Raw genomic sequence first — 224,245 nt, 5'->3', positions numbered from 1 at the left:
TTCGCCCGCACGGTCGCGGCGGTCTTCGATGCGCATCTTTCGAGCGGGCGCGGCCGGCATTCGGTCGCGGTCTGACGGCGGGCCGCAGCCATGGTCTTTGCGCAACACAGACGCGCGAGCCATGCAGGTCCCTCATCAACCCCATTGGCAATCGCGTCGGATTTCCATATAGGATCGCCCCAACTATAGATTCATGAGGTATGGGCGTGACTGCTACATTCGACAAGGTTGCCGACATCATTGCTGAAACGAGCGAGATCGATCGCGAGACGATCACGCCGGAAAGCCACACGATCGACGATCTCGGCATCGACAGCCTGGACTTCCTCGACATCGTCTTTGCGATCGACAAGGAATTCGGCATCAAGATCCCGCTGGAAAAGTGGACGCAGGACGTCAACGAAGGCAAGGTCGCGACGGAAGAATACTTCGTCCTGAAGAACCTCTGCGCCAAGATCGACGAACTGCGGGCCGCCAAGGCCTGATCATACGGCGCCCGGCCGCCGCTGGCGGCGCTGTTCCGGACGATCCCGGCGCAAGGGGCTATCGGCCTGCCGTCTTCGGCAGGCCTTTCGGTTTTCGGCGGAGGCATATCCGATGCTGCTAGAATATTTCCAGATGATCGACAGGGTGGAAGCCGTCGATGGCGCGCGCCGCGTGCTGAAGGCCCGCTCCGTCGTTCCGTCCAAGAGCCCGGTCTTCGAGGGCCACTTCCCCGGCATGCCGCTCGTTCCGGGCGTGCTGCTGATCGAGACCATGGCACAGGCCTCCGGCTTCCTCGTGCTGGCGGCATCCGATTTTGCGGCCATGCCTTTCCTGATGAGCGTCGACGGGGCCAAGATGCGCACCTTCGTCGAGCCCGACGCGGTACTCGACATCGAGGCTGTGCTGGAGCATGACGGATCGGGCTACGCGGTGACGAAGACGAAGATTACGTCGGCCGGCAAGAAGGTGTGCGACGCGCAGCTCAAGCTGCGCACCATGCCGTTTGCCGAGGTGCCGCTGGCCGATATCGTGCGCAAGCGCGCGGGCGAGGTGGGTTTGTTCGAGGCGCTGGCAGCGTCTGCTGAAGGGAAGTGAGCATGGCGAAGGCGAAGAACGATGTGGTCATCACCGGCGTCGGCATCGTCACCTGTCACGGTGTCGGGGCCGACGCCCATGTGCAGATTCTGGGGAGCGCAAAGGCTCCGGAGCTGAAGATCGATACGGAGCGCTTTGCGCCCTATCCGGTCCATCCGATGCCGGAGATCGACTGGAACCAGCAGATACCCAAGCGTGGCGACCAGCGCCAGATGGAAAACTGGCAGCGTCTTGGCGTCTTCGCCGCGGGCCTGGCGCTCGACGATGCCGGTTTCAAGGACGACGCGGATGCCTGCGGCACGATGGACATGATCGTGGCGGCCGGCGGCGGCGAGCGCGACATCACGGTCGATTCGCTGATCGTCGACGAGGGCCTGAAGCGCAACGACCGCGAGCGCCTGCTCAACGAGAAGCTGACCACGGAACTGCGCCCGACGCTGTTCCTCGCCCAGCTTTCCAACCTGCTCGCGGGCAATATCTCCATCGTGCACAAGGTCACCGGTTCGTCGCGTACCTTCATGGGCGAGGAAGCTGCCGGCATTAGCGCCGTCGAGACCGCTTTCCACCGCATCCGTTCCGGCCAGTCGACGCATACGCTCGTCGGCAGCGCTCTGGTTGCCGAGCGTCAGGATGTTATTCTGCTTTTCGAAGCCATCGGCGCGCATGCGACCGGCGGCTGGACGCCGCTCTGGTCGCGTGACGAGAATGCCGGCGGCGGCATCATCACCGGCTCGGCCGCTGCCTTCCTCATCCTGGAATCCCGCGAACATGCGGAAGCCCGTGGCGCGCGCATCTACGCGACCATCGACGCCATCGGCGGCGATCGCGGCTCGCGTGACGAAGGCCGGCTGGAAGCGCGTCTCGAGCGTCTTGCCGAAGGCGCTTCTGCGGGCAACGAGACCGTCGTCTTCTCCGGTGCATCCGGCGCGCATGACGCGACGGCCCGGGAAAAGGCCTGGCTCGACCAGCGTTTCGCCGGCAGCGCCCTGCGCGGCTACAGCGCCGTCATCGGCCAGTCGCTCGAAGCGCAGTTCCCGCTCGGCCTCGCGCTGGCCGCGCTGACGCTCGGTGCGGGCGTCAAGGTCGCGCCGTTCGATACGGCTGTCGAGGCCGCCATGAGCGCTCCCGCCGCCACCGCCGTCGTCACGACGGTCGGCCATTCGCGCGGCGAGGGCGTCGCAATCCTTTCCGCAGAGAAGTGAGGTTCCGGCCATGACGAATGCCGCTTACAGGGATCATCTCGGTCGCCCCATCGTCGCCGTGACAGGCATGGGCGTCGTCACGTCGCTCGGGCAGGGCCTCAAGGACAACTGGGCCGCGCTCACCGGCGGCGTCTCGGGTATCCATGACATCACCCGCTTCCCGGTCGACGGGCTGAACACCCGCATTTCCGGCACGGTCGATTTCATCGACGTGCCGGTCGAAAACCCGGTCGAGCGCTCCTATGCCTATGCCCGCGAAACGACCGACGAGGCGCTGGCGCAGGCCGGCATCTCCGGCGAGTTCGGCGGCCCGCTTTTCCTCGCTGCCCCGCCGATCGAACCGGACTGGCGCGACCGCTTCGCGCTCGCCGACCGCGCGCCGGCCTCGCAGCGTCCGGGCGACGCTTATGACCGCTTTCTCGCCGTGCTGCGCGACAATCCCAGCCCGGCGCTGCATGAGGCCTGGGCCTTCGGCTCCATTTCCGAGCGGCTTTCAGACCGCTACGGCACGCGCGGCCTGCCGGTGACGCTGTCGACCGCCTGCGCTTCCGGCGCGACGGCGATCCAGCTCGGCGTCGAGGCGATCCGCCAGGGCCGCACCGACCGGGCACTGACCGTCGGCACCGACGGCTCGGTGACGGCAGAGGCCCTGATCCGCTTCGCGCTCCTTTCTGCACTCTCCACGCAGAACGACCCGCCAACCAAGGCTTCCAAGCCGTTCAGCAAGGATCGCGACGGCTTCGTCATCGCCGAAGGTGCGGCGACGCTCGTGCTGGAATCGCTGGAATCGGCCATTGCCCGCGGCGCCAAGGTGCTCGGCATCCTCAAGGGCTGCGGCGAGAAGGCCGATCATTTCCACCGCACGCGCTCCTCGCCGGATGGCGGCCCCGCCATCGCGACGATCCGTGCGGCTCTGGAAGACGCCGGCATCGACGAAAGCGGCATCGGCTACATCAATGCCCACGGCACCTCGACGCCCGAGAATGACAAGATGGAGTATCTCTCCATGTCGACCGTCTTCGGCGACAAGCTGGCGAATATTCCGGTCTCGTCCAACAAGTCGATGATCGGCCACACGCTGACGGCTGCCGGCGCGGTCGAGGCGGTGTTCTCGATCCAGACGATGCTGACCGGCACCCTGCCGCCCACCATCAACTACACGAACCCCGACCCGACGATCCAGCTGGATGTCGTGCCGAACGTGAAGCGCGATGCGCGCGTCACGGCGGTTCTGTCCAACTCCTTCGGCTTCGGCGGCCAGAACGCCAGCCTCGTGATGACGGCCGAACCGGCCTGATAGGAATTCTACCATGCGCGCCCTCCAGCTTCTCGACGACCGCAAGCTCGAAATCACCGATATTCCGGAACCGGAAGCACCCGGCCCCGGCGAGGTGACGCTGCGCGTCAAGGCCGTCGCCCTCAACCATATCGATGTCTGGGGCTGGCGTGGCATGGCCTTCGCCAAGCGCAAGATGCCGCTGGTCATCGGCGCGGAAGCAGCCGGCGTCGTCGAGGCCCTCGGCCCCGGCGTTTCCAACGTTCTGCCCGGCCAGCTCGTCTCTATCTATGGCGCGCGCACCTGCGGCCTCTGCAAGCCCTGCCGCGAAAAGCGCGACAACCTGTGCGAACATGTCGGCGGCGTCTACGGCTTCCATCTCGATGGCTTCGCGCAGGAGAAGGTGAACCTTCCCGCCCGCCTGTTGGTCCCGGCACCGCCCGGCATCGATGCCGTTGCCGCAGCGCTTGCGCCCGTCACCTTCGGCACGGTAGAGCACATGCTCTTCGACAACGCCAAGCTCGAACCCGGCGAGACGATCCTCGTCCATGCCGGCGGCTCGGGCATCGGCACGGCGGCGATTCAGCTTGCCAAGAAGATCGGCTGCACCGTCATCACCACGGTCGGCTCGAACGACAAGATCGAGAAGGCCAAGGCCCTCGGCGCCGACCACGTCATCAATTATCGCGAAGACCGCTTCGAGGGCGTCGTGCGCAAGCTGACGAAGAAGAAGGGCGTCGACGTCGTCTTCGAACATGTCGGCAAGGATACCTGGGCCGGCTCCATGCTCTGCCTCAAGCGTGGCGGCCGCCTCGTCACCTGCGGCTCCACCTCGGGCGTCTCCACCGACATGAACCTGATGATGCTCTTCCAGCAGCAGCTCAAGCTCCTCGGCTCCTTCGGCTGCCGCATGGAGAACATGGCGGATGCCATGCAGAAGATGGCGCGCGGCATCGTGCATCCGGTCATCGACACGGAAGTCACCTTCGACGGCATCGAGACGGCGCTGGAGCGCATGGAATCGCGCCAGATCTTCGGCAAGATCGTTCTGAAGCTGGATTGATCCCCGTGAAGATGATCGTCACACGCCTCGTTCTGGCGTTCAGGAACACGAAGCAATGGCTGGTGGCGCAGTTCGCCTTCGGCCTGCTCAACATCCTGAAGCTGCTGCCGGCGGACGGTGCGATCAATTTCGCGGACCGCGTGGCGCGCTGGGTGGGCCCCAAGACGCGTCGCCACAAGCTGACGCTGACGAACCTGCGCAATGCCTATCCGGAGAAATCCGAGGCCGAGATCGAGGCCATCGCGCTCGATGCCTGGGGCAATATGGGCCGGCTTGCCGCCGAATATGTCTTCCTCGACAAGCTGTTCGATTTCGATCCGGAGAAGACGGAGCCGGGCCGTATCGAGGTGTCGGGCATCCCGCTTTTCGTGGACCTGCGCGACAGGCCGCGCCCCTTCATCGTCTTTACCGCCCATACCGGCAATTTCGAACTGTTGCCGGTCGCCGGCGCGGCCTTCGGGCTGGATGTGACGGTGCTCTTCCGCCCGCCGAACAACCCTTACGTCGCCGACAAGGTGTTCGAGTTCCGCCGCGCGCGCATGGGCGAGCTGGTGCCTTCTCATGCCGGCTCGTCCTTCACGCTGGCCCGCAAGCTGGAAGGCGGCGGCCCGGTCGGCGTGCTGGTCGACCAGAAATTCACCCGGGGCCTGCACACCAAGTTCTTTGGCCGCGACGTGCAGACCAATCCGCTGCTGGCGAAGCTCGTCCGCCAGTTCGGCTGCGAGGTCTATCCCGCCCGCTGCATCCGCCTGCCGGGCAATCGCTACCGGCTTGAGCTGGAGCCGGCCATGGCGATCCCCCGCAAGGCGAACGGCGCCGTCGACGTCGAGGCGACCGCCCAGATGCTCAACGACAAGGTAGAGCAATGGGTGCGGGAATATCCGGGCCAATGGCTGTGGTATCACGACCGCTGGAACATCAAGCACAGCCTCAATACTTGAGCGCTTGCGCCTCTTTATTGTTCCCTCAGAATTGAACGCGTTCAATTTTCCTTTTTATGCAATTTTCTCGACATTATTGGTTTGACATCTCTTAGGGTCAGGACCCATTGATTTGAACTGACGGCTGTGATTCAGACGGGCGTATAGGAGCCCGACTGATGAGTAATTTGTTTTGGCTGACGGACGAGCAGATGGCCCGTCTTCAGCCTTATTTTCCCAAGAGCCATGGTCGCCAGCGCGTTGATGACCGACGCGTTCTGAGCGGCATCATTTTCGTCAACCGCAACGGTCTCCGGTGGTGCGATGCGCCGAAGGAATATGGCCCGGCCAAGACGCTTTATAACCGCTGGAAGCGCTGGGGCGACAAGGGCATCTTTATCCAGATGATGGAAGGCTTGGCTTTGCCTGAGGCAACGGATCGCAAGACGATTATGATCGACGCGACCTATCTCAAGGCCCACCGCACGGCTTCCAGCCTGCGGGTAAAAAAGGGGGCGCGGGCCGCCTGATCGGACGCACGAAAGGCGGCATGAACACCAAGCTTCATGCCGTAACGGATGCGAGTGGTCGCCCGATCAGTTTCTTCATAACAGCCGGTCAGGTCAGCGATTACACCGGTGCTGCCGCCTTGCTTGATGAGCTTCCCAAGGCCAAGTGGCTGCTGGCCGACCGTGGCTATGATGCCGACTGGTATCGTAACGCGTTACAGGCGAAGGGGATCACGCCCTGCATTCCGGGTCGCAAATCCCGCAACAAGACCATCAAATACGACAAACGCCGCTACAAACGGCGCAACCGGATCGAGATCATGTTCGGGCGTCTCAAAGACTGGCGGCGTGTCGCTACGCGCTACGACAGATGCCCAATGGCCTTTCTCTCCGCCATCGCTCTCGCTGCAACCGTTATCTTCTGGCTCTGATCAACGAGTCCTGAGCCTAGGGCGCTGTTACCATTTTGCTAATGTAAACGTTTTTGAGGGCATGCCTTCAGGAGGGAACGGTCAAAGTTTACCCCGTCTCTGAACAGATTAAGTAATATTGTGGTGCAATTGCTGTAGTTCTCAGCAATTAGGGAGCATGAATTGAAAGCTCTTGTAGAGTTGTTCTGGTTTAAGTATTCGCAACTCCAGCATGCGGTGAAGGTCGGAAACGAGAACCTCGTCGCCATGCTGGACAGGGAAATCGAGCCGGCGCTGATGGCCGTGCTGCAGAGAGAGGCCAGGGACGCTTCCGAGATCCGGTCCCAGTTCCAGCTCGTGGTGGATCTTCTTCGGGAGGAATCTGAGGACAGGGCTTGCGTGCTCCGGCAGGCGCATAATTTCAAGCTGTTGCTGGATCGGTATTTCGGAGCCGAGGAGGCGGCAAGACCGTTCGGCCGGGCCGATGCCGAGGTGGCGCGCCCCATGGCGGTCCCGCGCATCGCGGAGGATGGGCTGCTCAACGAAGCGATCCTCGACAGCCTTCCGGACCGCGTCTTCGTCGTGACGACGGATTACCGCTACCTCTATTCAAACCCGCTGAACGCGGAGAGCTTCCGCGAGAAGCCCATCGACCTCGTGGGGCGGCATGTCGCCGAGTTCATCGGCGTGCAGCGCTTCGAGGACGATGCGAAGCGATATCTCGACCGCTGCTTTGCAGGCGAGGTGGTCGAGTTCGACTACATGTCTCCGCGGCGGGGCAACGCCATGACGCACTGTCGCATGACGCCATGCCGGTCGAGCGCGGGCAAGGTGCTCGGCGCCATCCTCGTTCTTCAGGAGCGGGTGGAATCGTGCGATCCCATGGCGGCCTGAAGCTCAGGAGGCGTGACCCGCGCCGCGCAGCATGAACTGCTGCTCGAAAGCGATGTGACGCCGGATCGATTCGAAGAAGCCGCGGAGCATATAGCCCGCGGCTTCCGCGTTCACGGTGCCGTCCCCGCTGCCGAGGCGGTTGAGCGTGTCGGTCAGCTCCTCGGCGAAGCACTCGTCCTCGACATGCTCGAATTTCAGGCGGGCGATGGAATCGGCCAGCTCCCGGTCATCCGGCCCCCTGGTCTCCAGCATGGGAAACAGCGCTTCCTCCTCGTAGCGGTGGATGCCGTTGATCAGGGGAATCAGCGATTTCGCGGCATAGATGCACTTCTGCCGGTTGATATTCGTCGGCAGGCTGTCGGCGATTTCCTCCAGCGCCGTGCAGAGCGTGAGCTGGGCGTCGTGGGCCTTCTTCAGCCAGTCCAGTGAAACGGCGTCCGTCGGGCGATCCGAAAGCAGCCGGGCGATGCCTGTATAGTCCGTCATGTCGTGCTTCCTCGTTGGGGAAGGGGCCGCGGCGTGCGACGCGCGGCTGCGTCAACCTGTCTCTTGATGCCGCCGGCTTCCGCTTCGTGCCTTGATCCATGTCAAGGAGGGTTTGCGCCGCATCTGCGAAGGCTCAGTCGAGCGCAATGGCCGATTCCGTGCGGGAACCGGGCGTTGCGGAAAATCGACGAGTTGGGGGATGCCAACGTGAAATATGTAACGGAAACGATCGTCCTGGCCGTGGGGGCATTCCTTGCCCTTCTCGGCGCGGCCTTTGCTCAGGACAGGCTCTTCGAGGCCCATATGTGGGTCCTCTTCTTCGTGCTGCTCGCCAGCACGCTCTTCATGGTCCGGCGCGTCTCCTTCGCGCCCGCCGGCCGCGCGCCGGCGGTGCAGGACGACGGCTACTTCGATGAGGTCGTCAAGTACGGCGTCATCGCAACGGTGTTCTGGGGCGTCGTCGGCTTCCTGGTCGGCGTCGTCGTGGCGCTCCAGCTTGCCTTCCCCGATCTCAACATCGAGCCGTGGTTCAACTTCGGCCGCATGCGCCCGCTGCACACTTCGGCGGTGATCTTCGCCTTCGGCGGCAACGCCCTGATCGCGACGTCCTTCTACATCGTGCAGCGCACCTCGCGGGCGCGCCTCTTCGGCGGCGATCTCGGCTGGTTCGTGTTCTGGGGCTACCAGCTCTTCATCGTCATGGCCGCCACCGGCTATCTGCTCGGCATCACGCAGAGCCGCGAATATGCCGAGCCGGAATGGTATGTCGACATCTGGCTGACCATCGTCTGGGTCGCCTATCTCATCGCCTTCCTCGGCACGATCATGACCCGCAAGGAACCGCACATCTACGTGGCGAACTGGTTCTTCCTGGCCTTCATCGTGACGATCGCCATGCTGCACATCGTCAATAACCTGGCGATCCCGGTCTCGTTCCTCGGCGTGAAGAGCTATTCGGCCTTCTCGGGCGTGCAGGACGCGCTGACCCAGTGGTGGTACGGCCATAACGCCGTGGGCTTCTTCCTGACGGCCGGCTTCCTCGGCATGATGTACTACTTCATCCCGAAGCAGGTGAACCGCCCGGTCTATTCCTACCGCCTGTCGATCATCCACTTCTGGGCCCTGATCTTCATGTATATCTGGGCCGGCCCGCACCACCTGCACTTCACGGCTCTGCCGGACTGGGCGCAGACGCTCGGCATGGTCTTCTCGGTCATGCTCTGGATGCCCTCGTGGGGCGGCATGATTAACGGCCTGATGACGCTCTCGGGCGCCTGGGACAAGGTCCGCACCGACCCGATCGTGCGCATGCTGGTCATGTCCGTCGCCTTCTACGGCATGGCGACCTTCGAAGGTCCCATGATGTCGATCCGCTCGGTCAACGCGCTCAGCCACTATACGGACTGGACCATCGGCCACGTGCATTCGGGCGCGCTCGGCTGGAACGGCCTCATCACCTTCGGCGCGATCTACTTCCTCGTTCCGAAGCTGTGGAAGCGCGAGCGGCTCTATTCGATCCGCATGGTCAACTGGCACTTCTGGCTCGCAACCCTCGGCATCGTCGTCTACGCGGCTGTCATGTGGGTGGCCGGCATCCAGCAGGGCCTGATGTGGCGCGAATACGACGAGCAGGGCTTCCTGGTCTACTCGTTCGCCGAAACCGTCGCCGCCATGTTCCCCTATTACACGCTGCGCGCAGTCGGCGGTGGGCTGTTCCTCACGGGCGCGCTCATCATGGCCTACAACGTGACCATGACAATCCTCGGCCATCAGCGTGACGAGGCCCCGATCCCGGGCGCCGCGCCCACCCTGCAGCCTGCCGAATAGGAGGTGGATTCATGTCCATTCTTGATAAACACGCCCTCCTCGAACGCAACGCGACGCTGCTTCTCGTCGGCTCGCTGCTCGTCGTGTCCATCGGCGGCATCGTCGAGATCGCCCCGCTCTTCTACCTCGAGAACACCATCGAGAAGGTGGAGGGCATGCGACCCTACTCGCCGCTGGAACTGGCCGGCCGCGACATCTATGTCCGCGAGGGCTGCTACGTCTGTCACAGCCAGATGATCCGACCGTTCCGCGACGAGGTGGAGCGCTACGGACACTATTCGCTGGCGGCGGAGTCGATGTACGACCATCCGTTCCAGTGGGGTTCGAAGCGCACGGGACCGGACCTTGCCCGCGTGGGTGACCGCTACTCGAACGAATGGCACGTCCAGCACCTGATCGAGCCGCGCTCGATGGTGCCGGAATCGGTGATGCCGAGCTACGCCTTCCTCAAGGAGACGAAGCTGGAGGTGACCAACATCGCCATGCATCTGACGGCCAATCGCGGTGTGGGCGTTCCCTATACCGACGAGATGATCGCCAATGCCGAAGCCGACCTGCGGGCGCAGGCCGACCCGAACGCCGACACGTCCGGCGTCGAGGCCCGCTATCCGAAGGCCAAGTTCGGCGACTTCGATGGCGATCCGACGCAGCTCACCGAAATGGACGCGCTCGTCGCCTATCTGCAGATGCTCGGCACGCTGGTGGACTTCTCCACCTATGACGACGCCGCCGGCTATCGCTGAGGAGGGACCCATGGAAACCTATACCGCCATGCGTCACTTCGCCGATAGCTGGGGCCTGCTCGCCATGACGCTGTTCTTCCTGGCCGTCGTTCTCTTCACCCTCCGCCCCGGCGCCCGCAAGGCCGCCGAACGGGCCGCCGAAATCCCTCTCAAGGAGGACTGATCATGGCCGAGAAGCATATTGACGAAATCTCGGGCGTCGAAACCACCGGCCACGAATGGGACGGTATCCGCGAACTGAACAACCCGATGCCGCGCTGGTGGGTCTGGACGTTCTACGCCACCATCCTCTGGGCCATCGGCTATATCGTCGCCTTCCCGGCCTTGCCGATGATCACCGACGCGACGAAGGGCATGCTCGGCTGGTCGAGCCGGCACAATGTCGCTGTCGAGCTTGCAGACGCCAAGGCGGCGCAGGCCGGCTTCGTCGACAGGATCGCCACGGCGTCGCTGCAGGAAATTCTTGCCGACCCGCAGCTTTCGCAGTTCGCGATCGCCGGCGGCGCCTCGGCCTTCAAGGTCAACTGCGCACAGTGCCACGGATCGGGCGCGGCCGGCGCGCCGGGCTTCCCGAACCTCAACGACGACGACTGGGTCTGGGGCGGCACGGTGGACGAGATCTTCCAGACGATCGCCCACGGCATCCGCCATGCGGGCGACGACGAGACCCGCGTCTCGGAAATGCCGGCCTTTGCCGACATGCTCCAGCCCGACGAGATCAAGCAGGTTGCAGCCTATGTCGTCAGCCTGACCGGCACGCCGTCCGACGCCTCGCTGGTCGAACCCGGCAAGCAGGTCTTCGCCGACAACTGCGCTTCGTGCCATGGCGAGGACGCCAAGGGCATGCGCGATATGGGTGCTCCCAACCTTGCCGACGCCATCTGGCTGAAGGGCGAGGGCGAGGCGGCCATCGCCGCCCAGGTCCGCGCGCCCAAGCACGGCGTCATGCCTGCCTGGCTTCCCCGCCTCGGCGAGCCGACGGTCAAGCAGCTTGCCGTCTTCGTCCATTCGCTGGGCGGCGGCGAATAACGGTTGAACATGTGCGAACGAGAACGGGCCGCGGTTTCCGCGGCCCTTTTCATTTGTCGCTCCAGACCGCGAGTTCGTAGCCGTCCGGATCGGCGAACTGGAAACGCCGGCCGCCGGGAAACTCGAAGATCGGCTTGACGATACCGCCGCCGGCCGATTCCACGCGGGCGAGGGTGGCTTCCAGGTCGTCCGCGAAGAGGATGACGAGCGGCCCGCCGGCGGCGTTGACCGGCGCGAGCGTTGTGAAGCCGCCGGTCAGGCGGCCGTCCTGGAATTCGCAATAATGCGGACCGTAATCGGTGAAGGTCCAGTCGAAGGCGCCGCCATAGAAGGCCTTGCTTCTCGCGATATCCGTGACGTTGAATTCGATATAGTCGATCTTGCGATCCGCACCCTTGCCGCTCATCGCCGTGTCTCCCTTTCTTCCATCAATCCCGCCAGCGCGTCGAGGTCGCGCGCCACATGCGCCGCGTCCGATTCGAAGGCCGCATCGTCCATATCCGGTTGCCGCAGCAGCGTGAACATCACCTCCGCGCCGTCGCCGTTGGGCACGACGCGCAGCGCGTTTTCAACATGCCTGCCGTCGGGTAGCGTCACCCGATGGTCGATGACGCCGAAATCGTTCTCCGGTGCAAAGCGCACGCGCACGGTGCCGACCGGCCCGCCATCGGCGATCCAGTCCTTCCCGTCGCGCGTCAGCCCCGATGCGAGGCCGGAGGCCCAGAGCGGCATGTTCTCCGGTCGTGCGGTAAATTCGTAGACCGCGCGCCAGTCGCGCCGGATCGAGCGGTGAATGATGCGGGCGGGAAGGGGGGCCATGGCTGTCTCCTTTCCTCGACAATAGAAGAGTGCGCGGCGCATGTCGAACAAAAAGAGAACATTTGCCGCGGGCGAATCCGTGCGGCAACCCGCCACGCCTCGCCCCGCCGAAAACTTGACGTAGATCAACGATAGCGGCCTCGCTTGGCGTCATTGTGCCGGCACAACGACAGGTGCGGCCGATCCCATGCAGCAGAATTCCACGACCATCTACAATTCCGTCGAGCGTCACGAGGCGGAACCCGTCAACTCCGCCAAGGTGCGCAAGCCGCTTTACGAGAAGCGCAAGAAGATCTTCCCCAAGCGCGCTGAGGGCCGGTTCCGGCAGTTCAAGTGGCTGGTGATGCTGATCACGCTCGGCATCTATTACCTGACGCCCTGGATTCGCTGGGATCGCGGGCCGCATGCGCCGGACCAGGCCGTGCTGGTCGACCTTGCCGGCCGCCGCTTCTACTTCTTCTTCATCGAGATCTGGCCGCAGGAATTCTTCTTCGTGGCGGGCCTGCTCGTCATGGCGGGCTTCGGGCTTTTCCTCGTCACCTCCGCCGTCGGCCGCGCCTGGTGCGGCTATGCCTGTCCGCAGACCGTCTGGGTCGATCTCTTCCTCGTCGTGGAGCGCGCCATCGAGGGCGACCGCAATGCCCGCATGAAGCTCGACGCCGGTCCGTGGACCCTGGACAAGGTCTGGAAGCGCCTCAGCAAGCATGCGATCTGGCTGGTGATCGCGGTTGCGACCGGCGGCGCGTGGATCTTCTATTTCGCCGATGCGCCGACGCTGCTCGTCCATTTCGCGACGCTGCAGGCGCCGCCCGTCGCCTATATCACCGTCGCCATCCTCACGGCCACGACCTACGTCTTCGGCGGGCTGATGCGCGAGCAGGTCTGCACCTATATGTGCCCCTGGCCGCGCATCCAGGCGGCGATGCTCGACGAAAGCTCGCTGGTCGTCACCTATAACGACTGGCGCGGCGAGCCGCGCACCCGCCATGCCAAGAAGGCGGTCGCCGCGGGGGAGAGCGTCGGGGACTGCGTGGATTGCAACGCCTGCGTCGTCGTCTGTCCCATGGGCATCGACATCCGTGACGGCCAGCAGATGGAATGCATCACCTGCGCGCTCTGCATCGACGCCTGCGACAACGTGATGGACAAGCTCGGCAAGGAGCGCGGCCTGATCGCCTATGCGACCCTTTCGGATTATTCGGCCAACATGGCGCTGGCGACCGCCGGCGGCAGCACGCCCATCGATCCCAAGCGCGTGCGCGACGGCGAAGGCCGTTTCGCCGACACGATCAAGCATTTCAACTGGCGCATCGTCTTCCGTCCGCGCACGCTGCTCTATTTCGGCGTCTGGTCGCTGGCGGGGCTGGCGCTTCTCTTCGCGCTCCTCTCGCGCGACCGGCTGGACCTCAACGTCATCCATGACCGCAATCCGCAATTCGTCGTCGAATCGGATGGCTCGATCCGCAACGGCTATGCCGTGAAGCTGCTCAACATGATCCCCGAGCCGCGCGTCATCACCGTTTCCATCGAGGGCATGTCGGGCGCGACCATGAAGGTTGCCGGTCACGACAGCGCGGACGGCCGCACCGTCGACGTGCCGGTCGACCCGGACAAGGTGACGGCGCTGCGTGTTTTCGTCACCCTGCCGAAGGATAGGCTTGCGGAAGCGGCCGAAGGCTTCCAGATTATCGCCGAGGACCGGCAGGGCCACGAGCGCGACGTCTATTCCGCCAACTTCAACGCGCCGGGAGCAAAGTGATGACCGCAGAGCGTAGGCAACAGGGCTTCGTCTTCACCGGCTGGCACATGCTTGGCGTCATGGTGCTGTTCTTCGGGACGATCATCACGGTCAATCTCGTCATGGCCTGGAACGCCACGCATAGCTGGAGCGGCCTCGTGGTGCAGAACACCTATGTCGCCAGCCAGGAATTCAATGGCAAGGTCGCTGAAGCCAAGGCGCTCGCCGCCAGCGGCATCGAGGGCAGCCTCGCCATCGAGGGCAATCGCGTCGCCTACCGCGTGGTCGACGCCAAGGGCGCGCCGGTGATCGCCGACGACGTTTCCGCTGTCTTCAAGCGTCCGGTGGACGAGCGGGAGGACTTCACCCTTGCGCTGCAGCCGGCCGGGCAGGGCCTGTTCACGGCCGAGCGCGACATCATTCCGGGCCAGTGGGTCATCGACATCAGCACGAAACGGGATGGCCGGAAGGTGTTCCACCAGACGCTGCGGATGGTCGTCGCGGGGAGCGTGAAATGAGCTGCTGCGCACCCGGTACGGAAGGCGCCGTCGAGGCGGAACGCGCGAGCCACGCGCTGCCTTCCTCGGAGGAGCTGTTGCTCGCCAGCCGCACGGTGGGCGAGGGGCTGCGCCAGAGCGATCTCAGCGTGCCGGGCGTGCATTGCGGAACCTGCATCACCACCGTCGAAGGCGCGTTGAACGCCCTGCCGGAGGTCGTTCGCTCGCGCGTCAACCTTTCCACGCGTCGCGTCTCTGTCGTCTGGAAGGAAGAGGTCGATGGCCGGCGCATCGATCCGCAGGGCTTCGCCGCCGCCATCCGCGCCACCGGCTATGACACGCATCTCTTCTCGCTCGCCGCGGAGGGGGACGATAAGCTGCGCAACCAGCTCATCCGCGCCGTCGCCGTCGCGGGCTTCGCCGCCACGAACATCATGCTGCTGTCGGTCTCTGTCTGGTCGGGCGCGGAAGATGCGACGCGCGACCTTTTCCACTGGATTTCCGCCTTCATCGCTGGCCCGACGCTGATCTATTCCGGCCGTTTCTTCTACCAGTCCGCCTGGAACGCCGTCCGCCACGGCCGCACCAACATGGACGTGCCGATCGCGCTCGCCATCACGCTCTCCTATGCCGTCTCGCTCTGGGAGACGCTGCACAGCGCCGAGCATGCCTGGTTCGACGCGACCGTCAGCCTCCTGTTCTTCCTGCTCATCGGCCGCACGCTCGACCACGTGATGCGTGACCGCGCCCGCTCGGCCATCACCGGCCTTGCCCGCCTTTCGCCGCGCGGGGCCATGGTCGTCCGGCCAGATGGGACGAGGGATTATCGCCCCGTCGAGGAGATCGCCGTCGGCGAGCACCTGTCGATTGCCGCCGGCGAGCGCATCCCTGTCGATTGCCGCGTCCTTTCGGGCGTCAGCGACGTCGACCGTTCCATCGTCAACGGCGAGAGCGACCCGCTCGCCGCCGCACCCGGCACGCGGCTGGAAGCCGGGGCGATGAACCTCACCGGCTCGCTGACGGTCGAGGCCACCGCCACCGCGCGCAATTCGTTCCTCTCGGAGGTTATCGGCCTCATGGAGGCGGCCGAAGGGGGCAGGGCGCGTTATCGCCGCATCGCCGACCGCGCGGCGCAGATCTATTCGCCGGCCGTGCACCTGTTGGCGCTCGCCTCCTTCCTCGGCTGGGGCTTCTACGACGGTGACTGGAAGCATGCCATGCTCGTCGCCATCGCCGTCCTCATCATCACCTGCCCCTGCGCGCTCGGCCTTGCCGTGCCGGTGGTGCAGGTCGTCGCGGCGGGGCGGCTCTTTGCCGGCGGCGTCATGGTCAAGGACGGCTCGGCCATGGAGCGCCTAGCCGAGATCGACACCGCCGTCTTCGACAAGACCGGCACGCTGACCCTCGGCAAGCCGCGCCTCGTCGACCGCGCGAAGCTGAACCGCGCCCATCTCGCCCTTGCCGCCGCGCTTGCCGCCCATTCGCGCCATCCGCTCTCCATGGCGCTCGCCGGGGCCAATGCCGGCCCCGCGCCGATCATCGACGCGGTGACGGAGATTGCCGGCGGCGGTCTTGAAGCCGTGACGGCACAGGGCGTGCTTCGTCTCGGCAACCGCGCCTTCGCCTGCGGCGATGCTGCCCCGGGAGAGGAGGCGCACGGTCTTTCGGAAGTCGTCCTTTCCTGCAACGGCAAGGTGCTGGAAACCTTCCGCTTCGAGGATGCGCTGCGGGCCGGCGCGACCGAGGCGATCGCCGCCTTCCGGCAGGATGGCGTCGACATGGCGATCCTCTCCGGCGACCGCGCCCCGGCCGTCTCGCGCATTGCCGGCCTGCTCGGCATCGGCCGCTGGCGCGCCGCGCTGTCGCCGCGCGAGAAGACGGAGGCGGTCGCCGAGCGCGCGGCGGCCGGTCATCGCGTGCTGATGGTCGGCGACGGTATCAACGACGCGCCGGCGCTCGCCGCCGCCCACGTTTCGATAGCGCCCGCAACGGCCGCCGATGTCGGCCGGCAGGCGGCGGACTTCGTCTTCCTCCACGAAAGCCTCGAAGCCGTGCCCTTCGCCCATGAGACCGCGCGCCGCGCCGGTCGCCTCATCCGGCAGAACTTCGCGCTTGCCATCGGCTACAATGTCATCGCCGTGCCTATCGCTATTCTCGGCCATGCGACACCGCTTATCGCCGCCATAGCCATGTCCACTTCTTCGATCATCGTGGTGGTGAACTCGCTTCGCCTGCGCGGCAAGCTGCCGGCTTTCGCCGTTCGCGCGGCGGACGAGGCACGTCCGGTCAAGGCCATGGTGAAAGCCGCATGAACACGCTGATCTTCCTCATTCCCATCGCGCTTTTCCTCGGCGCGCTCGGTCTCGGCGCATTCCTCTGGTCGCTCAAGAGCGGCCAGTACGACGATGTCGAGGGAGCCGCATGGCGCGTCCTCGACGATGGCGACGACAAGCCGGGGCAGTGATTTCGAGCGGTTCTAAAAACACTGTTCGAACAAACAATTGCTTGTCGTAAATCGATTTGAATGCCAAAACACCTCCGCTGGAGCTAAGCTCCCCACTCTCTTTTCGCGCGGCGTTTCCGGCCCGGGCCCGAAGCACTCCCCGCCGCGCCATCCTACGGAGGCATTATCGTGGCACAGGCGGAAATCGGTCTTATCGGTCTTGGCGTAATGGGGTCGAACCTTGCGCTCAACATTGCCGAGAAGGGCAACAGGATCGCGGTGTTCAACCGCACGGCGGCGCGCACGAAGGAATTCTACGAGGAGGCCGGCGACCTCAAGGGCCAGATCGTGCCCTGCGAGACGATCGAGGAATTCGTCGCCGCCATCCGCCCGCCGCGTCCCATCATCATCATGATCCAGGCCGGCGCGGCCGTGGACCAGCAGATGGAGCTGCTGCGGCCCTATCTGGAAAAGAACGACATCATGATCGATGCCGGCAACGCGAATTTCCGCGACACGATGCGCCGCTTCGATGCCCTCAAGGATTCGGGCCTGACCTTCATCGGCATGGGCGTTTCCGGCGGCGAGGAGGGCGCGCGCCACGGCCCGTCCATCATGGTCGGCGGCACGGAGGATTCGTGGAAGCGCGTCGAGAAGGTGCTGACCTCGATTGCCGCCAAGTACAATGACGATCCCTGCGTCGCCTGGCTCGGCGAGAACGGTGCTGGCCATTTCGTCAAGACCATCCACAACGGCATCGAATATGCCGACATGCAGATGATCGCCGAAATCTACGGCATCCTGCGCGACGGCCTGAAGATGAGCGCTTCCGAGATTGCCGACGTCTTCGGCGAATGGAACAAGGGACGCCTTGAATCCTACCTCATCGAGATCACGGAGAAGGTGCTTGCGGCCAGGGATCCGATCAGCGGCAATCCCATGGTCGACATGATCCTCGACAAGGCGGGTCAGAAGGGCACCGGCAAGTGGTCGGCCATCGAGGCGCAGAACATGGGCGTGCCGGCGACCGGCATCGAGGCCGCCGTCGCCGCCCGCTCCATCTCCTCCTTCAAGGGCGAGCGTGAGGCGGCCGAAAAGATTCTCGGCCTGCCTGCCGTTCCGGCGCTCCAGGTCTCCGACAGGGCCGCCTTTATCAAGGACCTCGAAAGCGCGCTGCTTGCCGGCAAGATCGGCGCCTATGCGCAGGGCTTCGCCGTCATGTCCGCGGCCTCGAAGGAATATGGCTGGAACCTGCCGATGCCGACGATTGCAAAGATCTGGCGCGCCGGCTGCATCATCCGCTCGCAGTTCCTCGACGCCATCACCGGCGCCTTCACCAAGACGCCGGATGCCGCCAACCTCATCGTCACCCCGGCCTTCGCCGACATGGTCAAGGAGACCGACGGCGCGCTGCGCCGCGTCGTCTCCACCGCCGCATTGCATGGCCTGCCGGTCCCGGCGCTCGCCTCGGCGCTTGGCTATTTCGACAGCTACCGCCGCGGCCGCGGCACGGCCAATGTCATCCAGGCCCAGCGCGACTTCTTCGGCGCGCACGGCTTCGACCGTGTGGACGGCGCGGATAGCCACCACGGTCCGTGGGGTTCGGGGCTGAACGGCTGAGGTTCGGTGAAAATTTGAAACGGAACGGCCCGGTTGCAAGACCGGGCCGTTTTGTTTGAAGGGGATGAGGGGCAGTCCGTGGCAAAGTCTTCGCCGCCGGGGCGACCCGCTACATCTCTCCCGTCGGGATGGGGTAGCTCAGCGTCTGCAATTCCTCCGACGGACGCCCCTCGATGCGGGCGAGGACGGCTTTGGCGAGTTCCCGGCCGGCGAGGCGGATATCCTCGCGCATGGTCATGACCTCCGGCCGCAGCCATTGCAGCAGGACATGCGGTTCCTTGGAGACCAGGTCGATATCCTGCCCGAGCCTGCGGCCCTTGGCCTCCAGTGCCGCGATGAGCGCGATGGCGCCCGACCCGCTGCCCGAGACGATGCCGTCCGGTGCGCCGGGCGCGTCGAACATGGCTTCGGCGGCCGCGCGGATATCGACGAGGCTGTTGTCGATATCGACGCCGCTGAAGGGCACGGCCGTCGCGCCGAAATCGCGGATGCCTTTCTCGAAGCCGGCCCGCATGTGCAGGTAGAAGGTGAGATAAGGCGGCGGCTGGAGCAGAACGAGCCGCTTGCGTCCGCGCTCGACCAGCTTTCGCACCGCCTCATAGGCGAAGCGCTCGTTGTCGAAGTCGTGATAGGGGTGGGAGAGGCCCATCTCGGTGCGGCCATGCGTGACGAAGGGAAAGTTGCGCTCCATCATCAGCGCGACGCGCGGATCCTTCGGCTCGGTGCGCGAGATGATCACGCCGTCGGCCGCGCCGGTCTCCAGCACGTAGCGCACCGGGTCGAGCGCGTTGCCCTGCGTGCGGTAGGGCGTCACCACGAGATGGTACTGCGTGGCGGCCAGCACTTCCGAAATGCCCACCACCATCGGGCTGGTCAGGCCCATGATCTCTTCCTCGAGGCTGAGGATCAGGCTGATGACATTGGTCTTGCCGGTTCTCAGGCGCACGCCCGCCCGGTTCGGCTGGTAGCCGATCTGCCGCGCGACGAGGCGCACGCGCTCCTTGGTCTCGCTGCTGATGTCGGGCGCATCCTTCAGCGCGCGCGAGACGGTGGTGATGCCGAGGCCGGTCATGAAGGCGATCGTCTTCAGTGTCGGCCGCTCGCTGGAGGGCGGCGCTGTCGTCGTGCGGCCTTCGCTTTTCGTCCTGTCCATTCCCTGCGGCCCACCTCTTCGCCCTGGCGGCCGGTTATACATATTTTAACCAGGCTCGCCACTCCATACGAGGAGTTCCTGTAAATCTGAAACGATACAGTTGTTTTGTCGAGCCGAAATTTCCGAAGACATTCCGCTTTCCTGCTTTCGGCCGGGCGCTGTGCTGCAAAACGATAAATTTTGCACGAGCGAACCGCTTCCCTGGAGCTATATTCTTCATCCTTAAAAATTAAATTAAAACAATATATTGCATATCTGATCGCTGGTGGGCTGCATAGTGTTATCCACCGTGGGTGACCGGCCTTCGACAGAAAACGCGCAAATACGGCTTGGGCGCGGTTGCGTGTTTAAATCGATTGGTCTAGGTTTTTACTGCAACGTTTCAGTGAGGGAGGAGACTCATGAAAATTCGCCTTATGGCTGCTATGCTGGCAGCGACCGCGGTCCTGCCGTTCGCCGCAGCCAATGCGACCGATCTCGAAGTGACCCATTGGTGGACGTCCGGCGGGGAGGCCGCGGCGGTCGCCGAGCTGGCGAAGGCCTTCGACGCCACAGGCAACAAGTGGGTAGACGGCGCCATCGCCGGTTCCGGCGCCACGGCCCGTCCGATCATGATCAGCCGCATCACCGGCGGCGACCCGATGGCCGCCACGCAGTTCAACCATGGCCGCCAGGCCGAGGAGCTGGTCGAGGCCGGCCTGATGCGCGACCTCACCGATGTCGCGACCAAGGAGAACTGGAAGGAAGTCATCAAGCCGTCGAGCCTGCTCGATAGCTGCACGATCGACGGCAAGATCTATTGTGCGCCGGTCAACATTCATTCCTGGCAATGGCTATGGCTGTCAAATGCCGCCTTCGAGAAGGCGGGTGTCGCCGTTCCGAAGAACTGGGACGAGTTCGTCGCGGCGGCTCCGGCGCTGGAGAAAGCCGGTATCGTGCCGCTCGCCATTGGCGGACAAGCCTGGCAGGCGGCCGGCGCCTTCGACGTGTTGATGGTCGCCATCGCCGGCAAGGACGTCTACCAGAAGGTGTTCGGCGAGAAGGATGCGGATGTTGCCGCCGGCCCGGATATCGCCAAGGTCTTCAAGGCGGCCGACGATGCGCGCCGCATGTCCAAGGGCACGAACGTACAGGACTGGAACCAAGCCACCAACATGGTCATCACCGGCAAGGCTGGCGGCCAGATCATGGGCGACTGGGCGCAGGGCGAGTTCGCGCTGGCCGGCCAGACGGCGGGCAAGGACTATACCTGCCTTCCGGGCCTCGGCGTGAACGAGATCATCTCGACCGGGGGCGACGCCTTCTACTTCCCGCTGCTCAAGGACGAGGAAAAGTCGAAGGCGCAGGAAGTGCTGGCCTCCACGCTGGTCAGCCCGGTCGTGCAGGTCGCCTTCAACCTGAAGAAGGGTTCGCTGCCGGTGCGCGGCGACGTCGATCTCGCCGCCGCCAACGACTGCATGAAGAAGGGCCTCGACATCCTTGCCAAGGGCAATGTGATCGAGGGCACGGACCAGCTTCTGTCCGCCGACAGCCAGAAGCAGAAGGAGGACCTCTTCTCCGAGTTCTTCGCCAATCCGTCGCTGACCGCGGAAGACGCCCAGAAGCGTTTTGCCGAGATCATCGCTTCGGCGGAGTGATCGGGCGCGCGTGACAGGGCCGGCGGTTTTCCGCCGGCCGTTCACCCCCGATGAAGACCAAGGAGGAGTGACCCATGACGGGCCAGGCACACACCGGTCGCCCCAGCAGGCTTTTTCGCAATCTGAACGCCAAGATTGCCTCCATTCCCATGATGCTCACCGCCGTCGTCATCTTTCTCGGCGGCACGATCTGGACGGTCGTCTACTCGTTCACCAATTCCAAGCTTTTGCCGCGCGCCAAGTTCGTCGGTTTCGACCAGTACGAGCGGCTATGGAGCGCGCCGCGCTGGATCGTCTCCATCGAGAATCTCGCCATCTACGGTGTCTTCACGCTGGTCTTCAGCCTCGTGATGGGTTTCGTGCTGGCGGCGCTGATGGACCAGAAGATCCGTTTCGAGAACACGTTCCGCACGATCTTCCTCTATCCCTTCGCGCTCTCCTTCATCGTCACCGGCCTCGTCTGGCAATGGATCCTGAACCCGGAATTCGGCGTGCAGTCCGTGGTGCGCGCGCTCGGCTGGGAGAGCTTTGCCTTCGATCCGCTCTATAACGCCGAGATCGTCATCTACGGCGTGCTGATCGCCGGCCTCTGGCAGGGCACGGGTCTCGTCATGTGCCTGCTGCTCGCGGGCCTGCGCGGCATCGACGAGGATATCTGGAAGGCCGCGCGGGTCGACGGCATTCCGATGTGGAAGACCTATCTCTTCATCGTCGTTCCCATGATGCGCCCCGTCTTCATCACCACGCTCGTCATCATCGCGAGCGGCATCGTCAAGGTCTACGACCTCGTGGTGGCGCAGACGAGCGGCGGGCCGGGCATTTCGTCCGAAGTGCCGGCGAAATATGTCTACGACTACATGTTCCTCGCCCAGAACCTCGGCCAGGGCTTCGCCGCCTCCACCATGATGCTCGTCACGGTCGCCATCATCATCGTGCCATGGGCCTATCTCGAATTCGGAGGACGCAAGCGTGGCTGATACCGTCGCCCTCAAGACCGGTTCCGAGCCGTGGGGCGCAAAGCCCCGCCGCGCTCTCTCCGGCCGCAACATCATGCTCTATGGCACGCTCCTCGTCGCCGCGTTCTACTACCTGCTGCCGCTCTACGTGATGGTCGTCACCTCGCTGAAGGGCATGCCGGAAATCCGCCTCGGCAACATCTTCTCGCCGCCGGTCGAAATCACGCTCGAGCCCTGGGCCAAGGCCTGGGCGACGGCCTGCACCGGCCTCAACTGCGACGGCCTTTCGCGCGGCTTCTGGAATTCCGTGCGCATCACCGTTCCCTCGACGCTGATCTCGATCTTCGTCGCCTCGGTCAACGGCTACGCGCTCGCCAACTGGAAGTTCAAGGGGGCCGATATCTTCTTCACCATCCTTATCCTCGGCGCCTTCATTCCCTATCAGGTGATGATCTATCCCATTGTCATCGTGCTCCGGGAAATGGGCATCTACGGCACGCTCACCGGCCTCGTCATCGTGCACACGATCTTCGGCATGCCGATCCTGACGCTGCTGTTCCGCAACTACTTCTCGTCCTTGCCGGAAGAGCTGTTCAAGGCGGCGCGTATCGACGGGGCGGGGTTCTGGCAGATCTACCTGCGCATCATGCTGCCCATGTCGATGCCGATCTTCGTCGTGGCGATGATCCTGCAGATCACCGGCATCTGGAACGACTTCCTCTTCGGCGTCGTCTTCACCCGGCCGGATACCTACCCGATGACCGTGCAGCTCAACAACATCGTCAACTCCGTGCAGGGGGTGAAGGAATACAACGTCAACATGGCCGCGACCCTGCTCACCGGCGCGGTTCCGCTCATCGTCTATTTCGTGTCGGGACGGCTCTTCGTCCGCGGCATCGCCGCCGGCGCAGTCAAGGGTTAAACCATGCAGCATTCCGTCTCCATCAAGGACCTTTCGCTTTCTTTCGGCGCGGTCAACGTGTTGCAGGACCTCAACCTCGATATCGGGGAGGGCGAGTTTCTCGTGCTGCTCGGTTCTTCCGGCTGCGGCAAGTCTACCCTGCTCAACTGCATCGCCGGCCTGCTGGAGCCGACCGGCGGGCAGATCTTCATCAAGGACAAGAATGTTACCTGGGAGGAGCCGAAGGACCGCGGTATCGGTATGGTGTTCCAGTCCTATGCGCTCTATCCGCAGATGACGGTGGAGAAGAACCTTTCCTTCGGCCTGCAGGTCGCCCGCATGCCGAAGGCCGAGATCGACAGGCGCGTCGCCCGTGCCGCCGAAATCCTCCAGATCGGCCCGCTCCTGAAACGCAAGCCCTCGGCGCTCTCCGGCGGCCAGCGCCAGCGCGTGGCGATCGGCCGGGCGCTGGTGCGCGACGTCGATGTCTTCCTGTTCGACGAGCCGCTGTCCAACCTCGACGCGAAGCTGCGCTCGGAGCTGCGCGTGGAAATCAAGCGGCTGCACCAGTCGCTCAAGAACACGATGATCTACGTCACCCACGACCAGATCGAGGCGCTGACGCTGGCCGACCGCATCGCCATCATGAAGAGCGGTGTCATCCAGCAGCTCGCCGATCCGAACACGATCTACAATGCGCCGAAGAACATGTTCGTCGCCGGCTTTATCGGCTCGCCCTCGATGAATTTCCTGCGCGGGGAGATCGTGGAACGGGGTGGCAAGCCGGCCTTCACTGTGAACGGCGTCGACGTCTCTCTTGATGGCTACGCGGCCGGCGAGGCGCTTCAGCCGGGCCGCAAGGTCGTGCTCGGCGTGCGGCCGGAGCATGTGAAGGTCAACGAGGACGCTCCCGGTATCGAGTCCCATCAGGCGACCGTCGATATCGAGGAGCCGATGGGGGCGGACAACCTGCTCTGGCTGAAGCACGCCGGCCATACCATGTCCGTCCGCGTTGCCGGCGCGCGCCGCTTTGCGCCCGGCACGGCGGTGAAGCTTTCCTTCGACATGGGGTTGGCCTCGCTGTTCGATGCGGAAACGGAGGAGCGGATCTAGGGCGCGCAACCCCTTATCCGGCCTGCCGGCCACCTTCTCCTTGCCGGCGGGGAGACGGAGACTTGCGGAAATGTTGCTTTTCCCTCTCCCGGCTTGCGGGGAGAGGGGCAGGGTGAGGGGCTGGCCCCGCCCGCGAGATTTAGAGATCACACCATGACCCAGATAACCGACACCATCGACCTCTCCGGCACCTGGCGGCTCGCCAGCACCGATGCCGCCCACAGCGCGCCGATGCGCGTGCCCGGCGACGTGCACAGCGCGCTGCTTGCCGCCAGCCTCATCCCCGATCCCTATGCCGGCCGCAACGAGCGGGACGTGCAATGGGTGGCGCAGCAGGACTGGGCGATCGAGCGCAGCTTCGACCTCGCGCCCGAAATGCTGGAGGGCGACTGGTATCTCGATATCGGCAGCATCGACACCGTCGCCTCCGTCTATGTGAATGGTGTGCTGGTCGAGGACACGGACAATTGCTTCCGCCGTTACCGGCCCGACGTCACCCACGCGCTGAAGGCCGGCGAAAACACGGTGAAGGTGCTGATCCATTCCAGCATCGCGGCCGGCGCGGCGCGGCAGGCGGAGCAGCCTTTCTTCATTCCCTGGCATCCCGGCAATTCGCCGATCCCCAACGGCAATATGCTGCGCAAGCCGCAGTGCCATTTCGGCTGGGACTGGAACATCGCGCTCGCCCCGCTCGGCATCTATGGCGAGATCACCCTGCGCAAGCTGATTGTCGCCCGCATCGAGCATGTCACGACCCGGCAGTTCCACCATGCGGATGGCGCGGTCGACCTCTATGTCACCGCCACCTTCCATGCCGGGGAGCCGGGCATTATGCCGGTGCATTTCGCGCTCGGCGAGGAGCGGGTGCGGCTCGATATCGGCGTCAATGCCGGCGAGACGCAGCTCACCCACATGTTCCGCATCGAGAAGCCGGCGCTCTGGTGGCCGGCGGGGCATGGCGAGCAGGCAATCTATGTCGTGCGTGTCGAGACGCCGACCGAGACGGTCGTGCGCCGTATCGGTCTACGTCAGGTCGAGCTGATCACCGACAAGGACGAGGCCGGCAGCCGTTTCGCGCTGAAGGTCAACGGCCGTGAAATCTTCTGCCGCGGCGCGAACTGGATCCCGGCCGATGCGCTGCCCTCCCGCATCACGCCATCCGGCGTGCGCGACCTCCTGCAATCGGCCGTCGACGCCAACATGAACATGCTCCGTGTCTGGGGCGGCGGCTTCTACGAGCCGGACTGGTTCTACGATCTTTGCGACGAGCTGGGCCTGATGGTCTGGCAGGACTTCATGTTCGCCTGCAACCTCTATCCCTCGACCGTCGATTTCCTCGACAATGTCGCGGCCGAGGTGGATTATCAGGTGAGGCGTCTCGCCTCGCACCCTTCCATCGTGCTCTGGTGCGGCGATAACGAATTGGTGGGCGCATTGACCTGGTTCGATGCCAGCCGCGAGAACCGCGACCGCTACCTCGTCTCCTACGACCGCCTCAACCGCACCATCGAAGTGGCGATGAAGAAGGCTGCACCCGGCGCGATCTGGTGGCCTTCCAGCCCGGCCTCCGGCTATCTCGATTTCGGCGACGCCTGGCATGCCGACGGTTCCGGCGACATGCACTACTGGTCCGTCTGGCACGAGAACAAGTCCTTCGACAATTACCGCACCGTGCGCCCGCGCTTCTGCTCGGAATTCGGCTTCCAGTCCTACACGTCCATGCCCGTGATGAAGACCTTCGCAGAGCCGAAGGACATGAACATCGCATCCCCGGTCATGGAAAGCCACCAGAAGAATGCCGGCGGCAACGAACGCATCGCCGGCACCATGTTCCGCTACTTCCGCTTCCCGAAGGATTTTCCGAGCTTCGTCTATCTCAGCCAGATCCAGCAGGGCCTCGCCATCCGCACGGCCGTCGAATACTGGCGCTCGCTGAAGCCGCACTGCATGGGCACGCTCTACTGGCAGCTCAACGACACCTGGCCGGTCGCCTCCTGGTCGAGCCTCGACTACGGTGGAAGCTGGAAGGCCATGCACTATATGGTGCGCCGCTTCTTCCAGCCCGTCGCCGTCGCCGCCATTCCCTCGAAGGATGGCGAGACCATCGGCTTTTCTGTCGTCAACGACACAGCGGAAGCCGTCACTGTCAGGCTCGACACATGGTTCGTCTCGCTTTCCGGCGAGCGCCGGCCCTATCGCAGCGCCGAAGGCGTCTGCGGGCCGGACAAGGCGGAGATGCTGTTCTCCGTCTTTGCCGCCGACCTGCCGGAGGACACGCTGCTCTTCTGGTCCTTCGAAGCCTCGAACGGCATGAAGGGTGAGGGGCATCACGTCTCGGTCAACTACAAGGCTCTCGACCTTGAGGCCGCCGGCCTGACGCTCGACGTTTCGCCCCGCGACGACGGTGCCTTCGCCGTCAGCGCCTCCGCCACCGGCCTCGCTCTGCACGTCATGCTCGAGGCGGATGTCGCCGGCCGCTGGTCCGACAATGCCTTCGACCTGACGGCCGGCGAGCGCCGTACCGTCATCTTCACGCCGGCCGAACGTGGCGGCGCGATCCCCGAATTCCGCTGGCTCGACCTCCACTCCTGCCAGACGAATACCGAATAGTACGAGGAGACAATCATGCAGACAGTCAGCTTCCAGCTCTACAGCGCCCGCAACTTTCAGCCCTTCGCCGAAGTGTTTCGCATCCTCGCCGACGCCGGCTACAAGCAGGTGGAGGGCTACAGCGCGCTTTATGCTTCGCTCGATGATGCGGCCATCCAGCAGGTGAAGGCCGATCTCGACGCCAACGGCCTGACCATGCCGACCGCCCATTTTGGCCTCGACATGCTGGAGGCCGAGCCGGACCGCGTGATCGCGATTTGCCGCACGCTCGGCATCGAGGCGGTTTATTGCCCCTATCTGATGCCCGAGGAGCGCCCGACGGATGCCGCCGGCTGGCGCGCGCTCGGCGAGCGCCTGCAAAAGGCGGGCGAGCCGATCCGCGCCGCAGGCCTCACCTTCGGCTGGCACAACCACGATTTCGAATTCTTCACGCTGCCTGACGGCACGGTGCCGCAGGATCATCTTTTCGAGGGCGGGCCGGACCTTGCCTGGGAGGCGGATATCGCCTGGATCATCCGCGGCGGTGCCGATCCCTTTGCGTGGATCAAGAAATACGGCAGCCGCATCACGGCCGTGCACGTCAAGGACATCGCGCCGAAGGGCGAGAATGCCGACGAGGACGGCTGGGCCGATGTCGGCCACGGCACCGTTCCGTGGGCCGATCTTGTCAAGGCACTCGCCGGCTCGCCGGTCAAACACTTCATCGTCGAGCATGACAATCCGAAGGACATCACCCGGCTTGCCACCCGCTCCATCGCGACCATCAAGGCATTCTGAGGATTGACCGTCATGAGCAAGGAATACGGAGTCGGCATCATCGGCTGCGGCAACATTTCGGGCGCTTACTTCAAGCTGATCCCGACCTTCAGGAACCTGAAGCTGGTCGCCTGCGCCGATATCAACCCCGCCGCGTCCAGGGCACGCTCCGAGGAGTTCGGCGTACCGGCGCAGGAGATCGGCGATCTACTCGCCAGTCCCGAGGTGGATGTCGTCGTGAACCTGACGATCCCCGAGGCGCATTATCCGGTCTCGAAACAGGCGCTGGAGGCGGGCAAGCACGTCTATTCGGAAAAGCCCTTCGTACTCTCGCTCGAACAGGGCGAGGACCTGCGCCGCATCGCGGACGCCAGGGGGCTGAAGGTCGGCTCGGCGCCGGATACCTATCTCGGCGGCGCGCACCAGTTCGTGCGCCATCTCATCGACAGCGGCAAGCTCGGCAAGATCATGTCGGGCACGGCGCATGTGCTGGGGCCGGGCATGGAGAGCTGGCACCCGAACCCGGACTTCTTCTTTGCACCGGGCGGTGGGCCGATCCTCGACATGGGGCCGTATTACGTCAACAACCTCGTCAACCTCGTCGGCCCGGTGAAGCGCGTCGTGGCGCTCGCCAACCGGGCGCGCGAGGAGCGCGTGATCGGTAACGGCCCCCGCCTCGGGGAGAAGGTGCCGGTGGTTGTCGCGACGAACATCCACGCCATTCTCGAATTCGCCGGCGGTGCACAGGTGGCGCTGATGGCGAGCTGGGACGTCTGGGCGCATCGCCACCAGAACATGGAGCTTTACGGCACGGACGGCGCGGTCTTCGTGCCGGACCCGAATTTCTTCGGCGGGAAGGTCGAGGTCGCCGGTGACGACAAGGAGCCGAAGGAAGTGGAGGTCTGGGACCATCCGCTGACGGCGCAGAACTTCCAGTTCGATTGGGGCAAGCAGGCGAACTACCGCGGCATCGGTCTTGCCGACATGATGGAGGCGGTGACGATCGGCCGCGACTATCGCTGCTCGCTCGATCGCTCGCTGCACACGATCGACGTGCTGACGGCGATCCTGCGCTCGGCGGAAGAGGGCCGGGCGATCGACATCGTGACCACCTGTACCCAGCCGGAGGCGCTGGGCATCGAAGAGGCGCGCTCGCTGCTGCGATAAGCGTGCGCAAAGGCCGGCAAGGGGCTGAAATCCCTTGCCGGCCTGCCTTCGGCGGCTGTACGAAACACCTCCCGATTCAGACAAAGGAACGCGACCATGGCCTGGCAGCCGGCGGAAAACCGTTACGACACGATGACCTACAACCGCGTGGGACGCTCCGGCCTGAAGCTGCCGGCGATCTCGCTCGGCCTCTGGCACAATTTCGGCGACGACACGCCGCATGACCGCAAGGTCGACATGTGCCGCACGGCCTTCGACCTCGGCATCACCCATTTCGACCTCGCCAACAATTACGGCCCGCCGGCCGGCACCGCCGAGATCGCCTTCGGCGAGATCCTGCGCACCGATTTCAAGGCGCTGCGCGACGAGCTGATCATCTCCTCCAAGGCCGGCTACGACATGTGGCCGGGTCCTTACGGCGAGTGGGGCAGCCGCAAGTATCTCATCGCCTCCTGCGACCAGAGCCTGAAGCGCATGGGCCTCGACTATGTCGATATCTTCTATTCCCACCGCTTCGACCCGGATACGCCGCTGGAAGAGACCTGCGGCGCGCTCGACCATATCGTGCGCTCGGGCCGCGCGCTCTATGTCGGCATCTCCTCCTACAATTCGCAGCGCACCCGCGAGGCCGCCGCGATCCTGAAGGATCTCGGCACGCCCTGCCTCATCCACCAGCCGAGCTATTCCATGCTCAACCGCTGGGTCGAGGAGGACGGTCTCGTCGATACGCTTGAAGACCTCGGCATCGGCTCCATCGTCTTCTCGCCGCTGGCGCAGGGCATGCTGACCACTAAATATCTCGGCGGCATCCCGGGCGACAGCCGCGCGGCGCTGAACCACTTCCTCAAGAAGGATTTCATCCGCCCCGAGATCATCGACAATATCCGCAAGCTGAACGCCATCGCCGAAAAGCGTGGCCAGACGCTGGCGCAGATGGCGCTCGCCTGGGTGCTGCGCGGCGGCCGCATCACCTCCGCACTGATCGGCGCCAGCCGTTCCGCGCAGATCGTCGATTGCGTCAAGGCGCTGGAAAAGCCCGATTTCACGGCCGAGGAACTGGCCGAGATCGATGTCTACGCCAAGGAAGCCGACATCAATCTCTGGGCCAGTTCCGCGGAACGCGACTGACATTTTCAGCTCACCTGCCGGACCCAGACAGGAAAGGGGTCCGGCAGGTTCGCCCACCGGGCAGGCTCGAAACCATCAGCCTCCACGAGACAGGCATCGAGCCGGCGACGGATATCGGCTTCGTCCATCGGGTCCGCGCCGATGAAGACGAGTTCCTGCCGCCGGTCGCCCCATATTGGATCGGAATGACGGGTGATGGCGTCTTGTGCCGCACGATCCTCCGGCCAGTGCTGGCGCGGCACGGAGGCCCACCAGAGGCCGAGCCGGCCGCTCCTGACCAGCGCGCCCGCCTGGCTCATCTCCCCGACATGGTGCGGGCGGGTGGCGAGCCAGAAGAAGCCCTTGGCGCGAATGACGCCCGGCCAACTCTCGTCGAGGAAGGTTTTGAAGCGGGCAGGGTGGAAGGGGCGTTTTGCCCGGTAGACGAAGGAGCGGATGCCGTATTCCTCGGTCTCCGGCACATGGTCCCGGAAGCCGTGCAGTTCCTTGAACCACAGCGGATGCTCGCTCGCCTGCTCGAAATCGAAGCGGCCGGTGCCGAGGATATCGGCGAGTTCGACGCGGCCGAAATCCGTCTCGATGACGCGGGCGCTCGCATTGAGGCCGCCGACGATCTGGCGGGCGGCGAGGAGATCGGCGGGGTTTGCCGCGCCCGCCTTGTTGAGCACCACCACGTCGGCGAATTCGATCTGCTCGACCAGCAGTTCCACCAGCGTGCGCGTATCGCCTTCGCCGGCCGTCTCGCCGCGATCGGCGAGGAAATCCTGCGAGCCATAGTCCTTGAGGAGGTTGGCGGTGTCGACGACCGTCACCATCGTATCGAGACGGGCGACATCCGACAGGCTGCGGCCATCTTCGTCGCGGAAGTCGAACGTGGTGGCGACGGGCATCGGCTCGGAAATGCCGCTGGATTCGATCAGCAGGTAGTCGAAGCGGTCCATTTCCGCCAGGCGCCGCACCTCGTTCAGGAGGTCGTCGCGCAGCGTGCAGCAGATGCAGCCGTTCGTCATCTCGACGAGCTGTTCATCCGTGCGCGACAGGTCCGCGCCGCCGTCGCGGATGAGGGCGGCGTCGATGTTCACCTCGCTCATGTCGTTGACGATGACGGCGACGCGCAGGCCGCTGCGGTTGTTGAGGACGTGGTTCAGCAGCGTCGTCTTGCCGGCGCCCAGGAAGCCGGAGAGGACGGTGACGGGGAGGCGGTTGTCCATCGGGATTTGCCTTTAATGTTATATTATTACATTTTGATTGGCTAAAAAAGGCGGGAAAATTCCCGCCTTCTTGTGCGCTTGTTGGGAGGCCGAGTGCTCAGCCGTGCTTGCCGAGGCAATCGCGCAGGGATGTCGCGATGCTCTTCATCAGGGTGAAGTAGAGGTCCGGGCCGGGATCGAGCGTGGCCGCTTCGGGGTCGAGCGTGCCGGACTTTGCCGGCGTGCCCTCGATCACCACGTTCACCAGCTTCGGCTCGAACTGCGGTTCGGCGAAGACGCAGGTGGCGCCGAGGGTCTTTACCTTGTCGCGGATCTGGGTCAGGCGCTCCGCGCCGGGCAGGGTTTCCGGGCTGACGGTGATCGAGCCGGCCGCGAGCACGCCGTAATGGTGCTCGAAATATTGATAGGCGTCGTGGAAGACGATGAAGGGCTTGTCCTTGATCGGAGCGACCGTCTCGGCGAGTTCCTTGTCGAGCGCGGCGAGCTTATCGTTCAGGCTGGCCAGGTTCCTGTTGTAGGTCTCGGCATTGGCGGGGTCCTTTTCTGCAAGTACCTTGGCGGCCTCGGCGGCGATGGCGCGGGCATTTTCCGGGCTCAGCCACAGGTGCATGTCGAATTCGCCGTGCTCATGGCCCTCGTGTCCGGCTTCCTCGCCATGCTCTTGGCCTTCGGCCTCCTTGGCATGATCGTGGCCATCGGTGTCGTGGGAATGGCCTTCATGGGCGTGATCGTGGCCTTCCTCGCCCTCATGCGTATGCGCCTCGAAGGGACCGCCCTCGCGGAAGGGCAGCTTTTCAAGGCCCGGCGCGTCCTCCAGTTCGACGACGGTCGCCTTGCCGCCGAGCGATTCCAGCGGCTTTTCCAGGAAGGCCTCCAGCCCGTGGCCGACCCAGAAGATGACGTCGGCATCCTGCAGGGCGGCGGCATTGGAGGGCTTGAGCGAATAGGTGTGCGGCGAGGCCGCACCCTCCACGATGAGGCCTGGTTCCCCGACGCCCTGCATGATCGCGGAAACAAGCGAATGGATCGGCTTGATCGAGACGACCACGCTGGGTGCTTCGGCCCGCGCCGCGGCTGCGCCGGCGGCGAAAAGGGCAGTGGAAAGAAGGAGGGTGCGAACGGCCTTTTGCATGGGATCTCCGTCTTGAATGGAAATGTAATGTTATTACATCAATTGCGTTATGCTATAACGTGTGCCATATCGAGTGGCAACAGGCTTTTGGAAAAATCATGCTGCAGACCCCGAACAGGACCGCTCCGCCGCTCGTCTCCCTTTCCGGCGTCGGCGTGCGCCGCCAGGGCCGCTGGCTCGTGCGCGGCGTGGAGTTCTCCATCGCGCCCGGCGAGATCGTCACGCTGATCGGCCCAAACGGCTCCGGCAAGTCGACTACCGCCAAGACGGCGATCGGCGTCATGAAGGCGGATGAGGGCAGGGTGGAGCGCAAGGCCGGGCTGAAGGTCGGCTATGTGCCGCAGAAGCTCGCCGTCGACTGGACCATGCCGCTGACAGTCGACCGGCTGATGACATTGACCTCCCCGCTGAAGGGTGCTGAGATTGATGCCGCGCTTGAGGCGACGGGTATCCGCCATCTCGCGCGCGCCGAGGTGCAGCATCTTTCGGGCGGCGAGTTCCAGCGCGCGCTGCTTGCCCGCGCCATCGCCCGCAAGCCCGATCTTCTCGTGCTCGACGAGCCGGTGCAGGGCGTCGATTTTTCCGGCGAGATCGCGCTCTACGATCTCATCAAGACCATCCGCAATTCGACCGGCTGCGGCATCCTGCTCATCTCGCATGACCTGCATGTCGTGATGGCCGAGACGGACACCGTCATCTGCCTCAACGGCCATGTCTGCTGCCGTGGCACGCCCGATATCGTCAGCCAAAGCCCGGAATATCTGCGCCTTTTCGGTGCCCGGGCCGGCCAGACGCTCGCGCTCTATAACCACAATCACGACCATACGCATCTGCCCGACGGCCGCGTGCTGCATGCCGACGGCTCGATCACCGACAATTGCCGGCCGGACGACGGCCACCATGCCGTCGATATCCTGCCTTCCGGCGGGCGGGCCGGGCGGATGCGCCTCGGCCATGTGCACGGGCCGAACTGTGGCTGCGACCACGAGGCGGCAGGCAGCAAGGAGCCGCGCGATGCTTGACGATTTCTTCATCCGCGCCCTCGTCGCCGGCATCGGCCTTGCACTGACCGCCGGGCCGCTCGGCTGCTTCGTCGTCTGGCGGCGCATGGCGTATTTCGGCGATACGATGGCCCATTCGGCGCTGCTCGGCGTCGCGCTGTCGCTGCTGATGGATTCCAACCTGCTGCTCAGCGTCTTCATCGTCGCGGCGACAGTCTCCGTGTTGTTGCTGCTGCTCCAGAAGCGCGGCACGCTCTCCACCGATGCGCTGCTCGGCATCCTCTCCCATGCGACGCTCGCCATCGGCCTCGTCATGGTCTCCTTCATGACATGGGTGCGTATCGACCTCGTCGGATTCCTTTTCGGCGATATCCTCGCGGTCTCGCGCGCCGATGTGGACCTCGTCTGGGGCGGCGGCATCCTCGTCACCTTCGCGATCATCTGGATGTGGCGTCCGCTGATCGCCTCGACGGTCAATCCGGAACTGGCGGAGGCCGAGGGCATGCAGCCGGAGAAGACGCGGCTCGTCTTCATGCTGCTGATGGCGCTCGTCATCGCCATCGCCATGAAGATCGTCGGTATCCTGCTGATCACCTCGCTGCTGATCATTCCCGCCGCGACGGCGCGGCGGTTCTCCACCAGTCCGGAAATCATGGCCTTGCTCGCCTCCGTCATCGGGGCGCTGGCGGTTGTCGGCGGGCTGTTCGGTTCCCTGAAATTCGACACGCCTTCCGGTCCCTCCATCGTGGTCGCAGCGCTTGGCCTGTTCATTCTAAGCCTGCTGACGAAGCCGAGGATGGGCGCAGTGGCGGCAAGCGAAGGAGGTCGTGCATGACCATGCAGCAATTGACGCGCAACCAGGGCCTCGTTTTCGACGTGCTGACGCATTCCGAAGGCCCGCTCAGCGCCTATTCCATCCTCGACAAGCTGCGCGACAGCGGTTTTCGCGCGCCGCTGCAGGTCTACCGGGCGCTCGACAAGCTGCTGGAATTCGGCCTCGTGCATCGCCTCGAAAGCATGAACGCCTTCGTCGCCTGCGCCCATCCGGACGAGGGCTGCCATGCCCATGGCCTGACGGCCTTCATGATCTGCGAGACCTGCGGCGATGTCGTGGAATTCCACGATCACATGATCGAGGACCGGCTGAAGGGCTTTGCGAAAGACCGCAACTTCAAGACCGGCAAGACGACCATCGAGATCCGCGGCACCTGCGCCGGCTGCGCCTAGACGATCGCTTTGAGGCCCCTCTTGAAGCGCTGCCAGTTGCGCACATAGCTTTCGGCCGATTTCTTCAAGCCTTCCACGGCCTCCGCATCCAGCGTGCGGATGGCCTTGGCCGGCGAGCCGACGATCAGGGAATTGTCCGGAAAGACCTTGCCTTCCGTCACCAGCGCATTGGCGCCGACGAGGCAGTTGTTGCCGATGACGGCGCCGTTCAGCACCGTCGCGCCCATGCCGATGAGCGAATTGTTGCCGATGGTGCAGCCGTGGATGATGGCGCTGTGGCCGATGGTGCAGCCTTCGCCGATGATGACCGGCTTGCCGGGGTCGGTATGCACGACGACGCCTTCCTGGATGTTCGAGCGCGCGCCGACGATGATCGGCTCGTTGTCGCCGCGCAGCGTCGCGCCGAACCAGATGCCGACATCTTCGCCGAGGATGACCTTGCCGATGACATTGGCATCCGGCGCCACCCAGTAGCGGTCGTCCGCGGGAAGCGTGGGCGTCCGGTCGTCAAGGGCGTAGAGCGGCATGGGTTCCTCCTTCGAATCCTCGGTGGCAGTCTAGCACCCATCCCGCCGGGCGGGGAAAGGCCGAGGGTGGTTTTTCCCGGCCATATGGAGTATGAGCCGCGCCATGACGAAGACAGGCACATTCTACCAGCAGGCCGTGAAGACGGGGACGAAGATCTTCGCCACCGCGCCGATGATCGACTGGAGTGATCGGGCGTACCGCGTCTTCGCGCGGCAGCTCACCAAGCACGCGCTGCTCTTCACCGAGATGATCGTCGCGGACGCGATCCTGCGCGGCAACCGCGACCGGCTGCTCGGCTTCGACGCGGTGGAACAGCCGGTGGCGCTGCAGCTCGGCGGCAACAGCCCGGAAAAGCTGGCGGAAGCGGCGCGGATCGGCGAGGGGTTCGGCTATGCCGAGATCAACCTCAATGTCGGCTGCCCCTCGGACCGGGTGCAATCCGGCACCTTCGGCGCCTGCCTGATGCGCGAGCCCGATCTGGTGGCCGATTGCGTGGCTGCGATGAAGGCGGTCGTTGCCATTCCCGTGACCGTGAAGTGCCGCATCGGCGTCGATGACCAGGATCCGGAAGTGGCGCTACGCGATCTCGTTTCGCGGGTGAAGGCGGCTGGCACGGATGCCGTCTGGGTCCATGCGCGCAAGGCCTGGCTGCAGGGGCTTTCGCCGAAGGAGAATCGCGATATCCCGCCGCTCGACTATGATCTGGTTCGGCGGCTGAAGGCGGAAAACCCGAATCTTTTCATAGGTCTCAATGGCGGGCTTCATAGTTTGAGTCAGGCTGTTGAAGAGATGGATGGCCTCGATGGTGTCATGCTCGGAAGGGCTGCCTATCAGGATAGCTGCGTTCTGACGGGCGTGGATGAATTTTTTCCGCATCCGCTTCTGGGTGGCCGGCCCTCCGGCATGTCTTCCGGCCCGCAGGCGCTTCCGGTCGCCTATTGGGAGGCGGTGCGGGACGGCATGATGGCCTATGCGGGCGAGGTGATCGCACGCGGCGGCCGGGTGGCGCATGTGACGCGGCATATGGTCGGGCTGTTCCAGGGGTTTCCGGGCGCACGGCGCTACCGGCAGATCCTTTCGGCCGACGCCACGAAGCCGGGCGCGGGGCCGGAGGTGATCGCGGCGGCTTTCGCGGCGGTGCTGGCGGCGCGGGGCGAGGTCGAGGCGGCGGAGTAGCGCTTTCTGTGCATCGTCGCGGCGTCACCACAATTTCGTCCCCTCCGGGTCGGAAAACGGCGTAGATAACGAACGACGCAATGCAGAAGCAGGTCCGGCAAAAGTGCGCAGCGGTTTTGCGTCCGGACTTGCGAAAGACAGGCAGAAACAGACAGGTGGCCGCGTGATCGATCCCTACGCCATGCTCGGACTTGAGCGCGATGCCGATGACGGCGCGGTCAAGACCGCCTATCGCAAGGCCGCCAAGGGCATGCATCCCGATTCGGGCGGCGATGCCGACCAGTTCGCCCGCCTGCAGGCCTGCTACGACCTCCTGCGCGACCCCGTGCGCCGCAAGGTCTTCGACGACACCGGCTTCGACCCGCAGCTTGCCGATCCGCGCGACCTCAAGGGCCTGATGCTGCTCGAACCGCTGGTCAACGACGTCATCCTCGACGAGCGCGAGCCGGGCAGCTTCGATCCGCTGGCGGCGATGCGCCGCAAACTCTCCGACGACATCGTCAAGAGCCGCTTCCACATCCTCGAACTGGAACGTCACCGCAACCGCGTGCGCCAGCATATCGACCGCCTCGGCCGCAAGGCCGGCACGGACTTTCTGGGCTCCATGCTGCGCGCCCGCTCGCAGTCGATCACCGAGGCGATCCGCAATGCGGAAGGGCAGATCCAGGCCATCGAGCAGGCCTATACCATGCTGGAAGGCTATTCCTACGAACTGGCCGCGGCGCTGGAGCCCATGAAGGGCGAGGCGGCGGAATAGGCCGCCCCACCACCCCGGACATTACCATTTCAGCGGCGGCGAAAACCCGTCCCGGTCCGCCGGCGGTCGCTTTTCGCGTATCCCGGCGAAGCGGCGGAACTCGCGCAGCCTCTCGCCCCGCAGGAGCGGGCGGGTGATCTCCACGGCGGCGTCCTGAAGCGCCCGCTCGTCGCGCCAGGAGGAGGCGAAGAACAGCTTGCTGTCCCGCCGACCATAATCGCGCACATCGCGAACCTGCTCGGCAAGCTGGTCGAAAAGCGCGCGCTGGCCGGCGTCGAGATTGGCGAGGCAGCAGGGCTGCTGCGTCTTGCGGAAAAACCAGGCGCAGCGTTTCTGCCGCCGGCAGGAGCGGTGGCGGCAGACGCGCTCCGGCATAGCGAGCATCTCGGCGGTGCGGGCGAGCAGCGCGGCGTCGAGCGGGGGCAGTCTGGATCGGTCGAACATGGCAACTCCTTGTGGTAGAGAGGTGAGGGAGGCGCATCGCGCCGGCCGCGCCGGTGGCGGACATGCGCCAGCGTTCCCGCGCGAAAAACATCGCCGGGGTTTGCGCATGAAACTTCGGACGGGGCGCTGAAAGCTGCCGGGTCAGAAGTAGAAATGGCACCTTTCAGCGCCCCGTTCGGTGGTTTTTGCCCGCGACTTGGGTCTCTCTGCAAAGGCCGGGTCCGGCGGCGGTTGGCCGTCGGTTTCCGGGGCGGGCTCCTTCCGGTTTTGGCGCACCGGACCGGGCGCTCGTTCGCTCCCGCTCCGGGCGGAAAGGTTTTCACCTTTCCCGGAAAAACATCACCCCGGCGGACGATGCCGACGCCGTCCGCCAGTCCCAGCCCCCTTGTGTGCCGCACAGGCACGCCCGGCGCGCCGTTCGGGGATGAAACCACGGGGCCGGTCCGACGCCCCGCCGTTTCCCCCGTGTCGCCGGAGGGAGACCATTTTCCGCAGGCCCCTGGGCGAAGGCCTACGTCCTTCCTCCACCCAAAGCACCGACCCCGCCTCGCCGCAACGCCTTGCGGTGTATCCGCGGCGGGATGAGGGAAGTATCGCATGGGTTTTTGGGGGCGGGGAAAATCAGAACAAAATAAGTGATGCTTAGATCGAAAATCCAAGATCGATGCCAGAGAGGAAGGCATGAAGCCGGTTACGTGGGATTTGGAAAATTGACTGAGGTGGTTGCCCGCTGATTATTTCGAGGCTTTTTAGCTGCTTCAGTCCGACGGGTGGATCAATATACGCGGCAAGAAGATAGTTAATCACTTTAACCGGCGCTTCAAAAGATGCCTGCCATTTTTCCAAATCTCTTTCGCTATAGACAGAACGACCGCCCGCTAACTGCAAAAGCTCTCTAGTGGAGTGAGCCAACGTCACGTCTTCCAATATTCCTAAAGCAGAAATGGATTGGGATGGAGGATATTGTGATTTTCCCTTATAGAATAACAATATAGACCCGGGAGGCCCTAAATTCGAGGGGGCCCGACAAAGATAAACTTTCCTAATCGTATTGCCTGGGCGTCTAGGCCCACCATCAATTCCTAGAGAGGAAAATAGATCAAACTGAATCTGCTGCTTCAGGTCAGGATAAAGTATGTCGTGATAATTCTCTTTAATTGGAATTCCGAATGCTTCGACATCATTTGCAATAGAAAATCTTGGGTAATTTAATCGATGAACTTCAAATAGGTTTTCATTTTTTTTAGGCTGTAGTGCCTCTCCAGATATCGTTTTCTCATATATCCTCTCTCCGTCTTCTTTTGTTTCGGTGTGTCGAAAACCAAAATATTCCAAAAGATCAATTAGTGATGTTTGTCCATCGTATGTTGTAATGTATATCAAGTCATATCTATTTTTCTGAGCGAACCAGAATGACTTCTTTAGTAGAAGTTCCCCAAGCTTTAATCCTCTCTTTTCTGGGCGAACTTTTAGCGTGCATATTTTAAGTATTTTCTCAGCTTTTGTTTTTGCATCTGTGTCAGCAGCCTTCTCATCTTTTCTAACCAGTAGGCCTGCGATGCCATCGTCTTCTACAATCCAGCAAAGGCGCCTCTGCTTTATGCATTTGTTTGTCCACCAATCATTGAATCCAGGATAGTCTTCCCGAAGACTATCAAAAATTGTATCATTTAAAGGTATGGAATGGGCGTAGACCTCCTCTATAAAACGTACAGGAGCTTCAATAGGCTCGAAAGTTGTCTTAACCAGTTGAACTGCATCGGCGACATATAGTACCCGACGGCCAAGTTCAGCCGAATAGCGTCTAGCACGCTCGTGGAGGCCTCTGTCTTGAGTAACAAGAAAATCTACCGCACCAATTTGAAGTGAGTGCAATAATGTTGCGTCAACAATATCGTTGTGTTTATTTAACGGCCCGAATTGATCTTTTAGGTCAGATACCGTTAATCCGCGAACTTTAGAAATGCTTTGAAATTTTTGTATTTTGCTGAGAGATATTGCGCGTCTCTCGACGTTTTTATCTCTTCTTATGTCATCGCAAGCGGATTCGTGCACAAAAATATCAAATTTATGCTTCGATGCCAGGTTGATGAAGGCAGAGAAGGCCGGTTCAACCGTTCTATTATCTTCCAGATGGATGATTACATTTGTATCAATCAGGTATGTTGATGTGCTCATGCCGGAGCGCCTTTTGAAGGTCTGGCTTCGCATAAAGGAAAGACTGCGGAGCTTGAAATCCAAATCGCTCCTTTAATTCAGATAAAGTCAAGGGTTTAACAAATTCACGCGGATTCAGTATTCGGAGAGCGAATCCCTCACTTACACCATCAAAATAGTGATCAAAATCGCTTTTGTTAATGTATGCGTTTGACCCATGCTTCTTCCAAAGGCTGGATAGGGGTAGCCGTTCAACACTGCATAGCTCTGCTGTCCCAACGAGCGCCATCACTGGGGATGTAGAGTATATGTATATTTTTGATCCGGCTGTCTTTTCCGTGGGGAATCTCCGCCTTAGTTCAATTGTTTTTCTTCCGTCAAGTATTTTTTCGGAGTAAAATGGTTTTATGCTGAGAATTATTTCCTTCTTGTCGTGTTGTGTATTATCAAGAAGCGAGAATCTATATTGGTCGTTTTCCTCGTCGAAGGATTCTGATTTTTGATTGTTTTTTTCGCTGTATCCCGATTCCTTGGAAAACGTTGCGTCTATCCTTAAGCTTGCACCAAGCGCTCTAACGTATTGTTCTAGGTGCGATATCTGAACGTCACCGTGATTTTCGATGTTTGAGATCGTGGCTCGTTGAACCCCAAGCTGATTCGCAATCTCAAGTTGCGATAAGCCAATTGCTTGGCGTAGTGCCCTTAATGATTGTCCGACGACGCGTCCGGCATCGCTGTTTCCGACGCGTACTGCGTCAACAACTTCATCGTTGCCGAGTTTCATTGAGTCGATTTCCTTAAAGAATCAATTTTCGCGAACTATTCCGTTAAGGGAATGTCTCGTCAATGTAATAGCCCCCCCTGGGAGAACTACAGTCAAAATTTGAATGCTGATTTTGCCTACGTTCTTGCTATTGAATTACCGTCCCGGCCGTCCCGTCTTCCCCTTAGTCCGCCCCTTGCGCTTCGCCTCCGCCGGGTCCTCATAGCTCCCGGCGCCAATCTTCCCCCGTCGAACCGGCTTCGCGTCATCTGCACCGCTCACCCGCTCCGGCTGGCCTTCGGCTGCCGGGGCGGTGCGTTTCTTGGTGGAGAGGGTTTCGTCCGGGCGTTGGGGGAGGTCGCCAGTGACGGGTTTTTCGGTGCGGCCGACGGTCATTTCGTCGAGGGTGTTCCTGCGGAAGAGGGATTTTCCGGCAGGGGTCGCGACGTCGCGGCCCATCTCGTCGAGGGCGGGTTTGCGGAAGAGCGGGCGTTCGGTGTCGGTGCCCGGGCCCATGTCGTCGAGCGAGGGTTTGGCAAAATAGCTTTTGCCATTCTCTTCTGTGCTCACGGCCGTACCGCCCTTCGGGCCGACCTCCGCACGGGGCGCCGGGCGACCGGCGGCGGCCGCCTGGCCTTGCGGCTTCGCCGCGCTTTTGCCCTTTCCTCCACCTTCCTGCGACCGCGCTTCGTCCCGCGCCATCGGGTCGTCCATGACGGCGAGTTCGGCGGCCTTGAGGCGCTTGATCTCGTCGCGGATGCGGGCGGCGGCTTCGAAGTCGAGGTCGGCGGCGGCGTCGCGCATCTGTTTTTCGAGCGCTTCGAGATGGGCCTTGAGGTTGTTGCCGACGAGGTGGCCGGCATCCGCGAAACCCTTGCCGGAGACGCCGGAAATGTCGGCGCGGACGTGGTCGCGCTCGTAGACGCTGTCGAGGATGTCGGAGATTTTCGCCTTCACGGATTCCGGGGTGATGCCGTTCGCCTGGTTGTAGGCGACCTGCTTCTCGCGGCGGCGGGTCGTCTCGTCCATGGCGCGCTGCATGGAGCCGGTGATCTGGTCGGCATAGAGGATGACCTTGCCGTCGACGTTTCGCGCCGCGCGGCCGATGGTCTGGACCAGCGAGGTCTCGGAGCGCAGGAAGCCCTCCTTGTCGGCGTCGAGGATGGCGACGAAGCCGCATTCGGGAATGTCGAGGCCTTCGCGCAGCAGGTTGATGCCGACGAGCACGTCGAAGGCGCCCAGACGAAGATCGCGGATGATCTCGATGCGCTCCAGCGTATCGATGTCGCTGTGCATGTAGCGCACGCGAACGCCCTGCTCGTGCAGGTATTCGGTGAGGTCTTCGGCCATGCGCTTGGTGAGCACGGTGACGAGGGTGCGGTAGCCGGCGGCGGCGGTCTCGCGGATCTCGCCGAGAACGTCGTCCACCTGGCTCTTGGCCGGTCGCACCTCGACCGGCGGGTCGATGAGGCCGGTCGGGCGGATGACCTGCTCGGCGAAGACGCCGCCGGACTGCTCCAGCTCCCAGCCGCCCGGTGTCGCCGAGACGGCGATGGTGTCCGGGCGCATGGCGTCCCATTCCTCGAAGCGCAGCGGGCGGTTGTCCATGCAGGAGGGCAGGCGGAAGCCGTATTCGGCCAGCGTCGCCTTTCTGCGGAAGTCGCCCCGGTACATGGCGCCGATTTGCGGGATCGTGACGTGGCTTTCGTCGATGAAGATCAGGGCGTTGTCGGGGATGTACTCGAAAAGGGTCGGCGGCGGCTCGCCGGGGCGGCGGCCGGTGAGGTAACGCGAATAGTTCTCGATGCCGGCGCAGGAGCCGGTGGCCTCCAGCATTTCCAGGTCGTAGCGCGTGCGCTGCTCCAGGCGCTGGGCCTCCAGCAGGCGCCCGGCCTTTTCCAGCTCCACGAGGCGGTGCTTCAGCTCCTCGCGGATGGCTTTGATGGCGCCGTTGAGGGTGGGGCGCGGGGTGACGTAGTGGCTGTTGGCGTAGATTTTTACCGATTTCAGGTCGCCGGTCTTCTGGCCGGTCAGCGGGTCGAACTCGGTGATGGCGTCGATCTCGTCGCCGAACATGGAGATGCGCCAGGCGGCATCCTCAAGGTGGGCGGGGAAGATTTCGATGGTATCGCCGCGCACGCGAAAACTGCCGCGCTGGAAATCCATCTCGCGGCGCTTGTACTGCTGGGCGACGAGGTCGGCGAGGAGCTGGCGCTGGTCGAGCCGTTCGCCGACCTCCATCTGGAAGGTCATGGCGGTGTAGGTCTCGACCGAGCCGATACCGTAGATGCAGGAGACCGAGGCGACGATGATGCAGTCGTCGCGCTCCAGCAGCGAGCGCGTCGCGGAGTGGCGCATGCGGTCGATCTGTTCGTTGATCGAGCTTTCCTTCTCGATGAACGTATCGGAGCGCGGCACATAGGCTTCGGGCTGGTAATAATCGTAGTAGGAGACGAAATATTCGACCGCGTTGTCGGGGAAGAAGTTCTTGAACTCGCTGTAGAGCTGCGCGGCCAGCGTCTTGTTCGGCGCGAGGATGACGGCGGGGCGCTGGGTCTCTTCGATCACCTTGGCCATGGTGAAGGTCTTGCCCGAGCCGGTGACGCCGAGCAGCACCTGGCTGCGCTCGCCGGAGGAGAGGCCGCCGACGAGATCGCCGATGGCGGTGGGCTGGTCGCCCGCGGGCTTGTATTCGCTGACCATGCGGATGGGGATGCCGCCCTCGGATTTTTCCGGGCGGGCGGGGCGGTGCGGCGTCCAGAGCTTGCCGTCCTTGAACAGCGGATTGCCGCTCTCGATGAGGGCCGAAAGCGCCTCCACCGTGGCGGTGACGGCCGTGCCGGCGCTGAGGGTGGCGGCGTCCTCCAGCGAGACATCGAGGCCGGAAACGGGATTGAGGCCGGCGGCGGCGCGGGTCTTCGGATCGGACGACGCGCCGATGGAGACGCCCCGGGAGGTCTTGGTGGCGGTCACCTGCTCGGTATGTCGGCGCGCGGCGTTCTCCACCGTCTTGCGGTGCTTGCCGGCCTTGGAGGCGACCTCGCGGCGGCTTTCCATGCCGGCGGCTTCCGCCTCGGCCTCGAGCTGCTTCACCCAGTCGGATACGCTGCCGGAAAGCGGTGCGCCCTCGAAGTCGGACTGCGGGGCTTCCTCGAAACCGGGGTTCGGGGCGGAGGGTTTTTTCGGAGATCTGGCCATGCGGGGAATATGGCGAGAGTCATCCCGAAAGAAAAGAGGGGATGAGTACAAAAGGGAAACGGCTTTGTGCGGCGGATGGATGCGCTACGCGCTGCCTGTCGCGATCTGCCGGAAGCGCGCGGCGTGCTGGTCGAGCCAGCGCGGAATCTCGGCTGCCGCCATGGGGCGGGCGAAATGGTAGCCCTGGGCGTGGCGACAGCCGAGCATGCGCAAGACCTCGGCCTCCTCCTCGTTCTCCACGCCTTCCACGACGATATCGATGGAGAGCGCGTGGCCGATGCCGATGAGGGCGGCGATGAGCGCCTGATTCTCGCGGCTCCCGGCGATGCCGGTGACGAAGCTGCGGTCGATCTTGAGGCGGTCGATATGCAGGCTGACGAGATAGGCGAGGGAAGAGTGGCCCATGCCGAAATCGTCTACGGCGAGGCGGAAGCCGGCGGCTTCCAGGCGGGCAAGCTCCGCGCCGGCGGCCTGGGTGTCGAGCGTCGCCTCCTCGGTGATCTCGATCTCCATCAGGGCCGGGGAGACCTCGTGCGCGCGGGCGATGTCGATCAGCAGGTGGGACAGGGTGTCGCCGGAGAATTCACGCGGGGAGACGTTCACCGCGACGGCCGCTTCCGGCAGGCCGAGGCGGGGCAGGGTGCGCAGAAGCTCGGCGGCCCGGGTCGCGACATAGCCGGTCAGCGCCGTGGAGATATGCAGCGCATGGGCGGCCCGCACGATATCCGGCGGGGCGACGGGGCCGAGTTCGGGATGCGACCAGCGCAGCAGAGCCTCGAAGCCGATGACGGCGCCGTCGGCAAGCGCCACCTGCGGCTGGAAAACCACCTGTAGCTGCCGGTTCTCGACGGCCTCCGCCAGCGTCGCCTCGATGAGGCGCTGGCGCTCGATGCGGGCCTTCAGTTCCGGGTTGAACAGGCCGAGGCGTCGGCGTCCGCCTTCCTTGGCGGCGTAGAGCGCGATGTCGGCGCTGGCGAAGAGGGCGTCGGCCGTCTCGCCGTGCTGCGGGTGGAGGGCGAGGCCGGCACTGGCCCCGACGGTGACGGGTCGGCCGCCGATGAGGATGGGATCGCCGGCCAACCGCACGATGCCTTCGCCGATCTCGCGCCCGCGCGCTGCGGCCGCCTTGCCATCGACGATGACGGCGAATTCGTCGCCGCCGAGGCGTACGACGGTGTCGGTCGGGCCGGTGAGACTGGCGAGGCGGCTGGCGATCTCAACCAGCACGGCGTCGCCCGCGCCGTGGCCCATCGTGTCGTTGATCGCCTTGAAACGGTCGAGGTCTATGGCGAGGAGGGCGAGCCGGTCGGGCGGAACGTCGCTCGAAAGCAGGCCGCGCAGGCGCTGGTTGAAGAGCGCGCGGTTGCCGAGGCCGGTCAGCGGATCGCGGTTCGCTAATGAGGCGAGCTGGTGGTAGGACTGGCGGATCTCCGCATTGGCGTCGGAGAGCGAGGCGGCGAGCGCCACGGCCTTCAGCCGGTCGATCTGGCTGCGGATGAAGCCGGCCTCGCTGAGCTGGCTGGCGCGCAGCATCATGACCGCGAGCAGCAGCGCGTCGGCGGCGATGACGAAGGCTTCCGTGGTGCCGGCGATCAGCAGCGAAAGGAAGGCGGCGGCGAGCGGCGGGCCGGAGAAGAGCAGGGCGGTACGGGCATAGGCCGTGCTCTGCATCAGCGCGCCGGCGCAGATGCCGCCGATGATGAAGATGAGATAGGGATTGAGTCCCTCCGCTCCGTGCGCGGCGCCGATGAAGGGCGGCAGGCTCCAGGCGAGGCCGCCGCCGATGGCCCCGAGCGAGAGCACGCCGAGCGCGCGCCTCGGCCGCTCCACCGCGCAGTTCAGCCGGCGGACGATGCGCACGCCGATATAGCGCGCGAGATTGATCGCCAGCACGGCGGCGAGCCACAGCAGGACCTGGACATTCGGCCCGTCCAGCCAGAGGACGGCGGCGGTCGTCGTGGCGAGAAAGCTGTTGGCGGCGAGCGACAGCACGACGCCGTCGAGCAGGGAGAGCGCCTGCGCGGACAGAATCTGGCGTCTTGTCGGTTCATCCGCCGGCATCAGCCGGCTCGCATTGCTCATTCTTGTTCCCGGCCTGAAGAGGCGCCGCCTTGCGGTCGTGTCGCGGCTTGGCGTGGATGGTGGGTGGGCCGGCATAAGATTGTCTTAACGGGGGATCGCGAGAATCAGTGAGGCATGGGCTTGACGGCGGCGGCGGTCCGGCTATGCCGGTGGCACCTTTCTCCAGTCAGGATTCGCCGATGCCCTTCAGCCTCAATCCCGCGGCCGTCTGGCCGATCGTGTTGCTCTGCCTGTCCAATGTCTTCATGACCTTCGCCTGGTACGGGCACCTCAAGTTCAAGTCCGCGCCGCTCTTCATCGCCATTCTGGCGAGCTGGGGCATCGCATTCTTCGAATATTGCCTGGCGGTGCCGGCAAACCGCATCGGCCACGAGGTCTACTCGGCCGCGCAGCTCAAGACGATCCAGGAGGTCATCACGCTGCTGGTCTTCGCCGGCTTCTCCGTCTTCTGGCTGAAGGAGAGCCTGACCTGGAACCACGCCATCGGCTTCATGCTGATCGCGGCCGGCGCGGCTTTCGTTTTCAAGGGGTGACGCGTCTAATCCAGCATGTCGAAGGCGCGGAAGATCCAGCTTAGCTGGTAGAGAATGCCGAAGCCGACGAAGGCGGTGTGGAAGCGGCGGCTCGCCGTCCCTGCCGCAACGAGGCAGAGCGCGATGAAGACGACGTTGCGGATCGGATATTCGTAGCCGAAGGAGCCGAAATAGGCTTTTCCCTTGAGGGCCGTATCGAGAAGATCGACGGTGAAGACGAGCGCAAAAGCGCCGAAGAACCATTTTCGCCGCGAGTAGAAATAGTCCTCATAACCGGCATAGTCGTCGAGCGTTGTCGGAAAGAGCAGCACGGCGAGCATGAAGAACAGGCAGCAGTAGCTGATGAGGAAGAGATAGACGCCGAAGCCGATCGTCGTCAGCGCCTGCAGGCGGAATTCCCACCACCAGAAATGCAGCAGGAAGAGGAGAAGGAAGCCGGCCCATGCGAGATGGACAGGATAGGCCTTCACCTTGCCCGGATGCTGGATGAAGACGGCCACGCCCGTCAGAAGGCGCGCGACGCTGAGGCTTACCACCATGCCGATGACGACGCGCACATGGCCGAAGATGGCCGGATCCGGGGTGGTATGTTCCATCGTGAGCTTCTCGGCGTCTATTCGACCGGAACGGGTGTCGGGTGGCCGGCCTTGTCGAGCGCGACCATGACGAATGTGGCCGCGGTCACCTTTTCCAGCGTCGTGGTGAGGTAGCGCTGCGCCCAGGCCTCGACGGAAAGCGTGATCGACGTGCGGCCGACGCGGGCGATGTCCGTGTAGATGCTGAGCGTGTCGCCGATCTTGACCGGAAGCTGGAAGGCCATTTCCTTGACCGCGGCGGTGACGACGCGGCCCTGCGCGCGCTCGGCGGCGCGGATGCCCGAGGCAAGGTCCATCTGCGCCATGACCCAGCCGCCGAAAATATCGCCCGCCGCGTTGGCGTCGCCCGGCATGGCGAGCGTGCGAAGGGTGAGCTGGCCGTTTGGCATCTTGCTGTCGGTCATGCGGTATCCTCTCCTCTTTCCTCCGGTCTAGCCGAATGCGCGCGCGGGAGAAAGAGGGGGCAGGGTGCCGTAACGGAAGGCTTTTCCGGGCGCTTCCGCCTTTAAAAATTGATGATTGCAATTTTAGATGTTCTTAAAAGGTTTTCGGGATTTTCGAACGGATAAGGGCGCCATGCTCTGGAAAGTCGGGGAGAATCCGTTGAAGAATTTCAGAATATCCACGCGCCTGTCGCTGCTTGTCGGCCTCGCCTTGACCATCTTCGCCGCAGCGCTCGTCTACAGCCTTTACCACTATCAGGATGCGATGGTCGCCGAGCGCAAGTCCAAGCTCGCGGCCATGGACGAGAACATGCTGACGCTCTTCAAGTATTACCAGGGGCTTGAGGCCGCCGGCACGCTGACGCGCGAGGAAGCGCAGGCGCGGGCGAAGGATGCCGTGCGGGCGTTGCGTTACGAGGACAGCGGCTATTTCTGGATCAACGACATGAACGCCGTGATCGTCATGCATCCGATCAAGCCGGCGCTCGACGGCACGGACCAGTCCGGCATGGCGGACCCGACGGGCAAGCATATCTTCACCGAGTTCGTGAAGGCCGTGAAGGCCAGCCCCACCGGGCAGGATTTTGTCGACTACTACTGGCCGAAGCCGGGCTTCGAGGAGCCGGTGCTGAAATATTCGCATGTCGCCGGCTTCGCGCCCTGGGGCTGGATCGTCGGCACCGGCGTCTACGCGGACGATCTCGCGGCCATGTTCCGCCGCAACGCCATCGGCATGGCGATCATCCTCGCCGGCGGCGGCCTTGCCATCATCCTGGCCGCCTACGCCATCGTGAAGAGCGTGACCCGGCCGATCCTCAGGCTCAACGCCTCCATGCAGGCCATCGCCGAGGAGGACGTTTCCAGCGAGGTGCCGGAGACCGACCGCAAGGACGAGATCGGCGAGATGGCGAAGGTGGTCTCTATCCTGCGCGATTCCGTCGCCGAGCGCGCGGAACTGCGCATCCGCGAGGGCGAGCAGCAGGCGCGGCTTGATGCCGAACGCAGCGAGGGCGAACGCCGCCAGCGCTCCGTCAGCCAGACCCAGGCGGACGCCATGCACACGGTCGGTGAGGCGCTTGAGCGCCTTGCGAACGGCGACCTCACGGTCTCCATCGACGCCATCGCGCCGGAATATGCGAAGCTCCGCGAAGACTTCAACCGTGCGGTGGATGCGCTTTCCAGCGTCATCGACGCCATTGCCCGCTCCACCGACATCGTGCACGGCAGCGCCTCGGGCATCGCGGAGGCGGCCAACAACCTGTCGCACCGCACCGAGCAGCAGGCCGCTTCCCTCGAGGAGACCGCGGCGGCGCTCGACGAGATCACCGCGACGGTGCGCAATGCCTCCGACCGCGCCGCCGAGGCAAGCCGCATGGTGACCGAGACGACGCAATCGACGAGCCGCTCCGGCACCATCGTGCGCGACGCCGTTGCCGCGATGAGCCGCATCGAGGACGCTTCCAGCCGCATCAGCCAGATCATCGGCGTCATCGACGAGATCGCCTTCCAGACCAATCTTCTGGCGCTCAATGCCGGCGTCGAGGCGGCGCGGGCGGGCGAGGCGGGCAGGGGCTTTGCGGTGGTCGCACAGGAGGTGCGCGAGCTTGCCCAGCGTTCGGCCAATGCGGCCAAGGAGATCAAGGGCCTCATCGGCAATTCGGCCGCCGAAGTCGGCACGGGTGTCTCGCTGGTGCGCTCGACGGGCGATGCGCTGACCGAGATCGAGACCCTGGTGAACCGGGTCAACGAGCAGGTGACGTCCATCGCCACCTCCGCCCGCGAACAGGCGACGGGCCTTGCCGAGGTCAACACGGCCGTCAACCAGATGGACCAGATGACCCAGCAGAACGCCGCCATGGTGGAAGAGACCAATGCGGCCGGCCAGACGCTGACCCGGGAGAGCGAGCACCTGCGCGCGCTGCTGGGGAATTTCCGTCTGAACGCAGCCGCGCCGGACCAGCGGAGGCGCGTCGCCTAGAGTATTTCCAGCAAAAGCGCGTAGCGGTTTTGCGTCCGGAGATACGATCCGATGACAAGCGGAAATGCTCCAGAGACCGGGCGCATTGCGCCAATCCTCACCCCGGCGCTTACCAGGCGCCGGGGTTTTCGCATCCGGCGGGAACCATTCCTTTACCCTGTTGCGACAAAATCCTCTGGAAATGCAGGGCTTCGGCCTGCGGTGCGGATTTTGCGCCGCTTCCGTCCGAATGCGGACAAAAGCGGCCTGCACCATTGCCGGACATGAACGTGTGCAACCGGGAACCGCATCGGGCGGAACCGGCCGCCGGGCGGAAGTGACAATGGGTATTGCGTTTGTTTCTCGTCTCCGCAGGCCGCTCGGGCTGCTTCTCGCCCCGGCGATGCTGGCTGCCTGCTCCGGCGGCCTGATGCCGCCCGACGATATCGACGGCGGCGGCGTCAGCGCCATCCAGCCAGTCGAGGTCATTTCCCGTGTGCCCGCCGGCGAGGTGGGCGATACCGGCGGCGATGCCGCCTATGTCTCCAGCGAACCCGCCGGACGGGCCGCCATGGCGGCGCCCGCACGCCAGCAGAAGCGCCTGCCGATGATCGACAGCGACGAGGCGATGGGCATTTCCGAGCCTGTACAGGCGTCCTCCGGCGTGCTCACCGTGCCCGAGGGCGGCGTCAACATGGACGAGGGACTGGGCGTCGGGCGCGTCGAGGGGCTTGCGGAGGCGCAGGCCAACGAGATCGCCGAGGGCAGTGCCAGCCAGGTGGTCGTCGGCGGCATCGGCACGGATACGCCGCAGCAGGTCGGCCAGCCGATCCCGATGTCCGAGGGTGGCGCGGAACTTGGCGCGGCGGAGAGCGGTGGCTATCTGCGCGTGCCGGACAAGGCGGCGACCCGTCGCCGGCAGGCGGTGGAGGGAGATGAGGTCGCCTTCCTGCCGCGGCTCAACAATCCGATGCAGGTGCCGGAAACGATGGGCGGCATGCCGGCCTCGGAAAGGGCCTGCCGGCAACGGCTGGTGAAGCTCGGCGTGAAATTCCGCGACGTGCCGCGCATTTCCCGCGGCCGTTCCTGCGGCATCGACTGGCCGGTGGAGCTTTCCGGCCTTTCCGGCGGCATCCAGATCAAGCCGGCCGCGCAGGTCAACTGCCAGATCACGGAAGCCTTTGCGCGCTGGGTGAAGCAGGAGCTCGTGCCGTCCACCCGCACGCGTTATCTCTCCGGCGTTTCCGCCATCCACCAGATGTCGTCCTATTCCTGCCGCACCATGAATTCGCAGAAAGGGGCGGCCATGTCGGAGCATGCCAAGGGCAACGCCATCGACGTCGGCAAGATCGTGCTGAAGACCGGCAAGACCATCGTCATCGAGAAGAAAGGCTTCTTCGCCTTCCGGGAGAAGGGGCTTTTGAAATCGGTGCGCGGCGATAGCTGCAAATACTTCTCCACCGTGCTCGGTCCCGGCAGCGACCGCTTCCACAAGGACCACTTCCATTTCGACCTGCGCGCGCGCAGGTCCGGCTACCGGCATTGCAGCCTGTAAACGCCTGACGGATGGGCAAAAAAAGACCGGCGGGGCGCCGGTCGAGAAAAGGGCGGCAGCTGCGTGTGGCTCTGCCTGGAACGTCACATTCCGTTATCCGCGCCGGGGGACGCCGGCGAGGATGCATGCTGGGCTTCCGGGGGGAGGAAGCGGGCGGATGGGGCCGCCGGAGCGAGGCCGATGCCCGGCGCCGAGGGGGCGGCGGCGGGGGGAGAGCGGCGAGCGGGGCGCAGGCCGTTCCCTCGGTCTCGCCGGGAGAATGGTTGAAATCGATCACGGTTTGATGACAGTTGGCGGCCTGTCCGCGCGAATTCTCGCGAGTCGCCCCCGCGCGACGATCCTGCCGGGAGCCTTCCATGCCACCCATCGCCGACCTCGTCCTCTTTGCCATCGCGCTCGCCGCCGCCGGGGTGGTTTCCGGCCTGCTGGCGGGCATCTTCGGCATTGGTGGCGGGGCAATCCTGGTGCCGGTCTTCTATCAGGTATTCGGCTATCTCGACGTGCCGGAGGCGGTGCGCATGCATCTTTCCATCGGCACCTCCATCGCCATCATCGTGCCGACCTCGATCCGCTCCTTCACCTCGCACCGCAAGCGCGGCGCGGTAGACACCGCGCTGCTGAAGAGCTGGATCGTCGCGCTGCCGCTCGGGGCGGTGCTCGCCTCGGTCATCGCGGCGGTCATATCGAGCGTCGGCCTGCGGCTGGTCTTCGTCGCCATCGCGCTGCTCGTGGCGCTGCGCATGCTGTTCAACCGGGAGAGCTGGCGGGTGGGCGACACGCTGCCGACGGGCCTTGCCAACCAGGTCGCGGGTGTCGTTATCGGTACCCTGTCCGGCCTCATGGGCATCGGCGGCGGCGTGCTCAACAACACCTACATGACCTCCTTCGGCCGGCCGATCCACCAGGCGGTGGCGACATCGTCGGGCGTCGGGGTGCTCATCTCCATCCCCGGCATCGTCGGCTATGTCTGGGCCGGCTGGGGCGCGGCGGGCCTGCCGCCCGGTTCCACCGGCTTCATCAACTGGATCGCCGTCGCCCTCATCGTGCCCATCGCCCTCGTCGTCACGCCCTGGGGCGTGAAACTGGCGCATTCGATGAGCAAGCGGCAGCTCGAGGTGGGCTTCGGCGTCTTCCTTCTGCTGGTGGCGCTGCGCTTCCTCGTCAGCATCTACGGATGAGCGAATTTTTTCCGCGCTGCAGGTGAAAATTGACGAAGGGCACGCCATATAGGGTGTCCTTCCGCACCTACCTTTCTCTTTCCGGACCCTCCCATGGCGCCCATTGTTTCCATTCGCAATCTCACCAAGAGCTACGCATCGGGCTTCACGGCGCTGAAGGGCGTCGATCTCGATATCGAGCAGGGCGAGATCCTCGCGCTGCTCGGGCCGAACGGCGCGGGAAAGACGACGATGATCTCGATCATCTGCGGCATCGTCACGCCGAGCGGCGGCAGCGTCACGGTGGCGGGGCACGATATCCTGCGCGACTATCGCAAGACGCGGTCCATCATCGGCCTCGTGCCGCAGGAATTGACGCTCGACGCCTTCGAGACCGTGTGGAACACCGTCGCCTTCTCGCGCGGCCTGCACGGCTGCAAGCCGGACCCGGCGCTGATCGAGCGCATCCTGAAGGACCTCTCGCTCTACGACAAGAAGGACACGGTGCTGCGCCACCTTTCGGGCGGCATGCGCCGGCGCGTGCTGATCGCCAAGGCGCTGTCCTACGAGCCGAAGGTGCTGTTCCTCGACGAGCCGACGGCGGGCGTGGACGTGTCGCTGCGCAAGGACATGTGGCAGCTCGTCGAGCGCCTGCGCGCCTCCGGCGTCACGATCATCCTGACGACGCATTATATCGAGGAAGCCGAGGAAATCGCCGACCGCATCGGTGTCATCAACCACGGGCAGATTCTTCTGGTGGAGGAGAAGAAGGCGCTGATGGCCAAGCTCGGCCGCAAACAGATGACCGTCGAGCTTGCCGAACCCGTCGCCGCCATTCCCGACGCGCTGTCGCCCTATGGGCTGACGCTGTCCGGCGAGGGCCACCGGCTCGTCTATGAATTCGATTCGTCCGGTGAGCGGACGGGAATCTCGTCGCTGCTCTCCGCGCTCTCCCAGTGCGGATTGCGGGTCAAGGACATCTCCACCGAGCAAAGTTCGCTGGAAGACATTTTCGTGGAACTGGTGGGAGAGGGCAAATGAACTTCGAGGCGATCAGGTCCATCTATGCATTCGAGATGGCGCGCACGCGCCGCACGCTGCTGCAGAGCATCGTCTCGCCCGTCATCACGACCTCGCTCTATTTCATCGTCTTCGGCGCGGCGATCGGCTCGCGTATGCAGGAGGTGCAGGGCGTGTCCTACGGCGCGTTCATCGCGCCCGGCCTCATCATGCTGACGCTGCTCAACCAGTGCATCGGCAACGGCTCCTTCGGCATCTACTTCCCGAAATTCACCGGCACGATCTACGAAATCCTCTCCTCGCCGATCTCGATGATCGAGATCGTCATCGGCTATGTCGGGGCGGCGGCGACAAAGGGGCTGATCGTCGGTACGATCATCCTCATCACCGCATCGCTCTTCGTCGACATCTCGATCAAGCATCCGGTCATGATGGTGCTGTTCTTCGTGCTGACGGCCGTCAGCTTCTCGCTGTTCGGTTTCATGATCGGCATCTGGGCGAAGGATTTCGAGCAGCTCAACCTTTTCCCGATGCTGATCATCCCGCCGCTCGTCTTCCTCGGCGGCAGCTTCTATTCCATCGAGATGCTGCCGCCCTTCTGGCAGACGGTCAGCCACTTCAATCCCGTGCTCTATCTCGTCTCCGGCTTCCGCTGGAGCTTCTTCGAGATCGCCGACGTGAACCCCGTCGTCAGCCTCGTGACGGTGCTCGGCTTCCTCATCGTGTGCCTGTCGATCACGGCCTGGATATTCAAGACGGGATACAAGCTGAAGAACTGACGGATCAGTCCTTCAGCCGCAATTCGTCCCGTGTGATCTCGATGGAGCCGAGGGTTTCCAGGAAGCTCATGCCCAGAAGGCTCTGGTCCAGGCGGCCCTGTTCGGTGACCATGCCGCGGATCGTGCCGCGCAGGATGGGGCCGATGGCGACCTCGCGCAGTGTCACCGGGGCGGCGCGCGCCCGGCCGTTGGCAGTGGAGACCTCGATGGAGAAGACGAGGTTGTCGGGGTTTATGCCGAGGCGCATGGCGTCGTCGTAGGAAAGCACCACGGAGCTTGCCCCCGTATCCACCAGCATGCGCAGCGGCGTGCCGTCGATGGTCACGTCCGCCTCGAAATGGCCGGAGAGGCCCTTGTGGATGACGAGGATTTCCTCACCCCCGGCATTGGTCGTCACGACGGCGCGGCCGGGGATCAGGCCGGCAGTCAGGCGGTTGCCGATTTCCTGCAGGTCGAAGCGATAGAGATAGGCAGTGGCGAGCGCGAGGATGAGGACCAGCCAGATGGCGGCCTGGCGCAGGCTCTCGCCCCATTGGCGGCGGCTCGCCAGGATGCCGGCCGCCATCATCGTGCCGATGGCCGAAAGGGTGACGAGGCGGCCGAAATCGTTGTTGTCGAGGCCGAGCGTGCGCCCGCCGTCATGGTTGAGGATGAGAAGGGCAAGGCCCGCTGCGAGAATGCCGAGAAGGATATAGAGCCTCATGCCTCGCCGCGCTCCCGTGCCATGCGCGCCCGCCGGGTCTCACGCCGCGGCTTGCGCTCGACGGTTTCGAGCCGGGCGGGCAGTTCGGCCATGATCGCGCGGCGCTCTTCCGGTGTGTAGAGCGTCCAGGCGCCGATTTCGTCGCGCGTGCGGCCGCAGCCGAAACAGTATCCGGTCACCATGTCGATCGAACAGACGAGAATGCAGGGCGATTCCATCGGGTCTCCGGTGCTGGTCTTCTCTCTATATCGGCGGCTCAAAGCGCCAAGGCAAGGGCGAAGAGCACCGACATTTCCGCGAGTTGCTGCGTCGCGCCGATCGTGTCGCCCGTATGGCCGCCGATCTTGCGCAGCGCAATACGGTTGAAGACGAGCACGGCGATCACGGCAGCGGCGGATGCGAGGACGAAGGAAGCCAGCGTGCCGTGCGGCAGGAGCAGCAGGGCGGATATCCCGATGCCGCTGGCAAGCGCGAGGAGCGTCGCGCGGTTTTCCGGCTCGCCGACCGAGGCGGCGACGCCGTCGCGGCGGGCGGGCGGCAGCAGCGACCAGTGCCAGACCATGGCGGTGCGGCTGGCGGCGGCGACGGCCAGCAGCGCCATGCCGAGGCCGGACGGGGTGAGGGCCGCCGCGAGCGCGGCGATGGCGGCGGCGCGCAGGCCGAAGGAGAGGATGAGCGCCACGACGCCGTAGGAGCCGGCGCGGCTGTCCTTCATGATGGCGAGCGCGCTGTCGCGATCCCGCCCGCCGCCGATGCCGTCGGCGCTGTCGGAAAGCCCGTCCTCGTGCAGCGCGCCGGTCACGAGCACCTGCAGGGCGAGGGTGGCAATGGCGAGAAGGGAAGGCGGTGCGTGGAGGGCCGAGAGCATGGCGGCGAGCGCTGCCGCCGGCAGCACGATCAGCACGCCGGCGAGCGGGAATGCCCGCACCGCGCGCGACAGCCTTCCATCATAGCCGATGAAATGGCGCTGCGGCATCGGCACGCGCGAAAGGAAGGCGACGGAGCGCGCCGTGTCGTCGATGAAGTCCCGTATACCCACCTTGAAAATCCCCTCCTGGCGAAAGGCGACGGTGGCCGCCGCAAATGCGGTTGTCGGATTCGCGCCCTCGCTCTATTAAGCAGTTCCAGCAAAAGTGCGCAGCGGTTTTGCGTCCGCGATTGCGGAAAAGACTGCCGACGACACCAGAGACCCGCCTTTGAAAAGCCCCAAGCAAGGAATTCCCCAAGATGAGTGCCAGCGGCCTGCCGTTCGATGATTTCCGTGAATTGCTGCGCAACCTTCCCGGCCCTGATTCGGCCGCACTGGTGGCCGCGCGCGAACGGGATTCGCAGCTCACCAAGCCGCCGGGTGCGCTCGGCCGGCTGGAGGAGATCGCCTTCTGGCTCGCAGCCTGGACGGGCCGCGCGCCGGCCGTGACGCGCCCGCTGGTCGCCATCTTCGCCGGCAACCATGGTGTCACGAAACAGGGCATCACGCCCTATCCGTCCTCCGTCACGGCACAGATGGTGGAGAACTTCGCGGCCGGTGGCGCGGCGATCAACCAGATCTGCGTGACGCACGACCTCGGCCTCAAGGTCTTCGACCTTGCGCTCGACTATCCGACGGCCGATATCACCGAGGAAGCCGCGCTTTCGGAGCGTGACTGCGCCGCCACCATGGCTTTCGGCATGGAAGCCGTCGCCGGCGGCACGGACCTCCTGTGCATCGGCGAAATGGGCATCGGCAACACGACCATCGCAGCGGCGATCAACCTGGCGCTCTACGGCGGCACGGCGGAAGAATGGGTCGGCCCGGGCACCGGGTCGGAGGGCGAGGTGTTGCAGCGCAAGGTCGCGGCCGTGAAGAAGGCCGTCGAACTGCACCGCGACCATCTCTCCGATCCGCTGGAAGTGCTGCGCCGCCTCGGCGGCCGTGAGATCGCGGCCATGGCCGGCGCGATCCTTGCCGCGCGCATGCAGAAGATTCCCGTCATCATCGACGGCTATGTGGCGACGGCGGCCGGCGCCATTCTTCGCGCGGCCAATCCCTCGGCGCTCGACCATTGCCTGATCGGTCACGTCTCGGCTGAGCCGGGGCATCTGAAGTCGATCGAGAAACTCGGCAAGACACCTCTGCTGGCGCTCGGCATGCGGTTGGGCGAGGGCACCGGCGCGGCACTGGCGGCCGGCATCGTCAAGTCGGCGGCGGCCTGCCATTCCGGCATGGCGACCTTCGTTCAGGCGGGCGTCAGCAACCGTTCGTAACTGCACGCCGGTAAAAAGCCTCAAAGGCATGGATTGAGAACTGCGGCGTGCCCGTCATACGGGCAGGCCGGCGACAAGAACGGGATTGTCCAGATGGGTCAGGCACCAATCAAGAAAAAGACGGGCTTCAGCCACCTGATCGCGGCTGCGACCTATTCGGCGGCCGGCGCACGCCGGCTGCTCGGCGAATCGGCCTTCCGGCACGAACTCATCGCCTTCGTCGTCGCCATGGCGATCTTCACGATCCTCGGCGCCTCGCTCTTCCAATATGTGGCGATGGCGATCCTCTTCCTTCTGATGATCGCCTTCGAGGCGCTGAACACGGCGATCGAGGAGATCGTCGACCGGGTTTCCCCGGAAATCTCCGAGATGGGCAAGCACTCGAAGGACCTCGGCTCCTTCGCCGTCTTCTGCCTGATCATCGCCAATGCCGTCTATGCCGGCTATGTGGTGATTTCGTCGTTCTTCTGAAGCCCGGCCTCAGGCGAAGCTCTTCCGGCGAGGGGCGACGGCCTGCGTTTCGCTGACGGCGGGCAGGCTCTGGAGCACGCGCTTGGCCGGCAGGATGGCGATGGCCTCGGTGCCCTCGCGCAGCTTCGATTTCAGGATGAATTCGCCATTGTGCTTGGCGAGGATCGCCTGGACGATGGGCAGGCCGAGGCCTGTGCCCTGCTCGGCGCTCTTGATGGCGATGGAGCCCTGGCCGAAGGCCGAGAGCACGACCGGGATTTCCTCTTCCGGAATGCCGGGGCCGTTGTCCCTGATGGAGACATATTGCCCGCCGCCCGCCGTCCAGCCGGCCTTGACGGTGACTTCGCCGCCCTGCGGCGTGAATTTCACGGCATTCGACAGAAGGTTCAGGATGACCTGGCGCAGCGCCTTCTCGTCCGCCCAGACGGCGGGCATGTCGCTTTCGACCTGCTCGGTGATCGTGATGTTCTTGGCCCGCGCGCGAAGCTGCACCATGCCGATGCAATCCTCGGCGATATCGACGAGATGGACGGATTCCTCCGACAGGTCGTATTTGCCGGCCTCGATGCGCGAGAGGTCGAGGATCTCGTTGATGAGGTTGAGGAGGTGCTGGCCGGAACGGTGGATGTCCGAGGTGTATTCCTTGTAGGTGGGATTGTTCAGCGGGCCGAGCACTTCCGTCGACATGACTTCGGAGAAGCCGAGGATGGCGTTCAGCGGCGTGCGCAGCTCGTGGGACATGGAGGCGAGGAAACGGGACTTGGCGAGGTTCGCCTCCTCAGCCCGGCGGCGCGCCTCGTCCGACATGGACTTCGCCACCTCCAGCTCGGCAATGAGGTCGTCCTTCTCCGACTGCGAGGACAGGAGTTGCGCGCTGGTGTGGCGCAGGCGGCGCGTCATGAAGACGAGGAAGACGAGGGCGGCGGCGACGATGGCCGTCATGCCCACGGTGGCAGGTTCCGGATGCAGCAGGGTGGAGACGGCGAGCGCGGCGACGGTCGGTCCGAACGCGCAAAGGATGGCGTGGCGCAGCATCAGCGTGCCCATGGCCGTCACCGCCAGCGCCACGAGCAGCGAGGATCCCTTGTAGAATTCGAAGGAGACGCCGGAGCAATGGCTGCAATCCTGCAGGGCGAAGACCGCCCAGGCGATGCCCATGAGGAACTGCGTGACGAGGAAGCGGCGCTGCCAGCGGTGCACGGTCTCGCCGGTTATATCCTTGCCGCGCGCGCGGCGCGCGACGAGCATGCCGATTGCATGCATGCTGAGCGCCAGCACGGCCCAGGCGAGAAGGGTGGCGTCCTGCGTGAGATAGAGGCCGACGGCCGCGATCAGCACGACGACCACGGGCACGGCAAGCGCGCCCTGCACGGCCGAATCGATATGTAATTGCAGCATCTCGCGCTCGAAGTCCGGCGAATTGCCGGCCGCCGTCTGCAGCCGTTCGCGGGTCGCGCGAACGGTCCGCGTGACAGCCTTGTTACGAAGGCTGCGCGACTTGTCGACAATGATCTTGTCGGTCGAGGTGCTGACGCCGGTACTCATCACGGATTGCAACTGTTGCGGACAGCGTTGAAGTCTAGGGGGGAATCCTTAAGAAGATGCTGCCGCGCATAAACCATTTGCGAACCATTCCGGCATTTTCCATTACGCTGGGTCAATGGTGATCCGGCATGGATGCCGCGTCATCACTCTGGGTCAGGGGCAGGCTATCTCCATGGGGTTTTCCAGACGCGCGCGCGACATCGGCACGGCCGTGGCGATCCTTGCGTTCACGGCATTGATCGTGGCGCGCATCGGCGATGCGGGCGGCGAGACGATCGCCGGCGCGGCGCGGGCGGCGGATGGCGATACGCTGACACTCGACGGCCACCGCATCCGGCTTGCGGGCATGGATACGCCGGAGATGATGCAGGTCTGCAAACGGGATGGCGCGGACTGGCGCTGCGGCGTGGCCGCGCGTTCGCGGCTGGCCGAGCTTCTGCGGGCCGGTCCCGTCACCTGCCGCACGCAGGGCACGGACAAGTACAGCCGATGGCTGGCGCGCTGCGAGACCGGGGCCGGCGACCTTGGCGCGCGCATGGTGCGCGAGGGGCTTGCCGTCGCCTATGGCGACTACGAGGATGAGGAACGGTTCGCGCGGGCCGAGCGCAAGGGGCTTTGGGGCACTGAGTTCGACATGCCGCAGCAATGGCGGCGGATGAACGGCCGGCCGCAGGAGGATGCGCACGAGGCGGAACCTGGCTTCCTCGGCGGCATTCTGGGAACATTGGGGCTGAAGTGACGGACGACATGATGGATGACGGCGGACATTCCGGGGATATCGTGGCGCTTCACGCGGCGATCGCGGCTTGCCGGATCTGTCGCGATGCGCCGGCGCGGGCGGGGGATGTCCTGCCGCATGAGCCGCGGCCGGTCGCGATCCTTTCGGACAGGGCGCGTATTCTCATAGCCGGGCAGGCTCCGGGGCTTCGCGTGCACGAGAGCGGCCTGCCGTTCAACGATGCCTCGGGCGACCGGCTGCGCAACTGGCTGGATGTGACGCGGGAGGCGTTCTACACCCCGGAAAAATTCGCCATCGTGCCGATGGGCTTCTGCTTTCCCGGCTATGACGCCCATGGCAGCGACCTGCCGCCGCGGCGGGAATGCGCGCCCCTGTGGCGCGCGCGCGTCATGGCCGCCATGCCGCAGATCGAACTGGTGCTGGCGATCGGACAATATGCGCAGGGCTGGCATCTCGGCGCGGCGAGGGCCGCGAGCATGACGGAGACGGTGCGCGACTGGCGGCGGCACCTCGGACGCAACGAGGGGCCGGCCGTGCTGCCGCTGCCGCATCCGAGCTGGCGCAACACCGGCTGGCTGAAGCGCAATCCCTGGTTCGAGCAAGAGGTGTTGCCGGAGCTGCGAAATCGGGTGAAAACCCTGACGGCCTGAAATGTAATTCTTTCATTTCCCCTGTAAATGGGTGTATGAGGGAATTAAATTTTGTTTGGCGCCGTCCCGGGCGCAAACGCCACCGGAAATGCCTTGGGGGACATCATGGATCGTCTGGACCGCAAAATCCTGCGCCTTCTGCAGGAAGATTCCACGCTCGCCGTCGCCGACCTTGCCAAGAAGGTGGGACTGTCGACCACGCCCTGCTGGCGGCGCATCCAGAAGATGGAAGAGGATGGCGTGATCCGCAAGCGCGTCGCGCTGCTCGATCCGGTGAAGATCAACACCAAGGTCACCGTCTTCGTCTCGATCCGCACCAATTCCCACTCGACGGAGTGGCTGAAGCGCTTCTCCGAGGTGATCGTCGAGTTCCCGGAAGTCGTCGAGTTCTACCGCATGAGCGGCGAGGTGGATTATCTGCTGCGCGTCGTCGTTCCGGATATCGCCGCCTACGACGCCTTCTACAAGCGCATGATCGCCCGTATCGAGATCCGCGACGTTTCCTCCGCCTTCGCGATGGAGCAGATCAAGTACACGACCGAGCTTCCGCTCGATTACATGGCCGTGGACAACCAGAAGAACGGCGACGAATAAGCCTCCGCTCAGGTTTGTGGCCGCTTGAAGTTCACGGCGAGCGTCTTCCAGGCCGCATAGGGCGCAAGTTCCGCCAATCCCTTGAAGGGCGCGCAGCGCACGACTGCGCGCATCGCGCTCGCGGCGAAGGCTTTCGTCGCCGGATCGCCGGCGAGCGGGCCTTCGATCGTGGGTGAGCCGTCGAGTTCGCCGCTCTCGGTCAGCGAGAATTTCACGCGCACCGTCTCCACATGGGCCGGTATGTCCGCCGGCATCGTCCAGCACCGGGCGATCTGCCGGTGCAGCGCCATGGCGAGCGCCGGTGCGGCATCCTCGCCCCTGGCCGGCGCGGCGAGGGCGAGGATGGCTGCGAGGGCGGGCAGGGCGCGGCGGGGCACCCTATTTCCTTTCGAGCCGGGCCAGCAGAGAGGACGTATCCCAGCGATTGCCGCCCATGTCCTGCACGTCGCCGTAGAACTGGTCGATGAGGGCGGTGGCGGGGAGCTTCGCGCCGTTGCGGCGCGCCTCGGCGAGGATGATGCCGAGGTCCTTGCGCATCCAGTCGATGGCGAAGCCGAAGTCGTATTTGCCGGCGAGCATCGTCTTGTGGCGATTGTCCATCTGCCAGGAGCCGGCTGCGCCCTTCGAGATGACCTCGATGACGGCTTCCATGTCGAGGCCGGCCTGCTTGCCGAAATGGATGGCTTCGGCGAGGCCCTGCACGACGCCGGCGACGCAGATCTGGTTGACCATCTTGGCAAGCTGGCCTGCACCGGCCGCGCCCATCAGGCCGACCATGCGGGCATAGGCGTCGATCACCGGCCGCGCCTTCTCGAAGATGTCCGCCTCGCCGCCGCACATGACGGTGAGCACACCGTTTTCCGCGCCGGCCTGGCCGCCGGAAACGGGGGCGTCGATGAAGTGGCAGCCCTTCGCCCTGGTGGCGGCGTCGAGTTCCCGGGCGACCTCGGCGGATGCCGTGGTGTTGTCGATGAGGATCGCGCCCGGCTTCATGCCTTCGATCGCGCCGTCCTTCGCGATGGTGACGGAGCGCAGGTCGTCGTCGTTGCCGACACAGGTGAAGACGAACTCGGCGCCGGCGGCAGCCTCCGCCGGAGTGCGGCAGGCCGTTCCGCCGAATTCGGCCGCCCATTTCTCCGCCTTGGCGAAGGTGCGGTTATAGACCGCGACCTCATGGCCGCCTTTGGCCTTCAGGTGACCGGCCATGGGATAACCCATGACGCCGAGACCGATGAATGCAACTTTTGCCATGCTGACTCTCCTGCAGAATTTGGCAGGAGATGTAGCGGATGATGGATTTTCGCGAAAGTGTTTCCCGTCAGCCGCGATATTTCGCCAGCACCAGATGGCCGGGGATAGGCTCGCCTTCCTCCATGCGCACGGTGATGTCCGTCATCTCCACGAGGTCGAAGCCGGTTTCCTCAAGGCGCTGGCGCACGTAATCGGCGGCGTGGGCGAAGCGCTGGTGCGGGCCGACCATGAAGGGGCGGCCGGCGAAGGTGTCTGCCGGCAGCGTCTCGGAGGAGAAGATGAAGTGGCCGCCTGGCACGAGATTGTCTGCTGCGCCGAAGAACAGCGGCTCCAGCGCGCCGAGATAGGGCAGCACGTCCGTCGCGGTGATGAGGTCGAAGGGATCGTCCTCGTTGTCGTCGAGGAAATCGACGGCCTCGGCGACGTAGAGCGTCTCGTAGAGATCTTTGTCATGGGCGATCTCGACCATGTTTTCCGAGAGGTCGACGCCGGTGATGTCCTCGGCCATGTCGCGCAGCGCGCCGCCCGTCAGGCCGGTGCCACAGCCGAGGTCGAGCACCCGCTTGAAGCCGCCGAGGCCGAGCGCCTGGAAGCGCTGGCGCACCAGAAGCGGCACGCAATAGCCGAGCTGGTCGACGAGCACGTTGTCGAAGACCTCGGCGTGCTGGTCGAAGAGGGTGGTGACATAGGCGTCGGGCGCCTTTTCCGGCGTGTCGCCGCGGCCCATCGAGGCAAGCCGCACGGCCGCGCCGCCATGATCGTCCGGGTCGAGCGCCAGGACTTCCGCATACGCCCTGGCAGCGGCATCGAAATCGCCGGATTTTTCCAGCGAAAGGGCGCGGTTATAGGCTTCCGCGAGCGCATCTTCGTCGATCTTCTTCATGAGGCGTCTCTTAGGCCGCAAATAGCCGTTTATCAATCGCCGAAAGAGGCGCATGATCCCTCCCAAGACCAAAAAGACCAATGGGAGGAATGCCATGCCCGGCGATATGTCCCCGCCGTCGCTGTCCATCGATAGGAACCGTCCGCCGAGTCCCGCCTTGCCGGCGACGCCGATGGAGACGATCAACACCATGGTGCACTATTACCGCGGGGAGCTTGGCCGCATGGCCGGCTGGCGCGACCGCATCGACCGGACGACCAACTGGGCGATCACGGTGGTGGCGGCGCTGCTGTCCGTCTCTCTGTCGACACCGACCTCACATCATGGCGTGCTGCTCTTTGCCGTTCTGCTGATAACGCTGCTCTTGATGATCGAGGCCCGGCGCTACCGCTTCTTCGACGTCTATCGCGCGCGGGTGCGCCAGCTCGAGCGGTTCTATTTCGCGGAAATCCTCAATCCGCGTGGCCAGCTCGCGCTCGACTGGGCCGAGCCGATCGCCAGTAGCCTCAGGAAGCCGGAATTCCTGATCAGCTACCGCGATGCGGCCTGCCGCCGGCTGCGGCGCAACTATTGCTGGATGTATCTCATCCTGCTCCTGGCCTGGGCGCTGAAGATTTCCTCCTCGACGCTGCAACGGCCGGCGACGGCGGGCCGGGACATGACGCTCGCCTTCGAGCATGTGGTGGCCAATGCGGCGCTCGGACCGGTACCGGGCGGCGTGGTGATCGCCCTTGTCGCCCTCTTCTATGCCGTCATCGCCTATTTCTCCCTCACGGTGAAGATGTCGGACAGCGAGCTTGCGCACGGGTCCGTTCACGTGTGAGGGCGGCGGCCGTCAGTTGATGACGAATTCGCCTTTCAGCGCGCGCCATTCCGTCGGCGAGATGAGGCGGCGGTGGACGTAGCGCACGGAATGGATGGGACCGTCCAGCTTCTCCTGCCAGAATTTCAGGAAGCTCTTCATCTCCGGGAAATCCGGGGCAAGGTCGTAGTGCTGCCAGATATAGGTCTGCAGGAATTGCTGGTGATCCGGCATGCGGTAGAGGATCTGGGCCGTGGTCATGCCGTAGCCCTTGAGCTGCATTGCCATGTCGTTCGTCATAGCGGACCTCATTGCGTGATGAATGATGGTCCCTGCAATTGAACGCCCTTCAAGGTTAATGAAGGCTTAACATCGTGTCCGCATCGGGAAAATTTCTTTGAAAACAGGATGTTGGCAGCACTCCCTTCGAAGTGCTGCCAGAGTGTCCTAGCGCTTTAGGTGGCGCGTCAGGCGGGTGTCGAGCCAGGCCCAGAGATTGCGCAGCAGCTCCACGATCAGCAGGTAGATCAGCGCGGCCCAGATATAGGTCTGGGGATCGAAGGTGCGGGAGAACGCGAGGCGCGTCTGTCCCATCAGGTCGAGGACCGTGACGATGGCGACGATGGCCGACCCCTTGATCATCAGGATGATCTCGTTGCCGTAGGGGCGCAGCGCCACGATGAGAGCCTGCGGCAGGATGACCTTGAAGAAGGTGACCTTCTTCGGCAGGCCGAGCGCCGCCGCGCCTTCATGCTGGCCGCGCGGCACGCTCTCGATGGCGCCGCGCAGGATTTCGGCCTGGTAGGCGGCGGTGTTGAGCGTGAAGGCCAGGAGCGCGCAGTTCCAGGCATCGCGGAAGAACCACCAGAGGCCGAGCGACTTCAGCTCCGCGGAGAAGCTGCCGAGACCGTAGTAGATAAGGAAGAGCTGGGTCAGCAGCGGGGTGCCGCGGAAGAAATAGACATAGGCGGCGGAGAGCCAGGAGGAGACCGGGTTCTTCGACATGCGCGCGAAGGCGATCGGCAGCGACAATGCGCCGCCGAGGGTGATGGAGACGCCGACGAGCAGCAGCGTCACGCCGAGGCCGGAGAGGTAATTCGGTCCGTATTTCGCAAATTTCTCCGGGTCCCAGCCGTTGACGATCAGCATGAAGACGCCGACGGCGAGCGCCAGCCAGACGCCCATGAAGACATTGCCGAAGAAGCGGCCGGCGGTGAAGGGCTTGGGTGGCGCAGCCGGCGGGGCCTGCGGCGGGATGAGGGTGGCGATATGGCTCATCGCGCGACCTCCGAGCGTTTGGCCCATTTCTCGATGTTCGAGAAGACGATGGAGGAAATGAAGGCGAGGACGAGGAAGAGGAGGCAGGCGAGACCGTAGAAGGCGAAGGCTTCCTTGGTGACGCGCGCGGCGACGCCCGTCTGGCGCAGGATATCCGGCAGGCCGATGACGGAAACGAGGGCCGTGTCCTTCAGCAGCGCCATCCAGAGATTGCCGAGGCCGGGCAGGGCGACGCGGATGAGCTGCGGCAGCACGATGAGCTGCATGGTGCGGCCGTGGTGCAGGCCCAGTGCATAGCCCGCCTCGTACTGGCCGCGCGGAATCGCCTTGAAGGCCGACTGCAGCACCTCGGAGCAATAGGCCGAGAAGACGGCGCCGAGCGCGACCATGCCGGCGAAGAAGGCGCTGATCTCGATCTGGCCGTCAAAGCCGATCGCGGCCATGAAGTTCTGCACGAGGATCTGCAGGCCATAATAGACGATGGTGAGCGTCAAGAATTCCGGCAGGCCGCGGAAGATCGTGGTGTAGATGTTGGCCGAACGCCGGAGCGCGGGTTCATCGGACTGTTTTGCAAGCGCGATGAAGAAGCCCAGCAGAAGGCCGACGGGCAGGGTGGCGATGGCGAGGCTTGCCGTCACCAGCACGCCGAAGGCGATCTCGTCGCCCCAACCTGCGGCGCCGCATGCCAGAAGCGTATCGCTCGCGAATAGAGTGAAGACGCCGACCGGACCGCAGAAGGGATCGACGACCCCCAAAAATGCGGATACCGCATCGACGATGGCGGTGAAGAACCCGCTCATGCCAGAAATACCCCCCGATATGCTTATTGTCAGGACGCCTCGGTGCGCCTGTCTTTTCTTATACGCAACTACTCAGACAAAAAAAGCGGGAGAGCAAGCCCTCCCGCCCGTGCATTCTGGTGATGGGGTCAGAAAAAACCCGCATGACACCAGCGCGCCGCATTTCAATCGCCGTAGACGTCGAAGGGGAAGTACTTGGCGTTGATTTCCTGGTATTTGCCGCTCGCGCGGATCGCCGCGATCGCCGCGGTGAACTTGTCGGCCAGCGGATCACCCTTGCGCACCGCGATACCGGCGCCTTCGCCGTTGATGACCGGGTCGATCGGCAGGGTGCCGAGCAGCTTGCAGCAGGCGCCGTCGTCCGTCTTCAGCCATTCCGACAGGACCACCACGTCGTCGATGGCGGCGTCGATGCGGCCGTTCGCGATGTCGAGCTTGTACTCGTCGGAGGTCGGGTACATCTTCAATTCGGAATCCTTCATATGCGCCTGGGCATAGTTGGAATGGGTGGTCGAACCCTGTGCGCCGAGCGACTTGCCGGCAAGCGCTTCGGGCGTCGCTTCCTTGATCTCGGAATCCTTCGGCACGATGATGGCCGGCGGCGTGTTGTAGTACTTCTTGGAGAAGTCGACCTTTTCCTTGCGCTCGGCGGTGATCGACATGGAGGCGATGATGGCGTCGTACTTCTTGGCGATCAGGCCGGGAATGATGCCGTCCCAGTCCTGCGCGACGAAGGTGCAGTCGGCCTTCATCTCCTCGCAGAGCGCCTTGGCGATGTCGACGTCGAAGCCGGTGAGCGTGCCGTCCGATTCGAGAACGTTGAAGGGCGGGTAGGCGCCTTCGGTGCCGATCACGATCTTCTCGCCGTCCGCCATCGCCGCGGAGGCGGCGAACAGGGCGAGCGCCGCGGCCGAGGCTGCGAGCGTGAGACGTTTGGAAATACGCATTTTAGTCCTCTCAGTTGAAGGCTCTCCGGTTGTTGTTTTTTGTCCGGGCCTTGATGGGAAGCGGGCAGGCCTGCCCGCTTGGGCTGGATAATCGTCCCGTTTCCGCCCAAAAATCAACTGTTTTTCCGCCGTTTTTCCGCCCGCTTTCCCCGACAGTTTCGCGCCCGCCCCTAGTCATGTCGGCGGCGGGGCCTATCTGGCCCTTCCATGGCGGGCGTTCAGCCGAGGTTCAGGCGCGTATGGCTAGGGCTTTGCAGGAAGACGGGCGATTTGCCGGCCGATGGAAAAATCGGTAGGCAGCCCTCGAAATCAACAAGACGGGACACCGTGAGGACAAAACGATGACTTTCCGCTCAAGACTTTTCGCAACCGTGGCGCTGCCGGTGCTGTCGGTATCGCTGGTCGCAACGCCGACCCTCGCCGACGCCCTGATGAAGCCCTTCGAGGTTGCGCAGGAAAGCTCCGGCCCCACGGAGGAGGAGCTTCTCCAGCAGCAGCAGGAAGAGCAGCGCCGCGCGGCCGAGGAAGAGGCCCAGCGCCAGGCCGAGGAGCAGCAGCGTCAGGCTGAAGAACAGCAGCGCGCCGCCGAAGAGGAAGAGCAGCGTCAGGCCGAGGAACAGCAGCGTCAGGCTGAAGAGCAGCAGCGCGCCGCCGAGGAAGAAGCCCAGCGCCAGGCCGAAGAGCAGAAGGCCGCGGAAGCAGAGGCTCAGCGCGCGGCCGAAGAGGAAGCGCAACGCCAGGCCGAGCAGCAGAAGGCTGCCGAGGAAGAGGCCCAGCGTGCCGCCGACGAAGAGGCGCAGCGTCAGGCCGAGCAGCAGAAGGCCGCTGAAGAGGAAGCCCAACGCGCCGCCGATCAGCAGAAGGCTGCCGACGAGGAAGCGCAGCAGGCCGCCGAGCAGCAGAAGGCTGCGGAAGAAGAGGCCCAGCGCGCCGCCGAAGAGCAGCAGCGTCAGGCCGAGGAACAGCAGAAGGCCGCCGAGGAGCAGCAACAGCAGACCGAGGAGCAGCCGCAGCAGCCGGCGGAAGAACAGCAGGCCGAGCAGCCTGCCGGGGAGCCGCAGGGCGAGCAGCCGGCCGTCACCGAAGAGGTTCCGGCTGAACCGGCGACCGAGCAGCCGTCCACCGCCGAGACCGGCGAGGCTCCGGTGGTGGTCGTGCCGGAGGTGGTCGACACCCTGTCGGAAGAGCAGAAGCAGGAAATCGCGGAAGATCCGGGCAAGACCGACGAGACGGTCGTGCTGCCGGTCGAGAACGGTGCCGCCGTGCTCGACAGCGACAAGGACGCCGACAATCTCGGCGGCCAGACGAGCCGCGAGGAGCGCCGCAAGCAGCGCGAGGAGTTGCGGGCGCAGGAAGAGGTTCCGCTTCCCGATTCGGATGTCTCGGCGCAGGCCGCGATTTCCGAGGAGGTCCGCGAGGCCGTGCCGCAGAAGATCGAGGCCGCTATCAAGGAAGAGGGCAAGCGCCTCGACGCCGCGCCCGTCTTCGAGGTGCCGCAGACGACCAACATCATCAACAACACCGTGATCAACAACACGGTCGTCAACAACACCGTCAACAATAACGTGGTGAACAACAACATCACGCGGGTGGACGTGGTGGAGAAGATCGACAACCGCACGGTCCTGTCGGTCGGCGACCGGCTGTTCGTGCGTGGCGACGACCGGCCGCGCCTGCGTCGCGACTCGGAAGAGGTCTACTATGACAACCTCGCCCGCGGTCGCACCCGCGAGACGATCGTTCGTCCCGGCGGCGTGCAGATCGTGACGATCTACGACCGCTACGGCGACATCATCCAGCGCTCGCGCGTCGGCCGCGATGGCCGTGAATATATCATCGCCTATGCGCCGGAACGGGAAGACGATGCGCCGCGTGCGGACTTCGTGGACGTCGGCTACGAGCTGCCGCCGATGCGCCTTCGTATTCCGCTGCGCGACTACATCGTCGACACGTCGAGCGAGCCGGACCGGGATTACTATGACTTCCTGTCGGAGCCGCCGGTCGAGCGTGTCGAGCGCGTCTATACAATCGACGAGGTGAAGCATTCCGCCCGCCTGCGCGACAAGGTGCGTCGTATCGACCTCGACACGATCACCTTCGCCACCGGCAGCGCCGAAGTGCCGATGTCGCAGGCCCGCACGCTGCGCAAGGTGGCCGAGGCCATGGAGAAGGTTCTGGACAAGGATCCGGGCGAGACCTTCCTCATCGAGGGCCATACGGATGCGGTCGGTTCGGACAAGTCGAACCTCATCCTGTCCGACCTTCGCGCCGAAGCGGTCGCGAACCTGCTGACCGAGGTCTACGGCATTCCGCCGGAAAATCTGCAGACGCAGGGCTACGGCGAGCGCTTCCTGAAGGTGCGCACCGACGCCGCCGAACAGCAGAACCGCCGCGTCACCATCCGCCGCGTCACGACGCTGGTGCGTCCGGTCGCCAACGCGAACTGATTTTTCGGGTTACAAGGAAACAGGAGGCCGCGGGAGAAATCCCGCGGCCTTTTCGCATCAACGCTCAGGCGAGGTTCGGGAGGCCCGTGATCGCCACCACGAAGTCGGCGATGGCGGCGGTGTCGTCGAGGTCGAAGACGGGGAGCGTGGTGTCGGTCACCGGATGGTCGGCGGCGATGGCGGCGATATGCGGGTCCTCGGGGGCGAGCGGCGTGCGGTTGGCCGATTGCAGCCGGCGCGCCTCGATCTTGGGAATCGGCTCGCGCTTGTAACCTTCGATGAGCACGAGATCGCAGGGGGCGAGGCGGGCGAGGATTTCCTCGAAGGAGGGTTCCGGCGCACCACGCAGCTCATGCATGATCGCGTAGCGCGTACCGGAGACGATGGTGACCTCGTGTGCGCCAGCCTGGCGATGGCGATAGCTGTCGGCGCCCACCTTGTCGATGTCGAAATCGTGGTGGGCGTGCTTGATGGTCGAGACGCGGTAGCCGCGGGCGACCAGTTCCGTGACGAGGCGTACGGCAAGGCCCGTCTTGCCGGAATTCTTCCAGCCCGCAATGCCGAAGATCTTTGGTCGTGTCATCGTTCCAGTACCCGCAGCCAGGTTTCCGCCGCTTCGAGGTCTTCCGGCGTGTTGATGTTGAAGAAAGGGTCGAGATCGCCTTCCGTCGTCTCGACGGGCGGGAAGTCCACCGCCCGCGCCCGGTGCCGCTCCATGTAGCTGCGCATCCGCAGCGCGCCGCCGCCGGAAAGCCAGGCGGCAAGGTCGTCCGCCAGTGCGACGGGCCAGAGCGCGAAGACGGGATGCGGGCCGTCCGCCGAGCGGGCATGGACGATGCGCCCGGGCGTATCGACGGCCTCGGCCAGCCGTGCGACGAGGTCGGTCGGGAAGAAGGGACTGTCGGTCGGCACCGTCGCGATATGGCTCGTCTCGGGATGGAAGCGGCGCGCATGGTCGAGCACGGCGAGCACGCCGCCGAGCGGGCCGGAGCGCGTCGCATCGAGATCGGCGAAGACCGGCAATTCCTCGCCGGGTGCGAACAGGATGGGGCCGTTGGCGTTGACGGCGAGCGTGGATACCTGCGGGCGCAGCCGCCGGGCGGCGCGGTCGATCAGCGCCATGCCGCCGAGCCGTATGCGCGCCTTGTCCTGTCCCATGCGGGAGGACAGGCCGCCGGCCAGGATCACGCCCGGTATCGCTTCGTTCAATGCCATTTCGCTCCCGCGGACATGCTTGCCTTCCCTTGGGTCTAGTCGCTCCGGATGGCCGCGGCAAGGGATGAGAATGTCACGGGGATTCGGGTTTGGAGCGCTGCGCCACGGCCTTCGTGCGGCGCAGGTTCTCGCGGTAGAAGGTGTAGAGACCGGAGGCGACGATGACCAGGACGCCCACCGTCATCCAGAAGTCGGGCACTTCGCCGAAAAACAGGAAGCCGATGGCGATGGCCCAGATGAGGCTCGTATAGCGGAAGGGGGCGATGAAGGAGATTTCGCCGGTCCGCATGGCGGTGACGAGCGTCTGGTAGCCGACGAGCAGCAGGGCGCTTGCCAACGCCAGCCGCATGAGGACATCCGGCGGCACCGGCCGCCAGCCGCCCATCGGCACGACGAGCACGCCGCCGACCAGGGTGATGACCACGGCCGTGACCGCGCTGACGAAGATCGAGGGAACGTCGCTGCGGATCCTGCGCGTTGCAAGGTCGCGCGCCGCCGCGCCGATGACCGAGGCGATGACGTAGATCGCCGCCATGGAAAAGCCTTCCGGGCCGGGGCGGATGACGATCAGCACGCCGGCGAAACCGGCCGCGATGGCGAGCCAGCGCCGCCAGCCGACTTCCTCGCCGAGGAAGAGCGCTGCGCCGAGCGTGACGGCGAGCGGTAGGGCCTGGAGAATTGCCGAGGTGTTGGCGAGCGGCATGGCGCCGAGGGCGGAGACATAGGCGAGGGAGGCGAAGACCTCCGAAACCAGGCGTAGCGCTACGGCCGGCTCCAGCACGATCCGCCAGGAGCCGAGCGCGCCCATCCACCTTGCGATGAAAAGCACGAGCACGCTCGTCATCAGCCCGCGCAGGAACAGGATCTGGCCCGTGTTCATGGCGTGGGTGACGGATTTGACGAGGGCGTCGTTACAGGTGAAGGCGGCCATGCCGACCGCCATGTAAAGCGCGCCCCGGCCGTTCGAGTTGGTATTCATGCGGGTGATTCCAAGCGTTTTCCACCCCTAATAGGCCCGATGGGCGGCATTTTCCACCGGGTAGCCGACAAGGCGCGCTCGCTACGCTATTTCCCGGCCTCGTAGACGACATAGCTTTCGGCTGCCGGGTCCGGGTCGCCGTAGGTGGGATCGACCTCGAAACGGGTCAGGATGAAGTCGCCGTTGCGGAACAGCCATTCGCCGCTGTCCCAGGCATCGCCGATGCCGCGCCAGGCGGCATGGCTGGTGATGGCGCGGGTCTTCTCGTCGAAGCTTGCGTTGACGAGGAGGCCGGTGGCGCGGAAACCGCGAACCTTCGGGTCGGCTTTCAGCCTGCTCATCTCCTCGTCCGCATAGGCATAGTCTAGATCGGGCGTGGCGAAGGCGACGAGTTTCAGTGATTCCTCGTCGCTCTTCTTCAGCACGAAGGCATGGCGGATATTGTAGGCGCCTGAGCCGCAGAAGAGCTGGTATAGGACGGCCTCGACCGCGTCGCCGTCGGGATTGTAATCCGGCTTGTAGGAGAAGCGGTAGACAGAGTGCCCGTAGTTCTCGTCGTCCGGGCCGGCCATGGGGACGTCCTCCATGCCGTTCATGTCGCAGTCCGTGCCGAAGGCGGCTTTTGCAAGCGCTTCCGCCGCCGCGATGCCCTCCGGGCGGTCGGCGGCAAGGCCGGGCATGGGCAACGCGGCGCAGAGGAGGGCGGCCAGCAGGACTTTCACCGGAACCTCGCTTCGGCGGGTCAGCCGCCCGTGACGCTCATGTGGCGGGCGACGGCCGGGCGGTTGCGGCGGTCTATGATGAAGTCGTGACCCTTCGGCTTGCGGCCGATGGCCTCGTCGATCGCCTGCGAGAGCAGGGCGTCGTCGTCGGAGGCGCGCAACGGCAGGCGCAGGTCGGCCGCGTCGTTCTGGCCGAGGCACATATAGAGCGTGCCGGTGCAGGTGAGGCGGACGCGGTTGCAGCTTTCGCAGAAATTGTGCGTCATCGGCGTGATGAGGCCGAGACGGCCGCCGGTCTCCTCGACCGTCACGTAGCGTGCGGGGCCGCCGGTGCGGTAGGCATTTTCGGTGAGCGTGAACTCTTCGGCGAGGCGGGCGCGCATTTGCGAGAGCGGAAGATAGCGGTCGGTGCGGTCTTCCTCGATCTCGCCCATCGGCATGGTTTCGATGAGGGTGAGATCCATGCCGCGGCCATGCGCCCAGCGCATCAGCTCGGGGATCTCGCGATCATTGAAGTCCTTCAGCGCCACGGCGTTGATCTTGATCTTGAGGCCGGCCGCCTGTGCGGCGTCGATGCCCTCCATGACCTTGGAAAGCTCGCCCCAGCGGGTGATCGTCCTGAATTTTTCCGGGTCGAGCGTATCGAGGGAGACGTTGATGCGGCGGACGCCGCAATCGACCAGTTCCGCCGCGTGCTTGGAAAGCTGGGAGCCGTTCGTCGTCAGGGTGAGTTCGTCGAGGCGGCCTTCATGCACATGTGCGCCGAGTTCGCGCACGAGATGCATGATGTTCTTGCGCACGAGGGGTTCACCGCCGGTGAGGCGCAGCTTGCGCACGCCCTTGGCGATGAAGGCGGAACAGAGCCGGCTCAATTCCTCCAGCGTCAGGAGGTCCTTCTTCGGCAGGAAGGTCATGTTCTCCGCCATGCAGTAGGTACAGCGGAAATCGCAACGGTCCGTGACGGAGACGCGCAGATAGGTGACGGCGCGCCCGAAGGGGTCGATCATCGGCGCTTGGGACTGCGCGACCGGATTCGCGCCATTCCAGGTTCCTGCATACGAATTCAAGCCACATCCTCCTTACCGACATGTCGTGCGCCAAGGGCGCGGCGTCAAGCCGATGCGACGATTATGACAGCATTTTCAGCCTTGCACATCCCCCGCATGCGGCATAGTCCTTCGCGAAATCCAAGGGAAAAGGATCCGGCATGAGTGACCTCTGGCCCACCGAACTGCGCGTTTCCAAGGACCGCCAGCGCCTCGTCGTCACCTTCAACGACGGCGCGAGCTTCGATCTTTCCGCCGAACTGCTGCGCGTGCGCTCGCCCTCCGCCGAGGTGAAGGGCCATGGGCCGGGGCAGGAGGTGACGGTGCCGGGCAAGCGTAATGTCGCGATCATCTCCATGACGCCGACGGGCAATTACGCCGTGCGCATCGGCTTCGACGACTTTCACGATACCGGCATCTACACATGGTCCTATCTCCGGGAACTCGGGGAAAAAGGCGCCGAGTTCTTCGCGGACTACGAGCGCGAGCTTGCGGAGAAGGGCATGAGCCGCGATATATCCGAAAAGCCGCGGTAACGGCCGGGCATCCAATCGGGAAACGGGAGAGGCCCTTGGCGGCGGAAGCGAATGCAAACGATCTGACCCAGGTCGTGGTGCTGCTGGCGGCGGGCGTCGCGGCGGTGCCTGTCTTCAAGAAGATCGGCCTCGGCTCGGTGCTCGGCTATCTGGCGGCGGGGCTGGCGATCGGCCCCTTCGGCTTCGGCTTCTTTTCCGATCCGCAGGCGATTATCCATGTCGCCGAACTCGGCGTGGTGATGTTCCTGTTCATCATCGGCCTCGAAATGCAGCCCTCCCGGCTTTGGGGCATGCGCAAGGACATTTTCGGCCTCGGGGCCTTGCAGGTGCTTGCCGCCATGGCGGCGCTGACGGGCATCGGGCTTTCCTTCGGCTTTCCGCTCATTCCCTCCTTCGTCGCCGGCACCGGCTTCGTTTTGACCTCCACCGCCATCGTCATGCAGATGCTGCAGGAGAGGGGGACGCTCTCGACGCTCAAGGGCCAGCGCATCATCGCCATCCTGCTCTTCGAGGACCTCGCCATCGTGCCGCTGCTCGCCATCGTCACGCTGCTCGGCACGGGCGCGGCGGCGACGGATGCATCGGAGCGCTGGCTTTCGATCGGCATCGCCGTCGGCGCGCTCGTCGCGCTGGTGCTGGCCGGGCGCTACCTGCTCAACCCGCTGTTCCGGGTGCTCGCCGCCTCCGGCGCGCGCGAGGTGATGACGGCGGCGGCGCTGCTCGTGGTGCTCGGCTCGGCGCTCGCGATGCAGGTCTCGGGCCTTTCCATGGCGATGGGCGCGTTCCTTGCCGGCGTGCTGCTGTCCGAATCGGCGTTCCGCCACCAGTTGGAGGCCGATATCGAGCCGTTTCGCGGCATCCTGCTCGGCCTCTTCTTCCTCGGCGTCGGCATGGCGATCGACCTGACGGTGATCGCCGCCAACTGGAAGCTCGTGGTGGCGAGCGTCGTCGGCTACATGATCGCCAAGACGCTCGTCATCTATATCGTCGCCCGTCTCGTCGGCACCTGCCACGGCGAAAGCCTGGAGCGCGCCGTGCTGATGGCGCAGGGCGGAGAATTCGCCTTCGTGCTCTACGCCGCGGCCGTTGCCGCCGGCATCCTCAATGGCGAGCAGAACGCCATCCTGACGGCGACGATCATCATCTCCATGGTCCTGACGCCGCTGATGGTCATGCTGCACGATCGTTTCGCGCCGAAGCCGCAGGTCTCCATCGAGGGGCTGACGCTGCCGGAGAATGTCGAGGGCACGGTGCTGATGATCGGCTTCGGCCGCTTCGGCCAGATCGTCAGCCAGCCGCTGCTGGCGCGGGGCTATACGCTCTCGCTGATCGACAAGGACGCGGAATTCGTGCGCGATGCCTCGGATTTCGGCTTCAAGGTCTATTACGGCGACGGCGCGCGCATCGACATCCTGCATGCGGCGGGCGCGGCGACCGCGAAGGCCATCCTCATCTGCATCGACGACAAGGAGGCCGGGGTGAAGATCGCGGAGGTCGTGCACGAGGAATTCCCGCTTGTGCCGCTTCTCGCCCGCGCCTATGACCGCGGGCACGCCATCGACCTCGTGCATGCGGGCGTCGATTTCCAGATCCGCGAGACCTTCGAATCCGCCATGATGTTCAGCCGCGAGACGCTGAAGGCGCTCGGCGAGGACGAGGAACTGGCGGCGGAGGTGGTGGAGGAATTCCGCGATACCGACCGCGAGCGTTTCGCGCTCGAGACGGTCGGCGGCATCTATGCCGGCCGCCAGCTCATCCGCGGCAACGCGCAGCCCGCCGATATCGTGGCGGCGCGCACCGGCAGGGAGCGTGCGGCCGCGGAGGAGGAGCGCCAGCGCCATGCCGAGGATGGGGCGAATTGATGTTACGCAATCTCATGTAGCGACTCAGCGCAGCATGCGGCATGTCTAATGAAAAGGACATGAGGCGCGCATGAACAAGGGACGTCTGGAAGCCTTCAGCGATGGCGTGATCGCCATCATCATCACGATCATGGTGCTGCAGTTGACGGTGCCGAAGGAGCCGACCTTCGCGGCGCTGCTGCCGCTGATGCCGGTCTTCCTCGGCTACCTGCTCAGCTTCGTCTATGTCGCGATCTACTGGAACAACCATCATCACCTCCTGACGGTCTGCGACAATGCCAGCGGCAGCGTGCTGTGGGCGAACATGCACCTGCTGTTCTGGATGTCGCTCATTCCTTTCGTCACCGCCTGGATGGGCAACAACCCGGCAGCAGCGATCCCCACGGCGCTCTACGGGGCGATCCTGCTGCTTTCGGCCATCGCCTACGAGATATTGCAGGTGCGTATCGTCGCCGTGCATCCGGATGCCGCGCGGGTACGCGATGCGCTGGGGCGGGATTTCAAGGGGCGCTTCTCGCCGCTCTTCTATCTTGCGGCAATCGGGCTTGCCTTCGTCTCGCCGGTGATCTCCCATCTCATCTATGCCGCCGTCGCACTGCTCTGGATCGTGCCCGACCGGCGGCTCGAGCGCCTTTAACCGAAAGGATCCGCCATGACGGCGATGAACGACGACCGCTTCGCCCAGTCCGCGTTCCTGCGCGCGCGGGGAACCGCCAGCGAGGGCAAGGTCGCCTTCGCCGAACTCTTCTTCGATCTTGTCTTCGTGCTGACGATCATCCAGCTTTCCCATTCGCTGGCCGCGCATTATTCGCCGCTCGGCCTCGTGGAGGCGGCGATGCTGATGCTGGCCGTCTGGTGGGTGTGGATCTACACGACCTGGGCGACGAACTGGCTGGATCCGGACAAGGCGCCGGTTCGCCTGCTGCTCTTCGCGCTGATGTTCCTCGGGCTGATGCTCTCCATCGCCATCCCGACGGCCTTCGGCGCGGGCGGGCTGCTCTTCGCGCTCACCTATGTCGCCATGCAGATCGGCCGCTCGGCCTTCACGGCCTATGCCATGCGGCGGGACTGGCCGGAGAACAGCCTGAACTTCACGCGCATCACCGTCTGGACCGTATTTTCCGCCGTGTTCTGGCTTGCCGGCGCCTTTGTCGAGCACGAGGCGCGGCTGGCGCTCTGGCTTGTCGCCCTCGGCATCGAATATGCCTCGCCGGCGCTCGGCTTCGCGGTGCCGGGCCTCGGGCGCTCGACGGTGAGCGACTGGCAGGTCTCCGGCGAGCATATGGCGGAGCGCTGCGCGCTCTTCGTCATCATCTGCCTCGGCGAGACGATCCTCGTCACCGGGCGCACGGTCGCGGCCATGGAACTGCTCGACGGCTTCACCGTCGTGCTCCTGGCCGTCGCCTTCCTCTCGACGGCGACTATGTGGTGGATCTATTTCCGCTTCGGCCATGGCGAGGCGGCGCACCTGATCGAGCATTCGGCGACGCCGGGGCGCGTTGCCCGCATGGCCTTCACCTATGCCCATATCCCCATCGTCGCGGGCATCGTCCTTTCGGCGGTGGCGGAGGAGTTCGCGCTCGCTCATCCGCATGGCCATGTCGACTTCAAGACGGCGAGCGCCATCATCGGCGGGCCGGTCGTCTTCCTTCTCGGCAATATCTGGTTCAAGGCGGCGATCCGCGGCCGCTCGCCGCTGTCGCACCTTGTCGGCATCGCTGTGCTGCTGGGCCTCTCGCTGGTCGCGCCTGCCGTCGAGCCCTACCAGCTCTTCATGGCTGCCGCCGCGGTGCTGTTCGGCGTCGCCGTCTGGGAGTTCCTGTCGCTGAAATCGACGCGGGCGGACGATGTCGCGGCCGTCTAGAGCATTTCCAGCCGAAGCGGGATCGCTTCGGCGTCGGATAATGCGATAAAAACAAAAACCTAGAGCATTTCCGGTGAACCGGAGTTCACCGGAAATGCTCTAGGCCTCGTCCCCGTCCGTCTCCATCGTCTGGAGAATGTGGATGATGTCCTCAATCGCCTCGGCCACCTGAAGGCAGCGGTCGGCGGGCGTCTGCGACATGATGCGCTCGATCATGCCGGTCTGGATGTGCATCGCCTGCATGGTGAGGTCTCGCCCGGCATCCGTCAGGGACAGGCGCAGCACGCGCTTGTCCTTTGCGTCGGGCCGGCGCTCGATCAGGCCGCGCTTTTCCAGTTGCGGCAGCAGCATGCTCATGTTCGAGCGGCCGACGAGCAGCTTGCGGGCCAGTTCCTGCTGGGAGATGCCGTCGAAGCGGTAGAGGTTGATCAGGATGTCGAGATGCGGCGTCTTGATGTCGAGGTCGGCGATCGCCCTGGTCATCGCCTGCTGCATGAGCTGGCAGGCGCGCGCAACACCAATCCAGCTTCGAAAGCGCGGATGATCCCAGGGGAAGGCTTGATTTTTGTTCATCATTGTACTTTATTGTTCAGCATTGAACATTTTTTACGGATTCCCACTATGGCATCCTTTGGCTTGAAGGTCATCCGGCTCGCGCTTTCGGGCGTCGCCAAGGTTTCTCCTCATGCGGCCGGCCGCGCCGCCTTCCGCCTCTTTGCGACGACGCCCGGCCGCAGGCCGCGCACGGCGAAGGAGAAGGAGCTGCTGGCCCGTTCCGACGGCTGGATGCGGCAGGCGCAGCGCGTGGAGCTGCGCTTTGCCGGCGGCACGGCCGTCGCGCACCGTTTTGCCGCGCGGCCGTGCGAAGCCTTTGCCGGCCGGGTGCTGGTGGTGCATGGCTGGGGCTCCCGGGCGGCCTATCTTGCGGCCCTGACGGAGGGGCTGGTCGCGGCCGGGCATGAGGTGGTCGCGCTCGATCTGCCGGGCCACGGCGCTTCGCGCGGGCGCACGTTGACTTTGCCGATGGCCGTGCGCGCCATCGATGCGGCCTGGCAGCGCTTCGGCGGCTTCGATTATTTTTGCGGCCACTCCTTCGGTGGTGCGTCGCTCGCCTGCGCGGCGAGCGGCCTCGTGCCCTCGGTGCCGGCCCACCGGCCGCGCCGGCTCGTCACCATCGGCTCGCCCAGTGAAATGACCTGGCTGTTCAAGGACCTCGGGCGGCTGCTGAAGCTCGATCCGAAGGCGCAGGTCGCACTGGAGGATCATGTGGAGCGCATCGCCGGTGCGCCGCTGTCGGCCTTCGACGCGGCGAACGGGGCAGGGCGGCTGAACGTGCCGATGCTCGTCGTCCATGCCGAGGATGACAAGGAGGTGGCGGCGGGCCACGCCCGCCGCTATGCCGCCTCCGGTCCCAATGTCACGCTCGAATGGGCCAACGGCTTCGGCCACCGACGGATCGTTTCGGCCGAGCCGGTGATCGGCCGCATCGTCGATTTCCTGGCGGAGGACGGGCGGCGCATCGCCGCCTGAGGGGCTTTGCGTCCCGTTGATGGCATGCGAGGGTGCGGTGCGCCGGAACAGGGCAGCGCACGGGAGAAGAGCATGACCATCGTCACCTCGGTCGAAGAACTGAATGCGCTCTACGGCGAGCCGGGCGAGGCTTCCCTGGTCAAGGTCACGGATTATCTGCTGCCCGAATATCGCACGATGATCGAGGCTTCGCCCTTCATGGCGCTCGCCACCGTCGGGCCGGAAGGGCTTGATTGCTCGCCGCGCGGCGATGCCGGATCGGTCATCCATGTCGAGGACGAGCGCACGCTGATGCTGCCGGACTGGCGCGGCAACAATCGCATCGATTCGCTTGCCAACATCGTGCGCGATCCGCGCGTGGCGCTGATGTTCCTCATTCCCGGTTCCGGCACGACCATGCGTGTCAACGGCCGCGCGGTGGTGCGTGTCGACGAGGCGATCACGCAGCGCTTCGTCATGGATGGCCGGCACCCGCGCTCGGTCGTCGTCGTCTCCGTCCAGGCGGTCTATCCGCAATGCGCCCGGGCCGTTCTGCGCGCCGACCTCTGGAACCCCGAAAAATTCCGCGATCCCTCCCTCCTGCCGACGGTTGGGCAGATGCTCGCCTCGGTCAGGAAGGATTTCGATGGCGGGGTCTATGACAGGGAATGGCCCGGCAGGGCCGCAAAAACCATGTGGTGAGGCGGGCGGGCGAATATCCTGCCCGGCCGGTCCGTCTAGACAGGGAACGGCTGCGGCCGAATGGGGAGCAGGACATGCGGGCAGGACTTTTTGCGGCGGCTTGCGCCGCGGTGTTGACGATTTCGGCGGGCGCGGCGCGGGCGGACGAGCTGCTGGAAAGCTACAGCGCCTATATCGGACAGGACGATCTCTATAACTCCTACGACGAGCGCCTGACGCAGCCCTGGCAGGTCATCCGCCAGGACCGCGCCAATGTGCATCGCTTCGGCGTCCGCCAGCCGGGCGACGATGTGGACGGTTTCTTCGCCTCCGCCCGCAACCGCGAGCTTGCCGAGCGCATGATCCGCAACGGTACGATCGAGCGCCGCGCGGCGCGCGCCCTGTTGAACGGCGACGTTCGTATCCATGTCGAAATCTGGCGCGGTGGCGATGGCGACTATATCAACGTCTCGGTGGACTAGGCGCTGCCTTGCCGTGATGGCTGCGCTGGCGGCCGGTCTGTCGTCGGCCGGCGCCGCCGAGCCGGACCTTGCGGCCCGCCTCAAGCTGCTGGTCGCGGCCTATCCGGAAAGCCTTGCCAGCGTAGAGGGCAACAGGCTTGTCTTCCACGACGGCGGCCCGCCGCTCATGATCGATGACGGCAAGGCCAAGGATCATCAGGCGGCGCTTGCCGCCGGAGATATCGAGGATAGCCTGCGGCAGCTCTATCCCCTCGGGGCCTGCGACAGGAAACCGGCGATCGACGACGATCCGGGCCGCGTCCGCAGCGATGCGCTGATGATGCGGCTCTACGGCAACTCGGCAAAGGCGGTGGAGGCCGACCTTGTCGCCGTCGACTGGTTCGGCGAAATGCTGCGCGTGACCAGGCGGCAGGGTGCGGCGGCGGCTCTGGAAAAGGTACGCGACGCGCTTGCTGAAAAGCCCGGGCTGAAGCGCTATCTCGCTCCCTCTGCCGGAACCTTCAACTGGCGCAAGGTGTCCGGCGCGCCGAACATGTCGGTTCACAGCTTCGGCGCGGCCATCGATCTCAACACGAAATTCGCTGACTACTGGATCTGGTCCGGCGGCAAGCCGGGCAGGGTGCCGAAATACGCCAACAAATATCCGCTGGAGATCGTCGAGATCTTCGAGCGGTACGGCTTTGTCTGGGGCGGGCGCTGGTATCACTATGACACCATGCATTTCGAATATCGCCCGGAACTGGTCGCCATAGCGAAAGCGGCAGGCGCGTCGGCCTGCCGCTGACCGTTCAGTCCCTGACAATCACCGTGGCGCCCGTCGTGACCTGCGCATAGAGGTGCTCGACGTCCTCGTTCGCCATACGGATGCAGCCCGAGGATTGCGCCTTGCCGAGCGAGGACGGCTGATTGGTGCCATGGATGCGGTAGATGGTCGAGCCGAGATAGATGGCGCGCGAACCGAGCGGGTTGTCGAGGCCGCCCTTCATGGAAACCGGCAGGACCTTGCCCTTCCTGGCTTCGCGGGCGCGCATGTCCGCCGGCGGCGTCCAGGTCGGCCATTCGGTCTTGCGCGTCACCTTTTCCGAACCGGTCCAGATGAAGCCCTCGCGGCCGACGCTGACGGCGTATTTCATGGCGAGGCCCGAGCCGAGCACGTGGTAGAGGCGGCGTTCCGAGTTGTCGACCACGATGGTGCCCGGGGCGACGTTCTCGGTGAAGGTGACGAGTTCGCGGGCGATGGGGGCGCGGGAAACGGCGGCAATCTTCTTTTCCGACGTCACCGGCTTGCCGCCGGACAGAACCTGCAGCCAGCCCGTCTTCTGCGCGGAGGAGGAAAGCGAAGCGAGTTCAGTCCGGCCGTTCGTGTTGTCGGCGGCGATGGCTGCGCCGGCGGTGGCGAGAAGGCCTGCGGCAAGGGCGATGGCGAGCGTTTTCATTGTCCTGTCCCCGTTTGAAGGGCCGGGGCTTGCGTGCCCGGCGTCGTGTTCCGATGGGGATGTTTTAGGGCAGCGCCGCGCGCGCCGATGTTCCGGCGGGAACAGGCCTCAGAAGGGCTGTATCCAGACGAGGCTGCTCAGCATCAGGACGGCGATCATCATCATTTCGAAAAATCCGGTTTGCATGGCTACTCCTCCTGCCGCGAAAACGCGTGAGGGGCGCCGTGGTTCCACCGGGGCCGGCGCTTGGAGGGGGATTCTTCGCCAAAACGCAAAACGGCGCCGCTGGGGCGCCGTTTCGGGAGGGTTCGCTCCGGTCTACTTGCGATAGATAAGCCAGCTCTTGGCGAAATCCTTCTTCATGCCGTCCTCGAACACCACGACCCGGTTGCGCCCGCCGTTCTTGGCGCAGTAGAGCGCGATATCCGCCTTGGAATAGAGTTCGCCGGGACCTTCCGCCCAGGACGCCATGCAGAAGCCGAGCGAGATGGTGATCGGGCCGTAATTGACGCCGGTCTTGGAATTCTTGAAGGGCGTGCTCTCCAGCGCGGCGCGGATGCGCTCGGCGATGCCCATCACCTCTTCCTCGGTGTTGCCTTCGACGATCATCGCGAATTCCTCGCCGCCGGTGCGCGCCACGAGGATGTCCTTGCGCACATGGGCGCGGATCAGGCTGCCGACGGAGGCGAGGATCTTGTCGCCGACCGGGTGGCCGTAGGTGTCGTTGATCTTCTTGAAATGGTCGATATCCGCCAGGATCAGCGCGGTGACGTTGCGCGACATCGTGGAATTGTAGATCGCCGAGAGCTTGTCGTCGAAGGCGCGGCGGTTGGAGAGTTGCGTCAGCGAATCCGTGTTGGCGATGCGCTTGTATTCGTCCAGCTCCTTGCGGACGTTTTCCATCTCGCGCGACTTCTGCGTGACGTTCTCCACCATCTCCTTGCCCTGGGTGATGGTGTCGCCTGTTGCCTGCGTGAGGACGTTGATGACGCCCTTGATGATGTCGACGCTTGTGCTGTTCTTGGCCGTGATGCGCACGAAGGTCTCGTCGAGCAGCTTGTTGTAGCTTTCGAGCGAGGTCTGTTCCTGCTTGAGAAGGCGCAGCAGGCTTTCCAGTTCGGTGGCGATCTTCAACTGGACGCCGTCGATGGAGGTCGCGGCGTGGTGATGGCCGAAATACTGCGCCCCGATCTCGTCCAGCTCCTCCTGCGAGGCCTTGTTGCCAAGAGCGGCAAGCTCGCGCGTCAGCTTGGGATTCGAGCCGATATAGGCCTCGTAGAACAGCTCGTAGTTACGCGGGATGGGAGAAACGCTCATTATGCGCATGGCATAGGTCACCTGCGCCGCGATATCCGGCACCTGGACCTTCTGCGCAACTGCCGTGGTCATGGCGGCTTCTCCTGCTTGTCCGCGTTGGCTTGCATTCCCTAAAATAAGGCGAAAATGCTTTGAGAATGATTAACGGTTGTAACTGCCGTTACGGGAAGCAGAAAGGAAAAAAGGCCGCAAATCCAACGATCTGCGGCCTTTCTGGTGGAATATTCGGAAAATCTTCCTCAACCCGGCATAATCATTTTTTCCGGGCGTACAACTTCGTCGAACTCCTCGTTCGTGACATAGCCGCCGCCGACGGCCTCCTCGCGCAGCGTCGTGCCGTTCTTGTGCGCGGTCTTGGCGATCTTGGCGGCGTTGTCGTAGCCGATCTTCGGGGCGAGCGCGGTGACGAGCATCAGCGAGCGGTTGAGTGCGGCCTTGATATTGTCCTCGCGCGCCTCGATGCCGACGACGCAATTGTCGGTGAAGGAGATCGCGGCGTCCGACAGGAGCTGGACGGACTGCAGGAAGTTGTAGGCCATCAGCGGGTTGAAGACGTTCAGCTCGAAATGGCCCTGGCTGCCGGCGAAGGTCAGCGAGGCGTGGTTGCCGAAGACCTGGGCGCAGACCTGGGTGAGGGCTTCGCACTGGGTCGGGTTGACCTTGCCGGGCATGATGGACGAGCCGGGTTCGTTTTCCGGCAGCGCGAGTTCACCGAGGCCCGAGCGCGGGCCGGAGCCGAGGAAGCGGATGTCGTTGGCGATCTTGAAGAGCGCTGCGGCGGCTGCATTGATCGCGCCGTGCGAGAAGACCATGGAGTCATGGGCGGCGAGCGCTTCGAACTTGTTCGGCGCGGTCGTGAAGGCGATGCCGGTGATCTTGGCTATGTGATCGGCGACCTTCTCGGCAAAGCCGACCGGCGCGTTGAGACCCGTGCCGACGGCGGTGCCGCCCTGGGCAAGTTCGCAAAGGCCCGGCAGCGTCAGCTCGATGCGCTTGATGGCGGAGGCGACCTGGGCGGCGTAGCCGGAGAATTCCTGGCCGAGGGTCAGCGGGGTCGCGTCCTGCGTGTGCGTGCGGCCGATCTTGATGATGTGGCTGAAGGCCTTCACCTTGGCTTCGAGCGCGGCATGCAGGTGCTTCAGGGCGGGCAGGAGGTCGTGGACGATGCGCTCGGCGCAGGCGATGTGCATGGCCGTCGGATAGGTGTCGTTCGACGACTGGCTCATGTTGACGTGGTCGTTCGGATGCACCGGCTTCTTGGAGCCCATGACGCCGCCGAGCATTTCGATGGCCCGGTTGGAGATCACCTCGTTGGCGTTCATGTTCGACTGGGTGCCCGAACCCGTCTGCCAGACGACGAGCGGGAAGTGATCGTTAAGCTTGCCGTCGATGACTTCCTGCGCGGCGGCGACGATCGCGTCGGCGAGCTTGGGGTCGAGGCGGCCGAGTTCCGTATTGGCGCGGGCGGCGGCCTGCTTGACGATGCCGAGGGCGCGGACGACGGACAGCGGCTGCTTTTCCCAGCCGATCTTGAAGTTGCCGAGCGAGCGCTGGGCCTGCGCGCCCCAATAGCGGCTGTTGTCCACTTCGATGGGGCCGAATGTATCCGTTTCCGTGCGCGTCGATGTCATTTTGCTTCCCGCTTTAAGCCCATGCGCTTCGTCCAGCCGCCGGTGATGCCGCCGCATGGGGCGCGGCACGCCGGGCGAGCGCGGACCGTTCGAGAAGGGCCGCGCTGGCGCGAAAAATCGCGCAAATCTCTGGCCCATCTCAGACCCGGTTGCAAGGGCGGAATCCCCAATGGGAGACGAGACTTTCGGGTAAAATCGATTAGGCGCGGCAAGGCTGTTTCCCAAGACAGCCGGCGGTCCCGCCGGGCCTGTGCTTTTTCCATCACAACCGGCGGCTCATTTTTTGTGGATTTTTTCGAGGAGCGGCAGGGAGAACCTGCCTGAACGCAAAAAATCCGCATCGATTCAAATTTTTACGCCCGCTCGCGCGTCTTGCCTTTCAAGGTCCGGCATAACGGTTTCGTGAGGCTCGGCAGGGGCGGCGGGAAGGGGCGTTTCCTTTTCATTCACCATCCTTTCCTATAACTTACCGGCCTGCTGGTTCGGGCGCCGCCAGAGACCGCGACGGGCGGTTCATACGGGAATGGATTACGACATATGAAGCTGACAAAGACTGCCGTGCTGGCCGCCGCGCTGGCCGTTTCCTGCGCCGCCATCACGCTGCCTGCCGCACCTGCCAATGCCATCACGCTGATGGACATTCTGCGTGGCGGCAAGAAGAAGGAGCCTGCGCGCGAGCCGCTCCCCGGCGTCGATAGCGGCGCTTCGTTGCCGAACGCCACGGTGAAGCAGGAGGCCAAGCCCCTGCCGCGCGTCACCGGCCCGCGCTACTATACCTACAAGGCCGATGCGCTGAAGCGTGTCGCCGTCGACAAGCTGGCCGATCCCGTCGTGACCAGCTCCATTTCCACGGACGTCGCGCCGGCGGGCGATGCCGGCATTCGCGCCGCCTTCGCCACGGTGGACGTGCGTGCGACGCCCGACGCCGCCAAGGCGGTCGAGACGTTCTACGGCGATTACAAGAAGCTCGTCTGGATCGACGGCACGGGCATCAGCGAGAAGGCCAAGACTGCCATCGCCGTGCTTGCCGACGCCGCATCCGTCGGCCTCGATCCCTGGGACTATGCGGTTCAGATCCCGCCGGACAGCTTCGACAGCGCCGACATGAACAAGCGCTACAGCGAGCTGGCCACCTTCGAGGTCGCCCTGTCCTCCGCCGTCGCGACCTATGTCCAGGATGCGGTTCGCGGTCGTATCGATCCGAACCGGATTTCCGGCTACCACGACTTCAAGCGCAAGGACGTCAACCTCGTCGCGGCGCTGAAGAACGTCGTGCTCAGCGGCAATATCCGGAACTATCTGGAAAGCCGCTCGCCGTTGAACGACGATTTCCGCGTGCTGAAGGCCGAGCTTTCGAAGCTGCGGGCCGAGACCGGTGGCGACGACCGCGTGGTCATCGCCGAGGGCACGCTGCTCAAGCCCGGCGAGAGCAACCCGGAACTCGCCAACATCATCAAGGGTGTCGTCAGGCACGGTTCGGACGCGCTGAAGACCGATCATTCGGTGACTATCGCCACCTACAAGGGCACGCCGGACTATACGCCCGAGCTGGTCGCCCTCATGGAAGCCTTCCAGAAGGAAAACGGCCTGAAGCCGGACGGCGTCGTCGGCAAGGCCTCGATCCGCAAGCTGGTTGGCGGCGATTCCGTCGCCGACAAGGTCGCCAAGCTCGAGGTGGCGCTGGAACAGGCCCGCTGGCTGCCGGTCGATCTCGGCGCGCGCCATGTCTTCATCAACCAGCCCGCTTTCATGGTCTACTACCACGAGGATGGTCGCGAGAAGTTCTCGATGCGCACGGTTGTCGGCTCCAAGTCGAACCAGACCTATTTCTTCGAGGACCGCGTGCAGACCGTCGAGGTCAACCCGTACTGGGGCGTGCCGCAGTCGATCATCATCAACGAGATGCTGCCGAAGCTGCGCAACGACCCGTCCTATCTCGATCGCATGGGCTACGAAGTGGCCGTCGGCGGGCGGGCGGTGCCGTCGTCCTCGGTCAACTGGCACGGCTCCACGGCCGGCGTTTCCGTGCGCCAGCCGCCGAGCGGCGACAATGCGCTGGGCGAGTTGAAGATCCTCTTCCCCAATACGCATGCGATCTACATGCACGACACGCCCTCGAAGAGCTTCTTCAAGAAGGACATGCGGGCGCTGAGCCATGGCTGCGTGCGCCTTGCCGAGCCGCGCAAGATGGCGGCGGCGGTGCTGGGCGTCAGCGAGGCGGATGTCGGCAAGGAGATCGCGGCCGGCGGTAACCGGGCGCTGCCCGTGAAGGCCGACATTCCGATCTATATCGCCTATTTCACCGCCTGGCCGAACAAGGACGGTGCGGTCGAGTATTTCGACGACGTCTATGGCCGCGACGACTATATGCGTAAGGCGTTCGAGGCGACACGCGCGGCGCGGCAGGCGCAGGGCTGATCTTGCCAAAGGGCTGAAAGAAGGGCGCGCCTTGCGTTAGGCGCGCCCTTTCGCGTTTCAGCGGGCGATAAGGCGCTCCACGAGATCGGGCGTCAGCTCGTCGAAATGGGCGATGATGTGGCTCGGTTCGAGGTCGGCGACCGGGACGTCGGAATAGCCGAAGGGCACGCCGATCGACGGTACGCCGGCATTGCGGGCGACGAGCATGTCGTTGAGGCTGTCACCGATCATGACGGTGCGTTGAGGGTCCGCCTCGGCGAGGCGCACGGTGCCGAGCAGATGTTCGGCATCCGGCTTGCGTACGGTAAAGGTGTCGCCGCCGGTGATGGCGGAGAAGCGTGCGGTGAGGCCGAGGCCGTCGAGAAGGCGGCGGGCGAGGCCTTCCAGCTTGTTCGTGCAGACGGCAAGCCGGTAGCCCGCGCCGGACAGGCGGTCCATGGCATCGGTCAGGCCGGGATAGGGCGTGGATACGCCCGGCATGGCCTTCGAATAATGCTCGACGAAGACACCGAGCATGCGCTGGAGGTCGTCGTCGGAGATCTCACGGCCGCGCAGCGAGAAGGCACGCCTGATCATCACGAGGCCACCATGGCCGACCAGATAGGTGAGGTCGCCGAAGCCGACCGGTTCGAGGCCTTCGAGGCCGATCGTATGGTTGAGGCTCGCCACGAGATCGTGCGCCGTATCGATGAGCGTACCGTCGAGATCGAAGACAACGAGAGAAGCGGACATGGGCAACCTTGCGAGGGGATAGGGGAAGGGAGGACACCTTCGGTATGCCATGCCGGCGGCATTTGCAATCGGCTTGTCGGCCTCCGGGGATGCGGCGTTTTGGGCTTTCGTTTGCGTTTCAGGGCGTGTAAGTGTCTCACCGGAATTCCGGCTGCTTCGCGCGCCGGATGCAATCATTCAGGGAGTTTTGGGGCATGGACGCCCGGGAAATGAAGATCAAGGCCGCCGAGGCCGCGCTCGCCCATGTGGAAGACGGCATGCGCCTCGGCATCGGCACCGGTTCGACCGCCGAGGAATTCGTGCGGCTACTGGCGGAAAAGGTGGCCGGCGGCCTTCGGGTCGAGGGCGTGCCGACCTCCGAGCGCACGGCGCGGCTCTGCGTCGAACTCGGCGTGCCGCTGAAGTCGCTCGACGAACTGCCGGAACTCGACCTCACCATCGATGGTGCCGACGAAGTGGACGGCAGGCTGCGCCTCATCAAGGGCGGCGGCGGCGCGTTGCTGCGCGAGAAGATCGTCGCCAGCGCCTCGCAGCGCATGATCGTGATCGCCGACGAGACCAAGGTCGTCGACACGCTCGGTGCCTTCAAGCTGCCGATCGAGGTCAATCCGTTCGGTCTCGTCGCCACGCGCATCGCCATCGGGAAGGTGGCCGCGCGCCTCGGGCTTTCCGGCGAAATCGCGCTGCGCATGTCCGGCGCGGACACCTTCATGACGGACGGTGGACACTACATTCTCGACGCATCTTTTGGCCGCATTCCTGATGCAGATGCGCTTGCAAGCAATCTCAACGACATACCGGGCGTCGTCGAACACGGCCTCTTCATCAATATGGCGTCGCTTGCCATCATCGCGGGACCCGCTGGTGCGCGCACGCTGACGGCAAAAGAATAGACAGGAGCACAGACCGACATGATCAAATTTGCTGGTTTCGGCCGGACCCTCGTGGCGACCCTCATCGTTTCGGCAGGCCTTGTCGGCGTCGCCAAGGCGCAGGAAGTCACGGACGAGCAGATCAAGACCGCCCGCTCGGCCATTGACGCCATCGGCGCGACGAGCAGCTTCGACAATATCCTGCCGAGCCTCGCCATGCGCGTGAAGTCGACCTTCGTTCAGGCCTCGCCGAATCACGAGGCCGAGATCAACGCCGTGGTCGACGAGCAGGCGCTCTCGCTCGCGCCGCGCCGCGCCGACCTCGAGAAGGAGGCGGCGACCATCTACGCCAAGACCTTCACGCAGGACGAACTGAAGGCCATCGCCGACTTCTACGGCTCGGCCGTCGGCAAGAAGCTCCTGGCCGATGGCCCGATCGCCACGCGCGAAATCATGAAGGCCGCCGAGATCTGGGCGACCGGCGTCGATCGCGACCTGCGCGCCGAAAGCAGCAAGAAGCTCGACGCGATGGTCGGCGCGACGAAGCCCGCCGAAGGCGGTGAAGCGCAGCCGCAGCAGTAAGACGACACGCGGAAGGCGGCCCCGGGGCCGCCTTTCCTGTCTTTGCAAGGCCGCGGTGACGCGGCCTTTTCCTTTTGCCCTTGCTGTTCCTATATGTGCATGGCCCGGCGGCGGATTCGCGCGGCGGGCATCCCGCCAGACGCGCCCGCAGGAGATCCCGACATGACGACATTCGACTACGACCTCTTCGTGATCGGCGGAGGCTCCGGCGGCGTGCGCAGCGCGCGCCTTGCGGCAGGCATGGGCAAGAAGGTGGCGATTGCGGAGGAATTCCGTTTCGGCGGCACCTGCGTCATCCGCGGTTGCGTGCCGAAGAAGCTCTATGTCTATGCCTCGCAGTTTCCCGAGCATTTCGAGGATGCCGCCGGCTTCGGCTGGCAGGTCGGCGAGACGCGCTTCGACTGGTCGGCGCTGGTCGCCGCAAAGGAGAAGGAGATCACGCGTCTTGAAGGCCTCTATCGCAAGGGGCTGGAGAATTCCGGCGCGGCCATCCTTGCCACCCGCGCCGAGCTGGCCGGCCCCAACACGGTCCGGCTGAAGGCAACGGGCGAGCTGGTGACGGCCGAGCGCATCCTGATCGCCGTCGGCGGCCACCCGACGCCACATGCCGATCTGCCCGGCCATGAACTCTGCATCAGCTCGAACGAAGCCTTCGATCTGCCGGTGCTGCCGAAATCCATCCTGATTTCCGGCGGCGGCTATATCGCGGTCGAGTTCGCCAACATCTTCCACGGCCTCGGTGTCGAGACGACGCTGATCTATCGCGGCAAGCAGATCCTCTCGCGCTTCGACCACGACATGCGCCAGGGCGTGCAGTCGGCCATGATCGCCAAGGGCATCCGCATCGTCTGCGAGGACATCATCACCAGCGTCGCCGAAGGCGAGGGCGGGAGCCGCGTCGTGAGGACCAAGGCGGGCGAGACGCTGACTGTCGATCAGGTCATGCTGGCGCTCGGCCGGGTGCCCAACACCGGCGGCCTCGGGCTGGAGACGGCGGGCGTCGCGGTGAACGAGCGGGGCGCGATCCTCGTCGACGACTATTCGCGCACCAACGTGCCCGGCATCTTCGCGCTCGGCGACGTGACCGACCGCGTGCAGCTCACGCCCGTCGCGATCCACGAGGCCATGTGCTTCATCGAGACGGAGTTCCGTGGCAAGCCGGTCTCGCCCGACCACGATCTCATCGCCACCGCCGTCTTCTCGCAGCCGGAAATCGGCACCGTGGGCCTTAGCGAGGAGGCAGCGGCGAAGGTGTTCGACGATCTCGAAATCTACCGCGCCGAATTCCGGCCGATGAAGGCGACGCTTTCGGGGCGGCAGGAGAAGACGATCATGAAGCTCGTCGTCAATGCGGCGGACCGCAAGGTGGTCGGCGCGCATATCCTCGGCCACGAGGCCGGCGAGATGGCGCAGCTCCTCGGCATCTCGCTGAAGGCCGGCGTCACCAAGGACGATTTCGACCGCACCATGGCCGTGCATCCGACGGCGACGGAGGAGCTGGTGACCATGTACCAGCCGAGCTATCGCGTGCGTAACGGACAGCGGGTGTGACGGCGTATTTGGAATAGCCGTTCGCTGGAACTGCGGCTATGCAAGACCCATCTAACGGTTTATAAGCCCGCATCTTCAAAAAGGAGTGGCGTTCGCCGGCTTGCGGACGCTTCAGGACAGGTGAGTGAAATGGCACAGAATTGGACGCCGAGCAGCTGGCGGCAGAAGCCCATCCAGCAGGTTCCGGATTACCCAGATCTCGCCGCGCTGGCGGCGACCGAAGAGCGCCTTGCGAAATTTCCGCCGCTCGTCTTCGCCGGTGAGGCACGCCGCCTCAAGACGGCGCTTGCGAACGTGGCCGAGGGCAAGGGCTTCCTGCTTCAGGGTGGCGACTGCGCCGAGAGCTTCGCCGAGCACGGCGCCGACACGATCCGCGACTTCTTCCGCGCCTTCCTGCAGATGGCCGTGGTGCTGACCTTCGGCGCCCAGCAGCCGGTGGTCAAGGTCGGCCGTATTGCCGGCCAGTTCGCCAAGCCGCGTTCCTCGGGCATCGAGAAGCAGGGCGATGTATCGCTGCCGTCCTACCGCGGCGATATCATCAACGGCATCGAATTCACCGAAGAGGCCCGCATTCCGAACCCGGAACGCCAGATCATGGCTTACCGCCAGTCGGCCGCGACGCTGAACCTGCTGCGCGCTTTTGCGATGGGCGGCTACGCCAATCTCGACAACGTGAACCAGTGGATGCTCGGTTTCGTCAAGGATTCGCCGCAGGCCGAGCGCTACCGCAAGCTCGCCGACCGGATTTCCGAGACCATGGACTTCATGAAGGCCATCGGCATCACCTCGGAGAACCACGCGAACCTGCGCGAGACGGACTTCTTCACCAGCCATGAGGCGCTGCTGCTCGGTTACGAGCAGGCGCTGACCCGCGTCGATTCGACCTCGGGCGACTGGTACGCGACGTCCGGCCACATGATATGGATCGGCGATCGTACACGCCAGCCCGACCATGCGCATATCGAATACTGCCGCGGCATCAAGAACCCGATCGGTCTCAAGTGCGGCCCGTCGCTGACCGGCGATGGCCTGCTGGAACTGATCGACCTCCTGAACCCGCAGAACGAGGCCGGCCGCCTGACGCTGATCTGCCGCTTCGGCCACGACAAGGTCGCCGAACACCTGCCGCGCCTCATCCGCGCTGTCGAGCGGGAAGGCAAGAAGGTCGTCTGGTCCTGCGATCCGATGCACGGCAACACGATCACGCTCAACAACTACAAGACCCGCCCCTTCGAGCGGATCCTGTCGGAAGTGGAGAGCTTCTTCCAGATCCACCGCGCAGAAGGCACGCATCCGGGCGGCATCCATATCGAGATGACCGGCAACGACGTGACGGAATGCACGGGCGGCGCACGGGCGCTTTCGGGCGACGACCTTGCCGACCGCTACCACACGCATTGCGACCCGCGTCTCAATGCCGACCAAGCGCTGGAACTCGCCTTCCTTCTTGCCGAGCGCATGAAGGGCGGCCGCGACGAGAAGCGCATGGTCGTGAACGGCTGATCGCGATCCGTTCATGTTTCGTCTCTGTTAATTAGCAGAGTTGATGCATGCATTCAGTATTGTGAAATTGACAGGACCGGGCCGGCTGACCAAGCTGGCCCGGTTTTCTTTTGGGAGGAAAGATGAGCGAAGACCATTCGGGCCATTGCCTTTGCGGCGTCGTGTATTTCCGCACCCGTGGCCGGCTGCGGGACGTGATCGCGTGCCACTGCAACCAGTGCCGCCGGCAGACCGGGCATTTCTATGCCGCGACCAATGTGCTCGACGAGGGGCTGACGGTGGAGGGCGGTGACAATGTCAGCTGGTATCGGGCGAGCGACACGGCAAGCCGTGGCTTCTGCCGCACCTGCGGCTCCGCGCTCTTCTGGAAGAGCGATGGTTCCGACTACACCTCGATCATGGCCGGAGCCTTCGACCAGCCGACCGGGTTGAAGATCGGCGTGCATATCTTCTGCGCCGACAAGGGCGATTATTATGAGATCGACGACGGCGCGCCGCAGTTCGCGCAGAGCGACCGGTAGGCCTATTCCTTCTGGCGAAGCGCCTCGTGCAGGCGCAGGACCTCCAGCTTGAGCGCGGCGATCTCGTCGAGGAAATGCGTGTCGATCTTGTGGTGCAGCGCCATCAGCTCGATCTCCGCCTTCAGGTTGACCTCGTAATCCTTGGAGGCCTCGAAGCGGTCGCGCGCGGCCTGCCGGTTCTGCGACATCATGATGATCGGCGCCTGCAGGGCGGCGAGCATGGACAGCACGAGATTGAGGAAGATGAAGGGATAGGGGTCGAAGGCGTCCTTCGTCAGCAGGAGCGTATTGGCGATCGTCCAGACGACAAGGAAGGCCAGGAAACCGATGATGAAGGACCAGGAGCCACCGATGCGGGCGATGGCGTCGGCGACGCGCTCGCCGACGGATTGCTTCGACTGGTAGGCGATGTTCCTGTCCTCGGACAGGATGCGCCCCTCGCGGGAATGAAGCAGAACTTCGCGCTCGGTCTCGTCGAGCTGGTCGGCGGGCTTGCCGAAGAGGATCTGGGCGGCGTCGTCGAATGCTTTCATGGTGAGGCTCCGGAACGGGAATCGGTCCCTTAACCTAGCGCTCTTCCGGCGAAAATCAGTAGCCCGCCGACATCAGTTCCGCATGGGAGTCGAAGAAGCGTTCCAGCCCGTACTGCTTGCCGAACATGATATCGTGCTGCAGGAAGCGGAAGTCGCGCACCAGCGGGTCGACCGTCTTCTTGCGCGCCCATTCGGCGGTGGCTTCGCCCTTGGCGTCGATCAGCATGTAGCGGTCGATGACGCGCAGCTTGTCGTGCACCTTGCCGAGGAAGCCGGTGTAGTAGGGGTGCTCGAAGCCGGCTTCCTTGAGGATGTAGTAGGACAGGAAGGCCGGGCTGATCGTGCCGACATCCTTCTGCGCGCCGGTCTTGTTCGACCAGATGACGAGCGGGGTCTCGTGCTCCTTCTTCATCTGTTCGGCCGTGCCCTTGCGCGCGGCGGTGATGCCCTTCATGTAGCCGGAATTCTTGTAGACCGTGTTGAGCGGCGGCAGGTGGTCGCCGAAGACGACGATGATCGTCTCGCGGTCGCGTTCCTTCGCCCAGTCCATCAGCATCTTCAGGCTGCTGTCGGCTTCCTTCACGCCTTCGGCGTAGCTCGCGAGCATGCGGTTGTCGCGGGCGTCGAGCTTGCCGTCGATGGCGACGTCGGTCTTCGCGTAGCGGCCGTCGTCATAGGGGCCGTGGCCTTGCAGGGTGACGGCGAAGAAGAAGAACGGGTCTTCCTGCATGTCGGCCTGGCGGATGATCTCCTTCGTCAGCGCCTCGTCCGAGGTGAAGTTGCCGCGCTTTGCCAGCGGCGGCATCTTGTCGATGTCCTTGAAGGTCTCGAAGCCGAAGGCCTTGTAGACGCTCGAACGGTTCCAGAACCAGCCGGAGAACGGATGGATGGCGCGCGCCGTATAGCCTTCCGCGCGGAAGAACGTGGCGAGCGAGGGGATCGGCTTGCGCACATACTGCTGGTACGGGATGCTGCCCGTCGGCAGGAAGGCATTGGAGAAGCCCGTCAGCGCCTCGAATTCGACATTGGCGGTGAGGCCGCCGAATTCCGGCGAGAAGACGTTGCCGCTCGCATTCTCGCGGATGACCGGCATCGGATCGGGCGAGAGCTTCACGCTCTGGATGCGCGTCGGATCCCACAGCGACTCGCTCATCACGACGATGACGTCGGGCTTTGAACGGTGCGTCGTGCCGGCGGGAAGGGGCTTGGACGGGATCTTGTCGATGGCGTCGAGCATGTAGCCCGACGGAGCCTGGACATTGGCCATCGGCAGGTTGATGGCGAAGGCCATGACGAAGCCGTTGTGGCGATAGTTCTCCGCCTGGTCCCACATGATGGGGAAGACCTTAAGGCGGTCGCGCATCCAGGAGAACTCGTTGTAGTCCATGATGGAGGCAAAGCCCGCGAGCAGCGGCAGGGCGACGGCAAGGCGCGTCAGGCGCTCCTTCGTCGTCAGCGGCCGGAAGCGGCGCCAGGCGAAGACCCACAGGCTGACGAGGCCGACGACGGCGGCGACGATCGCGACGGCAAGCGCCGCGGCGGTCCACGGACGGTCCTGCACCAGAACCGGCATCAATTCGAGGATCTGGCGACCGAAGAGCAGGTCGGTCGGATAGAGCGGGTCGGTGAGGAAGACCTGCTTCTGCTGCGAGATGACGCCCATCAGCACGACGAGGGGCGAAACGAGCAGCACGGCCTTGTGCTGCCGGCCGATCAGCGCGTCGATGGCAAGGTAGAGCAGGAAGAAGACGCCGGTCGTGGTCCAGCCGGGCTGCTGGAGATTGGTCAGGTAGGCATAGGTCTGCTGCACGGAGCCGCGCGTGATCAGTTCGATCACGATGACCGTCGCAAGGGCCAGCACGCCGGAGACGGCGAGCGAGCGCAGGACGGCGAGCGCCTTGGCATGACGCGCGAGGAAGCCTGCCTCTACGGCAAGCCCTTCATTGGCTTCGATTGCCACGGCTGCGGGAGTGAACAGGGCCAAGGCCTTCTCCAAACTTCATAAAACTGTCGTGTATCTGTCATACGGATGTCATCTTGAACAGGAGATGAACGGTTTCCGAACGGTTCTCCCCGTGCTTTGGTTCCGGCTGTTGCATTGCGGCAATGGTGTGCGGAACCCGCTGAAAAACGGCACTTTTCGCCGAAACCGCGCGCAATCGCCCGCCACTTCATTCCCAAAGCGGCCGCCATGCTCTAAAGAGCGTATCGACCGTTCGCCGTTTCCCGGCAGCATTGCGCGGGGAAGGCGGACACGAGATGAGAAACGGGTCCGCAGACATGGCTTCCGAGATTGAAAAGGCGACGCCGCGCGCCGCTGGCGAGACTGAAAAGGCGACGCTCCGCATCGCCGTCGCGCAATTGAACCCGATCGTCGGCGACGTTTCCGGCAACCTCGCCAAGGCGCGCGCCGCCCGCAAGGATGCGGCGGGGCAGGGTGCCGATCTCCTGCTCCTGACGGAACTCTTCATCTCCGGCTACCCGCCGGAAGACCTCGTGCTGAAACCTGCCTTCCTCAAGGCCTGCCGCCGCGCTGTCGACGACCTTGCCGCCGACACGGCCGATGGCGGCCCCGGCGTCATCGTCGGTTTCCCGCGGCAGGACGAGACGGGCCGCTACAACGCCGTCGCCGTCATCGATGGCGGCAAGGTGATCGCGGTGCGCGACAAGGTGGACCTGCCGAACTACGGCGAATTCGACGAAAAGCGCGTCTTCGACCAGGGCGCGATGCCCGGCCCCGTCAATTTCCGCGGCATCCGCCTTGGCATTCCGATCTGCGAGGACATCTGGGGCGAACTCGGCGTCTGCGAGACGCTTGCGGAAAGCGGCGCGGAAATCCTCCTGTCGCCGAACGGCTCGCCCTACTATCGCGGCAAGGTGGATATCCGCCATCAGGTGGCGCTGAAGCAGGTCATCGAGACCGGCCTGCCGCTGCTCTACGCCAACCAGCTCGGCGGCCAGGACGAGCTTGTCTTCGACGGCGCGAGCTTCGCCTTCAACGCGGACAAGTCGCTCGCCTTCCAGATGAGCCAGTTCGAGGAGACCATCGCGCTTACCGTCTGGAAGAAGCGCGCCGAGGGCTGGGTCTGCGACGGTGGCCCGATGTCGCGCATTCCGGAAAAGGAGGAGGCTGACTACCGTGCCTGCCTTCTCGGCTTCCGCGACTACGTCAACAAGAACGGCTTCAAGAACGTGGTGCTCGGTCTTTCCGGGGGCATCGACTCGGCGATCTGCGCGGCCATCGCGGTCGATGCGCTTGGCGAGGAGCGGGTGCGCTGCGTCATGCTGCCCTACCGCTACACCTCGAAGGATTCGCTGAAGGACGCCGCCGATTGCGCCAAGGCCCTCGGCTGCCGCTACGATATCGTGCCGATCGAGGCGCCGGTGACCGGTTTCCTCTCCTCGCTCTCCGAGCTTTTCGAGGGGACCGACGAGGGCATCACGGAAGAGAACCTGCAGAGCCGCGCGCGCGGCACGATCCTGATGGCGATCTCCAACAAGTTCGGCTCGATGGTCGTGACGACCGGCAACAAGTCGGAGATGTCGGTCGGCTATGCCACGCTCTACGGCGACATGAACGGTGGCTTCAACCCGATCAAGGACCTCTACAAGATGCAGGTCTATGCGATCTCGCGCTGGCGCAACGCGCATGTGCCGCCGGGCGCGCTCGGCCCCACCGGCGAGGTGATCCCGCAGAACATCATCGACAAGGCGCCTTCCGCTGAACTGCGCCCCAACCAGACGGACCAGGATTCGCTGCCGCCCTATCCGGTGCTCGACGATATCCTCGAATGCCTCGTCGAGATGGAGATGAGCACGGAGGACATCGTCGCGCGCGGCCATGACGCGGCGACCGTGCACCGGGTCGAGCATCTGCTCTACATCGCCGAATACAAGCGCCGTCAGTCGGCCCCTGGTGTGAAGATCACCAAGAAGAACTTCGGCCGCGACCGTCGCTATCCGATCACCAACCGGTATCGTGACCGGGGGTAGCGCCGCGTTAACCGTTGCAAGCAAAAGGCGGCCCCGACGATTGTGAGAAAGCCGCGGTTTGCTACTCTCCTTCCTCGTTCGTGAGGAGGGTTTCCTGTGGCCCAGCGTAATGTCGTGCTGCTCATCGATGCGGAGAACATGCCGCCAGCCTTGGCGAGTGCCATTATCGAGGAGGCGATGCGGCATGGCGACATCTTTCAGCGCCGCATCTATGGAGATTTCTCCCAAGGGACCCTACGCGACTGGCTGGAAGCAGCGCCGCGCCATGCGTTGACCGCGTGCCAGACGATTGCCGGGGCATCTGGCAAGAACGGCGCGGATGTCGCCCTCGTCATCGACGCGATGGACCTCTTCCATACGACGGACGCAGACGTTTTCTGCCTGGCCTCCTGCGACGGCGACTTTACACAACTGGCGATGCGGATGCGGCAGGGTGGAAAAACCTTCGTCGGCATGGGCAGGCCGAATGCGTCCGCCCGCTTCCAGGCCGCCTGCGACAGCTTCACGGTCATCTATGCTCCGAAGGAACCGGCAAAGCCGGTGCCGCCTCCCACCGCCTCGGCGCAGGCTCCTGCCTCTTGTCGCGCGTTGAAAGCGGAGGTTTTGCAAAGAGCCTTCGTCTCCGCGCCGCGGCTCGACGGTGAGTGGGTCGGGTTGTCTCAGCTCATGGTGGCCCTGAAGGCACACCAGCCAGGATTCGCGGTCGAGGCATACGGCCATAGCCAGTTGAGCAAGTTGCTCGCATTCTCCGGTGTTGAGCTGGCCGACAACAACAGGAAAGCGCGGCTGAGGACGCCGCACCTGAAGAAGGTCGTCGATAACGGACAGGAATCCCGCGCGTCGGCTTCCAATTAAGCTTTCGCTCACCAGCCCGCTTAAGCCAATCTTGCCGTCTCTCCGTTAGCGTTCCCTCAACAATGCCCGGAAAGGGGCAGGGGACCGGCAGGGGAAACGATGACGGGCAAGACGCGGGACGGCCACGCGATACGACGGCGCGGTTTCGGAAGGACGATCCGGGCGGCGGCCGTGCTGATCGTGCTCCTGTTCGGCGCCGCCAACTATCTCGTGCTCGATCACGCCATAAAGCAGGCCGACAGTTTCGTCGTAGAGACCGAGCGCACGCTTGTGCGCAACGATTTCAGCCACCAGATCGATCAGGTGGTGCAGTATCAGAGCCAGCTTTCGTTCTGGGACAAGAGCTTCAAGGAACTGGCGGGCGGCATGCCGGGCGATATTTTCGTTCGGGACCAGTTGCGTGACTGGATGTGGGCCGACTTCGGCTTTTCCTGGATGATCTTCACCACGCCGGACCATGAGCAGGTGCTTGGCGTCCACCGCGGCGCCAAGGTTTCGGAGCGCACGGCGCGCGAGACGCTGCGCTGGGTGAGCGACCTCACCCGCAAGGCCGAAGTCGCCTACCGCGCCGCGCTGGCGCCGACGCTGGGCGGATGGGAGGTGAAAAGCGGCAGGGAGGACCCGGACCTTCTCACCCCGGCGCTTCCCGCGATCCATGTTTCCGGCATCAGGCTGATCGACAGGGTGATGAGCGTCGTCGTGGTGCAGGCGGTCATTCCGCGCACGCGCTACATTCCCGCGGATCGCCTGCGGCCGACGCTGCTGGTCACCGTCAAGCCGATCTCGCAGAAGATGCTGGCCGATGCGCAAGAGCGGCTCGGCGTGAAGGGGCTCGGCTTCTCGCCCATCGTGACCGATGCGCCGGGGCTGGCGATGACGCCGGTCGGCGAGGATGCCTACAATCCCATGGTGGCGTCCTGGCGGCCGAACATGCCCGGCTCCTTCGTCTGGAAATCGGCCCTGCCGCAGATCGGCATGTTCGTGCTGGTCTTCGCCGGTGTGATGCTCTTCGGAACCTTGCGCTTCTCCGCGCTGGTGAAGGCGCTCCAGCACAGCGAGGCGCGCAATGCGTTTCTGGCGCGGCACGATTCGCTGACCGGGCTGAGGAACCGCAGCGGCTTCGACGAGAAGGCCGCCGAGATCGCGGGCCGGGACGGGGGCACGCCCTTCGCGATCATCGCGCTGGACCTCGACAGGTTCAAGGCGGTCAACGACCGTCACGGCCATGCGGCGGGCGATGCCGTTCTGCAGGCAGTGGCGCGGCGCTTTGCCGAGCGTATCGGCGCGCACGGCTGCGCGGCCCGCTTCGGCGGCGATGAATTCTGCATGCTGCTGGCCGGCGAATACAGCCGCGAAAGCCTGGTCGGGCTGGCGGAAGGCCTTGTGCGCGACGCGCAGCTTCCCATAGCCCATGACGGCCAGCTTCTGCTGATTGGCGGCAGCGCCGGTATCGCGCAGTTCCCCGACCACGGCCGGTCGCTACATGATGTCATGGTGATGGCCGATGCCGCGCTCTATGCCGCCAAGAATGCCGGCCGCAACCGCGCGGCCCATGCCGGCGATCTGTGCATGGAGGAGATCATCGAGGCACGGGCTTCGCGCGCGGCATGAGCGATATGAGCGGAGGATGGTTGCCGACGGTCAGTTGACGTCGGGATCGGCCGGGCGGCCGAGATCGATGGCGGATTCGTTCTCCGGCAGGAAGGCGGGGCCGACCGTGCGCACCTTGCTGTTCGCCGGGTCGTAGACGCGCTCCTCCACCTTGGCGGGCGTCCTGGTCTCCGCCTCATCTTTTTTCGGCGTGGCGGCGCGGATGGTGGTCACCGAGCCGTCTTCCTGCTGGTTGCCGATGCCGGCGTTTCCGTCGCTTTCTCCCCTGGCCGCCTTCTCGCGCCGGATCATCTCCTGGTAATAGGCGGTGAGGTTGCAGCCGCAGGACCCGGCTTTCGCGCGGTCGCGCGTCCGGTAGGCGAAGGCGTTCGGCAGTTCGGCATAGGGACGGCCGGTGACTGTGGAGGTCATCTGCTCGGTTTCCTGTCCATTCGTCATGGACTGGTAGAAAAGCTGGGTCTCCGTTTGCGGGCACATCATCGCGCAGACCTTCTGGTCGCGCCGGAAATCGAGCGGAGTCGCGCCCGAGGAGATCGGGAAGAAGCCGCCGTCGCAGGTGCGCACGCAGACCGTGCGCAGGTTGCCATGGCCGGCATTGCCGCCGAGTGAGCGCAGTTCCAGCATGCCGCTGCCGTCCGGCGAGGCGCCGAGGGGCAGGGTGCGCGTGTCGTCGAGCGTGCGCAGCGTCTCCGTCGCCGCTGCCGGCAGAATCTCGGGCCTATCGTTGCAGCCCTTGGTTTCCAGCAGGGAGAGCAGCCGGCTGCGCCGCCCGTCCGGGGAGCCGCCGCTGGAGAAGTCGCGGCGCTTCTTGTCGAGGATCTGGAGATTGCGCTCCATCTTGCCGATGACGGAAGAGAGCGTCGCGCAGGCATCGGCATTCGCGCCGCCGATGACCACGATGCTGCCCGCCGAACAGCCGAGGCGGCGCTGGTCGCTCCTGGCCTTGCGGAGCTGGATGTTCTGGCGCGCGATCGCGCCGGCATATTTGCGGGCGCTGCCGGTGTCCGCCACGACCTTGGGCAGGTTCGCGAGCTGGACCCGAAGACTGTCGCAGACGCTTGCCGCCGCCGTTCCGCCGGAAAGCAGGAAAGGCAGGCCGACGGCGATGGCGAAAAGAAGTCGGGCGCGCGCCTTCAAATCCCTCGATCCCTGGCTGATTGAACTGTCGGCGGCACATCCCGTCCGATAGCCCCATCATAGGCCGCATCGGGGGGAGTGCAATGTGCTCCCGCATTTGTGATTAACGCGCCGGCCCGTTCCGCCTTGGCGCCGCCGCTATTCAGGCCTAGACAGACGCCATCGTCAATGCCGACCGGATGGTGCGCCATGGAATTCGACCCGACCGCAAATCGACTTCGTTTTGTCATCGGGGACATCCGTATCCATGCCGCATTCCATCACGCTTTCCAAAATCACCTGGGCGACGCCTGACGGGCACACGCTCCTTTCCAATCTCGACCTGACCTTCGGCAGCGAGCGCGCCGGGCTTGTCGGCCGCAACGGCGTCGGCAAGACGACATTGCTGAAGCTCGTCACCGGAGCGCTAGTGCCGCAGGCCGGTTCCATCGCCGTGGACGGCACGCTCGGCATCCTGCGCCAGAGCGTGCAGGTCGGACCGGAGGAAACCGTCGCCAGCCTCTTCGGCATTGTCGAGGCGCTCGACCTGCTTGGCCGCGCCGAGCGGGGCGAGGCGTCGGGCGACGAACTGACCGGGGCCGATTGGACGCTGGAAACCCGGCTTGCCGCAGCGCTTGCCCGCGTCGGGCTGGACGCGGAGCCGCAAACGCTACTTGCCGCGCTCTCCGGCGGGCAGCGTACCCGCGCGGCCCTCGCCGCGCTCGTCTTTCGCGCGCCGGATTTCCTGCTGCTTGATGAGCCGACGAACAATCTCGACCGGGACGGGCGGCGGGCGGTCATCGACATGCTCGCCGGCTGGCGGGCAGGGGCCGTCGTCGTCAGCCACGACCGCGAACTGCTGGAGACCATGGATGACATCGTGGAGCTGACGACGCTCGGTGCGACGCGCTACGGTGGCAATTGGAGCGCCTATCGCGAGCGCAAGCGGCTGGAGCTCTCCGCGGCTCACCGCGATCTCGCCGATGCCGAGAAGCATGCCGGGGAGGTGGCGCGGACGATGCAGGCCATCGCCGAGCGGAAGGCGCACAAGGACAGCGCCGGACGCCGTAAGAAGGCGCGGGGCGACCTGCCGCGCATCGTGCTGGGCGGGATGAAGCGGCGCGCCGAGGCGACGAGTGGGACGAATGCGCGGCTTGCCGAAAGCCGGCAGGCGCAGGCGGACGAGGCTCTGGCTTCGGCGCGCGAGCGCATCGAGATCCTTCAGCCGCTCACCGTCTCCGTACCGCCGACAAACCTGCCGCCCGGCAGGACGGTGCTGAGGGTGGAGGGCGTGACGGCCGGTTACCTGCCGGAGCGCCCGGTCATCCGCGATCTCGCCTTCACGATGACGGGGCCGGAACGGGTGGCCGTGACCGGGCCGAACGGTTCGGGGAAGACGACGTTCCTCGCGCTCGTCACCGGTGCGCTGCGGCCGTGGGCGGGATGCGTGCGGCGCTTCACGGACTTCGCGATGCTGGACCAGCGGGTGAGCCTGCTCGATCCCGCGCTATCGATCCGCGACAATTTCCGTCGGATCAATCCGGGCGCGGACGAAAACGCCTGCCGGGCGGCGCTGGCGCGTTTCATGTTCCGGGCGTGCCGCCCTTCAGGTCGCCGGCAGCCTAAGCGGCGGGCAGCTCCTGCGCGCCGGCCTTGCCTGTGTGCTCGGTGGCGGAACGCCGCCTCCGCTGCTCATCCTCGACGAGCCGACGAACCATCTCGATATCGATTCCATCGAGGCGGTGGAGGCTGGCCTTCGCGCTTACGACGGAGCGTTTCTCGTCGTCAGCCATGACGAGCCGTTCCTGGAGGCGGTCGGCATCGACCGGCGGCTGGCGCTTTCGGCGCAATGAAAAAGGGCGGGCCACTGGCCCGCCCTTTGATTTTCCGTCCGTCCGGATCAGACCGGGCCGACGGGATAGGAGGCTTCCACTACGGCAAGTGCCGCCATGTTGACCACGCCGCGCGAGGTGGCGGAAGGCGAGAGGATGTGGGCCGGCAGGGCGGCGCCGAGCAGGATCGGGCCGACATGCAGGCTGTCCGTCATGGTCTTCACCACGCCAAGGGTGATGTTGGCGGCGTCGAGGTTCGGGAAGACCAGGAGGTTGGCTTCGCCGGTCAGCGTCGAATCCGGCATCACGCGCTGGCGCAGGGCCTCGGAGATGGCGGCGTCGCCGTGCATTTCGCCGTCCGCTTCCAGCGCCGGGTCGACCTCGCGCACCAGTTCCATCGCCTTGCGCATCTTGAAGGCGCTTTCGGAATCGCGCGAGCCGAAGTTCGAATGCGAGACGAGGGCGGCGCGCGGGGTGATGCCGAAGCGGCGGATTTCCTGCGCCGCCATCACCGTCATCTCGGCCACTTCCTCGGCCGTCGGATCGATGGTCACGTAGGTGTCGGTGAAGAAGGTCGCGCCGCGCTGCGAGATCAGCAGGCTGAGGCCGGAGAAGTCCAGCACGCCTGGCTTCTTGCCGATGATCTGGCTGACGTCGCGCAGGTGCCGGGCAAAACGGCCCTCGACGCCGCAGATCAGCGCATCGGCCTCGCCGCGCTTGACGGCGAGCGCGCCGATGACCGTCTGGTTCGTACGCACGATAGTGCGCGCCGCTTCCGGGTTGACGCCCTTGCGGCCGACAATGCGGAAATAGTCGTCGACATAGTCACGATAGCGCGGATCGTCGTCCGGGTTGACCACCTCGAAATCGACATGTGGGCGCACGCGCAGGCCGTAGCGCTTGAGGCGCGCCTCGATGATCTGCGGGCGGCCGATGAGGATCGGCTTGGCGATCTGTTCCTCGAGAAGCACCTGGGCGGCGCGCAGCACGCGCTCGTCCTCGCCCTCGGCGAAGATGACGCGCTTCTTCTCGGCCTTCTTCGCGGCGGCGAAGATCGGCTTCATGATGAAGCCGGAGCGCCAGACGAAACGGTTGAGCTGGTCGAGATAGGCGTCGAAATCGGTGATCGGGCGGGTTGCGACGCCGGTCTCGGCGGCCGCGCGCGCGACGGCCGGCGCGATGCGCAGGATGAGGCGCTGGTCGAAGGGTGAGGGGATCAGGTAGTTCGGGCCGAAGCTCGGCGTATCGCCCGAATAGGCGCGGGCCGCGACGTCGGACACTTCCTCGCGGGCAAGGCCGGCAATCGCCCGCACCGCCGCCATCTTCATCTCCTCGTTGATGGTGCGCGCGCCGCAATCGAGTGCGCCGCGGAAGATGTAGGGGAAGCAGAGGACGTTGTTGACCTGGTTCGGGAAGTCCGAGCGGCCGGTGCAGATCATCGCGTCGGGACGGACCGCGCGGGCCTCCTCGGGCATGATTTCCGGTGTCGGGTTGGCAAGCGCCATGATCAGCGGATTTTCCGCCATGCGGGTGAGAAGCTCGGGCTTCAGCACGCCCGCGGCCGAAAGGCCGAGGAAGACGTCCGCGCCGTCGATGGATTCGGACAGCGCGCGCTTGTCGGTCTCCTGGGCGTAGATGGCCTTCCACTGGTCCATCAGCGCCTCGCGGCCCTTGTAGACGAGGCCCTCGATGTCATGGACCCAGATGTTCTCGATCTTTGCGCCGAGGGCGACGAGCTGGTTGAGGCAGGCGAGCGCGGCAGCGCCTGCGCCGGAGGCGACGATCTTGGCGTCGGAAAGCGCCTTGCCGGCCAGCTCCAGGCCGTTCAGCACCGCCGCCGCGACGATGATCGCCGTGCCGTGCTGGTCGTCGTGGAAGACGGGTATATCCATCTTCTCACGAAGCCGGCGCTCCACCTCGAAGCATTCCGGCGCCTTGATGTCTTCCAGGTTGATGCCGCCGAAGGTGGGTTCCAGCGCGGAGATGACATCCACCATCTGGTCGACGGTCGGCGAGTCGATCTCGATGTCGAAGACGTCGATGCCGGCGAACTTCTTGAAGAGGACGGCCTTGCCTTCCATCACCGGCTTGGAGGCGAGGGGACCGATATTGCCGAGGCCGAGCACGGCCGTGCCATTCGAGACGACGGCGACGAGGTTGGCGCGCGCCGTGTAGTCGGCGGCTGTGTTCGGATCGTCGCGGATGGCGAGACAGGGGGCGGCGACACCCGGCGAATAGGCGAGCGCGAGGTCGCGCTGGTTGCCGAGCGGCTTGGTCGGGTTGATCTCGAGTTTGCCGGGGCGGGGGTGACGGTGGAAGAAAAGGGCCTGCTGGTCGATATCGCCGCTTATGGGGCCGTTATGCGTCCGCGATTTGTCACCCGTGCTCATGATGTTCCTGCCATATGCTGTTTTCGCCGCGGCTTTTCGTGGCACGAAATCGCCGCGACGTGAAGTTTCCGGAACCTCCCATAAAGCCGCAATCGGCGGACTGTGCAATGCCTATTTGCGGTCGAAAAATGCATAGGTGTGTCATCAATCTGAAACAGGAGTCTGGTTTTCAACGGGGCGAAAGCCGGTCGCCGCGACGGTGCTCGCGACGGCCGATCCCCAGGAGAGACCGACGCATGACCGTGACCCCCGCCAGCCCCGATGTCCGCCACTTCCGCACGCTGTTCATCTCGGACGTGCATCTCGGATCGCGAGCCGCCAAAGCCGGATTCCTCATCGATTTCCTGCGGCATCACGAGGCGGAGACGATCGTGCTCGTCGGCGACATCGTCGACGGCTGGCGGCTGAAGCGAAACTGGTACTGGCCGCAGGCCTTCAACGACGTGACGCAGAAGCTCCTGCGCAAGGCCCGCAAGGGCACGCGCATCATCTACATCCCCGGCAACCACGATGAGTTCCTGCGCGATTTCCCGGGCATGCATTTCGGCGGTGTCGAGGTGGCCGACCGCATCATCCACGAGGCGGCGGACGGCAAGCGCTATCTCGTGCTGCATGGCGACGAATTCGACGTTGTCGTGCGCCATGCCCGCGTCGTCGCCTATCTCGGCGACTGGGCCTATGACGCGGCCATCGCCATCAACGTGGTCTTCGCCGCCATCCGCCGCAAGCTCGGGCTGCCCTACTGGTCCTTCTCCTCCTGGGCCAAGCAGCAGGTGAAGACAGCGGTGAACTTCATCGGCGAATTCCAGAAGGTCGTCGCCGAGGAGGCGCGCCGCAATGGTGCGGACGGCGTGATCTGCGGCCATATCCACCATGCCGTGATCGCCGATATCGACGGCATCCGCTACATCAACAGCGGCGACTGGGTGGAAAGCTGCACGGCGATTGCCGAGCACCACGACGGCACGATGGAGCTGATCACCTGGCAGCAGATGGCGTCGGCTCCGGTGGAGGCCCTGCCGGTATCGCGCCGGGGGCTTGCCGTCGAGGTCCGAGAGGCGGCGGACGCGGAGGCGGCATAAGCTGCGATCGCACGTTCGATATTGCCGCCACCCGGCAGAAATAGCGCATTGGCGTACGTACATCGGCGTGATAGAGCGGAGGGCGTTCCAACGCAGGTTCCCCGCCAATGACAGCCCCTTCCGGGTCCATGATGACCACCGGCGCGCCGCCGTATTTCGCCGCGCGCATCGCTCTCGTCTTTTGTGCGCCGATGATGGTCAACGGCATCGCCCTGCCGTTCTTTCCGATCTGGCTCGAAACCCTGTCGATGAACGATTCCCAGATCGGCATCGTGCTGGCCCTGCCGATGTTCGTGCGCGTCTTCACCGCGCCCGTGGCGGGCACCATAGCGGACCGGCTCGGCGAGCGCTCCATCGTGCTCCTGTGGTCGGGCGTGCTGTCGCTGCTGACAGCGCTGCTCTTCTTCGGCATCAAGGGGTTCTGGCCGGTCCTCCTGCTCTACACGCTGCAATGCGCGGTCTATTCGCCCTATGTGCCGATCACCGACGCCATCGCGCTTTCGGGCGTGCGGCGCTGGAACATCGATTACAGCCGGATGCGGCTGTGGGGTTCGCTCGCCTTCATCGTGGCGACGATGATCGGCGGATGGCTGGCGGGGATCTATGGCGGGGCAATGGTGCTGCCGGCCATGGCGGCGGCCTTCTCGCTGACGGTGCTGGGCGCCTTCATTGTGCCGAAGATCGGCAGGCCGCGCCGGCCGTCGCCCATCGCGGCCATGGCCACCATGCCGGCGGCGAGTACGCTGCGGCAGCGGGACGTGCAGTTCATGCTGATCGGCGTCTCCCTGGTCAATGCGAGCCACGCCATGCTCTACGCCTTCTCCGTGATCTACTGGCGCAATGCGGGCTTCAGCGGCACGGATATCGGCATCCTCTGGAGCGCCGGGGTTCTGGCGGAAGTGATTCTCTTCGTTTTCGCGATCCGGCTGAAACGGCGCTTCGACCCCTGGTCCATGATGATCTTCGGCAGCGCGGTGGCGGTCGGCCGCTGGCTGGTCTTCCCGCTCGACATGCCCTTCGCCGGCTATTTCGCGCTGCAATGCCTGCATGCCTTCACCTTCGGCATCCTGCATGTCAGCGTGCAGAGCAAGCTGGTGGAGCGAGTTGCCGAAGAACAGGAAGCGGCGGCGCAGGGCCTCTATTTCTTCTATACCGGCATGTTCATGGCGGTCGCCACCTTCATCTCGGGCTATGCCTTCAACTGGTACGGTGTCGATGGCTTCTACCTGATGTCGGTCATCGCCGCGGCGGGGCTTGCCTGCGTTATCGCCGGCCGGCTGGTCGCGCCGCCTGCGGGCGCTCAGCCCCATAGAGCGGCGTCAGGCGGGTAGACGTCCGAACCTTCGTAGCGAAGGCCCGGCTCGCGGTCGCGGGCCAGCAGCAGCGGGCCGTCGAGATCGACGAAATCGGCGCCCTGCGCCAGAAGCACCGCCGGGGCCATGCCCAGCGATGTGCCGACCATGCAGCCGACCATGATCTTCAGGCCATGCGCCTGCGCCGCGGCGCGCAGCGCCAGCGCTTCCGTCAGGCCGCCAGCCTTGTCGAGCTTGATGTTGATCGCGTCGTAGCGGTCGGCGAGTTTCGCCACGTCCTCGGTGCGGTGCACGCTTTCGTCGGCGCAGACAGGGACGGTCCGGGCATGGTCGCGCAGCGCCGAATCGTTGCCGGCCGGAAGCGGCTGCTCGACGAGGGCGATGCGTGCCGCGGCGCAGAGCGCGAAGTGATGGGCGAGGTTTTCCGCCGTCCAGCCCTCGTTGGCGTCGAGGATGATCGCGCTTTGCGGCGCGCCGACCCGCACGGCACGGATGCGCGCGGCGTCGTCCGGCGTTCCGACCTTGACCTTCAGCAGGGGCCGCCATGCGTTGTCCGCCGCCTGACGCCGCATCGCCTCCGGCTCGCCGAGCGAAAGCGTGTAGGCGGTGACGAGTTTCTGCGGGGCGGCGGCGTTGACGACCTGTGAGGTCGGGACCCCGGAAAGCTTGGCTTCAAGATCCCAGAGCGCGCAGTCGATGGCGTTGCGCGCCGCGCCTGCCGGCATCGTCAAGGCCAGATCCTCGCGGCCGATGCCGTCCTCGATGGCGCTGCGCATTGCCTCGATGGCGGCCATCACGCCGGCAACCGATTCGCCGTAGCGGGCATAGGGCACGCATTCGCCGCGGCCGATCCGGCCCGATGCGCCGATGGTGCAGGTCACCACCTCCGCTGTCGTTTTCGCGCCCCGTGAAATGGTGAAGGTCCCGGCGATCGGGAAGCTTTCGGTGGTGGCGGTGACGGTGCGGCGCATGGGATCGATCCTGAAAGGCCCTGAAAATTTCGAGGAAAAATTCGAGGCGGGAGGCGGCATTTGGCTGTTCGTTCGGTGACAGACGGGCGGCAAGCCGGTAAGACAGGCGCATGTTGTCCCAAGCACGGGAAGATGCAAGAGACTTGACCGCCGCCAGCCCCACAGCCGAAATCACGAGCGAGAGCCTGCCCGGCGAAGGCGGGGAGATGTGGCGTCTCTCCGGCCTGTGGGTGAACACGACCGCCGTGGCCGCAAGCAAGCGCCTCGCCGCGATGAAGGGCGGGCGGGGAGGCCCCCTCGAAATCGACCTCAGCGGCGTGACGGAGATGGACACGGCGGGCGCGTGGCTGCTGCGCCGGGCGCTCACCGAGCGTCAGGCCGGCGGCGCCAGGGTGAGCGTCACCGACCGGCAGGGCGCGCGCTACGCCGACCTTATCGCCGCGCTGCCGGAGAAGCTGGCCGAGCCACGCATAGCCAGGGAGCCGCGCGGCACCCTGTTCGAGCGCATTTTCGCGCCGGTCGGCCGTGTCATGATCGATATATGGGACGACGCGGTCGCGGCCATGTTCATCCTCGGCTCGGCGGTGCGCGGCGCGCAATTGAAGCTCGGGCGCAGGAGCGGGGTCTCGCCGGCCGCCATCGTGCACCAGATCGACCATATGGGCGTGCGCGCCGTGCCGATCATCCTCCTGATGTCCTTCCTCATAGGCGCGATCATCGCCCAGCAGGGCGCGTTCCAGCTCCGCTATTTCGGTGCGGAGGTCTTCGTGGTCGACCTTGTCGGCATTCTCCAGCTTCGCGAGATCGGCGTTCTCCTGACCGCGATCATGATCGCCGGCCGCTCCGGCAGCGCGATCACGGCCGAGATCGGCTCGATGAAGATGCGCGAGGAGATCGACGCGCTGAAGGTCATGGGTCTCAGCCCCATCGGCGTGCTCGTCTTCCCGAGGCTCGTGGCGCTGACGGTGGCGCTGCCGCTGCTGACGATCATCGCCAATTTCGCGGCGCTGGCGGGGGCGGCGGTCGTCGCCTGGGCCTATTCCGGCATCACCTTCGATACGTTCCAGTCACGCCTTCGCGAGGCCATCGACCTCTCCACCATCGTCTCAGGCATGATCAAGGCGCCGTTCATGGCGCTCATCATCGGCATCGTCGCCTCGGTGGAAGGCCTGAAGGTCGGCGGCAGCGCCGAATCGCTCGGCCGGCACGTCACCGCCTCGGTGGTGAAGTCGATCTTCGTCGTCATCCTGGTCGATGGTCTCTTTGCCATCTTCTACGCCGCAATCGACTTCTAGGGGCACGCATGGATCCGGCAAAACAGGATGACGTGGTGCTCTCGGTCAAGGATCTGACGGTCGGCTTCGGCAGCAACATCGTCCTCGACAGGCTCAACCTCGATATCTATCGCGGCGAGATCCTCGGCTTCGTCGGCGCGTCCGGCACCGGCAAGTCGGTGCTGATGCGCACGGTGCTGCGTCTCCTGCCGCGCCGCGCCGGCTCCATCGGCATCTTCGGTAAGGATTTCGACAAGGCCTCGGAAGCCGAACGGCTGGCGCTCGACATGAAGCTCGGCGTGCTCTTCCAGCACGGCGCGCTGTTCTCCTCGCTCACGGTGAAGGAGAATATCCAGGTGCCGATGCGCGAATATCTCGACCTGCCGCAGGCGATGATGGACGAGCTGGCGCGCCTCAAGATCGAACTGGTGGGGCTTGCGCCCGAGGCGGCGGACAAGTTTCCCTCCGAACTTTCGGGCGGCATGATCAAGCGCGCGGCGCTGGCGCGCGCGCTGGCGCTCGATCCGGCGCTGGTTTTCCTCGACGAGCCGACCTCTGGCCTCGATCCCATCGGCGCGGCGGAATTCGACGAGCTGATCGCCAAACTGCGCGACACTCTGGGCCTCACCGTGTATATGGTGACTCACGACCTCGACAGCCTGTTTTCGGTATGCGACCGCATCGCCGTGCTCGGGCAGAAGAAGGTTCTGGTCGAAGGCACGATCGAGGACATGCTGGCCTTCGACGACTCGTGGGTGCAGTCCTATTTCCGGGGCAAGCGGGCACGGTCGATCGTGCGGAAGACGTAAGGAACAACCGGGACCCGAGGGCCCCGGCGGATAGAACTGCGGCAGGATGGACGCATGGAAACGAAAGCCAACTATGCCCTCGTCGGCTTCTTCACCGTGCTGGTCATGGCGGCGGCCTTCGTCTTCGTCTACTGGATGACGCAATACGGCCGCGGCGGCGACATGGCCCAGCTTGTGATCCGTATTCCCGGATCGGCGAACGGCCTTTCCGTCGGCTCGCCCGTGCGCTTCAACGGCATTCCCGTCGGCTCCGTGCGCAGCCTTGCCATCGATTCGAAGGATCCGCGCTTTTCCGTCGCCATGACGGAGGTCTCCACCACCGCGCCGGTCAAGCAGTCCACTACGGCCGTGCTGGAAGTTCAGGGCCTGACGGGCGCTGCCTATATCGAGCTTGGCGGCGGCAATGCCAGCGACCCGAACATCCTGCGCGAAGCCTTCGACAACGAGACCTTCGCGACGCTGCAGGCGCAGCAATCGAGCGTGACGAACATCCTTTCGACCGCCGACAAGATTCTCAAGCGCGCCGATGCTGCGATCACCGATATCCAGGGCTTCGTCGCCGATGCGCGCGGCCCGCTCACCAACACCATCCAGAACGCGGAGAAATTCTCCGGCTCGCTTGCCCGCAACGGCGAGAACATCGACGAGTTCCTGAAGAGCGTCGGCGCGCTCTCGGATACGTTCACGGCCCTTTCCGGCCGGCTGGATTCCACGCTCGCCTCCGTCGATGCGCTGATCAAGGCGGTCGATCCGAAGAAGGTCGAGGACTTCGTCGGCAATGTCGACAAGGTCAGCAGGGACATTGCCGACGCCTCGGGAGAGGTGAAGGCAACCGTCGAGGGCTTCCGCAAGACCGCCGAGACCTTCGATACGTTCGGAAAGCAGGCGACCGCGACGCTCGACAAGGTGGACGGCCTGATGGCGGCGGTCGATACCCAGAAGGTCAGCGGCGCCATCGACAACATCTCCGTCGCCACCGCCGACGCCCGCAAGGCCATCGCCTCCGTCACCGGCGTTGCCGACCGGATCGGCGCGCGGCAGGAGGATATCGACCAGATCATCACCGATGTCCGTGACATGAGCGGCAAGCTGAACGCGGCCTCGACGCGCGTCGATGGCGTGCTCGCCAAGCTCGACGGCTTCCTGGGCGAGGGCGATTCCGAATCGCTCTTCGCCGAGGCCAAGGCGACGCTGCAATCGATCCGGCAGGCGGCCGATACGCTCAATGGCCGCATCGGGCCGATTGCAGACGGGCTGCAGCGCTTCTCCGGCTCGGGCCTGCGCGATGTCGAGGCGCTGGTGCTGGATACGCGTCGGACGATCCAGAATCTCGACAGCGCCATTTCCGGCTTCGAGCGCAATCCGCAGCGCCTGCTGTTCGGCGGCGACACGGTCAAGCAATATGACGGCCGGACCCGGCGCTGACGGGCAAAGGTGTGGCCCAAGGCCCACAACCGCCGGCAGGGGCGCATCCGGGCGCGAATGCAGCCGTGACAGCGTGCCGTGCCGCTGCTACACATCGATTCCCATGGTTTGAGGATGAAATGACGGTATCGGATATGGAGTTGTTGCGGAACGGGACCGTAGCGCGCGCCGCTCTTATCGCCGTTCTGGCTGCAACGCTCGCTGCCTGCGGCAGCGCTCCGGCCAAGAACGATACGTTCAGCCTCTCGGCGGCCGCCTCGCTTGAAGGCCCGCCGGCAAAGAACCGCCAGCTCCTCGTGCCGCAGCCTTCCGCGCTGAAGTCGCTCGACAGCGACCAGATCGTCATCCGCACCTCGCCGTCCGAAATCCAGTATCTCGCCCAGTCGCAATGGGGAGACAGCCTGTCGAAGATGGTGCAGGCCAAGCTTGTCCAGGCCTTCGAGAACACCGGCCGTCTCGGCGGCGTCGGCATGCCGGGGCAGGGGCTGGCGATCGACTACCAGATCGTCACGGACATCCGCTCCTTCGAGGTGCAGACCTCTGGCGCGGACACGGCGGTGGTCGTGATCTCCGCGAAGCTGTTGAACGATCGCAACGGCACGGTGCGGGCGCAGAAGGTGTTCCGCGCGGCGGTGCCGGTCACAGGTTCCAGCAATACGGCCTTTGTGAACGGGCTGGACGCGGCCTTCGCCACGGTCACGGCCGATATCGTCGGCTGGACGCTGAAATCCATCTGATCCGTAAAGGCCCCACCTTCTACATGTAAGCTGGCGAAGAAGAATGCCGCACAGTTTCCTTCTCCCCGCTTGCGGGGAGAAGGTCGCGGCAGCGGGATGAGGGGCCAGCGCCCCCCGATCAGCCGGCTTCGACGCCCTGGATGGCCGAAACCTTCCAGTCGCTACCGTTCCTGCGCAGGAAGGTCCAGACCTCGACGGCTTCCGTGAGCGTGTCCGGATCACCGGAAACCAGCTTGCCCGTCGCGCGGTCGCGCATCACGTCGATGCTCTCGTAGCGCAGGGCGACGGTGGCGTATTCGTCCGTACCTTCGCGCCAGGTCTCGGCGACGTCACCCTGGACGAGATGGATATCGCGCACCTCGTTCCTGAGGCCCTGCGTGGCGTTGTCGCCGATCTCTTCGGCGAGATAGGACATGGCCTCGGGCGTCGTGATCTGGCGCAGCGTGCGGAAATCCTCCGCAGCATAGGCGGCCTGCAATTCTTTCAGCATGCCTTCGAATTGATCGAGGTCTGCCTGCTGGATGCCGATCTCGTCGCCCGGCTTGGGCTGGGTGGCCGGCTGGCGGCCGCCGCTACCGATGCGCGGGATCTGGAAACCGGGCGTGCTGTTGTTGTCCTGCGTATTGCGGGCGGAGGAGGGCACGCCGGCATAGGCCGGAGCGTTCCTCTGCGCGAACATGCGGCGCAGGACCATGAAGAGGCCGGCGATCAGGGCGACCTGCAGGAGGAGGCCGAGGAAGCCGATGCCGCCGCCGAGACCGTAACCGAGCAGCATGCCGACGAGGCCGCCGAGCATCAGGCCGCCGAGAAGCCGGCCGCCGAAGCCGTTGAAGAAGCCCGGCCGGGGTGCGTTAGCGGTGCTGTTGCGGCTGGCGGAGGGCTGGGCCGATTGCTGACGCGTCATCGTGCGGTCGATCGGCTGGGCGTCGGTCGGCGCGGTGCGCGTCGTGGATGGCGTCGTAAAGGTGCGGGTGCCACGGCTGCCGAAGCCGCCGCCGGCGCGGCGGGCTTCCGCCACATCCACCACCGTCATCATCACCATCAACGCCAATGCCAGCATTGCCAGCGCGCGGCCAAATCCCTGTATCAGAATCATATTCTTCTCTCTTCCCATGCGCCGCACGGCGCGTTGGAAGGGATATAGAGGCTGCGGCCCCGGATTATAAGGTTCTGGCGGTTCAAATGTGGGTGATGGGGCAAGGCGCTGCGGGCGAAAAGAAACGGCCGCCTCATGGGCGGCCGTTTCTTCTTTCCGATAGCTTTCCGCTCAGTTGAAGCGGCCGGCGGCGTGGGCCAGCATGGTGTAGACCTTGCCGGTGTCCGAGGTGAGGTAGGTCTGCGTCATCACCTTGTCGCGGTCGTTGCGGGCGACGTCGGCGAGCAGCTTCTCGAAGTCCGAGATGTAGCGGTCGACCGCAGTGCGGAATTCCGGCTCACGCTCATACTTGCGCTTGATCTCGTCGAAGGTCTGCTGGCCCTTCAGCGTGTAGAGACGGCGCGTGAAGACGTCGCGCTCGCCGCGCTGGTAGCGGCGCCACAGGTCGACCGAGGCATCGTGATCGATGGCGCGGGCGATATCGACGGACAACGAGTTCAGCGATTCGACGACGTGGCGCGGGTTGCGATTGTCGGCGGGGCGGGCAGCCTGGCCTTCGCTGCGCGGCTGGCCGAATTGCGCTTCCTCGCGCGAGACGGCGCCACGCAGGAGATCACGCATCCAGCCGCCTTCGCCGGCCGCCTTGGCATCGGCCTCGGCGGGCTGGGGCTGCGTGCGCTGCGGCACGGTGGCGGCGGCCGCACGCTCCAGGCCGAGGCTGCCGCGCAGCGGCGTCTGCTCCTCGCGGCGCGGCTCGATGCGGGGCTGCTGCTGCACAGGCTGGATCGCCTGGGCGACCTGTGCCGCGGCTGCCTGCGCGACGGGGCGGGAGACTTCCAGCGCCGACGAGGACTTGCCGATGATGTCGGAGAGGTCCTGAAGGGCCTTGATCTGCTCGCTGACGGCGCGGCGCATCTGGGCGGCGTTTTCCTTGGCTTCTTCCGGCAGGTCGAAGGCGCTGCGCTTCAGTTCGCCGCGCGTCTGGTCGAGTTCCTTGCGGATCTCGCCGGCGGCGCGGCGGATTTCCTCGGTCGCGCCGGAGAACTTGCCGATGGCTTCCTCGACGGCCTCGCGCATCGCGTCGCGCATGGCGGCGGTGGCGGTTTCGGACTTCTGGCCGGATTCGGCGAGCAGGCGATCGACATCGGAGAGCGAGGCGCCGACGCTGCCGCGCAGGCGGCTTGCGACTTCCTTCGTCCGTTCCTCGGCGCGCACGAAGGCGCCCTCGACGGACTGGCCCGCTTCCTCGCCGGCCTTGACGAGCTGGTCGCGCAGCGAGGTGGCCGCGGCTTCCGCGCGCTTTTCGGTCTCGCCGAGAATGCGGCCGACTTCGGCGAAGGACGACTGGATGCCGCCACGCAGGTTGCCGGCGATGAGGTTCGAACGCTCCTCGGCGCGGCTGAAGGCGCCTTCGACCATGCCTTCCAGCGACTGCATGGTCTTCTCGATCTCTTCCGACCGCTGGACGAGGCCGATGGAGAGCGAACGCAGCGCGTCCTGCCGCTCCTCCAGCGTCGAAACGAGGTTCGACTGGGCGGCGGCGAGGAGGTCGGAAGCCTGCGACAGGATCTTCGAGTGGTCCTCGAAGCGGCCGACGATGCCGCCGATCTGCGAGAGTGTGCCGGCGGAGATGTCGGAGAGACGGTCGACCTTGCCTTCCAGCAGGCGCGAGGTGGTCGCGACCATGTCGGAGGCGCGCTCGGCGGAGGTTGAGAAGCGCTCGGCCGTCGAGGTCAGGCGGCCGTCGATGGCGCCGAGCGTCTGGCTCGCCGCATCGACCATGCCGGCGATCGCGCCGTTGCTGTCCGAAAGGCGGGCGATCAGGCTTTCGACATTGGCCTGCAGGCCGTTCTCGATGGCCTGCATCGCGCCGGCGGCTTCTTCCGTGCGGGCGGAAATGGCGGCGAGCGTGTCGGCCGTGCGGGCGGAGATCGCGTTGATGAGCGCGGCGTTCTCGTTGCGCAGGCGTTCCGCGCTGTCGCGGGCGACGCCGGTGATGCGTTCGGCGGCTTCGCGGCCGGCGGCGGCATAGTCCTCGATGACCGGGCGGGCTTCCTCGTTGATGAGGCGCGACAGTTCCTCCGTGCGGCTTGCCAGCATGGAGTTGAGTTCGCGCGTGCGGTCGTCAAGGGCCGAGCGGATGGAGGCGCCGCGCGCTTCCAGTGCCTTCTCGGCGTCACCGAGGCCGGTACGCAGGGATTGCGCCTGGTTCGCAAGACGGCCTTCCGTCTCGGCGAAGCGGGCGACGGCGGAGGAGGTGGTCTCCTCGACGGCGCGGGTGAAGGCTTCGTTGCGGGCCGACAGGTTCTCCGCGAATTCCTCGCCGGTCTTGGCGATATTTTCGGCGGCGCGCTGGGCTTCGACACCCATTTCCTGAGCCGCGCGGGAGACCGCGCCGCGCAGCGAGGTCGAGAGACTGGCGAATTCCTCGCCGGTCTTGGCGAGCGACTGGGCCGAGCGGATCGCTTCGGCGTCCATGTCCTGGGCGGCCTGCGAGACGGCTTCGCGCAGCGTCTGGGCAAGGCCCGCGGCCTTGCCGTCGATGGTGCGGTTCACGCTGTCGAGACCGATGGTCAGCGCCCGGTCCATCGTGCCGAGGCGCTCCTCGATGCGGCCGGTCTTTTCGTCGATGGTCGCGGCGATGCGTTCGGCGGCCTCGCCGGAAAGGCGCTCGATGTCGCCGGCGCGGCTGGCAAGGGTGCCGTCGATGCGCTCGGCGGCTTCCCCGGTGACGCGGGCGATATGGCTGGTGCGGTTCGCAAGTGCGCCGTCGATACGTTCGGCCGCTTCTTCGGCAAGACGCTCGATCTGGCCGGCGCGGTTCGCGAGAGTACCGTCGATGCGCTCGGCGGCATTGCCGGTCACCCGCTCGATATCGCCGAGACGGCTGGACAGCGTTCCCTCGATGCGATCCGCGGCGGCGGCGCTGACGCGTTCGATATCCTCCAGGCGGCCGGAAAGCGCGCCTTCGATACGGTCGGCGGCATTCGCGCTGATACGCTCGATATCGCCGACGCGGCCGGCAAGCGCTGCCGCGATGCGGGCCGTGGTCTCGTCGCCGATGCGGTCGACTTCGGCGATCGGGCGGGAGAGGGCGTCGGAGACGCGCAGCGACACGTCGCTGCCCACGCGGTCGATTTCGGTCAGGCGCTCGGAGAGCGTGTCGGAAATGCGGGAGGCGGCGGTGTCGACGATGCCGGAAACATGCTCGACGCTGTGCTCGATGCGGGCTTCCAGCTTGCCGAGGTTCTCCTCCAGCTTGCTGCCCGTCGTGTCAAAGCGGCTTGCGACGCTGTCGACGGTCTGTTCCATGCGCGTGCCGAAGGCGTTTGCCGCCTCCGCGATCTGCGCGGTGGTCTCGCCAAGGCGCTCGGCGACGGCGCCGGCGCTTTCGCGCACGCGCTGGTCGAGAAGGGCGGCGCTGCCGTCGATGGTGCGGCGCAGGGCTTCCTCGTGCTGCTCCAGCGACATTTCCAGCATGCCGGCGCTGGTGGCGATCGAGGTGCCGATGGAGGTTGCCTGATCGTTCAGCGTCTCGGTGAGCTGGTTGCGGCCTTCGGCGATGGCGACGTTGATCGCGTTGATACGGTCGTCGAGCGTCGCGCGGATCTGCTCATGGGTGGAGACGAGCGAGCCGGCAAGCTCCGAGGCGCGGCCGGACAGGGCTTCGGCGATCCCGGCGGCGCGGCCGGAGAAGGCGTCGGCGAACTCGGCGGCCTGGCCATGCAGGACGCCGCCAAGCTGCTGGCTGCCTTCGGTCAGCACGCTTTCGACGCGGTTGGCGGCGAAATCGATGGCCGACTGCATGGAGCCGGCGCTGTTGGAGAGCACCGAGGCGAGGTTGGCCGTGCGGCCGGTGATGACCTCGTCGATCTGGCGGGCGGCGCCCGTCAGCGCGGTCTCGACGCGGTTCGCCGCCGAGCCGACCGATTCTTCAAGCTGGCTGCCGGTCTCGTTCAGCATGGCCGAGAGGGCGGCGGTGCGCTCGGTGAGCGCGCTGTCGAGGCGGTTGTGGCTGGCTGCGATGGTGGAGGTGATCTCGTCGGCACGGGCGCCGAGCGCTTCTTCCATGCGGGCCTGTGCCGCCTGGATATCCGTGGCGATGGCCGTGCCGCGCGAATCCAGCGCCTCGACAAGACGGCGCTCGCTGCCGGAAACGCTTTCCGCGAGAGCCTCCGCGCGCACGCCGAAACCGCTTTCGATGCGGTTCTGCACGTCGGCGAGGCCGCCGAGCAGGGCGGCGGACTTTTCGGTCAGGATCGCGCCCATGCGTTCATGCGCGCCGCCGACGGCGTTGCTGATCGCATCGGCATGGCCGGAAACGGCGTGTTCGAGCACTTCCTGGCTGGTGGCGAGCGTCGTCGCCAGCGCGAAGGACTGGTCGGTGAGCGTGTTGCCGAGGCGCTCGATGCTGGAGGTGAGGATGCCGTCGATGGAATCGTGGCCGCTGGCGACCGTCTCGTTGATACGGGCGAGGCTTTCCATCAGCTTGGAATCGAGCGAACCGGCGCGCTGGTCGAAGGCTTGCGCGAACTCTTCCACGCGCTGGTCGAAGGCGCTGGCGATCTGGCCGACGGTCGCCTGCATGCGCTCGTCGAAGAAGCCGGAGCGCAGGTCGAGGTCCATGACCGTGTCATCGGCGGCGTTCTTCAGGCTCTGGCGGAACTGCGCGCCCTTTTCGTCGAGCGCGGCGTTCATCGACTGAAGCACATGGTCGAGGCCGCCGGTCACGGCCTGCTGGCCGATGGACAGGCTCTCGCTGATCTCGCGGGTGCGGGCGATCAGCGTCTCGTTGAGCTGCTTGGCGCGCTCGTTCAGCGCCGCGTTCAGCTTCTCCGTGTTGGTGTCGAGCGAGGAGGCGCGCGTCTCGAACTGCTGCAGCAGGTCGCGGCCGCGGGAATCGAGGTTCTTGGTCAGCAGGTCGAGGCGGTGGTCGAACTCGTTGGCGAGCGCCAGACCCGAGGAGCTGAGCGTGGAGAGCAGGCTGTCGGTGCGGGCCGAGAGCATGGCGCCGATGGTCTGCGTCGCGCTGTCGGACTGTTCCATCAACAGGGCGGCGCGCGTGTCGAGCATGGAGGCGAAGGCCTCGCCCGAGGTCGCGATGCGCGCGGTGATGCTGTCGCCGGCGCTCGCCAGCTCGTCCTTGAGCTGTTCATGCGCGCCGGAAATGGAGGAGCGGATGCGCTCGGCATGACTGACGATCGCCTCGCGCTCGGAGCCGAGTTCCTGAACGAGGGTGCGCACGCGCATTTCGTTGTCGGAATAGCTGCGCTCGAGCGCGTTGACTTCCGAATGGACGAGGGTTTCGAGTTCGGTGGCGCGGGCGATGGTGCGCTCGATGCCTTCGTTCATGGCCGAGACTTCGCGGCGAACAGCCTGGCCGACCGACATGATGCGGTCGCTGGCGACCGTCTCCGGCTCGGAGAGGCGAAGGGCGACTTCGGCCATGGAGCGGGCGGCGCTGCGCAGTTCATGGGCGCGCGCGATCATCACCGCGAAGGCGAAGAAGAGCATGATCGGCATCAGGATGGCGACGAGCATGCCGATGGCGCCGGGCAGGGCGACGAGGTCGGCGACCGAGCGGATCTGCCAGATCTGCGGCGCATAGAGCAGGTTGGCGATGCCGAGGCCGCCGATGACCCACAGAACGGAGGCGAGGATCGCCATGCGGATGGGGCCGCGCGAGGAGCGCATGTCGAGCGACTTCAGGATCGCCGCCGGCGTCTTGCGCGCGCCGTCGTTGGCCGGGGTGAAGGCCGGCGCCTTGGGGGCGGGTTCCGGGTTCAGGCTGCGCGGGGTCTCGCCGGATGCCGGCTGGCCTGCGGGCTTGTCCTGCGTCTTGTTTGGAATGCGGCTTGCCGGGTCAGACACGCGGGCCTCCGAAGCATCCTTCTTGGGAGGCGTTTCCGGCACCAGATCGTCGAAGTCGATTTTCAGTGCTTCTTCAAGGGCCTGGAAGGCCTTCTCGTCGATCGACTCGGTGGACTTGTTCGTCGCCATGCGGATACGCCTCGTTACCATGTCCGGGATCGGGCTTCATGCGCGCTGCCGCTGCTCAGGCGCATTCGAACCGTCCGGTTGGTGGCCGGTCTTGCTGCATACCCTCATGGCAAGCAGCGTCCGGACCGCCGTTCATTCCAAATTCGCTCGATAGACCGAAAAGACGAAGCGGTGTACTCCGCTCACGGCTTATCCACCGGGACTATCCGGTCGTATCGTAGTGACACATTAGCCTGTATCACACAATTGATTGCCATCTCCCTTCGCCCGAAACTTAACAGGAAGTTAAAGGGAGGCGATTCTGTATCGCGATGGAAAACTTGAGAAAACGGCAATTTTTAAGCCGTTAACCATAGTTTGCGATTCATGCCCATTTTGCGCCGTCTTTTAATCGGATAGGCGCCGCCGCCACGCAGAATGAAACTCCCGTGTCCCCGGGGGCGGCGGGCGGAAAGCGTCCACGCCACGCCGGCATCTGCGTGCATCACAACGAAACAGCGTACGTAGCGTATATAAGGATATTGGCAAATGGCAGCGCTCAACATCGCATTCGAAGCGCCCGACAATGCAGGCGGCGCCTGTCCCGCAAACGGACGGCCGATCGATCTGGTACACCTTGCCCGCCAGACCATGGGCGACAAGGCGCTCGAACTGGAAGTGCTGCAGATGTTCGCGCGGCATGCCCGCGAAAGCATGAAGGAACTGGCGGCCACCGAGGGCGACGCCCGCGCCGCCGCCGCCCATCGCCTCAAAGGCTCGGCCCAGTCCGTCGGCGCGGTCGCGGTCAGCAAGGCCGCCGGTGCGCTGGAGGAAAACCCGGCGGATGCCGCAGCGCTCGCCGGTGTCACGGCGGCTGTCGTGGACGCGGAAAACTTCATCCTGAAACTCTGCCGCTGAGCGCGGACCGCCCGGCGCGGTGGGAAAAGCCGATGGCGCGTCCGGGCCAGCCCGCACCCGGCCGGGCGCGCGATGTTGACTGGCGAGGGGTTTTGTTGGAAACAACCGCCGGAAAACCGGCGGCTCGGGCCAGCCTCCGCCGGTCGATCATTCGCCCGCTTCGGGCAGCCTTACAGGATCCGGAACCCATCATGAGCAAACTTACCATCGTCGCCTTCGACGGCACCCGCCACGAACTGGATGTCGCCAATGGCTCCACGGTCATGGAAAACGCCGTGCGCAACTCCGTGCCCGGTATCGAAGCCGAATGCGGCGGCGCCTGCGCCTGTGCAACCTGTCATGTCTATGTCGACGACGCCTGGAGCGCCACCGTCGGCCCGCCGGAAGCGATGGAAGAGGACATGCTGGACTTCGCCTATGACGTCCGCCCGACCTCGCGCCTTTCCTGTCAGATCAAGATGTCGGATGCGCTCGACGGGCTCGTGGTTCACGTGCCGGAACGCCAGGCCTGACATCGCTTTCCATCGGCGTTCGATCGAACGGCTCGCATCGCAGGGTGCGGGCCGTTTGCATGTCGGGTCATTTCTTCTTCGCGCAGCAAGAAGAGTTTCGGCTTTTCGTAGAATAGGCGCGCAAAAAAGAGCCTCGCCGGTCGGTCAGGACGAGCGAGGCCAGGAGGGCGCATCGCAGACAGGCGAGGGAGGAGACACCTGCTGCTCTATTGGGACGCGCCAGGAGAACCTGTTGGAAACCGCTTCATGCCATTACGGGAAGAAAGATCGTCTTCCCGTTCACTGTTGAATTGACAGTACGATGATTTGCGGAATTGCGCTATCGCTAGAATTCATCAGTTATTTTACGCATACGACACCGTTCCGCGCCTGAGCGCCGGTCGTTCCACTCGGGACTCTTCGGGAAATACATGCGCGGACGGGTAGGCTTTACTCAGTCCGTGCTTTTGAGGCGGTGCGTCAGCAGGCGCATCATCCGGTCGTTGAAGTTCTTGGATTCGATCCTGTCGAAGCGCGCCTGATCGGCGTCGTGCCGGGCGACGGCATCGGCGGTCGCGCGGTCGACGCGCGCCTGCATGCGCTCGCAGTCGGCTTCCGGCGGCAGCTTCCGCAGGGTGCGTTCCAGTTCGCGCGCGTGGTTGCGCGCGATTTCCGCGTGGCGTTCCTCGTGGCGCTTGATATCGCGCGAGAGCGTGTCCCAGATGAGGGCGAGGGAAGGTGTGGCGCGCTTGCGGTTCTTCCAGCGCGGCAGGATGATCTGTGTGGAGAGCGTGACCTTCGCGTCGCCCACCGCGCAGCGGCCGCCGCGGCGAACATAGGTGACCGAGCCGCCCCATTTGATGCGCGTGGCGCCCGGATGGCGCGCGCCGCTGTGCTTCATCACCGGGCCGCGCTTCGACAGTTCCTCGTCGAGTTCGGCCGCCGTGCGTCCGCCGATGGGGAAATAGGCATAGCTCTTGGAGGCGATGGTCTCGGCATGGGCGGACTGAAGGGGAAGGTAGGCGAGGGCGGCAAGGGCCATCAGGCGGGCGATGGGCGTCATCGAAATCTGTATTCCTTTCGCCATCGGTCGCCCGATGGTGTGCCGGCGGACGGGGCCGGTTGAACTTCCCTTAAGCTTGGGGCATAGGCTCGGCGAGCGCAACACCCTTTCCGGGGCGCTGGTTAATCGGGGAAGGAAACCGTCATGTTCTCGCCGTTCGCGCCCCTGCGCTGGGCCTTGGCCCATGGCCGGCATCTGGAACTCGGTCCGCGTGGCATTCTGATGGCGATCGTCAACGTCACGCCGGATTCCTTCTCTGACGGCGGCCGGTTCGACAGTGCCGACAGGGCGGTGGCGCAGGCGATCCTCTGTCTGGAACAGGGCGCGGAAATCGTCGATATCGGCGGGGAATCGACCCGGCCGGGCGCCGCGCCGGTCACGGCGGCGGAAGAGCAGGACCGAATCCTGCCCGTCATCGAGGCGCTTTCCGGCACCACCGATGCCATCATTTCCGTCGACACCTATCGCGCGCAGACGGCGCGCCTTGCCGTTGCCGCCGGCGCGCATATCGTCAACGACGTGCACGGCCTGCAGCGCGAGCCGGGCATTGCCCGCGTGGCCGCCGAAACCGGGGCGGGGCTTTGCATCATGCATACCGGGCGCGACCGCGAGAAGCTGCCGGACGTGGTGGAGGACCAGTATCTCTTCCTCGGCCGGTCGCTGGAGATCGCCCGCGAGGCCGGCGTGAAGCGCGAGGCCATGGCGCTCGACCCCGGCTTCGGCTTTGCCAAGGAAACGGACGAGAACCTCGAACTTATGGCGCGCTTCGGCGAACTGTTCGGTTTCGAGTTGCCCATTCTCGCGGGCACCTCGCGAAAACGCTTCGTCGGGGCCGTGACCGGCCGCGAGGCGGCGGAGCGGGACGCGGGCACGGCTGCCACGACGGCCCTGCTGCGTGTCGCAGGCGCGGCGGTCTTCAGGGTGCACGATGTCGCAATCAACAGGGATGCGCTAGCCATGGCGGATGCTATGCTCGCCGCGGGGCGCAAGGTGACGGAACGCGAGGCGCGCGCCGCTCACCCAGCCAGACAGGAATAGATCATGACCACCACCTATACGATCACGCTCAAGAACTGCGCCTTCTTCGCCCGGCATGGCCTGCACGATGCCGAGGAGTTCCTCGGCCAGCGCTTCTTCGTCGATGCGGAACTGGAGGTGCGGCCGCTGCGCCCGCTCTCCGACGACGCCATCGAATCGACAGTCGATTACGGCGTCGCCTTCCAGGAGATCGAGAAGATCGTCACCGGGCAGCGCCGCTATCTCATCGAGGCATTGGCGCAGGAGATCGCCACCGTGCTCTGCGCCCGCTTCCCGCAGATTTCCCGCGCCCGCATCACCGTGCGCAAGCCGAATGCGCCGGTGCCCGGCGTGCTCGACTATGTGCAGGTGACGGTGGACCATGCCGTCTGAGGTCTTCCGCAAGGCGACGCTCGGTCTCGGCGGCAATATCGGCGATCCGGTGCAGGCGATGGCCGAGGCGCTGCGTGCGCTCGATGCCCGGCCCGACAGTCGCGTCCTTGCCGTGTCGCGGCTCTACAGGACGCCGCCGTGGGGCAAGACGGATCAGGACTGGTTCTTCAATGCCTGCGCGCTGGTGGAAACGACGCTTGCGCCCGAGGCCCTGCTCGACACCTGCCTCGATATCGAGCGGGTGATGAAGCGCGAGCGCAAGGAGCGCTGGGGGCCGCGCACCATCGATATCGACGTGCTGACCTTCGAAGGGGCGGAGCAATCGGGAGGGCGGCTGGAACTGCCGCATCCGCGCATGACGGCGCGCGGCTTCGTGCTGATGCCGCTTGCCGACGTCGCGCCCATGCTTGAGGTCGGGGGGCGGGCGGTCGCGGACTGGCTGCGGGATGCGGATATAACAGGCATCGAGCCGGCAAATGCCGGCCCGGACTGGTGGAAGCTCTGACGCCTACTTGATCGAGCCGACGGCGATGTCGTCGAGATTGCGGTCGAGCGACAGGCCGATGACCGGCACCATCTTGTTCTCGACCTTCACCGAGATGGTGATATTCATCTTGTTGTCGCTTTCGAGCCGGGCGATCATCGCGCCGTTCAGCTTCTGGCGGTTGATGCCGACGACGACCTTGTTGCCGGCGACCTGGCCGGAGATGATATCTAGACCCTTGCCGTTCGCGCCGTCGAGGAACTTGCCCTTGTAGGTGGCGCCCGCCTTGGTGATCAGTGCCGACATCGGCTGCTTGAACACGCCGACGCGGCAGAAGCCGTCGAGCTGGATGCCGGCGCTCTTGGCGGCCGCGCTTTCGCCCGTCAGGTCACAATTGAATTTGGTGCCCTTGTACTTGCCGGCGACGATCTCGCCGCTGCCCTGCCAGCTGCCGGCGACCTGATCGAAGAAGGCCTTGTCGCGCGGACTGGCGATGGCCGGCGGGGCGAAGGCGGTGGCTGCGAGAATGGCCGCTACGGAGGCGCGGGCGATCAAAGAAGTGCGCGGGTACATGAACGATCCTTGATGGGCGAGGGCCTTCCGGCCTTGCTTTGGTGGAACGAGATTTGCGCGAAAATGGTTAATGGACGGTTTCCCGTCGCCTTGTCCTTCGTCATTTGATGGGGTGTCGGCGCCTGAAAAACGGGGTGTTGCCGTCCGGTCACGCCTCGTCGCGACGACCGCTTCCACCGCCCGGTGTCAGGTCGCCGATGAAATCGCCGATGCCGGGGCGCTTCAGGGCGCGGAAGGGCATGGGACGGCACAGATCCATGGCGGCGATGCCGATGCGCGCCGTCATCAGCCCGTTGATCACGCCTTCGCCAAGCCGCGCGGAAAGCTTGGACGCCAGCCCGTGGCCGAGGACCTGCTGCACGAGGCTGTCGCCCATGGCGATGGAGCCGGTGACGGCAAGATGGGCGACGACGTCGCGCATCAGCCGCAGCATGCCGATCTTGCCCGGCCGGCCGCCGTAAAGCTCCGCCATGCCGCGCACCAGCCGGCTGCATTCGTAGATCACATAGCCGAGATCGACCAGCGCGCGCGGACTGACGGCCGTGACGATGGAGACGCGCTTGGCGGCGCCCAGAATCAGCGCGCGGGCTTCCCGGTCGAGCGGTTCCATCAGTTCCCGCTCGGCAAGATCGACGAGATGGGCGGCATCGATGATCTCGCCCTCCGTCTCGGTAAGCCGGGCACGGCCTCGCGCCGTCTGCGGGCGGGCGGCGAGCAGGTCGACGAGGCGGGCGACGATGGCGCGACCGGCGGATGGTTTCGGCGAGGCGGCGGCCTCGATCACGTCGCGCTTGAGGTCCTGCACGGCGGCGAGGCGGCGAAGGCCGATGAGTTCGCGCAGCACCACGCCGAGAAGGGCGAGCACGGCGATGGCCGCGGCGGCGAGAGCGAGATAGCCGAGCCAGTCGTTGCGGCTGAAGAGATCGCGGATCAGCGCATCCACCCAAAGGCCGATGGCGAGCGACAGGAGCAGGCCGAGCGCACCCATGGCGACACCGCCGAGCGTGAGGCGGCGCGGGCGCGGGGTCGCGACCGGCGGCGCGAGGTCCGGCAGGTCGGCGGTCGTGGCGATGAACGGGTCCTCGGCATCCGGCGTCAGCCGCACCGCCTCGTCGAAGGCGGCTGGGGCACGGGGCCTTTTCTCGCTCTGGGGTTCCCTTGCCGAAGCATCGGCCGGAAGGGCGAAGGCGGCGGGCTTGCGCGGGCGGTCGTTCATGCGAGCCGGTCTCCGATGAGATATTGCAGCGCGCGGTCGAGCCTTATGTGCGGCACGGACAGTTTCAGGCCGCCCCCCGTCTCCTCGATATGCGGCGGGCGGAAGCGAACGAAATTGAGAAGATGCGGCGGCGCGCCTTCAGGAGACGATTCAAGCGCTTCGAAAAGTGAATCCGGATTCTGCGGCAAGTCCCCGGGAAATATCGCAGTTTTCCGTTCGCCGTCGAAGATCTCGCCGTCGATCCTCTCGCCTGCCATCGGCACGCCGACGATGACCGGCAGCTCCTCGCCGTCATGCTTGACCGTCGCCTCGCGGGTGGCGCGCACGGAGGCGAGCGCCATCACCTCGATGCCCGCGCCGCTCATGCCGATGCGCTCGACGGCGCGTTCCACCAGCCGGCGCGTCACCGCTTCCAGCCGGGGATGGCTTTCGTGGTGCAGATGGTCGGCCTTGGTGGCGGCGATCACGATACGGTCGATGCGGCGCGTGACGAAGGAGGAGAGGAAGCTGTTGGTGCCGGCGCGGAAGCAATCGAGCACGTCGCCGAGCGCCCGCTCCAGGTCGTGCACCGCCTCCGCGCCGCGATTGATGGCCTGGAGCGCGTCGATAAGCACGATCTGCCGGTCGAGCCGGGCGAAATGCTCGCGGAAGAAGGGGCGCACCACATGGGTCTTGTAGGCCTCATAGCGGCGTTCCATCATGGCCTGCAGCGAACCCTTGGCGGGGTTGCCGGCGGAAAGGTTCGGCAGCGGCGCGAAAGTGAGGGCGGGCGAGCCTTCGAGGTCGCCGGGCATCAGGAAGCGGCCGGGCGGGAGCGTGGAGAGCGAGCGTTCGTCGGACTTGCAGGCTTTCAGATAGGCGGTGAAGGCTTCGGCGAGCGTGCGGGCCGTCGCTTCCTGCGCCTCGGCAGCGGGATCGACGGTGGCTGCGAGCGCCAGCCAGTCGCGGGCAAGTTCGGCGCGGATGCCGGAGCGCGCCAGCGCGACCGTGTTCTCGCTGAAGGTGCGGAAATCCTGGCCGAGCAGCGGCAGGTCGAGCAGCCATTCGCCGGGATAATCGACGATGTCGATGGAGAGTTTGCCCGGCGAGAACAGGCGGCCCCAGCCCGAAGCGCTCTCGTAGTCCAGCGTCAGGCGCAGTTGCGAGATGGCGCGGGTCGAATCCGGCCAGAGGCGGTCGGCGACGAGGGCGCGGATATGATCCTCGTACTGGAAGCGCGGCACGGCGTCGTCCGGCTGCGGCTCCAGCCGGATCTTCGAAACGCGGCCGGAGCGGCCCGCCTCGAAGAGCGGCATGCGGCCGCCATTGAGGAGATTGTGCACGAGGGAGGAGATGAAGACCGTCTTGCCGGCGCGCGAAAGACCCGTCACGCCGAGGCGGATCGACGGGTTGACGAGATTGGCGGCACGGCCGGTCAGCGCGTCGAGCGCGAGCAGGGCTTCGTCGGTGAAGGTCGTCAGGCTAGGCGGCACGGTCTCTTTCCAGCTTCGACGGCGATATAGGAAACGAAATCCGGCGGTAAAAGAGGCATCTCTTGTTCAGCGGGCCGGTCGCGGCGTCATGAAGCCGTGAAGGCAGGCGCCGGTATGGTCTTCCTGTGTCGGGCGTATATCGAAATCGAGGATGGCTAGGCCCGCTGTCGGATAGCCGAGGGGCGCCGCCGTCTCGGCGATCTCCTTGCCGGCGAGGCGATGGAAGAATTCCTCGATCATCGGATTGTGGCCGACGATCATCACCGAGGTCTCCTGCCGCTCGGCGAAGGCGAGTTCCGCATAGGTCTCGACCGTGCCGGAATAGAGCTGGTCGACATAGTCGATGGCAAGCTCCTCACTGACCGCGCGGTGAAACGGCTCGGCGGTCTGGCGGCAGCGCATGGCGGTGGAGGCGATGATGAGGCCGGGCCTGTAGCCCTGGTCGGCGGCTTCCTCCGCGATCACCTCGGCCTCGGCGAAGCCGTCGTCATCGAGCGTGCGGTCGAAATCCGACTGGCCGGGCTGCGCCCATCCGGCATGGGCGTGGCGAAGGAGATAGAGCCGGAAGGCCGGCGCGCCGAAAGATGCCAAGTCTGTCCTCCATCCGCCTGCGGCGGGTCATCCGCGCCGTCCAGACTTCATGTCTTTCCTTTCGGCAAAGATCAACCGCTTTTGCGAAGGGCGGCATCGACGCCAGCCTCGCGAAAGAAAAACACGCCACCATGGACCTTATAGATGTGAGTCTTGTGCCTATATTAGGGGCAGGCGCCGAAAACGGGGCATTTGCCGTGCGCCGTTTCGGCAGGGCCGGGAGGTCTGCATTGGGCCGTTTGCGCGGAACGTGCCGGTATCCCGTTGTAATCTTGATGAAATATTAGTCTGGCATTGGCTAAAATAAAGGCACGCGCGAAAACCGTGGGTAAGTCCCGGAAGGCTTGAATCGCGTTACCCGTGGGGATATACAGCGCGCCTTGAGATGTTCTTCAGGAGAATCGCGTTGAGTGAGAAGATCGATCTTAGCAATTTCGTCCTCGACGAGGGCGAAGAATTCATGAGCGTAAACCAGCGGGCTTACTTTCGAGCGAAGCTGAACGCCTGGAAAAACGATATCCTGCGCGAAGCGCGCGAAACCCTCGATCATTTGGCGGAAGAAAGCGCCAATCACCCGGACCTCGCGGACCGGGCATCCTCGGAAACCGACCGTGCCATCGAACTTCGCGCTCGCGACCGCCAGCGCAAGTTGATCTCCAAGATCGACGCGGCGCTCCAGCGCCTCGACGAAGGCACCTACGGTTATTGCGAGGAAACCGGCGAGCCGATCGGCCTCAAGCGTCTTGACGCCCGCCCGATCGCCACGCTGTCGATCGAGGCGCAAGAGCGTCATGAGCGTCGGGAAAAGGTGTATCGCGACGAGTGAGCGTTTCCTGCGGGTCTGAGGAGGCCCGCAAGATGCGGCAACGAGGATCGAACATCGGACATGTCCGATGCCAGGGAGCTTTCGGGCTGCGGGGCATCGGTGTGAACCAGAAGAAAGGCCGCTGGAAACGTTTCCGGCGGCCTTTCTTTTGGTAAGCATTACTTCATCTGCCGCGGCACCTCGGCCTGCCAGCACATCGGAAAAACGATACTTGGGATACCCGAGGCCAGCGCCGGGCATGGCGAAGAAGCGGTACTTCGAATTCCGCCCGGTTCAGCTCTTGCGGCTTGCCGCGATCTCGCCGAGCAGGCGGGCCATTTCCGCCTCGGTCTCCTCGCGGCTCTTCGCCGCCTGTTGGCCGTGACCGGCCATCGCGGCGGTCTGCGTGGGGTTGGCGGTCGGCTGGACGGCCGTGCGCGCCGCACCGGCCGCCGCGGCGTTGCTCGTCATTTCGGCTTCGAGGATTTTTTCGAATTCGCTGACCAGTGCCGGATTGTCGGCGGCGGAGGCCGTGGGGCGCGCCTCGGCGACGCTGATTGCCGGCCGCTGGGCGACCTGTCCTGCCGCCGCCTGTGCAGTTGCCGTCGCGGCGGGCTGCTGGGCCAGCACGCGCTGGCGGTTCTGCTCCAGGAGATCCTCAACGCGTCGTTCCGTTGCCGGCTGCGCCTGCACCTGTTGTGCGGCGGTGACGGGCTGGGAGACCGCAGCGCGCACCGGGACGGCACGGACGGCCGCCTCGTCATCGCCGGAATAGAGCACCTTGCCCATGGCCGAGACGCTCTCCGGCGCGGCGGCGGGACGGCGTTCCGCCGCAACGGCCGCCGGGCGCGCGGCGACAGGCGTTTCGGCAACTCTGGCAGCCGCCTCATGGACGACGGGCGCAGGCTCGGCGCGCTCGGCTTTCTGGACCGGCTTCTCGGCCGGCTCGGCGGAAGCCGCGACGATGCGCGATTCGATGACGATATCGGTCGGGCCGCCGATCATGACGAGGTGTTCCACGTCGTCGCGGCGCACCAGGACGAGGCGACGGCGCGTGTCGATGGCGGCCGCGTCCAGCACGGCAAGACGCGGGGTGCGGTTGCGTCCGCCGCGAATGAAGGGCGAGGAAGGCCGACCGCGGACGATCCACAGGACCAGCGCGAGGCAGAGGAGGCCGAGCAGCACGACCGCCGCGGCGACGACGAATTTCGGGCCGTTCTCTCCAAGGATCTCTGGGAACATGGCGCGGTCACTCCTTGTCGGCAGGTTGCCGTTTCGTCACACTGGCTGCATTTGAAGGCTTTTTGCAGGCTGGTACAAGCGCTTGGCGCGCCTTGTCCAGCGCCGAATGCCGCCTTTATTGCCTCCCGGCCGTGGCGGCATGCTGAAATTGCAGCGGTCCGGCCGGGAATATTCCCTGTGAATTCGCGGCTTTGCTTTCCTTCCACGGCTTTTTGCGCTTCCCTCGGACGGATAAACATGATTCTGGCATCGGGTCCGGGCAAAGCGCAAGACCGGACTGTTGCAGACGAGGGATTGATGGCGACGATGAAGCGGCCGGGCGAAGACAATGTGCCGATCGTGGACCGCGATGCGCGGCCGGCGGTGGCGTTGCGCGTCGTGCTGCTCGCCCTCGTGCTGGCGGCCTCCGCCGGCGCCTTCATCGTCTTCAAGAACCAGCTCGACAACGAACTGGTGCTCGGCGTCCTCGGCGTGCTCGCCATGGCAGGCATCTTCTTCGTCGTTTCCGCGCTGATCGGCTTCATCGAGATCATGCCGCAGGCGGCCGGTTCCGACGAGCTTGCCCGCGCCTTCCTCGATTCGCATCCCGATGGCACGGTCGTCACCGACCGCAAGGGCCGCATCGTCTATGCCAATGCGGCCTATGGCGCGCTGACCGGCGCGCGGGGCGACACGGAGGTGCAGACGCTCGAAACGTTGCTGTCGCGCAACCGCGACGCCACCGAAGCCGTCTATCGCCTCACCAACGGCCTGCACGAGGGCAAGGAAGGCGCGGAGGAGTTCCGCGTCCAGAAGGCCCTCAATCCCGCCGAGGCCAGCGGTTCCGGCGCGCATTGGTATCGGCTGAAGGCGCGCGTCCTGCCGCGCCGCGAGAAGGACAAGCAGCCGCTCTACATCTGGCAGCTTTCCGACATCACCTCCGAGCGCGACGACCAGGAGCGATTCTTCAAGGAATTGCAGAACGCCATCGACTATCTCGACCATGCACCGGCCGGTTTCTTCTCCGCCGGCCGCAAGGGCGAGATCGTCTATCTCAACGCCACGCTCGCCGAATGGCTTGGCATCGACCTCACCAAGTTCCATCCCGGCTCGCTCTCGATCGCCGACGTGGTGGCGGGCGAGGGGCTGGCGCTCATCCAGTCCGTACAGGCCGAGCCGGGCCTCAAGCGCACGGAGACGCTCGACCTCGACCTGCGCAAGACCAATGGACAGAGCCTGCCGGTGCGCATCGTGCACCGCGTCTCCTCCATGCGCGACGGCGCGCCGGGCGAAAGCCGCACCATCGTGCTGGCGCGCGAGGAGGGCGGGGAGACCGATCAGTCCGCCTCCATCGCCTCGATGCGCTTCACGCGCTTTTTCAACAACACGCCGATGGCCATCGCCTCGGTCGACGGCGACGGGCGCATCCTGCGCACCAATGCGCCGTTCCTCAAGCTCTTCTCCGGTGTCGTCTCGCGCGACGATATCGACCGGGGCGCCAAGCTCGAGACCATCGTGCACGACACGGATCGCCTGCGCCTGCAATCGGCGCTCGACGCCGCCAAGGACCGGCAAGGCGACATCCCGCCGCTCGATTCGCTGCATCCCGGCGACGACGGACGGCATTTCCGCTTCTATGTGAACGCCGTCATCGACCAGAGCGAGGAGGCGCCGGAAGAGGCGGCCATCGTCTATGCCGTCGAGATCACCGAGCAGAAGGCGCTCGAGACGCAGATGGCGCAGACGCAGAAGATGAACGCGGTCGGCACGCTCGCCGGCGGCATTGCGCACGACTTCAACAACGTTCTGACGGCGATCCTGCTGTCCTCCGACCACCTGCTGCTCTCCGCGCGCCCCGCCGACGCCAGCTTCGCCGATCTCATGGAGATCAAGCGCAACGCCAACCGCGCCGCCGTGCTGGTGCGCCAGCTTCTCGCCTTCTCGCGCAAGCAGACGATGCGCCCGACCGTGCTCAACCTCACGGACGTCATCGGCGACCTGCGCATGCTCGTCGACCGGATGACCGGCACCAACGTCAAGATCGACGTCGAATACGGCCGCGACCTCTGGCCGGTGAAGACCGACCTCGGCCAGTTCGAGCAGGTGCTGATCAACCTCGCCGTCAACGCCCGCGACGCCATGCCGGACGGCGGCACGATCACCTTCCGCACCCGCAACGTGGAGGCCGAGGAGGCCGCCGCGCGCAACCTGCGCGACCTGCCGCCGGGCGACTATGTGGAAGTCGAGGTCGCGGACCAGGGCACCGGCATTCCGCCCGAGATCATCGACAAGATCTTCGAGCCGTTCTTCACCACCAAGGAAGTCGGCAAGGGCACCGGTCTTGGCCTCTCGATGGTCTACGGCATCGTCAAGCAGACCGGCGGCTACATCTATCTCGATTCCGAAGTTGGCAAGGGCACGACCTTCCGTATCCTCATGCCGCGTCATATGGAGGAAGAGGTTCCGGTGGAAGCCGTCGCGGCAGCCCCGCAGGCCGGGGAGCAGCAGCCGGCTGCCGTCGCGCAGGTGCCGGAAAAGGAACCGCGCGATCTCACCGGCGGCTCGGCCGTCGTGCTTCTCGTCGAGGACGAGGAGGCGGTGCGGCGCGGCGGCAAGCGCATGCTGGAAACGCGCGGCTACACGGTCCACGAAGCCGGTTCCGGCGTCGAGGCGCTCGATATCATGGAAGAGCTGAACGGCGCGGTGGATATCGTCGTCTCGGACGTCGTGATGCCCGAGATGGACGGCCCGTCGCTGCTTCGCGAACTGCGCAAGTCCTATCCGGACATGAAGTTCATCTTCGTCTCCGGCTATGCCGAAGACGCCTTCGCTCGCAATCTGCCGGCCGACGCCAAGTTCGGCTTCCTGCCCAAGCCCTTCTCGCTCAAGCAGCTTGCCGAAGCGGTGCGGGAGATGCTGGACGCGTAAACAGGGGGCGTTTGCGGAATAGAGGTCGGGCTTGCCCAGCTCTCCGTTGTCATCCTCGGCTTTGTGCCGAGGATTTGCCGCCACATCGAACAATCGAGACGTCGATAGATGCTCGGGACAGGCCGAGCATGATGTGAGGAAAGGTTCGGACCCTTGCGGCAGTCCGAAAGCGGCCGGGAGAACCGGCCGCTCTCCATGATCAATCGATCATCGCCACGGCGATTTCCGCCGCGAGCCGCGCATTGTTTTCCACCAGCGCGATATTCGTCTTCAGGCTGCGGCCGTCCGTCAGGTGGAAGAGGTTGTCGAGGAGGTAGGGCGTCACGGCCTTGCCGGTGATCTCGTCGCGTTCGGCATTGTCGATCGCGCGGGCGATATAGATTTCCATCTCGTCGCGCGGAATCTCGTCCGCCTTCGGCACGGGATTGGCGATCAGCATGCCGCCATTGATGCCGAGCTGGTCGCGCACCTTCTGGAAATTGGCGATGGCGGCCGGGCTGTTCAGGGTCAGCGGGCTGGCAAGGCCGGAATCGCGCGACCAGAAGGCCGGGAAGACCGGGCTGTCATAGGTGACGACCGGCACGCCGCGGGTTTCCAGCACTTCCAGCGTCTTCGGAATGTCGAGGATCGCCTTGGCGCCGGCGCAGATGACGATGACGCCGGTGCGCGCCAGTTCCTCGAGGTCGGCGGAAATGTCGAAGCTCTCTTCCGCGCCGCGATGCACGCCGCCGATGCCGCCGGTGGCGAAGACCTTGATGCCGGCGCGGGCCGCGCCGATCATGGTGGCGGCGACCGTGGTGGCGCCGGTGCGGCGCTCGGCGATGGCGAAGGCGATGTCGGCGCGCGAGACCTTCATCGCGCCTTCGGTCTTCGACAATGCTTCGAGTTCGGCGTCTTCTAGGCCGATATGCAGCACGCCGTCGATGACGGCGATGGTGGCCGGCACGGCGCCCTGTTCACGGATGATGCGCTCGACGCTGCGGGCCATGTCGAGATTGCCCGGATAGGGCATGCCGTGCGTGATGATGGTCGATTCGAGGGCGACGATGGGTGCGCCGCGTTCCTTGGCGGCGGCGACCTCGGCCGAAGTGCGCATGGGCAGGAGGGGGGAGGCTGATCTGGTCATGCTGTTTCCTTGGAGAGTCCTCAGGGGAGTCTTGCTCGGGATTTTGAGCAAAAAAGTCTCATGACAGGATTTCGGCGTCCGGCACAAGCGAAAGTGCATCCGCAAGCGCCGTCCTCGACATTTCCTCGGCGACGGCCAGCGGCGAGCGGACGGTGATCGCCGCCGCCGCGACGCCATGGCGCAGGGCTTCGCAAATCGTCGCGCCGCCCGTCCAGGCGCTGAGGAAGCCGGAGGCGAGCGAATCGCCCGCGCCGGTGACGTCGCCGAGCGCCGGGATATCCGGCGGAACCACCAGCGCTGCGCTCTCCTGGTCGAAGGCGATCACGCCCCGGCCGCCGCGCGTCACGACGCCGGCGGCAAGGCCGGTGGCGCGTAGCGCCTTCGGCCAGTCGGCGGGATCGTCCGGCGCCTCTCCCGTCAGCGTGCGCGCCTCCGCCTCGTTCATGAACAGGAAGGCGAGGGCGGAAAGGCTTTCCTGGAACCGCACCACCTTTGCCGGCGAGATGGCGATGCCGGCGATCGGCACGCCCGCCGTCCTGGCCGCGCCGGTCATGGCGGCGAGCGTTTCAGCCGGAAGATTGGCGTCGGTGAGGATGAGGCCGGCCGCCTGCATCGCCTCGCGCATCGCCCGCTGCTGCAGGCGGCGCGGGGAGAACAGCCGGTAAAGCTCCATGTCGGCAAGCGCGATGACGAGGTTGCCGTCCCGCTCGATGATCGCCGTATAGCTCGGCGTCGCCCGATCGAGGAAGGTGAAGGGCGTGTCCTCGACGCCCGCTGCCTCGGCGGCCGCGGCGACGATATCGCCGTCCGCATCCCCGCCGCGCGGCGAAACGAGCCGCACCCGATGGCCGAGCCGCGCGAGATTGCGCGCCGCGTTGAAGGCCCCGCCGCCCGCTTCCACGAACCAGGCGCCCGGGTTGCTCGCTCCCGGCACGGTCTCGCCGGCGATCCGTCCGCGCCTGTCCACATGGGCGCCGCCCATCACCAGTATCGTCCTCACGGTCATCGTCTTCCTTCGCGTCCCGCCCGCCGATTCGGCCGTCGCGGCCGTGCCCGGCGGCGGGCTTTCTCCTGTTCCTGCATGGCGCTTATCCACCTGAAACGAAAATAGAACACGCTCTCGATTATCAAAATCATTCAATGGGATGAATGTGTCTTGCAAAATAAGAACAAAATGTGTACATAGCTTTCATCGGCGGCTTCGTTGCCTGTCTTGCTTCAATAACCTAAAGGTGGACCAAATGGCACAGAACACTTTGCGGCTCGTAGAGGATAAAACAGTGGATAAAAGCAAGGCACTCGAAGCGGCTCTCTCCCAGATCGAGCGCTCGTTCGGCAAGGGCTCCATCATGAAGCTCGGCGGAAAGGACAGCGTCATCGAGGTCGAGACGGTCTCGACGGGCTCGCTCAGCCTCGACGTTGCGCTTGGCATCGGCGGCCTGCCGAAGGGCCGCATCATCGAGATCTACGGTCCGGAAAGCTCGGGCAAGACGACGCTCGCGCTCCAGACCATCGCCGAATCCCAGAAGAAGGGCGGCATCTGTGCCTTCGTCGATGCCGAGCACGCGCTCGACCCGGTCTATGCCCGCAAGCTCGGCGTCGATCTGGAGAACCTGCTGATCTCGCAGCCTGACACCGGTGAACAGGCGCTCGAGATCACCGATACGCTGGTGCGCTCCGGCGCCATCGACGTTCTCGTCGTCGACTCGGTCGCAGCCCTCACGCCGCGCGCCGAAATCGAGGGCGAGATGGGCGAAAGCCTGCCGGGCCTCCAGGCCCGCCTGATGAGCCAGGCGCTGCGCAAGCTGACGGCCTCGATCTCCAAGTCCAACACGATGGTCATCTTCATCAACCAGATCCGCATGAAGATCGGCGTCGTCTACGGTTCGCCGGAAGTCACGACCGGCGGCAACGCGCTGAAGTTCTACGCCTCCGTCCGCCTCGACATCCGCCGCATCGGCGCGGTCAAGGAGCGCGACGAGGTGATCGGCAACCAGACCCGCGTCAAGGTCGTCAAGAACAAGATGGCCCCGCCCTTCAAGCAGGTCGAGTTCGACATCATGTATGGCGAAGGGGTCTCCAAGACGGGTGAACTCATCGACCTCGGCGTCAAAGCCGGCATCGTTGAAAAATCCGGCGCCTGGTTCTCCTACAACAGCCAGCGCCTCGGCCAGGGCCGCGAGAATGCCAAGACGTTCCTGCGCGACAACCCGGATCTCGCCCGCGAGATCGAGACGGCGCTGCGCCAGAACGCCGGCCTGATCGCCGACCGCTTCCTCGAAAACGGCGGCCCGGACCCGAATGACGGCGGCGACGGCGAACCCTGATCGCTCCCGGCGCCTTGTGCCCCTCCGCATGAAACGGATCGGTTTGCGATAGCGCCTCCTGCGGAACGATAACCCGGAAACCGGCCTCTTCTTCATGAAAGGCCGGTTTTTTGGTGTCTGGACAGGGAAGGGTGCGGACGATAAAAGCCTTCAATTCTCGCGCGCGCCCGCGGTTTCAAGGCCTTTCCAGGGAAAGGCGGCCGGCGTGTGCAGTTTCGGCGGAATTGGCGGATGGAGCGCCCGAAGGGGCATCCGGCGGGCACTCCGGCCGGTGGAGCGGTTTCGCCTCCGCCGAAGGTGACATTGGGTGGATGATGCGCGGCCTCATGGACAGGCAGCGCCAGGATGAAGGACGCGATATGAGCGGCGTGAATGAGATCCGGTCGACTTTCCTCGACTATTTCCGCAGGGAAGGCCACGAGGTCGTTTCCTCCAGCCCGCTCGTGCCGCGCAACGACCCGACGCTGATGTTCACCAATGCGGGCATGGTGCAGTTCAAAAATGTCTTCACCGGTCTTGAAACACGTCCCTATTCCACGGCGGCGACGGCGCAGAAATGCGTGCGTGCCGGCGGCAAGCACAACGACCTCGACAATGTCGGCTATACCGCACGCCATCACACCTTCTTCGAGATGCTCGGTAACTTCTCCTTCGGCGACTACTTCAAGGAGCGCGCCATCGAGCTTGCCTGGAACCTGATCACGAAGGAATTCGGCATCGACAAGAGCCGTCTGCTCGTCACCGTCTACCACACGGACGATCAGGCCTTCGACCTCTGGAAGAAGATCGCCGGCTTTTCCGACGACCGCATCATCCGTATCCCGACCAGCGACAATTTCTGGGCAATGGGCGATACCGGCCCGTGCGGTCCCTGTTCGGAAATCTTCTACGACCACGGCGACCATATCTGGGGCGGTCCGCCCGGCTCGCTGGAAGAGGACGGCGACCGCTTCATCGAGATCTGGAACCTTGTCTTCATGCAGTTCGAGCAGATCACGAAGGAAGAGCGCGTCGACCTGCCGCGTCCGTCCATCGACACCGGCATGGGCCTCGAGCGCATCGCCGCGCTGCTCCAGGGCAAGCACGACAACTATGACATCGACCTCTTCCGCGCGCTGATCGACGCCTCCGTGGAGGCGACCGGCGTGGCCGCCGAGGGCGAGGCCCGCGCCAGCCACCGCGTCATCGCCGACCACCTGCGCTCCTCCGCCTTCCTGATCGCCGACGGTGTCCTGCCGGCCAAGGACGGCCGCGGCTACGTGCTGCGCCGCATCATGCGCCGCGCCATGCGCCATGCCCAGCTTCTCGGCGCGAAGGAACCGCTGATGTGGAAGCTGCTGCCCACGCTGGTCGGCGAGATGGGCCGCGCCTATCCCGAGTTGCAGCGCGCCGAGGCGCTGATCTCCGAGACGCTGAAGCTGGAGGAGACCCGTTTCCGCACGACGCTGGAGCGCGGCCTGAACCTGCTTTCCGACGCCACCGACACGCTCGGCAAGGGCGATATGCTGGATGGTGAGACCGCCTTCAAGCTCTACGACACCTACGGCTTCCCGCTCGACCTGACCCAGGACGCGCTGCGCGCCCGCGAAATCGGCGTCGACCTTTCCGGCTTCACGGACGCCATGGAGCGCCAGAAGGCCGAAGCCCGCTCGCACTGGGCCGGCTCCGGCGACAAGGCGACGGAGACTATCTGGTTCGAGCTGAAGGAAAAGCTCGGTGCGAGCGAATTCCTCGGCTACGACACCGAGACCGCCGAAGGCGTCGTCCAGGCGATCGTGCGCGACGGCAAGGCGGTCGAGGCCGCCAATGCCGGCGATCAGGTGCAGCTTGTCATCAACCAGACGCCGTTCTATGGCGAATCCGGCGGCCAGATGGGCGATACCGGCACGATTTCCGCCGATAATGCCCGGCTCACCGTCGCGGACACGCAGAAGAAGGGCGAAGGCCTCTTCGTGCATGTCGCGACCGTCGTCGAAGGCACGCTGAAGATCGGCGACGCCGTTGCGCTGACGGTCGATCACGCCCGCCGCTCGCGCCTTCGCGCCAACCATTCGGCGACCCACCTGCTGCACGAGGCGCTGCGTGAGGTGCTCGGCACCCATGTCGCCCAGAAAGGCTCGCTGGTCGCGCCGGAACGCCTGCGCTTCGACGTCTCGCATCCCAAGCCGATGACGGCGGAAGAGCTGCGCGTCATCGAGGATATGGCGAACGAGATCATCGTGCAGAATTCGCCGGTCACCACCCGTTTGATGACGGTGGACGACGCCATTGCCGAGGGCGCGATGGCGCTCTTCGGCGAAAAATACGGCGATGAGGTGCGCGTCGTTTCCATGGGCACGGGCGTTCGCGGCGCCAAGGCGAACCGGTCCTATTCGGTCGAGCTTTGCGGTGGCACGCATGTTTCCGCCACGGGTGAGATCGGTCTGGTGCGCATCCTCTCCGACAGTGCCGTCGGTTCCGGCGTTCGCCGCCTCGAGGCGCTGACCGGTGAGGCGGCCCGCGCCTATCTCGCCGAGCAGGACGAGCGCGTGAAGGCGCTTGCCACCACGCTGAAGGCCCAGCCGGGCGAAGTGCTTTCCCGCGTCGAGGCGCTGGTCGATGAGCGCCGCAAGCTGGAGCGCGAGCTGACCGAGGCCAAGAAGAAGCTGGCGCTTTCCGGCGGCTCGGCCGGCGGCGACGATGGCGTGCGTGAGGTCGCCGGCGTCAAGTATCTCGGCAAGGCCGTTACCGGCGTCGAGCCGAAGGACCTGAAGAGCCTTGCGGACGAGGGCAAGAAGAGTCTCGGTTCCGGCGTCGTCACCTTCGTCGGCGTGTCGGCGGATGGCAAGGCGAGCGCCGTGGTCGCCGTGACGGACGACCTGACCGGCCGGTTCAGCGCCGTCGATCTGGTGCGTCGCGCCTCCGAGGCGCTCGGCGGCAAGGGCGGTGGCGGACGTCCCGACATGGCGCAGGCCGGCGGTCCGGACGGCAGCAAGGCGGCGGACGCCATCGAGGCGGTTGCCGCGGCCATCGCCGGCTGACGTTTCCTTCGAAAGTTCAAGGCTGTGACGGCGGGCTTCGGTCCGCCGTTCGCGTTTGCGAAGTCTTCAATGTTTATCTTTAGGCTCTGCACGCTTGGAGTGCATGCCTTGATTGAAAATGTCGTCAGCATATCGACCTTGATGATCTGTACCTTCCTGTCGACCATGGTCGTCGGGATATTCATGCTGCAGGTCTGGCTGACCGACCGGCGGCATGCCGCCGCCGGATACTGGTGCCTTTCCATGTGGGTAGGCTCCCTCTGCACCCTTCTCTATGCGCTGCGTCCCATGGGGCTGCCGATGCTGACCGTGGGGTTCAGCAACATGCTGGCGGCGCTCGGCTATGCCCTGATGTGGGCGGGGTTCCGGGTCTTCGACCGGCGGCCGGCCTATCTGTCGGTCGTGCTGGCCGGTCCCGTCCTCTGGTGCCTTGCTTATCTGCTAGTGCCGAAGGTCACGGACGACGTGAACAACCGCATCGTCGTCAGTTCGGTGATCATCACCGCCTATTCCCTCTGGATGGGGATCGATATCCTGCGTGGGCGCAGCCGCGAGCCGCTGCCGACGCGCACCATGTCCGCCATCTTCTTCCTCAGCCACGGCATCATCTATTCCCTGCGCATTCCGATGGCGCTGCTCTTTCCCGCCTCGTTCGCCCATGGAACGGCCTATTCCGCATGGTTCGCGGCCTTCTCGCTGGAGCTTTTCGCCCATACGATCCTGGCCGCCGTCGCCATGCTGGTGCTCATCAAGGAGCGCGGCGAGGCGCTGTACCGGCAGGCCTCGCGCACCGATGGGCTGACCGGCATCGCCAATCGCGGATCGTTCCTCGAGGACATGCAGGCCCGCCTTTCCCGTAAGGCGCAGGGCACGCTGATGGTTTTCGACCTCGACCGTTTCAAGGCGATCAACGACAGCCACGGCCACGTCGCCGGTGACGTGGTGCTAAAGCGTTTTTCCGCGCAGGTCTCCGCCTCGCTGGAGGAAGGCATGCTGTTCAGCCGTTTCGGCGGCGAGGAGTTCGCGCTCTTCGCGCCGCGCCACGATATCGACAGGGCGCAGGCATTCGCCGAAATGCTGCGCGCCGACGTCGCGGCCATGTCCGTGGTGTGCGAGGGCCGGGAGATCGGCGTTTCGGTCAGCGTCGGCCTTGCGGATGTGGCCACTGTCGGGGCGGATTTCGACCGCCTGCATTCAGCCGCCGATAATGCGCTCTATGCGGCCAAGGAAGCCGGCCGCAACCGGGTGATGCGGGCAACGCCGGGCGGCATGCTTGCCGAGCTTGCCGAACGCATGCGCCCGCCGGCCGCGGATGCATCGATAGCCAGCTAACGATCTGGCCTGCTTGCAGCGATCTCGGCCATGGCGGCGTCGACACCGGGGCTGAAGGTCAGGCGCGGCGCGTGCAGATCATGGGCCTCCAGCAGCTTGCGCAGCTCGGGTTTCAGCCCTGCGATGAAGACGCGCACGCCCGTGCGCTCCGCCTTGCGCACCAGCCCCTCGATGACGCTTGCGGCCGTGGAATCGAGCAGCGGCACATCCGTGCAGTCGAGCACGAAGTTGCGCCGCTGGTCGGCGATGCGATCGAGCACCGAGCCGACGCTGGCCGCCGCGCCGAAGAAGAACACGCCGCTGATGCGGTAGATCACCGTATCGGGATCGTCCGCCACCACCGGCCGCTCCGGCGCGCTTCCATCCTCGCCGGCCTCCTCTATGGCGCGCACGAGGCGCGGCACGCTTTCCTCGCGGATGTTCACGGCCTTGCCCATGCGGTCGATGAAAAGCACGGCCCCGAGCAGGAAGCCGACGACGATGCCCTCCGTCAGGTCGCGGAAGACGACGAGCAGGAAGGTGACGGCGAGTACGGCGGCGTCGCCCCGCGAGGCGCGCAGCAGGGCGGCGATGGCCGGGCGCTCCACCATGTTGAAGGCGACGACGGCGAGCACGCCGGCAAGGGCGGCAAGCGGGATATAGCTGGCGAGCGGCGCGGCGACGAGCATGAAGAGAAGCAGGAAGGCGGCATGCAGCATGCCGGAGACCGGGCTGGTGGCGCCCGAGCGCACGTTCGTGGCAGTGCGGGCGATGGTGCCGGTCACGCAGATGCCGCCGAAGAGCGCCGAGCCAACATTGGCGAAGCCCTGTGCGACCAGTTCCATGCTGGAGCGATGCCGCCGGCCGGTCATGCCGTCCGCCACGACTGCCGACAGCAGCGATTCGATGGCGCCGAGCAGGGCGAAGGCTACCGCGTCGGGCAGCACGGCGAGGACGAGGTCCGGTGAAAAGGACGGCAGCGCCGGCACCGGCAGGCTGCGCGGTATGCCGCCGAAACGCGTGCCGATCGTCTCCGCCGGCAGCGAGAGGAGGGCCGTCGCGACGGAGGCGACCGTGACGGCGATCAGGAGGTGCGGCCAGGAGGGACGCAGACGGCGCAGGAGCAGGATGATCGCGACGGTCAGTCCCGCGACGCCGAAGGCGGCCGGATTGAAGCTTTCCCTTGCCGCCCAGAGCGCGGTGAGCTTTTCGAGGATCGGTCCTGGTTCGCGGCCATCGAGTCTCAGGCCGAAGAGTTCGCTGATCTGGCTGGCGAAAATGATCACGGCGATGCCGGCGGTGAAGCCGACCGTCACGGGATAGGGGATGAACTTGATATATTTTCCAAGCCTCAGATAGCCGGCTGCCGCCAGCATCAGGCCGGAAAGGAAGGTGGCGAGCAGCAACCCTTCGACGCCGTGGCGCGCGACGGTCGCCGCGACGAGAACGATGAAGGCGCCCGCCGGGCCGCCCACCTGGAACCGGCTGCCGCCGAGCGCGGAAACGAGGAAACCGCCGACGATGGCCGTATACAGTCCCCGGTCCGGCGTGACGCCGGAGGCGATGGCGATGGCCATGGAAAGCGGCAGCGCGACAATCGCCACCGTCAGCCCGGAAAGTGCATCGGCCCGCAGGCGCGCTGGTCCGTAGCCCTCCGCGAAGACGCTGGCGAGCTTCGGCATCAATGTATCCGTCATGGGAGCCTCGGAAGGCCGGTGGGTTGGAAAAGGGGCCGGCGAGGGGATTTCACGCCGAGTCGCCCGATTTTGCAATGACGGAGCGCAAAGCCTTGCGAAAATTGCAGGGCGCGGCAAGAGCGCAGGATTTGTGAAATCGCGCCGTGCTTGGTTGAATGCGTTCCGACGAGAGGGAAACGGCATGGGCGAAAGCGAGATCTGGGCGACATACGAGAAGCGGTTGCTGCGCGTCTCGGCCTATATCCACGAGCATCTGGACGAGGACATGGACCTCGACCGGCTGTCGGAGATCGCCTGCCTTTCCGCCCATCACTGGCACCGGGTCTACCGCGCCGTGCACAACGAGACGCTGGCGACGACCGTCCGCCGCCTGCGCCTGCATCGTGCGGCCGGCGATCTGGTGCGTAGCGAGCGCTCCGTGCGGGACATCGCCGCGCGCTGGGGCTATCCCAACCTGCAATCCTTCACGCGCACCTTCGCGGCTGCCTATGGCATGCCGCCGGCGCGCTACCGGAGGGAGGGATCCCATCGCGCCTACGCCCCTGGAAACGACAAGGAGTCCTCCCGCATGTTCGACGTCGCCATCACCACTCTTCCCGCGCAGAGGCTGCTCTGCGTTCCCCATTCCGGTTCCTATATGGGCATCGGCAAGGCCTTCGAGGCGCTCTACGGCACACTGTTCTCCCGTAACATCTTTCAGCCGGACATGCGGATGATCGGCCTTTTCCTCGACGATCCCGATCTCGTTGTGGAGGAAAAGCTGCGTTCCTTCGCCTGCGTGACGGCCGGCGCGGACGTTCCGGCCGAGGCGCCGCTGGTGTCACGCATGCTGGCCGGCGGCGACTATGCCGTCCTGCGCCACAAGGGACCCTATGCCAATATGGGCGCGGCGTACCGCTGGCTCTACGGCACCTGGCTGCCAGCCTCCGGCCGCTCGATCCGCGACGAGGTGATGTTCGAAGCCTATCTCAACAATCCGCGCGAAGTGCCGCCGAATGAGCTTTTGACGGAGATTTGCTTGCCGCTTCAATCGGTGGCCGCGGCGGCTTAGCGAGACGTGGTGTTGTCCTTCTAATTTCGCCACCCAGTGCGTGATGCTAGGCCTTGTGCCAAGCATCTGCAAAAGCTGCAATTTCGGGTGCGTCGGCAGATTCTTGGGACAAGCCCGAGGATGGTGAAAGAGACGTGCGGTGACGCCTGTCAGCCCTTCGCTGCGGCAAGCTGGCGGTGCATCTCCTCGTCGTCGAGGGCCTTCGCCTTGAGATAGGCGGGGCGGTCCTTCAGGCGGTCCCAATAGGCCGTGAATTCCGGCCGGGCTTCGAGCGTGCCGAATTGCAGGCCCCAACTGATATGCGAGCCGACATAGACATCGGCCGCCGTGAAGAGGTCGCCGGTGATGTAGGGATGGCGCGTGACGGCGTAGGCGAGGGTGTCCATCACCGATTCGTAGCTGCCGCTGCCGATGCTGCGCTCGCGCTCCTTCGGCACCGCCAGCCCGAAGGCCTTGACGGAAACGGCCATTTCCAGCGGCCCGGCCGCGAAGAAGAGCCAGCGATAGTAATCCCCGCGCTGGTTTGTCGGCGGCGCAAGGCCCGCCTCGGGGAAGGCGTCCGCCATATAGGCGCAGATCGCGGCGGCTTCGGTGACGACCGTCTTGCCGTGGCGGATGGCAGGCACCTTGCCCATCGGGTTGATCGCGAGATAGTCGGGCGACTTGATCGAGCCTTCGAAAGCCAGCCATTCGACGCGGTAGGGCGCGCCTGCTTCCTCCAGCATCCAGCGGGCGATGCGGCCGCGCGACATGGGGTTGCTGTAGAATATCAGTTCGTCGGCCATGGCTTTCTCCTGTGCAGGGGCGAGCGGGAGGATAGGGCACGATGCCGTTGCCGCAAGGGCGCAAAAGAAAAAGCCCGGTGCTTGGCCGGGCTTTTCCAGGGTGTTTTCAGTTCAGGCCGTCATGGCCTTCTTGAGGTTCTCGTCGATCTTGTCGAGGAAGCCCGTCGTGGAGAGCCACGGCTGGTCGGGACCGATGAGGAGCGCGAGGTCCTTGGTCATGAAGCCGGACTCGACCGTTTCCACGCAAACGCGTTCCAGCGTCTCGGAGAACTTCGCCAGCTCGGTGTTGCCGTCCAGCTTGGCGCGGTGGGCAAGGCCACGGGTCCAGGCGAAGATCGAGGCGATGGAGTTGGTCGAGGTTTCCTCGCCCTTCTGGTGCTGGCGGTAGTGGCGCGTCACCGTGCCGTGCGCGGCTTCGGCTTCGACCGTCTTGCCATCCGGCGTCATGAGGACCGAGGTCATCAGGCCGAGCGAGCCGAAGCCCTGGGCCACGATGTCGGACTGCACGTCGCCGTCATAGTTCTTGCAGGCCCAGACATAGCCGCCGGACCACTTCAGCGCCGAGGCGACCATGTCGTCGATCAGGCGGTGTTCGTACCAGATCTTGGCTTCCTTGAACTTGTCGGCGAATTCGGCGTCGAAGACCTGCTGGAAGATATCCTTGAAGCGGCCGTCATAGACCTTGAGGATGGTGTTCTTGGTGGACAGATACACCGGCACCTTGCGCTGCAGGCCGTAGTTGAACGAGGCGCGGGCGAATTCGGTGATCGAATCGTCGAGGTTGTACATGCCCATGGCGACGCCGGCGGACGGCGCGTCGAAGACGTCGTATTCGATTTCCTTGCCGTCCTCGCCGACGAACTTCATCGTCAGCTTGCCCTTGCCGGGGAACTTGAAGTCGGTGGCGCGGTACTGGTCGCCGAAGGCGTGGCGGCCGACGATGATCGGCTTGGTCCAGCCCGGAACGAGGCGCGGCACGTTCTTGCAGATGATCGGCTCGCGGAAGATGACGCCGCCGAGGATGTTGCGGATCGTGCCGTTCGGCGACTTCCACATCTTTTTCAGCTTGAATTCCTCGACGCGGGCCTCATCCGGCGTGATGGTGGCGCACTTGACGCCGACGCCGTGCTTCTTGATGGCGTTGGCCGCGTCGATCGTCACCTGGTCGTCGGTGGCGTCGCGGTTTTCCATGCCGAGGTCGTAGTATTCGAGGTCGATATCCAGGTAGGGATGGATCAGCTTGTCCTTGATGAACTGCCAGATGATGCGCGTCATCTCGTCGCCGTCGAGTTCGACGACGGGGTTGGCGACCTTGATCTTTGCCATGGAGAGCCTCGTGTTTTGTAGGGGCCGTGCGCCCCGGATCGTGGACTTGAAAGAACCGCTTGGCCCTATAGCACCCATGGCCGGGAAGGCAAAGGCGACCAAGGGATGAGGTGGTTTATTTTCGTGCGCGGGCAGAATAAGTTTCGCCAAAATTCCGGTCCAGGAAGGGGCGCTTGCCGGCCCGTCCGGGTCTGCCGTCATTCAATGGAGAACATGATGTCGCGTTTCGGTCTCGTTGCGCTCGCCCTTCTGCTTCCGGTTTCCGCGGAGGCCGCCGATTTCAAGGCGCCGGTCTCGGAGATCATGACGGCGGCTACCGGCAATTGGCAGGACATGGGCACCGACAGCGATACGCCGCCGCCTTATGTCGATTATTTCTCCGAGGATTTCCTGACGCGCCTCTACAGCAAGGATTTCATCGCCAAGTATCGCGAGGCCGCGAAATACCCCGCCTATGACGACGGCGGGTCGCCCTTCGATTACGATCCGATCATTGGCGGGCAGGACGGCTGCGCGTTGAAGGACGTTGTGACAACCGAGGGCCAGCCGGCGAATGGCGCGGAGGACGTGACCGTCACCTTCGACAACAGCCATTGTTTCGGCGAGCGCGCGCCCGACTGGCAGCCGGAAAAGCTGGTCTTCAAAATGGTCGAGGAGGATGGCCGGCCGGTCATCGACGACATCGACCGCACCAGCTTCGAGGAAGGCGCGTCGCTGAAGGCGGAGTTGGTGCAGATCGCCGAGGAGGGCGCGAAGGGCGGGGCCGGCGGCGCGGTCGAAAATCCGGACTGAGGCGCGCCCGCACTTTTCATTTCGGGCCGATTGTGCCAGTGAGGCCCCGTTTTCTAGGGATATATGGGCATGGCAGGCACGAACAGCGAACGCACGCTGATCGCCGAAGGACCGGCGATCATCCTCGTTCATCCGCAACTCGGCGAGAATATCGGCATGGTGGCGCGCGCCATGGCGAATTTCGGATTGGCGGAACTGCGCCTCGTCAATCCGCGTGACGGCTGGCCGAGCGAGAAGGCGATCTCAGCCGCCAGCAAGGCCGATCACGTCATCGAGGCCGCCAAGGTCTATCCCTCGCTGGAGGCGGCGGTCGCTGATCTCGAATTCGTCTATGCGACGACGGCGCGCGACCGCTACGGCTACAAGGAAGTGCGCTCGCCGGTGGTTGCCGCCGATGATCTGCGCAGCCGCTTCCGGATAGGGCAGAAGACCGGCATCCTCTTCGGCCGCGAACGCACGGGCCTCACCAATGAGGAGATCGCGCTTGCCGACGAACTGGTGACCTTCCCGGTCAACCCTGCCTTCGCTTCGCTGAACCTCGCGCAGGCCGTCCTCCTCATGAGCTACGAGTGGATGAAGAGCGGCCTTGCCTCCGTCGAGGACACGCCCTTCGACGCGCTGCCGCAGCGGCCCGCCAAGAAGGAGGAGTTGCAAGGCCTGTTCGATCACGTCGAAGAGACGCTGGATGCGCGCGGTTACTTCCGGCCCGCCGAAAAAAAGCCCAAACTGGTGGAGAACCTGCGCGCCATCCTGACGCGTCCTTCCTTCACCGGCACGGAGATCCAGGTGTTGCGCGGCATCATATCTTGCCTCGATCGCTTCACGCGGGAATCGCCGCGCGGCGCAACCAATCCCAACCGTACCCGCAACCGCCGGCCCAAGGTTCCCCGTGACGACGAATAGCGCCAAGCCTGTCCTCATGTTCGACAGCGGCATCGGTGGCCTCACCGTGCTGCGCGAAGCCCGTGTGCTGATGCCGGAGCGGCATTTCACCTATGTGGCCGATGACGCCGGCTTTCCCTATGGCGGCTGGGAGGAGCCGGCACTGAAGGCGCATGTCGTGGAACTCTTCGGCAAGCTCCTGAATGAACACGATCCGGAAGTCTGCGTCATCGCCTGCAACACCGCCTTTACGCTCGTCGGCGCGGATCTGCGCGCGGCCTTCCCGCACATGCCCTTCGTCGGCACCGTTCCGGCCATCAAGCCGGCCGCCGAGCGCACCCGTTCCGGCCTCGTCTCGGTGCTGGCGACGCCCGGCACGGTCAAGCGCGCCTATACGCGCGACCTTATCCAGTCCTTCGCCAGCCAATGCGACGTGCGCCTTGTCGGCTCGGGAAACCTTGCCCGCATGGCCGAGGCCTATATCCGCGGTGAAAGCCTCTCCGACGAGGCCGTACGCAGCGAGATCATCCCCTGCTTCGTCGATGAGATGGGTCGCAAGACCGATATCGTCGTGCTTGCCTGCACGCATTATCCCTTCATGGCGAATCTCTTCCGCAAGCTTTCCCCCTGGCCCGTCGACTGGCTCGACCCCGCCGAGGCCATTGCCCGCCAGACCCGCCGCCTCGTGCCGCCGCTGGAAACCATCGCGCCGGGCGAGGATATCGCCATCTTCACGTCGGGCAGGCCGGATTTCGCCACGTGCCGGCTGATGCAGGGCTTTGGATTGCGCGTCGTTTGATCTTGTATCGCGTATCGATACGCGATACATTGCGTCATGATCGTCAGCTTCCGGCATAAGGGTCTGGAACTCTTCTACAGGTCGGGATCGACCAAGGGTATCCAGGCACCTCACGCAGCCAAACTGGGGCGTATCCTTGGCCTGCTCGACGTTGCGGGCGGACCTGCCGACGTGAATCTTCCCGGCTTCAAGCTGCACGCCCTCAAGGGCGACATGAAGGGGCATTGGTCGGTATGGGTGAACGGCAACTGGCGGGTGACGTTCCGCTTCGTCGGGGCCGACGTCGAACTGGTCGATTATCGGGACTATCATTGAGAGGAGCGAGGCGATGATGAAATTTCCTCCCCATCCGGGTGAACTGCTTCGCGAGGACGTGCTTGAGCCGCTCGGCCTTTCGGTGACGGATGCGGCCGGCCGTCTCGGCATGTCGCGAGTTGCGCTGTCGCGCGTGCTGCATGGTCGTGCTGCCATCAGCCCCGATCTTGCCGTGCGGCTGGAGCGGGCCGGCGTCAGCACGGCGCGCGCATGGCTCGGCATGCAGGCGAATTTCGATCTGGCGCAGGCGATGCAGCGGCAGCAGCCCGATGTGCAGCCTCTGGACGACAAGGCCGCCTGAACGAAACCTTGTGGGTTTTTCAAAAGCCGGGGGCGACGGGCCTCCATTTCGTGTTAGGGCTTGCCGGTTGTCCGGTGGCGGCCGGGCGAATCGGATTTTTCAGGAACGAGGAACGGGATGAAGGTCGGCATCGACATGGGAACGGTGCAGGGCGGCGCACCGGCCAGGCTCGATATCGAGGAACTGCTGGCGACGCGCCTGCTCGTGCAGGGCAATTCGGGTTCGGGCAAGTCGCATCTTCTGCGGCGTCTGCTCGAACAGTCCGCGCAATGGGTACAGCAGGTCATCATCGATCCCGAGGGCGACTTCGTCACGCTCTCCGATCGCTTCGGTCATGTGGTGGTCGATGGCGAGCGCACGGAAGCCGAGCTTGTCGGCATCGCCACCCGTATCCGCCAGCACCGCGTTTCCTGCGTGCTCTCGCTGGAAGGCCTTGAGGCCGACGAGCAGATGCGCGCGGCCGGAATCTTCTTGAATGCGATGTTCGATGCTGACCGGGATTACTGGTATCCCGTGCTCGTCGTCGTCGACGAAGCGCAGCTTTTCGCCCCCGCCGTCAGCGGCGAAGTGTCCGAAGAAGCGCGCAAACTCTCGCTCGGTGCGATGACGAACCTGATGTGCCGCGGCCGAAAGCGCGGCCTTGCCGGCGTCATCGCCACGCAGCGCCTTGCCAAGCTTGCCAAGAACGTCGCGGCCGAAGCCTCCAACTTCCTGATGGGGCGCACCTTCCTCGATATCGACATGGCGCGCGCCGCCGACCTGCTCGGCCTCGACCGGCGACAGGCGGAAATGTTCCGTGACCTGCCGCGCGGCTCCTTCGTCGCGCTCGGCCCGGCGCTGTCGCGCCGCCCGCTGCCGGTGACGATCGGTGCGGTCGAGACCTCGGCGCGCTCGACCAGCCCGAAGCTGATGCCGCTGCCGGACGCGCCGCAGGACGTGGAAGATCTGATATTCACGCCCGACCCGGACGAGTTCACGCGCCCCGTCGTCCGCCGTGCGCCGCCCGCGCCGCGCCCGACGACCGATATCCTTGCCGAGCTTTCCCGTGCGCGGCCGGAGCCGGTGCAGGCGGAGGCAAAAGCGCCTGCGCCGGAGATTTCCGCCGAGGAGCGCGAAAGCCTGCTCGACCAGGCGCTCGCCGAAATTCTCGGCAATCCCGACGCGGCCTTCCGGGCCGATGCCGAATTGTTCCAGGATTTCCTCGTGCGCTGCCGCATCCGCCGCGTGCCGGGCGCGCCGCTCTCGCTGCCGGCCTTCCGGCGCAAGATGGCGGTTGCGCGCTCCGGCGTCGATGCGGAGACGGCGGCGACGGAGATCTGGGGCAGGGCGCTCGATCTCTCCCGCAGCGTCACCGAGGATCTGCAGGGAGTGTTCCTGCTCGTCGCGCAGGCGGCGGTACGTGGGCTTGCCTGCCCCTCGGATGCGCGGATCGCACGGGCCTACGGCACGCATTCGGCCCGTCGGGCGCGCCGTCTCCTCGGCTATTTCGAGGAGCAGGGGCTGGTCGTGGTGCACAGCGATCTTGCCGGTCATCGCATCGTCGCCTTCCCCGATCTCGCCTGCGAGACGCTGCCGGGCGACGCCAATGGGCCGGACCTTGCGGATTCCCATCAGGATGCGGCGGAATAGGCCGATTTTCCGGGCTTTGCGCGTTGACAATCCCATGAAACCCGCCTAATGACCCCGCCAACGCCGGGCAGAAATGTCCGGTGTTTCATTTGACATGTCCCGTGGATTCTCCGGTCGCGATCGCGAGAAACCTGTCGGAACCTCAAAAAGGTTCAGAGGAGGGCGTGTTTCCTTCAGCCGGTCCGGCAACGGAACGGCATAACAAGACTTAGAGGAAATGCGATGAGCAAGCGCGCTGCATCCAAGTACAAAATCGACCGCCGTATGGGCGAAAACATCTGGGGCCGTCCGAAGTCCCCGGTCAACCGCCGCGAATACGGCCCGGGCCAGCACGGCCAGCGCCGCAAGTCCAAGCTTTCGGACTTCGGTGTTCAGCTCCGCGCCAAGCAGAAGCTGAAGGGCTACTATGGCGATATCCGCGAGAAGCAGTTCCGCGCGATCTTCGCCGAAGCCGAACGCCGCAAGGGCGACACCCCGGAGAACCTGATCGGCCTGCTCGAATCGCGCCTCGACGCGATCGTCTACCGCGCCAAGTTCGTTCCGACGGTCTTCGCTGCCCGCCAGTTCGTCAACCACGGCCACGTCAAGGTCAACGGCGTCCGCGTCAACATCGGTTCCTACCGTTGCAAGCCGGGCGACGTCATCGAAGTCAAGGAAAAGTCCAAGCAGCTTGTCACGGTTCTCGAATCCGTTGGCCTGGCTGAACGCGACGTTCCGGACTACATCGAAGCCGACCACAACAAGATGACCGCGACCTTCGTTCGCGTTCCGGTTCTCTCCGACGTTCCCTATGCGGTCGTCATGGAACCGCACCTGGTCGTCGAATTCTACTCGCGTTAATTCGCGAAGACGCCTTGCACAATCTGGAAAGGCCGCCAAGAGATTGGCGGCTTTTTCTTTTTGGAAGCAATTCCAGGAAGAGTGTGGAGCGGTTTTCCCTATGGAATTGCGCAAGAAAGAGACCGCCATGACGGATTTGCAGGCCATCGTCGAGGAAATCCACACGAGCCTGTCGCCGCGGCGCGGCGAGGGCAAGGTGGCCGATTACATTCCGCAGCTCGCCCACGTGGACCCGCAGAAGTTCGGCATGGCCGTCGTCACGGTCGATGGCGAGACCCATCTTGCCGGCGATGCGCAGGAAGCCTTCTCCATCCAGAGCATCTCCAAGGTCTTCATGCTGACGCTGGCGCTCGGCAAGCACGGCGAAGGTATCTGGAAGCGCGTGGGGCGCGAGCCTTCCGGTTCCGCCTTCAATTCCATCGTCCAGCTCGAATACGAGGCCGGCATTCCGCGCAACCCGTTCATCAATGCGGGCGCCATCGCCATCACCGATCTCGTGCTTGCCGGCCATACGCCGAAGGAGGCCATCGGCGAGGTCGTGCGCTTCCTGCGCTATCTTGCGGACGAGGAGGACATCATCGTCGATCAGGCGGTGGCACGCTCGGAGCAGGCGACGGGGTTCCGCAATGTCGCGCTTGCCAATTTCATGCGATCCTACGGCAAGCTCGACCATGCGGCCGAGCTGGTTCTGGGCGTCTATTTCCACCAATGCGCCCTTGCGATGAGCTGCCGACAGTTGGCGCGGGCGGGGCTGTTTCTCGCCAACGGCGGCATCAACCCGCTCACCGGCCACCGCGTCGTCTCGCATCTTCGGGCGCGGCGCATCAACGCCCTGATGCTGACCTGTGGCCATTACGACGGCTCGGGCGATTTCGCCTATCGCGTCGGCCTGCCGGGAAAGAGCGGTGTAGGAGGCGGGATTCTTGCCGTTGCCCCGGGAAAGGCCTCGGTCGCCGTCTGGTCGCCGGGCCTCAACGAGAACGGCAATTCGCTACTCGGCTCGCTGGCGCTGGAAATGCTGGCGGCGCGCACCGGCTGGTCGGTCTTCGGGGCTTGATTGTGCCGGCTGTTCGGGGCATTGCAGGCGCATGACCCTGGCATTCACCGAAACCGACGACGACATCACGGACGATGGCCGCCATCCGCTTTTCGCGGACGCACCCTCCAGCGTCTCGTTCAACAAGCTGCGCAAGCGCCTGCTCCGGCAGGTGCGGCAGGCGATGGACGATTTTGCCATGCTGAAGGGCCAGAAGCGCTGGCTCATCGGCCTTTCCGGTGGCAAGGACAGCTACGGCCTGCTGGCGCTGCTCATGGACCTCCAGTGGCGCGGCCTGCTGCCCGTCGAGCTGATCGCCTGCAATCTCGACCAGGGCCAGCCGAACTTTCCCAAGCACATCCTGCCGGATTACCTGAAATCCATCGGCGTCAAACACCGCATCGAATACCGCGACACCTATTCCATCGTGAAGGAGAAGGTGCCGACGGGGGCGACCTACTGCTCGCTCTGCTCGCGCCTCAGGCGCGGCAACCTCTACCGCATCGCGCGGGAGGAGGGCTGCGACGCGCTGGTGCTGGGGCATCACCGCGAGGATATCCTCGAGACCTTCTTCATGAACTTCTTCCATGGCGGGCGGCTGGCCGCCATGCCGCCCAAGCTCCTGAACGATGAAGGCGATCTCATGGTGCTGCGTCCGCTCGCCTATGCGGCGGAAGACGATCTTGCGAAATTTTCCGTCGCCATGGAGTTCCCGATCATTCCCTGCGATCTCTGCGGCTCGCAGGACGGTCTCCAGCGCAATGCGATGAAGGCGATGCTGGCGGATATCGAGACGCGCATGCCGGGCCGCAAGGACGCCATGCTGCGCGCGCTCGGCCATACCAATCCGTCCCATCTTCTCGACCCGAAGCTTTTCGATTTCTCCTCCCTCGAAACGGTAAGACGCAATGACGATTGACATCAATGCGCTGGCCCTCGTGCTCGCGCAGGCGACCGAGGCCGAAATCCGCCCGCGCTTCCGCGCTCTCGGCAAGGGCGACATCCGCACCAAGGCAGACGCCAACGATCTCGTGACGGCGGCCGACGAAGCGGCCGAGCGCTTCATCAAGCGTGAGGTGACGGCGCAGTTCCCGGGCGTGCTGTTCATCGGTGAGGAATCGGTCGCGGCCGATCCGGCGCTGCTGGGCAAGCTTGCCGATGCCGAGCTTGCCATCGTCGTCGATCCGATCGACGGCACCTTCAATTTCGCAGCCGGCGTGCCGCTCTTCGGTGTCATGGCGGCCATCGTCTCCGGTGGCGAGACGGTCGGCGGCATCATCTACGATCCGATGGGCGACGATTTCGTGATGGCGGAAAAGGGCGGCGGCGCCTGGCAGACGGGCGATCACCGCCCCGCCGTGCGCCTGAAGACCCGCGGCGCGGCGCCGCTCGAAGCGATGACCGGCATGGCCTCTACCAGCTTCATCGACCGCGAGCGCCGCGCCCGCATCCTGTCGAACCTCGCCAAGGTCGCCTTCGTTTCCAATTACCGCTGCGCCGCGCATGAATACCGCACCTTCGCGGGCGGGAACCTGCATTACCTCATGTACAACAAGCTGATGCCCTGGGATCATCTCGCCGGTACGCTGATCGTGCAGGAGGCCGGCGCCTATGCCGCCCGTTTCGACGGTTCCGCCTACAAGCCGTACCATGTCGAGGGCGGCCTGCTGGTCGCGCCGGACAGGGAGAGCTGGGAGATGCTTCGCCGTGAGGTCTTCGTGGACTGAACGGTTCGCCTTATGCAAAAGGCCCGGCTGCCAAACGGTAGCCGGGCCTTTTCATTTGGAAGGCAGGTCGGGTTCAGACCGGCTTGTTGTGCGGCTGGAACAGCTTTCCACGCTCGGCGATCAGCACGAAGACCAGGCCGATGATCGATAGCGTGAAGAAGCCGGTGACCAGCGGCAGCGCCGTGCCGTTGAAGGACTGGCCGATGATCGCGCCGATCACCGTGCCGCCGGCCGTGCCCATGAAGCCGAGCACCGAGGAAGCCGTGCCGGCGACGTGGCCGAGCGGTTCCATGGCCAGCGAGTTGAAGTTCGAGCCGATCCAGCCGAACTGGAACATCGACAGCGCGAACAGCACGATGAAGATCGGGAACGGCAGGTGGCCCGGCCAGGCGAGCGTCAGGGCGAGCCACAGCGCGTTGACGGCGAGGAAACCGACCAGCGCGCCGTGCGACAGGCGGCGCATGCCGAAGCGGCCGACAAGCCGGGCATTGACGAAGGACGACAGTGCCATGAAGGCGGCGACGCCGGCGAAGGCGACCGGGAACCAGACGCCGAGGCCGTAGATGCCGACATAGATCTGCTGCGCCGAGTTGATGAAGCCGAAGAGCGCCCCGAAGATGAAGGTGCTCGCCAGCGTGTAGCACAGCGCCACGCGGTCCGTCAGGACGATGCGGAAGCCCTGGAGGATCGAGCGGGCCGTGAAGGGGCGCACGTCTTCGGGATGCAGCGTTTCCGGCAGGCGGACATACATCCAGGCCCCGATGACGGCGGCCATGACCGCCATGAAGACGAAGATGAGGTGCCATTCGCCGAACAGCATGACGACCTGCCCGGTGCCGGGCGCAAGCACCGGAACGACCATGAAGACCATCATGATCAGCGACATGACTTCCGCCATGGCGCGCCCGCCGAAGATGTCGCGGACGATGGAGACGGTGATGACGCGCATGGCGGCCGAGCCGATGCCCTGGATGAAGCGCAGCGTCAGCAGCGCGGCGAAGCTCGGCACGAGGATCGCGCAGAGCGACGACACGATGTAGACGGCGAGGCCGAAGAACATGGGCACGCGACGGCCGAACCGGTCCGATACCGGGCCATAGGCGAGCTGCGCGATGGCGAAGCCGATCAGATAGGCCGAGATGACATATTGCCGGTGGTTCTCGTTCTCGACGCCGAGGCTGGCGCCGATCTCCTGCAGGCCGGGCAGCATGATGTCGATGGCGAGTGCGTTGAGCGCCATGAGAAGCGCCATGAGCGCAATGAATTCTATCTTGCCCATGCCTTTGAGGCGCTGGGCAGATTCGGGAGAAAGTGCAGACATATCAATATAATCCATAAAAGAGATAAGGCGCCGCTGTTATGCGGCGCCTTTGAAAAGCTTGCCGGCCGAAGACCCGAGAAGCGTCAGGCAGCGCCCTTGACGGCAATACCCTGTCCCTCGAGATGGGACTGCAGTTCGCCTGACTGGAACATTTCGCGCACGATGTCGCAGCCGCCGACGAACTCACCCTTTACATAGAGCTGCGGGATGGTCGGCCAGTTGGAATAGTCCTTGATGCCCTGGCGGATGTCGGCGTCGGCGAGCACGTTGATGCCCTTGTAGTCCACGCCCACATAGTCGAGGATCTGCACGACCTGACCGGAGAACCCACACTGGGGGAATTCCGGCGTGCCCTTCATGAAGAGGACGACGTCGTTGGTCTTCACTTCGTTGGCGATGAAATCTTGGATGCCGCTCATTTCCGTATTCCTTAGCAAATCGGCTTCAAGGACCGATGCGATGAACCATTCGCCCTAGATAACAACCTCGGGTGACAATTGCCAGAAGTCCCTCAGAAAAATTGCCGCGGTGTGTGCTTCAGGCCGCAGGGTGGCGTCGGCGATAGGCAATGAGCCAGTAGATTAGGCCCCCGGCAAGGCCGCCGGCAACGACGAAGACGACGAATGTATCGCGCAGCAGGGAGCGATCGAAAAACACCAGCGACAGCATGCCGTCGAGACCGCCCGCGAGGGTGAAAAAGATCCAGGTCCTCAAGGCGAGGAGGCGTGCGATGACGACGGTGGCGATGAAGCCTGGCAGGGCGCAGACGAAGGTATAGGCGCACCCCATGATGAAGAGCTGGAAGAGGAATTCGTCCGTGCCGGCGTGGAACCACAGGATGGCGATCACGACGAGGGTGGCGGTCAGGACGGCGGCGATATAGCCGCCGCCGATCAGAAGGAAACCGGGCTGGGTGCCGGATGCGGATGTGGTCGCTACGCTCACGTCGCCGGCCCGTTCTCTTTGCAAGGCAGCGGAAGCCGCCGCTCAGCGGCTACGCTGGCTGCTGCGGCTTGCGGCCGTGCGGCGGCGACTCACCTGCTTGCGCGGACGCTTGGCCGTCTTTTTTGCCGGCTTCAGCGCGGCCTCGATGATATCGCCGAGGATGCCTCCCGACGCCTTCTTGCGGGTCGTGGTCTTGCGGCGCGTGCGCTTGGTGGTCGTGGCCTTGCGCACGCCGGTCTTCTTCAGCACCTCTTTCAGGGCTGCGTCGACCACGCCGGAGACGAGTTCATCGAGGAGACCGGCCATGGCGGATCAGTCCGGGATGGAGGTCTGGAGGGCGAGGGCGTGCAGGACGCCGCCCATATTGCCCTTCAGGGCGTCGTAGACCATCTGGTGCTGCTGCACGCGGGTCTTGCCGCGGAAGGCTTCTGCGACGACCTCGGCCGCATAGTGGTCTCCATCGCCGGCAAGATCGCGGATGACAACCTTCGCGCCGGGAATGCCCGTCTTGATCATGTCTTCGATATCGCCGGGTGACATAGCCATGTTTACTGCTCCCTTTTCTTATTCAGCGGCGGCAGCGGCGGTGCCGTTGCCATCCATGAAGTCAGGGAACCACGATTCATGGGTGCTACGCAATTGTTCAATCGGCAGCGAGAGATAGCCATCCACGACCAAGGCATCGCCGCCGACCGTGCCGAGGCGGCGGAACGGCACGACCGCGTCTTCGGCATTGGCGCAGACGAAGTTCGCCAGATCGGCCGGAACCGCGATCACGTAGCGCGCCTGGTCTTCGCCGAAGAGCAGCGCATGGGCCGGACCGTTCGCCTCGGAAAGGTCGATCTTCGCGCCCTTGCCCGAGGACATGGCCATTTCCGCAAGCGCGATTGCAAGGCCGCCCGAGGAAATATCGTGGCAGGCGGTGACCTGCCCGTTGCGGATGGCAGTGCGCACGAACTCGCCGTTGCGGCGTTCGGCCTGAAGGTCGACTTCCGGGGCCGGGCCGTCGATCTTGCCGACGACGTCGCGCAGGTAGACGGACTGGCCGAGATGGCTGCCGTCGACACCGATGAGGAGGAGGTGGTCCCCGTCCTTCGCGCCGCCGATCTTCGCCATGGCGGACCAGTCGGGCAGGAGGCCGACGCCGGCAATGGTCGGGGTCGGCAGGATCGCGATGCCGTTCGTCTCGTTATAGAGCGACACGTTGCCCGAGACGATGGGGAAGTCGAGCGCGCGGCAGGCTTCGCCGATGCCCTCGATGGCCTTGACGAACTGGCCCATGATTTCCGGCTTTTCGGGATTGCCGAAGTTCAGGTTGTCGGTGGCGGCAAGCGGCTCGGCGCCGGTCGCGGTGATGTTGCGCCAGCATTCGGCGACGGCCTGCTTGCCGCCTTCGAACGGATCGGCCTCGACATAGCGCGGGGTGACGTCGGAGGAGAAGGCAAGCGCCTTGGTGGCGTGGCCCTCGACGCGCACGACGCCGGCATCGCCGCCGGGGATCTGCAGGGAGTTGCCCTGGATCAGCGTGTCGTATTGCTCGTAGACCCAGCGGCGGCTCGACTGGTTCGGCGAGCCGACGAGCTTCAGAAGGGCCTCACCGTAGTTGCCGGGTTCCGCAACCTGGCTGGCCGGCAGCGGGGCGGGCTTGGCGGGTTCGCGCCAGGGACGGTCATATTCAGGGGCCTCGTCGCCGAGCTGCTTGATCGGCAGGTTGGCGACCTCCTCGCCCTGGTGCAGGATGCGGAAGCGCAGGTCGTCCGTCGTATAGCCGACGATGGCGAAGTCGAGGCCCCACTTGACGAAGATCGCCTTGGCGACCTCTTCCTTGGCGGGTTCGAGGACCATGAGCATGCGCTCCTGGCTTTCCGACAGCATCATCTCATAGGCGGTCATGCGCTCCTCGCGCACCGGCACGAGGTCGAGGTTCAGTTCGATGCCGAGGTCGCCCTTGGCGCCCATCTCGACGGCCGAGCAGGTCAGGCCCGCCGCGCCCATGTCCTGGATGGCGATGACGGCGCCGGTCTGCATCAGCTCGAGGCAGGCTTCCAGCAGGCACTTTTCGGTGAAGGGGTCGCCGACCTGGACGGTGGGGCGCTTCTCCTCGATGGATTCGTCGAACTCGGCCGAGGCCATGGTCGCGCCGCCCACGCCGTCGCGGCCGGTCTTGGCGCCGAGATAGACGACCGGCAGGCCGACGCCCTTGGCTTCGGACAGGAAGATCGCGTTGGACTTGGCAAGGCCGGCGGCAAAGGCGTTGACGAGGATATTGCCGTTGTAGCGCGGGTCGAACTCGACTTCGCCGCCGACGGTCGGCACGCCGAAGGAATTGCCGTAGCCGCCGACGCCGGCGACGACGCCCGAGACGAGATGGCGCGTCTTCGGATGGTCCGGCGCACCGAAGCGCAGCGCGTTCATTGCTGCAACCGGGCGGGCGCCCATGGTGAAGACGTCGCGCAGGATGCCGCCGACGCCGGTCGCCGCGCCCTGATAGGGTTCGATATAGGACGGGTGGTTGTGGCTCTCCATCTTGAAGACGACGCAGTCGCCGTCGTCGATATCCACCACGCCGGCATTCTCACCCGGACCCTGGATGACGCGCGGACCCTTGGTCGGCAGCGTGCGCAGCCAGCGCTTGGAGGACTTGTACGAGCAGTGCTCGTTCCACATGGCCGAGAAGATGCCGAGTTCCGTGAAGGTCGGCTCGCGGCCGATCAGCGAGAGGATGCGGTCGTATTCATCCGGCTTCAGCCCGTGGGCGGCAATCAACTCCGGGGTGATCGGGCGGGTGTTCGAAATGGTCATCGTCGCTCGTCTTGTCGTGGAGGGCAGGATTGCGGTCTCTTTAACCTATGCCGCCCGGCAGCGCGACAGGAAAATGGCCGCAAGCCACAGCTAGCCAAGGCTTTCAGGCCGGGCTGTCATAGCCGGTGGGGCCATGGTCCAGCAGGCGGCGCAGCCGCATCAGGCCGGCGACGGCATCCTCGCGGCTTTCCGGCGAGGAGAAGCCGATGCGGACCCGGTGGAAGGTCTTTTCCGAGCGGCCCGCCTTGAACTCGTGCTCGTCGTCGATGAGGATATCCTCCGCGAAGGCGGCCTGCCGGAACGTGCCGGAGAGCCAGGGATCGGGCAGCTTCAGCCAGAGGAAGGGCACGCGCGGGTGCGAATTGAAATCCAGCCCGGCGAAGACATCGCGCACATGCGCCTCGCGGATGCCGACCTCTTCGCAAACCTTCGTGCGGATCGCATCCGCCATGCCGGAAAGCACAAGCCGGGCGCTGAGCTCGGCGAGCAGGAAGGGCAGGCCGCCGCTCACCATCTTGTGGGCGATGCGCACGCGCTGCGCGAGATGGGGTGGGCAGGCGATCCAGCCGCCGCGCACGCCCGCCGCCACGCTCTTGGCGAGGCCGCCGACGAGGAAGGTGCGGTCGGGCGCGATCTCGGCGAGCAGCGGAATGTCGTCGCCCGCCGTCGCGCCGTAGAGATTGTCCTCGACGAGGAAGACATTGTGCCGCCGGGCAATGGCGGCGATTGCCCGGCGGCGTTCTTCCGGCATGGTGGCGAGCGTCGGATTCTGCGCGCCGGACATCAGGAAGGCGAGCTTGGGATGCTGTTGCAGGCAGGCCCGCTCGAAATCCTCGGGGATGACGCCGTGCGCGTCGGATTCGACCAGCGCCGTCTGGCGTCCGAGCAGGGCGGTGCCGCGGCTGATCTGTGAATAGGTGACATGTTCGAAGATGATGCGGTCACCGGGCGAGGTGATGACCGAGACGGCAGCCATGATCGCGGCATGCGCGCCCTGCGTCGGGACGATGCTCTCGGCGGAGGGCTGCCACGCGCCGCGCCGCAGCCAGCGCTGGCCGGCCTCCAGCCAGTGCGGGGGGAAGTTCCGGGTATAGCTTGCGACCTCGCTCGGCAGTTCGCGGCAGATGGCCGAGAGGATATCGGTGACGACGGCCGATTGCCCGACATCCGTTGCGGCGGTGGTGTCGAAACGCAGCTTGCCGGGCGGGGCATGGGCGGCGCGGGTGCCCAGCAGATGGGCGCTGACCGGGTCGACCGCCGTCTCGGCATGATCGCCATCCCGCGAGCCGAGCACATAGGTGCCGCGGCCGACCTCTCCGCTGACGAGGCCCCGTTCGCGCACCATGCTGTAGGCGCGGCTCACCGTGCCGATCGTCACGCCGATATCGTAGGCGAGGTTACGTTGCGGCGGCAGCTTGCTGCCGACCGCGAGCGCGCCGGTATGGATCGCCTGTTCGATCTGGTCGGCGATGCGGACATAGAGCGGGCCATCGGAGGTCTGAAGGTCGGGAAGCCAATTTGTCATGGTGGCAATTCTTAGATTGCACCGTACTGGGAGTCAATTATTCCCTGAATGCACCGATTGTCGCGTTTTTAGTGACATTTCAGGAGAAAAGATCATGGCAATTGATACAATCCATGCCGAGGTATCCCCCTATGGCGGTGTGAGGCCCCGGACGTTGCTTCTTCGCGTTTGGCGCATCTGCCATGCGTGGCATGTCAGGCGGCGTACACGTTATAGCCTGCTTGAGATGACGGACGACCAGTTGCAGGACATCGGCATCAGCCGGAGCGAAGCGCGCCGGGAGATCGGGAAGTCGCTCTACTGGGATATGAACGCCTGAGGCGTTTCAGCAGCCCTTGCCGCCGGCGGCCCAGCGGTTGACGTCGGTCGTGATGCGCGCGCCGACAGGCTCGTTCATCAGCGGGCCGAAAGCATCGAGCCTGGCCGGGCTGCCTTCCGCCTGGACGACCAGCAGCGGGCGAGATTCCGGTGAATTGCGGTGCACGACGAGAATGCGCGGGCGGCCGGAGAAGGAATTCAGTTCCGGTGCGAGGCGGTAGGCCTTGAAAGCCGGGTCGCCCGACTTGAACCAGCAGCTATTGGCGCCGAGCGCCACGCGCTCCATGGTGGGTAGCGCGCCGCCATTGGGCTTCGGTGCCGGCGTCTTCGGCTGGCATCCGGCCAGGGCCGCGACGGCAACGAGCGGCAGGGCGATCTGGGCGGCGAGGAGAGGGCGCATGGAGAACCTTTCGGAAGCGGACATGCGCCCTAGATAGCAAGGGCCGGTTAAGCAGCGATTACGTCGAGCACCGAGGCGAAAAGGCCGCGGCCGTCTGAGCCGCCATGGGCCGCCTCGATGAGGTTTTCCGGGTGGGGCATCAGGCCGAGCACGTTGCCCTTGGCGTTGATCACGCCGGCGATGTCGTTGATCGAACCGTTCGGATTGGTGCCTTCGGCATAGCGGAAGACGACCTGTCCGTTGCCTTCGACGCTTGCCAGCGTCTCGGCGTCGGCGAAGTAGTTGCCGTCGTGATGGGCGACGGGTGAGCGGATGATCTGGCCCTTTTCATAGGCGCGGGTGAAGTCCGTCTCGGCATTCACCACTTCCAGCTTCACTTCGCGGCAGACGAACTTCAGCGAGGCGTTGCGCATCAGCGCACCGGGCAGGAGACCCGCCTCGAGCAGGATCTGGAAGCCGTTGCACACGCCGAGTACCTTCACGCCGGCCTCGGCCTTCGCCTTGATCGCCTGCATGACGGGCATGCGGGCGGCGATCGCGCCGCAGCGCAGGTAATCGCCGTAGGAGAAGCCGCCGGGAATGACGATGAGATCGACATCCGGCAGGTCCGTTTCCGTCTGCCAGACGGTGATCGGCGCCTTGCCGGAAATCTTGGTCAGCGCCGCGATCATGTCGCGGTCGCGGTTGAGGCCGGGAAGTTGGACGACGGCGGACTTCATGGGTGCGGTTCAAACCTTGCCTGGGCCTCGGCGAGTTCACGCAGTTCGAGGCGGTTTTCGATACGGTCGAGGCGCTGGTCCACACGGTCCAGACGCGAGTAGATGTGGTGAACGTCTTGCTGCACCGTCACCAAGGCTCCTCGCAGCGTGATCATCTCACTGCGCAGATCGGAAAGCCCGGTGTCCAGCTTGTCCATTCTGGAATGGATGCTTTTCAGCACTTCGTACAGCAGTTCGTTCGTTACATCTGCCATTATCCATCTCCGCTCAACCGTCAGGCGAGGGCGATAGTATAGTTCTCGATTACCGTGTTGGCCAGAAGCTTCTCGCACATGGCCTTGAGGTCGGCTTCAGCCTTGGCGCGGTCGGCGGTCTGAAGTTCGAGGTCGAAGACCTTGCCCTGGCGGATGCCGCCGACGCCGTCGAAGCCGAGGCTGCCGAGCGCGCCTTCGATGGCCTTGCCCTGCGGGTCGAGAACGCCGTTCTTGAGCGTCACCGTTACGCGTGCCTTGATCATGTCTTTCCGTTCCATCCTTGGGAGCGTTACTTCACCAGAACCGGGCCGGTGCCGCGCACCGGCTCGTTCTCGTTGATGATGCCGAGGCGGCGGGCCACCTCCTGGTAGGCTTCCACGAGGCCGCCCATGTCGCGGCGGAAGCGGTCCTTGTCCATCCTCTCCTGGGTGGCGATGTCCCAGAGGCGGCAGCTATCGGGCGAAATCTCATCGGCGATGATGATGCGCATCATGTCGCCTTCGTAAAGGCGGCCGCACTCGATCTTGAAATCGACGAGCTGGATGCCGACGCCGAGGAAGAGACCGGAAAGGAAGTCGTTGACGCGGATGGCGAGCGCCATGATGTCGTCGAGTTCCTGCGGGCTTGCCCAGCCGAAGGCCGTGATGTGCTCCTCGGAGACCATCGGGTCCTCGAGCGCGTCGGCCTTGAAGTAGAATTCGATGATCGAGCGCGGCAGCACGGTGCCTTCCTCGATACCGAGGCGCTTGGAAAGCGAGCCGGCGGCGACGTTACGCACGACGACCTCGAGCGGGATGATCTCGACTTCCTTGATCAACTGCTCGCGCATGTTGAGGCGGCGGATGAAGTGGGTCGGGATGCCCATCTTGTTGAGCTGGGTGAAGATGTACTCGGAAATCCGGTTGTTGAGCACACCCTTGCCGTCGATGACGTCATGCTTCTTCTTGTTGAAGGCGGTGGCGTCGTCCTTGAAGAACTGGATCAGCGTGCCCGGCTCGGGACCCTCATAGAGAATCTTGGCCTTGCCCTCGTAGATACGGCGGCGACGGTTCATGGATTTTTCTCTTTGTTGGCGCGCTTGGGTCGCGCAGGTGTCGTTCGTTTCCGGCTCCATAAACGAAATGCCGCACTTTAACAATCGGCGTTACGCCCGATCCCCCGATTTCAGGCCTTTCCGGCAAGCCGGGCGGCGTGAAAGTTCGCATTGCACTTTTGCCGTCGTTTTGATTAATGGGCGGGGAAGCCTAACGGGTTACAGAATCTACGGGAGACGTGAGATGAGCAGCATTCAGGATCGGGAAAAAGCGTTCGAGGCCAAGTTCGCGCTGGACGAGGAGCTGCGCTTCAAGGCCGAGGCCCGCCGCAACAAGCTGGTCGGTCTCTGGGCCGCCGGCCTTCTCGGCAAGACCGGCGAAGCCGCGGATGCCTATGCCAAGGACGTCGTCGCCGCCGATTTCGAGGAAGTCGGCCATGAGGATGTCGTGCGCAAGGTCAAGGCCGATTTCGACGCCGCCGGCGTTGCCCGCTCGGAAGACGAGATCCGCGTGCAGATGATCGAGCTTCTGGCCGTCGCCATCTCGCAGATCGAAGCCGGCTGATCGCCGCGGCATGATTGCTTGAAAAGGCCGCCCGGCACGCCCGGGCGGCCTTTTTGTTTCTAGCGGGCGGCGGCGGTGCGGCGAACCTCGTTCTGGAGGTCGCGAGCGTGGCCGGCATGCGCGCGCCACTCCTGCCGTCGCACGAAATCCGGGATGGCGTCGGCCGGCATGGGACGGGCAAGGGCGTAGCCCTGCAGGATGTCGCAGCCGAGATCGCGCATGATGGCGACATGCGCCGGCGTTTCCACCCCTTCCGCGACAACCTCGATGTTCAGCGAGCGGCCGATCTCGACGATGGTGCCGACCAGCTTGCGCTGGCCCGGCGAGCGGCTGACAGGCTTGACGAGCTGGCGGTCGATCTTGAGCCGGCGCGGGCTGAGCTTCATCAGGCTGACGATGGAGGCATGGCCGGTGCCGAAGTCGTCGATCTCGATATCGATGCCGAGCTTGCGCATCTCGGCGAGGTTTTCCAGCACCGTGCGGTCGCAATCGTCGAGGAAGATCGATTCCAGCAGTTCGAAGGAAAGCGATTTCGGGGCGATGTCCAGCGTGCGCAGGGAGTGCGCGAGCTCCGGGTCGTGCAGGCGTCTGGACGAGATGTTGGCGGAAATCTTGCCGATACCCAATCCCTGGCGCTGCCAGTCGGCGAAGTCGGCAAGGGACTGCTCCAGCACGAGGCGGTCGATCATTGCCACGCAGTCGAGGTCGTCCGCGATCTTCAGGAACGTGTCGGGCATCAGGATGCCCCGCGCCGGGTGATCCCAGCGGGCCAGCGTCTCGACGCCGATGATATCGAGCGTGCGGGCACAGAATTGCGGCTGGTACCAGGGCAGGAAGCGGTGCTGCTCGATACTGGTGAGGATATCGTCCGCCGTCTGCTTGTTGACGATGATCTGCGCCTGGAAGTCGCTGGTGAAGAATTCGTGGCGGCTGCGGCCGCGATTCTTGGCGCGGTAGAGGGCGAGGTCGGCATTGACAAGCAGTTGCTTGGCGTCGATGGCCGCACCCGACTGGCTGGCAATGCCGACGCTCGCCCCGAAGCGGCAGATATGGCCGTTGAACGTGACCGGCTTGCGCATGGCGGAGACGATCGCCTCGGCCAGCGTCGCAAGATTCCGGCCGGCGGAACCCGTGGAGAGGAAGACGAATTCGTCGCCGCCGATGCGGGCGACGAATTCGTCCGGCCCTTTCAGTCCGGTCAGCACGTCTGCGGCATGTACGAGCATCTGGTCGCCGGCGAGGTGGCCGAGCGTGTCGTTGATTTCCTTGAAGCGGTCGAGGTCGATGTGAAGGACGGCGAGACGGCTGCCGCTCTCCCGTGCCTTGCCGGCCGCCTCCGCGATGGCGGCGTCGAGATAGCGCCGGTTGGGCAGGCCCGTCAGGTGGTCGTGCAGGGCCGTGTATTCGATGCGCGCCCTTGCTGTCTCCAGCTCCGCGTTGCGTGCCTCGGCGAGATCCTTTGCGTGCTTCAGTTCCTCCTGCAGTTCAACGTCATCCGTCACGTCCCAGTTCGCGCCGATAAGGCGGGGGGCGCCGGTGGTGTCGACATAGGGCGCGGCGCGCCCGCGGATATGGCGGATTGCGCCGTCGCCCCGGACGATGCGGAACGCGTTCGCGAAATCGTGATTGCCGATGATGCCCTCGTTGACCTTGGCGGAGGCCTTCTGCCGGTCCTCCGGGTGCAGGGCCTGCTCCCAGGTCATGCCGTCCGGCGCGCCGGTAAGGCCGTATATCTCGGTCATCCGGTCGTCCCAGCGCACTTCGTTGGTGCGCAGGTTGATGTCGAAGACGCCGATGCGGGAAATGTCGAGCGCCAGTTCCAGTCGGCGGGACATCTGCGCGAGCCGTTCCTCGGCTTCCTTGCGCTCGGTAATGTCGGTGTCGGTGCCGGCGATGCGGCTCGGCTTGCCGTCGGCGGTGTATTCGACGATCGCGCCGCGGCTCTCGATCCACACCCAATGCCCGTCGCGATGCCGCTCGCGATAGCTGAAGACGTTGAACGGCGCTTCGCCGTTTTCCTGTCGGGCGATCTCGCGGAGAACATGGACCCGGTCGTCGGGATGCACGGTCTGGATCCACGTTTCGAGCGTGGCCTCGATGGGATCGTCCGGCTGCAGGCCGCGGATGGTGCGCCACTGGCGGGAATAGAAGAGGTCGCCGCGGGAAAAATCGTGGTCCCATACGCCCTGGCCGGCGGATTCCAGCGCGTGGTTCCAGCGGCTTTCCCGCTCGGCCAGTTCAAGCGCGTTGCGCTTGCGCTCGTCTATGTCGACCGTCTGCACGATCAGCGCGGGCGCCGTCTCGTCGCCGCCCGGCAGCGGCGGCGGGACGATGAAGGAGGCGAGCACCCAGAATTCATTGCCATCCGGCCGCTTCAGCCGGATTTCCCAAGGGGCCTGTTCGGCCATGCGCGTGCGCATGGCGAAGGCGAGAACGGAACGATCGAGTGGAGAGACGCAGGCCTCGAAGGCCGGAAGCTGCAGGATGGAGCCAACGCCGAACGACGTGAGGAGCGTGGCATTGGCATCCACGACATGTCCGACGGCGTCGAGTGCGGCATAACCGAAACCGGAGCGTGCGAAAAGCTGGCGATAAAACGGTTCCTGTCCCGTTTCTCGCACGGCAATGGAGGTCGAACCGAACGGTTTGGCCATGAAATGCGGCGCCTGCAATGAACTCAACAGGCTTAACGTGCAGGATTTCTATGAAATTCCTCTTAATGGCGAACCGGCGTTCCGGTCATGCCGGCGCTTTCAGGCGGCTGAGGAACTGGGCGAAGACCATGGTGCCCTCCGGCCAGGGGCCGTGGCCGGATTCGGCATTGATGTGCCCGGATTCGCCGGCGTCCAGCAGCAACGAACCCCATGCGGCGGCGATGTCATCGGCATGCTCGTAGCCGCCGAACGGATCGTTTCGGCTGGCGACGACCAAGGAGGGGAAGGGCAGCGGGTCGCGGGGATATGGGCCGAAGGTCATGAGATGCTTCGGGCGGATATCCGGGTTGGCGACGTCGGGAGGGGCGACGAGGAAGGCGCCCGCGACCTTGCCGCCGAGTTGCGGCACGGCATGGACGGCGGCCGCGACGCCCAGCGAATGGGCAACCAGCACGACGGGTTTCGTCGCGGCGGCGACCTCCTCGGCCACGCGCTGCACCCAGTCGTCGCGCACGGGTTTCGTCCATTCCGCCTGCTCGACGCGGCGCGCGGTCGACAGCTTCGACTGCCAGCGGGTCTGCCAGTGGTCGGGGCCGGAATTGGTGTAGCCGGGGACGATGAGGATTTCTGCTTCCGAGACTTTCATGCGGCCGCATGTGCGTTCACGAAGTGCTGAAGTCAAGGGGGCGGGACAAATCGGCGCTTCGGGTGTATGATTCGCCGTCTTCAATGCCAATCGCGCCCTGTCGCGGTGGCGGACGATTGCCCTCCACGCACGCAGGCCGTGACGGTTTCAAACCGGCAAGGAGGAGTTATCATGGCAAGCTTCCATGTCATGGCCGGCCCGGGTGAAATGCTCGCGCGTCCGGCGATCCGACGGATCGGCCTTTCCGACGTTTGGGATGCGCTTGGGCGCGGATTCGACGATTTTCGTGCGAAACCGTCCCACTACGTGTTCCTGGGTCTTATCTATCCGATCTGTGGGATCGTGCTCGTCACCTGGAGTTCCGGGGCCAACATGCTGCCGCTGATCTTTCCGCTGGTGGCGGGCTTCGCGCTGCTTGGCCCTTTCTTCGCCATCGGCCTCTACGAGATCAGCCGGCGGCGCGAGTTGGGCATGGATACGTCCTGGCGTCATGCGCTGGATGTGCGTCATTCGCCCGCACTGCCGTCGATCCTGGCGGTCGGAGCCATGCTGATGGTGCTGTTTGTGGCGTGGCTGGTCTTCGCGCAGATGCTCTACACCAATCTCTTCGGGGCTGAGCCGCCGCAATCTCTGGCGCTGTTCCTCGCCTCCATCTTCAGTTCGGAGAACGGGCTGCTCCTGATGCTGGCGGGCAATGCCATCGGCTTCTGCTTTGCGCTTGTCGTGCTTGCGACGACCGTCATCGCCTTCCCGATGATGCTCGACCGTGACGTGGGTGCGGTCGCCGCCATCGAGACGTCGCTGCGTGCGACGCTGGTGAACCCTGTTCCGATTGCGTGCTGGGGCCTGATTGTCTCGGCGCTGCTGATCGTCGGCACGATCCCGATCTTCGTCGGCCTTGCCGTGATCATGCCGATCCTCGGCCATGCCACCTGGCATCTCTACCGCAAGATCGTCGTGGACGAGAGGCGGTAGGACAAGTCCGCGGGCGGGATGCTGCGCCAGGAGGAAAGTGCAGAACCACCCGTCAGAGGGGAGCGATGGCGCCATTGGCGCCATCGCCGTTTTAGGGGCGTGTCAAACGGTGCCGAAGACGCGGCGGAAGATCGTGTCGACGTGCTTGGTGTGGTAGCCGAGGTCGAATTTCTCGCGGATGGCCTCTTCCGAGAGGGCGGCGCGCACTTCGCCGTCCGCCAGAAGCTCCTCGAGGAAGTCCTTGCCCTGTTCCCAGACCTTCATGGCGTTGCGCTGCACGAGGCGGTAGGCATCCTCGCGGGAAACGCCGGCTTGCGTAAGGGCAAGCAGCACGCGCTGCGAGTGAACAAGGCCGCGGAACTTGTTGAGATTTTTCAGCATGTTGTCCGGGTAGATCACCAGCTTCTCGATGACGCCGGCAAGGCGGTTCAGCGCGAAGTCGAGGGTGATCGTCGTATCCGGGCCGATGCCGCGCTCGACGCTCGAATGCGAGATATCGCGTTCATGCCAGAGTGCCACGTTTTCCATGGCGGGTGTGACGGCCATGCGCACGAGGCGGGCAAGGCCCGTCAGATTTTCCGTCAGAACCGGGTTGCGCTTGTGCGGCATGGCGGAGGAACCCTTCTGGCCCGGCGAGAAGAATTCTTCGGCTTCCAGCACTTCCGTGCGCTGCATGTGGCGGATCTCGATGGCGACGTTCTCGATGGACGAGGCGATGACGCCGAGGGTGGCGAAGAACATGGCGTGGCGGTCGCGCGGGATGACCTGCGTGGAGACCGGCTCGGGCACGAGGCCGAGCTTGGCGCAGACATGTTCTTCCACGCGCGGATCGATATTGGCGAAGGTGCCGACGGCGCCGGAGATCGCGCCGGTGGCGATTTCCGCGCGGGCGGCGACGAGGCGGGCGCGGTTGCGGTCCATCTCGGCATAGAAGCGGGCGAGCGTCAGGCCCATCGTCGTCGGCTCGGCGTGGATACCGTGGCTGCGGCCGATGCGGATCGTGTCCTTGTGCTCGAAGGCGCGGGCCTTGAGGGCGGCGAGCACGCGGTCCATGCCGGCAAGGAGGATATCGGCGGCGCGCACGAGCTGGATGTTGAAGGTGGTGTCGAGCACGTCCGAGGAGGTCATGCCCTGATGCACGAAGCGGCTGTCCGGGCCGACGAATTCGGCCAGATGCGTCAGGAAGGCGATGACGTCATGCTTGGTTACTGCCTCGATCTCGTCGATGCGGGCGACGTCGAACTCGGCCTTGCCGCCCTTTTCCCAGATCGTTTCGGCTGCGGATTTCGGGATCACGCCGAGGTCGGCCAGCGCGTCGCAGGCATAGGCTTCGATCTCGAACCAGATGCGGAACTTCGTTTCGGGCGACCAGATGGCGACCATGTCCGGTCGGGAATAACGAGGGATCATCGGTTCCAGGCTTTCTCTTCGAGGTGGGAATTGCCGCCGCTTTAGCAAAGATGGGCGGCAAGCTCAACGCAGAGACTTGGCAAGCCACACTTACGGCCGGAACGGCACCGCGATCCAGCGTCCATCCGCGCCCTCGAAGCCGAAGCTGCGCACGAGGACGAGCGCGACATGGACCGGCGCCACATTGAACGCGTTGAAGGCGACCGCGCCGGATATCTGGTAGGAGAAGGGGCAGTTGCGGCTATCGGGCGCGCGCTTGTCCTCGTGCACCAGCGTATCGGCTGGCGCGCCATCCTTCTTCACGAGCTTGAGGCGAAAGCCCTTGATGCCATCGGGCGCGATATCGCGGCAGCGGTCCGTCATGTCGACGGCGATGTCTTCCAGAGCGAGTGCATAGGCGCCGCCAATCGCCGGCTCGACGGCGTGCTGGAGATATTCGATGCGCTTGGGGTCGACCCCGCCTTCGCCCATCGGGTTGAAGGCGGCGAGTACGCCGGGATTTGCCAGCACGTTGTATTTGTCGCTGAGAACCTTCGCCTTGTCGCGGCTTTCCGCGCGCGCCTTGACGATGCCGGCCGCTTCGTCGTCGATGCGCACGCGGATCGGCGTGCCGGGAAGATAGGCGTCCTTTTCCGTGTCGATGAAATAGACGTTGGAATAGGGGAAGCCGGAACCGTCCTGGACGCCGAATTCCTCGAAGGCGTAGACCTTGCCGTCCGGTGAAAAGCCGAGCGACTGGAACGTCGAGAAGTCGCCCGCCCATGCGTTCGCGGTTGCAGCCAGCGATGCGAGGAGGGCGACAGCCGTCTTCCGGAAAATCGTCACGCGCGCGCTTCCTCCGCCTTGCTGCGCAGAGTGTCGATGGTTTTGCGATAGGCGTCAACATGACCGCCGCCGAAGATGGCGGAGCCCGCGACGAAGGCGTTCGCGCCGGCTGCGGCCGGAAGCGCGATCGTGTCGATGGCGATGCCGCCGTCGACCTCCAGTTCGATCGGCCGGTCGCCGATCATTGCGCGCACGCGGCGGATCTTCTCTTCCATCGCGGTGATGAACTTCTGGCCGCCGAAGCCGGGATTCACGGTCATGACGAGGACGAGGTCGATCTTGTCGAGGAGATAGTCGAGCACGCTTTCCGGCGTCGCCGGGTTGATCGCGACGCCGGCGCGCTTGCCGAGTGCGCGGATCGCCTGCAGCGAGCGGTCGAGATGCGGGCCGGCCTCGGCATGCACCGTGATGCCGTCGCAGCCCGCCTTGGCGAAGGCTTCGAGATAGGGATCGGCCGGCGTGATCATCAGGTGGCAGTCGAAGAAGGCGTCGGTATGCGGGCGGATCGCCTTGATGACATCGGGACCGTAGGAGATGTTCGGCACGAAATGGCCGTCCATGATGTCGAGGTGAATCCAGTCCGCCCCGGCCGCGACGACGTCGCGCACTTCCTGGCCCAGCTTGGAATAATCCGAGGCGAGAATGGAGGGCGCGATCCGGATGGGAAGGGTCATGTCAGGCTCCGTGCAAGAAATCTGGGGTGGCCATACCATTCCCGGAAGGGGCGAACAACGGGCGAATTACCGCGTCGCCCAGCTCGGCATGACGTCGCCGGGCATCGGCGTTGCGTCGTGCACGCCCCGGGCGATGGCGCGCGCCATGGTCGATGCGGCCAAGGCGCAGAGGTCGATGAAATCTTCCGGTTCCGGCGCGCGGCCGCTCCTGCCGGTCGCCAGCGCGAAGACGAGGTCGCCGTCGAGCGGCGTATGCGCGGGCCAGAGGGCGCGGGCAAAGCCGTCATGGGCGGCGATGGCGAGGCGCTTGGCCTCGGCCTTCGTCAATACTGCATCCGTGGCGATCACGGCGATGGTGGTGTTTTCCACACCGGCCGGTCGGCGCGACATTTTCGTGCGCGGGGTGCGTGCATCCTCCGGGAAGGGAGCGGGCAGGCCAAGGCCGCCGAATTCGTCCGTCTCTTCGAACGGGGCGGCCCAGAAATGGCGCGTATCGCCGATGGTGGCCGAGCCGAGCGCGTTGACCGCCACCAGTGCGCCCACCGTGAAGCCGTTATCGAGCACGCTGGAGGCGGAGCCGAGGCCGCCCTTGAAGGTTGCCGTCAGCGCGCCGGTGCCGGCGCCCACGCTGCCGGTCTCGAAATCCGCCGCCGCATCGGCCAACGCCGCATAACCGAGCTCACGATAGGGCGGATAGCGGCCCCAATCCTTGTCGCCGCCGTTCATGAGGTCGAAGAGGATGGCGGCGGGTACGATGGGCACTAGATGAGGGCCAACGGCGAAGCCGCGCCCCATCTCGCGCAGGCCCGCCTGCACGCCCGAGGCGGCATCCAGCCCGAAGGCCGAGCCGCCGGACAGCACCAGCGCATCCACCGTCTGCACGGTGTTGTGCGGCTCCAGCAGATCCGTTTCCCGTGTGCCCGGCGCGCCGCCGAGCACCTGCACGGCAGCCGTCGCCGGCTCGTCGCAGAGAACGACCGTGACGCCCGAGCGCAGCTTGTGGTCGGTAGCATTGCCGACTCTGAGACCGGCGACGTCGGTGATGCGGTTTTTTGGGCCGGTCGCCATCAGTCGCCCTCCATCTCCACGGGTACGAAAGCGCCGGCGCGCCAGACGAGCAGGCGATAGGGATTTTGCTTCAACTCCCGATCCGCGCCAAAGGCGAGGGGGCCGATCGCCGTCGCGAAGCTGCCGCTTGCGAGCGCCTGCGCAAGGTCGCCGCCCTGCGCTGCGGCGGCCACAAGCGCTGTCACGGCGGCGTGGGCCGGCAGCACGTAGCCTTCCGCGATGATGCCCTTTTCCTTCATCGCTGCGGCAATCGGCTGGCCCTCGGGCAATGTCTGGTAATCGGGCAGTGCGATGGCCTGCACGCCCTCCGGCATCGGCACCAGCGGGTCCGCGCCCGTCAATGCCTCGCCGCCGAGCAGGGTGAAGCCCGCCTTCTCTGCCTTGGCGTCGCGGGCGATCACGGCGGCATCCGTGCGGTCGCCGCCGATAAAGACGCGCGTGACGCCGGTTTTCGCAAGACGTCGGACGAGGGTGAGCTGCTGTTCCTGCGCCGGCCGGTAGGTATCGACGAAGGCGGCCTTCATGCCGACGTCTTCCAGCTTCAGCCGTACCGTCTCGACCAGCTCGCGGGCATGGATCGTGCCGTCGTCGATAAGGGCGAATGGCTCGGATTTCCAGTCGCGTGTGATGATCTCGACCGCCTTTTCGGCCTCCGCCTTCGGGCCGGGGGCGAGACGAAAGAGCGGCCAGCCCTTCTTCAGCGCGTCTTCCATGAGAATGCCGGAGCGGACGGAGAGGGTAATGGCCGGCACGTTCGCCTCGGCAAGCGCCGGCAGGGAGGCCGAAAGTCCTTCCGTGCACAGGAAGCCCACGGCGGCCGTGGCATCGGCGGCAAGGATGGCCTTGGCGATGCCGTCGCCGTCCGTCTCGTCGCAGGCCTCCGTGATCTCGACCACGGTATCGCCATTCGCCTCGGCGGCGAAACGCGCGCCGTCGCGCACCTGCTGGCCGAGGATCGCGAGCGGCCCATCCTTCGGCGCGACGACGGCGAAGGTGAGGCCGGCGGCGGCCACGGGCGAGGCGGCGAGCACGGCGGCTGCGATGAGGCTGGCGCTGAGAGCAGTCTTCATTCCTGGTCCATAGGTCGCGATCATGCCTTTGTAAGGATCGGCCCTCGGGCGTCAAAGGGAAATATCCTCGCGAAATTCGCTTTGTCTCTGGCAAGACAGGAAAATTCGACTTCGGGGGTTACATTTTTCTTCATTTTCGCCATGTATCACCTGTGTCAAAGGAGAATGCCGTGTTGGACAGGTTGGTCGTGGACTCGTCGCTTTACCGGGATGCCATGAGCCGCTACGCCGGCCATGTGCAGATCGTGACGACGGCACATGAAGGCGAGAAGCGCGGCGTGACGATCACGGCGGCCTGCTCGGTGTCCGACAATCCGGCGATGGTGCTCGCCTGCGTCAACGCCTCCAATCCCAAGAACGCGATTTTCGAGAAGAGCGGGCGCTTTGCGCTCAACACGCTTTCGGCCGAACAGATCGAACTTGCCAACGCCTTTTCCGGCCGCAATCCTTTGCTGACCTCCGAAGAACGCTTTTCCATGGGCAACTGGCAGGAATTGGTGACGGGGTCGCCGGTGCTGACGGACGCGCTTGCCGCCTTCGATTGCCGGCTCGTCGATTTCCGGGTCATGGCGACGCATATGGTGCTGATCGGCGAGGTGATGGGCATTTCCTTCGGCGAGCAGAAACCGGCGCTTCTCTATATGGACCGGGGCTACCGGGCGCTATAAGTTCATCCTCCGGAGTGGAGGAACGGCGTGCCCTATCATCGCGGAACAATCCCGCAATCCATCGACGAAACCGTGGAGATGCTGGCGGCGGGCAATTATCTCGCCGGCCGTGCGCTCGCCACCGTGCTCTTTCTGTCGCTGCGCATGAAGCGGCCGCTCTTCCTCGAGGGCGAGGCCGGCGTCGGCAAGACGGAGATCGCCAAGGTGCTTGCCGGCGCGCTCGACCGGCCGCTGATCCGCCTGCAATGTTACGAGGGCCTCGACATCTCCTCGGCGGTCTATGAGTGGAACTATCCGGCGCAGATGCTGGAAATCCGCCTCGCCGAAGCTTCCGGGACCACCGACCGCGGCCGCATCGAGGCGGATATCTTCTCCGAGCGTTACCTGATCCGCCGCCCGGTGCTGCAGGCGCTGTCCTCGCTGGATGGCCGCGCGCCCGTCTTCCTCATCGACGAACTCGACCGCACCGACGAGGCCTTCGAGGCGTTTCTTCTGGAGGTCCTGTCCGATTTCCAGGTGACGGTGCCGGAACTCGGCACGATCCGCGCCACTGAACCGCCCATCGTCATCATCACGACGAACCGCACGCGCGAGGTGCACGACGCGCTGAAGCGGCGCTGCCTCTATCATTGGGTGGATTACCCGGCGGCCGTGCAGGAACTGGAGATCATCCGCCGCAAGGTGCCGGGCTGCAATGCCACGCTCTCGCAGCAGATCGTCGCCTATGTGCAAAAGCTGCGCGGGCTGGACCTCTTCAAGAATCCCGGCGTTGCCGAGACCATCGACTGGGCGACGGCGCTGACCGAACTCGACCGCGTGGCGCTCGACCCGGAGACGGTGTCCGACACGCTCGGCACCCTCCTGAAATATCAGGACGACATCGCCCGCATCGAGGGGGCGGAAGGCCGCAAGCTGCTCGATGACGTGAAAGCCGGCCTGGCGGCGACGGGATAGCGATGGCGGTGGGCAGCGGCATGGACGGACGGCTCGCCGACAATATCGTGCATTTCGCCCGCGTGCTGCGCAAGGCGGGCCTGCGCCTCGGCCCCGCGGCAGTGACGGACGCCATCGAGGCCGTGCAGGCCATCGGCATCGGCGACCGGGAGGAATTCTACACCGCGCTCCACGCCACGCTGGTCAAGCGCCATGAGGACGATGCGGTCTTCGACGAGGCCTTCCGCCTGTTCTGGCGCTCGCGCGATCTCGTGGGAAAGATGATCGCGCTAATGTCGCCGGTCGTGACGCGCCATGAGGAGCGGGAGAAGCGCAAGGCGGGGGAAACGCGCGTTTCCGACGCGCTCTTTGGCGGACGGCAGGACGAGCGGAAGGAGCGCGACGATCCGGATATCGAGATCGACGCGCGCTTCACCGCCTCCGGCAGCGAACTGCTGCGCAAGACCGATTTCGCCCAGATGAGTGCGGCGGAGCTTGCCGAAGCGAAGCGCGCGCTCGCCAATCTCGTGCTGCCGATGGACGAGGTGCGCACACGCCGCTTCCGCCGCAGCAACCGACCGGTCGCCATCGACGCCCGCGCCACGATGCGCCATGCCATGCGCACCGGCGGCGCACTCATCCTGCCGCGTCACCGCGAACCGAAGACGGTGCATCCGCCGCTGGTCGTGCTTGCCGACATTTCCGGCTCGATGAGCCAGTACACGCGCATCTTCCTGCATTTCCTGCACGCGCTCGGCGAGACCCGCCGCGTTCACGCCTTCCTGTTCGGCACGCGGCTCACCAATGTCACGCGGGCCATGCGCCATCGCGACCCCGACCTTGCCGTCGAGGCGTGCAGCCAGTCGGTGACCGACTGGTCGGGCGGAACGCGGATCGGCGAGACGCTGAAGGAGTTCAACCGGCTCTGGTCGCGCCGCGTGCTGGGGCAGGGCGCCGTCGTGCTGCTCATCACTGATGGGTTGGAGCGCGAAGGCATCGACCTGCTTGAAAAGGAGATGGACCGGCTGCATCGTTCCTGCCGGCGGCTCGTCTGGCTCAATCCGCTCCTGCGCTTCGAAGGCTTCGAGGCGCGGGCGCGCGGGGTGAGGGCGATGCTGCCGCATGTGGACGAGCTGCGCCCGGTGCACAATCTGGCGGCCATGGCGGATCTGGTGGCCGCGCTTTCCGGCGAGGCGCGACGCGGCGCGGGAGATCCGCGGCGCTTCCTGCCGGCTGCATGAGGAGGAAAAAATGGACATGAACGACGCACTCGACCCTTTGACCATGGCGGAACGCTGGATGGACGACGGGCGCATGGTGGCACTTGCCACCGTGGTGGAGACCTGGGGCTCGGCCCCCCGTCCCGTCGGCAGCCATCTGGTCATCGACGGGGAGGGTAACTTCCATGGTTCCGTCTCCGGTGGCTGTGTGGAGGGCGCGGTCATAGGCGAGGCGATGGAAGTGATAGAGGGAGGCGAGCCGCGCATGCTGGAATTCGGCGTTGCCGACGAGACGGCCTGGCGCGTCGGCCTTTCCTGCGGCGGGCGCATTCGCGTCTATGTGGAACGGGTGGGCTGATGGATCCCTATCTGCTGCGCAAGCTGAACCGGGAACGCGCCGCCCGTCGTGCCGTCATCCACCTTACGGACCTTGAGGATGGCCGGGACCGCGTGATCTGCGAGGGCGATCCCGTCGCCGGGCCGCTCGGTGCGGCGGTCGAAGGCGCGTTTCGCTCCGGAAAATCCGGTGTGGCGGAGGTGGAGGATCGAAAATTCTTCCTCAACGTCCACCTGCCGCCCGCCCGTATCGTCGCCATCGGGGCGGTGCATATCAGTCAGGCGCTGGCACAGATGGCGAAGGTCGCCGGCTTCGACATCTCCATCGTCGATCCGCGCACGGCCTTCGCCACGGAAGAACGTTTCGCCGGCATCGATCTCGTTGCGGACTGGCCGGAGGACGTGCTGAAAGCCCGTCCGCTCGACGCCTATACGGCGCTGGTCGCCGTGACACACGACCCGAAGATCGACGACTTCCCGCTGTCGCAGGCGCTTTCTTCCGGCTGTTTCTATGTCGGTGCGCTCGGTAGCCGGAAGACCCATGCCAAGCGCGTCGAACGCCTGATGGCGCTGGGGCACGATGAGGGTGAAATTGCGCGCATATCCGCTCCCATCGGTCTCGATATCGGTGCGGCAAGCCCGGCCGAGATCGCCGTTTCCATTCTGGCTGACATCATCGCGCATTTGCGTCGTCGGCCGCTGCGCGGGACCGCGCCATGATCTTTGGTGAAATCCCCCTTGCCGAGGCGGTCGGTGCGCGGCTGGCGCATGGCGTGCGAGCCGAAGGCCTGTCATTGCACAAGGGGCATGAGGTGACGGAGGAGGATCGGGCGGCGCTTGCGGCGGCCGGCGTTTCGACGGTCATCGCGGTGCGCCTCGAGGAAGACGATATCGGCGAGGATGAGGCGGCAGGGCTGATCGCCGCGGCCATCGCGCCCGATCACCTGACCTTCACGCCGTCCGCGACCGGCCGCATCAATCTTCATGCGGCGGTCAACGGTCTCTTCGTCGTGGACCGGGCGGCGATCGATCGCTTCAATCGTGTCGATCCGGCGATCACCATCGCCACCCTGCCGGACCATGCCAGCGTGATGGAGGGCGACATGGTGGCGACCATCAAGATCATTCCGCTCGCCGTTCCGGATGCGCTCGCCCGCAAGGCGGCGTCGGTCCTGGCGTCGAGCCGGGCGCTGGAGGTTAAACCCTTCATCGCCCATCGCGTCGGCCTCGTCGCGACGGAACTGCCGAGCTTGAAAACCTCGGTCATGGACAAGACCCGCCGGCTTCTTGAACAGCGCCTGCACCCTTCCGGCAGCCGTCTAACCGCGGAAATGCGCGTGCCGCACCGCGAGGGCGACCTTGCAAGCGCCATCCGCCGCGCCGCTGGGGAGAACGACGTGGTCGTCGTCTTCGGCGCCTCGGCGGTGACGGATGCCAATGATGTGATCCCTGCCGCCATTCGCGGTGCCGGCGGCGTGGTCGAGCATGTCGGTATGCCGGTCGATCCGGGTAATCTGCTGGTTCTGGGCCGCGTGGGTACGGTGCCGGTGCTGGGCGCGCCGGGCTGCGCGCGCAGCCCCAAGGAAAACGGCTTCGACTGGATTCTCGCCCGTATTTTTGCCAGAGAGAAACCGGGGCCACAGGAGATTACCGGCATGGGCGTTGGCGGTCTTCTCACCGAAATTCCGAGCCGGCCGCAACCGCGCGATTTGCGCGCGCCGGAGCGCCCGCTGTCGGTTGCTGCGCTGGTCCTGGCGGCAGGGCGCGCCAGCCGCATGCAGGGCAGCCACAAGCTGCTTGCGGCCTTCGATGGCGAAGCGCTCGTTCGCCGGACGAGTGAGGCGGCACTGGCGGCAAAGCCGTCGCGGGTTCTGGTGGTGACGGGGCACCGCGCCGAGGAGATCGAGGCAGCGCTTGGCGGCCTCAAGGTCGATATCGTGCGCAACCCCGATTTCGCGCAGGGCATGTCGACGTCCCTGCGCGCCGGCGTCTCGGCGCTCGGGCCGGGCTGCGACGGTGTCGCGGTGATGCTGGCGGACATGCCGCACGTCACCGGGGCCGATGTGCGTCGGCTGCTGGACGCCTTCGCGGCGGCCGGCGGGCATGCCATCGTGCGGGCGGTCTCCGGCGGCAAGCGGGGCAATCCCGTCGTGCTGCCGCGCTCGACCTTCTCCGCTCTCCTCCAGCTTGAAGGTGATGTCGGCGCGCGGCATATCGTGGAAAGTGCCGGGCTCGATGTCGTGGACGTGGAGATCGGCGAGGCGGCGCATATCGATGTCGATACGCCCGAGGCCGTGGTGGCTGCCGGCGGAGTTCTGAGGGATTAGAGATGGATCGGGATGCGATCGAAGAGATGTTCCAGGCGCTGGGACCGGTGACGATCAAGCGCATGTTCGGCGGCAAGGGCATCTATCACGAAGGCCGCATCCTCGCCCTTGAAGTGGATGGAGAAATCCTGCTGAAGGCCGATGCGCAGAGCGGGCCGGATTTCGAGGCGGCCGGCAGTCGGCAATGGTCCTACGAGGGCAAACAGGGCAAGCCGGTGAAGATGCCCTATTGGTCGATCCCGGACGAAGCCTTCGACGATCCGGACGAGATGGGCATCTGGGTGCGGCGCGCCTACGAGGCGGCGCTGAGGGCCAGGTGACGTTCGCGTAGCGCTTTCACCGCATCCGCCGCGAAGCGCGACAGCGGCGAGGGCAGGTTGTCCAGGGCGAACCAGCCGAATTCCGGCAGTTTTTCCGGCTCCATCACGCGCGCTTCGCCGGAAAAATCCTCGGTCACATAGATGAGCGAGAGCCAGTGCTGGCGCTCGTCCTCGATGATCTGTTCGGAAATGCAGAGAAGTTCGACCGCACCGATGCGTAGTCCCGATTCTTCCTCGGCCTCGCGGCGGGCGGAATCGATCGCCCGCTCCATATGGTCGACCTTGCCGCCGACGATGTTCCACGAGCCGGCTTCCGGCGCGCGCAGGCGCCGGTAGAGCAAAAGCCTGCCGTCACGCAAAATGGCCAGGCCGCAACCGAGGCCTGGCACATCGATGCCTGGAATGGACATTGGGTCGGATCAGGCCTTGCCGGCGATCAGCATGAAGGCCGGAACCTCGTCGCCGAAGCCGAGCGGCGTCGGGCCGTCATCCTCGTCGCGGCGATAGCGGTTGCGGCGGTCACGGCTGTCGTCGTTCGCCGGGCGCGGCGCGGCATGGTTTGCGGCCCGCGGATTGCGAGCGGGATTCTGCGGCCGCCCTTCCGCCTTGCGTTCAGCCTTCACGACGTCCACCTTCTCTTCGGTCTCGCTGGTTTCTGCCCGGGTTTCCGTAACGCGGGGTTCACCCCGGTTGCGGCCGCGGGAACGATCACGGTCGCGGTCACGACCGCCGCGATCGCGACCATTACGGGGGCGTTCGCGCTCCTCGCTTTCCGCCTGCTGCGGCAGGTCCTCGATGCCGCCGCTCAGCCATTCGATCTTCTGATCGATCAGCTTTTCGATGGCATCGACGAACTTTCCGTCGCGCTTGGAGACGAGGGTGAAGGCGGCGCCCGAGCGGCCGGCACGGCCGGTGCGGCCGATGCGGTGGACATAGTCCTCGGCATGGATCGGGACGTCGAAGTTGAAGACGTGGCTCACATCCGGAATGTCGAGGCCGCGAGCGGCGACGTCGGAGGCCACGAGAAGCGTGAGCTTGTTTTCCTTGAAGTTGGCCAGCATCGTCGTGCGCGCCCGCTGGTCCATGTCGCCATGCAGCGCGCCGACGGAGAAGCCGTGGCGGTCGAGCGAGCGGAAGAGGTCGGCGACATCGACCTTGCGGTTGCAGAAGATGATGGCGTTCTTCAGGTCTTCCTGCGCGCGGATGAGGTCGCGCAGCGTCGAGCGCTTCTCATAGTCCTTGCCGTGCGTGGCGACGAGGCGCTGCGTCACGGTCTTGGCGGTGGAGGAGGGCGGCGCCACCTCGATCCGCTCGGGATTCTGCAGGAAGCGATCGGCCAGCTTCTGGATTTCCGGCGGCATGGTGGCCGAGAAGAACAGCGTCTGGCGGGTGAAGGGGATGAGCTTTGCGATGCGCTCGATATCCGGGATGAAGCCCATGTCGAGCATGCGGTCGGCTTCGTCGATGACCAGGATCTCGACGCCGGTCATCAGCAGCTTGCCGCGCTCGGTGTGGTCGAGCAGGCGGCCGGGGGTGCAGATCAGCACGTCCGCGCCGCGCTCCAGCTTGCGGTCCTGCTCGTCGAAGGAGACGCCGCCGATGAGGAGGGCGACGTTCAGCTTGTGGTTCTTGCCGTATTTTTCGAAGTTCTCCGCGACCTGCGCGGCGAGTTCCCGTGTCGGCTCGAGGATGAGCGTGCGCGGCATGCGGGCGCGGGCGCGGCCCTTTTCGAGCAGCGTCAGCATGGGCAGCACGAAGGAGGCGGTCTTGCCGGTGCCCGTCTGGGCGATGCCGAGGATGTCGCGCCGGGCGAGCGCCGGCGGGATGGCGCCAGCCTGGATCGGTGTCGGGATCGTATATCCCGCATCCGTGACGGCGGACAGGACTTTCGGGCTCAGGCCAAGATCAGCAAAAGTGGTCAAAGGGAAAACAGTTTCCGTTTCGGTTCTTGCGAACGCAATGAGTTAGCGGCCAAGTTGCCGCGAGGATGGAGCGCAAATATGCCGAAAGTACCGGAAAGTCAAGGAAATCAGCGAATTTGGTAAATCCCTCAGCGATTTGAACGGCCTGAGGGATAATTTTGTCATACCGGAACGCTTCGCCTTGCGTTGTGTCAATCCATGTAGGTCGTCAGTTTCATGCCGGCGGTGAGGAACCGCATGGGGTCGACGGCCTTGCCCTCGCGGCGCACCTCGTAATGCAGGTGCGGCCCGGTCGAACGGCCCGTCGTACCGGAAAGGCCGACCGGATCGGCAGCCTCCACATGGTCGCCGACCTTGACGAGAACCCGGGAAAGGTGGGCGTAGCGCGTCGTCAGTCCGTCGCCATGGTCGATCTCGACCATGTTGCCGTAACCGCCGTTGCGGCCGGCCACGACGACCGTGCCGGCGCCCGTCGAGCGAACCTGCGTGCCCGTCGAAACGCGGAAATCGATGCCGGCATGGAGCGCCAGACGTCCGAGGAACGGGTCGGTCCGGTTGCCGAAGCGGCTGGTGATGCTGCTTTGCGGCGAGGGGTTGCCGAACGGCAGCTTGCGTGCGGTGCGGCGGGCCGCATCGAGGCGTTCCAGCGCGACGTCGAGGTCGTTTATCGACGCCTCGAAGGGGTCGCTTGCGTCCATCGGCTCGACGAAGGGGCCGCCGATGGCCGTATCCGAATCGGTTTCGGGTGGGCTGCCCTCGGCGACGTCGAAACCGGTGCGGCGCAGGATGGTCTGGATGGCGTCCGCCGTTTCCGATGCGCCCGACGTCAGGGACTGGATGCGGTTCAGTTGCTCGTGCTCGAGATCCTTGAGGGATAGCGTGACCTTGGAGAACAGACGGTCGGCGCGGTCGGCGACCGATTCGCCCGTCGCGGCATAGGCAAGCTGCGTCGTCTTTTGCGGCGCGATGCCCATGATGGCATTGATCGCGCCGGCGGCGTCGGCGCGGCGTTCGCCGATCAGCGGCTTTTCGTCGGGCAGGGGAATGGCGCCGGTCGCTTCCACGCCGCTGCTTTCTGCGCGGTTGAGCAGCGCATCGAGCTTGCCGTGGCGTTCGGAGAGGGCCAGTTGCTGCTGCATCAGCTTCTCCACCTTGCCCTCGACGACCTGCTGGTCGAGGAGCTGGCGGCTGGTGACGCGGTCGACCTGGGCGCGCAACGCCGAGATGCGGTCCTCGTAGTCGTGCTGCATGCGGGCCTGTCGCGCCATGGTGGCGCCGATCAGGTCGTCGCGCAGGACGAGATAGGAGGTGGCGGCGAGATAGCCGACCGTGAACATGCCGGCAAAGCAGAAGCCGACGGCAACCATCCAGGGGCGGACGGTCATGTGGCGGATTTTGTCGCCGCTCGCCAGGATCACGACATGCTGCTTCGCACGTTTTCCAAAGACGCGGTTTTCAGAACGCTCCGCCACCGATGACTCCCCGACCGATTCTGCTGGTCTCGTATGGGGGAATTACACATTGTTAGGGTTAACAAAGCCTTGAGCCGCGTGGTTCCGGCGCGAAATATCAGCTCTGGCTGACGGAAACGAGCGAACGGTAGAAGGAAGGCGTCAGGCCTGCCTCGGCCCGGGCGACATCGTTGAAGGGCGGCTTCAGCGGGCTACGGAAATTGCTGCGGACAAGGTCCTTGAACGTGGCGGCCGGGTCCTTCTTCTCGCGGGCGCAGAGGAAGCGGAACCACTTGGCGCCCACCGCCACATGACCCTTCTCGTCGTTGTAGATGATATCGAGCACGTCGGCGCTGGCATTGTCGCCGGTCTCGCGCATCTTGGCCTGCAGGGCGGGCGTCACGTCGAGGCCGCGCGCCTCCAGGATCAGCGGCACCACGGCAAGGCGCGCGGTCAGGTCGTTGCGCGTGTCGTGCGCGGCCTGCCACAGCCCGTCATGAGCTGGAACGTCGCCATAGTCCGCGCCGAGGTCGCGCAGGCGATCACGCACGAGACGGAAGTGCTTGGCTTCCTCGAAGGCGACCTGCATCCAGCCGTCGAAGAAGGAATGCGGCACGCGCTCGGTGGTGAAGCGGGCGACGATGTCGAGCGCGAGGTCCACGGCATTCAGCTCGATATGGGCGAGGGCATGGAGAAGCGCGATACGGCCCTTCAACGTGTGCAGCGAGCGCTTTTTCATGTGCTTGGGCGGAATGAGTTCCGGCTTTTCCGGGCGGCCCGGGCGGGACGGCAGCGCGGGATCGCGCGGCGAGCGCATCGAGAGCGTGCGGGCGAACCAGCGCCGCGCCGTTTCCTGGGCCAGCGCCGTCTTCAGGTCGAGGTCGGCCGCGATGATGGCCGCCGTTGCGCCGCCACGCAGGCTCTCGATATGCGGTAATTCCATTATCGCAACACCTTATCGGGTATCTTTAAAGTTTTCTGGCAGCTTCGAGAACGGCTTCGACATGACCCTTGACCTTAACCTTCGGCCAGATTTCGGCAATCCTGCCGTTGGCGTCGATGAGCACGGTCGTGCGCTCCACCCCCATATAGGTGCGGCCATACATGCTCTTTTCCTTCCACACGCCATAGGCTTCCAACGTCTGGAGGCCTTCGTCCGAGGCGAGCGGCACGCCGAGGTCGTGTTTCTTGACGAACTTGTCATGCTTTTTCACGGGATCGGGCGAAAGGCCGATGAGCGCAACGCCCAAGGCGTCGAACTGCGCCTTCGCGGCGGTAAAATCCTTGGCTTCCGTCGTGCAGCCTTCCGTGTCGTCCTTGGGATAGAAGAAAAGCACCACGGGACGCCCGCGGAAGCCGGACAGCGAAAGCGTGCCGCCACCGTCGCGCGGAAGGGTGAAATCCGGAGCTTCGACGCCCGAGACCAGTTCTGCCATGGGATTTCCTTTCTTTGGCCGGCTTTTTGAGTCAAGGACCCGGCTTCCCGCATATATAGTGACAGGCAGAATCGTCCAGCGACGAGCGGATGACTGGCGGCGATTTCGTGGGATAACGCGGCGCAAAGGGTAGAGGAAGCAGACGCGAGATGGAGGAAATCCGCGGCGACAAGGTCGTGTTCCGCAGAAAGGACATCGTTCCGCTGCATGCGCTGCCTTCCGCGCAGGCTCACGAACCCATCGTCCTGCATGCGACTCAGGCGAGCCGCACCGGCATTCTGTTCCGGATCGCCGCTGCCGCCGTCGCGCTCGTCCTGTTCATCGGCGCCCTCATCATCGGTCTTGTCGAGACCGGGCTTTTCGACAGCACGCTCAATGCCCGCGCCGTTGCCGCGCTCAACCAGGGGCTGGGGCCGCGCTACCGCGCATCGGTCGACCATACGGTGCTGCGCCTTGCCGGCCTCGACGGCTTCGCCCTCAAGGCGGAGGACGTGCGGATCGTCGAGGTCGAATCGGGCAAGGAGCTGGCGACGACCGAGGCCGTCGGCATCGTGCTCGATCCCGTGGCGCTCGTTACCGGCCATATCGCCGTCTCGCGGCTCGATGTGGAGGGCGTCATGTTCAATGCGACGCTCCTGCCCAAGAGCAGGCCGCTCGACCTTTCGGCGCTGCGTATCTCGGACATGCCGGACTATCTCGAGACCACCTTCGAGCGGTTGGACGGCATCAATCGCCTGATCGACGCCAACGGCATGCAGACTGTCAGCATTTCCGATCTCGGCGCGACCTTCGAGGGGGCGGGTGGACGGCCCGTCCTGCTGTCCATCACCAGTCTCCAGTTCTCCCGCGACAGGGAGGGCACCATGGGGATCGAGGGGACGTTCTCGCTTGACGGACGGGAGGGCGAGATCGACCTGGTGGCAAGGACCGGCGGCGATGCCGTTCGCGCCATGGAAGGCACGATCCGCAACGTCGCCCTCGGCGACTTCCTGCTGAGCCATACGCCGGAAGGCGCGGTCCATGCCGGGCTTGATACGACCGTCGATATCTCTGTCGGCGCGCGGCGGGAGATCGAGGGCGCGGCGCCGGAACTGTCCGCCGATTTCAGTTTCGCCGCGGGTGCGGTCTATGGCGACGGCATCGCCGCGGAGCTTCGCCCCTCCTCGGTGAAGGCGAGCTACAATTTCGACAAAGGGTCCATCGAGCTGGCCTCGACGAATGCCAGCGTCGGCCAGTCGCATTTTCCCTTCACCGGCGGCCTCGTCGATCTCGACCGGGTTTCCGACAAGCCGGACAAGGGCTTCGCCATCGAGCTGCTCTTCAGCAACGCCATCAGCCGGCCGGTCGATTCCACAGAGGACCCCATCCGCTTCGATGCCAAGGTCAATGGCTACTACCTGCCGGCGACGAAGAGCCTGCATTTCGAGGAAATGGCCGTTTCGAGCGAGAAGGGCAATGTCGCCGGCTCGCTCGCCATGCGTTTTGGCGAACGCGAGCCGGAGGTCAGCTTCGTAATGATCGCCAGCAAGCTGCAATCGGCGGCGGTCAAGCAGTTCTGGCCCTTCTGGCTGGCCAAGACGGCGCGGAGCTGGGTCATCCGCAATATCTATGGCGGTACCGTCACCAATGGCCGCATCGAATTCTACCTTGCCGAGGGGCGTGAGCGCGTGCCGGGCGTGCCGATGCGACTGACGGCGGACGAGTTGAAGATCGACTTCGATATCGAGGGCGCGCGCATGAACGTCGCCGGGGAAATTCCGCCGCTGCGCGATACGTCCGGGACGTTCCGCCTGCGCGGCCCGGTCACCGAGATCGGCATTACCGGCGGCACGGCCTATTTCCCCTCGGGGCGCACCGTGGCGCTGACCGGCGGCACCTTCGTGCTGCCCAGCAATTACGAAAAGCCGCTGATGGCGGACATGGACATCGATGTCGCGGGCAATGCCGACGCCATCGCCGAACTGGTCACCTACCGTCCCATCCGTGCGCTTCCCGCGACGGGCTTCGCGCCGGAGGATTTCAGCGGGCAGGTGCAGGCGAAGGTGAAGGCGCATTTCGGCATCGTCGCCGCGCACAATCCGCCGCCGCCGCAATGGACCGCGGCCCTGACGCTGGACGATGTGGACGTGCGCAAGCCCATTGCCGGACGCACCGTGACCGGGCTGCGCGGCCTGCTCGCCATCGATCCGAAGATGGCCGATCTCGACGCCAAGGCGAACATAGACGGCGTGACGCTGAATCTCGAACTGGTCCAGCCTGTCGACAAGACATCCGATATCCCGCGCAGGACGATCCTGTCCGGAACGCTCGACAACCGGGATCGCCGCAAGCTGCTTCCGGGGCTGGACGACGTGCTGGAGGGCGAGGTCGCCGTGCGGCTGGAACAGGAGGGCGACGGGCCGAGGACCGTTGAGGCCGATGTCACCGGCGCGGCCGTCTCCATTCCCTGGATCGGCTGGACAAAGGGCGCGGGTATCGGCGGCAAGGTGACATTGACGGCGGAGACCGGCGACGGCACGACGCGCGTGTCCGACTTCCGCTTTTCCGGCGACGGTTTCAGCGTTTCGGGCGATCTCGCCTTCCGTGGCGCGGCGCTCGATTCGGCGAATTTCTCCACGGTGCGGCTTTCGGCCAACGATCGGTTCCGGTTGAAGATCGCGCGTGGCAAGGCGGGCTATTCCGTGGTGGCCGACGGCGAGGCCGCCGATATCCGCCAGGTGCTGGCGCGCCTCAAGAACCAGACGGGCGGCGGCGACGGCGCAAGTGCCGGCAAGCAGGGGATGACAGTCGAGGCCAATCTGTCGCGTGCGGTCGGCTTCAACGGCGAGAGCCTTTCCAATGTCGCTTTCCGCTACGCCACGGCTGGCGGACGTATCTCGGCGCTCGACCTTTCGGCCATGACGTCCGGCGGCGCACCGGTGGTGGGGCAGCTCGCCCGGGATGGCGGCGGCGTCATCCAGTTGACCAGCGGCGATGCGGGCGCGGTCGCGCGGTTCGCGGATGTCTACCGCCACATGCAGGGGGGCCTTCTCAATGTCCGGCTGCGCGAGGCGGACGACGGCTGGCTCGGCTCGGTCGATATCCGCAATTTCTCCCTCGTCGGCGAAGAGCGGCTTCGCTCGCTGGTCTCGACGCCTGCGGGAGACGGTGGGCGCAGCCTCAATGACGCCGTTCGCCGCGAGATCGATGTCAGCGCCGTGAAGTTCTCGCGAGGCTTTGCGCAGGTGCGCGCGGGCGGCGGCGCGCTCAGTCTCGCCAACGGCGTGGTGCGCGGCGACATGGTCGGCGCCACCTTCCAGGGCACGGTGCGCGATGCAAGCGGCCAGACGGAGATGACCGGCACCTTCATGCCGGCCTACGGTCTCAACCGGCTCTTCGCCGAGCTTCCGCTGATCGGCCTCATCCTCGGCAACGGTAACGACCGCGGCCTGATCGGTATCACCTTCAAGCTCTCCGGTCCGTTCGACAAGCCGAACCTCACCATCAACCCGCTGTCGATCATCGCCCCCGGCGTCTTCCGTAACATCTTCGAGTTCCAATGAAAAAGGCCGCCCGGAGGCGGCCTCTATCCTTCACGATCGTTGCAAGGCTCAGGCCGGGCGAACGAGGATGTGCTTCTTCTTGCCGAGCGACAGCTTGATCACGCCGTCGGCGGACACGTCGGCCGTGCCGATGGCGCGGCGCTCGTCGGAGACCGCGACGTCGTTGATGCGCACCGCGCCGCCCTGGACGTGGCGGCGCGCCTCGCCGTTGGAGGCGGCAAGGCCGGCCTTCACCACGAGCGTCAGGAGGCCGATGCCGGCTTCCAGTTCACCGGTCGCGACGTCGATGGAGGGCAGGTTATCGGCAATCGCGCCTTCCTCGAAGGTTTTGCGCGCGGTCTCCGCGGCCTGTTCGGCCGCATCGCGGCCGTGCAGTATCGCGGTTACTTCCGTAGCGAGGATCTTCTTGGCCTCGTTGATTTCCGAACCACCGAGCTTTTCGAGGCGAGCAATCTCGTCCATCGGCAAGGTCGTGAAAAGCTTCGCGAAGCGCACGACGTCCGCGTCCTCGGTATTCCGCCAATACTGCCAGAAATCGTAGACGGGCAGCAGGTCCTTGTTGAGCCAGACCGCGCCGGATGCCGATTTGCCCATCTTCGCGCCGGAAGAGGTCGTCAGGAGCGGAGAGGTGAGAGCAAAGAGCTGCGGCGTGCCCATGCGGTGACCGAGGTCGATGCCGTTGATGATATTGCCCCACTGGTCGGAGCCGCCCATCTGCAGGCGGCAGCCGTAACGGTTCGAAAGCTCGACGAAGTCGTATGCCTGGAGGATCATGTAGTTGAATTCGAGGAAGGACAGGGAATGCTCCCGGTCGAGGCGCGTCTTCACGCTGTCGAACGACAGCATGCGGTTTACCGAGAAGTGGCGGCCGACATCGCGCAGGAATTCCAGATAGTTGAGGGGACGCAGCCACTCGGCGTTGTTGATCATCAACGCCGGATTGCGGGCGTGGTCATAATCCAGATAGTTGGCGAAGACGTGCTTCAGGGAGACGATGTTCTCCTCGATCGTCTCGACCGTCATCAGCTTGCGCGCTTCGTCCTTGAACGAGGGATCGCCGACCATGCCGGTGCCGCCGCCCATCAGGGAGATGGGCCGGTGCCCGGTCGCCTGGAACCAGTGCAGTAGCATGATCTGCGTCAGGTGGCCGACATGCAGGCTCGATGCCGTCGGATCATAGCCGATATAGGCGGTCACGGTTTCCTTGGCGAGGAGGTCGTCGAGGCCGGTTTCATCGGAAATCTGGTGGATGAAGCCGCGCTCTTTCAGCGTGCGAAGGAAATCGGATTTGAATTCGGACATGGCCTGTCTTCTCTGGTGGGATTGTTTCGGGGCGGCGTTTATCATCTTTAGCCGACATGATCACTTCAAAAGTGAGTCTGGAGCAGATGGAATGACGGTTATGCGGACGGCGATCGGTTTGATGAGCGGCACGAGCCTCGACGGCATCGACGTGGCATTGTTGCGCACGGATGGCGAGGCGGTCGTCGAGCGTGGTCCGTCCACGGGACGCTCCTACGACGCCGCCTTCCGCCGCCGGCTGCAGGCCGCGCTGGAAACGGCCAAGACGATGGGCGAGCGTCGCGAGCGGCCGGGTGATCTTGCCGGGATCGAGCGAGAATTGACCCTTCGCCATGCGGAAGCGGTGCGGGCGTTCCTTGCGGAAAACAATCTTGCGCCTTCCGATGTCGATGTCATCGGCTTCCACGGCCAGACGGTGCTGCACCGGCCCAACGAGGCGCTGACCGTGCAGCTCGGCGATGGGGCGCTTCTCGCCCGTGAGACGGGTATCGACACCGTCTACGACATGCGGGCGAACGACATGGCGCATGGCGGGCAGGGCGCGCCGCTCATCCCCGCCTATCATGCCGCGCTCGCCGCCGGCCTTACCCGCTCTTCCGGCAAGGCCGTCGTCTTCGTCAATATCGGCGGCATTTCCAACATCACCTTCATCGGCAGCGGGGGTGATATTGTCGCCTTTGACAGTGGGCCGGGCAATACGCTGATCGACCAATGGGTCGAGGCTCATGCCGGCATCCCCTATGACCAGGGCGGCATGATCGCCTCGGAAGGCCGGGTTGATGCGGAACTTGCGGAACGCTATCTGGGCCATGCCTTTTTCACGGATCCGGTGCGCCGCTCTCTCGATCGCAACGATTTTCGCCCGCCTGAAGGAGCCGATGCGAGCCTTGAAGATGGCGCGCGCACGCTGGCGCATGTCACCGCCGCCGCCATCCTTCGCTCCGCCCGCCACCTGCCGGAGCGGCCGAGGCTCTATGTCGTGTGCGGCGGCGGTCGACTCAACCGCGTGATCATGGGCGATCTTGCGGCGCTTGCCGGAGTGGAGGGCGCGGAGGTGGTGGCCGCCGAGGCCGTCGGTCTTGACGGCGACAGCATGGAGGCGGAGGCCTGGGCCTATCTCGCCGTGCGCTCCCTTCGCGCGCTGCCACTGACGTTCCCGGCGACGACCGGCGTCCGCGCGCCTGTCAGCGGCGGTGTTCTGGCGAAGGACGTCCTTGCGGGTTAACGCTTTTTTCGCCGCCGTTTCCTAGTATCCGCGAAGACCGTTCCGGGCCGTTCGCTCCCGGGGCGGCCCTTGTGTCTTGCGTAGGGTGGCCGATGAGTGGCGCGGGTTTCCTGCTGACGGTGAATTTTCTCATCGCGCAGTGTTTTTGCCTGTTTTTCCTGGCGGTTTCCGCTCGGAGCCGCAATCGTGCCGCTGCCCGCTGGTTTGCCGGCTGTTTCGCCGTCGCCTCCCTGTCGACCGTCTTCGAGCTGCTCGTCGCCTATGTTCCCCCGCCGAAGCCCTGGGCGATCCTCGCCTTCGCCTCCATGCTCGGCGGCATGTTCATGCTGCGCGTCGGGATCGGCCGCCTCTATGGCCTGAAGACGAACCGGTGGGGGCTGGCCGCCCTTTTCGCCGCCTTCGTCGCGCTGGATTATGTTATCTACGATCTGCCGCGCGGCACCTTGCAGCACGCGCTTCTCTATCAGACGCCCTTTGCTGTGACGCTCGGCTTGAGCGCCTTCGCGGCCTTCAGGGCGCGGGCGAAATCCTTCGTCGACCGGGCGCTCGTCGTGTTGCTGGCGGTTACAAGCGTCCATTTCGTCGCCAAGGCCTTCGCGGCCGTTCTCGCCGGTTCGGGTGAGACGGCGAGGGATTACCTTGCCAGCCAGTTCGCCCTTTTGTCGCAAAGCATGGGGGCGGTGCTCATCGTCGCCGTCGGCCTCATGCTGCTCTGCGTGCTGGTGCTGGAGATCGTCGCGGACGAGAAGGTCAATGCCGAGATCGACCCGCTTTCCGGCCTGCTCAATCGCCGTGGCTTCGACAATCGCGTCGATGCGCTGATGGCCGGGCAGAGGCCGCACAGCATCGTCCTCTGCGACCTCGATCACTTCAAGGCGGTCAACGACACCCACGGTCATCAGGGCGGGGACGCGGCTATCCGCGCCTTCGGCGAGATGCTTCGCGCGGCGGCGCCGAAGGGCGCGCTGGCCGCGCGTATCGGTGGGGAGGAGTTCCTGCTGTTCCTGCCGCATACGGGTAAGGAGGCCGCCTTGCTGTTCGCCCACGCGCTGCGGGCGACGCGCGCGGTGTCGCCCATTGCGGGGCTTCCGCCGGCCGTGCGCGTGACGTCCAGCTTCGGCGTCGCCGAGATCGGTGAGAAGGAGCCCTTGCGCTTCGCCATGCGCCGCGCCGACGATGCGCTCTATGCCGCCAAGAGTGCCGGCCGCGATTTCGTGCGCGAGGCCGAGCCGCCGGCCGTGGTGCTCGAGGTCGTCAAGCGGGCGAACTGACGGGAAAGAAAAAGCCCGACGGCGGGGCCATCGGGCTTGATGTCTTCGGTTTCAGGCCGTTCAGCGGATGCGCTTGGCGGCCGGCTCGGGCGTCAGTTCGCCGGCAAGGCGTCGGTCGAGATAATCCTCGCATTCCGCCATCAGCGTCTCGGTCTGGCCGTTGAAGAAATGGTTGGCGCCCGACACGGTCTTGTGCGTGATCAGGATGCCCTTTTGCGTCTTCAGCTTCTCGACGAGGCCGTTGACGTCCTTCTCCGGCGCAACCTTGTCGGCGTCGCCGTTGATGATGAGGCCGGAGGACGGGCAGGGGGCGAGGAACGAGAAGTCGTAGATGTTCGGCTGCGGGGCGATGGACATGAAGCCCTCGATCTCCGGGCGGCGCATCAGGAGTTGCATGCCGATCCAGGCGCCGAAGGAGTAGCCGGCGACCCAGCAGCTCTTGGAATCGGGATGCAGGCTCTGCACCCAGTCGAGCGCCGAGGCGGCGTCGGAGAGTTCCCCCGCGCCGTGGTCGAACTCACCCTGGCTGCGGCCGATGCCGCGGAAATTGAAACGGAGCGTCGTAAAACCGCGCTTCTGGAACATGTAGAAGAGCTGGTAGACGATCTGGTTGTTCATCGTGCCGCCGAACTGCGGATGCGGGTGCAGCACGATGGCGATCGGGGCGTTCTTCTGCTTGGACGGCTGGTAACGGCCCTCAAGGCGACCGGCGGGTCCGTTGAAGATGATTTCGGGCATTCTTACTCCGGCAAGTTCGCGTTCAGGAACGGATTCTTGTCAATTGAAGTCTTGACGAAAGCACTCAGCTTTTCTAGAACCTAGTTTAGAACTATTCGAAACTGTTTAGGCGCATCGGGCGCTATGAAGCTGGTGTCATAAGGCAAGCCCGGCGGACATTTCAAGAAAAATGCACGCCGTCCGAAACTTGGACCCCCGCGCACGGATAACGAATGACGAAGACGGAGCGCACATATCTCGACTGGAACGCCACCGCGCCCTTGCTGGCAGCGGCGCGCGAGGCCTTCGTCGCGGCGCTCGACATGGTCGGCAATCCGTCTTCCGTGCACGGCGAGGGCCGGGCCTTGCGCATGCTGGTGGAGGCTGCGCGGCGTGATGTCGCCGCGCTCGTCAATACGGCCCCTGCCCATGTCATCTTCACCAGTGGCGCGACCGAGGCGGCGAACCTCGTCCTGACGCCCGACTATCGCATGGGGCGCACGCCGCTTGCCATCGGCCACCTCTATGTTTCCGAGATCGAGCATCCGGCAGTTCGCGAAGGCGGCCGTTTCGTCCGCGAGAACGTGACGACTGTTCCGGTCACGCGCGCCGGTATTGTCGATATCGAGGCGCTGGAAGTCCTGCTGCAGGGCCATGACAAGGCCAGGGGCCTGCCGATGGTCGCCGTCATGCTGGCCAATAACGAGACGGGCATCGTGCAGCCCGTGAAGGCCGCCGCGGAAGTCGTACGCCGTCATGGCGGGCTTCTCGTGGTGGATGCGGTGCAGGCCGTTGGCCGCATGCCTGTCGATATCGAGGCGCTGGATGCCGACTTCTTGATCATCTCCTCGCACAAGCTGGGTGGCCCTAAGGGTGCGGGCGCGCTTGTGACGCGCGGCGAAGTGCTGATGCCGGCGCCGCTCATCCGCGGGGGCGGGCAGGAGAAGGGGCATCGTTCCGGCACGGAGAACCCGGCCGCGCTTGCCGGCTTTGCCGCTGCGGCGCGTGCGGCGGTTGCCGATATGGCTGAACGCAATACCCGGATCGCCGGTCTGCGCGACGGGCTGGAAGCGGGCATGCGGCTCGTCGCCAATGACGTCATCGTTCATGGCGCGGATGGCGAGCGTATCGCCAATACGTCCTTCTTCAGCCTGCCGGGTCTCAAGTCCGAGACGGGACAGATCGCCTTCGATCTCGAAGGTATCGCGCTTTCGGCCGGCTCCGCCTGCTCTTCCGGCAAGGTCGGACAGAGCCATGTGCTGACTGCAATGGGATTCGACGCCATGCTCGGCGGGTTGCGTGTCTCGCTCGGGGCGGGGTCCACGCAGGCCGATGTGGACCGATTTCTGGCCGCTTTCTCACGCGTCGTCTCCCGGCGACGCGTGACCGGGAACGCGGCCTGAAGGATTCTTGCGGAAACGCGAGTTTTCGCTTGCCAAAGGGTGGGAAAAGCCGCCTTTGGCGCTTACATAACCGGCGGCTGACCGCCACCCGTTAACAAGCTGCCGGACCTTGTCTCCGGCGAGATTGGAGAACGATATGCCTGCGGTGCAGGAAACGATCGATCAGGTCCGTCAGATTGACGTCGACCAGTACAAATACGGCTTCGAGACGAAGATCGAGATGGACAAGGCCCCGAAGGGTCTTTCCGAGGATATTATCCGCTTCATCTCCGCCAAGAAGGACGAGCCGGATTGGATGCTCGAATGGCGCCTCGACGCCTATCGCCGCTGGCTGACCATGGAAGAGCCCACCTGGGCGCGCGTCGATTATCCCAAGATCGATTTCAACGACCTCTACTACTATGCCGCTCCGAAGAACCAGAGCGGCCCGAAGTCGCTCGACGAGGTCGATCCCGAGCTGCTGAAGACGTATGAGAAGCTGGGCATTCCGCTGCGCGAGCAGGAAATCCTCGCTGGCGTCGAAAAGTCCAAGATCGCCGTCGATGCCGTCTTCGATTCCGTGTCTGTTGTCACGACTTTCAAGGAAGAGCTGAAGAAGGCCGGCGTGATCTTCATGTCGATCTCGGAAGCCATCCGCGAACATCCCGAACTCGTGAAGAAGTATCTCGGCTCCGTCGTTCCGGCGACCGACAATTTCTACGCCACGCTGAATACCGCCGTCTTCACCGACGGTTCCTTCGTCTTCGTACCGAAGGGCGTTCGCTGCCCGATGGAACTGTCGACCTACTTCCGTATCAACGAGAAGAACACCGGCCAGTTTGAGCGCACGCTGATCATCGCGGAAGAGGGCGCTTACGTCTCCTACCTCGAAGGCTGCACCGCGCCGCAGCGTGACGAAAACCAGCTTCACGCCGCCGTGGTCGAACTCGTCGCGCTCGACGATGCCGAGATCAAGTATTCCACCGTCCAGAACTGGTATCCGGGCGACAAGGAAGGCAAGGGCGGCATCTACAACTTCGTGACGAAGCGCGGCGATTGCCGCGGCAAGAACTCGAAGATTTCGTGGACGCAGGTGGAAACCGGCTCCGCCATCACCTGGAAGTACCCGTCCTGCATCCTGCGCGGCGATGGCTCGCGCGGCGAGTTCTACTCGATCGCCGTTTCCAACGGCCATCAGCAGATCGACTCGGGCACGAAGATGATCCATCTCGGCAAGAACACGTCGAGCCGCATCGTTTCCAAGGGCATTTCCGCGGGCTTCTCCAACAACACCTATCGCGGTCAGGTCTCGGCCCACCGCAAGGCGGAGAACGCGCGCAACTTCACCCAGTGCGACTCGCTGCTGATCGGCGACAAGTGCGGTGCGCATACCGTGCCCTATATCGAGGCGAAGAACGCCACGGCCCAGTTCGAGCACGAGGCAACCACCTCGAAGATTTCCGAAGACCAGCTGTTCTACTGCCTGCAGCGCGGCATCCCGACCGAAGCGGCGATCGCGCTGATCGTCAACGGCTTCGTCAAGGAAGTCATTCAGGAACTGCCGATGGAATTCGCCGTCGAGGCGCAGAAGCTGATCGGCATCTCGCTGGAAGGCTCGGTCGGCTGACCTTCGCCCATTGATCATCCGGGCGCGCGCAAGACGCGCGCCGCCAAACGAATTCGTCCGAAAAGGATATGTCCATGCTTGAAATCAAGAACCTGCACGCCCGCATCGCCGAAGACGGCACCGAGATCATCCGCGGCCTGAACCTCACCGTGAAGGCCGGCGAAGTCGCCGCCATCATGGGTCCGAATGGCTCCGGCAAGTCGACGCTTTCCTACATCCTTTCCGGCCGCGAGGACTATGAAGTCACCGAGGGCGACATCCTCTATAACGGCGAGAGCATCCTGGAACTCGATCCGGCAGAGCGCGCCTCCAAGGGTATCTTCCTTGCCTTCCAGTACCCGGTCGAAATCCCGGGCGTTGCCACCATGCAGTTCCTCAAGGTCGCGATGAACGAGCAGCGCAAGGCGCGCGGCGAGGGCGAGTTGACGACGCCGGACTTCATGCGCCGCGTCAAGGAAGCTGCCGCCGAACTGAAGATCGCGCCGGAAATGCTGCGCCGTCCGCTGAACGTCGGTTTCTCCGGCGGTGAGAAGAAGCGCGCCGAGATCCTGCAGATGTCGCTGCTGGAGCCGAAGCTATGCGTTCTCGACGAGACCGATTCCGGCCTCGACATCGACGCCCTCAAGATCGTCGCCGACGGCGTCAACGCGCTCCGCTCGCCGGATCGCGCCGTCATCGTCATCACGCACTACCAGCGCCTGCTCGACTACATCGTGCCGGATACGGTCCACGTTCTCTACAAGGGCCAGGTCATCAAGTCCGGCGACAAGACGCTGGCGCACGAGCTGGAAGCCAACGGCTATGCCGACATCATCGGTGCTGCCGCCTGACGGCACGGTGAAGGAGTGATCCCATGAACATGCAGACAGGCATGAAGCTTTCGGTCGCCGAGACCGCGCTTTGCGAAGCCTATGACAACGCCATCGGCGAACTGCCGGGCGACGGCGCGGTTCTGGCCGCCCGCGACACGCTGATCAGCGACTTCAAGGCCGCCGGCCTTCCGACGCGCCGCGTGGAAGCCTGGCACTATACGGACCTCAAGGCGCTCCTGCGCGCCGTTCCGGCTTTCGATCCCGCAGCTTCGGTCGCCAAGGTCGGCCCGCTGGTCGAGGGTTCGTCCGTGGTTTCGGTCGCCAACGGCCTTGCCGACGCCCGCGCGACGGCCGAAGGCGTGACGGTGCGGACTTTCAAGGACGCGCTGGTGGACGGCACCGCCGCCGCAGGGCTTGCCGCCCGTGACGGCGACGATGCCATCGGCCGCATCAACGGCGCCTTCGTGCGCGACGGTTTCGTGCTCGATCTGGCTGACGGTACCGAGCTGGAAGCCCCGCTCGAGATCCAGACGATCCAGAATGCCGGCCAGACGCATACGCGCTTCCCGGCGGCCTTCGGCGCCAATACGAAGGCGACTGTCATCGAGCGCCATGTGGCCGGCGGCGAGAATGCTGCCTTCGTGACGACGGTCAGCGACATCACGCTTGCCGACGGTGCGGAGATCACCTGGATCATCCTGCAGACACAGGGCGCTGCGGATACCCATCTCGGCCAGATCCGCATCACGCTCGGCACCGACGCGAAGCTTCGCCTTTACGTGGTCAATGCCGGCGGCAAGCTTGTCCGGCAGGAAATCCATGTGGTCGTTTCGGGCGAGGGCTCGGACCTGACGCTGCGCGGCATCAACCTGCTCGGCGGTGAGACGCACACCGACGTGACCTTCACGGTCGGTCATGACGTGCCGAACACGACGTCGAGCGAAGTCATCCGCAACGTGATCTTCGATCGCGCCCGCGGTGTCTTCCAGGGCCAGATCCGCGTTGCGCCGGATGCCCAGAAGACCGACGCCAAGATGTCGTGCAACACGCTGCTGCTCTCCGACGAAGCCGACTTCTCCGCCAAGCCGGAGCTGGAAATCTTCGCCGACGACGTGCAGTGCGGCCACGGCGCGACCGTGATCGATATCGACCACACGCAGCTCTATTACCTGATGGCGCGCGGCATTCCGGAAAACAAGGCGCGCGCCATGCTGGTCAACGCCTTCGTCGCCGAGATCGTCGAAGAGCTGGAAGACGAGCCGCTGGTCGAAGCGCTGGAAGGCATCATCGCCGCCTGGCTGGAAAAGCACGCCTAGTTTAGGACGATCGAGATGGAACACGCACCCGCACTGGCCTACGACGTCGAGGCGATCCGCAAGGATTTCCCCATCCTGTCGAAAACGCTCTATGGCAAGCCGCTGGTTTATCTCGACAACGGCGCTTCGGCGCAGAAGCCGCAGGTGGTGATCGACGCGGTCGCACATGCCTATTCCAACGAATATGCAAACGTGCACCGCGGCCTCCACTTCCTGTCGAATGCCGCCACGGACGCCTATGAGGCGGCGCGCGAAAAAGTGCGCCGTTTCCTGAATGCCTCTTCGGTCGACGAGATCGTCTTCACGAAATCCTCGACCGAGGCGATCAACACAGTCGCCTATGGCTATGGCATGCCCAAGATCGGCGAGGGCGATGAGATCGTCCTTTCGATCATGGAGCATCACTCCAACATCGTGCCGTGGCATTTCATCCGCGAGCGGCAGGGTGCGAAGCTCGTCTGGGCGCCGGTCGATGAAACGGGCGCGTTCCAGATCGAAGAGTTCGAGAAGTGCCTGACGGAGCGCACCAAGCTCATCGCCATCACGCATATGTCGAATGCGCTCGGCACCATCGTTCCGGTCAAGGAAGTCTGCCGCATTGCGCGCGAGCGTGGCATTCCGGTTCTGGTGGATGGCTCGCAGGGGGCCGTGCACATGCCGGTCGACGTGCGCGACATCGATTGCGACTGGTACGTGATGACCGGCCACAAGCTCTACGGCCCCTCGGGCATCGGCGTGCTCTACGGCAAGATGGATCGCCTCCGCGAGATGCGCCCGTTCCAGGGCGGTGGCGAGATGATCGTCGACGTGAGCGAGGATATCGTCACCTACAACGACCCGCCGCACCGCTTCGAGGCTGGCACGCCGCCCATCGTGCAGGCGATCGGCCTCGGCTATGCACTTGATTACATGGAAAAGATCGGCCGCGCGGCGATCTCCGCCCATGAGGCGGATCTGCGAGACTATGCCCATGAGCGGCTTTCGGCGATCAATTCGCTGCGCATCTTCGGCACTGCGCCGGGCAAGGGCTCCATCTTCTCCTTCGAGCTGGAAGGCATCCATGCCCATGACGTGTCGATGGTGATCGACCGGGCAGGGGTCGCGGTGCGCGCCGGCACCCATTGCGCCCAGCCGCTCTTGAAACGCTTCGGCGTCACCTCCACATGCCGGGCATCGTTCGGCCTCTACAATACGCGTGCAGAGGTCGATGCATTGGCCGATGCGCTCGACCATGCCCGCAAGTTTTTTGCCTAGGAGCAGGCCCATGTCCCTCGATGCAATGGAAGACAAGATCGACGTCCGCGACGGTATCGTTCATTCGGCGATTCCCGCCGACGAGCTGGCTCGCCTCAGCGACGACGTCATTTCCGCCCTGAAGACGGTCTACGACCCGGAAATCCCGGCTGATATCTTCGAACTCGGCCTGATCTACAAGATCGACATCGAGGACGACCGCATGGTCAAGATCGACATGACGCTGACCGCGCCCGGTTGCCCCGTCGCCGGCGAGATGCCGGGCTGGGTGGAAAATGCCGTGGGTGCAGTGGAAGGCGTTTCCGGCGTCGAGGTTAAGATGACCTTCGATCCGCCGTGGACGCCGGACCGCATGTCGGAAGAGGCGCAGGTCGCAGTCGGCTGGTATTGATCCCTTAATTCGGGAACACTAGATTCAGATTCGGAAACCATCGGGCCTTGAACCCGTCAGGTTGAAGGAGATACGGACCATGGCCTTTGCCGTCATGACACTGACCGATGCGGCGGCGAACCGCGTCAAGGCGATCGTCGACAATGCCGGCGGCGATGCCAGGGGCATCCGGGTCGGCATCAAGAAGGGCGGTTGCGCCGGAATGGAATATTCCGTCGATCTCGTGACTGAACCCAACGCCAAGGACGACCTGATCGAACTGAACGGCGCCCGCGTCTGGGTCGCGCCGGAGGCGGTGCTCTATCTGCTCGGCACGCAGATGGATTTCGAGGTGACGACGCTGCGATCGGGCTTCACCTTCCAGAATCCGAACCAGACATCCGCCTGCGGCTGCGGCGAATCGGTCGAGCTGAAGCCGGCGGACCTTGCGGCGCTCGCGGCCGCCGGCCAGCCGACGGTGCGCGCCTGATCGCGCGGGGTTTCCTTCACCGGAGCTTTTGTCTAGAGTATTTTCAGCAAAAGTGCGCAGCGGTTTTGCGTCCGGACATACGGAAAAACAAAGAGATAGAGCATTCTCGCGATTCGAGGAAAAGCGGAAACGCTTTAGTCTGCGCCGCGCGGCGCGAGACCCTGTGACGCTGCGATCGTGAGGGGGAAGGGCGCGAGCGATGACCGGCTTTGCCGAGGTGCTTTACGAGAACCTGCCCTTTCCCGTTCTCATCGTGGACGCCCAAGCCCGTGTCGTTTCCCATAATGTGGCTGCGGCCCGTACCTTCGGCTGGAACCGCGAGGACCGCGCGCCGCTTGCTCTTTCGGTGATAGACGGCGACGATCCCGCCGCTCTGCTTTCCCGCCATGCGGCGGAAGGGCGGGAGAATGCGCATGCCTTCGCCTTCCGCCATGAGAACGGATCGATTTTCGAGGCCAGTTCCCATGTCATCGCCCTGCCGGACGCACGGGACGGCGCGCGCTATGCGCTCCTGCTGCGCAGTCTCCTGAGCGGCGGCAGCCATGGTGAGCAGATTTTGCTCGGCCAGCGCATCGCTGCGGCGCTCGACACCATGACGGAGGGCTTTGCGATCTTCGACGCGGAGGAGCGTCTCGTGATGTTCAACCGCTCCTACAAGGAACGTTGCGGCCCCGCGCGCGATGCCGTGCGTGTCGGCGCCACGCTGGAAAGCATCACGCGTGCCAATATCCGCGTCGGCATGTTTCCCGGCCTCGTGGAGGGTACGCCCGAGGCCGAGGCGATGGTGCAGTCGCGCCTCCAGAGTCATCGGAACACGGGCAGCGGCGGCGCCGTCTTCGAGTTCGGCCCGGATCGCTGGATCCGGGGGGAGAGTCATATCGCCGAAACCGGCGATATCGTCGCGATGCGCGTCGACGTGTCCGAGTTGAAGCGTGCGGAGGCGGCGCTGGAGGCACGACGCCGCGAATATTTCTCCCTGTTGCAGATTCTGCCGGACATGATCCTGCGCTTCGACAGGAATCTTGTCATCCGCTTCGCCAACGACAAGTTCGCCAGCCGTGTCGGCATGCGCGCGGAGGAGGTGATCGGGCGAAGCCTTGCCGAGTTCGCCAACAACCCGGAGCAGCGGGCGCAGCTTGCCCAGGTGACGCGCTACACGCGCGAGGAGCCGGTGCGCTCGCAGGAAATCTGCACCGAGGGGCCGAACGGCGAGGAAATCTGGGTGCTGTGGACGGCGGTGGCGATCTTCGATGAGGAGGGCGTCGCCGAGGTGGTCAGCGTCGGGCGCGATATCACCGAGGCCAAGCGGCAGCAGCGGCAGGTGGAGGCGCAGACCAGCGAGCTGCGCCGCAAGAACGAGGCGCTCGACCAGTTTACCGCCACGGTCTCGCACGACCTGAAGGCCCCGCTTCGCCACCTTTCCATGTTCGCAGAGATGATCTCGGAGGATCTGCATCGCGGCGAGTTCGAGGAGCTGCCGCACTATGCCGACCACGTGCGCAAGAGCGCGGCCCGCATGCGCCGCATCATCGACAGTCTGCTGGAATTCTCGCAGATCGCCTATCGCATCGCCACGCCGAAGCCGGTCGCGCTCTCCGGCGTGGTGCGCGATGCATTGGCGCTGCTGGAGGGGCATGTCGAGGAAAGCGGCGGGCGTGTGGATATCCAGCCGCTGCCCGAGGTGCTGGGCGATCCCGAGCTTTTGAAGCGGCTCGCGCAGAACCTCATCGGCAATGCGCTGAAATATTGCCGGCCGGGCGAGGCGCCGTCGGTGCGCATCTATTCCCGGCAGGGGCTGCAGGGCATCGATCTCGTCGTGGAAGACGACGGGATCGGCATCGATCCGCAGCATGTCGGCCGGATTTTCGAGGTCTTCCAACGGCTTCACCGCGATGAGACGGTCTATCAGGGTACCGGCGTCGGCCTGGCTCTGGCGCGGCGGATCGTCGAGAGTCACAATGGCGTTATAGCGCTTGACACGAGCTATGCTCCGGGCGCACGCTTCGTGGTGACGTTTCCGCAACCCATGAAGCCGAAGGGGAGCGACCGTGGCGGGTTCGCCTAGAAAGCTGATCGTGGTCGATGACGACCCCGTGGATGTGCGTTTCGTAATGCGCGCCTTCAGCGATGCCGGCAGCCCCGTCGAGATCGTCCATGTCGCGGATGCGGATATCGCCAGCGACCGGCTGGACCGCGAAGCCTTCGATTATATCCTGCTCGACATCAACATGCCCGGCACCAGCGGCATGGATCTCCTGAAGCGTCTGCGTGGCCGTGCGCGCACGGCGGTCACGCCGGTCATCATGCTGTCGTCGTCGGCCAGTATGGTCGATGTCAGCCGAGCCTATGAGAATGGCGCCAATGCCTATGCCGTGAAACCCTCCACGCGCAGCGGCTATCGTGAATTCGCCGAGGGCTTTACCCGCTTCTGGGTGGACGTCGCCGTCTCGCCCTGATCCGTTCCCTGCCCGAAAAGGAAAAGCCCCGGCCGATAGATCGGCCGGGGCATGAGCTTTATGGCGCCGTCCTACTCGGCTGCTTCCGCATAGTCCTCGAGCGGCGGGCAGGAGCAGACGAGGTTACGGTCGCCGTAGACGTTGTCCACGCGGTTGACCGGCGACCAGTACTTGTCGACCCGGAAGGCGCCTGGCGGGTAGCAGGCCTCTTCGCGCGAATAGGGGCGATCCCATTCGCCGACGAGGTCTTCGACCGTGTGCGGCGCGTTCTTCAACGGGTTGTTGACCGGGTCCATGCGGCCTTCCTCAATGGCGCGCGCTTCCTCGCGGATCGCGAGCATCGCCTCGCAGAAGCGGTCGATCTCGGCCTTGGTCTCCGATTCCGTCGGCTCGATCATCAGCGTGCCGGCAACCGGCCAGCTCATGGTCGGAGCATGGAAGCCGCTGTCGATGAGGCGCTTGGCGACATCGTCGACCGTGACCCCGGCGCTTTCCGCCAGCGGGCGTGTGTCGATGATGCATTCATGCGCCACACGGCCCTTGGCGGACTTGTAGAGCACGTCATAGGCACCCTTGAGGCGGGCGGCGATGTAGTTGGCGTTGAGGATCGCCACCTTCGTTGCCTGCGTCAGGCCTTCGCCGCCCATCATCAGGCAGTAGCTCCACGAGATCGGCAGGATGGAGGCCGAGCCGAAGGGGGCCGCCGACACCGCGCCCGTGCCGCCGAGGCCGGGAATATCCGGATGGCCGGGCAGGTGCGGGGCAAGATGCGCCTTGACGCCGATCGGACCCATGCCGGGACCGCCGCCGCCATGCGGGATGCAGAAGGTCTTGTGCAGGTTGAGGTGCGAAACGTCGCCACCGATGTCGCCGGGGCGGGCAAGGCCCACCATGGCGTTCATGTTCGCGCCGTCCATATAGACCTGGCCGCCGTGCCTGTGCACGATCTCGCAGACCTCGCGCACGTTCTCCTCGAAGACGCCGTGCGTGGAGGGATAGGTGATCATGCAGCAGGAGAGGTTTTCCGCGTATTGCTCTGCTTTCGCACGGAAATCGTCCATGTCGATATCGCCGTTCTCCGACACTTTCACGACGACGACCTTCATGCCGGCCATCTGCGCGGAGGCCGGGTTTGTGCCATGCGCGGAGGTCGGGATGAGGCAGACGTCGCGATGCGTGTCGCCGTTGGCGAGGTGATAGGCGCGGATCGTCAGGAGGCCGGCATATTCACCCTGCGCGCCGGAATTCGGCTGCATGGAGACGGCGTCGTAGCCGGTGATGTCGCAGAGCTTCTGCGACAGGTCCTCGATGAGATACCGGTAGCCCTGCGCCTGGTCGGCCGGCACGAAGGGGTGGATCTCCGAGAATTCCGGCCAGGTGATCGGCAGCATCTCCGCCGTGGCGTTGAGCTTCATCGTGCACGAACCGAGCGGGATCATCGCGCGGTCGAGCGCAAGGTCCCGGTCGGAGAGGCGGCGAATGTAGCGCACCATCTCGCTTTCGGCGCGGTTCATATGGAAGATCGGATGCGTCAGGTATTCGCTGGTGCGCAGGAGGTCTTCCGGCAGACGGTAATCCGGCTCGAACTCGGCGATTTCGAAATCGCCGCCGAAGGCGCGCCAGACGGCTTCCAGCGTGACGGGGCGCGAACGCTCGTCGAGGCTGATGCCGATGCGGTCGTCGCCGATCTTGCGCAGGTTCACCTCTTCCGCGACGGCCGTCTTCAGGATGATGCCCTGCAGCTTGCCGACATGGACGGTAATCGTGTCGAAGAACACGTCCGGCTCGACGGTGTAGCCGAGCTTTTCGAGGCCCTTGGCGAGGCGCACGGTCTTCTGGTGAACGCTCTGCGCGATGGCTTTAAGCCCCTGCGGGCCGTGGAATACGGCATACATCGAGGCCATGACGGCGAGCAGCACCTGCGCGGTGCAGATGTTCGACGTCGCCTTCTCGCGGCGGATATGCTGTTCGCGCGTCTGGAGCGACAGGCGATAGGCGCGGTTGCCGCGGGCATCGATGGAGACGCCGACGAGGCGGCCGGGCATGGAGCGCTTGTAGGCGTCCTTGACGGCCATGTAGGCCGCATGCGGGCCACCGTAGCCGACCGGCACGCCGAAGCGCTGGGTGCAGCCGATGGCGATGTCCGCATCCATGTCGCCGGGCGATTTCAGGAGGGCGAGGGCCAGCGGATCGGCGGCGACGACGGCGATGGCGCCGGTCTGGTGCAGCCGGGCGATGAGACCCGTGAAATCACGCACATGGCCGTAGGTGCCGGGATACTGGAAGATTGCGCCGAAGACGTCGACCGGATCGAGATCGGTGAAGGGATTGCCGACGACGATGGTCCAGCCGAGCGGTTCGGAGCGGGTCTTGAGGAGCGCGATGGTCTGCGGATGGCAGTTCTCGTCAACGAAGAAGGCGGTCGCCTTGGACTTCGCCACGCGCTGGGCCATGGCCATCGCCTCGGCGGCGGCGGTTGCCTCGTCAAGGAGTGACGCATTGGCGACGTCGAGTCCGGTCAGGTCGCAGACCATGGTCTGGTAGTTGAGCAGCGCTTCCAGGCGGCCCTGGCTGATTTCCGGCTGGTAGGGCGTATAGGCCGTGTACCAGGCAGGATTTTCCAGGATGTTGCGCTGGATGACCGGCGGCGTGATCGTGCCGTAATAGCCCTGGCCGATCAGCGAGACGAGCTTCTTGTTGCGGTTGGCGGTCTCGCGCAGCTTGTCGAGCGCCTCGCGCTCGGTCATCGGCGCGCCCCATTCCAGCGGCTTCGTCTGGCGGATCGACTTGGGAACCGTGTCGTCGATCAGCGCGTCGAGGCTCGGATAGCCGATTACCTTCAGCATCGCCTCCATCTCCTTCGGCGAGGGGCCGATATGGCGACGGTTTGCGAAATCGTAGGGCTGGTAATCGGTAAAGGCAAAGTCCTTGGGAAGAGACATCAGCCGACAAGCTCCTTGTAGGCGGCCTCGTCCATCAGGCCGTCCGCGTCGGACGGGTTGGCGAGCTTCAGCTTGAAGAACCAGCCGGCGCCCTGCGGATCGCTGTTGACGAGGGAAGGATCGGCCGTGATGGCCTCGTTGACTTCGACGATCTCGCCGTCGAGCGGACAATAGACGTCGGAGGCTGCCTTCACGGATTCGACGGTGGCCGCGTCACCGCCCTTGTCGAAGGTCGCGCCGACTTCCGGCAGTTCGACGAAGACGAGGTCGCCGAGCTGTTCGGCCGCGTGCGTCGTGATGCCGACGGTCGCAACGCCGCCCTCGATCTTCAGCCACTCGTGTTCTTCAGTAAATTTCAGCATGTTTGTTCCTCTCGGTGAAGTGGTGGTCGACGGCTGGTGTCAGCGCTTGAAGGTGTTCTTGATGAAGGGCATGGCCGATACGGTGACGGGCAGGAATTTTCCACGCACGCCGGCATAGAGCTGCGTGCCGGGGGCGACGGCGGACTTGGTGACGTAGCCCATGGCCACGGGGCCATCGACATTCGGGCCGAAGCCGCCGGACGTGACCGTGCCGACGATATCCTCGCCCTCGGCATCGGTGGCGAGCACCGCGCCGGCGCGCACGGGCGCTCGGCCTTCCGCGCGAAGGCCGATGCGGCGGCGATCCGCACCGTTCTCAAGCTGCTCGAGGATGACGGATGCGCCGGGGAACCCACCCTCGCGCTCGCCGCCCTTGCGGCGCACCTTCTGGATCGCCCATTCGAGACCGCCTTCGACGGGCGTCGTGCTAGTGTCGATATCGTTGCCGTAGAGGCAGAGACCGGCTTCCAGCCGCAGCGAATCGCGTGCGCCGAGGCCGATGGGCAGCACGTCGGGATGGTCGAGCAGGCGGCGACAGACGGTTTCGGCAAGGTCCGCCGGAATGGAGATCTCGAAGCCGTCCTCGCCGGTATAGCCGGAGCGCGAGACGATGCAGTCGGCATCGTGGAGGTCGCAGGCGCGCACGTCCATGAAGCGCATGGAGGAGATGTCGGCCCACAGTTCCGCCAGAACCGTCTCGGCACGCGGCCCCTGCAGCGCGACCAGCGCGCGGTCGTCGTGCAGCGTCAGTTCGCAGACATCGCCGATCTTCGCCTGCATATAGGCGAAGTCCGCGTCCTTGCAGGCCGCGTTGACGACGACATAGAAATGGTCGCCGCGGTTGGCGATCATCAGGTCGTCGAGGATGCCACCTTCGTCATTGGTGAAGAGCGCATAGCGTTGGCGGCCTTCGCCGAGGCCGACTACGTCGACCGGCACCAGCGTTTCGAGCGCACGGGCGGCGTCGGCATTGTCGCCGGAGCGGGCGCGCACGGTGACCTGGCCCATGTGCGACACGTCGAAGAGGCCGGCGGCGGCGCGGGTGTGCAGGTGCTCCTTCATCACGCCGGCGGTATATTGCACCGGCATCTCATAGCCGGCGAACGGCACCATGCGACCGCCGAGCGATACGTTCAGCGCGTGAAGCGGGGTTTTCTTGAGTTCAGACGATCCGTCCAAAAGGCGCCCTCCAGTCCTTGGGCGCCATGGGATCCTCCGGGCGCCGGCTCACAATCAGGCGCAATTGCGCCGTTCTCCTGAGCCCCCTCTGTCCCTTCGCCTGAGATTGTTATCCCTTCGGCGAGCGTGAAAACGCTTCTCTCCAGAGTTCCGACGGCACCTTGCTGGTCCTTTTGCCTGAGAGTTTCCGGGGCGGTTGCTCCTTCGGCACCGGTTCCGCCCTTCATCAAGGCGGCCGGCTTCTCCCAGCGAGGTCGTGTCCAGATAACGGCCTTGCCCGCGCTTTGGCAAGAGGCGGCGTCGCTGCCGAACAAATTTTTGTCGTTCGCCGGAAACGGCAAAAGAAAGCCCCCGGAAAGGGGGCGAGGAAGCTGGAGGACGGCTGCTGTCGTGGAGGCTCAGGTGGTTTCGGGGGATCCGTTCTCGTCGTAGAGGCGCTGCGCCTCGGCGACGGTCACCTGAGAGGCGTCGTTCGGCGCGGTGATGAGGGCGAGGGCGAGGGCCGGCGGCATGACGACGTTGAGCCATGCGACCGTGCGCCCGTCGCCGCCGCTCCTGGCGGCGTTGCTCCAGTGCTGGATGCGCTCCTCGAACAGCGTGCTGGCGCGCGTGTTGGATTTCATCCCCTGCGATGCATAGGCGGCGGTGGCCGGCGAGACTGTCACGATCTGGGTCATGGCGCTTCATCGGGTTGCTTGGTTGATGGAATTTAACAGTTGCGCCTTTCGCGGATATGAAACGCGGCGGTTGTATTTTCATCGAATTTTAATGATCTGTCCGGATTCCGGTCGGCCTTGCCTTCAACGGCCATATTCCGCCATAAGAAGCGCAGGATGCCGCCGGAATCGCGCGGCCGATCAGCATGCCGCCAATGGCGCGGGAGGACCGATGAAGCCGATTTTCGTGCAATTGCAATGCGCTCCGGGCAAGACCTATGAGGTTGCCGACGCGCTTTACGCTACGGAACTCATTTCGGAGCTTTATTCCACCAGCGGCGATTACGACCTGCTGCTCAAGATCTATGTCGAGAGCGAGGAAGACATCGGCAAGTTCATCAACGATCATGTCGCCTCTATCCCCGGGATCGTGCGCTCGCTGACGACGCTGACCTTCCGCGCCTTCTAGGCTGTTCCCCTCTGGGCCTTCTTGCGTTAAAGCACGGCGCAACGAAAGAAGGCGAAGATGGCAGGCATCGAACACAAGCAGGTGGACAACGACGAGGCGGGCATGCGCCTCGACCGGTGGTTCAAGGTCCACTATCCGGGCCTCGGCTTCGGCCAGCTCCAGAAATTGCTGCGCTCCGGCCAGGTGCGTATCGACGGGGGCCGCGCCAAGAGCGATACGCGCGTGCAGCCCGGCCAGACGATCCGCATCCCGCCCATGGAGGTGGATGCGAAGGCGCCGAAATCCGGCCCCATCGCCGGCCGCGACCTGAAGCATTCCCCCGACGGCGAGTTGCTTGCCCGCATGCTGCTGCATGAGGACGACAAGGTGTTCGTGCTCAACAAGCCGGCCGGCATCGCCGTGCAGGGCGGTTCGGGCGTCACGCGGCATATCGACAAGATGCTGGAGGCATGGACGAGCCAGAAGGGCGAGAAGCCGCGCCTCGTGCACCGGCTCGACCGCGACACGTCGGGCGTCCTCGTCATCGCCCGCACGCGCGGCGCGGCGCAAAAGCTGACCGCCGCCTTCCGTGAGCGCGACACCAAGAAGACCTACTGGTCCGTCGTCAAGGGCGTGCCGAAGAAGCGCGAGGACAAGATCTCCACCTGGCTCGTCAAGGAGCAGACGCCGGACGGCGACCGCATGCGCATCGCCAGGCACGGCGAGGACGGCGCGGACCACGCCGTCTCCTTCTACCGGGTCGTGGAGCAGGCGGGGCAGAACTTCGCCTGGCTGGAGATGGAGCCTTACACGGGCCGCACCCACCAGCTCCGCGTTCATGCCGCCCATATCGGCCATCCGATCCTCGGCGATCCGAAATATTTCGAGGCCGACACGAACTGGAGTTTTCCGGGCGGCGTGCAGAACCGCCTGCATCTCCATGCCCGCCACATCGACATTCCGCATCCTTCCGGCGGACGCCTGCGCGTGACCGCGCCGCTGCCGCCGCATATGGTGCAGACGTGGAACCTCTTCGGCTTCGACCAGAACGCGGCTGACGGGGACGACGACTGATGCGTCTCGTTCTTTTCGATTGCGACGGCACGCTGGTCGACAGCGTGAAGCTGATCCATGAGGTGATGGCGCGCACCTTCGTCGATTTCGGCCATGCGCGGCCGGATGTTTCCGAAACCAAGGCGATCATCGGCCTGACGCTCGACATCGCCATTGCCCGCATGCAGGGCAAGCCGCATGTCGACGACGAAGCGCTGGCGATGACCGCGCATTACAAGGCGACCTATATGGGCGTGCGCGCCGAGGCCGGCTTCCAGGAGCCGCTTTTCCCCGGCATTGCCGCGATGATGGCGCGGCTGGAGCGCGAGGACGCCCTTCTTCTCGGGGCCGTTACCGGCAAGTCCCGCCGCGGCCTCGACCTCATCCGTGCGACGCACGGTTTCGACAGCACGTTCTTCGTTTCGCGCACAGCGGACGATTGCCCGTCCAAGCCGCATCCGGCGATGGTGACGGAATGCTGTAGCGAAGCGGGCATCGATGCGGCCCGGACGGTTGTCATCGGCGATGCGATTTACGATATGCAGATGGCGAAGGCGGCCGGGGCGAAGGCGATCGGCGTGTCCTGGGGCTATGCGAGCGTGCCCGAGCTGGTCGACGCCGGCGCGGACCACATCCTGCGCACGCCCGCCGACCTTCTCGAATGGCTGGAGATTTCCGATGCGTGATATCCTGAGCGATCTTTCCGATGCGATGAGCGATCCCGATCCGGTTCGCCGCGCGCAGATCCAGATGAAGCGCCCGCTGCCGAAGCGTTTCTACAAGGCCGTCTCCACCGACCGGACGGACGAAGGCTTCCGCATCCTGCTCGACGGCCGCCCCGTGCGCACGCCGGGCAAGAAGCTGCTGGCCGTGCCCGCGCAGCCGATTGCGGACCGCCTGCGCGCCGAATGGGACGGGCAGGGTGAGGAGATCGATCCGGCGAAAATGCCGGTGACGCGCCTTATCAATACGGCCATCGACGGTGTTGCGGACAATCTCGATGCGGTTTTCGAGGAGATCGTGCGGTTCTCCGGCACGGATATGCTGTGCTACCGCGCGGATTCGCCGGCCGGTCTCGTGGATCGCCAGCGCGACGGCTGGGACCCCGTCCTGCGCTGGGCGGCGGATGCCAGGGGCGCGCGTTTCATCCTTGTCGAGGGCGTGATGCACCAGGAGCAGCCCGTAGCGGCGATTGAGGCTTTCGCCGCCGCGCTGTCGGACTGGCGTGATCCGCTGGCGCTCGCCTGCGTGCATACCGTCACGACGCTGACCGGCTCGGCGCTGCTGGGGTTGGCGCTTGCCGAAGGCGTGATCGACGCCGACAAGGCCTGGTCGCTCGCCCATATCGACGAGGACTGGCAGATCGAGCATTGGGGCACGGACGAGGAGGCTTTCCGCCGCCGGGAACTGCGCCGTGAAGAGCTGGACATCGCCGCCGCCGTGCTTGCCGATATTCCGCGCTGATAACGTGCGAAAGCACTCCCTTCCGAACGGACGGAAGGGAGTGCAAAGCCGGTCCGGCTGAAACAATCCGCCGTCAGGCGACGAATTTCAGGCCGAGGATGCCGGTGACGATGAGGGCGATGCAGCCGAGGCGCATGGCGGTCACCGGCTCGGCGAAGAGCACGATGCCGAGAATGACCGTGCCGACCGTGCCGATGCCGGTCCAGATCGCATAGGCGGTGCCCATGGGCAACGTCTTCACGGCGAGGCCGAGAAGCACGATGCTGACCAGCATGGAGCCGGCCGTCAGAACGGTCGGAAGCGGACGGGTGAAACCGTCGGTATATTTGAGGCCGATGGCCCAGCCGATTTCGAAGAGACCGGCGAGGGTGAGGAGGATCCAGGGCATTGCGCCTACTCCGTTTCAAGGGAGCGAGGCCGTCCCCGCGTTCGTGACCGGACCCTGTCCGGCGGTAGCCGTCTACCGGGGCGGACTATCGCTCATCCGTGCGGCGAGGGCAAGGGCAGGGGCGGCATGCCAGCCATGCGCCCCCGCCACACCGGGTTATCCGAGCCGCTCGGCATGCCACTTCAGGTGGTCGTCCATGAAGGTCGAGATGAAGTAGTAGGAGTGGTCGTAGCGCTCGTGCATGCGCAGCGTCAGCTTGATATCCGTGTCCTTGATCGCCTCCTCGAAGAGCCAGGGCCGCAGGCCGTTTTCGAGGAAACCGTCCGCCTTGCCCTGATCGATCAGGAATTCGGGGAAGCGCGCGCCGTCCTTGACGAGCGCGCAGGCGTCGTACTCCCGCCACGCCGCCTTGTCGGCGCCGAGATATTTCTCGAAGGCCGGTGCGGACCAGTCGGCGGTGGACGGCTCGACGATGGGGGCGAAGGCCGAGCAGCTCTTGAACCGGTCGGGATGCTTGAGCGCAAGGGTCATCGCCCCATGGCCGCCCATCGAATGGCCGAAGATGCCCTGGCGCTCCATGTCCATGCGGAAATGCTGGCGAAGGAGGTTCGGCAGTTCTTCCGCGACGTAGCTGTACATCTGGAAGTTTTCCGCCCACGGCGCTTCGGTGGCGTCGAGATAGAAGCCCGCGCCCTTGCCCATCTGCCAGTTGGTGATCTCGTCCGGCACGTCGTCGCCGCGCGGGCTGACATCCGGGCACACGACGATCAGGCCGAGTTCGGCGGCCATGCGGCGATATTCGCCCTTCTCCATCACATTGGCGTGGGTGCAGGTGAGGCCGGAGAGATACCAGAGCACCGGGCGCGGCTCAAGGATCGCCTGCGGCGGCACGAAGACGGCGAAGGTCATCTCGCATTTGCAGGCTTCGGAATCGTGGGCGAACACGCCCTGCATGCCGCCGAAGGCCGTGTTCTGGGAAAGCACTTTCATATTGGAACTCCGAAGGGTTTCACGAGGCGAGGGAGACCGCCGCATTCACCGCGGCGGCGACCAGCACCGTGTTGAAGAAGAAGGAGACGACGGCGTGCAGCAGGTTGACCTTGCGCATCGCCGTCGAGGTGATCGCGACGTCCGAGGTCTGCGCCGTCATGCCGATGACGAAGGCGAAGTAGAGGAAATCGTAGGCGCCCGGCGGCGTGTCGCCGGGAAAGGCAAGGCTTCGACCGGCGCCTCGGCTCGCTTCCGTGCTGCCCGGTCGCCAGTAGAGATGGGCGTAGTGCAGCGCCGCCATGGTATGGATGGTGAGCCAGCCGAGGGCGACGGAAGCGAAGGCGAGCACGAATTCGAGACCCGTCGCCGCTTCCCGGTTCAGCACGACGAAGAGCGAGCCGGTCGAGACGGCGACGGCCGCGAAGGTGACGGCGAAGATGATGGCGGCCGGCTCGTCGGCGTCGGTCGCGTAGTGTTCGAGATACGCCGCCGTCAGATGCGGCAGGCGCCATGCGGTGAGGAGCAGGTAGCAGAGGAAGAAGGCGAGGGCCGCGATGTCGATGGCGAAATCCGGTTTCAGCCATAGCGCGCCCGCAAGGCCGAGCGCCGCCGCGCCGATCCCGGCATAGAAGGGCACATGCCGCCCGTAGATCCTGCGCCCCGGCTTGTCCGTCATTCGCCCGCCCGTGCGTTCTTCGCCCGCCGGCAGAGGCGGTCGAGCGTTTCGAGGAAGGTGGAACGGTCGCGCGGTGAGAAGGCGGCATTGTAGCCCTTGCTTTCGCCCGTTTCGCGCAGATGTGCCCCGAGGTCGCGCATGGCGCTCGCCATGCCGATATTGGTCCTGTCGAACAGCCGGCCGGTCGGCCCGGTGACATGCGCGCCGCTGGCGACCGTGCGTCCGGCGAGCGGCACGTCGGCGGTGATGACGATGTCGCCCTCGCGGACATTCTCTGCGATCCAGTTGTCGGCCGCGTCGAAGGCGCCCGACACGATGACGTTCCGCACCATGGGATCGCGTGACGGGCGAAGCCCGGAATTGGCCACGAAGGTCACCGGCAGGCCGTGGCGCTCCGCCACCTTCAGGATTTCCGGCTTGACCGGGCAGGCGTCGGCGTCAACGAAGATGGTGGGTCGGTCCTCGGTCATCCGGTTTGTCTTTCTCTCGGCCTGCCCGTATGCGGCAATGCGATCAAGTTTCGCTGGTCGCGCGCAGCATGTCGATATGCGGGATGCCGTCCTCGACATATTCCGCCGATGTCGGTGCAAAGCCGAGCGAACGGTAGAAATGCTCCAGATGGCTTTGCGCGGAGAGCGCGATGGGCACGCCCGGAAACTGCGTCTCGCAGGCCCGGATCGCCTCGCGCATCAGCGCTTTGCCGAGCCGTTTGCCACGATGGGCCGGCGCGACGAGCACGCGGCCGATACGCGGCGGCGCGTTTTCGGGCCGCCACAGCCGCGCGTAGCCTGCCGTTTCGCCGTCTATCAGCAGCCTGAGGTGCAGCGCGGCCTCGTCCTTGCCGTCCAGTTCCGGATAGGCACAGTCCTGCTCCACGACGAAGACGTCCACGCGCAGCCTGAGCAGCGCGTAGAGTTCGCCGGCGGAGAAGGCCTCCAGCCGGCGCACATCGACGCTGTAGGCGGGTGCCGTCATCAATAGACGACCACGCCGCGGATGGACTTGCCCGAATGCATGAGGTCGAAGCCGGTGTTGATCTCTTCGAGGGGCATGGTGTGGGTGATCATCGGGTCGATCTGGATCTTGCCGTCCATGTACCAGTCGACGATCTTCGGCACGTCCGTGCGCCCGCGCGCCCCGCCGAAGGCCGTGCCCATCCACTGGCGGCCGGTGACGAGCTGGAACGGACGGGTGGAGATTTCCTGACCCGCGCCGGCAACGCCGATGATGACCGACTTGCCCCAGCCGCGATGGGCCGATTCCAGCGCCTGGCGCATCACCTTGGTGTTGCCCGTGCAGTCGAACGTGTAGTCCGCCCCGCCGATCAGGTCGCCGTTCCGCTTCGTCATGTTGACGAGATAGGGCACGATGTCCTCGCCGACCTCCTTCGGATTGACGAAGTGCGTCATGCCGAACTTCTCGCCCCATGCCTTGCGGTCGGGGTTGATGTCGACGCCGATGATCATGTCCGCGCCGGCAAGGCGAAGGCCCTGCAGCACGTTGAGGCCGATGCCGCCGAGGCCGAAGACCACGGCCGTCGAGCCGATCTCGACCTTGGCCGTGTTGATGACGGCGCCGATGCCGGTCGTCACGCCGCAGCCGATGTAGCAGATCTTGTCGAAGGGGGCGTCCGGGTTGACCTTGGCCAGCGCGATCTCCGGCAGGACCGTGTAGTTGGCGAAGGTGGAGCAGCCCATATAGTGATGGATCTTGTCCTTGCCGATGGAGAAGCGCGACGTGCCGTCGGGCATCAGGCCCTGGCCCTGGGTGGCGCGGATGGCGGTGCACAGGTTGGTCTTGCGCGACAGGCACGAATAGCACTCGCGGCATTCCGGCGTGTAGAGCGGGATGACATGGTCGCCCTTCTTCACCGAGGTGACGCCCGGGCCGACATCGACGACGACGCCCGCACCCTCATGGCCGAGGATGGCGGGGAAGAGGCCTTCCGGGTCGGCGCCCGACAGGGTGAAGTCATCGGTGTGGCAGATGCCGGTCGCCTTCACCTCGACCAGCACTTCGCCGGCGCGCGGGCCTTCGAGCTGTACGGTCATGATCTCAAGCGGTTTGCCGGCCTGAACGGCTACGGCGGCGCGTACGTCCATTTTCATCTCCTATGGGATTCTCGTTGGGCCGACCATTGCAGAGCCGGCCCGGGGTCTCAAGTGCGATGGTGGGAAAAATCAGTCCTGATCCCTGTCGATCAACCGGGCGATTTCGGCTTCGAGCGCGGCAATCGCATTGCCCGTCTGCTCGTGCAATTGCCGGACCTCCCTGAGACGGCATTGCAGCGGATAGAGATATTCGCTGCCGGCCGGCTCGGGCGGCGGCGTGCCGATGCCGGCGATCAGCCAGGAAGGGGAAACGCGGAGCGTCTCGGCCAGCCTGAAGAGCGCTCCGGCCTCCGGCTCCGCATGGTCGCGCTCCCATCCGCCCACCGTTTCTTCCGGCAGGGCGAGGCGGCAGGCGAGGTCTTCCAGCGAATAGCCGAGCGCGTCGCGCGCCCGCCAGATGCGTCCGCCGAGCGTATCGCCGTCGCGGGGGCGCAAGGGGAAGGGGATGGTGTTGCTTTCGCTCTCGCCGGGAAAGGTCATCACGGCCTCCATTGCCTGTCCCCGCAAGTCTACAGGCAGGCGGGCCGGCGCCTCTACCTCAAATGCGCCGCTTTGCGCCGCCCGCGCAATGGCGGGATTTCCGGTGGTGCCGTAAGGCGGTAAAGGGGTATCGGGGAGCGAAGGACGAATCGCATCATGAACAATGCCGCAGGCCCCGCCGGGGATCGGACGGAAGGAAGCGTAATGCAGGGCGTGGCGCTAATGGCGGCCGCCATGCTCATGCTGCCCTGCATGGACGCCATCGCCAAGTACATGGCCAACTATGCGGGCATGTCGCCCGGGCAGGTGACGTTCTACCGCTTCTTCTTCCAGATCCTCTGCACCGTCCCGCTGATCTTCACCGCGGCCGGCGCGGCCATGCTGCGGCCGAAGCGGCCGTGGATGAACCTCTTGCGCGGGGCGATCCACGGGGCGGCAAGCCTGCTGTTCTTCGCCGCGGTGAAATACATGCCGCTGGCGGATGTCTTCGCGATCTACTTCGTCGAGCCGTTCATCCTCACCGCCATGTCGGCGGTCTTCCTCGGCGAGCGCGTCGGCTGGCGGCGCTGGCTCGCCATCATGGTCGGCTTCGGTGGCGCGCTCATCGTCATCCAGCCGAGCTTCATCGTCTTCGGCTGGACCGCGCTGCTGCCGGTCGCCTGCGCCTTCCTCTATTCCATCTATCTCTTCATGAACCGCGCGCTCGGCAATGCCGATTCCCCGCTCACGATGCAGACCATCGCCGGCTTCGGCGGAACGCTCTTCATGGGCGCGGCGCTGCTTGCCGGCTCCTCGGTCGGTATCGCCGATTTTGCGATCTCCCTGCCGCCCTCGCTCTTCACGCTGGCGCTCCTCGTCGTCCTCGGTGCGCTGTCCGGCTATGCCCACATGCTCGTGGTGCGTGCCTTCCGCATGGCGCCGCTCTCGCTGCTCGCGCCGTTCCAGTATTTCGAGATCATTTCCGCGACGGTGCTCGGCTATGCGATCTTCGGCGATTTCCCGACGCCGTCCAAATGGCTCGGCATCGCCATCATCGTCGCTTCCGGCCTCTTCATCATCTGGCGCGAGCACAGGAGCCGGCAGGCGACGGCCGATATCGCCTTCGAGTGAATCAGGCCGGTCGACAGTCCGTCTCCGAAACGGTCGGCCCGAAGACGTGCTCGAACGAATCGCGGATCCGCATGTCGACATCGCTCATCATGACGGGCAGGCCGAGATCGACGAGGCTCGTCACGCCATAGCCGCGGATGCCGCACGGCACGATGCCGGAAAAGTGCTCGAGGTCGGGATCGACGTTCAGCGAGAAGCCGTGGAAGCTCACCCAGCGGCGCAGCCGGATGCCGATCGCGGCGATCTTGTCCTCGGCGGGCGAGCCGTCCGGCAAGGCGGGCCGCTCCGGCCGCCTGACCCAGACGCCGACGCGATCCTCTCGCCGCTCGCCGCGTACATTCATGGAAGAGAGCGCATCGATTACCACGGCCTCCAGCGCCGCCACGAAGGCGCGCACATCCTGCCGGCGGCGCTTCAGGTCGAGCATGACGTAGACGACGCGCTGGCCGGGGCCATGATAGGTGTACTCGCCGCCGCGGCCTGTGGAAAACACCGGGAAGCGGTCCGGCGCCACCAGATCGGCCACGTCCGCGCTGGTGCCGGCCGTGTAGAGCGGCGGATGCTCGACGAGCCAGACGAGTTCGTCGGCCTCGCCATTGGCGATCGCCGCCGCTTCGTTTTCCATGGTTTCGACGGCGACGTCATAGGGCACGAGGTCGCGCGCGACGCGCCAGCGCACCGGCGGCGAGCCGGCGGCGGCAAGAAGGGGAGCGGAAATGTCCTGACGTTGCATGAGGGCCGTCCTTTTTGCTTTCGTTGTGCCAGATATGGGGGCGATCGTGCAAGGATTTCAGGGGTTTCCGGGCTTCCGCACAGGTCCTTTTGAAATTGTTTCGCTTTCCGTCATTTTTCTTGCCGCGCGGCCTTGTGCACCCAAAAACCTTTTGCTACATGCACCTCCGTCGCCGCAAGACGACACCTACCACGATGCGGTCGTGGCGGAATTGGTAGACGCGCAGCGTTGAGGTCGCTGTGGGGCAACCCGTGGAAGTTCGAGTCTTCTCGACCGCACCAAAAGAACCCGGCCTAGTGCCGGGTTTTTTGTTTTTCGGCCCTACGGGCGCTGCCGATTGGGGGAATTTCCATGATGCGCATCCTCGCCCTCTGTTCCTTGCTCATATTGGCATCCTGCATGCCGCGCATCCCAGATCATGTGCTGGATGCGGACTGGTGCAGGAGGATGGATGCTGCAAAGGCGGATGCGGATTTGCGGGGAAGACGTAATCTTGAAACGGCTATGATGCGGCATCATTGCAAGGAAAAGCTCGCGGGGATGCGGGACGCTGCGTGAGGCCTCAGGCCGTTTGCCGGCCCTTTTCCAAGGAGCCGGCCTTCCGCTTCATTCATTGTTCAGGCAGCGCTGCCGTCAGTTCACCGACGACCATTGCCGGCGTACTTCATCGGCGTCCTTGTTGAGGTGCACATGCGCATCGACGTGGTCGACCCAGTCGAGCGGAATGAGGTGATGGCGGCCGTCTGCCGAATCGCTTTTGGTCAGCTTGATCCGGCTGTCGCCTTCCATGTGATCGACGGTGCCGACGTGGCGGCCGTCCGCGGCCATGACGTCCATATGCTCGCGAATCTGGCTTGCTGCGATCATGGGATGTCTCCTTTCCTGTGGTTGGGACAAATTCTGAACGCCGCACGCTTGCCGTGGTTCCCGGAAAGCCGAAACTATTCGCCCATTTTCCGGAACTTCCTGACGATGCGCTCGCGCTTCAGCCGCGACAGCCGGTCGATCCAGAAAATACCGTCGAGCTGGTCGATTTCGTGCTGGAGACAGACGGCGAGGAGACCGTCGGCGTCTTCCGTACGGGGTGTTCCTTCGAGATCCTGGTAGGTGAGGCGGATGCGGGCGGGGCGCTCCACCTCGTCCGTCACGCCGGGCATGGAGACGCTGCCTTCGGTATGGCGCTGGGTTTCCGGCGAGAACCACTCGATCTGCGGATTGACGTAGACACGTTGCGAGGCCGGGCCGTCCAGCTCGATGACCGTCAGTCGCTCGGCGATGCCGACATGGGCGGCGGTTATGCCGATGCCGGGTGCGGCGCGCATGGTGGCGGCGAGGTCGCCGGCGAGCGTTGCGAGGCGCTGGTCGAAGGTCTCTATCCTGCGGCAGGGCGTGCGCAGGCCGGCATCGGGGTAGCGGAGGATGGGGAGGATCGCCATGGCGGCTCCTGGGTGTCGGTTGGAATGGCTTTTCCTAGCCTTTTTGCGGCGAGGGGGAAACGGTGGCGTGCGAATCGCGTGATTTGCATGACGTTGCAACAGCTTGCGATTTTTTCACACGGAGCCGGCTTTTGCCGCTTCCGGGCGATGGACCGGCCGCATGCTTTGCGTTAGCACGATGAAAGGCGGGGCCTCCGGCGAGGGCGTCGCGTCGAACCCTGCAAGCAATCCCTGTCATCCGGCTCTGCCGCAGCGCACGGCCGGACGATCCCGGTACAAGGAGCGGCCCCGATGGAAGACACCGGCGATGACGACCGCATCCCTGAGGGCGAGCTGGCGCAAGACACTTTCGACGGCGATGACATCTATGCCGAGGACGGTTCGATTCGCTCGGACTTCCTCATGTATGTCGGCGCGGCCATCGCCGACCGCGATCTCCTGTTCCTGCGCCGCCATGTGGCGCGGCTGCACGAATCGGAAATGGGCGACCTGCTGGAGGCGATCCAGCCGGAACAGCGCCGCCAGCTCGTCTCGCTGCTCGGCGCGGACTTCGACCTTGCGGCGCTGACCGAGGTCGACGAGGCGATCCGTCTCGATATCGTCGAGCACCTGCCCAATGAGCAGATCGCCGCCGCGCTCGGCGAGATGGATTCGGACGACGCTGTCTACATCCTGGAAGACCTCGACCAGGAGGATCAGGAGGAGATCCTCTCCAAGCTGCCGTTCACTGAGCGAATCCGTCTGCGCCGCTCGCTCGACTATCCCGAAAGCACGGCCGGTCGCCGCATGCAGACCGAGTTCGTCGCCGTGCCGCCGTTCTGGACGGTCGGCCAGACGATCGACTACCTGCGCGACGATGCGGACCTGCCGGACAGCTTCTCGCAGATCTTCGTCATCGACCCGACCTTCCGCCTGCTCGGCGCCATCGACCTCGACCGTATCCTGCGCACCCATCGCGGCGCGAAGGTCGAGACGATCATGCAGGAGACGAACCACCCGATCCCGGCCGAGATGGACCAGGAAGAAGCCGCGCAGCTCTTCGAGCAGTACGACCTTCTCTCCGCCGCCGTCGTCGACGAGAACGGCCGCCTCGTCGGCGTGCTGACCATCGACGACGTGGTCGACGTCATCCAGGAAGAGGCGGAGGAGGATTTGCTGCGCCTCGGCGGCGTCGGCGACGAAGAGCTGTCGGACACCACCATCGAGACCGTGCGTTCCCGCGCGCCGTGGCTGCTGGTCAACCTGCTGACGGCTTTCCTGGCGGCTTCCGTCATTTCGCTCTTCGAGGGCACCATCGAGGAGATCGTGGCGCTCGCCGTGCTGATGCCCATCGTTGCGGGCATGGGCGGCAATGCCGGCTCGCAGACCATGACCGTTACCGTCCGGGCGCTCGCCACCCGCAATCTCGACATTCACAACGCCTGGCGCGTCGTGCGGCGCGAGGCGGGCGTCGGCCTGCTGCACGGCATGGCCTTCGGCGTCATGATCGGCATCGTGGCGGGCGTCTGGTTCCATGATCCCAATATCGGCGGCGTCATCGCGGCGGCCATGCTCATCAACATGACGGCGGCGGCGCTGGCGGGAATCGCGATCCCGCTGTTCCTTGACCGGGCGGGGGCGGACCCCGCGGTTTCCTCCGCTGTCTTCGTGACGGCGGTGACGGATATCGTCGGTTTCTTCGCGTTTCTCGGCCTTGCGACCTGGTGGTTCGCCGTCCGCTAGGCGAAAAGCGCACCGCTTTCCCGGCTGAAAAGAGGAAAAATTGACTTATACGTAAAAGTCAATAAAATGCCTGCTCAGAGAAGATCGGAGCAGGCGTGGACAAGTTTTATACCATAACCGAGCTGACGCGCGAATTCGGGGTTTCCACCCGCACCTTGCGCTTCTACGAGGACGAGGGACTCATCAATCCCGAGCGTCGCGGTCGCACGCGCCTTTTCCGTCCCGCCGACCGCCGGCTGATCCAGGAAATCCTGCGCGGCCGCCGCATAGGCTTCACCATCGCCGAAATCCGCGACATCATCAAAGTCTACAAGGATCCGCCGGGCGAAGTCGGCCAGCTTGAACTGCTGATGGCGAAGGTCAGCGAGAAGCGCGACGAGCTGCGGCAGAAGCGTCGCGATATCGAGGAAACACTGGCCGAACTCGACAATGTCGAGGAAGCCTGCCTGACGCGCCTCGCCGAAATCGGCGTCGGCACCTGAGCCTCATTCAGATCCAGCGCGTCGTTCCGTTGCAATAGCGTTCGAAATCGATGCCGAAGCGCGAGAGCAGATGCATCTCCTCGCGCTTGATCGCGATGGCGTTCGTCATGCCGGCGGCGATCATGGCCGTGACGATGCACCAGGGATTGAGCATGGCCAGCCCGATGCCGGCCGTCGCCAGCGTATAGCCGAGATAGATGGGATTGCGGGTGAAGCGGTAGGGGCCGGACGTCACCAGATGCGTCGAGCAGCGGTTCGGCAGGATCGTCGTATGGCAGTCGAGTAGCGTGCGCATGGCCCAGACGTCGAGCACGATGGCCGTCATGACCAGGATGCCGCCCGCCGCCCGGGCGATCCAGACATTGGTCTCAGCGACGGAGAGCGGAAAATACGCCTGGAGCAGGAAGGCCGCCGCTATGGCCGCGCCGTAGATCAGCGGGGGCCAGGGAAAGGCGAGTGGCTTCATGCGATAGGCGTTCATGATCCTACTCCTTCGGGTCGGGTCTCGTTTCGGCATCCGCCGTGCATTGCGAGGAGAGCGTTGCGATCCGCTCGTCCGTCGTGATGTCGATCGCGCCGCTGTTCAGGTCGGCGAAGAGGTCCTGTTCCATCAGCCCGTCCAGCGTGCAGCCGCAGAAGCTCCGGCAAAAACCGGTGTCCCGCTCGCCCTCGCAGGCGCGCATGCAGCTTTTCGTGTATCCGGCGACCGGATCCGGCGCAGGAGCCGGGACCACCAGCGAGAAGCCGTAGACCAGCGCGATCAGCACAGGCTGGTGGATAAGGTAGATGGCGAGACTGTGGCGACCGGCTTTCTCCAGCAGCGTTTTCCACCGGCCTTTCGTCGCATTGCCGTAGCCGGCGAGCCGTTCGGGAAGCGGGCTTGCCACGAAGAGCCTTGCAAGCGCGATGCCCAGCAGCACGGGCGCGATCCATGGCAGCAGCGGCACGTAGTCGTTCGAGCGCGGCACATCGACGGAAAGGCCGACCCACCAGAGAGCCGGATGGTCGAAGAACGGCGCGCGCAGATAAAGTGGCGCTGCGACGGCCGCAGTCGCAGCAAGCAATGTCACAACGACCGGCAGGCGCACGAAGAGGAGGCCGATCAGGCTCGCGGCGGCGATGGCGTGCAGGATGCCGAAAAAGATGAAAGTCTGCGGAAAGGCGAACCATGTGGCGACGGTGATGGCCGCCGCCGCCAGCGCGATCTTGCCGAGGCGGATGAAGAACGGCCTCGGGCGAAAACCCTGCTGGTGGCCGAGCACGAGGCTGAAGCCGACGAGGAAGAGGAAGCTGCCGGCGATCACCCGCGCGAAGATGCGCCAGCCGCCGGTCGCCGCCGTCTCCGGCTCGATATAGCCGAAGAAGCCGAGGTCCCAGGTGAAGTGATAGATCGCCATGGCGATCAACGCGACGCCGCGGGCCTGGTCGATCAGCGGAATGCGCGGCAGGCGGCGCGCTTCGGCGCCGCCGTCTCCTGCTGCTGCATTGCCGTCAATCACCGTCGTCATCATGGTTCGGGGTCGCCGCATTGCCTGGTCCATAGCAGAATGTCACGCCAAGCTTGCGCCGGGCGGATGGCCGAAAGGAGGCCGTCAGGGATTTGTCAGTCGAGGTTTTCGAGCACCGCGAGGCGTGCTTCGGAATAGAACTGCCGGCGGATGAGGACGATGATGATGCCGACGGTCGTCATGATGAACAGATAGGGGCTGACGAACCAGCCGAGATAGCCGATCGACAGGAAGATGGCGCGAAGCCCCTTGTTGAAATGCTTCGCGGCAAGGATGTTCATACGGATGACCTTGTCGGCGGCAAGATCGGCGCCGGCAGGGTCCTTGTGGACGTCGCCGCTCATCGGCATCGCGCCGAGCAGGATGGTGCAATAGTTGAAGAGCCGGTAGGACCAGCCGAACTTGAAGAAGGCATAGCCGAAGATGATGGCAAGGCCGCCGACCTTCAGCTCGAAACCGGCGCGGCTGCCGCGGAAGAAATAGGGCAGATCGCTGAAGATCGCGAAAACCTGTTCCGTCGCGCCGAGCAGGGCGAAGCAGGAGCCGAGCGCCAGCAGCGACGTGGAGGCGAAGAAGGCCGTCCCGTTCTGCAGGCCCGCCATGATCTGCGTGTCGATCATGCGCAGGTCCCGGTGCATGGCGTTGCGGATCCACACCGCGCGCTGTGAACTCATGGCGCGCGTGAGGCTGACCCGGTCGAGGAAACGTGCCCGGTCCGTGATCCAGGAATAGCCCATCCACAGGGCGATAAAGAGGGCAAGGGCGGTGAGGTCCGGGGTGCTCATGACCGAGCGTTGTGCCATGGATTGCGTATTTTGCAAGCGTTTCGGCGCACCGGCCCTCCGCCGTCGAAAGCAGAAGGGTGCTATCGGGAGGAGGAGAATTCCTGCCCGCCTGCAAGGATGCGCAGGATTACCACGTCGTATGCCTCAACTATGAATGCGACACTGATATTGCGCTCGAATCCGACAACGCGCAGGCCGGGGCGAACTTCATCTCGCACCGTGCCACGCTCGGGATACATGTCGAACGACGAGAGAAAGCCCGCGATACGCTCGATGTAGCGATCGGCGGTAGCGGCTGAGGCGGAACGTGTCTCGACATAGTCATGGATATGAACGAGGTCCGTCTCCGCTTCCGGCGATAGTCGAACCTTGTAATGCTTCACCGGCTTTTTGCCTTTGCAATGCGCGCGCGAACATTCGCCATACCCTGATCCAGCGGCACTGTCCGTGTCGGGTCGTTCTTGTGTGCGTCGTAGGCGGGGGCAACTTCGTCGCGTAGCCAGCGTTCCACCACGGCGTCACGAGCCGCCAGCGTGCGAAGACCGTCGCGGATAACCTCGCTTTCGGAGGCATATTCACCGGATGCCACCTTGGCCTTGACCATTTCGGCCATTTCGATGGGCAGGGTGATGCTGAGGGATTGCGTTGTGCGCATGGCGTTCACTCTCTTTGATATCTTGTACCATGCGGCACGATTTAATCCTACCGCTCTTGATGGCGATCACGGCCTGCAAGCCCGATCTGCAAGAATGTGTGGAGTGCATTCAGACCTTGGGCAAAACGGAGGCGGCGGGATGGAGGCGCAACTGTCTGATTTTGCGACAGGTCATGCGCTGGACGCGGGTCTCCCATGACACCCGCGCCTTGGTTTCGCCATTTTTCGCGATTGCGGTTTCATAAATTCTTCATTAAACAGGGCCTCACGCAGCGCCCGGATGGCGGCTGCAACGATATCTTCCATCGGGGAAATCATGGAAAGCACTGTTCAGAAATCCTGCTGGGGCGTCACCGCTCGTGCAGTCCTCGGTTTTGGCGCCGTTCTGGTCATCGCCTATCTCTTCGGCGGCATCTGAAAACACAGGTCAATCGTCCTTACATTAACAGCGCGCCCCTCCCAGGCGCGCTGTTTTTGTTTTAAGACTTGCCGGAGGGGGATGTCGCGCTCGTAAAAACCGATGTCGGGAGACCGCCATGGGAGCGTGGCAGGATAACGTAGCCTCAAGGGTCAAAGCGCCCGCCGAGGCAAGGGAGAAGTCCAGGCAATGTTTCTTTCGGTTTTCGATGTTTTCAAGATCGGTATCGGGCCGTCGAGCTCCCATACGATGGGGCCGATGTCGGCGGCGAACCGCTTTCTGGACCTGATTCTTTCCTCCGACTGGCCACGTCCGGCCGGCGCGCATGTCGCCGCCGTCCGCATGAGCCTGCACGGCTCGCTCGCCTATACGGGCATCGGCCACGGTTCCGACCGCGCGGTCATCCTCGGCCTCATGGGCGAACGTCCCGATTCGGTCGATCCGGACCGCATGGACGCGATCATCGAGGAGGTCGAGCGCACCGGTCGCATCACGCCGCCCGGCCATCCGGGCTATGCCTTCCAGCCGAAGACCGACCTGATCTTCGACAAGAAGAACCCGCTGCCCGGCCATGCCAACGGCATGACCTTCTCGGCCTATGACCGTGACGACCGCCTGCTCCTCAAGCGCATCTATTACTCCGTCGGCGGCGGTTTCGTCGTCACCGACACGGAGCTGGAGCAGATGCGCGCCAGCAAGGCGCGCTCCAGCGACAAGAAGGTGCCGTTCCCCTTCGCCTCCGCCAGGCAGATGCTGGACATGGCGGAGCGCTCGGGCATGACCATCGCGCAGATGAAGCGCGCGAACGAGGAAGCCACCATGTCGCGCGAGGAGCTGAATGCCGGCCTCGACCGCATCTGGGAGGCGATGAAGAGTTGCATCGACCGGGGCCTGAAGAACGAGGGCATCATGCCGGGCGGCCTGAAGGTGCGTCGCCGCGCGCGCTCCATCCATGACAAGCTGCAGGAGGAGTGGCGTTCCAACAAGGCGAACCCGCTGCTCGCCAACGACTGGCTCTCCGTCTACGCCATGGCCGTCAACGAGGAGAATGCCGCCGGCGGCCGCGTCGTCACCTCACCAACCAACGGCGCTGCCGGTGTCGTGCCTGCCACGATCCGCTATTACCTGCATTTCCATGAGGATGCCGACCAGGACGGCATCCGCGACTACCTGCTGACGGCCGCCGCCGTCGGCGGCATCATCAAGCACAATGCCTCGATCTCGGGCGCCGAGGTCGGCTGTCAGGGGGAGGTGGGGTCCGCCTCCGCCATGGCCGCCGCCGGCCTTGCCGCCGTCATGGGCGGTTCGCCGGAACAGGTGGAGAATGCCGCCGAGATCGCGCTGGAACATCATCTCGGCATGACCTGCGATCCGATTGCCGGCCTCGTGCAGGTTCCCTGCATCGAGC

Annotated in this window: 218 protein-coding genes, 1 tRNA gene, 1 pseudogene and 1 riboswitch (2 of these 221 only partly in view); of the genes and pseudogenes, 122 read left to right on the top strand and 98 right to left on the bottom strand. The window is 64.8% G+C overall.

Annotated features, from left to right (window positions below):
* From hemN to MOE34_RS10470, 9 genes are all read left to right on the top strand, one after another.
* Positions 1-75: the 3' portion of an oxygen-independent coproporphyrinogen III oxidase gene (gene hemN / locus MOE34_RS10510; RefSeq protein WP_242223474.1), read on the top strand. Its footprint begins 1,275 nt before the window's first position; the window shows 75 of its 1,350 coding nt (coding positions 1,276-1,350); its start codon lies off the left edge, out of view; its stop codon occupies positions 73-75.
* Between the two features lie 125 nt (positions 76-200).
* The gene (locus tag MOE34_RS10505; RefSeq protein WP_119256117.1) at positions 201-485 is read left to right on the top strand and encodes an acyl carrier protein; all 285 of its coding nucleotides are present in this window, start codon (positions 201-203) and stop codon (positions 483-485) included.
* 112 nt (positions 486-597) lie between these two features.
* Positions 598-1,080, top strand: a complete 483-nt coding sequence (locus tag MOE34_RS10500; RefSeq protein ID WP_119256118.1) for a 3-hydroxyacyl-ACP dehydratase FabZ family protein — start codon at positions 598-600, stop codon at positions 1,078-1,080.
* 2 nt (positions 1,081-1,082) lie between these two features.
* On the top strand, positions 1,083-2,282 hold the full coding sequence (locus MOE34_RS10495; RefSeq protein WP_242223472.1) for a beta-ketoacyl-ACP synthase: 1,200 nt from the start codon (positions 1,083-1,085) through the stop codon (positions 2,280-2,282).
* Positions 2,283-2,292: 10 nt separating this feature from the next.
* The gene (locus tag MOE34_RS10490; protein WP_242223471.1) at positions 2,293-3,579 is read left to right on the top strand and encodes a beta-ketoacyl-ACP synthase; all 1,287 of its coding nucleotides are present in this window, start codon (positions 2,293-2,295) and stop codon (positions 3,577-3,579) included.
* 13 nt (positions 3,580-3,592) lie between these two features.
* Positions 3,593-4,621, top strand: a complete 1,029-nt coding sequence (locus MOE34_RS10485) for a zinc-binding dehydrogenase (RefSeq protein WP_160784505.1) — start codon at positions 3,593-3,595, stop codon at positions 4,619-4,621.
* 11 nt (positions 4,622-4,632) lie between these two features.
* Entirely contained in the window at positions 4,633-5,562 is a 930-nt protein-coding gene (locus tag MOE34_RS10480) for a lipid A biosynthesis lauroyl acyltransferase (RefSeq protein ID WP_242223903.1), read from the top strand.
* A gap of 158 nt (positions 5,563-5,720) precedes the next feature.
* A protein-coding gene (locus MOE34_RS10475; protein WP_242220107.1) for an IS5 family transposase occupies positions 5,721-6,481 on the top strand; the annotation gives its coding sequence in 2 pieces (ribosomal slippage) (positions 5,721-6,045 and positions 6,045-6,481; 762 coding nt in all).
* A gap of 162 nt (positions 6,482-6,643) precedes the next feature.
* Entirely contained in the window at positions 6,644-7,354 is a 711-nt protein-coding gene (locus tag MOE34_RS10470; RefSeq protein ID WP_242223470.1) for a PAS domain-containing protein, read from the top strand.
* A 3-nt stretch (positions 7,355-7,357) separates the two neighbouring features.
* On the opposite strand, the gene MOE34_RS10465 is transcribed toward MOE34_RS10470, so the two are convergent.
* Positions 7,358-7,840, bottom strand: a complete 483-nt coding sequence (locus MOE34_RS10465) for a hemerythrin domain-containing protein (protein WP_242223469.1) — start codon at positions 7,838-7,840, stop codon at positions 7,358-7,360.
* A 207-nt stretch (positions 7,841-8,047) separates the two neighbouring features.
* Between MOE34_RS10465 and ccoN the strand changes: the two genes are divergently transcribed.
* The 4 genes from ccoN to ccoP are packed head-to-tail and all read left to right on the top strand — an operon-like array spanning position 8,048 to position 11,439.
* Complete coding sequence (gene ccoN / locus MOE34_RS10460) at positions 8,048-9,667, top strand: cytochrome-c oxidase, cbb3-type subunit I (protein WP_242223468.1); 1,620 nt, start codon at positions 8,048-8,050, stop codon at positions 9,665-9,667.
* Between the two features lie 11 nt (positions 9,668-9,678).
* On the top strand, positions 9,679-10,410 hold the full coding sequence (gene ccoO, locus MOE34_RS10455; protein WP_242223467.1) for a cytochrome-c oxidase, cbb3-type subunit II: 732 nt from the start codon (positions 9,679-9,681) through the stop codon (positions 10,408-10,410).
* Positions 10,411-10,420: 10 nt separating this feature from the next.
* Positions 10,421-10,573, top strand: a complete 153-nt coding sequence (locus tag MOE34_RS10450) for a cbb3-type cytochrome c oxidase subunit 3 (RefSeq protein ID WP_160784500.1) — start codon at positions 10,421-10,423, stop codon at positions 10,571-10,573.
* Positions 10,574-10,575: 2 nt separating this feature from the next.
* Positions 10,576-11,439: a cytochrome-c oxidase, cbb3-type subunit III gene (gene ccoP, locus MOE34_RS10445; protein ID WP_242223466.1), complete on the top strand. Its 864-nt coding sequence runs from the start codon at positions 10,576-10,578 to the stop codon at positions 11,437-11,439.
* Between the two features lie 49 nt (positions 11,440-11,488).
* Here ccoP and MOE34_RS10440 read toward each other — a convergent pair whose 3' ends face one another.
* Together MOE34_RS10440 and MOE34_RS10435 are read right to left on the bottom strand one after the other, a co-directional pair.
* Complete coding sequence (locus tag MOE34_RS10440) at positions 11,489-11,845, bottom strand: VOC family protein (protein ID WP_242223465.1); 357 nt, start codon at positions 11,843-11,845, stop codon at positions 11,489-11,491.
* Positions 11,842-12,258 carry an SRPBCC family protein gene (locus MOE34_RS10435; protein WP_242223463.1) on the bottom strand — a complete coding sequence of 139 codons (417 nt, stop codon included), beginning with the start codon at positions 12,256-12,258 and terminating at the stop codon, positions 11,842-11,844. Before MOE34_RS10435 ends, MOE34_RS10440 begins: the two co-directional genes overlap by 4 nt.
* A gap of 187 nt (positions 12,259-12,445) precedes the next feature.
* On the opposite strand from MOE34_RS10435, the gene ccoG reads away from it, so the two are divergent.
* From ccoG to gndA, 5 genes are all read left to right on the top strand, one after another.
* The gene (ccoG, locus tag MOE34_RS10430; protein WP_242223461.1) at positions 12,446-14,017 is read left to right on the top strand and encodes a cytochrome c oxidase accessory protein CcoG; all 1,572 of its coding nucleotides are present in this window, start codon (positions 12,446-12,448) and stop codon (positions 14,015-14,017) included.
* Positions 14,017-14,514 carry a FixH family protein gene (locus MOE34_RS10425; protein ID WP_242223459.1) on the top strand — a complete coding sequence of 166 codons (498 nt, stop codon included), beginning with the start codon at positions 14,017-14,019 and terminating at the stop codon, positions 14,512-14,514. The genes ccoG and MOE34_RS10425 overlap by 1 nt, the downstream gene beginning before the upstream one ends.
* Positions 14,511-16,805 (top strand): cation-translocating P-type ATPase, encoded by a 2,295-nt coding sequence (locus MOE34_RS10420; RefSeq protein WP_242223457.1) that lies wholly within the window; start codon positions 14,511-14,513, stop codon positions 16,803-16,805. The genes MOE34_RS10425 and MOE34_RS10420 overlap by 4 nt, the downstream gene beginning before the upstream one ends.
* Positions 16,802-16,957: a cbb3-type cytochrome oxidase assembly protein CcoS gene (gene ccoS, locus MOE34_RS10415; RefSeq protein WP_160784493.1), complete on the top strand. Its 156-nt coding sequence runs from the start codon at positions 16,802-16,804 to the stop codon at positions 16,955-16,957. Before MOE34_RS10420 ends, ccoS begins: the two co-directional genes overlap by 4 nt.
* 168 nt (positions 16,958-17,125) lie before the next feature.
* Positions 17,126-18,556: an NADP-dependent phosphogluconate dehydrogenase gene (gndA, locus tag MOE34_RS10410; RefSeq protein WP_242223455.1), complete on the top strand. Its 1,431-nt coding sequence runs from the start codon at positions 17,126-17,128 to the stop codon at positions 18,554-18,556.
* Between the two features lie 109 nt (positions 18,557-18,665).
* On the opposite strand, the gene MOE34_RS10405 is transcribed toward gndA, so the two are convergent.
* Positions 18,666-19,709, bottom strand: coding sequence for a LacI family transcriptional regulator (locus MOE34_RS10405; protein WP_242223452.1), 1,044 nt, complete (start codon positions 19,707-19,709; stop codon positions 18,666-18,668).
* A 401-nt stretch (positions 19,710-20,110) separates the two neighbouring features.
* On the opposite strand from MOE34_RS10405, the gene MOE34_RS10400 reads away from it, so the two are divergent.
* The 8 genes from MOE34_RS10400 to mgrA all read left to right on the top strand — a co-directional run bounded on the left by MOE34_RS10400 (position 20,111) and on the right by mgrA (position 29,977).
* Entirely contained in the window at positions 20,111-21,346 is a 1,236-nt protein-coding gene (locus MOE34_RS10400) for an ABC transporter substrate-binding protein (RefSeq protein WP_242223450.1), read from the top strand.
* Between the two features lie 74 nt (positions 21,347-21,420).
* A complete protein-coding gene (locus MOE34_RS10395; RefSeq protein ID WP_242223449.1) occupies positions 21,421-22,323 on the top strand; it encodes a carbohydrate ABC transporter permease in 903 nt (300 codons plus the stop codon).
* Positions 22,292-23,224 (top strand): carbohydrate ABC transporter permease, encoded by a 933-nt coding sequence (locus MOE34_RS10390; protein ID WP_431522437.1) that lies wholly within the window; start codon positions 22,292-22,294, stop codon positions 23,222-23,224. Before MOE34_RS10395 ends, MOE34_RS10390 begins: the two co-directional genes overlap by 32 nt.
* Before the next feature lie 3 nt (positions 23,225-23,227).
* Positions 23,228-24,316, top strand: coding sequence for an ABC transporter ATP-binding protein (locus tag MOE34_RS10385; protein ID WP_242223445.1), 1,089 nt, complete (start codon positions 23,228-23,230; stop codon positions 24,314-24,316).
* Between the two features lie 153 nt (positions 24,317-24,469).
* On the top strand, positions 24,470-26,926 hold the full coding sequence (locus tag MOE34_RS10380; protein ID WP_242223443.1) for a beta-mannosidase: 2,457 nt from the start codon (positions 24,470-24,472) through the stop codon (positions 26,924-26,926).
* A gap of 15 nt (positions 26,927-26,941) precedes the next feature.
* Positions 26,942-27,703, top strand: a complete 762-nt coding sequence (locus tag MOE34_RS10375) for a sugar phosphate isomerase/epimerase family protein (RefSeq protein WP_242223441.1) — start codon at positions 26,942-26,944, stop codon at positions 27,701-27,703.
* Positions 27,704-27,715: 12 nt separating this feature from the next.
* Positions 27,716-28,849: a Gfo/Idh/MocA family protein gene (locus tag MOE34_RS10370; RefSeq protein WP_242223439.1), complete on the top strand. Its 1,134-nt coding sequence runs from the start codon at positions 27,716-27,718 to the stop codon at positions 28,847-28,849.
* Positions 28,850-28,945: 96 nt separating this feature from the next.
* On the top strand, positions 28,946-29,977 hold the full coding sequence (mgrA, locus tag MOE34_RS10365) for an L-glyceraldehyde 3-phosphate reductase (protein WP_242223437.1): 1,032 nt from the start codon (positions 28,946-28,948) through the stop codon (positions 29,975-29,977).
* A 5-nt stretch (positions 29,978-29,982) separates the two neighbouring features.
* On the opposite strand, the gene zigA is transcribed toward mgrA, so the two are convergent.
* Both zigA and znuA read right to left on the bottom strand, forming a co-directional pair.
* On the bottom strand, positions 29,983-31,188 hold the full coding sequence (zigA, locus tag MOE34_RS10360; RefSeq protein WP_242223435.1) for a zinc metallochaperone GTPase ZigA: 1,206 nt from the start codon (positions 31,186-31,188) through the stop codon (positions 29,983-29,985).
* Between the two features lie 97 nt (positions 31,189-31,285).
* Entirely contained in the window at positions 31,286-32,320 is a 1,035-nt protein-coding gene (gene znuA, locus MOE34_RS10355; protein WP_242223433.1) for a zinc ABC transporter substrate-binding protein ZnuA, read from the bottom strand.
* Between the two features lie 98 nt (positions 32,321-32,418).
* On the opposite strand from znuA, the gene MOE34_RS10350 reads away from it, so the two are divergent.
* The 3 genes from MOE34_RS10350 to MOE34_RS10340 are packed head-to-tail and all read left to right on the top strand — an operon-like array spanning position 32,419 to position 34,548.
* On the top strand, positions 32,419-33,342 hold the full coding sequence (locus MOE34_RS10350; protein ID WP_242223431.1) for an ATP-binding cassette domain-containing protein: 924 nt from the start codon (positions 32,419-32,421) through the stop codon (positions 33,340-33,342).
* Positions 33,335-34,156 carry a metal ABC transporter permease gene (locus MOE34_RS10345; RefSeq protein ID WP_242223429.1) on the top strand — a complete coding sequence of 274 codons (822 nt, stop codon included), beginning with the start codon at positions 33,335-33,337 and terminating at the stop codon, positions 34,154-34,156. The genes MOE34_RS10350 and MOE34_RS10345 overlap by 8 nt, the downstream gene beginning before the upstream one ends.
* Positions 34,153-34,548: a Fur family transcriptional regulator gene (locus MOE34_RS10340; RefSeq protein WP_119256145.1), complete on the top strand. Its 396-nt coding sequence runs from the start codon at positions 34,153-34,155 to the stop codon at positions 34,546-34,548. Before MOE34_RS10345 ends, MOE34_RS10340 begins: the two co-directional genes overlap by 4 nt.
* On the opposite strand, the gene MOE34_RS10335 is transcribed toward MOE34_RS10340, so the two are convergent.
* Complete coding sequence (locus MOE34_RS10335; protein WP_242223427.1) at positions 34,545-35,075, bottom strand: gamma carbonic anhydrase family protein; 531 nt, start codon at positions 35,073-35,075, stop codon at positions 34,545-34,547. The two genes, MOE34_RS10340 and MOE34_RS10335, sit on opposite strands and share 4 nt — an antisense overlap.
* 103 nt (positions 35,076-35,178) lie before the next feature.
* Here MOE34_RS10335 and dusA point away from each other — a divergent pair, with 103 nt between their 5' ends.
* Together dusA and MOE34_RS10325 are read left to right on the top strand one after the other, a co-directional pair.
* Positions 35,179-36,252, top strand: a complete 1,074-nt coding sequence (gene dusA, locus MOE34_RS10330; RefSeq protein ID WP_242223425.1) for a tRNA dihydrouridine(20/20a) synthase DusA — start codon at positions 35,179-35,181, stop codon at positions 36,250-36,252.
* A 181-nt stretch (positions 36,253-36,433) separates the two neighbouring features.
* Positions 36,434-37,009, top strand: coding sequence for a J domain-containing protein (locus MOE34_RS10325; protein WP_119256393.1), 576 nt, complete (start codon positions 36,434-36,436; stop codon positions 37,007-37,009).
* A gap of 21 nt (positions 37,010-37,030) precedes the next feature.
* Here MOE34_RS10325 and MOE34_RS10320 read toward each other — a convergent pair whose 3' ends face one another.
* The 5 genes from MOE34_RS10320 to MOE34_RS10300 form a co-directional block, all read right to left on the bottom strand.
* Positions 37,031-37,453: a hypothetical protein gene (locus MOE34_RS10320; protein ID WP_242223422.1), complete on the bottom strand. Its 423-nt coding sequence runs from the start codon at positions 37,451-37,453 to the stop codon at positions 37,031-37,033.
* Between the two features lie 642 nt (positions 37,454-38,095).
* Positions 38,096-39,631 (bottom strand): GNAT family N-acetyltransferase, encoded by a 1,536-nt coding sequence (locus MOE34_RS10315; protein ID WP_242223421.1) that lies wholly within the window; start codon positions 39,629-39,631, stop codon positions 38,096-38,098.
* Positions 39,606-40,394: a helix-turn-helix domain-containing protein gene (locus tag MOE34_RS10310; RefSeq protein ID WP_242223419.1), complete on the bottom strand. Its 789-nt coding sequence runs from the start codon at positions 40,392-40,394 to the stop codon at positions 39,606-39,608. The genes MOE34_RS10315 and MOE34_RS10310 overlap by 26 nt, the downstream gene beginning before the upstream one ends.
* A 135-nt stretch (positions 40,395-40,529) precedes the next feature.
* The gene (gene uvrB / locus MOE34_RS10305; RefSeq protein WP_242223417.1) at positions 40,530-43,571 is read right to left on the bottom strand and encodes an excinuclease ABC subunit UvrB; all 3,042 of its coding nucleotides are present in this window, start codon (positions 43,569-43,571) and stop codon (positions 40,530-40,532) included.
* Between the two features lie 84 nt (positions 43,572-43,655).
* Positions 43,656-45,653, bottom strand: coding sequence for a putative bifunctional diguanylate cyclase/phosphodiesterase (locus MOE34_RS10300; RefSeq protein ID WP_242223415.1), 1,998 nt, complete (start codon positions 45,651-45,653; stop codon positions 43,656-43,658).
* Positions 45,654-45,832: 179 nt separating this feature from the next.
* Here MOE34_RS10300 and MOE34_RS10295 point away from each other — a divergent pair, with 179 nt between their 5' ends.
* Positions 45,833-46,186 (top strand): DMT family protein, encoded by a 354-nt coding sequence (locus MOE34_RS10295; protein ID WP_160784474.1) that lies wholly within the window; start codon positions 45,833-45,835, stop codon positions 46,184-46,186.
* A 5-nt stretch (positions 46,187-46,191) separates the two neighbouring features.
* Here MOE34_RS10295 and MOE34_RS10290 read toward each other — a convergent pair whose 3' ends face one another.
* Together MOE34_RS10290 and MOE34_RS10285 are read right to left on the bottom strand one after the other, a co-directional pair.
* Positions 46,192-46,782, bottom strand: coding sequence for a hypothetical protein (locus MOE34_RS10290; protein ID WP_242223412.1), 591 nt, complete (start codon positions 46,780-46,782; stop codon positions 46,192-46,194).
* Positions 46,783-46,799: 17 nt separating this feature from the next.
* The gene (locus MOE34_RS10285) at positions 46,800-47,186 is read right to left on the bottom strand and encodes an acyl-CoA thioesterase (RefSeq protein ID WP_242223410.1); all 387 of its coding nucleotides are present in this window, start codon (positions 47,184-47,186) and stop codon (positions 46,800-46,802) included.
* Positions 47,187-47,385: 199 nt separating this feature from the next.
* On the opposite strand from MOE34_RS10285, the gene MOE34_RS10280 reads away from it, so the two are divergent.
* From MOE34_RS10280 to MOE34_RS10260, 5 genes are all read left to right on the top strand, one after another.
* Positions 47,386-49,203 (top strand): methyl-accepting chemotaxis protein, encoded by a 1,818-nt coding sequence (locus MOE34_RS10280; protein ID WP_242223408.1) that lies wholly within the window; start codon positions 47,386-47,388, stop codon positions 49,201-49,203.
* A 322-nt stretch (positions 49,204-49,525) separates the two neighbouring features.
* A complete protein-coding gene (locus MOE34_RS10275) occupies positions 49,526-50,737 on the top strand; it encodes an extensin family protein (protein ID WP_431522427.1) in 1,212 nt (403 codons plus the stop codon).
* Between the two features lie 356 nt (positions 50,738-51,093).
* Positions 51,094-51,915: a sulfite exporter TauE/SafE family protein gene (locus MOE34_RS10270; protein ID WP_242223406.1), complete on the top strand. Its 822-nt coding sequence runs from the start codon at positions 51,094-51,096 to the stop codon at positions 51,913-51,915.
* Between the two features lie 93 nt (positions 51,916-52,008).
* On the top strand, positions 52,009-52,935 hold the full coding sequence (locus MOE34_RS10265; RefSeq protein ID WP_242223404.1) for an ABC transporter ATP-binding protein: 927 nt from the start codon (positions 52,009-52,011) through the stop codon (positions 52,933-52,935).
* On the top strand, positions 52,932-53,693 hold the full coding sequence (locus tag MOE34_RS10260) for an ABC transporter permease (RefSeq protein ID WP_242223402.1): 762 nt from the start codon (positions 52,932-52,934) through the stop codon (positions 53,691-53,693). The genes MOE34_RS10265 and MOE34_RS10260 overlap by 4 nt, the downstream gene beginning before the upstream one ends.
* A gap of 4 nt (positions 53,694-53,697) precedes the next feature.
* Here the strand turns inward: MOE34_RS10260 and MOE34_RS10255 are convergent, their stop codons facing one another.
* From MOE34_RS10255 to MOE34_RS10245, 3 genes are read right to left on the bottom strand one after another with little or no spacing between them, the layout of a single operon-like run.
* Complete coding sequence (locus MOE34_RS10255; protein WP_242223400.1) at positions 53,698-54,396, bottom strand: retropepsin-like aspartic protease family protein; 699 nt, start codon at positions 54,394-54,396, stop codon at positions 53,698-53,700.
* Complete coding sequence (locus MOE34_RS10250; protein WP_242223399.1) at positions 54,393-54,614, bottom strand: DUF1289 domain-containing protein; 222 nt, start codon at positions 54,612-54,614, stop codon at positions 54,393-54,395. The genes MOE34_RS10255 and MOE34_RS10250 overlap by 4 nt, the downstream gene beginning before the upstream one ends.
* A gap of 38 nt (positions 54,615-54,652) precedes the next feature.
* Positions 54,653-55,435 carry an adenosylcobinamide-GDP ribazoletransferase gene (locus MOE34_RS10245; protein WP_242223397.1) on the bottom strand — a complete coding sequence of 261 codons (783 nt, stop codon included), beginning with the start codon at positions 55,433-55,435 and terminating at the stop codon, positions 54,653-54,655.
* Between the two features lie 188 nt (positions 55,436-55,623).
* Between MOE34_RS10245 and cobT the strand changes: the two genes are divergently transcribed.
* Both cobT and MOE34_RS10235 read left to right on the top strand, forming a co-directional pair.
* Positions 55,624-56,640: a nicotinate-nucleotide--dimethylbenzimidazole phosphoribosyltransferase gene (gene cobT, locus MOE34_RS10240; protein WP_242223395.1), complete on the top strand. Its 1,017-nt coding sequence runs from the start codon at positions 55,624-55,626 to the stop codon at positions 56,638-56,640.
* Positions 56,641-56,733: 93 nt separating this feature from the next.
* Positions 56,734-57,111, top strand: coding sequence for a diacylglycerol kinase (locus MOE34_RS10235; RefSeq protein WP_242223393.1), 378 nt, complete (start codon positions 56,734-56,736; stop codon positions 57,109-57,111).
* Between the two features lie 9 nt (positions 57,112-57,120).
* Here the strand turns inward: MOE34_RS10235 and MOE34_RS10230 are convergent, their stop codons facing one another.
* Entirely contained in the window at positions 57,121-58,656 is a 1,536-nt protein-coding gene (locus MOE34_RS10230; protein ID WP_242223391.1) for a sensor histidine kinase, read from the bottom strand.
* A gap of 172 nt (positions 58,657-58,828) precedes the next feature.
* Here MOE34_RS10230 and MOE34_RS10225 point away from each other — a divergent pair, with 172 nt between their 5' ends.
* The 3 genes from MOE34_RS10225 to MOE34_RS10215 all read left to right on the top strand — a co-directional run bounded on the left by MOE34_RS10225 (position 58,829) and on the right by MOE34_RS10215 (position 60,639).
* A complete protein-coding gene (locus MOE34_RS10225; RefSeq protein WP_242223389.1) occupies positions 58,829-59,395 on the top strand; it encodes a thermonuclease family protein in 567 nt (188 codons plus the stop codon).
* An 11-nt stretch (positions 59,396-59,406) separates the two neighbouring features.
* Positions 59,407-60,045: a uracil-DNA glycosylase family protein gene (locus MOE34_RS10220; RefSeq protein WP_242223894.1), complete on the top strand. Its 639-nt coding sequence runs from the start codon at positions 59,407-59,409 to the stop codon at positions 60,043-60,045.
* Between the two features lie 105 nt (positions 60,046-60,150).
* Positions 60,151-60,639, top strand: coding sequence for an Lrp/AsnC family transcriptional regulator (locus tag MOE34_RS10215; RefSeq protein ID WP_242223387.1), 489 nt, complete (start codon positions 60,151-60,153; stop codon positions 60,637-60,639).
* An 8-nt stretch (positions 60,640-60,647) separates the two neighbouring features.
* Here MOE34_RS10215 and MOE34_RS10210 read toward each other — a convergent pair whose 3' ends face one another.
* From MOE34_RS10210 to MOE34_RS10200, 3 genes are read right to left on the bottom strand one after another with little or no spacing between them, the layout of a single operon-like run.
* Positions 60,648-61,016, bottom strand: a complete 369-nt coding sequence (locus tag MOE34_RS10210) for a hypothetical protein (protein ID WP_242223386.1) — start codon at positions 61,014-61,016, stop codon at positions 60,648-60,650.
* 1 nt (position 61,017) lies between these two features.
* Complete coding sequence (locus tag MOE34_RS10205) at positions 61,018-61,968, bottom strand: NAD(P)-dependent oxidoreductase (protein WP_347342760.1); 951 nt, start codon at positions 61,966-61,968, stop codon at positions 61,018-61,020.
* Positions 61,958-62,773: a class I SAM-dependent DNA methyltransferase gene (locus MOE34_RS10200; RefSeq protein ID WP_242223382.1), complete on the bottom strand. Its 816-nt coding sequence runs from the start codon at positions 62,771-62,773 to the stop codon at positions 61,958-61,960. Before MOE34_RS10200 ends, MOE34_RS10205 begins: the two co-directional genes overlap by 11 nt.
* Positions 62,774-62,867: 94 nt before the next feature.
* Between MOE34_RS10200 and MOE34_RS10195 the strand changes: the two genes are divergently transcribed.
* Complete coding sequence (locus MOE34_RS10195; protein WP_431522426.1) at positions 62,868-63,596, top strand: DUF2270 domain-containing protein; 729 nt, start codon at positions 62,868-62,870, stop codon at positions 63,594-63,596.
* 12 nt (positions 63,597-63,608) lie between these two features.
* Here the strand turns inward: MOE34_RS10195 and MOE34_RS10190 are convergent, their stop codons facing one another.
* From MOE34_RS10190 to MOE34_RS10175, 4 genes are all read right to left on the bottom strand, one after another.
* Positions 63,609-63,875 (bottom strand): usg protein, encoded by a 267-nt coding sequence (locus MOE34_RS10190; protein WP_242223380.1) that lies wholly within the window; start codon positions 63,873-63,875, stop codon positions 63,609-63,611.
* A 147-nt stretch (positions 63,876-64,022) separates the two neighbouring features.
* Positions 64,023-64,853, bottom strand: a complete 831-nt coding sequence (locus tag MOE34_RS10185; RefSeq protein ID WP_242223378.1) for an ABC transporter permease — start codon at positions 64,851-64,853, stop codon at positions 64,023-64,025.
* The gene (locus MOE34_RS10180) at positions 64,850-65,653 is read right to left on the bottom strand and encodes an ABC transporter permease (protein ID WP_242223376.1); all 804 of its coding nucleotides are present in this window, start codon (positions 65,651-65,653) and stop codon (positions 64,850-64,852) included. The genes MOE34_RS10185 and MOE34_RS10180 overlap by 4 nt, the downstream gene beginning before the upstream one ends.
* A 164-nt stretch (positions 65,654-65,817) precedes the next feature.
* On the bottom strand, positions 65,818-66,600 hold the full coding sequence (locus MOE34_RS10175) for an ABC transporter substrate-binding protein (protein ID WP_242223374.1): 783 nt from the start codon (positions 66,598-66,600) through the stop codon (positions 65,818-65,820).
* A gap of 341 nt (positions 66,601-66,941) precedes the next feature.
* Here MOE34_RS10175 and MOE34_RS10170 point away from each other — a divergent pair, with 341 nt between their 5' ends.
* Positions 66,942-69,047, top strand: coding sequence for an OmpA family protein (locus MOE34_RS10170; protein WP_242223371.1), 2,106 nt, complete (start codon positions 66,942-66,944; stop codon positions 69,045-69,047).
* A gap of 64 nt (positions 69,048-69,111) precedes the next feature.
* Here MOE34_RS10170 and mobB read toward each other — a convergent pair whose 3' ends face one another.
* The 5 genes from mobB to moaA form a co-directional block, all read right to left on the bottom strand.
* Positions 69,112-69,630 (bottom strand): molybdopterin-guanine dinucleotide biosynthesis protein B, encoded by a 519-nt coding sequence (gene mobB, locus MOE34_RS10165; RefSeq protein ID WP_242223369.1) that lies wholly within the window; start codon positions 69,628-69,630, stop codon positions 69,112-69,114.
* Positions 69,627-70,262: a molybdenum cofactor guanylyltransferase MobA gene (gene mobA, locus MOE34_RS10160; RefSeq protein WP_242223366.1), complete on the bottom strand. Its 636-nt coding sequence runs from the start codon at positions 70,260-70,262 to the stop codon at positions 69,627-69,629. Before mobA ends, mobB begins: the two co-directional genes overlap by 4 nt.
* Before the next feature lie 73 nt (positions 70,263-70,335).
* Positions 70,336-71,241, bottom strand: a complete 906-nt coding sequence (locus MOE34_RS10155; RefSeq protein WP_242223364.1) for a DMT family transporter — start codon at positions 71,239-71,241, stop codon at positions 70,336-70,338.
* Between the two features lie 86 nt (positions 71,242-71,327).
* Complete coding sequence (locus MOE34_RS10150; protein WP_242223362.1) at positions 71,328-71,963, bottom strand: DUF1176 domain-containing protein; 636 nt, start codon at positions 71,961-71,963, stop codon at positions 71,328-71,330.
* 20 nt (positions 71,964-71,983) lie between these two features.
* Entirely contained in the window at positions 71,984-72,970 is a 987-nt protein-coding gene (moaA, locus tag MOE34_RS10145; RefSeq protein WP_242223890.1) for a GTP 3',8-cyclase MoaA, read from the bottom strand.
* 200 nt (positions 72,971-73,170) lie between these two features.
* Between moaA and MOE34_RS10140 the strand changes: the two genes are divergently transcribed.
* The 4 genes from MOE34_RS10140 (at position 73,171) to MOE34_RS10125 (ending at position 77,271) form a co-directional block, all read left to right on the top strand.
* Complete coding sequence (locus MOE34_RS10140) at positions 73,171-73,545, top strand: gamma-butyrobetaine hydroxylase-like domain-containing protein (RefSeq protein ID WP_242223360.1); 375 nt, start codon at positions 73,171-73,173, stop codon at positions 73,543-73,545.
* Between the two features lie 35 nt (positions 73,546-73,580).
* Positions 73,581-75,407, top strand: a complete 1,827-nt coding sequence (locus MOE34_RS10135) for a monovalent cation:proton antiporter-2 (CPA2) family protein (RefSeq protein WP_242223359.1) — start codon at positions 73,581-73,583, stop codon at positions 75,405-75,407.
* Positions 75,408-75,477: 70 nt separating this feature from the next.
* Entirely contained in the window at positions 75,478-76,044 is a 567-nt protein-coding gene (locus MOE34_RS10130; protein WP_242223358.1) for a TMEM175 family protein, read from the top strand.
* Between the two features lie 15 nt (positions 76,045-76,059).
* Positions 76,060-77,271, top strand: coding sequence for a low temperature requirement protein A (locus tag MOE34_RS10125; protein WP_431522425.1), 1,212 nt, complete (start codon positions 76,060-76,062; stop codon positions 77,269-77,271).
* Positions 77,272-77,370: 99 nt separating this feature from the next.
* Here MOE34_RS10125 and MOE34_RS10120 read toward each other — a convergent pair whose 3' ends face one another.
* Entirely contained in the window at positions 77,371-77,844 is a 474-nt protein-coding gene (locus MOE34_RS10120) for a MarR family winged helix-turn-helix transcriptional regulator (protein WP_242223887.1), read from the bottom strand.
* 48 nt (positions 77,845-77,892) lie between these two features.
* Here MOE34_RS10120 and MOE34_RS10115 point away from each other — a divergent pair, with 48 nt between their 5' ends.
* The 4 genes from MOE34_RS10115 (at position 77,893) to MOE34_RS10100 (ending at position 80,727) form a co-directional block, all read left to right on the top strand.
* Positions 77,893-78,801, top strand: coding sequence for an alpha/beta hydrolase (locus MOE34_RS10115; protein ID WP_242223357.1), 909 nt, complete (start codon positions 77,893-77,895; stop codon positions 78,799-78,801).
* Positions 78,802-78,873: 72 nt separating this feature from the next.
* The gene (locus tag MOE34_RS10110; protein WP_242223356.1) at positions 78,874-79,482 is read left to right on the top strand and encodes a pyridoxamine 5'-phosphate oxidase family protein; all 609 of its coding nucleotides are present in this window, start codon (positions 78,874-78,876) and stop codon (positions 79,480-79,482) included.
* 74 nt (positions 79,483-79,556) lie between these two features.
* A complete protein-coding gene (locus MOE34_RS10105) occupies positions 79,557-79,943 on the top strand; it encodes a hypothetical protein (protein WP_242223355.1) in 387 nt (128 codons plus the stop codon).
* Positions 79,944-79,959: 16 nt separating this feature from the next.
* Positions 79,960-80,727 carry a M15 family metallopeptidase gene (locus tag MOE34_RS10100; RefSeq protein WP_242223885.1) on the top strand — a complete coding sequence of 256 codons (768 nt, stop codon included), beginning with the start codon at positions 79,960-79,962 and terminating at the stop codon, positions 80,725-80,727.
* 4 nt (positions 80,728-80,731) lie between these two features.
* Here the strand turns inward: MOE34_RS10100 and MOE34_RS10095 are convergent, their stop codons facing one another.
* The 3 genes from MOE34_RS10095 to fumC all read right to left on the bottom strand — a co-directional run bounded on the left by MOE34_RS10095 (position 80,732) and on the right by fumC (position 84,384).
* Positions 80,732-81,379, bottom strand: coding sequence for a L,D-transpeptidase (locus MOE34_RS10095; protein ID WP_242223354.1), 648 nt, complete (start codon positions 81,377-81,379; stop codon positions 80,732-80,734).
* A 318-nt stretch (positions 81,380-81,697) separates the two neighbouring features.
* Complete coding sequence (locus MOE34_RS10090; protein ID WP_242223353.1) at positions 81,698-82,768, bottom strand: GGDEF domain-containing protein; 1,071 nt, start codon at positions 82,766-82,768, stop codon at positions 81,698-81,700.
* Between the two features lie 167 nt (positions 82,769-82,935).
* A complete protein-coding gene (gene fumC, locus MOE34_RS10085; RefSeq protein WP_242223352.1) occupies positions 82,936-84,384 on the bottom strand; it encodes a class II fumarate hydratase in 1,449 nt (482 codons plus the stop codon).
* A 480-nt stretch (positions 84,385-84,864) separates the two neighbouring features.
* Here fumC and MOE34_RS10080 point away from each other — a divergent pair, with 480 nt between their 5' ends.
* Positions 84,865-86,745, top strand: coding sequence for a L,D-transpeptidase family protein (locus MOE34_RS10080; protein ID WP_242223349.1), 1,881 nt, complete (start codon positions 84,865-84,867; stop codon positions 86,743-86,745).
* A gap of 57 nt (positions 86,746-86,802) precedes the next feature.
* On the opposite strand, the gene MOE34_RS10075 is transcribed toward MOE34_RS10080, so the two are convergent.
* Complete coding sequence (locus MOE34_RS10075) at positions 86,803-87,477, bottom strand: HAD family hydrolase (RefSeq protein WP_242223347.1); 675 nt, start codon at positions 87,475-87,477, stop codon at positions 86,803-86,805.
* 194 nt (positions 87,478-87,671) lie between these two features.
* Between MOE34_RS10075 and rpiA the strand changes: the two genes are divergently transcribed.
* The 5 genes from rpiA (at position 87,672) to MOE34_RS10050 (ending at position 92,506) form a co-directional block, all read left to right on the top strand.
* Positions 87,672-88,370, top strand: a complete 699-nt coding sequence (gene rpiA, locus MOE34_RS10070) for a ribose-5-phosphate isomerase RpiA (RefSeq protein ID WP_242223345.1) — start codon at positions 87,672-87,674, stop codon at positions 88,368-88,370.
* A gap of 18 nt (positions 88,371-88,388) precedes the next feature.
* Positions 88,389-88,931, top strand: a complete 543-nt coding sequence (locus MOE34_RS10065; protein WP_242223343.1) for a DUF2059 domain-containing protein — start codon at positions 88,389-88,391, stop codon at positions 88,929-88,931.
* Positions 88,932-89,093: 162 nt separating this feature from the next.
* On the top strand, positions 89,094-90,482 hold the full coding sequence (gene gor, locus MOE34_RS10060; RefSeq protein ID WP_242223340.1) for a glutathione-disulfide reductase: 1,389 nt from the start codon (positions 89,094-89,096) through the stop codon (positions 90,480-90,482).
* 129 nt (positions 90,483-90,611) lie between these two features.
* Complete coding sequence (locus MOE34_RS10055; protein ID WP_160784431.1) at positions 90,612-91,985, top strand: class II 3-deoxy-7-phosphoheptulonate synthase; 1,374 nt, start codon at positions 90,612-90,614, stop codon at positions 91,983-91,985.
* A gap of 122 nt (positions 91,986-92,107) precedes the next feature.
* Positions 92,108-92,506 (top strand): GFA family protein, encoded by a 399-nt coding sequence (locus MOE34_RS10050; protein ID WP_242223337.1) that lies wholly within the window; start codon positions 92,108-92,110, stop codon positions 92,504-92,506.
* 2 nt (positions 92,507-92,508) lie between these two features.
* Here the strand turns inward: MOE34_RS10050 and MOE34_RS10045 are convergent, their stop codons facing one another.
* Together MOE34_RS10045 and MOE34_RS10040 are read right to left on the bottom strand one after the other, a co-directional pair.
* Positions 92,509-93,039, bottom strand: a complete 531-nt coding sequence (locus MOE34_RS10045) for a DUF1003 domain-containing protein (protein ID WP_242223336.1) — start codon at positions 93,037-93,039, stop codon at positions 92,509-92,511.
* A 55-nt stretch (positions 93,040-93,094) separates the two neighbouring features.
* Positions 93,095-95,023: an LTA synthase family protein gene (locus MOE34_RS10040; RefSeq protein WP_431522424.1), complete on the bottom strand. Its 1,929-nt coding sequence runs from the start codon at positions 95,021-95,023 to the stop codon at positions 93,095-93,097.
* Positions 95,024-95,319: 296 nt separating this feature from the next.
* Between MOE34_RS10040 and MOE34_RS10035 the strand changes: the two genes are divergently transcribed.
* The 3 genes from MOE34_RS10035 to MOE34_RS10025 all read left to right on the top strand — a co-directional run bounded on the left by MOE34_RS10035 (position 95,320) and on the right by MOE34_RS10025 (position 99,498).
* On the top strand, positions 95,320-97,032 hold the full coding sequence (locus MOE34_RS10035; RefSeq protein ID WP_242223334.1) for an NAD+ synthase: 1,713 nt from the start codon (positions 95,320-95,322) through the stop codon (positions 97,030-97,032).
* Positions 97,033-97,128: 96 nt separating this feature from the next.
* Positions 97,129-97,887, top strand: a complete 759-nt coding sequence (locus MOE34_RS10030) for an NYN domain-containing protein (protein WP_242223331.1) — start codon at positions 97,129-97,131, stop codon at positions 97,885-97,887.
* Between the two features lie 99 nt (positions 97,888-97,986).
* Positions 97,987-99,498, top strand: a complete 1,512-nt coding sequence (locus tag MOE34_RS10025; RefSeq protein ID WP_242223329.1) for a GGDEF domain-containing protein — start codon at positions 97,987-97,989, stop codon at positions 99,496-99,498.
* Positions 99,499-99,528: 30 nt separating this feature from the next.
* On the opposite strand, the gene MOE34_RS10020 is transcribed toward MOE34_RS10025, so the two are convergent.
* Entirely contained in the window at positions 99,529-100,635 is a 1,107-nt protein-coding gene (locus MOE34_RS10020; RefSeq protein ID WP_242223327.1) for a DUF2865 domain-containing protein, read from the bottom strand.
* A gap of 247 nt (positions 100,636-100,882) precedes the next feature.
* Between MOE34_RS10020 and MOE34_RS10015 the strand changes: the two are divergent.
* A pseudogene (locus MOE34_RS10015) lies at positions 100,883-102,467 on the top strand (ABC-F family ATP-binding cassette domain-containing protein).
* A 47-nt stretch (positions 102,468-102,514) separates the two neighbouring features.
* Here MOE34_RS10015 and MOE34_RS10010 read toward each other — a convergent pair.
* A complete protein-coding gene (locus MOE34_RS10010; RefSeq protein WP_242223325.1) occupies positions 102,515-104,836 on the bottom strand; it encodes an NADP-dependent malic enzyme in 2,322 nt (773 codons plus the stop codon).
* Positions 104,837-105,072: 236 nt separating this feature from the next.
* Between MOE34_RS10010 and MOE34_RS10005 the strand changes: the two genes are divergently transcribed.
* Both MOE34_RS10005 and MOE34_RS10000 read left to right on the top strand, forming a co-directional pair.
* Complete coding sequence (locus MOE34_RS10005) at positions 105,073-105,918, top strand: UDP-2,3-diacylglucosamine diphosphatase (protein ID WP_242223323.1); 846 nt, start codon at positions 105,073-105,075, stop codon at positions 105,916-105,918.
* 107 nt (positions 105,919-106,025) lie between these two features.
* Positions 106,026-107,249, top strand: a complete 1,224-nt coding sequence (locus tag MOE34_RS10000) for an MFS transporter (RefSeq protein ID WP_242223321.1) — start codon at positions 106,026-106,028, stop codon at positions 107,247-107,249.
* Here the strand turns inward: MOE34_RS10000 and dgcA are convergent.
* Positions 107,219-108,202 carry an N-acetyl-D-Glu racemase DgcA gene (gene dgcA, locus MOE34_RS09995; protein WP_242223319.1) on the bottom strand — a complete coding sequence of 328 codons (984 nt, stop codon included), beginning with the start codon at positions 108,200-108,202 and terminating at the stop codon, positions 107,219-107,221. The two genes, MOE34_RS10000 and dgcA, sit on opposite strands and share 31 nt — an antisense overlap.
* 110 nt (positions 108,203-108,312) lie before the next feature.
* Between dgcA and MOE34_RS09990 the strand changes: the two genes are divergently transcribed.
* From MOE34_RS09990 to MOE34_RS09975, 4 genes are all read left to right on the top strand, one after another.
* On the top strand, positions 108,313-109,497 hold the full coding sequence (locus tag MOE34_RS09990) for an MlaE family lipid ABC transporter permease subunit (RefSeq protein ID WP_431522423.1): 1,185 nt from the start codon (positions 108,313-108,315) through the stop codon (positions 109,495-109,497).
* Positions 109,498-109,505: 8 nt separating this feature from the next.
* Complete coding sequence (locus tag MOE34_RS09985) at positions 109,506-110,285, top strand: ABC transporter ATP-binding protein (protein ID WP_242223317.1); 780 nt, start codon at positions 109,506-109,508, stop codon at positions 110,283-110,285.
* 54 nt (positions 110,286-110,339) lie between these two features.
* The gene (locus MOE34_RS09980) at positions 110,340-111,710 is read left to right on the top strand and encodes an MlaD family protein (protein ID WP_242223314.1); all 1,371 of its coding nucleotides are present in this window, start codon (positions 110,340-110,342) and stop codon (positions 111,708-111,710) included.
* Between the two features lie 119 nt (positions 111,711-111,829).
* On the top strand, positions 111,830-112,447 hold the full coding sequence (locus tag MOE34_RS09975) for an ABC-type transport auxiliary lipoprotein family protein (RefSeq protein ID WP_242223311.1): 618 nt from the start codon (positions 111,830-111,832) through the stop codon (positions 112,445-112,447).
* Between the two features lie 118 nt (positions 112,448-112,565).
* Here the strand turns inward: MOE34_RS09975 and MOE34_RS09970 are convergent, their stop codons facing one another.
* The gene (locus MOE34_RS09970) at positions 112,566-113,543 is read right to left on the bottom strand and encodes a Tim44 domain-containing protein (RefSeq protein WP_242223308.1); all 978 of its coding nucleotides are present in this window, start codon (positions 113,541-113,543) and stop codon (positions 112,566-112,568) included.
* A 171-nt stretch (positions 113,544-113,714) separates the two neighbouring features.
* On the bottom strand, positions 113,715-119,543 hold the full coding sequence (locus MOE34_RS09965; protein WP_242223305.1) for a kinesin: 5,829 nt from the start codon (positions 119,541-119,543) through the stop codon (positions 113,715-113,717).
* A 528-nt stretch (positions 119,544-120,071) separates the two neighbouring features.
* Here MOE34_RS09965 and MOE34_RS09960 point away from each other — a divergent pair.
* Together MOE34_RS09960 and MOE34_RS09955 are read left to right on the top strand one after the other, a co-directional pair.
* On the top strand, positions 120,072-120,440 hold the full coding sequence (locus MOE34_RS09960) for an Hpt domain-containing protein (protein WP_242223303.1): 369 nt from the start codon (positions 120,072-120,074) through the stop codon (positions 120,438-120,440).
* A gap of 191 nt (positions 120,441-120,631) precedes the next feature.
* Positions 120,632-120,952: a 2Fe-2S iron-sulfur cluster-binding protein gene (locus tag MOE34_RS09955; RefSeq protein WP_160856616.1), complete on the top strand. Its 321-nt coding sequence runs from the start codon at positions 120,632-120,634 to the stop codon at positions 120,950-120,952.
* 433 nt (positions 120,953-121,385) lie between these two features.
* On the opposite strand, the gene MOE34_RS09950 is transcribed toward MOE34_RS09955, so the two are convergent.
* Positions 121,386-121,994 carry a DUF922 domain-containing Zn-dependent protease gene (locus MOE34_RS09950; protein WP_242223301.1) on the bottom strand — a complete coding sequence of 203 codons (609 nt, stop codon included), beginning with the start codon at positions 121,992-121,994 and terminating at the stop codon, positions 121,386-121,388.
* A 144-nt stretch (positions 121,995-122,138) separates the two neighbouring features.
* Between MOE34_RS09950 and folP the strand changes: the two genes are divergently transcribed.
* Genes folP through folK form a run of 3 tightly spaced genes read left to right on the top strand, consistent with a single transcriptional unit; the run spans position 122,139 to position 123,909 of the window.
* Complete coding sequence (gene folP, locus MOE34_RS09945; RefSeq protein WP_242223300.1) at positions 122,139-123,032, top strand: dihydropteroate synthase; 894 nt, start codon at positions 122,139-122,141, stop codon at positions 123,030-123,032.
* 3 nt (positions 123,033-123,035) lie between these two features.
* On the top strand, positions 123,036-123,404 hold the full coding sequence (folB, locus tag MOE34_RS09940) for a dihydroneopterin aldolase (RefSeq protein ID WP_023512200.1): 369 nt from the start codon (positions 123,036-123,038) through the stop codon (positions 123,402-123,404).
* The gene (gene folK, locus MOE34_RS09935; RefSeq protein WP_242223298.1) at positions 123,394-123,909 is read left to right on the top strand and encodes a 2-amino-4-hydroxy-6-hydroxymethyldihydropteridine diphosphokinase; all 516 of its coding nucleotides are present in this window, start codon (positions 123,394-123,396) and stop codon (positions 123,907-123,909) included. Before folB ends, folK begins: the two co-directional genes overlap by 11 nt.
* Before the next feature lie 3 nt (positions 123,910-123,912).
* Here folK and MOE34_RS09930 read toward each other — a convergent pair whose 3' ends face one another.
* From MOE34_RS09930 to MOE34_RS09915, 4 genes are all read right to left on the bottom strand, one after another.
* Positions 123,913-124,461 (bottom strand): hypothetical protein, encoded by a 549-nt coding sequence (locus MOE34_RS09930; protein WP_242223295.1) that lies wholly within the window; start codon positions 124,459-124,461, stop codon positions 123,913-123,915.
* Between the two features lie 148 nt (positions 124,462-124,609).
* Positions 124,610-125,677, bottom strand: coding sequence for a YcjF family protein (locus tag MOE34_RS09925; RefSeq protein ID WP_242223293.1), 1,068 nt, complete (start codon positions 125,675-125,677; stop codon positions 124,610-124,612).
* Entirely contained in the window at positions 125,674-127,149 is a 1,476-nt protein-coding gene (locus MOE34_RS09920) for a YcjX family protein (RefSeq protein WP_242223291.1), read from the bottom strand. Before MOE34_RS09920 ends, MOE34_RS09925 begins: the two co-directional genes overlap by 4 nt.
* 66 nt (positions 127,150-127,215) lie before the next feature.
* The gene (locus MOE34_RS09915; protein ID WP_242223289.1) at positions 127,216-127,740 is read right to left on the bottom strand and encodes a SixA phosphatase family protein; all 525 of its coding nucleotides are present in this window, start codon (positions 127,738-127,740) and stop codon (positions 127,216-127,218) included.
* 406 nt (positions 127,741-128,146) lie between these two features.
* Between MOE34_RS09915 and dksA the strand changes: the two genes are divergently transcribed.
* Entirely contained in the window at positions 128,147-128,566 is a 420-nt protein-coding gene (gene dksA, locus MOE34_RS09910) for an RNA polymerase-binding protein DksA (RefSeq protein ID WP_242223286.1), read from the top strand.
* Between the two features lie 273 nt (positions 128,567-128,839).
* Here the strand turns inward: dksA and MOE34_RS09905 are convergent, their stop codons facing one another.
* Positions 128,840-129,787: a flagellar biosynthetic protein FliO gene (locus MOE34_RS09905; protein ID WP_242223285.1), complete on the bottom strand. Its 948-nt coding sequence runs from the start codon at positions 129,785-129,787 to the stop codon at positions 128,840-128,842.
* Positions 129,788-130,093: 306 nt separating this feature from the next.
* On the opposite strand from MOE34_RS09905, the gene cckA reads away from it, so the two are divergent.
* Entirely contained in the window at positions 130,094-132,694 is a 2,601-nt protein-coding gene (gene cckA / locus MOE34_RS09900) for a cell cycle histidine kinase CckA (protein ID WP_431522436.1), read from the top strand.
* Between the two features lie 199 nt (positions 132,695-132,893).
* Here the strand turns inward: cckA and MOE34_RS09895 are convergent, their stop codons facing one another.
* Positions 132,894-133,820 (bottom strand): pseudouridine-5'-phosphate glycosidase, encoded by a 927-nt coding sequence (locus tag MOE34_RS09895; protein WP_242223281.1) that lies wholly within the window; start codon positions 133,818-133,820, stop codon positions 132,894-132,896.
* 58 nt (positions 133,821-133,878) lie between these two features.
* Positions 133,879-134,826: a carbohydrate kinase family protein gene (locus MOE34_RS09890; RefSeq protein ID WP_242223279.1), complete on the bottom strand. Its 948-nt coding sequence runs from the start codon at positions 134,824-134,826 to the stop codon at positions 133,879-133,881.
* Positions 134,827-135,061: 235 nt separating this feature from the next.
* On the opposite strand from MOE34_RS09890, the gene recA reads away from it, so the two are divergent.
* From recA to MOE34_RS09875, 3 genes are all read left to right on the top strand, one after another.
* Positions 135,062-136,147, top strand: coding sequence for a recombinase RecA (gene recA, locus MOE34_RS09885; protein ID WP_242223277.1), 1,086 nt, complete (start codon positions 135,062-135,064; stop codon positions 136,145-136,147).
* A 359-nt stretch (positions 136,148-136,506) separates the two neighbouring features.
* Entirely contained in the window at positions 136,507-139,167 is a 2,661-nt protein-coding gene (gene alaS / locus MOE34_RS09880; protein WP_242223274.1) for an alanine--tRNA ligase, read from the top strand.
* Between the two features lie 108 nt (positions 139,168-139,275).
* Positions 139,276-140,499 carry a GGDEF domain-containing protein gene (locus tag MOE34_RS09875; protein WP_242223272.1) on the top strand — a complete coding sequence of 408 codons (1,224 nt, stop codon included), beginning with the start codon at positions 139,276-139,278 and terminating at the stop codon, positions 140,497-140,499.
* On the opposite strand, the gene MOE34_RS09870 is transcribed toward MOE34_RS09875, so the two are convergent.
* Entirely contained in the window at positions 140,496-142,175 is a 1,680-nt protein-coding gene (locus tag MOE34_RS09870; protein ID WP_242223270.1) for a SulP family inorganic anion transporter, read from the bottom strand. The two genes, MOE34_RS09875 and MOE34_RS09870, sit on opposite strands and share 4 nt — an antisense overlap.
* 181 nt (positions 142,176-142,356) lie before the next feature.
* On the opposite strand from MOE34_RS09870, the gene MOE34_RS09865 reads away from it, so the two are divergent.
* Complete coding sequence (locus MOE34_RS09865) at positions 142,357-143,226, top strand: AraC family transcriptional regulator (protein ID WP_242223268.1); 870 nt, start codon at positions 142,357-142,359, stop codon at positions 143,224-143,226.
* Between the two features lie 149 nt (positions 143,227-143,375).
* Here the strand turns inward: MOE34_RS09865 and MOE34_RS09860 are convergent, their stop codons facing one another.
* Together MOE34_RS09860 and MOE34_RS09855 are read right to left on the bottom strand one after the other, a co-directional pair.
* Entirely contained in the window at positions 143,376-144,011 is a 636-nt protein-coding gene (locus MOE34_RS09860) for a glutathione S-transferase family protein (protein WP_242223266.1), read from the bottom strand.
* 111 nt (positions 144,012-144,122) lie between these two features.
* Complete coding sequence (locus tag MOE34_RS09855; protein WP_242223264.1) at positions 144,123-145,337, bottom strand: NADP-dependent isocitrate dehydrogenase; 1,215 nt, start codon at positions 145,335-145,337, stop codon at positions 144,123-144,125.
* Between the two features lie 213 nt (positions 145,338-145,550).
* Between MOE34_RS09855 and MOE34_RS09850 the strand changes: the two genes are divergently transcribed.
* The 10 genes from MOE34_RS09850 to MOE34_RS09805 all read left to right on the top strand — a co-directional run bounded on the left by MOE34_RS09850 (position 145,551) and on the right by MOE34_RS09805 (position 153,658).
* Positions 145,551-146,129, top strand: coding sequence for a hypothetical protein (locus MOE34_RS09850; protein WP_242223262.1), 579 nt, complete (start codon positions 145,551-145,553; stop codon positions 146,127-146,129).
* Between the two features lie 69 nt (positions 146,130-146,198).
* Complete coding sequence (locus tag MOE34_RS09845) at positions 146,199-147,032, top strand: RNA methyltransferase (protein ID WP_242223260.1); 834 nt, start codon at positions 146,199-146,201, stop codon at positions 147,030-147,032.
* A gap of 16 nt (positions 147,033-147,048) precedes the next feature.
* A complete protein-coding gene (gene murI, locus MOE34_RS09840) occupies positions 147,049-147,810 on the top strand; it encodes a glutamate racemase (protein WP_242223880.1) in 762 nt (253 codons plus the stop codon).
* 36 nt (positions 147,811-147,846) lie between these two features.
* Entirely contained in the window at positions 147,847-148,125 is a 279-nt protein-coding gene (locus MOE34_RS09835; RefSeq protein WP_242223258.1) for a type II toxin-antitoxin system RelE/ParE family toxin, read from the top strand.
* A gap of 13 nt (positions 148,126-148,138) precedes the next feature.
* Positions 148,139-148,426, top strand: coding sequence for a HigA family addiction module antitoxin (locus tag MOE34_RS09830; protein ID WP_242223256.1), 288 nt, complete (start codon positions 148,139-148,141; stop codon positions 148,424-148,426).
* 117 nt (positions 148,427-148,543) lie between these two features.
* On the top strand, positions 148,544-150,055 hold the full coding sequence (locus MOE34_RS09825; protein WP_242223254.1) for an ATP-binding protein: 1,512 nt from the start codon (positions 148,544-148,546) through the stop codon (positions 150,053-150,055).
* A 222-nt stretch (positions 150,056-150,277) separates the two neighbouring features.
* Positions 150,278-150,895: a 30S ribosomal protein S4 gene (gene rpsD, locus MOE34_RS09820; RefSeq protein ID WP_119258341.1), complete on the top strand. Its 618-nt coding sequence runs from the start codon at positions 150,278-150,280 to the stop codon at positions 150,893-150,895.
* A 127-nt stretch (positions 150,896-151,022) separates the two neighbouring features.
* Positions 151,023-151,952: a glutaminase gene (locus MOE34_RS09815; protein WP_242223252.1), complete on the top strand. Its 930-nt coding sequence runs from the start codon at positions 151,023-151,025 to the stop codon at positions 151,950-151,952.
* A 31-nt stretch (positions 151,953-151,983) separates the two neighbouring features.
* Positions 151,984-152,850, top strand: coding sequence for a tRNA 2-thiocytidine(32) synthetase TtcA (ttcA, locus tag MOE34_RS09810; RefSeq protein WP_242223250.1), 867 nt, complete (start codon positions 151,984-151,986; stop codon positions 152,848-152,850).
* The gene (locus MOE34_RS09805; RefSeq protein ID WP_242223248.1) at positions 152,840-153,658 is read left to right on the top strand and encodes an inositol monophosphatase family protein; all 819 of its coding nucleotides are present in this window, start codon (positions 152,840-152,842) and stop codon (positions 153,656-153,658) included. Before ttcA ends, MOE34_RS09805 begins: the two co-directional genes overlap by 11 nt.
* Before the next feature lie 73 nt (positions 153,659-153,731).
* On the opposite strand, the gene MOE34_RS09800 is transcribed toward MOE34_RS09805, so the two are convergent.
* From MOE34_RS09800 to MOE34_RS09770, 7 genes are all read right to left on the bottom strand, one after another.
* Positions 153,732-154,937, bottom strand: a complete 1,206-nt coding sequence (locus MOE34_RS09800) for a multidrug effflux MFS transporter (RefSeq protein ID WP_242223878.1) — start codon at positions 154,935-154,937, stop codon at positions 153,732-153,734.
* A 125-nt stretch (positions 154,938-155,062) separates the two neighbouring features.
* Positions 155,063-155,398: a Grx4 family monothiol glutaredoxin gene (gene grxD, locus MOE34_RS09795; RefSeq protein ID WP_242223246.1), complete on the bottom strand. Its 336-nt coding sequence runs from the start codon at positions 155,396-155,398 to the stop codon at positions 155,063-155,065.
* A 118-nt stretch (positions 155,399-155,516) separates the two neighbouring features.
* Positions 155,517-155,924, bottom strand: coding sequence for a hypothetical protein (locus MOE34_RS09790; protein ID WP_242223244.1), 408 nt, complete (start codon positions 155,922-155,924; stop codon positions 155,517-155,519).
* A 42-nt stretch (positions 155,925-155,966) separates the two neighbouring features.
* On the bottom strand, positions 155,967-156,230 hold the full coding sequence (locus MOE34_RS09785; protein ID WP_242223242.1) for a hypothetical protein: 264 nt from the start codon (positions 156,228-156,230) through the stop codon (positions 155,967-155,969).
* A gap of 6 nt (positions 156,231-156,236) precedes the next feature.
* Positions 156,237-156,470: a BolA/IbaG family iron-sulfur metabolism protein gene (locus MOE34_RS09780; RefSeq protein ID WP_160784383.1), complete on the bottom strand. Its 234-nt coding sequence runs from the start codon at positions 156,468-156,470 to the stop codon at positions 156,237-156,239.
* Between the two features lie 18 nt (positions 156,471-156,488).
* The gene (gene purL / locus MOE34_RS09775; protein ID WP_242223240.1) at positions 156,489-158,726 is read right to left on the bottom strand and encodes a phosphoribosylformylglycinamidine synthase subunit PurL; all 2,238 of its coding nucleotides are present in this window, start codon (positions 158,724-158,726) and stop codon (positions 156,489-156,491) included.
* Between the two features lie 103 nt (positions 158,727-158,829).
* Positions 158,830-160,251, bottom strand: coding sequence for a PLP-dependent aminotransferase family protein (locus MOE34_RS09770; protein WP_242223239.1), 1,422 nt, complete (start codon positions 160,249-160,251; stop codon positions 158,830-158,832).
* Positions 160,252-160,345: 94 nt separating this feature from the next.
* On the opposite strand from MOE34_RS09770, the gene MOE34_RS09765 reads away from it, so the two are divergent.
* Entirely contained in the window at positions 160,346-160,570 is a 225-nt protein-coding gene (locus tag MOE34_RS09765; RefSeq protein WP_242223237.1) for a DUF1127 domain-containing protein, read from the top strand.
* Between the two features lie 6 nt (positions 160,571-160,576).
* On the opposite strand, the gene MOE34_RS09760 is transcribed toward MOE34_RS09765, so the two are convergent.
* Genes MOE34_RS09760 through purC form a run of 5 tightly spaced genes read right to left on the bottom strand, consistent with a single transcriptional unit; the run spans position 160,577 to position 162,996 of the window.
* Positions 160,577-160,969, bottom strand: a complete 393-nt coding sequence (locus MOE34_RS09760; RefSeq protein ID WP_242223235.1) for a hypothetical protein — start codon at positions 160,967-160,969, stop codon at positions 160,577-160,579.
* 47 nt (positions 160,970-161,016) lie between these two features.
* Positions 161,017-161,688, bottom strand: a complete 672-nt coding sequence (purQ, locus tag MOE34_RS09755; RefSeq protein ID WP_242223234.1) for a phosphoribosylformylglycinamidine synthase subunit PurQ — start codon at positions 161,686-161,688, stop codon at positions 161,017-161,019.
* Positions 161,685-161,942 carry a hypothetical protein gene (locus MOE34_RS09750; RefSeq protein WP_242223233.1) on the bottom strand — a complete coding sequence of 86 codons (258 nt, stop codon included), beginning with the start codon at positions 161,940-161,942 and terminating at the stop codon, positions 161,685-161,687. Before MOE34_RS09750 ends, purQ begins: the two co-directional genes overlap by 4 nt.
* Before the next feature lie 20 nt (positions 161,943-161,962).
* Positions 161,963-162,205 carry a phosphoribosylformylglycinamidine synthase subunit PurS gene (purS, locus tag MOE34_RS09745; protein WP_242223232.1) on the bottom strand — a complete coding sequence of 81 codons (243 nt, stop codon included), beginning with the start codon at positions 162,203-162,205 and terminating at the stop codon, positions 161,963-161,965.
* A 26-nt stretch (positions 162,206-162,231) separates the two neighbouring features.
* Entirely contained in the window at positions 162,232-162,996 is a 765-nt protein-coding gene (gene purC, locus MOE34_RS09740) for a phosphoribosylaminoimidazolesuccinocarboxamide synthase (protein WP_242223231.1), read from the bottom strand.
* 223 nt (positions 162,997-163,219) lie between these two features.
* On the opposite strand from purC, the gene MOE34_RS09735 reads away from it, so the two are divergent.
* Positions 163,220-163,540 carry a DUF1476 domain-containing protein gene (locus MOE34_RS09735; RefSeq protein ID WP_160784374.1) on the top strand — a complete coding sequence of 107 codons (321 nt, stop codon included), beginning with the start codon at positions 163,220-163,222 and terminating at the stop codon, positions 163,538-163,540.
* Positions 163,541-163,599: 59 nt separating this feature from the next.
* Here MOE34_RS09735 and MOE34_RS09730 read toward each other — a convergent pair whose 3' ends face one another.
* Together MOE34_RS09730 and MOE34_RS09725 are read right to left on the bottom strand one after the other, a co-directional pair.
* On the bottom strand, positions 163,600-166,194 hold the full coding sequence (locus MOE34_RS09730) for a sensor domain-containing protein (protein ID WP_242223230.1): 2,595 nt from the start codon (positions 166,192-166,194) through the stop codon (positions 163,600-163,602).
* Positions 166,195-166,279: 85 nt separating this feature from the next.
* A complete protein-coding gene (locus MOE34_RS09725; protein ID WP_242223229.1) occupies positions 166,280-166,840 on the bottom strand; it encodes an RBBP9/YdeN family alpha/beta hydrolase in 561 nt (186 codons plus the stop codon).
* Positions 166,841-167,011: 171 nt separating this feature from the next.
* Between MOE34_RS09725 and MOE34_RS09720 the strand changes: the two genes are divergently transcribed.
* On the top strand, positions 167,012-167,815 hold the full coding sequence (locus tag MOE34_RS09720) for a DUF2189 domain-containing protein (RefSeq protein WP_242223228.1): 804 nt from the start codon (positions 167,012-167,014) through the stop codon (positions 167,813-167,815).
* Positions 167,816-167,917: 102 nt separating this feature from the next.
* Here MOE34_RS09720 and purB read toward each other — a convergent pair whose 3' ends face one another.
* The 5 genes from purB to MOE34_RS09695 form a co-directional block, all read right to left on the bottom strand.
* Entirely contained in the window at positions 167,918-169,225 is a 1,308-nt protein-coding gene (gene purB / locus MOE34_RS09715) for an adenylosuccinate lyase (RefSeq protein WP_242223227.1), read from the bottom strand.
* A 90-nt stretch (positions 169,226-169,315) separates the two neighbouring features.
* Positions 169,316-170,050, bottom strand: a complete 735-nt coding sequence (locus tag MOE34_RS09710) for a DUF2259 domain-containing protein (RefSeq protein WP_242223226.1) — start codon at positions 170,048-170,050, stop codon at positions 169,316-169,318.
* Entirely contained in the window at positions 170,047-170,724 is a 678-nt protein-coding gene (gene rpe, locus MOE34_RS09705) for a ribulose-phosphate 3-epimerase (protein WP_242223225.1), read from the bottom strand. Before rpe ends, MOE34_RS09710 begins: the two co-directional genes overlap by 4 nt.
* 66 nt (positions 170,725-170,790) lie before the next feature.
* On the bottom strand, positions 170,791-171,792 hold the full coding sequence (locus MOE34_RS09700) for a P1 family peptidase (protein ID WP_431522422.1): 1,002 nt from the start codon (positions 171,790-171,792) through the stop codon (positions 170,791-170,793).
* Positions 171,792-172,862, bottom strand: a complete 1,071-nt coding sequence (locus tag MOE34_RS09695) for an ABC transporter substrate-binding protein (protein ID WP_242223224.1) — start codon at positions 172,860-172,862, stop codon at positions 171,792-171,794. Before MOE34_RS09695 ends, MOE34_RS09700 begins: the two co-directional genes overlap by 1 nt.
* Positions 172,863-173,032: 170 nt before the next feature.
* Here MOE34_RS09695 and MOE34_RS09690 point away from each other — a divergent pair, with 170 nt between their 5' ends.
* The 7 genes from MOE34_RS09690 (at position 173,033) to MOE34_RS09660 (ending at position 178,666) form a co-directional block, all read left to right on the top strand.
* The gene (locus tag MOE34_RS09690; protein ID WP_347342755.1) at positions 173,033-173,530 is read left to right on the top strand and encodes a flavin reductase family protein; all 498 of its coding nucleotides are present in this window, start codon (positions 173,033-173,035) and stop codon (positions 173,528-173,530) included.
* A gap of 78 nt (positions 173,531-173,608) precedes the next feature.
* Positions 173,609-174,484 carry an AAA family ATPase gene (locus tag MOE34_RS09685; RefSeq protein ID WP_242223871.1) on the top strand — a complete coding sequence of 292 codons (876 nt, stop codon included), beginning with the start codon at positions 173,609-173,611 and terminating at the stop codon, positions 174,482-174,484.
* Between the two features lie 2 nt (positions 174,485-174,486).
* Positions 174,487-175,704, top strand: a complete 1,218-nt coding sequence (locus MOE34_RS09680) for a vWA domain-containing protein (RefSeq protein WP_242223223.1) — start codon at positions 174,487-174,489, stop codon at positions 175,702-175,704.
* Between the two features lie 10 nt (positions 175,705-175,714).
* A complete protein-coding gene (locus MOE34_RS09675) occupies positions 175,715-176,041 on the top strand; it encodes an XdhC family protein (protein WP_242223222.1) in 327 nt (108 codons plus the stop codon).
* On the top strand, positions 176,041-176,739 hold the full coding sequence (locus MOE34_RS09670) for an XdhC family protein (protein WP_242223221.1): 699 nt from the start codon (positions 176,041-176,043) through the stop codon (positions 176,737-176,739). Before MOE34_RS09675 ends, MOE34_RS09670 begins: the two co-directional genes overlap by 1 nt.
* A complete protein-coding gene (locus tag MOE34_RS09665; protein WP_242223220.1) occupies positions 176,736-178,346 on the top strand; it encodes an NTP transferase domain-containing protein in 1,611 nt (536 codons plus the stop codon). Before MOE34_RS09670 ends, MOE34_RS09665 begins: the two co-directional genes overlap by 4 nt.
* Before the next feature lie 2 nt (positions 178,347-178,348).
* Positions 178,349-178,666 carry a TfoX/Sxy family protein gene (locus tag MOE34_RS09660; protein ID WP_242223219.1) on the top strand — a complete coding sequence of 106 codons (318 nt, stop codon included), beginning with the start codon at positions 178,349-178,351 and terminating at the stop codon, positions 178,664-178,666.
* On the opposite strand, the gene MOE34_RS09655 is transcribed toward MOE34_RS09660, so the two are convergent.
* The 5 genes from MOE34_RS09655 to MOE34_RS09635 form a co-directional block, all read right to left on the bottom strand.
* Positions 178,639-179,076 (bottom strand): NUDIX domain-containing protein, encoded by a 438-nt coding sequence (locus MOE34_RS09655; RefSeq protein WP_242223218.1) that lies wholly within the window; start codon positions 179,074-179,076, stop codon positions 178,639-178,641. The genes MOE34_RS09660 and MOE34_RS09655 overlap by 28 nt on opposite strands.
* A gap of 9 nt (positions 179,077-179,085) precedes the next feature.
* Positions 179,086-180,588 (bottom strand): DEAD/DEAH box helicase, encoded by a 1,503-nt coding sequence (locus tag MOE34_RS09650; protein ID WP_242223217.1) that lies wholly within the window; start codon positions 180,586-180,588, stop codon positions 179,086-179,088.
* 191 nt (positions 180,589-180,779) lie between these two features.
* On the bottom strand, positions 180,780-182,060 hold the full coding sequence (locus tag MOE34_RS09645) for a M23 family metallopeptidase (RefSeq protein ID WP_242223215.1): 1,281 nt from the start codon (positions 182,058-182,060) through the stop codon (positions 180,780-180,782).
* A 97-nt stretch (positions 182,061-182,157) separates the two neighbouring features.
* Complete coding sequence (locus tag MOE34_RS09640) at positions 182,158-182,982, bottom strand: ferritin-like domain-containing protein (protein WP_242223214.1); 825 nt, start codon at positions 182,980-182,982, stop codon at positions 182,158-182,160.
* Positions 182,983-183,007: 25 nt separating this feature from the next.
* Entirely contained in the window at positions 183,008-183,475 is a 468-nt protein-coding gene (locus MOE34_RS09635; RefSeq protein WP_242223212.1) for a peroxiredoxin, read from the bottom strand.
* A 149-nt stretch (positions 183,476-183,624) separates the two neighbouring features.
* On the opposite strand from MOE34_RS09635, the gene MOE34_RS09630 reads away from it, so the two are divergent.
* A complete protein-coding gene (locus MOE34_RS09630; protein ID WP_242223210.1) occupies positions 183,625-187,017 on the top strand; it encodes a DUF3971 domain-containing protein in 3,393 nt (1,130 codons plus the stop codon).
* A 48-nt stretch (positions 187,018-187,065) separates the two neighbouring features.
* Here MOE34_RS09630 and tyrS read toward each other — a convergent pair whose 3' ends face one another.
* Positions 187,066-188,319, bottom strand: a complete 1,254-nt coding sequence (gene tyrS, locus MOE34_RS09625; RefSeq protein ID WP_242223207.1) for a tyrosine--tRNA ligase — start codon at positions 188,317-188,319, stop codon at positions 187,066-187,068.
* Between the two features lie 91 nt (positions 188,320-188,410).
* Here tyrS and MOE34_RS09620 point away from each other — a divergent pair, with 91 nt between their 5' ends.
* A complete protein-coding gene (locus tag MOE34_RS09620) occupies positions 188,411-189,544 on the top strand; it encodes an anhydro-N-acetylmuramic acid kinase (protein WP_242223205.1) in 1,134 nt (377 codons plus the stop codon).
* A 92-nt stretch (positions 189,545-189,636) separates the two neighbouring features.
* Positions 189,637-190,815: a GGDEF domain-containing protein gene (locus MOE34_RS09615; RefSeq protein WP_242223203.1), complete on the top strand. Its 1,179-nt coding sequence runs from the start codon at positions 189,637-189,639 to the stop codon at positions 190,813-190,815.
* A 60-nt stretch (positions 190,816-190,875) separates the two neighbouring features.
* On the opposite strand, the gene MOE34_RS09610 is transcribed toward MOE34_RS09615, so the two are convergent.
* Complete coding sequence (locus MOE34_RS09610; RefSeq protein ID WP_226918901.1) at positions 190,876-191,553, bottom strand: alpha/beta hydrolase; 678 nt, start codon at positions 191,551-191,553, stop codon at positions 190,876-190,878.
* Positions 191,554-191,765: 212 nt separating this feature from the next.
* On the opposite strand from MOE34_RS09610, the gene MOE34_RS09605 reads away from it, so the two are divergent.
* The 9 genes from MOE34_RS09605 (at position 191,766) to MOE34_RS09565 (ending at position 201,239) form a co-directional block, all read left to right on the top strand.
* Entirely contained in the window at positions 191,766-192,935 is a 1,170-nt protein-coding gene (locus MOE34_RS09605; RefSeq protein WP_242223202.1) for a cysteine desulfurase family protein, read from the top strand.
* A gap of 136 nt (positions 192,936-193,071) precedes the next feature.
* Positions 193,072-194,541 carry a Fe-S cluster assembly protein SufB gene (sufB, locus tag MOE34_RS09600; protein WP_242223200.1) on the top strand — a complete coding sequence of 490 codons (1,470 nt, stop codon included), beginning with the start codon at positions 193,072-193,074 and terminating at the stop codon, positions 194,539-194,541.
* A 74-nt stretch (positions 194,542-194,615) separates the two neighbouring features.
* Complete coding sequence (gene sufC / locus MOE34_RS09595) at positions 194,616-195,371, top strand: Fe-S cluster assembly ATPase SufC (protein ID WP_241599137.1); 756 nt, start codon at positions 194,616-194,618, stop codon at positions 195,369-195,371.
* Positions 195,372-195,394: 23 nt separating this feature from the next.
* Positions 195,395-196,669 carry a Fe-S cluster assembly protein SufD gene (gene sufD / locus MOE34_RS09590; protein WP_242223198.1) on the top strand — a complete coding sequence of 425 codons (1,275 nt, stop codon included), beginning with the start codon at positions 195,395-195,397 and terminating at the stop codon, positions 196,667-196,669.
* Positions 196,670-196,684: 15 nt separating this feature from the next.
* Positions 196,685-197,923 (top strand): cysteine desulfurase, encoded by a 1,239-nt coding sequence (locus MOE34_RS09585; protein WP_242223196.1) that lies wholly within the window; start codon positions 196,685-196,687, stop codon positions 197,921-197,923.
* Positions 197,924-197,933: 10 nt separating this feature from the next.
* The gene (locus MOE34_RS09580) at positions 197,934-198,314 is read left to right on the top strand and encodes an SUF system Fe-S cluster assembly protein (protein ID WP_242223194.1); all 381 of its coding nucleotides are present in this window, start codon (positions 197,934-197,936) and stop codon (positions 198,312-198,314) included.
* 79 nt (positions 198,315-198,393) lie between these two features.
* On the top strand, positions 198,394-198,783 hold the full coding sequence (sufA, locus tag MOE34_RS09575) for a Fe-S cluster assembly scaffold SufA (RefSeq protein ID WP_242223192.1): 390 nt from the start codon (positions 198,394-198,396) through the stop codon (positions 198,781-198,783).
* A 199-nt stretch (positions 198,784-198,982) separates the two neighbouring features.
* Positions 198,983-200,848, top strand: a complete 1,866-nt coding sequence (locus tag MOE34_RS09570; RefSeq protein WP_242223190.1) for a PAS domain S-box protein — start codon at positions 198,983-198,985, stop codon at positions 200,846-200,848.
* Positions 200,832-201,239: a response regulator gene (locus MOE34_RS09565; protein WP_242223188.1), complete on the top strand. Its 408-nt coding sequence runs from the start codon at positions 200,832-200,834 to the stop codon at positions 201,237-201,239. Before MOE34_RS09570 ends, MOE34_RS09565 begins: the two co-directional genes overlap by 17 nt.
* A gap of 71 nt (positions 201,240-201,310) precedes the next feature.
* Here the strand turns inward: MOE34_RS09565 and gcvP are convergent, their stop codons facing one another.
* From gcvP to MOE34_RS09545, 4 genes are all read right to left on the bottom strand, one after another.
* Positions 201,311-204,181 (bottom strand): aminomethyl-transferring glycine dehydrogenase, encoded by a 2,871-nt coding sequence (gene gcvP / locus MOE34_RS09560; RefSeq protein WP_242223186.1) that lies wholly within the window; start codon positions 204,179-204,181, stop codon positions 201,311-201,313.
* Positions 204,181-204,543 (bottom strand): glycine cleavage system protein GcvH, encoded by a 363-nt coding sequence (gene gcvH / locus MOE34_RS09555; protein WP_242223185.1) that lies wholly within the window; start codon positions 204,541-204,543, stop codon positions 204,181-204,183. The genes gcvP and gcvH overlap by 1 nt, the downstream gene beginning before the upstream one ends.
* A 39-nt stretch (positions 204,544-204,582) precedes the next feature.
* On the bottom strand, positions 204,583-205,722 hold the full coding sequence (gcvT, locus tag MOE34_RS09550; RefSeq protein ID WP_242223183.1) for a glycine cleavage system aminomethyltransferase GcvT: 1,140 nt from the start codon (positions 205,720-205,722) through the stop codon (positions 204,583-204,585).
* Between the two features lie 155 nt (positions 205,723-205,877).
* Positions 205,878-205,980: riboswitch (glycine riboswitch) on the bottom strand.
* A gap of 140 nt (positions 205,981-206,120) precedes the next feature.
* Positions 206,121-206,399, bottom strand: coding sequence for a hypothetical protein (locus MOE34_RS09545; RefSeq protein WP_242223181.1), 279 nt, complete (start codon positions 206,397-206,399; stop codon positions 206,121-206,123).
* A 211-nt stretch (positions 206,400-206,610) separates the two neighbouring features.
* Between MOE34_RS09545 and MOE34_RS09540 the strand changes: the two genes are divergently transcribed.
* From MOE34_RS09540 to MOE34_RS09525, 4 genes are read left to right on the top strand one after another with little or no spacing between them, the layout of a single operon-like run.
* Positions 206,611-206,847 carry an Lrp/AsnC ligand binding domain-containing protein gene (locus MOE34_RS09540; RefSeq protein WP_160784339.1) on the top strand — a complete coding sequence of 79 codons (237 nt, stop codon included), beginning with the start codon at positions 206,611-206,613 and terminating at the stop codon, positions 206,845-206,847.
* A 57-nt stretch (positions 206,848-206,904) separates the two neighbouring features.
* Entirely contained in the window at positions 206,905-207,900 is a 996-nt protein-coding gene (locus MOE34_RS09535; protein ID WP_242223179.1) for an RluA family pseudouridine synthase, read from the top strand.
* The gene (locus MOE34_RS09530; RefSeq protein ID WP_242223177.1) at positions 207,900-208,565 is read left to right on the top strand and encodes an HAD-IA family hydrolase; all 666 of its coding nucleotides are present in this window, start codon (positions 207,900-207,902) and stop codon (positions 208,563-208,565) included. The genes MOE34_RS09535 and MOE34_RS09530 overlap by 1 nt, the downstream gene beginning before the upstream one ends.
* Positions 208,558-209,343, top strand: a complete 786-nt coding sequence (locus MOE34_RS09525) for an ATP12 family chaperone protein (protein ID WP_242223175.1) — start codon at positions 208,558-208,560, stop codon at positions 209,341-209,343. Before MOE34_RS09530 ends, MOE34_RS09525 begins: the two co-directional genes overlap by 8 nt.
* Before the next feature lie 73 nt (positions 209,344-209,416).
* On the opposite strand, the gene sugE is transcribed toward MOE34_RS09525, so the two are convergent.
* The 7 genes from sugE to MOE34_RS09490 form a co-directional block, all read right to left on the bottom strand.
* Positions 209,417-209,731: a quaternary ammonium compound efflux SMR transporter SugE gene (gene sugE / locus MOE34_RS09520; protein ID WP_160784335.1), complete on the bottom strand. Its 315-nt coding sequence runs from the start codon at positions 209,729-209,731 to the stop codon at positions 209,417-209,419.
* 156 nt (positions 209,732-209,887) lie between these two features.
* Positions 209,888-210,721 (bottom strand): S-formylglutathione hydrolase, encoded by an 834-nt coding sequence (gene fghA, locus MOE34_RS09515; RefSeq protein ID WP_242223173.1) that lies wholly within the window; start codon positions 210,719-210,721, stop codon positions 209,888-209,890.
* 19 nt (positions 210,722-210,740) lie between these two features.
* Positions 210,741-211,397 carry a DUF1345 domain-containing protein gene (locus tag MOE34_RS09510; protein ID WP_242223171.1) on the bottom strand — a complete coding sequence of 219 codons (657 nt, stop codon included), beginning with the start codon at positions 211,395-211,397 and terminating at the stop codon, positions 210,741-210,743.
* The gene (locus tag MOE34_RS09505) at positions 211,394-211,867 is read right to left on the bottom strand and encodes a YaiI/YqxD family protein (protein WP_242223169.1); all 474 of its coding nucleotides are present in this window, start codon (positions 211,865-211,867) and stop codon (positions 211,394-211,396) included. The genes MOE34_RS09510 and MOE34_RS09505 overlap by 4 nt, the downstream gene beginning before the upstream one ends.
* Before the next feature lie 43 nt (positions 211,868-211,910).
* Entirely contained in the window at positions 211,911-212,372 is a 462-nt protein-coding gene (locus MOE34_RS09500; protein WP_242223167.1) for a GNAT family N-acetyltransferase, read from the bottom strand.
* Entirely contained in the window at positions 212,372-213,499 is a 1,128-nt protein-coding gene (locus tag MOE34_RS09495) for an S-(hydroxymethyl)glutathione dehydrogenase/class III alcohol dehydrogenase (protein WP_160784330.1), read from the bottom strand. The genes MOE34_RS09500 and MOE34_RS09495 overlap by 1 nt, the downstream gene beginning before the upstream one ends.
* A gap of 78 nt (positions 213,500-213,577) precedes the next feature.
* Positions 213,578-213,988, bottom strand: coding sequence for a helix-turn-helix domain-containing protein (locus MOE34_RS09490; RefSeq protein ID WP_242223165.1), 411 nt, complete (start codon positions 213,986-213,988; stop codon positions 213,578-213,580).
* A 156-nt stretch (positions 213,989-214,144) separates the two neighbouring features.
* Between MOE34_RS09490 and MOE34_RS09485 the strand changes: the two genes are divergently transcribed.
* The gene (locus MOE34_RS09485) at positions 214,145-215,098 is read left to right on the top strand and encodes a DMT family transporter (protein ID WP_242223163.1); all 954 of its coding nucleotides are present in this window, start codon (positions 214,145-214,147) and stop codon (positions 215,096-215,098) included.
* A 1-nt stretch (position 215,099) separates the two neighbouring features.
* Here MOE34_RS09485 and lipB read toward each other — a convergent pair whose 3' ends face one another.
* Entirely contained in the window at positions 215,100-215,831 is a 732-nt protein-coding gene (lipB, locus tag MOE34_RS09480) for a lipoyl(octanoyl) transferase LipB (RefSeq protein WP_242223161.1), read from the bottom strand.
* Here lipB and MOE34_RS09475 point away from each other — a divergent pair.
* From MOE34_RS09475 to MOE34_RS09465, 3 genes are all read left to right on the top strand, one after another.
* Positions 215,830-216,063, top strand: a complete 234-nt coding sequence (locus MOE34_RS09475) for a hypothetical protein (protein ID WP_242223157.1) — start codon at positions 215,830-215,832, stop codon at positions 216,061-216,063. The genes lipB and MOE34_RS09475 overlap by 2 nt on opposite strands.
* Positions 216,028-216,112: transfer RNA gene (locus MOE34_RS09470), tRNA-Leu, on the top strand. Before MOE34_RS09475 ends, MOE34_RS09470 begins: the two co-directional genes overlap by 36 nt.
* 70 nt (positions 216,113-216,182) lie before the next feature.
* Complete coding sequence (locus MOE34_RS09465; RefSeq protein ID WP_242223155.1) at positions 216,183-216,389, top strand: hypothetical protein; 207 nt, start codon at positions 216,183-216,185, stop codon at positions 216,387-216,389.
* A 75-nt stretch (positions 216,390-216,464) separates the two neighbouring features.
* On the opposite strand, the gene MOE34_RS09460 is transcribed toward MOE34_RS09465, so the two are convergent.
* Both MOE34_RS09460 and MOE34_RS09455 read right to left on the bottom strand, forming a co-directional pair.
* A complete protein-coding gene (locus tag MOE34_RS09460) occupies positions 216,465-216,698 on the bottom strand; it encodes a DUF2171 domain-containing protein (RefSeq protein ID WP_242223153.1) in 234 nt (77 codons plus the stop codon).
* Positions 216,699-216,772: 74 nt separating this feature from the next.
* Positions 216,773-217,267, bottom strand: coding sequence for a peptide deformylase (locus MOE34_RS09455; protein WP_242223151.1), 495 nt, complete (start codon positions 217,265-217,267; stop codon positions 216,773-216,775).
* 291 nt (positions 217,268-217,558) lie between these two features.
* Between MOE34_RS09455 and mgtE the strand changes: the two genes are divergently transcribed.
* Positions 217,559-218,989, top strand: a complete 1,431-nt coding sequence (mgtE, locus tag MOE34_RS09450) for a magnesium transporter (RefSeq protein ID WP_242223148.1) — start codon at positions 217,559-217,561, stop codon at positions 218,987-218,989.
* A 95-nt stretch (positions 218,990-219,084) separates the two neighbouring features.
* Positions 219,085-219,471, top strand: coding sequence for a MerR family transcriptional regulator (locus MOE34_RS09445; protein WP_242223147.1), 387 nt, complete (start codon positions 219,085-219,087; stop codon positions 219,469-219,471).
* Positions 219,472-219,478: 7 nt separating this feature from the next.
* Here the strand turns inward: MOE34_RS09445 and MOE34_RS09440 are convergent, their stop codons facing one another.
* The 5 genes from MOE34_RS09440 to MOE34_RS09420 form a co-directional block, all read right to left on the bottom strand.
* Entirely contained in the window at positions 219,479-219,952 is a 474-nt protein-coding gene (locus tag MOE34_RS09440) for a methyltransferase family protein (protein ID WP_242223146.1), read from the bottom strand.
* 4 nt (positions 219,953-219,956) lie between these two features.
* Positions 219,957-220,979, bottom strand: coding sequence for a DUF1624 domain-containing protein (locus MOE34_RS09435; RefSeq protein WP_431522435.1), 1,023 nt, complete (start codon positions 220,977-220,979; stop codon positions 219,957-219,959).
* A gap of 95 nt (positions 220,980-221,074) precedes the next feature.
* Positions 221,075-221,764, bottom strand: coding sequence for a DUF599 domain-containing protein (locus tag MOE34_RS09430; protein WP_242223870.1), 690 nt, complete (start codon positions 221,762-221,764; stop codon positions 221,075-221,077).
* Positions 221,765-221,844: 80 nt separating this feature from the next.
* Positions 221,845-222,147, bottom strand: a complete 303-nt coding sequence (locus MOE34_RS09425; RefSeq protein WP_242223142.1) for a type II toxin-antitoxin system RelE/ParE family toxin — start codon at positions 222,145-222,147, stop codon at positions 221,845-221,847.
* Positions 222,144-222,419 (bottom strand): ribbon-helix-helix domain-containing protein, encoded by a 276-nt coding sequence (locus MOE34_RS09420; protein ID WP_242223140.1) that lies wholly within the window; start codon positions 222,417-222,419, stop codon positions 222,144-222,146. Before MOE34_RS09420 ends, MOE34_RS09425 begins: the two co-directional genes overlap by 4 nt.
* Positions 222,420-223,026: 607 nt before the next feature.
* Here MOE34_RS09420 and MOE34_RS09415 point away from each other — a divergent pair.
* Positions 223,027-224,245, top strand: the 5' portion of a protein-coding gene (locus MOE34_RS09415; RefSeq protein WP_242223138.1) for an L-serine ammonia-lyase. The gene runs 182 nt beyond the window's last position; only the first 1,219 of its 1,401 coding nucleotides appear in the window; the start codon lies at positions 223,027-223,029; the stop codon falls past the right edge of the window.

Origin of the sequence: Shinella zoogloeoides, assembly GCF_022682305.1 — a bacterium.
Classification (GTDB): Bacteria; Pseudomonadota; Alphaproteobacteria; order Rhizobiales; family Rhizobiaceae; genus Shinella; species Shinella zoogloeoides_B.
Note: the sequence above shows the minus strand (reverse complement) of the source record. Positions and strands in the feature narration are given on the sequence as shown.

Bases quoted from the DNA above. Each gene is read 5' to 3' on its own strand.
- MOE34_RS10320 (WP_242223422.1), bottom strand. From the start codon at position 37,453: ATGTTCGACCGATCCAGACTGCCCCCGCTCGACGCCGCGCTGCTCGCC.
- MOE34_RS09730 (WP_242223230.1), bottom strand. From the start codon at position 166,194: ATGGCCAAACCGTTCGGTTCGACCTCCATTGCCGTGCGAGAAACGGGA.
- MOE34_RS10155 (WP_242223364.1), bottom strand. From the start codon at position 71,241: ATGAATACCAACTCGAACGGCCGGGGCGCGCTTTACATGGCGGTCGGC.
- MOE34_RS10435 (WP_242223463.1), bottom strand. From the start codon at position 12,258: ATGGCCCCCCTTCCCGCCCGCATCATTCACCGCTCGATCCGGCGCGAC.
- MOE34_RS09580 (WP_242223194.1), top strand. From the start codon at position 197,934: ATGTCCCTCGATGCAATGGAAGACAAGATCGACGTCCGCGACGGTATC.
- MOE34_RS10215 (WP_242223387.1), top strand. From the start codon at position 60,151: ATGGATCGTCTGGACCGCAAAATCCTGCGCCTTCTGCAGGAAGATTCC.
- MOE34_RS10400 (WP_242223450.1), top strand. From the start codon at position 20,111: ATGAAAATTCGCCTTATGGCTGCTATGCTGGCAGCGACCGCGGTCCTG.
- rpiA (WP_242223345.1), top strand. From the start codon at position 87,672: ATGGACGCCCGGGAAATGAAGATCAAGGCCGCCGAGGCCGCGCTCGCC.
- MOE34_RS09720 (WP_242223228.1), top strand. From the start codon at position 167,012: ATGGCAAGCTTCCATGTCATGGCCGGCCCGGGTGAAATGCTCGCGCGT.
- MOE34_RS10500 (WP_119256118.1), top strand. From the start codon at position 598: ATGCTGCTAGAATATTTCCAGATGATCGACAGGGTGGAAGCCGTCGAT.
- MOE34_RS10195 (WP_431522426.1), top strand. From the start codon at position 62,868: ATGCCCGGCGATATGTCCCCGCCGTCGCTGTCCATCGATAGGAACCGT.
- dusA (WP_242223425.1), top strand. From the start codon at position 35,179: ATGACGAAGACAGGCACATTCTACCAGCAGGCCGTGAAGACGGGGACG.
- mgtE (WP_242223148.1), top strand. From the start codon at position 217,559: ATGGAAGACACCGGCGATGACGACCGCATCCCTGAGGGCGAGCTGGCG.
- lipB (WP_242223161.1), bottom strand. From the start codon at position 215,831: ATGCAACGTCAGGACATTTCCGCTCCCCTTCTTGCCGCCGCCGGCTCG.
- gcvP (WP_242223186.1), bottom strand. From the start codon at position 204,181: ATGTCTCTTCCCAAGGACTTTGCCTTTACCGATTACCAGCCCTACGAT.
- MOE34_RS09815 (WP_242223252.1), top strand. From the start codon at position 151,023: ATGACGGATTTGCAGGCCATCGTCGAGGAAATCCACACGAGCCTGTCG.
- MOE34_RS10100 (WP_242223885.1), top strand. From the start codon at position 79,960: ATGGCTGCGCTGGCGGCCGGTCTGTCGTCGGCCGGCGCCGCCGAGCCG.
- MOE34_RS09770 (WP_242223239.1), bottom strand. From the start codon at position 160,251: ATGACAAATTGGCTTCCCGACCTTCAGACCTCCGATGGCCCGCTCTAT.
- MOE34_RS10045 (WP_242223336.1), bottom strand. From the start codon at position 93,039: ATGAAAGCATTCGACGACGCCGCCCAGATCCTCTTCGGCAAGCCCGCC.
- MOE34_RS09835 (WP_242223258.1), top strand. From the start codon at position 147,847: ATGATCGTCAGCTTCCGGCATAAGGGTCTGGAACTCTTCTACAGGTCG.
- MOE34_RS09925 (WP_242223293.1), bottom strand. From the start codon at position 125,677: ATGAACGACCGCCCGCGCAAGCCCGCCGCCTTCGCCCTTCCGGCCGAT.
- MOE34_RS10080 (WP_242223349.1), top strand. From the start codon at position 84,865: ATGAAGCTGACAAAGACTGCCGTGCTGGCCGCCGCGCTGGCCGTTTCC.
- MOE34_RS09430 (WP_242223870.1), bottom strand. From the start codon at position 221,764: ATGAGCACCCCGGACCTCACCGCCCTTGCCCTCTTTATCGCCCTGTGG.
- MOE34_RS09750 (WP_242223233.1), bottom strand. From the start codon at position 161,942: ATGGCAGATGTAACGAACGAACTGCTGTACGAAGTGCTGAAAAGCATC.
- MOE34_RS10275 (WP_431522427.1), top strand. From the start codon at position 49,526: ATGGGTATTGCGTTTGTTTCTCGTCTCCGCAGGCCGCTCGGGCTGCTT.
- MOE34_RS09435 (WP_431522435.1), bottom strand. From the start codon at position 220,979: ATGACGACGGTGATTGACGGCAATGCAGCAGCAGGAGACGGCGGCGCC.
- MOE34_RS10175 (WP_242223374.1), bottom strand. From the start codon at position 66,600: ATGCGTATTTCCAAACGTCTCACGCTCGCAGCCTCGGCCGCGGCGCTC.
- sugE (WP_160784335.1), bottom strand. From the start codon at position 209,731: ATGCCCTGGATCCTCCTCACCCTCGCCGGTCTCTTCGAAATCGGCTGG.
- sufA (WP_242223192.1), top strand. From the start codon at position 198,394: ATGGCCTTTGCCGTCATGACACTGACCGATGCGGCGGCGAACCGCGTC.
- MOE34_RS10295 (WP_160784474.1), top strand. From the start codon at position 45,833: ATGCCCTTCAGCCTCAATCCCGCGGCCGTCTGGCCGATCGTGTTGCTC.
- MOE34_RS09610 (WP_226918901.1), bottom strand. From the start codon at position 191,553: ATGCCCGAAATCATCTTCAACGGACCCGCCGGTCGCCTTGAGGGCCGT.
- MOE34_RS10385 (WP_242223445.1), top strand. From the start codon at position 23,228: ATGCAGCATTCCGTCTCCATCAAGGACCTTTCGCTTTCTTTCGGCGCG.
- MOE34_RS09680 (WP_242223223.1), top strand. From the start codon at position 174,487: ATGGCGGTGGGCAGCGGCATGGACGGACGGCTCGCCGACAATATCGTG.
- MOE34_RS10170 (WP_242223371.1), top strand. From the start codon at position 66,942: ATGACTTTCCGCTCAAGACTTTTCGCAACCGTGGCGCTGCCGGTGCTG.
- MOE34_RS10010 (WP_242223325.1), bottom strand. From the start codon at position 104,836: ATGAGCACGGGTGACAAATCGCGGACGCATAACGGCCCCATAAGCGGC.
- folP (WP_242223300.1), top strand. From the start codon at position 122,139: ATGTTCTCGCCGTTCGCGCCCCTGCGCTGGGCCTTGGCCCATGGCCGG.
- MOE34_RS09980 (WP_242223314.1), top strand. From the start codon at position 110,340: ATGGAAACGAAAGCCAACTATGCCCTCGTCGGCTTCTTCACCGTGCTG.
- MOE34_RS10000 (WP_242223321.1), top strand. From the start codon at position 106,026: ATGACAGCCCCTTCCGGGTCCATGATGACCACCGGCGCGCCGCCGTAT.
- uvrB (WP_242223417.1), bottom strand. From the start codon at position 43,571: ATGGCCAGATCTCCGAAAAAACCCTCCGCCCCGAACCCCGGTTTCGAG.
- MOE34_RS09475 (WP_242223157.1), top strand. From the start codon at position 215,830: ATGAGGGCCGTCCTTTTTGCTTTCGTTGTGCCAGATATGGGGGCGATC.
- MOE34_RS10490 (WP_242223471.1), top strand. From the start codon at position 2,293: ATGACGAATGCCGCTTACAGGGATCATCTCGGTCGCCCCATCGTCGCC.
- MOE34_RS09505 (WP_242223169.1), bottom strand. From the start codon at position 211,867: ATGACCGAGGACCGACCCACCATCTTCGTTGACGCCGACGCCTGCCCG.
- MOE34_RS09905 (WP_242223285.1), bottom strand. From the start codon at position 129,787: ATGTTCCCAGAGATCCTTGGAGAGAACGGCCCGAAATTCGTCGTCGCC.
- MOE34_RS09930 (WP_242223295.1), bottom strand. From the start codon at position 124,461: ATGTACCCGCGCACTTCTTTGATCGCCCGCGCCTCCGTAGCGGCCATT.
- rpe (WP_242223225.1), bottom strand. From the start codon at position 170,724: ATGACCCTTCCCATCCGGATCGCGCCCTCCATTCTCGCCTCGGATTAT.
- tyrS (WP_242223207.1), bottom strand. From the start codon at position 188,319: ATGTCCGAATTCAAATCCGATTTCCTTCGCACGCTGAAAGAGCGCGGC.
- MOE34_RS10180 (WP_242223376.1), bottom strand. From the start codon at position 65,653: ATGAGCGGGTTCTTCACCGCCATCGTCGATGCGGTATCCGCATTTTTG.
- purL (WP_242223240.1), bottom strand. From the start codon at position 158,726: ATGACCATTTCGAACACCCGCCCGATCACCCCGGAGTTGATTGCCGCC.
- MOE34_RS09785 (WP_242223242.1), bottom strand. From the start codon at position 156,230: ATGGCCGGTCTCCTCGATGAACTCGTCTCCGGCGTGGTCGACGCAGCC.
- MOE34_RS09685 (WP_242223871.1), top strand. From the start codon at position 173,609: ATGCTGGCGGCGGGCAATTATCTCGCCGGCCGTGCGCTCGCCACCGTG.
- MOE34_RS09540 (WP_160784339.1), top strand. From the start codon at position 206,611: ATGAAGCCGATTTTCGTGCAATTGCAATGCGCTCCGGGCAAGACCTAT.
- MOE34_RS10480 (WP_242223903.1), top strand. From the start codon at position 4,633: ATGATCGTCACACGCCTCGTTCTGGCGTTCAGGAACACGAAGCAATGG.
- mgrA (WP_242223437.1), top strand. From the start codon at position 28,946: ATGGCCTGGCAGCCGGCGGAAAACCGTTACGACACGATGACCTACAAC.
- MOE34_RS10220 (WP_242223894.1), top strand. From the start codon at position 59,407: ATGGATGACGGCGGACATTCCGGGGATATCGTGGCGCTTCACGCGGCG.
- sufD (WP_242223198.1), top strand. From the start codon at position 195,395: ATGAACATGCAGACAGGCATGAAGCTTTCGGTCGCCGAGACCGCGCTT.
- MOE34_RS10395 (WP_242223449.1), top strand. From the start codon at position 21,421: ATGACGGGCCAGGCACACACCGGTCGCCCCAGCAGGCTTTTTCGCAAT.
- MOE34_RS10315 (WP_242223421.1), bottom strand. From the start codon at position 39,631: ATGAGCACATCAACATACCTGATTGATACAAATGTAATCATCCATCTG.
- MOE34_RS09805 (WP_242223248.1), top strand. From the start codon at position 152,840: ATGACGATTGACATCAATGCGCTGGCCCTCGTGCTCGCGCAGGCGACC.
- purS (WP_242223232.1), bottom strand. From the start codon at position 162,205: ATGATCAAGGCACGCGTAACGGTGACGCTCAAGAACGGCGTTCTCGAC.
- cobT (WP_242223395.1), top strand. From the start codon at position 55,624: ATGAGTGCCAGCGGCCTGCCGTTCGATGATTTCCGTGAATTGCTGCGC.
- MOE34_RS09635 (WP_242223212.1), bottom strand. From the start codon at position 183,475: ATGGCAGAACTGGTCTCGGGCGTCGAAGCTCCGGATTTCACCCTTCCG.
- MOE34_RS09960 (WP_242223303.1), top strand. From the start codon at position 120,072: ATGGCAGCGCTCAACATCGCATTCGAAGCGCCCGACAATGCAGGCGGC.
- MOE34_RS09950 (WP_242223301.1), bottom strand. From the start codon at position 121,994: ATGACGCCCATCGCCCGCCTGATGGCCCTTGCCGCCCTCGCCTACCTT.
- MOE34_RS09495 (WP_160784330.1), bottom strand. From the start codon at position 213,499: ATGGACGTACGCGCCGCCGTAGCCGTTCAGGCCGGCAAACCGCTTGAG.
- MOE34_RS10120 (WP_242223887.1), bottom strand. From the start codon at position 77,844: ATGAACAAAAATCAAGCCTTCCCCTGGGATCATCCGCGCTTTCGAAGC.
- MOE34_RS09985 (WP_242223317.1), top strand. From the start codon at position 109,506: ATGGATCCGGCAAAACAGGATGACGTGGTGCTCTCGGTCAAGGATCTG.
- ccoS (WP_160784493.1), top strand. From the start codon at position 16,802: ATGAACACGCTGATCTTCCTCATTCCCATCGCGCTTTTCCTCGGCGCG.
- MOE34_RS09585 (WP_242223196.1), top strand. From the start codon at position 196,685: ATGGAACACGCACCCGCACTGGCCTACGACGTCGAGGCGATCCGCAAG.
- MOE34_RS10485 (WP_160784505.1), top strand. From the start codon at position 3,593: ATGCGCGCCCTCCAGCTTCTCGACGACCGCAAGCTCGAAATCACCGAT.
- MOE34_RS10420 (WP_242223457.1), top strand. From the start codon at position 14,511: ATGAGCTGCTGCGCACCCGGTACGGAAGGCGCCGTCGAGGCGGAACGC.
- MOE34_RS10025 (WP_242223329.1), top strand. From the start codon at position 97,987: ATGACGGGCAAGACGCGGGACGGCCACGCGATACGACGGCGCGGTTTC.
- MOE34_RS10380 (WP_242223443.1), top strand. From the start codon at position 24,470: ATGACCCAGATAACCGACACCATCGACCTCTCCGGCACCTGGCGGCTC.
- MOE34_RS09870 (WP_242223270.1), bottom strand. From the start codon at position 142,175: ATGACGGATACATTGATGCCGAAGCTCGCCAGCGTCTTCGCGGAGGGC.
- MOE34_RS09860 (WP_242223266.1), bottom strand. From the start codon at position 144,011: ATGGCCGACGAACTGATATTCTACAGCAACCCCATGTCGCGCGGCCGC.
- MOE34_RS10345 (WP_242223429.1), top strand. From the start codon at position 33,335: ATGCTTGACGATTTCTTCATCCGCGCCCTCGTCGCCGGCATCGGCCTT.
- MOE34_RS09460 (WP_242223153.1), bottom strand. From the start codon at position 216,698: ATGATCGCAGCAAGCCAGATTCGCGAGCATATGGACGTCATGGCCGCG.
- zigA (WP_242223435.1), bottom strand. From the start codon at position 31,188: ATGGACAACCGCCTCCCCGTCACCGTCCTCTCCGGCTTCCTGGGCGCC.
- mobA (WP_242223366.1), bottom strand. From the start codon at position 70,262: ATGGCATTGAACGAAGCGATACCGGGCGTGATCCTGGCCGGCGGCCTG.
- MOE34_RS10110 (WP_242223356.1), top strand. From the start codon at position 78,874: ATGACCATCGTCACCTCGGTCGAAGAACTGAATGCGCTCTACGGCGAG.
- MOE34_RS10265 (WP_242223404.1), top strand. From the start codon at position 52,009: ATGGCGCCCATTGTTTCCATTCGCAATCTCACCAAGAGCTACGCATCG.
- MOE34_RS09890 (WP_242223279.1), bottom strand. From the start codon at position 134,826: ATGACCGTGAGGACGATACTGGTGATGGGCGGCGCCCATGTGGACAGG.
- MOE34_RS09990 (WP_431522423.1), top strand. From the start codon at position 108,313: ATGTTGTCCCAAGCACGGGAAGATGCAAGAGACTTGACCGCCGCCAGC.
- fumC (WP_242223352.1), bottom strand. From the start codon at position 84,384: ATGCGGCGGCATCACCGGCGGCTGGACGAAGCGCATGGGCTTAAAGCG.
- MOE34_RS10055 (WP_160784431.1), top strand. From the start codon at position 90,612: ATGGCACAGAATTGGACGCCGAGCAGCTGGCGGCAGAAGCCCATCCAG.
- MOE34_RS09530 (WP_242223177.1), top strand. From the start codon at position 207,900: ATGCGTCTCGTTCTTTTCGATTGCGACGGCACGCTGGTCGACAGCGTG.
- MOE34_RS10065 (WP_242223343.1), top strand. From the start codon at position 88,389: ATGATCAAATTTGCTGGTTTCGGCCGGACCCTCGTGGCGACCCTCATC.
- MOE34_RS10495 (WP_242223472.1), top strand. From the start codon at position 1,083: ATGGCGAAGGCGAAGAACGATGTGGTCATCACCGGCGTCGGCATCGTC.
- purC (WP_242223231.1), bottom strand. From the start codon at position 162,996: ATGAACCGTCGCCGCCGTATCTACGAGGGCAAGGCCAAGATTCTCTAT.
- MOE34_RS09500 (WP_242223167.1), bottom strand. From the start codon at position 212,372: ATGACGGCACCCGCCTACAGCGTCGATGTGCGCCGGCTGGAGGCCTTC.
- MOE34_RS09970 (WP_242223308.1), bottom strand. From the start codon at position 113,543: ATGATTCTGATACAGGGATTTGGCCGCGCGCTGGCAATGCTGGCATTG.
- MOE34_RS10440 (WP_242223465.1), bottom strand. From the start codon at position 11,845: ATGAGCGGCAAGGGTGCGGATCGCAAGATCGACTATATCGAATTCAAC.
- MOE34_RS09850 (WP_242223262.1), top strand. From the start codon at position 145,551: ATGATGTCGCGTTTCGGTCTCGTTGCGCTCGCCCTTCTGCTTCCGGTT.
- sufB (WP_242223200.1), top strand. From the start codon at position 193,072: ATGCCTGCGGTGCAGGAAACGATCGATCAGGTCCGTCAGATTGACGTC.
- MOE34_RS09615 (WP_242223203.1), top strand. From the start codon at position 189,637: ATGAGTGGCGCGGGTTTCCTGCTGACGGTGAATTTTCTCATCGCGCAG.
- MOE34_RS09865 (WP_242223268.1), top strand. From the start codon at position 142,357: ATGGGCGAAAGCGAGATCTGGGCGACATACGAGAAGCGGTTGCTGCGC.
- alaS (WP_242223274.1), top strand. From the start codon at position 136,507: ATGAGCGGCGTGAATGAGATCCGGTCGACTTTCCTCGACTATTTCCGC.
- rpsD (WP_119258341.1), top strand. From the start codon at position 150,278: ATGAGCAAGCGCGCTGCATCCAAGTACAAAATCGACCGCCGTATGGGC.
- folK (WP_242223298.1), top strand. From the start codon at position 123,394: ATGCCGTCTGAGGTCTTCCGCAAGGCGACGCTCGGTCTCGGCGGCAAT.
- MOE34_RS10230 (WP_242223391.1), bottom strand. From the start codon at position 58,656: ATGAGTACCGGCGTCAGCACCTCGACCGACAAGATCATTGTCGACAAG.
- MOE34_RS10250 (WP_242223399.1), bottom strand. From the start codon at position 54,614: ATGGAATCGCCCTGCATTCTCGTCTGTTCGATCGACATGGTGACCGGA.
- MOE34_RS09780 (WP_160784383.1), bottom strand. From the start codon at position 156,470: ATGGCTATGTCACCCGGCGATATCGAAGACATGATCAAGACGGGCATT.
- MOE34_RS09855 (WP_242223264.1), bottom strand. From the start codon at position 145,337: ATGGCAAAGATCAAGGTCGCCAACCCCGTCGTCGAACTCGACGGCGAC.
- MOE34_RS09955 (WP_160856616.1), top strand. From the start codon at position 120,632: ATGAGCAAACTTACCATCGTCGCCTTCGACGGCACCCGCCACGAACTG.
- MOE34_RS10450 (WP_160784500.1), top strand. From the start codon at position 10,421: ATGGAAACCTATACCGCCATGCGTCACTTCGCCGATAGCTGGGGCCTG.
- moaA (WP_242223890.1), bottom strand. From the start codon at position 72,970: ATGATCGACCCCTTCGGGCGCGCCGTCACCTATCTGCGCGTCTCCGTC.
- MOE34_RS09675 (WP_242223222.1), top strand. From the start codon at position 175,715: ATGGACATGAACGACGCACTCGACCCTTTGACCATGGCGGAACGCTGG.
- MOE34_RS10075 (WP_242223347.1), bottom strand. From the start codon at position 87,477: ATGTCCGCTTCTCTCGTTGTCTTCGATCTCGACGGTACGCTCATCGAT.
- MOE34_RS10260 (WP_242223402.1), top strand. From the start codon at position 52,932: ATGAACTTCGAGGCGATCAGGTCCATCTATGCATTCGAGATGGCGCGC.
- MOE34_RS09640 (WP_242223214.1), bottom strand. From the start codon at position 182,982: ATGGAATTACCGCATATCGAGAGCCTGCGTGGCGGCGCAACGGCGGCC.
- MOE34_RS10405 (WP_242223452.1), bottom strand. From the start codon at position 19,709: ATGGACAGGACGAAAAGCGAAGGCCGCACGACGACAGCGCCGCCCTCC.
- MOE34_RS09630 (WP_242223210.1), top strand. From the start codon at position 183,625: ATGGAGGAAATCCGCGGCGACAAGGTCGTGTTCCGCAGAAAGGACATC.
- MOE34_RS09700 (WP_431522422.1), bottom strand. From the start codon at position 171,792: ATGGCGACCGGCCCAAAAAACCGCATCACCGACGTCGCCGGTCTCAGA.
- MOE34_RS10130 (WP_242223358.1), top strand. From the start codon at position 75,478: ATGAACAAGGGACGTCTGGAAGCCTTCAGCGATGGCGTGATCGCCATC.
- MOE34_RS10235 (WP_242223393.1), top strand. From the start codon at position 56,734: ATGGGTCAGGCACCAATCAAGAAAAAGACGGGCTTCAGCCACCTGATC.
- MOE34_RS10325 (WP_119256393.1), top strand. From the start codon at position 36,434: ATGCTCGGACTTGAGCGCGATGCCGATGACGGCGCGGTCAAGACCGCC.
- MOE34_RS10200 (WP_242223382.1), bottom strand. From the start codon at position 62,773: ATGAAGAAGATCGACGAAGATGCGCTCGCGGAAGCCTATAACCGCGCC.
- purB (WP_242223227.1), bottom strand. From the start codon at position 169,225: ATGATCCCTCGTTATTCCCGACCGGACATGGTCGCCATCTGGTCGCCC.
- grxD (WP_242223246.1), bottom strand. From the start codon at position 155,398: ATGAGCGGCATCCAAGATTTCATCGCCAACGAAGTGAAGACCAACGAC.
- folB (WP_023512200.1), top strand. From the start codon at position 123,036: ATGACCACCACCTATACGATCACGCTCAAGAACTGCGCCTTCTTCGCC.
- MOE34_RS09535 (WP_242223179.1), top strand. From the start codon at position 206,905: ATGGCAGGCATCGAACACAAGCAGGTGGACAACGACGAGGCGGGCATG.
- ttcA (WP_242223250.1), top strand. From the start codon at position 151,984: ATGACCCTGGCATTCACCGAAACCGACGACGACATCACGGACGATGGC.
- MOE34_RS09455 (WP_242223151.1), bottom strand. From the start codon at position 217,267: ATGGCGATCCTCCCCATCCTCCGCTACCCCGATGCCGGCCTGCGCACG.
- MOE34_RS10050 (WP_242223337.1), top strand. From the start codon at position 92,108: ATGAGCGAAGACCATTCGGGCCATTGCCTTTGCGGCGTCGTGTATTTC.
- MOE34_RS09695 (WP_242223224.1), bottom strand. From the start codon at position 172,862: ATGAAGACTGCTCTCAGCGCCAGCCTCATCGCAGCCGCCGTGCTCGCC.
- MOE34_RS09825 (WP_242223254.1), top strand. From the start codon at position 148,544: ATGAAGGTCGGCATCGACATGGGAACGGTGCAGGGCGGCGCACCGGCC.
- ccoG (WP_242223461.1), top strand. From the start codon at position 12,446: ATGCAGCAGAATTCCACGACCATCTACAATTCCGTCGAGCGTCACGAG.
- MOE34_RS10335 (WP_242223427.1), bottom strand. From the start codon at position 35,075: ATGCCGCTCTACGCCCTTGACGACCGGACGCCCACGCTTCCCGCGGAC.
- MOE34_RS10255 (WP_242223400.1), bottom strand. From the start codon at position 54,396: ATGAGGCTCTATATCCTTCTCGGCATTCTCGCAGCGGGCCTTGCCCTT.
- MOE34_RS10185 (WP_242223378.1), bottom strand. From the start codon at position 64,853: ATGAGCCATATCGCCACCCTCATCCCGCCGCAGGCCCCGCCGGCTGCG.
- MOE34_RS09510 (WP_242223171.1), bottom strand. From the start codon at position 211,397: ATGACGGACAAGCCGGGGCGCAGGATCTACGGGCGGCATGTGCCCTTC.
- MOE34_RS10190 (WP_242223380.1), bottom strand. From the start codon at position 63,875: ATGACGAACGACATGGCAATGCAGCTCAAGGGCTACGGCATGACCACG.
- MOE34_RS10105 (WP_242223355.1), top strand. From the start codon at position 79,557: ATGCGGGCAGGACTTTTTGCGGCGGCTTGCGCCGCGGTGTTGACGATT.
- MOE34_RS10350 (WP_242223431.1), top strand. From the start codon at position 32,419: ATGCTGCAGACCCCGAACAGGACCGCTCCGCCGCTCGTCTCCCTTTCC.
- MOE34_RS10375 (WP_242223441.1), top strand. From the start codon at position 26,942: ATGCAGACAGTCAGCTTCCAGCTCTACAGCGCCCGCAACTTTCAGCCC.
- MOE34_RS10465 (WP_242223469.1), bottom strand. From the start codon at position 7,840: ATGACGGACTATACAGGCATCGCCCGGCTGCTTTCGGATCGCCCGACG.
- MOE34_RS10300 (WP_242223415.1), bottom strand. From the start codon at position 45,653: ATGAGCAATGCGAGCCGGCTGATGCCGGCGGATGAACCGACAAGACGC.
- MOE34_RS10115 (WP_242223357.1), top strand. From the start codon at position 77,893: ATGGCATCCTTTGGCTTGAAGGTCATCCGGCTCGCGCTTTCGGGCGTC.
- MOE34_RS09845 (WP_242223260.1), top strand. From the start codon at position 146,199: ATGGCAGGCACGAACAGCGAACGCACGCTGATCGCCGAAGGACCGGCG.
- fghA (WP_242223173.1), bottom strand. From the start codon at position 210,721: ATGAAAGTGCTTTCCCAGAACACGGCCTTCGGCGGCATGCAGGGCGTG.
- MOE34_RS09965 (WP_242223305.1), bottom strand. From the start codon at position 119,543: ATGGCGACGAACAAGTCCACCGAGTCGATCGACGAGAAGGCCTTCCAG.
- MOE34_RS09440 (WP_242223146.1), bottom strand. From the start codon at position 219,952: ATGAACGCCTATCGCATGAAGCCACTCGCCTTTCCCTGGCCCCCGCTG.
- MOE34_RS10095 (WP_242223354.1), bottom strand. From the start codon at position 81,379: ATGAAAACGCTCGCCATCGCCCTTGCCGCAGGCCTTCTCGCCACCGCC.
- MOE34_RS09620 (WP_242223205.1), top strand. From the start codon at position 188,411: ATGACGGTTATGCGGACGGCGATCGGTTTGATGAGCGGCACGAGCCTC.
- MOE34_RS09800 (WP_242223878.1), bottom strand. From the start codon at position 154,937: ATGGGCAAGATAGAATTCATTGCGCTCATGGCGCTTCTCATGGCGCTC.
- gcvH (WP_242223185.1), bottom strand. From the start codon at position 204,543: ATGCTGAAATTTACTGAAGAACACGAGTGGCTGAAGATCGAGGGCGGC.
- MOE34_RS10310 (WP_242223419.1), bottom strand. From the start codon at position 40,394: ATGAAACTCGGCAACGATGAAGTTGTTGACGCAGTACGCGTCGGAAAC.
- MOE34_RS09465 (WP_242223155.1), top strand. From the start codon at position 216,183: ATGATGCGCATCCTCGCCCTCTGTTCCTTGCTCATATTGGCATCCTGC.
- MOE34_RS09660 (WP_242223219.1), top strand. From the start codon at position 178,349: ATGGATCGGGATGCGATCGAAGAGATGTTCCAGGCGCTGGGACCGGTG.
- MOE34_RS09670 (WP_242223221.1), top strand. From the start codon at position 176,041: ATGGATCCCTATCTGCTGCGCAAGCTGAACCGGGAACGCGCCGCCCGT.
- purQ (WP_242223234.1), bottom strand. From the start codon at position 161,688: ATGAAGTCCGCCGTCGTCCAACTTCCCGGCCTCAACCGCGACCGCGAC.
- MOE34_RS10285 (WP_242223410.1), bottom strand. From the start codon at position 47,186: ATGACCGACAGCAAGATGCCAAACGGCCAGCTCACCCTTCGCACGCTC.
- MOE34_RS09605 (WP_242223202.1), top strand. From the start codon at position 191,766: ATGACGAAGACGGAGCGCACATATCTCGACTGGAACGCCACCGCGCCC.
- MOE34_RS10225 (WP_242223389.1), top strand. From the start codon at position 58,829: ATGGGGTTTTCCAGACGCGCGCGCGACATCGGCACGGCCGTGGCGATC.
- MOE34_RS09420 (WP_242223140.1), bottom strand. From the start codon at position 222,419: ATGCGCACAACGCAATCCCTCAGCATCACCCTGCCCATCGAAATGGCC.
- MOE34_RS10505 (WP_119256117.1), top strand. From the start codon at position 201: ATGGGCGTGACTGCTACATTCGACAAGGTTGCCGACATCATTGCTGAA.
- MOE34_RS09725 (WP_242223229.1), bottom strand. From the start codon at position 166,840: ATGAAAGTCTCGGAAGCAGAAATCCTCATCGTCCCCGGCTACACCAAT.
- MOE34_RS10370 (WP_242223439.1), top strand. From the start codon at position 27,716: ATGAGCAAGGAATACGGAGTCGGCATCATCGGCTGCGGCAACATTTCG.
- dgcA (WP_242223319.1), bottom strand. From the start codon at position 108,202: ATGCGCCGCACCGTCACCGCCACCACCGAAAGCTTCCCGATCGCCGGG.
- MOE34_RS10340 (WP_119256145.1), top strand. From the start codon at position 34,153: ATGACCATGCAGCAATTGACGCGCAACCAGGGCCTCGTTTTCGACGTG.
- MOE34_RS09830 (WP_242223256.1), top strand. From the start codon at position 148,139: ATGATGAAATTTCCTCCCCATCCGGGTGAACTGCTTCGCGAGGACGTG.
- MOE34_RS09485 (WP_242223163.1), top strand. From the start codon at position 214,145: ATGAACAATGCCGCAGGCCCCGCCGGGGATCGGACGGAAGGAAGCGTA.
- ccoP (WP_242223466.1), top strand. From the start codon at position 10,576: ATGGCCGAGAAGCATATTGACGAAATCTCGGGCGTCGAAACCACCGGC.
- MOE34_RS09765 (WP_242223237.1), top strand. From the start codon at position 160,346: ATGGCAATTGATACAATCCATGCCGAGGTATCCCCCTATGGCGGTGTG.
- MOE34_RS10270 (WP_242223406.1), top strand. From the start codon at position 51,094: ATGCCACCCATCGCCGACCTCGTCCTCTTTGCCATCGCGCTCGCCGCC.
- mobB (WP_242223369.1), bottom strand. From the start codon at position 69,630: ATGACACGACCAAAGATCTTCGGCATTGCGGGCTGGAAGAATTCCGGC.
- sufC (WP_241599137.1), top strand. From the start codon at position 194,616: ATGCTTGAAATCAAGAACCTGCACGCCCGCATCGCCGAAGACGGCACC.
- MOE34_RS10290 (WP_242223412.1), bottom strand. From the start codon at position 46,782: ATGGAACATACCACCCCGGATCCGGCCATCTTCGGCCATGTGCGCGTC.
- MOE34_RS09665 (WP_242223220.1), top strand. From the start codon at position 176,736: ATGATCTTTGGTGAAATCCCCCTTGCCGAGGCGGTCGGTGCGCGGCTG.
- cckA (WP_431522436.1), top strand. From the start codon at position 130,094: ATGAAGCGGCCGGGCGAAGACAATGTGCCGATCGTGGACCGCGATGCG.
- znuA (WP_242223433.1), bottom strand. From the start codon at position 32,320: ATGCAAAAGGCCGTTCGCACCCTCCTTCTTTCCACTGCCCTTTTCGCC.
- murI (WP_242223880.1), top strand. From the start codon at position 147,049: ATGTTCGACAGCGGCATCGGTGGCCTCACCGTGCTGCGCGAAGCCCGT.
- gor (WP_242223340.1), top strand. From the start codon at position 89,094: ATGACGACATTCGACTACGACCTCTTCGTGATCGGCGGAGGCTCCGGC.
- MOE34_RS10005 (WP_242223323.1), top strand. From the start codon at position 105,073: ATGACCGTGACCCCCGCCAGCCCCGATGTCCGCCACTTCCGCACGCTG.
- MOE34_RS09760 (WP_242223235.1), bottom strand. From the start codon at position 160,969: ATGCGCCCTCTCCTCGCCGCCCAGATCGCCCTGCCGCTCGTTGCCGTC.
- MOE34_RS09525 (WP_242223175.1), top strand. From the start codon at position 208,558: ATGCGTGATATCCTGAGCGATCTTTCCGATGCGATGAGCGATCCCGAT.
- recA (WP_242223277.1), top strand. From the start codon at position 135,062: ATGGCACAGAACACTTTGCGGCTCGTAGAGGATAAAACAGTGGATAAA.
- MOE34_RS09655 (WP_242223218.1), bottom strand. From the start codon at position 179,076: ATGTCCATTCCAGGCATCGATGTGCCAGGCCTCGGTTGCGGCCTGGCC.
- MOE34_RS09735 (WP_160784374.1), top strand. From the start codon at position 163,220: ATGAGCAGCATTCAGGATCGGGAAAAAGCGTTCGAGGCCAAGTTCGCG.
- MOE34_RS10140 (WP_242223360.1), top strand. From the start codon at position 73,171: ATGAGTGACCTCTGGCCCACCGAACTGCGCGTTTCCAAGGACCGCCAG.
- MOE34_RS09545 (WP_242223181.1), bottom strand. From the start codon at position 206,399: ATGACCCAGATCGTGACAGTCTCGCCGGCCACCGCCGCCTATGCATCG.
- ccoO (WP_242223467.1), top strand. From the start codon at position 9,679: ATGTCCATTCTTGATAAACACGCCCTCCTCGAACGCAACGCGACGCTG.
- MOE34_RS10090 (WP_242223353.1), bottom strand. From the start codon at position 82,768: ATGACCACGGCAGTTGCGCAGAAGGTCCAGGTGCCGGATATCGCGGCG.
- MOE34_RS09895 (WP_242223281.1), bottom strand. From the start codon at position 133,820: ATGACCAGATCAGCCTCCCCCCTCCTGCCCATGCGCACTTCGGCCGAG.
- MOE34_RS10125 (WP_431522425.1), top strand. From the start codon at position 76,060: ATGACGGCGATGAACGACGACCGCTTCGCCCAGTCCGCGTTCCTGCGC.
- MOE34_RS09570 (WP_242223190.1), top strand. From the start codon at position 198,983: ATGACCGGCTTTGCCGAGGTGCTTTACGAGAACCTGCCCTTTCCCGTT.
- MOE34_RS10035 (WP_242223334.1), top strand. From the start codon at position 95,320: ATGGCTTCCGAGATTGAAAAGGCGACGCCGCGCGCCGCTGGCGAGACT.
- MOE34_RS09975 (WP_242223311.1), top strand. From the start codon at position 111,830: ATGACGGTATCGGATATGGAGTTGTTGCGGAACGGGACCGTAGCGCGC.
- MOE34_RS10425 (WP_242223459.1), top strand. From the start codon at position 14,017: ATGACCGCAGAGCGTAGGCAACAGGGCTTCGTCTTCACCGGCTGGCAC.
- MOE34_RS09490 (WP_242223165.1), bottom strand. From the start codon at position 213,988: ATGACCTTTCCCGGCGAGAGCGAAAGCAACACCATCCCCTTCCCCTTG.